Origin of the sequence: Aeromicrobium sp. CF3.5, from assembly GCF_051262695.1 — a bacterium.
GTDB lineage: Bacteria > Actinomycetota > Actinomycetes > Propionibacteriales > Nocardioidaceae > Aeromicrobium.
The window spans coordinates 394134-620100 of sequence record NZ_JBIMEZ010000001.1 but is presented as its reverse complement, the minus strand read 5'-3'; the positions used below and the strand labels follow the sequence as shown (position 1 = coordinate 620100).

The 225967-nt window shown below is 68.0% G+C and carries 222 protein-coding genes, 3 tRNA genes, 1 pseudogene and 1 riboswitch (1 of these 227 running past the window's edge); of the genes and pseudogenes, 150 read left to right on the top strand and 76 right to left on the bottom strand.

Translation table 11 applies throughout. From position 1 onward, the window contains the following. Nucleotides 1-568: the 5' portion of an NUDIX hydrolase gene (locus tag ACHAA3_RS03140; protein WP_435707483.1), read on the bottom strand. It extends 332 nt beyond the left edge of the window; only the first 568 of its 900 coding nucleotides appear in the window; the start codon lies at nt 566-568; its stop codon lies beyond the left edge, outside the window. Nucleotide 569: 1 nt separating this feature from the next. Beyond that, complete coding sequence (locus ACHAA3_RS03135) at nt 570-2708, bottom strand: RNA degradosome polyphosphate kinase (RefSeq protein ID WP_435707482.1); 2139 nt, start codon at nt 2706-2708, stop codon at nt 570-572. Nucleotides 2709-2785: 77 nt separating this feature from the next. On the opposite strand from ACHAA3_RS03135, the gene ACHAA3_RS03130 reads away from it, so the two are divergent. After that, complete coding sequence (locus ACHAA3_RS03130; protein ID WP_435707481.1) at nt 2786-3832, top strand: alpha/beta hydrolase; 1047 nt, start codon at nt 2786-2788, stop codon at nt 3830-3832. A gap of 19 nt (nt 3833-3851) precedes the next feature. On the opposite strand, the gene ACHAA3_RS03125 is transcribed toward ACHAA3_RS03130, so the two are convergent. From ACHAA3_RS03125 to ACHAA3_RS03110, 4 genes are all read right to left on the bottom strand, one after another. After that, nucleotides 3852-4145 carry a HigA family addiction module antitoxin gene (locus tag ACHAA3_RS03125; protein ID WP_435707480.1) on the bottom strand — a complete coding sequence of 98 codons (294 nt, stop codon included), beginning with the start codon at nt 4143-4145 and terminating at the stop codon, nt 3852-3854. Between the two features lie 13 nt (nt 4146-4158). Next, nucleotides 4159-4440: a type II toxin-antitoxin system RelE/ParE family toxin gene (locus ACHAA3_RS03120; protein WP_435707479.1), complete on the bottom strand. Its 282-nt coding sequence runs from the start codon at nt 4438-4440 to the stop codon at nt 4159-4161. Nucleotides 4441-4547: 107 nt separating this feature from the next. Then, nucleotides 4548-5447: a mycothiol synthase gene (gene mshD / locus ACHAA3_RS03115; protein WP_435707478.1), complete on the bottom strand. Its 900-nt coding sequence runs from the start codon at nt 5445-5447 to the stop codon at nt 4548-4550. Further along, the gene (locus ACHAA3_RS03110; RefSeq protein ID WP_435707477.1) at nt 5444-6880 is read right to left on the bottom strand and encodes a carboxyl transferase domain-containing protein; all 1437 of its coding nucleotides are present in this window, start codon (nt 6878-6880) and stop codon (nt 5444-5446) included. The genes mshD and ACHAA3_RS03110 overlap by 4 nt, the downstream gene beginning before the upstream one ends. 142 nt (nt 6881-7022) lie before the next feature. Here ACHAA3_RS03110 and ACHAA3_RS03105 point away from each other — a divergent pair, with 142 nt between their 5' ends. After that, entirely contained in the window at nt 7023-8174 is a 1152-nt protein-coding gene (locus ACHAA3_RS03105) for a Fic family protein (RefSeq protein WP_435707476.1), read from the top strand. 17 nt (nt 8175-8191) lie between these two features. Here ACHAA3_RS03105 and ACHAA3_RS03100 read toward each other — a convergent pair whose 3' ends face one another. Further along, complete coding sequence (locus tag ACHAA3_RS03100; RefSeq protein WP_435707475.1) at nt 8192-8908, bottom strand: winged helix-turn-helix domain-containing protein; 717 nt, start codon at nt 8906-8908, stop codon at nt 8192-8194. Nucleotides 8909-9026: 118 nt separating this feature from the next. On the opposite strand from ACHAA3_RS03100, the gene ACHAA3_RS03095 reads away from it, so the two are divergent. From ACHAA3_RS03095 to ACHAA3_RS03080, 4 genes are all read left to right on the top strand, one after another. Continuing rightward, entirely contained in the window at nt 9027-9320 is a 294-nt protein-coding gene (locus ACHAA3_RS03095) for a MoaD/ThiS family protein (protein WP_435707474.1), read from the top strand. Beyond that, complete coding sequence (locus tag ACHAA3_RS03090; RefSeq protein ID WP_435707473.1) at nt 9313-10152, top strand: hypothetical protein; 840 nt, start codon at nt 9313-9315, stop codon at nt 10150-10152. Before ACHAA3_RS03095 ends, ACHAA3_RS03090 begins: the two co-directional genes overlap by 8 nt. A gap of 72 nt (nt 10153-10224) precedes the next feature. Beyond that, nucleotides 10225-10812 carry an ArsR family transcriptional regulator gene (locus tag ACHAA3_RS03085; protein ID WP_435707472.1) on the top strand — a complete coding sequence of 196 codons (588 nt, stop codon included), beginning with the start codon at nt 10225-10227 and terminating at the stop codon, nt 10810-10812. Between the two features lie 102 nt (nt 10813-10914). Further along, nucleotides 10915-11358, top strand: coding sequence for a hypothetical protein (locus tag ACHAA3_RS03080; protein WP_435707471.1), 444 nt, complete (start codon nt 10915-10917; stop codon nt 11356-11358). 113 nt (nt 11359-11471) lie between these two features. Here the strand turns inward: ACHAA3_RS03080 and ACHAA3_RS03075 are convergent, their stop codons facing one another. Both ACHAA3_RS03075 and ACHAA3_RS03070 read right to left on the bottom strand, forming a co-directional pair. Beyond that, complete coding sequence (locus ACHAA3_RS03075) at nt 11472-11729, bottom strand: hypothetical protein (protein WP_435707470.1); 258 nt, start codon at nt 11727-11729, stop codon at nt 11472-11474. Next, nucleotides 11726-12193 (bottom strand): nucleotidyltransferase domain-containing protein, encoded by a 468-nt coding sequence (locus tag ACHAA3_RS03070; RefSeq protein WP_435707469.1) that lies wholly within the window; start codon nt 12191-12193, stop codon nt 11726-11728. Before ACHAA3_RS03070 ends, ACHAA3_RS03075 begins: the two co-directional genes overlap by 4 nt. A 357-nt stretch (nt 12194-12550) precedes the next feature. On the opposite strand from ACHAA3_RS03070, the gene ACHAA3_RS03065 reads away from it, so the two are divergent. The 4 genes from ACHAA3_RS03065 to ACHAA3_RS03050 all read left to right on the top strand — a co-directional run bounded on the left by ACHAA3_RS03065 (nt 12551) and on the right by ACHAA3_RS03050 (nt 14838). Next, on the top strand, nt 12551-13003 hold the full coding sequence (locus ACHAA3_RS03065; RefSeq protein WP_435707468.1) for a TlpA family protein disulfide reductase: 453 nt from the start codon (nt 12551-12553) through the stop codon (nt 13001-13003). Between the two features lie 203 nt (nt 13004-13206). After that, complete coding sequence (locus ACHAA3_RS03060; protein ID WP_435707467.1) at nt 13207-13647, top strand: DUF4395 domain-containing protein; 441 nt, start codon at nt 13207-13209, stop codon at nt 13645-13647. Nucleotides 13648-13693: 46 nt separating this feature from the next. Next, nucleotides 13694-14542 (top strand): sulfurtransferase, encoded by an 849-nt coding sequence (locus tag ACHAA3_RS03055; RefSeq protein ID WP_435707466.1) that lies wholly within the window; start codon nt 13694-13696, stop codon nt 14540-14542. Continuing rightward, a complete protein-coding gene (locus ACHAA3_RS03050; RefSeq protein ID WP_435707465.1) occupies nt 14542-14838 on the top strand; it encodes a DUF1416 domain-containing protein in 297 nt (98 codons plus the stop codon). The genes ACHAA3_RS03055 and ACHAA3_RS03050 overlap by 1 nt, the downstream gene beginning before the upstream one ends. Nucleotides 14839-15135: 297 nt before the next feature. Here ACHAA3_RS03050 and ACHAA3_RS03045 read toward each other — a convergent pair whose 3' ends face one another. Then, nucleotides 15136-15315 (bottom strand): hypothetical protein, encoded by a 180-nt coding sequence (locus tag ACHAA3_RS03045; RefSeq protein ID WP_435707464.1) that lies wholly within the window; start codon nt 15313-15315, stop codon nt 15136-15138. 453 nt (nt 15316-15768) lie between these two features. Here ACHAA3_RS03045 and ACHAA3_RS03040 point away from each other — a divergent pair, with 453 nt between their 5' ends. Both ACHAA3_RS03040 and ACHAA3_RS03035 read left to right on the top strand, forming a co-directional pair. Then, nucleotides 15769-16437, top strand: a complete 669-nt coding sequence (locus ACHAA3_RS03040) for an O-methyltransferase (protein ID WP_435707463.1) — start codon at nt 15769-15771, stop codon at nt 16435-16437. A 433-nt stretch (nt 16438-16870) separates the two neighbouring features. After that, a pseudogene (locus ACHAA3_RS03035) lies at nt 16871-17972 on the top strand (IS3 family transposase); the annotation flags it as partial. Between the two features lie 64 nt (nt 17973-18036). Here the strand turns inward: ACHAA3_RS03035 and ACHAA3_RS03030 are convergent. Further along, entirely contained in the window at nt 18037-18201 is a 165-nt protein-coding gene (locus ACHAA3_RS03030; protein ID WP_435707462.1) for a transposase, read from the bottom strand. A gap of 197 nt (nt 18202-18398) precedes the next feature. On the opposite strand from ACHAA3_RS03030, the gene ACHAA3_RS03025 reads away from it, so the two are divergent. Further along, nucleotides 18399-19685, top strand: a complete 1287-nt coding sequence (locus tag ACHAA3_RS03025; RefSeq protein ID WP_435707461.1) for a nucleotide sugar dehydrogenase — start codon at nt 18399-18401, stop codon at nt 19683-19685. Nucleotides 19686-19747: 62 nt separating this feature from the next. Here ACHAA3_RS03025 and ACHAA3_RS03020 read toward each other — a convergent pair whose 3' ends face one another. Then, on the bottom strand, nt 19748-20686 hold the full coding sequence (locus ACHAA3_RS03020) for an NAD-dependent epimerase/dehydratase family protein (RefSeq protein ID WP_435707460.1): 939 nt from the start codon (nt 20684-20686) through the stop codon (nt 19748-19750). A 203-nt stretch (nt 20687-20889) separates the two neighbouring features. Beyond that, a complete protein-coding gene (locus ACHAA3_RS03015; RefSeq protein WP_435707458.1) occupies nt 20890-21597 on the bottom strand; it encodes a class I SAM-dependent methyltransferase in 708 nt (235 codons plus the stop codon). Nucleotides 21598-21818: 221 nt separating this feature from the next. Between ACHAA3_RS03015 and ACHAA3_RS03010 the strand changes: the two genes are divergently transcribed. The 3 genes from ACHAA3_RS03010 to ACHAA3_RS03000 are packed head-to-tail and all read left to right on the top strand — an operon-like array spanning nt 21819 to nt 25514. Further along, nucleotides 21819-22898 (top strand): glycosyltransferase, encoded by a 1080-nt coding sequence (locus ACHAA3_RS03010; protein ID WP_435707457.1) that lies wholly within the window; start codon nt 21819-21821, stop codon nt 22896-22898. Then, nucleotides 22891-24294 carry an O-antigen polysaccharide polymerase Wzy gene (wzy, locus tag ACHAA3_RS03005; RefSeq protein WP_435707456.1) on the top strand — a complete coding sequence of 468 codons (1404 nt, stop codon included), beginning with the start codon at nt 22891-22893 and terminating at the stop codon, nt 24292-24294. Before ACHAA3_RS03010 ends, wzy begins: the two co-directional genes overlap by 8 nt. Nucleotides 24295-24329: 35 nt before the next feature. Beyond that, nucleotides 24330-25514: an oligosaccharide flippase family protein gene (locus tag ACHAA3_RS03000; RefSeq protein WP_435707455.1), complete on the top strand. Its 1185-nt coding sequence runs from the start codon at nt 24330-24332 to the stop codon at nt 25512-25514. Between the two features lie 37 nt (nt 25515-25551). Here ACHAA3_RS03000 and ACHAA3_RS02995 read toward each other — a convergent pair whose 3' ends face one another. Then, on the bottom strand, nt 25552-26232 hold the full coding sequence (locus ACHAA3_RS02995) for a hypothetical protein (RefSeq protein ID WP_435707454.1): 681 nt from the start codon (nt 26230-26232) through the stop codon (nt 25552-25554). Nucleotides 26233-26516: 284 nt separating this feature from the next. Between ACHAA3_RS02995 and ACHAA3_RS02990 the strand changes: the two genes are divergently transcribed. Continuing rightward, entirely contained in the window at nt 26517-27629 is a 1113-nt protein-coding gene (locus ACHAA3_RS02990) for a glycosyltransferase (protein ID WP_435707453.1), read from the top strand. Nucleotides 27630-27651: 22 nt separating this feature from the next. On the opposite strand, the gene ACHAA3_RS02985 is transcribed toward ACHAA3_RS02990, so the two are convergent. The 5 genes from ACHAA3_RS02985 to ACHAA3_RS02965 are packed head-to-tail and all read right to left on the bottom strand — an operon-like array spanning nt 27652 to nt 33005. After that, nucleotides 27652-28776, bottom strand: coding sequence for a glycosyltransferase family 4 protein (locus tag ACHAA3_RS02985; protein WP_435707452.1), 1125 nt, complete (start codon nt 28774-28776; stop codon nt 27652-27654). A gap of 5 nt (nt 28777-28781) precedes the next feature. Then, a complete protein-coding gene (locus tag ACHAA3_RS02980; RefSeq protein ID WP_435707451.1) occupies nt 28782-29417 on the bottom strand; it encodes a hypothetical protein in 636 nt (211 codons plus the stop codon). Then, nucleotides 29414-30013, bottom strand: a complete 600-nt coding sequence (locus ACHAA3_RS02975) for a sugar transferase (protein WP_435707450.1) — start codon at nt 30011-30013, stop codon at nt 29414-29416. The genes ACHAA3_RS02980 and ACHAA3_RS02975 overlap by 4 nt, the downstream gene beginning before the upstream one ends. Further along, nucleotides 30010-31143 (bottom strand): DegT/DnrJ/EryC1/StrS family aminotransferase, encoded by a 1134-nt coding sequence (locus ACHAA3_RS02970; protein WP_435707449.1) that lies wholly within the window; start codon nt 31141-31143, stop codon nt 30010-30012. The genes ACHAA3_RS02975 and ACHAA3_RS02970 overlap by 4 nt, the downstream gene beginning before the upstream one ends. After that, nucleotides 31140-33005, bottom strand: coding sequence for a polysaccharide biosynthesis protein (locus ACHAA3_RS02965; RefSeq protein ID WP_435707448.1), 1866 nt, complete (start codon nt 33003-33005; stop codon nt 31140-31142). The genes ACHAA3_RS02970 and ACHAA3_RS02965 overlap by 4 nt, the downstream gene beginning before the upstream one ends. A gap of 203 nt (nt 33006-33208) precedes the next feature. Here ACHAA3_RS02965 and ACHAA3_RS02960 point away from each other — a divergent pair, with 203 nt between their 5' ends. Beyond that, entirely contained in the window at nt 33209-34123 is a 915-nt protein-coding gene (locus ACHAA3_RS02960) for a hypothetical protein (protein WP_435707447.1), read from the top strand. A gap of 18 nt (nt 34124-34141) precedes the next feature. On the opposite strand, the gene ACHAA3_RS02955 is transcribed toward ACHAA3_RS02960, so the two are convergent. From ACHAA3_RS02955 to dtd, 3 genes are all read right to left on the bottom strand, one after another. Then, nucleotides 34142-35563, bottom strand: coding sequence for a polysaccharide biosynthesis tyrosine autokinase (locus ACHAA3_RS02955; protein ID WP_435707446.1), 1422 nt, complete (start codon nt 35561-35563; stop codon nt 34142-34144). A gap of 75 nt (nt 35564-35638) precedes the next feature. Then, the gene (locus ACHAA3_RS02950) at nt 35639-36709 is read right to left on the bottom strand and encodes an LCP family protein (protein ID WP_435707445.1); all 1071 of its coding nucleotides are present in this window, start codon (nt 36707-36709) and stop codon (nt 35639-35641) included. Nucleotides 36710-36840: 131 nt separating this feature from the next. Next, on the bottom strand, nt 36841-37269 hold the full coding sequence (gene dtd, locus ACHAA3_RS02945; protein WP_435707444.1) for a D-aminoacyl-tRNA deacylase: 429 nt from the start codon (nt 37267-37269) through the stop codon (nt 36841-36843). 57 nt (nt 37270-37326) lie between these two features. Between dtd and ACHAA3_RS02940 the strand changes: the two genes are divergently transcribed. Genes ACHAA3_RS02940 through ACHAA3_RS02930 form a run of 3 tightly spaced genes read left to right on the top strand, consistent with a single transcriptional unit; the run spans nt 37327 to nt 39330 of the window. Continuing rightward, nucleotides 37327-37821: an FABP family protein gene (locus ACHAA3_RS02940; protein ID WP_435707443.1), complete on the top strand. Its 495-nt coding sequence runs from the start codon at nt 37327-37329 to the stop codon at nt 37819-37821. After that, entirely contained in the window at nt 37814-38794 is a 981-nt protein-coding gene (ygfZ, locus tag ACHAA3_RS02935) for a CAF17-like 4Fe-4S cluster assembly/insertion protein YgfZ (protein WP_435707442.1), read from the top strand. Before ACHAA3_RS02940 ends, ygfZ begins: the two co-directional genes overlap by 8 nt. Continuing rightward, nucleotides 38794-39330 (top strand): hypothetical protein, encoded by a 537-nt coding sequence (locus ACHAA3_RS02930; RefSeq protein ID WP_435707441.1) that lies wholly within the window; start codon nt 38794-38796, stop codon nt 39328-39330. The genes ygfZ and ACHAA3_RS02930 overlap by 1 nt, the downstream gene beginning before the upstream one ends. Nucleotides 39331-39516: 186 nt before the next feature. On the opposite strand, the gene ACHAA3_RS02925 is transcribed toward ACHAA3_RS02930, so the two are convergent. Next, on the bottom strand, nt 39517-39846 hold the full coding sequence (locus ACHAA3_RS02925; RefSeq protein ID WP_435707440.1) for a hypothetical protein: 330 nt from the start codon (nt 39844-39846) through the stop codon (nt 39517-39519). 132 nt (nt 39847-39978) lie between these two features. Between ACHAA3_RS02925 and ACHAA3_RS02920 the strand changes: the two genes are divergently transcribed. Next, nucleotides 39979-41130, top strand: a complete 1152-nt coding sequence (locus ACHAA3_RS02920) for an AAA family ATPase (protein ID WP_435707439.1) — start codon at nt 39979-39981, stop codon at nt 41128-41130. A 16-nt stretch (nt 41131-41146) separates the two neighbouring features. Here ACHAA3_RS02920 and ACHAA3_RS02915 read toward each other — a convergent pair whose 3' ends face one another. Beyond that, nucleotides 41147-42535 carry a polysaccharide biosynthesis tyrosine autokinase gene (locus ACHAA3_RS02915; RefSeq protein WP_435707438.1) on the bottom strand — a complete coding sequence of 463 codons (1389 nt, stop codon included), beginning with the start codon at nt 42533-42535 and terminating at the stop codon, nt 41147-41149. Between the two features lie 144 nt (nt 42536-42679). Here ACHAA3_RS02915 and ACHAA3_RS02910 point away from each other — a divergent pair, with 144 nt between their 5' ends. Both ACHAA3_RS02910 and manA read left to right on the top strand, forming a co-directional pair. Beyond that, nucleotides 42680-44452 carry a DEAD/DEAH box helicase gene (locus ACHAA3_RS02910; protein ID WP_435707437.1) on the top strand — a complete coding sequence of 591 codons (1773 nt, stop codon included), beginning with the start codon at nt 42680-42682 and terminating at the stop codon, nt 44450-44452. A gap of 1 nt (nt 44453) precedes the next feature. Continuing rightward, nucleotides 44454-45644 (top strand): mannose-6-phosphate isomerase, class I, encoded by a 1191-nt coding sequence (gene manA / locus ACHAA3_RS02905; protein WP_435707436.1) that lies wholly within the window; start codon nt 44454-44456, stop codon nt 45642-45644. 74 nt (nt 45645-45718) lie between these two features. Here the strand turns inward: manA and ACHAA3_RS02900 are convergent, their stop codons facing one another. Then, complete coding sequence (locus tag ACHAA3_RS02900) at nt 45719-46801, bottom strand: mannose-1-phosphate guanylyltransferase (RefSeq protein WP_435707435.1); 1083 nt, start codon at nt 46799-46801, stop codon at nt 45719-45721. A 65-nt stretch (nt 46802-46866) separates the two neighbouring features. Between ACHAA3_RS02900 and ACHAA3_RS02895 the strand changes: the two genes are divergently transcribed. The 4 genes from ACHAA3_RS02895 to ACHAA3_RS02880 all read left to right on the top strand — a co-directional run bounded on the left by ACHAA3_RS02895 (nt 46867) and on the right by ACHAA3_RS02880 (nt 49388). Further along, nucleotides 46867-47796 carry an asparaginase gene (locus tag ACHAA3_RS02895; protein ID WP_435707434.1) on the top strand — a complete coding sequence of 310 codons (930 nt, stop codon included), beginning with the start codon at nt 46867-46869 and terminating at the stop codon, nt 47794-47796. Between the two features lie 80 nt (nt 47797-47876). Continuing rightward, nucleotides 47877-48293: a helix-turn-helix domain-containing protein gene (locus ACHAA3_RS02890; RefSeq protein WP_435707433.1), complete on the top strand. Its 417-nt coding sequence runs from the start codon at nt 47877-47879 to the stop codon at nt 48291-48293. Beyond that, a complete protein-coding gene (locus ACHAA3_RS02885; protein WP_435707432.1) occupies nt 48290-49045 on the top strand; it encodes a hypothetical protein in 756 nt (251 codons plus the stop codon). The genes ACHAA3_RS02890 and ACHAA3_RS02885 overlap by 4 nt, the downstream gene beginning before the upstream one ends. Before the next feature lie 70 nt (nt 49046-49115). Next, nucleotides 49116-49388, top strand: coding sequence for a DUF2516 family protein (locus ACHAA3_RS02880; protein WP_435707431.1), 273 nt, complete (start codon nt 49116-49118; stop codon nt 49386-49388). 83 nt (nt 49389-49471) lie between these two features. Here ACHAA3_RS02880 and ACHAA3_RS02875 read toward each other — a convergent pair whose 3' ends face one another. Further along, on the bottom strand, nt 49472-49804 hold the full coding sequence (locus ACHAA3_RS02875; RefSeq protein WP_435707430.1) for a hypothetical protein: 333 nt from the start codon (nt 49802-49804) through the stop codon (nt 49472-49474). 60 nt (nt 49805-49864) lie between these two features. Here ACHAA3_RS02875 and ACHAA3_RS02870 point away from each other — a divergent pair, with 60 nt between their 5' ends. Both ACHAA3_RS02870 and ACHAA3_RS02865 read left to right on the top strand, forming a co-directional pair. Beyond that, the gene (locus ACHAA3_RS02870) at nt 49865-50488 is read left to right on the top strand and encodes an alpha-ketoglutarate-dependent dioxygenase AlkB (RefSeq protein WP_435707429.1); all 624 of its coding nucleotides are present in this window, start codon (nt 49865-49867) and stop codon (nt 50486-50488) included. A 148-nt stretch (nt 50489-50636) separates the two neighbouring features. After that, on the top strand, nt 50637-51671 hold the full coding sequence (locus tag ACHAA3_RS02865) for a hypothetical protein (RefSeq protein WP_435707428.1): 1035 nt from the start codon (nt 50637-50639) through the stop codon (nt 51669-51671). Nucleotides 51672-51707: 36 nt separating this feature from the next. Here the strand turns inward: ACHAA3_RS02865 and typA are convergent, their stop codons facing one another. After that, nucleotides 51708-53579 carry a translational GTPase TypA gene (gene typA, locus ACHAA3_RS02860; protein ID WP_435707427.1) on the bottom strand — a complete coding sequence of 624 codons (1872 nt, stop codon included), beginning with the start codon at nt 53577-53579 and terminating at the stop codon, nt 51708-51710. A gap of 173 nt (nt 53580-53752) precedes the next feature. Between typA and ACHAA3_RS02855 the strand changes: the two genes are divergently transcribed. From ACHAA3_RS02855 to ACHAA3_RS02845, 3 genes are all read left to right on the top strand, one after another. After that, nucleotides 53753-54208 (top strand): MarR family winged helix-turn-helix transcriptional regulator, encoded by a 456-nt coding sequence (locus ACHAA3_RS02855; RefSeq protein WP_435707426.1) that lies wholly within the window; start codon nt 53753-53755, stop codon nt 54206-54208. Next, nucleotides 54205-55704, top strand: coding sequence for a DHA2 family efflux MFS transporter permease subunit (locus ACHAA3_RS02850; RefSeq protein ID WP_435707425.1), 1500 nt, complete (start codon nt 54205-54207; stop codon nt 55702-55704). The genes ACHAA3_RS02855 and ACHAA3_RS02850 overlap by 4 nt, the downstream gene beginning before the upstream one ends. A 124-nt stretch (nt 55705-55828) precedes the next feature. Continuing rightward, complete coding sequence (locus ACHAA3_RS02845; protein ID WP_435707424.1) at nt 55829-56164, top strand: YnfA family protein; 336 nt, start codon at nt 55829-55831, stop codon at nt 56162-56164. A 104-nt stretch (nt 56165-56268) separates the two neighbouring features. On the opposite strand, the gene ACHAA3_RS02840 is transcribed toward ACHAA3_RS02845, so the two are convergent. Next, complete coding sequence (locus tag ACHAA3_RS02840) at nt 56269-58023, bottom strand: BCCT family transporter (protein WP_435707423.1); 1755 nt, start codon at nt 58021-58023, stop codon at nt 56269-56271. Between the two features lie 81 nt (nt 58024-58104). Beyond that, the gene (locus ACHAA3_RS02835; RefSeq protein WP_435707422.1) at nt 58105-58845 is read right to left on the bottom strand and encodes an SDR family oxidoreductase; all 741 of its coding nucleotides are present in this window, start codon (nt 58843-58845) and stop codon (nt 58105-58107) included. Nucleotides 58846-58971: 126 nt separating this feature from the next. Here ACHAA3_RS02835 and mshA point away from each other — a divergent pair, with 126 nt between their 5' ends. Genes mshA through ACHAA3_RS02815 form a run of 4 tightly spaced genes read left to right on the top strand, consistent with a single transcriptional unit; the run spans nt 58972 to nt 62113 of the window. Then, complete coding sequence (mshA, locus tag ACHAA3_RS02830; protein ID WP_435707421.1) at nt 58972-60255, top strand: D-inositol-3-phosphate glycosyltransferase; 1284 nt, start codon at nt 58972-58974, stop codon at nt 60253-60255. Then, nucleotides 60252-60782 (top strand): YbjN domain-containing protein, encoded by a 531-nt coding sequence (locus tag ACHAA3_RS02825; protein ID WP_435707420.1) that lies wholly within the window; start codon nt 60252-60254, stop codon nt 60780-60782. Before mshA ends, ACHAA3_RS02825 begins: the two co-directional genes overlap by 4 nt. Then, entirely contained in the window at nt 60779-61360 is a 582-nt protein-coding gene (locus ACHAA3_RS02820) for a DsbA family oxidoreductase (RefSeq protein WP_435707419.1), read from the top strand. Before ACHAA3_RS02825 ends, ACHAA3_RS02820 begins: the two co-directional genes overlap by 4 nt. 9 nt (nt 61361-61369) lie before the next feature. Beyond that, on the top strand, nt 61370-62113 hold the full coding sequence (locus tag ACHAA3_RS02815; protein WP_435707418.1) for a phosphoglyceromutase: 744 nt from the start codon (nt 61370-61372) through the stop codon (nt 62111-62113). Nucleotides 62114-62119: 6 nt separating this feature from the next. Here the strand turns inward: ACHAA3_RS02815 and ACHAA3_RS02810 are convergent, their stop codons facing one another. After that, entirely contained in the window at nt 62120-62800 is a 681-nt protein-coding gene (locus tag ACHAA3_RS02810) for a response regulator (protein WP_435707417.1), read from the bottom strand. Beyond that, nucleotides 62797-64026, bottom strand: a complete 1230-nt coding sequence (locus tag ACHAA3_RS02805; RefSeq protein ID WP_435707416.1) for a sensor histidine kinase — start codon at nt 64024-64026, stop codon at nt 62797-62799. The genes ACHAA3_RS02810 and ACHAA3_RS02805 overlap by 4 nt, the downstream gene beginning before the upstream one ends. Nucleotides 64027-64158: 132 nt before the next feature. On the opposite strand from ACHAA3_RS02805, the gene phoU reads away from it, so the two are divergent. After that, the gene (gene phoU, locus ACHAA3_RS02800; protein WP_435707415.1) at nt 64159-64803 is read left to right on the top strand and encodes a phosphate signaling complex protein PhoU; all 645 of its coding nucleotides are present in this window, start codon (nt 64159-64161) and stop codon (nt 64801-64803) included. A gap of 77 nt (nt 64804-64880) precedes the next feature. Here the strand turns inward: phoU and ACHAA3_RS02795 are convergent, their stop codons facing one another. Beyond that, entirely contained in the window at nt 64881-65369 is a 489-nt protein-coding gene (locus tag ACHAA3_RS02795) for a hypothetical protein (RefSeq protein WP_435707414.1), read from the bottom strand. A 197-nt stretch (nt 65370-65566) separates the two neighbouring features. Between ACHAA3_RS02795 and ACHAA3_RS02790 the strand changes: the two genes are divergently transcribed. Continuing rightward, nucleotides 65567-66052: a CarD family transcriptional regulator gene (locus ACHAA3_RS02790; protein WP_435707413.1), complete on the top strand. Its 486-nt coding sequence runs from the start codon at nt 65567-65569 to the stop codon at nt 66050-66052. Between the two features lie 9 nt (nt 66053-66061). Here the strand turns inward: ACHAA3_RS02790 and ispF are convergent, their stop codons facing one another. Beyond that, nucleotides 66062-66556: a 2-C-methyl-D-erythritol 2,4-cyclodiphosphate synthase gene (ispF, locus tag ACHAA3_RS02785; protein WP_435707412.1), complete on the bottom strand. Its 495-nt coding sequence runs from the start codon at nt 66554-66556 to the stop codon at nt 66062-66064. A 46-nt stretch (nt 66557-66602) separates the two neighbouring features. On the opposite strand from ispF, the gene ACHAA3_RS02780 reads away from it, so the two are divergent. The 4 genes from ACHAA3_RS02780 to ACHAA3_RS02765 all read left to right on the top strand — a co-directional run bounded on the left by ACHAA3_RS02780 (nt 66603) and on the right by ACHAA3_RS02765 (nt 71807). Continuing rightward, nucleotides 66603-68117 carry a molybdopterin-dependent oxidoreductase gene (locus ACHAA3_RS02780; RefSeq protein WP_435707411.1) on the top strand — a complete coding sequence of 505 codons (1515 nt, stop codon included), beginning with the start codon at nt 66603-66605 and terminating at the stop codon, nt 68115-68117. A gap of 29 nt (nt 68118-68146) precedes the next feature. Beyond that, nucleotides 68147-69565, top strand: a complete 1419-nt coding sequence (gene cysS, locus ACHAA3_RS02775; RefSeq protein ID WP_435707410.1) for a cysteine--tRNA ligase — start codon at nt 68147-68149, stop codon at nt 69563-69565. 1 nt (nt 69566) lies between these two features. After that, complete coding sequence (gene rlmB / locus ACHAA3_RS02770; RefSeq protein ID WP_435707409.1) at nt 69567-70511, top strand: 23S rRNA (guanosine(2251)-2'-O)-methyltransferase RlmB; 945 nt, start codon at nt 69567-69569, stop codon at nt 70509-70511. A gap of 66 nt (nt 70512-70577) precedes the next feature. Beyond that, on the top strand, nt 70578-71807 hold the full coding sequence (locus ACHAA3_RS02765; protein ID WP_435707408.1) for a hypothetical protein: 1230 nt from the start codon (nt 70578-70580) through the stop codon (nt 71805-71807). 2 nt (nt 71808-71809) lie between these two features. On the opposite strand, the gene ACHAA3_RS02760 is transcribed toward ACHAA3_RS02765, so the two are convergent. From ACHAA3_RS02760 to ACHAA3_RS02750, 3 genes are read right to left on the bottom strand one after another with little or no spacing between them, the layout of a single operon-like run. Continuing rightward, a complete protein-coding gene (locus ACHAA3_RS02760; protein WP_435707407.1) occupies nt 71810-73339 on the bottom strand; it encodes a tripartite tricarboxylate transporter permease in 1530 nt (509 codons plus the stop codon). Then, nucleotides 73339-73932 carry a tripartite tricarboxylate transporter TctB family protein gene (locus ACHAA3_RS02755; protein WP_435707406.1) on the bottom strand — a complete coding sequence of 198 codons (594 nt, stop codon included), beginning with the start codon at nt 73930-73932 and terminating at the stop codon, nt 73339-73341. The genes ACHAA3_RS02760 and ACHAA3_RS02755 overlap by 1 nt, the downstream gene beginning before the upstream one ends. Further along, the gene (locus ACHAA3_RS02750) at nt 73929-74996 is read right to left on the bottom strand and encodes a Bug family tripartite tricarboxylate transporter substrate binding protein (protein ID WP_435707405.1); all 1068 of its coding nucleotides are present in this window, start codon (nt 74994-74996) and stop codon (nt 73929-73931) included. The genes ACHAA3_RS02755 and ACHAA3_RS02750 overlap by 4 nt, the downstream gene beginning before the upstream one ends. Nucleotides 74997-75042: 46 nt before the next feature. Between ACHAA3_RS02750 and ACHAA3_RS02745 the strand changes: the two genes are divergently transcribed. Together ACHAA3_RS02745 and ACHAA3_RS02740 are read left to right on the top strand one after the other, a co-directional pair. Beyond that, nucleotides 75043-76320: a sensor histidine kinase gene (locus tag ACHAA3_RS02745; RefSeq protein ID WP_435707404.1), complete on the top strand. Its 1278-nt coding sequence runs from the start codon at nt 75043-75045 to the stop codon at nt 76318-76320. Then, nucleotides 76317-77048, top strand: coding sequence for a response regulator (locus tag ACHAA3_RS02740; RefSeq protein WP_435707403.1), 732 nt, complete (start codon nt 76317-76319; stop codon nt 77046-77048). Before ACHAA3_RS02745 ends, ACHAA3_RS02740 begins: the two co-directional genes overlap by 4 nt. 3 nt (nt 77049-77051) lie before the next feature. On the opposite strand, the gene ACHAA3_RS02735 is transcribed toward ACHAA3_RS02740, so the two are convergent. Continuing rightward, entirely contained in the window at nt 77052-78377 is a 1326-nt protein-coding gene (locus ACHAA3_RS02735; RefSeq protein ID WP_435707402.1) for a D-arabinono-1,4-lactone oxidase, read from the bottom strand. Between the two features lie 141 nt (nt 78378-78518). Between ACHAA3_RS02735 and ACHAA3_RS02730 the strand changes: the two genes are divergently transcribed. Both ACHAA3_RS02730 and ACHAA3_RS02725 read left to right on the top strand, forming a co-directional pair. Beyond that, the gene (locus tag ACHAA3_RS02730; RefSeq protein ID WP_435707401.1) at nt 78519-79067 is read left to right on the top strand and encodes a hypothetical protein; all 549 of its coding nucleotides are present in this window, start codon (nt 78519-78521) and stop codon (nt 79065-79067) included. A 13-nt stretch (nt 79068-79080) separates the two neighbouring features. Beyond that, nucleotides 79081-79686, top strand: a complete 606-nt coding sequence (locus tag ACHAA3_RS02725; protein ID WP_435707400.1) for a flavodoxin family protein — start codon at nt 79081-79083, stop codon at nt 79684-79686. Between the two features lie 4 nt (nt 79687-79690). Here ACHAA3_RS02725 and ACHAA3_RS02720 read toward each other — a convergent pair whose 3' ends face one another. Beyond that, complete coding sequence (locus ACHAA3_RS02720) at nt 79691-80854, bottom strand: amino acid deaminase/aldolase (RefSeq protein WP_435707399.1); 1164 nt, start codon at nt 80852-80854, stop codon at nt 79691-79693. A gap of 130 nt (nt 80855-80984) precedes the next feature. Here ACHAA3_RS02720 and ACHAA3_RS02715 point away from each other — a divergent pair, with 130 nt between their 5' ends. Further along, nucleotides 80985-81908: an NADP-dependent oxidoreductase gene (locus tag ACHAA3_RS02715; RefSeq protein WP_435707398.1), complete on the top strand. Its 924-nt coding sequence runs from the start codon at nt 80985-80987 to the stop codon at nt 81906-81908. Nucleotides 81909-81933: 25 nt separating this feature from the next. Here the strand turns inward: ACHAA3_RS02715 and ACHAA3_RS02710 are convergent, their stop codons facing one another. Together ACHAA3_RS02710 and mftR are read right to left on the bottom strand one after the other, a co-directional pair. Beyond that, nucleotides 81934-82410 carry a nucleoside deaminase gene (locus ACHAA3_RS02710; RefSeq protein WP_435707397.1) on the bottom strand — a complete coding sequence of 159 codons (477 nt, stop codon included), beginning with the start codon at nt 82408-82410 and terminating at the stop codon, nt 81934-81936. Between the two features lie 28 nt (nt 82411-82438). After that, on the bottom strand, nt 82439-83053 hold the full coding sequence (gene mftR / locus ACHAA3_RS02705) for a mycofactocin system transcriptional regulator (protein ID WP_435707396.1): 615 nt from the start codon (nt 83051-83053) through the stop codon (nt 82439-82441). A 100-nt stretch (nt 83054-83153) separates the two neighbouring features. Here mftR and mftA point away from each other — a divergent pair, with 100 nt between their 5' ends. From mftA to ACHAA3_RS02570, 27 genes are all read left to right on the top strand, one after another. Next, nucleotides 83154-83258 carry a mycofactocin precursor MftA gene (gene mftA, locus ACHAA3_RS02700; RefSeq protein WP_435707395.1) on the top strand — a complete coding sequence of 35 codons (105 nt, stop codon included), beginning with the start codon at nt 83154-83156 and terminating at the stop codon, nt 83256-83258. A gap of 16 nt (nt 83259-83274) precedes the next feature. Continuing rightward, nucleotides 83275-83550, top strand: coding sequence for a mycofactocin biosynthesis chaperone MftB (mftB, locus tag ACHAA3_RS02695; RefSeq protein WP_435707394.1), 276 nt, complete (start codon nt 83275-83277; stop codon nt 83548-83550). Then, nucleotides 83547-84779, top strand: a complete 1233-nt coding sequence (gene mftC, locus ACHAA3_RS02690; protein ID WP_435707393.1) for a mycofactocin radical SAM maturase — start codon at nt 83547-83549, stop codon at nt 84777-84779. Before mftB ends, mftC begins: the two co-directional genes overlap by 4 nt. A gap of 19 nt (nt 84780-84798) precedes the next feature. Further along, nucleotides 84799-86010, top strand: coding sequence for a pre-mycofactocin synthase MftD (mftD, locus tag ACHAA3_RS02685; protein ID WP_435707392.1), 1212 nt, complete (start codon nt 84799-84801; stop codon nt 86008-86010). Next, a complete protein-coding gene (gene mftE, locus ACHAA3_RS02680) occupies nt 86010-86717 on the top strand; it encodes a mycofactocin biosynthesis peptidyl-dipeptidase MftE (protein WP_435707391.1) in 708 nt (235 codons plus the stop codon). The genes mftD and mftE overlap by 1 nt, the downstream gene beginning before the upstream one ends. Next, nucleotides 86714-88096, top strand: a complete 1383-nt coding sequence (gene mftF, locus ACHAA3_RS02675) for a mycofactocin biosynthesis glycosyltransferase MftF (RefSeq protein ID WP_435707390.1) — start codon at nt 86714-86716, stop codon at nt 88094-88096. Before mftE ends, mftF begins: the two co-directional genes overlap by 4 nt. Continuing rightward, nucleotides 88093-89682 carry a GMC family oxidoreductase gene (locus tag ACHAA3_RS02670; RefSeq protein ID WP_435707389.1) on the top strand — a complete coding sequence of 530 codons (1590 nt, stop codon included), beginning with the start codon at nt 88093-88095 and terminating at the stop codon, nt 89680-89682. Before mftF ends, ACHAA3_RS02670 begins: the two co-directional genes overlap by 4 nt. Nucleotides 89683-89815: 133 nt before the next feature. Further along, entirely contained in the window at nt 89816-90505 is a 690-nt protein-coding gene (locus tag ACHAA3_RS02665; protein WP_435707388.1) for a GntR family transcriptional regulator, read from the top strand. A gap of 5 nt (nt 90506-90510) precedes the next feature. Beyond that, nucleotides 90511-91404, top strand: a complete 894-nt coding sequence (locus ACHAA3_RS02660) for an isocitrate lyase/PEP mutase family protein (RefSeq protein WP_435707387.1) — start codon at nt 90511-90513, stop codon at nt 91402-91404. Next, nucleotides 91401-92813: a dihydroorotase gene (locus tag ACHAA3_RS02655; protein ID WP_435707386.1), complete on the top strand. Its 1413-nt coding sequence runs from the start codon at nt 91401-91403 to the stop codon at nt 92811-92813. Before ACHAA3_RS02660 ends, ACHAA3_RS02655 begins: the two co-directional genes overlap by 4 nt. Next, nucleotides 92810-93484: an isochorismatase family protein gene (locus ACHAA3_RS02650; RefSeq protein WP_435707385.1), complete on the top strand. Its 675-nt coding sequence runs from the start codon at nt 92810-92812 to the stop codon at nt 93482-93484. The genes ACHAA3_RS02655 and ACHAA3_RS02650 overlap by 4 nt, the downstream gene beginning before the upstream one ends. Beyond that, nucleotides 93481-93816: a DUF1330 domain-containing protein gene (locus ACHAA3_RS02645; protein WP_435707384.1), complete on the top strand. Its 336-nt coding sequence runs from the start codon at nt 93481-93483 to the stop codon at nt 93814-93816. The genes ACHAA3_RS02650 and ACHAA3_RS02645 overlap by 4 nt, the downstream gene beginning before the upstream one ends. A 175-nt stretch (nt 93817-93991) precedes the next feature. After that, nucleotides 93992-94366 carry a cupin domain-containing protein gene (locus ACHAA3_RS02640; RefSeq protein WP_435707383.1) on the top strand — a complete coding sequence of 125 codons (375 nt, stop codon included), beginning with the start codon at nt 93992-93994 and terminating at the stop codon, nt 94364-94366. Beyond that, complete coding sequence (locus ACHAA3_RS02635; protein ID WP_435707382.1) at nt 94363-95226, top strand: MBL fold metallo-hydrolase; 864 nt, start codon at nt 94363-94365, stop codon at nt 95224-95226. Before ACHAA3_RS02640 ends, ACHAA3_RS02635 begins: the two co-directional genes overlap by 4 nt. Nucleotides 95227-95279: 53 nt before the next feature. Further along, nucleotides 95280-96407: a sugar ABC transporter substrate-binding protein gene (locus tag ACHAA3_RS02630; protein WP_435707381.1), complete on the top strand. Its 1128-nt coding sequence runs from the start codon at nt 95280-95282 to the stop codon at nt 96405-96407. Nucleotides 96408-96410: 3 nt separating this feature from the next. Then, on the top strand, nt 96411-97985 hold the full coding sequence (locus tag ACHAA3_RS02625) for a sugar ABC transporter ATP-binding protein (RefSeq protein ID WP_435707380.1): 1575 nt from the start codon (nt 96411-96413) through the stop codon (nt 97983-97985). Further along, nucleotides 97982-99019, top strand: a complete 1038-nt coding sequence (locus ACHAA3_RS02620) for an ABC transporter permease (RefSeq protein WP_435707379.1) — start codon at nt 97982-97984, stop codon at nt 99017-99019. Before ACHAA3_RS02625 ends, ACHAA3_RS02620 begins: the two co-directional genes overlap by 4 nt. Before the next feature lie 36 nt (nt 99020-99055). Next, complete coding sequence (locus tag ACHAA3_RS02615) at nt 99056-100165, top strand: Zn-dependent alcohol dehydrogenase (protein ID WP_435707378.1); 1110 nt, start codon at nt 99056-99058, stop codon at nt 100163-100165. Between the two features lie 30 nt (nt 100166-100195). Then, nucleotides 100196-101677, top strand: a complete 1482-nt coding sequence (locus ACHAA3_RS02610; protein WP_435707377.1) for an aldehyde dehydrogenase family protein — start codon at nt 100196-100198, stop codon at nt 101675-101677. Continuing rightward, on the top strand, nt 101670-102377 hold the full coding sequence (locus tag ACHAA3_RS02605; RefSeq protein ID WP_435707376.1) for a GntR family transcriptional regulator: 708 nt from the start codon (nt 101670-101672) through the stop codon (nt 102375-102377). Before ACHAA3_RS02610 ends, ACHAA3_RS02605 begins: the two co-directional genes overlap by 8 nt. Further along, nucleotides 102374-103456 (top strand): alkene reductase, encoded by a 1083-nt coding sequence (locus ACHAA3_RS02600; protein WP_435707375.1) that lies wholly within the window; start codon nt 102374-102376, stop codon nt 103454-103456. The genes ACHAA3_RS02605 and ACHAA3_RS02600 overlap by 4 nt, the downstream gene beginning before the upstream one ends. Nucleotides 103457-103467: 11 nt before the next feature. Next, a complete protein-coding gene (locus ACHAA3_RS02595) occupies nt 103468-104205 on the top strand; it encodes an SDR family NAD(P)-dependent oxidoreductase (RefSeq protein ID WP_435707374.1) in 738 nt (245 codons plus the stop codon). Continuing rightward, the gene (locus tag ACHAA3_RS02590; protein ID WP_435707373.1) at nt 104202-104969 is read left to right on the top strand and encodes an SDR family NAD(P)-dependent oxidoreductase; all 768 of its coding nucleotides are present in this window, start codon (nt 104202-104204) and stop codon (nt 104967-104969) included. Before ACHAA3_RS02595 ends, ACHAA3_RS02590 begins: the two co-directional genes overlap by 4 nt. Further along, complete coding sequence (locus ACHAA3_RS02585; RefSeq protein ID WP_435707372.1) at nt 104966-106327, top strand: FAD-dependent oxidoreductase; 1362 nt, start codon at nt 104966-104968, stop codon at nt 106325-106327. Before ACHAA3_RS02590 ends, ACHAA3_RS02585 begins: the two co-directional genes overlap by 4 nt. Nucleotides 106328-106380: 53 nt before the next feature. Continuing rightward, nucleotides 106381-107700 (top strand): MmgE/PrpD family protein, encoded by a 1320-nt coding sequence (locus ACHAA3_RS02580; protein WP_435707371.1) that lies wholly within the window; start codon nt 106381-106383, stop codon nt 107698-107700. Continuing rightward, a complete protein-coding gene (locus ACHAA3_RS02575; RefSeq protein ID WP_435707370.1) occupies nt 107697-109097 on the top strand; it encodes an MmgE/PrpD family protein in 1401 nt (466 codons plus the stop codon). The genes ACHAA3_RS02580 and ACHAA3_RS02575 overlap by 4 nt, the downstream gene beginning before the upstream one ends. A 78-nt stretch (nt 109098-109175) precedes the next feature. After that, nucleotides 109176-109248: transfer RNA gene (locus tag ACHAA3_RS02570), tRNA-Thr, on the top strand. Between the two features lie 19 nt (nt 109249-109267). On the opposite strand, the gene ACHAA3_RS02565 is transcribed toward ACHAA3_RS02570, so the two are convergent. Further along, nucleotides 109268-109594 carry a cupin domain-containing protein gene (locus ACHAA3_RS02565; RefSeq protein ID WP_435707369.1) on the bottom strand — a complete coding sequence of 109 codons (327 nt, stop codon included), beginning with the start codon at nt 109592-109594 and terminating at the stop codon, nt 109268-109270. Nucleotides 109595-109684: 90 nt separating this feature from the next. Beyond that, nucleotides 109685-110356, bottom strand: coding sequence for a TetR/AcrR family transcriptional regulator (locus tag ACHAA3_RS02560; protein ID WP_435707368.1), 672 nt, complete (start codon nt 110354-110356; stop codon nt 109685-109687). A gap of 156 nt (nt 110357-110512) precedes the next feature. Here ACHAA3_RS02560 and ACHAA3_RS02555 point away from each other — a divergent pair, with 156 nt between their 5' ends. Next, nucleotides 110513-112771 (top strand): MMPL family transporter, encoded by a 2259-nt coding sequence (locus ACHAA3_RS02555; protein ID WP_435707367.1) that lies wholly within the window; start codon nt 110513-110515, stop codon nt 112769-112771. On the opposite strand, the gene ACHAA3_RS02550 is transcribed toward ACHAA3_RS02555, so the two are convergent. Continuing rightward, nucleotides 112742-113329, bottom strand: coding sequence for a TetR/AcrR family transcriptional regulator (locus ACHAA3_RS02550; protein WP_435707366.1), 588 nt, complete (start codon nt 113327-113329; stop codon nt 112742-112744). The two genes, ACHAA3_RS02555 and ACHAA3_RS02550, sit on opposite strands and share 30 nt — an antisense overlap. Nucleotides 113330-113426: 97 nt before the next feature. On the opposite strand from ACHAA3_RS02550, the gene ACHAA3_RS02545 reads away from it, so the two are divergent. The 6 genes from ACHAA3_RS02545 to ACHAA3_RS02520 all read left to right on the top strand — a co-directional run bounded on the left by ACHAA3_RS02545 (nt 113427) and on the right by ACHAA3_RS02520 (nt 120281). Continuing rightward, on the top strand, nt 113427-114809 hold the full coding sequence (locus ACHAA3_RS02545) for a flavin-containing monooxygenase (protein ID WP_435707365.1): 1383 nt from the start codon (nt 113427-113429) through the stop codon (nt 114807-114809). Continuing rightward, nucleotides 114806-115645 carry an SDR family NAD(P)-dependent oxidoreductase gene (locus ACHAA3_RS02540; RefSeq protein ID WP_435707364.1) on the top strand — a complete coding sequence of 280 codons (840 nt, stop codon included), beginning with the start codon at nt 114806-114808 and terminating at the stop codon, nt 115643-115645. Before ACHAA3_RS02545 ends, ACHAA3_RS02540 begins: the two co-directional genes overlap by 4 nt. A gap of 1 nt (nt 115646) precedes the next feature. Beyond that, the gene (locus ACHAA3_RS02535) at nt 115647-117263 is read left to right on the top strand and encodes an alpha-amylase family glycosyl hydrolase (RefSeq protein ID WP_435707363.1); all 1617 of its coding nucleotides are present in this window, start codon (nt 115647-115649) and stop codon (nt 117261-117263) included. 1 nt (nt 117264) lies between these two features. Further along, nucleotides 117265-117750: an acyl-CoA thioesterase gene (locus ACHAA3_RS02530; protein ID WP_435707362.1), complete on the top strand. Its 486-nt coding sequence runs from the start codon at nt 117265-117267 to the stop codon at nt 117748-117750. Between the two features lie 102 nt (nt 117751-117852). Further along, nucleotides 117853-119103, top strand: a complete 1251-nt coding sequence (locus ACHAA3_RS02525) for an MFS transporter (protein ID WP_435707361.1) — start codon at nt 117853-117855, stop codon at nt 119101-119103. A 20-nt stretch (nt 119104-119123) separates the two neighbouring features. Then, entirely contained in the window at nt 119124-120281 is a 1158-nt protein-coding gene (locus ACHAA3_RS02520) for an NAD(P)/FAD-dependent oxidoreductase (RefSeq protein WP_435707360.1), read from the top strand. Here the strand turns inward: ACHAA3_RS02520 and ACHAA3_RS02515 are convergent. Next, nucleotides 120268-121173, bottom strand: coding sequence for a LysR substrate-binding domain-containing protein (locus tag ACHAA3_RS02515; protein WP_435707359.1), 906 nt, complete (start codon nt 121171-121173; stop codon nt 120268-120270). The genes ACHAA3_RS02520 and ACHAA3_RS02515 overlap by 14 nt on opposite strands. A 118-nt stretch (nt 121174-121291) precedes the next feature. On the opposite strand from ACHAA3_RS02515, the gene ACHAA3_RS02510 reads away from it, so the two are divergent. The 4 genes from ACHAA3_RS02510 to ACHAA3_RS02495 are packed head-to-tail and all read left to right on the top strand — an operon-like array spanning nt 121292 to nt 128601. Next, nucleotides 121292-124735, top strand: a complete 3444-nt coding sequence (locus tag ACHAA3_RS02510; protein WP_435707358.1) for a bifunctional proline dehydrogenase/L-glutamate gamma-semialdehyde dehydrogenase — start codon at nt 121292-121294, stop codon at nt 124733-124735. A 59-nt stretch (nt 124736-124794) separates the two neighbouring features. Next, a complete protein-coding gene (locus ACHAA3_RS02505) occupies nt 124795-125787 on the top strand; it encodes an NAD(P)H-dependent flavin oxidoreductase (protein WP_435707357.1) in 993 nt (330 codons plus the stop codon). A 4-nt stretch (nt 125788-125791) separates the two neighbouring features. After that, complete coding sequence (locus tag ACHAA3_RS02500; RefSeq protein WP_435707356.1) at nt 125792-127222, top strand: NAD(P)/FAD-dependent oxidoreductase; 1431 nt, start codon at nt 125792-125794, stop codon at nt 127220-127222. Then, nucleotides 127219-128601 (top strand): NAD-dependent malic enzyme, encoded by a 1383-nt coding sequence (locus tag ACHAA3_RS02495; protein WP_435707355.1) that lies wholly within the window; start codon nt 127219-127221, stop codon nt 128599-128601. Before ACHAA3_RS02500 ends, ACHAA3_RS02495 begins: the two co-directional genes overlap by 4 nt. Before the next feature lie 14 nt (nt 128602-128615). Here the strand turns inward: ACHAA3_RS02495 and ACHAA3_RS02490 are convergent, their stop codons facing one another. The 3 genes from ACHAA3_RS02490 to ACHAA3_RS02480 are packed head-to-tail and all read right to left on the bottom strand — an operon-like array spanning nt 128616 to nt 131665. Further along, entirely contained in the window at nt 128616-129797 is a 1182-nt protein-coding gene (locus ACHAA3_RS02490; protein ID WP_435707354.1) for an AI-2E family transporter, read from the bottom strand. 9 nt (nt 129798-129806) lie between these two features. After that, the gene (locus tag ACHAA3_RS02485) at nt 129807-130484 is read right to left on the bottom strand and encodes a uracil-DNA glycosylase (RefSeq protein WP_435707353.1); all 678 of its coding nucleotides are present in this window, start codon (nt 130482-130484) and stop codon (nt 129807-129809) included. Further along, a complete protein-coding gene (locus ACHAA3_RS02480; RefSeq protein WP_435707352.1) occupies nt 130481-131665 on the bottom strand; it encodes an MFS transporter in 1185 nt (394 codons plus the stop codon). The genes ACHAA3_RS02485 and ACHAA3_RS02480 overlap by 4 nt, the downstream gene beginning before the upstream one ends. 48 nt (nt 131666-131713) lie before the next feature. Here ACHAA3_RS02480 and ACHAA3_RS02475 point away from each other — a divergent pair, with 48 nt between their 5' ends. Next, nucleotides 131714-132934, top strand: a complete 1221-nt coding sequence (locus tag ACHAA3_RS02475; protein WP_435707351.1) for an MFS transporter — start codon at nt 131714-131716, stop codon at nt 132932-132934. Here the strand turns inward: ACHAA3_RS02475 and ACHAA3_RS02470 are convergent. Continuing rightward, on the bottom strand, nt 132931-133581 hold the full coding sequence (locus tag ACHAA3_RS02470; RefSeq protein WP_435707350.1) for a LysE family translocator: 651 nt from the start codon (nt 133579-133581) through the stop codon (nt 132931-132933). The genes ACHAA3_RS02475 and ACHAA3_RS02470 overlap by 4 nt on opposite strands. A 93-nt stretch (nt 133582-133674) precedes the next feature. Between ACHAA3_RS02470 and ACHAA3_RS02465 the strand changes: the two genes are divergently transcribed. Then, a complete protein-coding gene (locus ACHAA3_RS02465) occupies nt 133675-134247 on the top strand; it encodes a CGNR zinc finger domain-containing protein (RefSeq protein ID WP_435707349.1) in 573 nt (190 codons plus the stop codon). Here the strand turns inward: ACHAA3_RS02465 and ACHAA3_RS02460 are convergent. Both ACHAA3_RS02460 and ald read right to left on the bottom strand, forming a co-directional pair. Continuing rightward, the gene (locus tag ACHAA3_RS02460; RefSeq protein ID WP_435707348.1) at nt 134210-134434 is read right to left on the bottom strand and encodes a hypothetical protein; all 225 of its coding nucleotides are present in this window, start codon (nt 134432-134434) and stop codon (nt 134210-134212) included. The two genes, ACHAA3_RS02465 and ACHAA3_RS02460, sit on opposite strands and share 38 nt — an antisense overlap. Before the next feature lie 43 nt (nt 134435-134477). Further along, nucleotides 134478-135578: an alanine dehydrogenase gene (gene ald / locus ACHAA3_RS02455; protein ID WP_435707347.1), complete on the bottom strand. Its 1101-nt coding sequence runs from the start codon at nt 135576-135578 to the stop codon at nt 134478-134480. 128 nt (nt 135579-135706) lie between these two features. On the opposite strand from ald, the gene ACHAA3_RS02450 reads away from it, so the two are divergent. Continuing rightward, entirely contained in the window at nt 135707-136174 is a 468-nt protein-coding gene (locus ACHAA3_RS02450) for an Lrp/AsnC family transcriptional regulator (protein ID WP_435707346.1), read from the top strand. A 4-nt stretch (nt 136175-136178) separates the two neighbouring features. Here the strand turns inward: ACHAA3_RS02450 and ACHAA3_RS02445 are convergent, their stop codons facing one another. Both ACHAA3_RS02445 and ACHAA3_RS02440 read right to left on the bottom strand, forming a co-directional pair. Then, complete coding sequence (locus tag ACHAA3_RS02445; protein ID WP_435707345.1) at nt 136179-137132, bottom strand: succinylglutamate desuccinylase/aspartoacylase family protein; 954 nt, start codon at nt 137130-137132, stop codon at nt 136179-136181. Beyond that, nucleotides 137129-137656: an ATP-dependent zinc protease family protein gene (locus ACHAA3_RS02440; RefSeq protein ID WP_435707344.1), complete on the bottom strand. Its 528-nt coding sequence runs from the start codon at nt 137654-137656 to the stop codon at nt 137129-137131. Before ACHAA3_RS02440 ends, ACHAA3_RS02445 begins: the two co-directional genes overlap by 4 nt. Nucleotides 137657-137686: 30 nt before the next feature. Here ACHAA3_RS02440 and ACHAA3_RS02435 point away from each other — a divergent pair, with 30 nt between their 5' ends. Continuing rightward, nucleotides 137687-138877, top strand: coding sequence for a RimK family alpha-L-glutamate ligase (locus ACHAA3_RS02435; RefSeq protein ID WP_435707343.1), 1191 nt, complete (start codon nt 137687-137689; stop codon nt 138875-138877). Nucleotides 138878-138912: 35 nt separating this feature from the next. Here ACHAA3_RS02435 and ACHAA3_RS02430 read toward each other — a convergent pair whose 3' ends face one another. From ACHAA3_RS02430 to ACHAA3_RS02420, 3 genes are all read right to left on the bottom strand, one after another. After that, nucleotides 138913-139959, bottom strand: a complete 1047-nt coding sequence (locus ACHAA3_RS02430) for a GNAT family N-acetyltransferase (RefSeq protein WP_435707342.1) — start codon at nt 139957-139959, stop codon at nt 138913-138915. 26 nt (nt 139960-139985) lie between these two features. Then, nucleotides 139986-140498, bottom strand: coding sequence for an ASCH domain-containing protein (locus tag ACHAA3_RS02425; protein WP_435707341.1), 513 nt, complete (start codon nt 140496-140498; stop codon nt 139986-139988). 139 nt (nt 140499-140637) lie between these two features. Further along, nucleotides 140638-142056 carry an alpha,alpha-trehalose-phosphate synthase (UDP-forming) gene (locus ACHAA3_RS02420; RefSeq protein WP_435707340.1) on the bottom strand — a complete coding sequence of 473 codons (1419 nt, stop codon included), beginning with the start codon at nt 142054-142056 and terminating at the stop codon, nt 140638-140640. A gap of 72 nt (nt 142057-142128) precedes the next feature. Between ACHAA3_RS02420 and ACHAA3_RS02415 the strand changes: the two genes are divergently transcribed. The 19 genes from ACHAA3_RS02415 to ACHAA3_RS02325 all read left to right on the top strand — a co-directional run bounded on the left by ACHAA3_RS02415 (nt 142129) and on the right by ACHAA3_RS02325 (nt 161480). Next, a complete protein-coding gene (locus ACHAA3_RS02415; protein WP_435707339.1) occupies nt 142129-142422 on the top strand; it encodes a DUF3263 domain-containing protein in 294 nt (97 codons plus the stop codon). 41 nt (nt 142423-142463) lie between these two features. Continuing rightward, nucleotides 142464-142976 carry a LytR C-terminal domain-containing protein gene (locus ACHAA3_RS02410; protein ID WP_435707338.1) on the top strand — a complete coding sequence of 171 codons (513 nt, stop codon included), beginning with the start codon at nt 142464-142466 and terminating at the stop codon, nt 142974-142976. 5 nt (nt 142977-142981) lie between these two features. After that, complete coding sequence (otsB, locus tag ACHAA3_RS02405) at nt 142982-143809, top strand: trehalose-phosphatase (protein WP_435707337.1); 828 nt, start codon at nt 142982-142984, stop codon at nt 143807-143809. After that, on the top strand, nt 143806-144243 hold the full coding sequence (locus tag ACHAA3_RS02400; protein WP_435707336.1) for a hypothetical protein: 438 nt from the start codon (nt 143806-143808) through the stop codon (nt 144241-144243). Before otsB ends, ACHAA3_RS02400 begins: the two co-directional genes overlap by 4 nt. Before the next feature lie 58 nt (nt 144244-144301). After that, nucleotides 144302-144421: riboswitch (SAM riboswitch) on the top strand. An 8-nt stretch (nt 144422-144429) separates the two neighbouring features. Then, nucleotides 144430-145692, top strand: coding sequence for a threonine synthase (gene thrC / locus ACHAA3_RS02395; RefSeq protein ID WP_435707335.1), 1263 nt, complete (start codon nt 144430-144432; stop codon nt 145690-145692). 9 nt (nt 145693-145701) lie between these two features. Beyond that, nucleotides 145702-146409: an acyltransferase gene (locus tag ACHAA3_RS02390; protein WP_435707334.1), complete on the top strand. Its 708-nt coding sequence runs from the start codon at nt 145702-145704 to the stop codon at nt 146407-146409. A gap of 64 nt (nt 146410-146473) precedes the next feature. Further along, entirely contained in the window at nt 146474-147718 is a 1245-nt protein-coding gene (locus tag ACHAA3_RS02385) for a glycosyltransferase family 4 protein (RefSeq protein ID WP_435707333.1), read from the top strand. Next, on the top strand, nt 147718-148434 hold the full coding sequence (locus tag ACHAA3_RS02380; protein WP_435707332.1) for a class I SAM-dependent methyltransferase: 717 nt from the start codon (nt 147718-147720) through the stop codon (nt 148432-148434). The genes ACHAA3_RS02385 and ACHAA3_RS02380 overlap by 1 nt, the downstream gene beginning before the upstream one ends. Beyond that, complete coding sequence (locus ACHAA3_RS02375) at nt 148431-149480, top strand: prenyltransferase (RefSeq protein WP_435707331.1); 1050 nt, start codon at nt 148431-148433, stop codon at nt 149478-149480. Before ACHAA3_RS02380 ends, ACHAA3_RS02375 begins: the two co-directional genes overlap by 4 nt. Beyond that, nucleotides 149477-150106 (top strand): class I SAM-dependent methyltransferase, encoded by a 630-nt coding sequence (locus ACHAA3_RS02370; protein ID WP_435707330.1) that lies wholly within the window; start codon nt 149477-149479, stop codon nt 150104-150106. The genes ACHAA3_RS02375 and ACHAA3_RS02370 overlap by 4 nt, the downstream gene beginning before the upstream one ends. Before the next feature lie 28 nt (nt 150107-150134). Beyond that, nucleotides 150135-150689: a dihydrofolate reductase family protein gene (locus tag ACHAA3_RS02365; RefSeq protein WP_435707329.1), complete on the top strand. Its 555-nt coding sequence runs from the start codon at nt 150135-150137 to the stop codon at nt 150687-150689. Between the two features lie 74 nt (nt 150690-150763). After that, complete coding sequence (gene groL, locus ACHAA3_RS02360; protein ID WP_435707328.1) at nt 150764-152404, top strand: chaperonin GroEL; 1641 nt, start codon at nt 150764-150766, stop codon at nt 152402-152404. Nucleotides 152405-152502: 98 nt separating this feature from the next. Further along, nucleotides 152503-152880: an MmcQ/YjbR family DNA-binding protein gene (locus tag ACHAA3_RS02355; RefSeq protein WP_435707327.1), complete on the top strand. Its 378-nt coding sequence runs from the start codon at nt 152503-152505 to the stop codon at nt 152878-152880. Nucleotides 152881-152899: 19 nt separating this feature from the next. Then, the gene (locus tag ACHAA3_RS02350; RefSeq protein ID WP_435707326.1) at nt 152900-153820 is read left to right on the top strand and encodes an ATP-binding cassette domain-containing protein; all 921 of its coding nucleotides are present in this window, start codon (nt 152900-152902) and stop codon (nt 153818-153820) included. Continuing rightward, entirely contained in the window at nt 153817-154635 is an 819-nt protein-coding gene (locus ACHAA3_RS02345; protein WP_435707325.1) for an ABC transporter permease, read from the top strand. The genes ACHAA3_RS02350 and ACHAA3_RS02345 overlap by 4 nt, the downstream gene beginning before the upstream one ends. A 96-nt stretch (nt 154636-154731) precedes the next feature. Further along, a complete protein-coding gene (locus ACHAA3_RS02340) occupies nt 154732-158109 on the top strand; it encodes a fibrinogen-like YCDxxxxGGGW domain-containing protein (RefSeq protein WP_435707324.1) in 3378 nt (1125 codons plus the stop codon). Further along, complete coding sequence (locus ACHAA3_RS02335; protein ID WP_435707323.1) at nt 158106-158813, top strand: CDP-alcohol phosphatidyltransferase family protein; 708 nt, start codon at nt 158106-158108, stop codon at nt 158811-158813. Before ACHAA3_RS02340 ends, ACHAA3_RS02335 begins: the two co-directional genes overlap by 4 nt. Further along, on the top strand, nt 158810-160036 hold the full coding sequence (locus tag ACHAA3_RS02330) for an O-antigen ligase family protein (RefSeq protein WP_435707322.1): 1227 nt from the start codon (nt 158810-158812) through the stop codon (nt 160034-160036). The genes ACHAA3_RS02335 and ACHAA3_RS02330 overlap by 4 nt, the downstream gene beginning before the upstream one ends. Further along, entirely contained in the window at nt 160029-161480 is a 1452-nt protein-coding gene (locus ACHAA3_RS02325) for an oligosaccharide flippase family protein (protein WP_435707321.1), read from the top strand. The genes ACHAA3_RS02330 and ACHAA3_RS02325 overlap by 8 nt, the downstream gene beginning before the upstream one ends. Here the strand turns inward: ACHAA3_RS02325 and ACHAA3_RS02320 are convergent. Further along, nucleotides 161470-162750, bottom strand: coding sequence for a hypothetical protein (locus ACHAA3_RS02320; protein ID WP_435707320.1), 1281 nt, complete (start codon nt 162748-162750; stop codon nt 161470-161472). The two genes, ACHAA3_RS02325 and ACHAA3_RS02320, sit on opposite strands and share 11 nt — an antisense overlap. Before the next feature lie 189 nt (nt 162751-162939). Here ACHAA3_RS02320 and ACHAA3_RS02315 point away from each other — a divergent pair, with 189 nt between their 5' ends. From ACHAA3_RS02315 to ACHAA3_RS02295, 5 genes are all read left to right on the top strand, one after another. Next, nucleotides 162940-163743 carry a sigma-70 family RNA polymerase sigma factor gene (locus ACHAA3_RS02315; RefSeq protein ID WP_435707319.1) on the top strand — a complete coding sequence of 268 codons (804 nt, stop codon included), beginning with the start codon at nt 162940-162942 and terminating at the stop codon, nt 163741-163743. Between the two features lie 91 nt (nt 163744-163834). Next, the gene (locus tag ACHAA3_RS02310) at nt 163835-164275 is read left to right on the top strand and encodes an adenylyltransferase/cytidyltransferase family protein (RefSeq protein ID WP_435707318.1); all 441 of its coding nucleotides are present in this window, start codon (nt 163835-163837) and stop codon (nt 164273-164275) included. Next, nucleotides 164272-165192 (top strand): glycosyltransferase family 2 protein, encoded by a 921-nt coding sequence (locus ACHAA3_RS02305; RefSeq protein ID WP_435707317.1) that lies wholly within the window; start codon nt 164272-164274, stop codon nt 165190-165192. Before ACHAA3_RS02310 ends, ACHAA3_RS02305 begins: the two co-directional genes overlap by 4 nt. A 9-nt stretch (nt 165193-165201) precedes the next feature. Beyond that, nucleotides 165202-166578, top strand: coding sequence for an exopolysaccharide biosynthesis polyprenyl glycosylphosphotransferase (locus ACHAA3_RS02300; RefSeq protein ID WP_435707316.1), 1377 nt, complete (start codon nt 165202-165204; stop codon nt 166576-166578). 58 nt (nt 166579-166636) lie between these two features. After that, nucleotides 166637-168226 carry an AMP-binding protein gene (locus ACHAA3_RS02295; protein WP_435707315.1) on the top strand — a complete coding sequence of 530 codons (1590 nt, stop codon included), beginning with the start codon at nt 166637-166639 and terminating at the stop codon, nt 168224-168226. Here the strand turns inward: ACHAA3_RS02295 and ACHAA3_RS02290 are convergent. Further along, entirely contained in the window at nt 168195-168776 is a 582-nt protein-coding gene (locus ACHAA3_RS02290) for a hypothetical protein (protein WP_435707314.1), read from the bottom strand. The genes ACHAA3_RS02295 and ACHAA3_RS02290 overlap by 32 nt on opposite strands. A gap of 77 nt (nt 168777-168853) precedes the next feature. On the opposite strand from ACHAA3_RS02290, the gene ACHAA3_RS02285 reads away from it, so the two are divergent. Continuing rightward, complete coding sequence (locus ACHAA3_RS02285) at nt 168854-169909, top strand: YihY/virulence factor BrkB family protein (protein WP_435707313.1); 1056 nt, start codon at nt 168854-168856, stop codon at nt 169907-169909. 4 nt (nt 169910-169913) lie between these two features. Beyond that, the gene (locus tag ACHAA3_RS02280; protein WP_435707312.1) at nt 169914-170309 is read left to right on the top strand and encodes a cold-shock protein; all 396 of its coding nucleotides are present in this window, start codon (nt 169914-169916) and stop codon (nt 170307-170309) included. Here the strand turns inward: ACHAA3_RS02280 and ACHAA3_RS02275 are convergent. Next, complete coding sequence (locus ACHAA3_RS02275; RefSeq protein ID WP_435707311.1) at nt 170306-171727, bottom strand: MFS transporter; 1422 nt, start codon at nt 171725-171727, stop codon at nt 170306-170308. The two genes, ACHAA3_RS02280 and ACHAA3_RS02275, sit on opposite strands and share 4 nt — an antisense overlap. Before the next feature lie 60 nt (nt 171728-171787). On the opposite strand from ACHAA3_RS02275, the gene ACHAA3_RS02270 reads away from it, so the two are divergent. Both ACHAA3_RS02270 and ACHAA3_RS02265 read left to right on the top strand, forming a co-directional pair. Then, nucleotides 171788-172573, top strand: a complete 786-nt coding sequence (locus tag ACHAA3_RS02270) for a DUF3027 domain-containing protein (protein ID WP_435707310.1) — start codon at nt 171788-171790, stop codon at nt 172571-172573. A 57-nt stretch (nt 172574-172630) separates the two neighbouring features. Beyond that, nucleotides 172631-174172 (top strand): MDR family MFS transporter, encoded by a 1542-nt coding sequence (locus ACHAA3_RS02265; RefSeq protein ID WP_435707309.1) that lies wholly within the window; start codon nt 172631-172633, stop codon nt 174170-174172. Here the strand turns inward: ACHAA3_RS02265 and ACHAA3_RS02260 are convergent. Next, nucleotides 174169-174567: a DUF2530 domain-containing protein gene (locus ACHAA3_RS02260; RefSeq protein WP_435707308.1), complete on the bottom strand. Its 399-nt coding sequence runs from the start codon at nt 174565-174567 to the stop codon at nt 174169-174171. The two genes, ACHAA3_RS02265 and ACHAA3_RS02260, sit on opposite strands and share 4 nt — an antisense overlap. Nucleotides 174568-174599: 32 nt before the next feature. Between ACHAA3_RS02260 and ACHAA3_RS02255 the strand changes: the two genes are divergently transcribed. Genes ACHAA3_RS02255 through ACHAA3_RS02245 form a run of 3 tightly spaced genes read left to right on the top strand, consistent with a single transcriptional unit; the run spans nt 174600 to nt 177664 of the window. Further along, nucleotides 174600-175607 carry a hypothetical protein gene (locus ACHAA3_RS02255; RefSeq protein ID WP_435707307.1) on the top strand — a complete coding sequence of 336 codons (1008 nt, stop codon included), beginning with the start codon at nt 174600-174602 and terminating at the stop codon, nt 175605-175607. Nucleotides 175608-175661: 54 nt separating this feature from the next. Further along, on the top strand, nt 175662-177116 hold the full coding sequence (locus tag ACHAA3_RS02250) for an NCS2 family permease (protein WP_435707306.1): 1455 nt from the start codon (nt 175662-175664) through the stop codon (nt 177114-177116). 29 nt (nt 177117-177145) lie between these two features. Next, nucleotides 177146-177664: a gamma carbonic anhydrase family protein gene (locus tag ACHAA3_RS02245; RefSeq protein ID WP_435707305.1), complete on the top strand. Its 519-nt coding sequence runs from the start codon at nt 177146-177148 to the stop codon at nt 177662-177664. Nucleotides 177665-177853: 189 nt separating this feature from the next. Here the strand turns inward: ACHAA3_RS02245 and ACHAA3_RS02240 are convergent, their stop codons facing one another. The 3 genes from ACHAA3_RS02240 to serC form a co-directional block, all read right to left on the bottom strand. Further along, a complete protein-coding gene (locus ACHAA3_RS02240) occupies nt 177854-178777 on the bottom strand; it encodes a DUF222 domain-containing protein (protein ID WP_435707304.1) in 924 nt (307 codons plus the stop codon). A gap of 92 nt (nt 178778-178869) precedes the next feature. Then, entirely contained in the window at nt 178870-179124 is a 255-nt protein-coding gene (locus ACHAA3_RS02235) for a hypothetical protein (protein WP_435707303.1), read from the bottom strand. Nucleotides 179125-179706: 582 nt separating this feature from the next. Further along, nucleotides 179707-180807: a phosphoserine transaminase gene (gene serC / locus ACHAA3_RS02230; protein ID WP_435707302.1), complete on the bottom strand. Its 1101-nt coding sequence runs from the start codon at nt 180805-180807 to the stop codon at nt 179707-179709. A gap of 107 nt (nt 180808-180914) precedes the next feature. On the opposite strand from serC, the gene ACHAA3_RS02225 reads away from it, so the two are divergent. The 4 genes from ACHAA3_RS02225 to ACHAA3_RS02210 all read left to right on the top strand — a co-directional run bounded on the left by ACHAA3_RS02225 (nt 180915) and on the right by ACHAA3_RS02210 (nt 186745). Continuing rightward, nucleotides 180915-182729, top strand: a complete 1815-nt coding sequence (locus ACHAA3_RS02225) for a methylmalonyl-CoA mutase family protein (RefSeq protein ID WP_435707301.1) — start codon at nt 180915-180917, stop codon at nt 182727-182729. Then, entirely contained in the window at nt 182726-184900 is a 2175-nt protein-coding gene (gene scpA, locus ACHAA3_RS02220) for a methylmalonyl-CoA mutase (RefSeq protein ID WP_435707300.1), read from the top strand. The genes ACHAA3_RS02225 and scpA overlap by 4 nt, the downstream gene beginning before the upstream one ends. Then, the gene (gene meaB, locus ACHAA3_RS02215) at nt 184884-185870 is read left to right on the top strand and encodes a methylmalonyl Co-A mutase-associated GTPase MeaB (RefSeq protein WP_435707299.1); all 987 of its coding nucleotides are present in this window, start codon (nt 184884-184886) and stop codon (nt 185868-185870) included. Before scpA ends, meaB begins: the two co-directional genes overlap by 17 nt. Before the next feature lie 83 nt (nt 185871-185953). After that, the gene (locus ACHAA3_RS02210) at nt 185954-186745 is read left to right on the top strand and encodes a transglutaminase-like domain-containing protein (RefSeq protein ID WP_435707298.1); all 792 of its coding nucleotides are present in this window, start codon (nt 185954-185956) and stop codon (nt 186743-186745) included. Nucleotides 186746-186935: 190 nt separating this feature from the next. Here the strand turns inward: ACHAA3_RS02210 and ACHAA3_RS02205 are convergent, their stop codons facing one another. Beyond that, nucleotides 186936-188054, bottom strand: a complete 1119-nt coding sequence (locus ACHAA3_RS02205) for a citrate synthase 2 (protein ID WP_435707297.1) — start codon at nt 188052-188054, stop codon at nt 186936-186938. A gap of 36 nt (nt 188055-188090) precedes the next feature. On the opposite strand from ACHAA3_RS02205, the gene pdxH reads away from it, so the two are divergent. Further along, a complete protein-coding gene (gene pdxH, locus ACHAA3_RS02200; RefSeq protein WP_435707296.1) occupies nt 188091-188759 on the top strand; it encodes a pyridoxamine 5'-phosphate oxidase in 669 nt (222 codons plus the stop codon). Between the two features lie 65 nt (nt 188760-188824). Here pdxH and ACHAA3_RS02195 read toward each other — a convergent pair whose 3' ends face one another. Further along, nucleotides 188825-190147, bottom strand: coding sequence for a sugar nucleotide-binding protein (locus ACHAA3_RS02195; RefSeq protein WP_435707295.1), 1323 nt, complete (start codon nt 190145-190147; stop codon nt 188825-188827). Further along, the gene (gene rfbB / locus ACHAA3_RS02190; RefSeq protein WP_435707294.1) at nt 190144-191142 is read right to left on the bottom strand and encodes a dTDP-glucose 4,6-dehydratase; all 999 of its coding nucleotides are present in this window, start codon (nt 191140-191142) and stop codon (nt 190144-190146) included. The genes ACHAA3_RS02195 and rfbB overlap by 4 nt, the downstream gene beginning before the upstream one ends. 48 nt (nt 191143-191190) lie before the next feature. Here rfbB and rfbA point away from each other — a divergent pair, with 48 nt between their 5' ends. Continuing rightward, nucleotides 191191-192054 (top strand): glucose-1-phosphate thymidylyltransferase RfbA, encoded by an 864-nt coding sequence (gene rfbA, locus ACHAA3_RS02185; RefSeq protein WP_435707293.1) that lies wholly within the window; start codon nt 191191-191193, stop codon nt 192052-192054. A gap of 30 nt (nt 192055-192084) precedes the next feature. Here the strand turns inward: rfbA and ACHAA3_RS02180 are convergent, their stop codons facing one another. Further along, the gene (locus tag ACHAA3_RS02180) at nt 192085-193689 is read right to left on the bottom strand and encodes an AMP-binding protein (RefSeq protein ID WP_435707292.1); all 1605 of its coding nucleotides are present in this window, start codon (nt 193687-193689) and stop codon (nt 192085-192087) included. A gap of 131 nt (nt 193690-193820) precedes the next feature. On the opposite strand from ACHAA3_RS02180, the gene ACHAA3_RS02175 reads away from it, so the two are divergent. The 4 genes from ACHAA3_RS02175 to ACHAA3_RS02160 all read left to right on the top strand — a co-directional run bounded on the left by ACHAA3_RS02175 (nt 193821) and on the right by ACHAA3_RS02160 (nt 198596). Further along, a complete protein-coding gene (locus ACHAA3_RS02175; RefSeq protein WP_435707291.1) occupies nt 193821-195491 on the top strand; it encodes a helix-turn-helix domain-containing protein in 1671 nt (556 codons plus the stop codon). 139 nt (nt 195492-195630) lie between these two features. Then, nucleotides 195631-197139, top strand: a complete 1509-nt coding sequence (locus tag ACHAA3_RS02170) for a sodium:solute symporter family transporter (RefSeq protein WP_435707290.1) — start codon at nt 195631-195633, stop codon at nt 197137-197139. Next, complete coding sequence (locus ACHAA3_RS02165) at nt 197136-197558, top strand: hypothetical protein (protein WP_435707289.1); 423 nt, start codon at nt 197136-197138, stop codon at nt 197556-197558. The genes ACHAA3_RS02170 and ACHAA3_RS02165 overlap by 4 nt, the downstream gene beginning before the upstream one ends. 426 nt (nt 197559-197984) lie before the next feature. Further along, on the top strand, nt 197985-198596 hold the full coding sequence (locus ACHAA3_RS02160) for a hypothetical protein (RefSeq protein ID WP_435707288.1): 612 nt from the start codon (nt 197985-197987) through the stop codon (nt 198594-198596). A gap of 38 nt (nt 198597-198634) precedes the next feature. Here ACHAA3_RS02160 and ACHAA3_RS02155 read toward each other — a convergent pair whose 3' ends face one another. Continuing rightward, nucleotides 198635-199354, bottom strand: a complete 720-nt coding sequence (locus ACHAA3_RS02155; RefSeq protein WP_435707287.1) for a hypothetical protein — start codon at nt 199352-199354, stop codon at nt 198635-198637. A 9-nt stretch (nt 199355-199363) separates the two neighbouring features. Next, a complete protein-coding gene (locus tag ACHAA3_RS02150) occupies nt 199364-200710 on the bottom strand; it encodes a cryptochrome/photolyase family protein (protein WP_435707286.1) in 1347 nt (448 codons plus the stop codon). A 69-nt stretch (nt 200711-200779) separates the two neighbouring features. Here ACHAA3_RS02150 and ACHAA3_RS02145 point away from each other — a divergent pair, with 69 nt between their 5' ends. From ACHAA3_RS02145 to ACHAA3_RS02130, 4 genes are all read left to right on the top strand, one after another. Then, nucleotides 200780-201463, top strand: coding sequence for a metal-dependent transcriptional regulator (locus ACHAA3_RS02145; RefSeq protein ID WP_435707285.1), 684 nt, complete (start codon nt 200780-200782; stop codon nt 201461-201463). A gap of 226 nt (nt 201464-201689) precedes the next feature. Beyond that, entirely contained in the window at nt 201690-202946 is a 1257-nt protein-coding gene (locus ACHAA3_RS02140; protein WP_435707284.1) for a DUF222 domain-containing protein, read from the top strand. Nucleotides 202947-203050: 104 nt separating this feature from the next. Continuing rightward, on the top strand, nt 203051-203467 hold the full coding sequence (locus ACHAA3_RS02135) for a hypothetical protein (RefSeq protein ID WP_435707283.1): 417 nt from the start codon (nt 203051-203053) through the stop codon (nt 203465-203467). Nucleotides 203468-203670: 203 nt separating this feature from the next. After that, nucleotides 203671-204045, top strand: coding sequence for a hypothetical protein (locus tag ACHAA3_RS02130; RefSeq protein ID WP_435707282.1), 375 nt, complete (start codon nt 203671-203673; stop codon nt 204043-204045). Between the two features lie 695 nt (nt 204046-204740). Here ACHAA3_RS02130 and ACHAA3_RS02125 read toward each other — a convergent pair. From ACHAA3_RS02125 to ACHAA3_RS02115, 3 genes are all read right to left on the bottom strand, one after another. Continuing rightward, the gene (locus ACHAA3_RS02125; protein ID WP_435707281.1) at nt 204741-205544 is read right to left on the bottom strand and encodes a DUF1295 domain-containing protein; all 804 of its coding nucleotides are present in this window, start codon (nt 205542-205544) and stop codon (nt 204741-204743) included. Continuing rightward, nucleotides 205541-206848 (bottom strand): class I SAM-dependent methyltransferase, encoded by a 1308-nt coding sequence (locus ACHAA3_RS02120; RefSeq protein ID WP_435707280.1) that lies wholly within the window; start codon nt 206846-206848, stop codon nt 205541-205543. The genes ACHAA3_RS02125 and ACHAA3_RS02120 overlap by 4 nt, the downstream gene beginning before the upstream one ends. A gap of 81 nt (nt 206849-206929) precedes the next feature. Next, a tRNA-Arg gene (locus ACHAA3_RS02115) sits at nt 206930-207002 on the bottom strand. A 65-nt stretch (nt 207003-207067) separates the two neighbouring features. Between ACHAA3_RS02115 and ACHAA3_RS02110 the strand changes: the two genes are divergently transcribed. Beyond that, complete coding sequence (locus tag ACHAA3_RS02110) at nt 207068-207973, top strand: NAD-dependent epimerase/dehydratase family protein (protein WP_435707279.1); 906 nt, start codon at nt 207068-207070, stop codon at nt 207971-207973. Further along, a complete protein-coding gene (locus ACHAA3_RS02105; RefSeq protein ID WP_435707278.1) occupies nt 207951-208130 on the top strand; it encodes a hypothetical protein in 180 nt (59 codons plus the stop codon). The genes ACHAA3_RS02110 and ACHAA3_RS02105 overlap by 23 nt, the downstream gene beginning before the upstream one ends. A gap of 5 nt (nt 208131-208135) precedes the next feature. On the opposite strand, the gene mscL is transcribed toward ACHAA3_RS02105, so the two are convergent. From mscL to ACHAA3_RS02090, 3 genes are all read right to left on the bottom strand, one after another. Next, nucleotides 208136-208555 (bottom strand): large conductance mechanosensitive channel protein MscL, encoded by a 420-nt coding sequence (gene mscL / locus ACHAA3_RS02100; RefSeq protein ID WP_435707277.1) that lies wholly within the window; start codon nt 208553-208555, stop codon nt 208136-208138. 67 nt (nt 208556-208622) lie between these two features. Beyond that, complete coding sequence (locus ACHAA3_RS02095; protein ID WP_435707276.1) at nt 208623-209219, bottom strand: SAF domain-containing protein; 597 nt, start codon at nt 209217-209219, stop codon at nt 208623-208625. Nucleotides 209220-209275: 56 nt separating this feature from the next. Then, complete coding sequence (locus tag ACHAA3_RS02090) at nt 209276-209623, bottom strand: FmdB family zinc ribbon protein (protein ID WP_435707275.1); 348 nt, start codon at nt 209621-209623, stop codon at nt 209276-209278. Nucleotides 209624-209723: 100 nt separating this feature from the next. Here ACHAA3_RS02090 and ACHAA3_RS02085 point away from each other — a divergent pair, with 100 nt between their 5' ends. From ACHAA3_RS02085 to ACHAA3_RS02070, 4 genes are all read left to right on the top strand, one after another. Beyond that, complete coding sequence (locus tag ACHAA3_RS02085; protein ID WP_435707274.1) at nt 209724-211076, top strand: hemolysin family protein; 1353 nt, start codon at nt 209724-209726, stop codon at nt 211074-211076. Next, nucleotides 211069-212106, top strand: coding sequence for a hemolysin family protein (locus ACHAA3_RS02080; RefSeq protein ID WP_435707273.1), 1038 nt, complete (start codon nt 211069-211071; stop codon nt 212104-212106). Before ACHAA3_RS02085 ends, ACHAA3_RS02080 begins: the two co-directional genes overlap by 8 nt. A gap of 21 nt (nt 212107-212127) precedes the next feature. Next, on the top strand, nt 212128-214662 hold the full coding sequence (locus ACHAA3_RS02075) for a penicillin acylase family protein (RefSeq protein ID WP_435707272.1): 2535 nt from the start codon (nt 212128-212130) through the stop codon (nt 214660-214662). A 103-nt stretch (nt 214663-214765) separates the two neighbouring features. Beyond that, complete coding sequence (locus ACHAA3_RS02070) at nt 214766-215989, top strand: NlpC/P60 family protein (RefSeq protein ID WP_435707271.1); 1224 nt, start codon at nt 214766-214768, stop codon at nt 215987-215989. Nucleotides 215990-216021: 32 nt separating this feature from the next. Here ACHAA3_RS02070 and ACHAA3_RS02065 read toward each other — a convergent pair whose 3' ends face one another. Both ACHAA3_RS02065 and ACHAA3_RS02060 read right to left on the bottom strand, forming a co-directional pair. Further along, a complete protein-coding gene (locus ACHAA3_RS02065) occupies nt 216022-216597 on the bottom strand; it encodes a 5-formyltetrahydrofolate cyclo-ligase (RefSeq protein ID WP_435707270.1) in 576 nt (191 codons plus the stop codon). A 53-nt stretch (nt 216598-216650) separates the two neighbouring features. Further along, nucleotides 216651-218018: a GntP family permease gene (locus ACHAA3_RS02060; RefSeq protein ID WP_435707269.1), complete on the bottom strand. Its 1368-nt coding sequence runs from the start codon at nt 218016-218018 to the stop codon at nt 216651-216653. A 220-nt stretch (nt 218019-218238) separates the two neighbouring features. On the opposite strand from ACHAA3_RS02060, the gene ACHAA3_RS02055 reads away from it, so the two are divergent. From ACHAA3_RS02055 to ACHAA3_RS02015, 9 genes are all read left to right on the top strand, one after another. Continuing rightward, nucleotides 218239-219813 carry an ATP-binding protein gene (locus ACHAA3_RS02055; RefSeq protein ID WP_435707268.1) on the top strand — a complete coding sequence of 525 codons (1575 nt, stop codon included), beginning with the start codon at nt 218239-218241 and terminating at the stop codon, nt 219811-219813. Beyond that, nucleotides 219813-220490, top strand: coding sequence for a response regulator (locus tag ACHAA3_RS02050; protein WP_435707266.1), 678 nt, complete (start codon nt 219813-219815; stop codon nt 220488-220490). Before ACHAA3_RS02055 ends, ACHAA3_RS02050 begins: the two co-directional genes overlap by 1 nt. A gap of 27 nt (nt 220491-220517) precedes the next feature. Continuing rightward, nucleotides 220518-221891 carry a UTP--glucose-1-phosphate uridylyltransferase gene (locus ACHAA3_RS02045; RefSeq protein ID WP_435707264.1) on the top strand — a complete coding sequence of 458 codons (1374 nt, stop codon included), beginning with the start codon at nt 220518-220520 and terminating at the stop codon, nt 221889-221891. A gap of 9 nt (nt 221892-221900) precedes the next feature. Beyond that, nucleotides 221901-223340 (top strand): molybdotransferase-like divisome protein Glp, encoded by a 1440-nt coding sequence (gene glp, locus ACHAA3_RS02040; protein ID WP_435707263.1) that lies wholly within the window; start codon nt 221901-221903, stop codon nt 223338-223340. Nucleotides 223341-223347: 7 nt separating this feature from the next. Further along, a complete protein-coding gene (moaC, locus tag ACHAA3_RS02035) occupies nt 223348-223821 on the top strand; it encodes a cyclic pyranopterin monophosphate synthase MoaC (protein WP_435707262.1) in 474 nt (157 codons plus the stop codon). Nucleotides 223822-223841: 20 nt separating this feature from the next. Continuing rightward, a complete protein-coding gene (locus tag ACHAA3_RS02030) occupies nt 223842-224318 on the top strand; it encodes a MogA/MoaB family molybdenum cofactor biosynthesis protein (RefSeq protein WP_435707261.1) in 477 nt (158 codons plus the stop codon). Further along, nucleotides 224315-224908 carry a GNAT family N-acetyltransferase gene (locus ACHAA3_RS02025; protein WP_435707260.1) on the top strand — a complete coding sequence of 198 codons (594 nt, stop codon included), beginning with the start codon at nt 224315-224317 and terminating at the stop codon, nt 224906-224908. Before ACHAA3_RS02030 ends, ACHAA3_RS02025 begins: the two co-directional genes overlap by 4 nt. Nucleotides 224909-224979: 71 nt before the next feature. After that, a complete protein-coding gene (gene sepX / locus ACHAA3_RS02020) occupies nt 224980-225867 on the top strand; it encodes a divisome protein SepX/GlpR (protein ID WP_435707259.1) in 888 nt (295 codons plus the stop codon). Between the two features lie 24 nt (nt 225868-225891). Then, nucleotides 225892-225967, top strand: a tRNA-Ala gene (locus tag ACHAA3_RS02015).

Sequence of the window (225967 nt, the reverse complement as noted above, 5' to 3'; positions counted from 1 at the left end):
TCAGCAGCGGGACCAGGTCGTGGGCTCGCACCGTTCCGGCCGCGGCGAGGGGACGTTCGAGGTCCGGCCCGTCGAAGGCGCCTCGTGCCAGCGCCTTGCCGTGACGCAGCACGACCAACGTGCGGGTGCGGTGCGCGCCGCGCACGGCGAGCTCGACGAACTCGCCGAGGAGGTCGCGGTCGTAGCCGTAGCTGAGCTGCTCGGCGGCCTCCACGACGCCGACCCATCGAATCGCGTCGACCTCCCGGTTGGGGGTGAAGGTCGCCTCGTCGCCGGGCAGCTGTCGGGCACACCAGTAGCTGACGTGCTTGGTCCCGGCCGACACCTGGTAGGTGACACGTTGCAGAGGGTGCCCCAGGCGAACGCGCAGGCCGGTCTCCTCGGCGATCTCGCGCACGGCGGTCTGCTGCAGGGTCTCGCCCGGATCGATCTTTCCCTTGGGGAAGGTCCAGTCGTCGTAGGTGGGCCGGTGGATCATCAGGACCTCGATGCTCGAGGTCGTGCTCGTGTCGGTGCTGGTGCGCCAGATGATCCCCCCCGCGGCGATCGTGACCCGTTCAGCAGTCATATCAGCGAGACCGGCGACTCTTCGCGCGCTTGATGAGCGCTAACTGGATGTCGACGGTGCCGTCGTTGCGACGCCAGGTCCCGTCGTCGAACAGGCGCCACGAGATGATCGTGTCGTCGGACATCTTCTCCAGCAGCGACCCGAGCTGATCGATGTGATCGGGTTCGGGGATGCGCACCAGCACCTCGACGCGGCGGTCGAGATTGCGGTGCATCATGTCCGCCGATCCGATCCAGGCCTCCGGCTCGCCTCCGCCGGCGAACCAGAACACCCGGCTGTGTTCGAGGAAGCGGCCCAGCACGCTGGACACCCGGATGTTCTCGCTCAGCCCGGGCAGACCGGGCCGCAGGGTGCAGATGCCGCGGACGATGAGGTCGACCTGGACTCCGGCGCGCGAGGCCTCGTAGAGCTTGTCGATGATGATCTCGTCGACGATCGAGTTGACCTTGATCCGGATGCCCGACGGCCGTCCCGCGCGGTGGTGCGCGATCTCGGCGTCGATGTGCGCCATCAGGCTGGGACGCAGGCCGGCCGGCGCGACCATCAGTCGGTCGTAGTCGAAGTCCTGTCCGAATCCCGAGAGGTTGTTGAACAGGTCGGTCAGGTCGGTGGTGATCGACCTGTTGGAGGTCAGCAGGCCGAAGTCCTCGTACAGGCGCGCGGTCTTGGGGTTGTAGTTGCCGGTCCCGATGTGGGCGTAGCGGCGCAGGCCGTCCGGCTCGTCGCGCACCACGAGCGCCAGCTTGCAGTGCGTCTTGAGGCCCACCAGTCCGTACACGACGTGACAACCGGCTCGCTCGAGCTTGCGCGCCCAGCGGATGTTGGCCTGCTCGTCGAACCGGGCCTTGATCTCCACCAGCACGAGGACCTGCTTGCCGCTGCGGGCGGCGTCGACCAGTGAATCGATGATGGGGGAGTCGCCCGAGGTGCGGTACAGCGTCTGTTTGATGGCGAGCACGTGCGGATCGGCGGCTGCCTGCTCGATGAATCGCTGCACGCTGGTGGCGAAGGAGTCGTACGGGTGGTGCACCAGGACGTCGCGCTTGCTGAGTGCGCTGAACAGATCGGCCGGAGCCGCGGTCTCCACCTCGGCCAGGTGCTGGTGGGTGCCGGGGACGAAGGGGTCGAAGTGCAGGTCCGGTCGCTCGATGTCGGCGACCTCGTTGAGGCTGCGCAGGTCCAGCGGACCCCGCAGACGCACGATCTCCTCGGGCTTGACCCCCAGCTCGGACGCCAGGGTGTCGAGCACCTCCGGATCGATCGACTCCTCGACCTCGAGGCGGACCGGAGGCCCGAACCGGCGGCGCAACAACTCCTGCTCCAGCGCCTTGAGCAGGTTCTCGGCGTCGTCCTCCTCGACCTCCAGGTCCTCGTTGCGGGTGACGCGGAAGGCGTGGTGAGCCACCAGCTCCATGCCGGGGAACAGCAGGTCGAGGTGCGCGGCGATGACCTCCTCGAGGGGGACGTACCGGCCCGGATCGGCATACACCCACCGGTTGATGATGGGTGGCACCTTGACGCGGGCGAAGTGCTCCTTGGTGGTGGTGGGATTGCGCATCACCAGGGCCAGGTTCAGCGACAGCCCCGAGATGTACGGGAAGGGGTGTGCCGGATCGACCGCCAGCGGGGTCAGGACGGGAAACACCCGATTCCGGTAGAACACCGTGATGCGCTCCTGCTCACCACTGGTCAGGTCGTCCCAGTGCAGCAGGTCGATGCCCTCGCCTGCCAGAGCCGGCCCGATGGAGTCGTGGAACAGGGCCGCGTGCTCCTCCATGAGCTCGCGGCTCTCGGTGAGGCTGCGGGCGAGGGTGTCGCGGGGACCCAGGCCGCTCGCCGAGGGGACGGCGACGCCGGCGGCGATGCGGCGCTTGAGGCCGGCGATCCGGACCATGAAGAACTCGTCGAGATTGCTGGCGAAGATGGCCATGAAGCGCACGCGCTCCAGCAGCGGCTGCGACTCGTCGCGGGCGAGCTCCAGCACCCGCGCATTGAACGCGGTCCACGACAGCTCGCGGTCGAGAAATCGGTCGGCGGGCAGCGATCCGGCCTCGGGATCGAAGGGTGGATCGACGTCGAACTCATCGGGTGAGTCCGGTGCTTCGTTCGTGGTCGGCACGGCGAGATCTGTCGACTCCATGGTTGGCATGGTGTCAGGTTCGGGTGAACGCTGCCTAAACAGTGCCGGTTCGTCGATCGTGCCGGTAGCGTGCTGCCATGACGCTGCTGGATCAGGCCACCGAGACCGTACGAGGCTTCGCGGGGCGGTCGCTGCTGCGGCTTCCCGCCCCGGTGGTGCGCCGACTGGCCGGCGAGCCGGTCGTGATCCAGGGACGCACGCTCGACCCACAGGTACAGCTGCTGCTGAGGCTGATGGCCCTGGAGGGGCCGGCGGCGGAGACGGTCGCGATCAGCCGGGGGCGGCGGATCATCGACTCGTCGTCGCGCGTCGCAGGTGGCACGCAGCCCATCGGCGCCGTCACCGAGCGCGCCATCGACGGCCCGGCCGGGCCCCTGAACCTGCGGTTCTACACGCCGCGCGGCCTCACGGGTCAGTCGCCGGCGCTGATGTTCGTGCACGGTGGCGGGTGGATCTACGGCGGGCTGGACAGTCACGACGCCCTGTGCCGGGTCCTGGCCGAGCGCGCCCAGGTGCGAGTGGTCGCCGTGGACTACCGGTTGGCCCCCGAGGCGCCGTTCCCGGCAGCCCCCGACGACGTCGCAGCCGCCTGGACCTGGGTCAACGCGCACGCCGAGGCCCTGGGGATCGATCCGGGCGGCATCGCGATCGGCGGTGACAGTGCGGGCGGAAACCTGGCGACCGTCATCGCCCTGCAGGGTGCGGCCGGCGAGGTGGTGGCTCCGGCGTTCCAGCTGCTGATCTACCCGACGACCGACTTCGCCGAGGTCGCGCAGAGTCGATTGACGTTCGCCTCCGGCTTCTTCTTGACCAAGGCGTTCATGGACCTGGCGGAGGAGAACTACCTGGTGGGCCACGAGGACCGGGCCGATCCGCGGCTGTCCCCGTTGCGCGCCCCACTGAAGGGGGTCGCTCCGGCACACGTCGTGACGGCCGGTTTCGACCCCTTGTGCGACGAGGGCGATGCCTACGCGGCCGCGCTGTCGGCTGCGGGGGTCCCGGTCACGCATCGCCGCGAGGACGCCATGATCCACGGCTTCGTGAACATGGTGGCCATGGGCACGTCGGCCCCGCAGGCGGTCGACCGGATTGCCCAGGCGCTGCAGCGCGGCCTGGGCCGCTGAGCGACAGCGGTCGTGGGTCTCAGGCTGAGCGCAGTGGCTGGATCTCGTCCAGTCGTGGCCCGAGGTTGTCGCGTTCGACCTCCAGATCGAAGCGAGTCTGCAGGTTCAGCCAGAAGCGATCAGATGTGGAGAAGAATCGGCCCAGACGCAACGCCGTGTCTGCGCTGATCCGACGCTTGCCGTGCACGATCTCGTTGATGCGCCGGGGAGGAACGCCGATTGACACCGCGAGACGGTGTGGAGTGATCTCGAGGGGCCGCAAGAACTCTTCGATCAAGATCTCGCCGGGGTGGACGGGCGCCATCTTGGTCATGCTCATCATCTCCTCAGTGGTAGTCAACGATCTCCACGTCCTGCGGGCCAGCTGTGGTCCACACGAAGCACACGCGCCATTGTTGATTGATCCGGATGCTGTGCTGCCCTGACCTAGAGCCTTTGAGTGCCTCCAGCCGGTTGCCCGGCGGCACAGTGAGATCGGTCAAGGTCTCTGCAGCATCCAACATGACCAGCTTGCGCAAGGCGCCCTGCTGGATGCGGGGGTCCATGGTCTTGGCCGGCCGTCGTAGCCAGATTTGTTCCGTCATCGAACCCCGGAACGACCTGATCACCCGACCGAGCATAACGCGACGCGTTATGCCGTGTCCAGGTCAGGCTCGGGATCAGAACAGAGGTTGGAGCTTGAGCACTTCTGCATCCGAGCCGATGTCGCATCGAATCACCGACTGGCGCGATCCCGCTCGATGTCGTTGATGATTGCCGACTGGTCGACCCGAAGATCGGGCAGGCCCGACAGTGGGTCGCGGCGACGGTAGAGCGTGTCGCGCGCGTGGTCGACGAAGCCGAGGCGCCGGTAGACCGCAAGTGCCGCAGCGTTGTCGCCCTCGACGTACAGGTCGACGACGGGGACGCCGACGTCGTGCAGGTGGCGCAGGCCGCGGGCGGTGAGCGCCGTGCCGAGGCCGGAGCCCTGCTCGGACGGATCCACACCGACGACGTAGACCTCGCCGATGCCGTCCTCGATCTTGGTCCAGTGGAATCCCACGATCGCGCCATCGCGCTCAGCCACGAACAGACCGGCCGGATCGAACCACGGCAGAGCCGTCCGCCGGTCGAAGTCTGCCCGGTCCATGGCGCCCTGCTCGGGGTGCGAGGCGAAGGCGCGCCCGTTGACGGCGATGACCGCGTCGCCGTCGTCGGGGGAGAAGGCACGGATCGTGATGCCGTCGAGCGACCGCTCGGCAGAAGGTGCGCCGTCGAACGTCAGGCGCAGCACCAGGAGCGTGCGCACAGCCTCCAGGCCGACCGATGCGGCAAGTCGCTGAGCGGCCGGCAGATCGCCGTGGGCCCAGAACTGGTTCTCGCCGCGGTCGATCAGGTCGGTCAGCACCTGACGCCCCAGTCCTGCTCCGCGAGCCTGCGGGTGCACGGCCAGCTCGACCGGCGCGTCGGCGTCGCCGCGTGCGAGGAACTGCACCACGGCGCCGTCGAGCGGCTCGCCCTGCACCAGTGTGCGGGGAGCGGCGTCAGCGGCATCGGCGCTCAGGGTCGCCTCGTTGAACGGAGCGACGCCGTCGGCCGCCTCGACCAGCTCGGCCAGACGGGTCAGATCGGTCATGAGTTGCTCCCTCGCGTGCGAAGTGTGACCAGCTGCTCGGCCACGGTGGCCGCCATGGCTTGGGCGAAGGACTCGGCGGTGTCGTCGTCGTGCTCGGGCACGACGTGGTGCACCGTGCCGGACTCGAGCAGGTCGACAGCACCCACCCGTTGAGAGCGCGCGAGCTCGTCGGTGTGCTCGAGATCGCCGTACATGATCGCGCTCGCACCCTCCAGGGGCAGGGGCGACAGCCAGGCGTTCTCGGCTGCCACCACGATGTCGGCGGGCAGCAGGGCGAGCGCACCGCCGCCGCAGCCCTGTCCCAGCAGCACCGAGACGGTGGGGACGCGCATGGTCGACATCCAGCTGATGCAGCGGGCGATCTCGCCGGCGATCGCGCCCTGTTCGGCCTCGGGGGAGAGCTCGGCACCGGGTGTGTCGATGAACGACACGAGCGGCAGTCGCAGCTCGTTGGCGAGCCGCATGCCACGCCGCGCCTCGCGCAGGGCGCCCGGTCCCATGGGGGTGAGGGGTGACTGCTTGGTGCGGTCCTGCCCGATGACGACGCATGGCTGGCCGTCGAGCCGGGCCAGCGCCACCAGCATGGCGCTGTCACGCTCGCCCTTCTCGGTGCCCTGGAGGCGCACGATCGTGTCGCTGCCGTACCGCAGGACCTCGCGCACACCCACCCGCTGAGGCGCGCGGGTGAGCTGGATGGACTCCCAGGCCGTCCGCACGCGGTCGGTCGTGCCGGCGCGCCGTGGGCGGGTCTGCTGCGACGGCGGGTCGACCAGGATGCTCAGCGCCCGGTCCACCAGCAGGGGTAGTTCCTCGGGAAGTGCGACCGCGTCGATGATGCCGCGGTGGGCGAGGTTCTCGGCAGTCTGCACGTTGGGTGGGAACGGCTTGCCCTCCAGCAGCTCGTACACCTTGGGGCCGAGGAAGCCGATCAGGGCACCGGGCTCGCCGAGCGTGATGTGGCCCAGTGATCCCCACGACGCGAACACGCCGCCGGTCGTGGGGTGTCGCAGGTAGATCAGGTAGGGCAGGCCGGCAGCGCGATGGGCCATCAGGGCACGGGAGATCTCGATCATGTGCACGAAGGCGGGGGTGCCCTCCTGCATGCGGGTCCCGCCGGATGCGGTCGTGGCGAGCACCGGGATGCCTTCGGCCGTGGCACGGCGGACGGCACTGGCGATGCGCTTCGCGGCCGCCTGTCCGATCGATCCGGCCAGGAAGCGGAACTCGCTGGCGATGACCGCCACGGGGCGCCCGCGCATCAGGCCGTGGCCGGTCACGACGGACTCGTCGGTCCCGGCACGTTCGGCGGCCGCGAGGAGCTCGGTGCGGTAGGCCTTGTCGTGCCCGGAGATGTCGACCGGCTCGTCCCACGACGTGAACGTGCCCTCGTCGATCACGAGCTCGAGGAGTGCCTGAACGGTGAGGGCGGCCATGAGCGCAAGGCTATCGGTCTGAAGGCAGTGCGGCGGTGACCGTGCAGTCATCCGCTGGACCCGCGACTGTCGTTTGGCAAGTGACATAGAGACAATGGTCGGCTAGTCTTGGCGCTTAATAAAAGACAAAAGGACAATGGCCGTGCTTTTCGCAACTCCAGACCCGGACCTCGAAGACCAGCAGGTCATCGCCGAGACTCATGAGGTTCGCGCGTCGCTCGCAAATTTCCTTCGCGTCCCCAAGCGGTGGAATGGCCTGTTACGACGAACCTCGACGGCCCGCGCTATCCAGGGTTCCAACACCATTGAGGGTTACACGGTCAGTGACGAGGACGCGGTCGCTGCAGTCGACGACGAGCCGCCTCTGACGGCTGACGAAGCCACCTGGATGGAGATTGTGGCGTATCGCCGAGTCTTGACGTACGTCCTCAATGTCGCGACCGAGCCCGGGTTCGTGATCGACGAGGTCGTGCTGCGATCGATGCATTTCATGTTGCTTGATCACGACCTGCCGAAGACCCCCGGACGCTATCGCACGAAGGAGATCTTCATTCGTGACGACAGGCGAGGTGCCAACGTCTATGAAGGTCCCGACGCAGAGGGAGTGCCGGGACTCATGCGCGCTCTGTCCGAATCGCTCGCCGCGCCATGTTCCGACGACCCGCTTGTACGAGGAGCGATGGCGCATCTCAATCTCGTCATGATCCATCCATTCCGCGACGGCAACGGACGGATGGCCCGAGCGCTGCAAACGATGGTGCTCGCACAGGACCACGTCGTGGAACCAACGTTTTCCAGCATCGAGGAATGGCTGGGTAACAATACGCAGGAGTACTACGACGTACTTGCCGCGACTGGTCGAGGATCGTGGCAGCCGACCAACGACGCCACACTCTGGGTGAAGTTCAACCTCCGGGCCCATCACATGCAGGCCCAGACGATGCGCCGCCGTTTCAACGAAGCTGAGACCCAGTGGCGCGAGATCGACGCGCTGCTCGGGGCACAGTCGTTGAACGACCGAGTTGGCGCCGCACTCTTCGACGCGCTCCTCGGTCTCAGGGTGACGCGACCGTCGTACGTCAAACTCACGGAACTCGACGAACGTACCGCCACCCGAGACCTCGTCAAGCTGGCAGAACTTGGTCTCCTGGAGGCACGCGGCGAGCGGCGCGGTCGACACTACGTCGCTGGCGGACCGCTGCGGACGATTCGGGAACAACTGCGCACAGACCGGAAGCCGCTCGATGATCCGTACCCCACCCTCACTCGCGAGATCCGGCGGGCGTTGCCGTAGGTCACGCTTGCTCCGGCCTACCGACCGCTGGAGCTCAGTGACGCGTCCGATTCGCTCTTCTTGGTGGCCACGAACCGGTAGCCGACGTTGCGCACGGTGCCGATCAACGTCTCGTGGTCGGTGCCGAGCTTGGCGCGCAGGCGCCGCACGTGCACGTCGACCGTGCGGGTGCCGCCGAAGTAGTCGTAGCCCCAGACCTCCTGCAGCAGCTGCTGGCGGGTGAAGACGCGACCGGGATGCTGCGCGAGGAACTTCAGCAGCTCGAACTCCTTGAACGTCAGGTCGAGCGTGCGCTTCTCGAGCTTGGCCGTGTAGCTGGCCTCGTCGATCACCAGGCCGCTGGAGCTGATGACGTGGGCGTCGGAGTCGACGTCCGACGCTTCGGCGATGCGACCGATCGAGAGGCGCAGCCGTGCTTCGAGCTCGGCCGGACCGGCTGTGGTGAGGATGACGTCGTCCATGCCCCAGTCGGCGGCTGCGACGGCGAGGCCGCCCTCGGTCAGGATCAGGATGAGCGGGCAGTCGATGCCGGTGGTGCGGATCAGCCGGGTCAGGCTGCGCACCTGGGCGAGGTCGTGTCGGCCGTCGACGAAGACGGCGTCGCAGGGCGGGGCGTCGAGCAGGCCGCTGACCTCGGCCGGAAGGATCCGCACGTGGTGCGGCAGCAGCGCCAGGGCAGGAAGCACCTCCACCGACGATTGCGTGCTCTTGGTCAACAGCAGCAGGTGGGACACGGTCGATTCCTCCCGGTCAGGGTGCAGGACCCCTGCCATTCGGCCCGTCTCTCGACGAGTTGCCACCAGGCGCGATGCCAGGCGGCCGGGACGTCCTGCATGACCGATACTAGGCGATGTGTCTGATCAGTTGACTCCCGATGTCCAGAATGCGAACGACGTCACAGTCCGGTACTGGGCTGCGGCGCGCGCTGCTGCGGGGGTGGAGAGCGAGCAGGTCGCGGCCTCAACCCTGGCCGACGTGCTGGCCGAGATCACGCGCCGGCACCGCGATCGTGACCGGTTCGCCGACGTGATCGCCACCTGCTCGATCCTGCACGGCGAGGTCCCGGTCGGGAGTCGGGAGCCGTCCGCCGTGGTGCTGTCCGCAGGGGACTCGATCGAGTTCCTGCCCCCCTTCGCTGGTGGCTGAGCGGCGCGTGGCTGGCATCATGCAGGGCATGTCCCGCCTCGGATCCGCTGCGCTCTCGATCGCCCTGGTTGCAGTCATGGCGTTGGCCGCCTACGCCGATGTCCTGCTGGTCGCTGCCGCGGTCGTGGTGGTGCAGCTGCTGATCGCCTCGGCGCCCAGCCTCGCCGATGCGCGGGGACGCAGTGTCCCCACGCCGCGATTCATCCCGGTGATGACCGGTGGACTGATCGCGACCGTCCTCGCGGTGTACCCGCAGATCCTGCAGCGCGACGACACCACCAGTGACGTCCTCGGGTTCGTCGACACGGGGGTCATCGCCGGGATCGTGCCGGCCGTCGCCGCCACGGTGTTCGTCGCGCTGGTGACCCAGATGTTGCGCCGCGACGGCCGTCGTGAGCTGACCACCTCGACGGCCTACGCGGTCTCGCTGGGGGTGGCGGCTGCTCTGACGACGGGGTGGATCGGCGGGAGCGAGTCGCTCGGTGGGGCACCGATCGTGGTGATCGCCGCTGCTGGCCTCGCGGTCGGGCTGCTGGTCTGGGCCCTGCCGGCCGATCGCATCTACGTGGGCGCCGGTGCCGTGCTCGCGGGAGCAGTCGCCGGCGCGGTCGCTGCCTTGCTCGTCGACTCGATCGTGACGTGGATCTTTGGCGTCGCGGTGGGATCGGCCGTCGCGCTGTTCGCGGTCCTCGGCCAGGTGTTCGGTCGCGCCTGGATCAGCACCCGCACCCACGCGTCGATCGGGTGGGCGTTCCCCGGTGCGATGTCGGTCGCGCTGGCGGCGCCGGTCGTGTACGTCGCCGGCCAGCTGGTTGCGGCAGCAGTCGTCTGAGGTCTGCTGAGTCGCTGGTGCGTCCTTGTCATCAGAGAACTACTTCTCTAAAATGATTCCTAGGTGACATTTATGCGAACTACGACCCCCAGCCTCCTTCCACTCCTGCGCTCGCGAGCGCAGGGTGACATCTATGCCCGCCTCTTCCTGGATACGGACAGGGAGTACAGCATCTTCGACCTGGCTGACGCAGCAGGCGTGTCCGGCCAGCAGGCATTGCGCGAGGTCCGGCGTCTCGAGGAGGCGGGCTTGGTCTCGACGGTCAAGCGTGGGAACAGGCGACTCGTGTCCGTCAACACTGACAATCCGGTGTTCGCCCCGATGGCTGAACTGCTGTCCGTGACCTTCGGCGCTCTCCCCGTCCTTCGAGACCTGATGAGCCAACTAGACGGTGTCGATGCCGCGTTCATCTACGGTTCCTGGGCGGCCCGCTACTCGCAGCAGCCGGGACCGGTTCCCGGTGACATCGACGTCCTCGTCCTCGGCGATACCGACCCCGACCGGGCGCGGGACATCGCGAAGTCGTCTTCACGCTCGCTGGGTCGCGAGGTGAGCATCCGGCGGATGTCGGCCGATTCTTGGGCGAGCGAGCGCAACACCGGCTTTCGCGAGACTGTGATGTCTCGGCCAAGGGTGCATCTGATGGGAAGAGAGGTCTGAGTGGTCAACGACGGAGACGGCCGTCATCACGACGCAGATGGCAGGTACGCCGAGCGGGCCAAGTCCGAACCTTCGGTCACCAACCTGTCCCCGCGATGGACCGTGGGGGAGGCCGAGGTCGAACGTCTCCTGTCGAGGGGTGACCTCGAGCAAGTCAGCCCCAACGACGTGCACGCAAACGCCCTGATGGAACAAGCAAACCTGGATCTCGACACGGCGAGGCAGTTGGCCCAGACCAATCCCACCCGAGCGTACGAGTCGTTGTACGAGGCGTACCGACAGTCGATCAATGGTCTTCTCGCCCGGCAAGGGCTCGCCGTGACCAGGGAGGGTGGCCACGTTGCCTATGGCGAGGTCTTCGGGCATCAGACCGGCGGGAAAGAGGAGTACGTGGACCTCTTCCATGAGATGAGAACCCGTCGGAACGACCTGCAGTATCCGACCGAAGCCACGATGGCGGTGTTCCCCGAAGAGGTCACCGAGCGGATAGAGGCAGTCAGGCTGGTTCAGCAGATGGCCAACTCCGGCAGGATCGGACCCTTCTGAGTTCCTCACCAGCTCGACGTTTGCCTGAGGTCGGGCCGCATGTGCTGGGAGCAAGTCCGCATTCGGCTGGGAAGATCTCCTCGCTCCCGTCGCGTCCACCCGGGCCAGGGCAGTTACGCATAATGCTCACGTGCGGCATTGGAGCCGACCGGGCCGGCGTCTTTGAGCTCCCCGATGGCAGCCGCGTGATTGTCAGTATTCTTCGTCTCGCCGTTCTGCATCAAGCAGATGACGTCCTTGGCGTTGATGCCCGACACGACAGCATCTGACGTGGCAGGGTCGTAGAGCTCAAAGGCCAGGTTGGTCCGTGCGGCCTCAAGAAAAGTCTGAGCTTTGGTGAGGTGCGCCTCCGCCTCGGTGCGGGCGGTCACTTGCTAGGCCACGTGTGACGGCGACTCAGCAGGTTTGGCGACAGTTTCTTGCCGTACAAGACTCGACCATGCTGCTTGAGATCTGTAGTTAGTCGCCCACTCGACACGACGTCGAGGTTCAGCTCCTGGGGCGTGAGCTCCAGGATTTCGCAGTAGTTGCCGGACCATCTGTGCACGTCTTCGCTGAGTCCCGACAGCTGGTCGGCCCACCCGGTCTCCACCTCTACAAGCTCTGGCGGGCGCACGACCAGGAGATCGACGTCGCTTCGTGTCGTCGCTGTTCCCTGTGCGGTGGACCCGAACAAGAAGACCGCGACTGGCTTGATGGTCCAACTGGCGACCTGATTCTCGATACGGTCGATGAGGCGGTCTCGCAGCCTGGACAACTCCACGATGCTGTCGGCGGCGACATGGTCGTGGTTGAGCGAGTACAGGTATGAAGGGGCGCTGTCCTGGCGTCGCACGATGCCTGCCTCAGTGAGTTCTTGAAGTACATCGTTGGCGCGCCGCTTGGTGGTTCCTCCTTCTGACAGGAGCGCAACCTGTCTGGCGGTGAGAGGCTTCTTGGTCTGCGCGAGGAGCTGCAAGATGACTCCGCGCGCGCCGGGCACCACCGATGTGATGGGCTAGTTCACGTGCATGGCGATCCTCCTCTAGTGGGAAGCATGTTGCCCATGTGGGAAATATCGTGCCCATGTGGGTCATTTTGTGCTCAGTTGCGCCGGCTCATCTTGATACCGCTGTTGGTCCCATCTCTGCGGGCAAGAGTCTCCGAAAAATGGATCAGGCACCCATCGCCACCCGCGACGTAGGCTGAAATCATGATCGGAATCGTCGTGCTCGTCGTCGCGTTGCTGGTCACTGTCGTCGCCGCCGCCTGGATCTCGAGGCGCAACGGTCGGTTCACGCCGGCCCCCGCAGCGCCCGGGTCCTCGGCGTCCGAGCCGTCCGAGCGGCTCACCGCGGAGACCATCGGCGCGCCCCTCGGTGACGTGGCCACCCTGGTGCAGTTCTCCAGCGCCTTCTGCACCCCGTGCCGGGCCACCCGCGCCCTGCTGACCGACATCGCGGGCCGCACCGATGGGGTCAGGACGGTCGAGATCGACGCTGAGTCGCACCTCGACCTCGTGCGTGAGCTGAACATCATGCGTACCCCGACGGTGTTGGTGCTCGATGCTGATGGTGTCGTCACGACACGGGCCTCGGGGCAGCCTCGGCGGGAGCAGGTCATGGCCGCGATCGGGTCGACCGCACCCGATCATTCCACCATCTGAAACGTTCGTCCATTATCTGAGACGAACGGCCATCGAGCCTCGCGGGTCCGTACGGTGGTGACCATGTTCGAGACGACACACCTCACGAGGCGCCGCGCGGTGGACCACTGCCGCACCGGTTCCTCGTTGTGTCGTCAGCGCTGATCTGACCGTCGAACCGTCCCCGCGCACCCTCGATGGGTGCGCCCAGCGCAGGAGCACCCATGACGACACCCGCCCAGGTGGACCCTCGCGGTCTGCGGGTCAGCGCGACCCTCACGGCTGTTGTTCTGGCCCTGGTGCTCGTGCTGCCGCGCGAGGCGGCGACGGTGCTGCTGGCCGTGCAGGTCGTGGTGTGCGCCGTGTCGGTGTTCATCGGGCTCGGTCACTCGCCGTACGCCCAGTTCTTCGCCCGGGTGGTGCGCCCGCGCATCGGTCCGCCGGAGCACACCGAGGACGCCCGTCCGCCGCGGTTCGCCCAGGTCGTCGGTCTGGTCTTCACCGCCGGCGGCCTGATCGCCCTGCTGCTCGGCGCCACTCTTGTCGGCTACGTGCTCGTCGCGTTCGCGCTCGTCGCCGCCCTGCTCAACGCATCCATCGGCCTGTGCCTGGGATGCGAGATGTACCTGGCGCTGCGCCGGTTCACCCCGGCGCGCGCCGCCTGAGTTCTTTCCTTTTCAACCCGTTACCAACCCGACCACGGAGGTCACCATGAGCCGCGACACCGCACTCGTCACCGCAGACTGGGTCGAGCAGAACCTTGCCGACCCCACCATCGTTCTCGTCGAGGTCGACGAGGACACCGAGGCCTACGACAAGGGCCACATCCCCGGCGCAGTCAAGCTGGACTGGAAGGCCGATCTGCAGGACGGCGTGGTCCACGACTTCGTCACCAAGGACAAGCTCGAGGAGCTCTTGTCGGCCAAGGGCATCGGCACCGACGACACGATCGTGTTCTACGGCGGCAACAACAACTGGTTCGCCGCCTACGCCTACTGGTACCTGGCCTACTACGGCCACACCAACCTGCGCCTGCTCGACGGCGGCCGCAAGAAGTGGGAGCTGGACAGCCGAGAGCTCACCACCGACGTCACCGACCGTCCGGCCACGACGTATGTCGCCAAGGAGCCCGACACCTCGATTCGCGCCTACCGCGACGAGGTCGTCGCGGCCATCGGCACCAAGAACCTGATCGACGTGCGCAGCCCCGATGAGTACGCCGGCCGCCTGCTCGCCCCGGCGCACCTGCCCCAGGAGGCCGCGCAGATCGGTGGCCACATCCCCACCGCCGGCAACGTGCCGTGGAGCAAGGCCGCCAACGACGACGGCACCTTCAAGTCCGACGAGGAGCTCAAGGTGCTGTACGCCGACGCCGGCCTCGACGACTCGAAGGACACCATCGCCTACTGCCGCATCGGCGAGCGCAGCTCGCACACGTGGTTCGTGCTCAAGGAGATCCTGGGGCACGACAACGTCAAGAACTACGACGGTTCGTGGAGTGAGTACGGCTCGCTGCGCGGCGTGCCGGTCGCCCTCGGCGACGAGCCGGGTGCCGCCTGATGTGCGGCGCGATCAAGGGCGGCCCCTCGCTCGAGGGTGTCGACGTGGCCAACCAGGCCGTCATCCAGGGTGTCGTCACCCGTGACGGCGAGCCCGTGGGCAACGCCTACGTGCGCCTGCTCGACCGCACCGGGGAGTTCACCGCCGAGGTGCCCACCTCGGCCACCGGACAGTTCCGCTTCTTCGCCGCCGACGGCGACTGGACCCTGCGCACGCTGGCCCCGCGAGCGGAGTCGGTCGATCGTTCGGTGAAGGCTGCGAAGGGCGTCGTGGCTGAGGTTGCCGTCGCGGTCTGAGCCTCGGCACGAGGGCGGGGACTATCTTCGCGGCCTTCTTGGCAGAAGGTGCGGTCGCGATGTCCGACCCCGGCGCGGTGACGTCGGTGGAGAGAATCGACCTGGCGGCCGCTTCGTCGAGGCCGTCGCCGGGTTCTGGTAGAGGTAGGCGAGGCTGTCGTTGAAAACCGTGTCCAGCCTGGGGATTTGATCTCGAGGTGGCTGGGGTCCATCTGATCAGGCATGTTCATCGTAGACGTGAGGCGGCGGACTCCAACGGTAGCGGTGCCCAGCACTTGTGGGCATTGTCTCGGCGGTTCAGATGGCGGCGCGAACGGCCTGCATGTTGTCGAGGCCCACTCGGTGGGCACTACAGGTGACCACGACCCGTGCCGAGTGCGCCGAGATCGGCCTGTCGTGCCAGTCGCGGACCAGGAGGTCGCCGTGGGTGCGGTCACCGATGTCGCGATCAACCGACCGTGGCAGGACCACTGGCATTGGTACTGTTCCAGCTTCTGAGCCCTTGCCGATCAGGTACGGGACCCGGGGTAGAGGGGTCGCGTCGACAACGCGCTGACGGAATAGTTCGGGTTGACCAACGTGAACTGCTGGACCGCCACGACTGACCGAATCCGCCACCGCCGGAACACCTATCAGCAGCCTGAACAACCTGCCTGGCCAGCGCAACTGGAGCGATCAAGAAGCGTCAGGAGCCGTTCGGGATTGCTATTCCGAGCGGTTCCGCCCGTTCTGAGCCAATCAGTCTGCGCCCGGTAGGCCGCAATGGAAGAACGCCCCCGATCGGCCGAAGCTGAACGGGGACAATCGTGGTGGTGCGGTTAGGCGGCAGAAAAGTTGGGTCGCGTAGTGGAAACGGCGCCGGCGTCGGTTGGGCGTGACCTACGATGCCTAGCCATGAAGAAAATAGATCTCGCTACTCGACGAGCCGGAGTGCTCAGACCCACCTGGACCCGACGCGGAGGCTGGATCGCGGATACCTACTCCAGGCCCCTCGTGATGCCCGGCACCGCACCCCGACAGGACGCGATCGAGGAGCGAGCCGCCGCGACCAACAATGAAGTCGGAGCCACAAAGCCGTGGCACTTCTATTCCGGCACCCGCACTCCACATCAGGTCCGCACGGCGCGAGTGTTCGGGCAGTTCTACGCCGACCTTGTGCAGCGCAGGCGCCCCGACGTCGTGCTTGAGTTCGGCGCCGCGTTCGGTGTCTCGGGCATGTACTGGGTCGCTGCGCTCGAGTCCGTGGACAACGGGCGGCTCTACAGCTTCGAGATTAATCCCGAATGGGCTGCCGTGGCTGACGCGAACATGGCCGCTATGGGGAGCCGCTACGACCTCACAGTCGGCGCTTTTGAGGACGGTGTCGACACGGTCTCCAAGGTGGACGTCGCGTTCGTCGACGCCGTGCACACGAGCGACTGGGTCGAGCCTCAGTTCGAGCTGGTCGTCGAGCGATGCAAGCCCGGCGCGCTTATCCTTCTTGACGACATCGACTTTTCCGACGACATGCGCGAGTGCTGGCGGGGCCTCGCCGCTGACCCCCGCGTCGCAGGCAGCGTCGCGCTCTCGGGCCACCTCGGCGTCATCGAGCTGCACTAGGTAGGCGGGAAAGTGGCAGACCAGTCGACAGCGAGAGCCCCTCTGCTGGCTGCGCGGCTGGTGATGATATTCGCGCCATTGCGAGTAGCAACCCACGTGCTTGGGTACACCCGTGGGTCCGTGGCGACCGTCGTCGGAACGCGCGCTGCCTCGATCTTTGGTTGCGCCGGTGAGCGAGTTCTTGCTCGGCTTCGGGCTGGGCTTGGGTATCGGGGCAGGGTCGTATCTCCGGCGCTGCTTTTCGCCGGTGCTGTGTGTCCTTGGGTCGTGGTTGCTGGTGCCAGGTTTCAGGTGATCAGGGCGAGTGGGGTGGTGGCCGGTCAAGATGATGTCGGTCCATGGCCATCGCTTTGGTAGTCGCCGGATGTGTCGTCGGCCTGAATCGCACCGTGTTGGTCGGAGTCTCCTCCGTTTGGGAAACGAGGATGGACTCATGCCGAAGGAAACCACGCCCGGGACGGCGACGACGCCTCGTTATAGCCCCGAGGAGAAGGCCGCTGCAGTGCGGATGGCCAGGACGCTGCGTGCCGAGCTCGGCACCGTTCACGGGACGGTCCGGAGTGTCGCGTCCCAGCTGGGCTATGGCACCGAGTCGGTGCGCCTATGGGGCCGTGAGATCGACATCGACGAGGGCCACGAGCCAGGTGTCAGCACCGGGACGTCGCGAAGATGAAGCGGTTCGAGCAGGAGAACCGCGAACTCAAACGGGGCCAACGCGATCCTGAAAAACGGGCTGCGTCTTTCTTCGGGGCGGAGTTAGACCGCCAGAACCAGCAGTAGTCGCGTTCATCGACGCCAACCGCGACGACGTCTTCGCGGGCTGGCGTCTGGGGATCGTGCTCATCTGCAGCGTGCTGCAGGAGCCCGAGCAACTACTACGAAGCCAAGTCCCGCAAGCCGTCAGCCCGCGCTATCCGGGACGAGCAGATGGTGCCGGTCATGCGGCAACTATGGGAGGACAACTACCGGGTCTTTGGGGCCAGGAAGATCTGGAAAGCAGCCCAGCGAACCGGTCACGACATCGGCCGCGACCAGGTCACACACCCGGCTGATGCGGGCGCTGGGGTTAAGGGCGTCCGGCGCACCAAACGCGTCAAGGCAACCCGGCCCGAAATCGGCGCGCTTCGACGCCCTGATCTGGTGGGTCGTGACTTCACAGCGACGACGCCGAACCAGTTATGGGTCACGGACCTGGCCTTCCCGCCGACCTGGGCCGGTATCGCCTACGTGTGTTTCATCATCGACGCCTGCTCGCGGATGACCGTGGGCTGGCGTGTCGCGTCACATTTGCGGACCACGATGGTCCTGGACGCGATCGAGATGGCCCGCTGGTCCCGCGGCACGAACCTGACCGGGCTGCGGTGACATTCCGATGTCGGCTCGCAATTCACGTCCATCCGCTATGGCGAACGACTCGCCGAGAGATCGGCGCGGTCCCCTCGATCGGAACCGTCAGCGACAGCTATGACAACGCTCTGGCCGAGACCGTGAACGGCTATGGCAAGGCCGAACTCATCCGAGTCCCCGCCGAGCAGACGCTCTATTGCTACCAAACGGACCGACCTACCCCTGGTCGGAATCCAGTAACCATATTTTCCATCAGACCCAGTGCGATTCGCGATACCTATTCAGCCAGTTGCGCAAGGTGTCCGGCCCGACACCGTAAGCAACGGCAACGTCCTTGATTGTCTTGGAAGTCGTGATGACCTCCTGATAGAACTCGTCCTTGAACTTCTGGCTAACCCGTGTACGTGATGCAGTCACTGCTGATTCTCATTCCGGTAGATCCCTCACTTTGGAAGGGCCCGCAGTCCGGGATCACCGCAGCAGGCCCCCGGAGATTGGCAACTGGTTGTGGGGCCAGCGTTGATCCTTCCGCGCAGGTGCGGCGCTAGGGGAGGGTACTGCGTCGATACACTCGCCGGGATCGGTGATTTCCGCGAGGACTAGGAACAGATTTGATGACGGTTGGTGCCCCTGAAGCGACCACCATCGGCGTGATAGGTCTCGGATACGTAGGTCTGCCGCTAGCTGCATCGTTTGCCAAGAAGTTCGACGTCATTGGGCTCGACATCAACGAGTCACGAGTGAGCGAACTGCGCGGGGGATACGACCGAACTCTCGAGATGAGCGAGGTAGAGCTTGGTGCGGCCGATCGGCTGTCGTTCAGCACCGATCCGTCCGTACTTGAGCCAGTCAACGTCTACATCGTCACTACTCCGACGCCGATTGACGAGCACAAGACTCCCGATCTTGGTCCGGTGCTGTCGGCGACCCGCTCGGTGGCGGCAACACTCAGGGTTGGCGACACGGTCATCTACGAGTCGACGGTGTATCCAGGGGCGACCGAGGAGCGGTGTGTCCCGCTGCTCGAAGAGCTATCCGGTCTGAAGATGAATGTGGACTTCTGGGTGGGGTACAGCCCTGAGCGCATCAACCCAGGAGACAAGACACACCGCTTCGAGACGATCATCAAGGTGACGTCTGGCTCGACCCCTGATGCAGCAGCATTCATCGACGATCTCTACGCCTCCGTGGTGACCGCCGGAACCCATCGGGCGCCGTCCATCAAGGTGGCCGAGGCAGCCAAGGTCATTGAGAACACGCAGCGCGACGTGAACATCGCCCTGGTGAACGAACTAGCCGTGCTCTTCAACAAGCTCGGTATCGACACTCAGGACGTGCTGGAAGCAGCTGGTACAAAATGGAACTTTTTGAGGTTTCAGCCCGGCCTGGTTGGCGGACACTGCATCGGAGTCGATCCGTACTACCTGACATACAAGGCGCAAGAGGTTGGGCACAGCCCGGAAATCATTCTGGCCGGACGTCGCCTCAACGACTCGATGGGTGAGTACATCGCTTCGCGACTGGTGCAGGCCATGCTCAAACAGCGGCTCGACCTTCGCGCGGGGCGCGTTCTGATCATGGGCCTGACCTTCAAAGAGAACACCCCAGACCTGCGTAACACGCGAGTCGTGGACGTGATCGCCGAGCTCGAATCGTACGGGTTGACGGTCGACATCTGTGATCCGTGGGCCGATCCAAAAGAGGCGGCCAGGGAGTACGGCATCGACTTGGTCGAACAGCCCGCACACGGCGCCTATGACGGAGTGTTGCTCGCAGTCGGTCACCGCGAGTTCCGCGATCTAGGCGCGCAAGACCTGCGGAGGCTGGGCAAGGAGGACGGTCACGTCCTGTTTGACCTCAAGAGCGTTCTTGCGAAAGACGAATCTGAACTTCGCTTGTAATCGCTGAATCGATCGAGTCCACGGCGTTGTACCGGCAGGATCGGGATGAGAGCAATTCGACTTCAGTACTTGGATGCGAACCAGTCGACGGTCTGCTTCAGGCCCTCATCCAGGCCGACCGGCTGGATCTCGGGAAATAGCTGGCGGAGCGAGGTGTTGTCGGCCTCGGAGTGCGGCACGTCGCCCGGTCTCGGGTCGCGGTACTCGATCTTCGCGGTCTTGCCTGTGATGTCCTCAAGCTTTTCAATGAGCTTCATGAGATCGGTGCGCACGCCAAAGGCCAGGTTCACAGGCTCGGGGCTGCTAACCGCATTGACTGAAGCGTTGAGCAGGATCTCGCAGACGGTGCCGACGAAGGTGAAGTCTCGTGACTGTGAGCCGTCGCCGTTGATCGGCACGGGGCGGTCGTTCATCAGCGCGTCGACGAATGCAGGAATCACGGCCGCGTAAGCGTGCCCGGGCGCCTGGCCCGGGCCGTAGACGTTAAAGAATCTGAACGGGAGGGTCGAGAGCCCAAACGACGACTGGTAGGCAAGCAGGTACTGCTCTGTAGCCAATTTGCTCACGGCGTACGGGCTCATCGGTCGGACCCACTCGCGCTCATGCTTCGGAAGTGCAGGATTCATCCCATACACAGAGCTGGATGATGAGCAGATCACCTGGTTGACGCCCGCCGCTCTGCAGCCTTCGAGCAGCATCAAAGTCCCGGTGGCGTTGGCGTGATGACTGGCTACGGGGTTCACCAACGATCTCGGCACGCTCGGTATCGCGGCTAGATGCACGACGGCGTCGATGCCCTCCAGGGCAGATTCCAGCGCCGACTCGTCAAGGATCGAACCCTCTCGGAAATCGACGTCCACACCGTCGAGGTGACCACTGTTGGTCGTCGAGAGGTCATCAAGCACCACGATTCTGCTGACGCGTGGATCTCTTGTCGCCGCTCGAGCGAGGTTCGAGCCGACGAAGCCGGCGCCGCCGGTGATCAACAGTGATTGGCCCAATGCCCTGCACTTTCCTTTACCTGTCTACCTGTCTACCTGTCTACCTGTCTACCTGGCCATCGACCTGGAAGAACCATCGTTGCAGAATCGGTGACCGATATACGCGCCGGGTGGGAGCGAGCGTGGCAGCGCTGTCGCTCGCTGCGCTTGATCTCACAGCTGAGAACGGTACCCGGGAGAGCGGCCGCGATGGTTCATTTGGCTCAGCCCTGAGCGGTCAGGATGAAGTGGCTGTTGGTGACGTAGGCGCCGATCTTGTTGCCCAGCACCATTTGTCCGGGTCGTCGAAGTTTGCTCGGTGCATCCCAACGGGTTCGCCCTGGCGCAAACCCAGCCTGCGTCATCAGGCGGTCCCAGACTTCCGGTTGCTGATGAATGTGCCACTCGATAGTCGGGGCGAACACATTGCCGATCCGTAAGTCTCCCCACATATTTCGCTTGGCACAGTCCGCGACGATGATGTGCCCGCCGGTGCGAAGCAGGCTCCGCAGTGACGCAAAGATTTCACGATAGGAACTGATCGCCCCGCTGTCGTCGGGGAGCGCAGCGCAGGCTGATTCGTCGAGGTGGTTGATCGCATTGTGAACGAGCACGACGTCGTACAGTTCATGGCCGGGATCGTGCTCTTGGAACCGCTCCGTCAGCCGGTTGACGTTGCCTCCGACGTGAGTGGCCAGCGTGGTGAACTGTTCGTCGATTCCGGGGCTGGAGCCATCAGCTGCTGGGTCCAAACAGACAACTTTTCCAGCGCCGCGAGCCGCGGCGTAGAAACTCAAGCGCCCATCGCCTCCGCCCACGTCGAGCATGGACTGGCCAGCGAGCGGCACGCCTTCGAAGACGAGATCCAAGTACCTGACGTAGCGGTCCGGAGCGGGCATGTAGGCGCTGATGGCGCGCTGATAAGCATCCACCGCTGTGAGCATAGCCGTGGAGCAGGTTGAAATACAGGACACAGTCTCTCGGTCGAAACGGCGTCGGCCCCATCTCTGACGCGCAGGGTTCGCCTGTCGTCGGCGGCTCGGTCGCCATCCGGCCGCCACTGAAGGCCGCATCACCGAGCTCGGAGACCTCGCTTGGTTCGGCCATCAACCGACGGCCCACCTGTACGATGTCGGAAATGGGGGTGGCGTAAGTGAACAGCGGAGTGGTCCATGTCCTCTATTCACTCGACCGCGGTGGCGCCGAAGTGCGGACCGTCGAGTTGGCGGAGTTTCTGGGCAGGCGGTTTGAGTTTCTTTGCTTGTCCGAACGACCCGGATCCATGGACCGGCGGGTGGTCGGTGGGGGGCATTCGCTGACCAAGATCAGCTTCAAGATCCGGAACTCGCCCAGGCTGTGGAGATATTTTCGGGAGAACAACCGCAAGGTGGTGCACTGTCACGCCGGGCCGGCAGCAGGACCAATTCTCGCCCTAGCAGCGTTGGCTGGTGTGCACCGTCGCATCGCGCACTTCCGTAGCGACGCTGTCGGCGGGGAGCAGAGGCTCGCGAAGTCAGTTCTTCTGGCGATGTCGCGGATCCTCATCAAGCTCGTCGCGACGGACATCGTGGGAGTGTCGCCCGGAGCCCTGAGCGGTGCCTGGAACGAGAACTGGCGGTCTGATCCCCGGTGTCGTGTCATCGCGAACGGAATTGATACGTCGAGAATTCGTGCCGGGGCGGGCGTTCCACGGCCTGAAGATGAACGTCTTCGTCTGATTCACGTCGGCAGGAGCGATCCCGCCAAGAATCGCTGCCGGGTGATCGAGATCTGGCGAGAGAGCTCCAAGCGTCAACCGACCCTCCTCACGCTCGTCGGTCAGCTAGATGACGCGGAACGGTCTGTTCTTGCGCAGCTCAGCCCCGGCGCGGGTAACTCGTTGGTCGAAGCCGTCGGAGAGTCAGATGACGTTCCCCGTCTGATCGCGGAGGCGGACGTGCTCCTCTTACCGTCCAAGCGCGAGGGTCTGCCGGGTGCTGTGCTCGAATCGTTGGCGTTGGGAGTGCCCGTGGTCGCGTCGCGACTTCCCGGTACCGAGTGGATTGCCAGTGAGTCGGAAGGGATCGTCTTGCGCGAGCTGGAGGATCTCAATTCCTTGTGGCTGGATGCAATCGATCAGGTCCGCGGCCTTCGGCGGAGCGACGTCAGACGGTCCTTCGACCTCAGCCCCTTCGTGATGGAGCGCACGGCGGAGGAGTTTACGAAGCTGTGGAGCGGGTCTGTTGATGCATGAGACCTCGAGGTCGCCATCTGCGCCCGGGCTGCAGCAAGCTGTTGCTGGCAGGCCAGCAAGTCGCTTTCTGGTTCTGTGGGGATTTGTTCTGCCGTGTCTTGTGCTTGTCAGGAGCGCATACTCGCCAAGCATTCAAGTAACCGCGACAATTGCACTGGCTGTCCTTGTTCTTGGAACCGTCACGCTGTCGTGGACTCAATCTTCTGGATTCTGGTCGCCGGCGTCGGTGTATTTCGTGGTTTTTGGGGTCTTCCATGTGGGGCTCGCGCCGTACTGGATTTTCGGTGGGGACCCACAGCTGACGCGCGTCGAGGACTATGCGTGGTTTGCGGGGCCGCTGGGACTCGCGGCGCTCTGGCTGGTGATCTATGCGATGTGCGCCTACTTGGTAGGGGCATTTTTGGCGAGTATTCCTCGCGTGAGCTCGCCCAGAGTTGTTAAGGACGCCAGTGGTCGTTCTGAGCGTTTGGCAAAGCTGGGCGAGATCCTCTTGGTCGTTGGAGTCGCCTTGTGGCTCTACCGAGTCGTTTCTTCGGGCGGGTTAGGACTTCTCGTTGGTTCCTACGAAAGCTTCCTTTCGGGCACTGCGCTAGGCGGCCTTTCGCTGGCCTACCCCCTGATTGGTATCGGGCTTGGATTCAGCATGTTGGCCACCAAGTTGAAGGACGTCCGAATCGGGGTGGTGGCCTTTTGTGGCTTTGCTGTCATCGCATTCTTTGTAGGCCTCCGTGGAGAGGTTCTGTTTCCGATAGCGGTGGCCTCCTGTGTTCGAGCGACCCGAGTTCAGATGCCGAAGCTAAAAGCCATTGCGCTGGTACTTGTGGTGGCTCTCGCTGTGATCAGCGGTGCTCAAAGCGTGCGCGCGGCCGGTGTAGCCGCCTACGAGCCACGTCTTTCAGATTTCAATCCGGCCGCCGCAGTAGCTGAGCTCGGATCGACCATTCGAGTCGTCGTCTACACGCTCGCCTGGCACGATGCGGGCGAGCCTTATCGAGAAGGTGACACCTACACGGTTGCAGTGGCCAGGCTGATCGAAGGAGTGGCCTCTCCCGCGACTCGGCCAGACGCCGCGTCGGATTTCCGCTTGTTCAACAGCGAGATCGCCTCGCGGGCGGGCAATATTGGCGGTTCTACGGTGGGAGAGGCGTATCACAACTTCGGCGTGGCCGGAGTACTGGTCATCCCGCTACTTCTCGGAGTACTGATGGGCGTTTTCGGACGTCAGAGTTCGTACCTCCGCATGGCCCTGTTCGTGTGCGTCGCGGTTCCGTTGTTCAACCACGTGAGGAACTCCTTCGTTCCTGTCATTCCGGCCGTCGTGGGGGCGCTCATCCTGCTGGGAATTCTTTCAATACTCCAGAACCGGGGGCGACTGAACCGGGCTGTTGTCACGTGATTCGGCGCCTGGCCAGCAGTGCGGTGGCAGGTGTCATGAAGTGGTCTCTCCTGTCGGTCGCCGTTTCGGCTGTAACTGGCGTCGCCGCGGCCCGAGCGCTGGAACCATCAGGTCGAGGTTTGCTGGCCCTCATTTTGTCGTTGGCCGGAATCTGTGTGCTCGTCGGTGCCATGGGGACAAATGTCGCCATTCGGGTGCACCTACCCAAGTCCGATGACGTGGGGATCAGGTCCTTCCTGGTCGTTAGCGTCAGGCTCCTCTTGGCCGTGGCGATCACCTTGGTCGGCTTGGTGCTGTGCGCGTATAGATGGATCGATCCCGCGTTCGGCTCCTGGTCGATTGCGCTTGGATTCGTGGTGTTCGGGATTGCGAGCTTCGTCTCCAACCAAGCCCTGGATCTGCTGAATGCGCGAGGAATGGTGCAGCGGTCGGCGATGCTCAACGCCCTTGGGTCTATCCTCACGATGCTCCTGGTGCTGGCCGCTCTTTTCATCGGGCTGGGCTTGGTAGCTGTTATCGCTGCGTACGTCGCAGGACCGCTGGTGCAGGGTCTGGTTGGCCTCGCGTGGTCGGCAGATGCCTTGGCCGCCGACGAGAGCCCCCCCGCGGCCAGGAGCCTGCTTCGTACGGGTGTGAGGCTGATGGGGTTCAATTTGGGGCAATCGCTGGCCTACTCCTCCGGTCCCGTTATTCTGGCCGCGATCGCTGGGTCCCGGGAGGTGGGGATCTACGCGGTTGCGGTCACACCGGCGAGCCTGGCACGTGTGCCTGCAAACGCTCTCGGACAGGTGAATTTCTATCGTGCGTCGTCCGGCGTCCTGACCCTCAGACGCCTTAGGAGAGAACTTGCCGTAGTCATGGTCTCGCTGTCGGCGATGGTGGTGGCCGGTCTGATTGTTGCTGAGCCGCTCGTCACCACTGTCTTCGGATCCGCCTACGCCGACTCTGTCGTGGTGTTCCGGCTGCTCCTGCTGGCCGAACTTGCGCTTGTACCGTTCCTGATCATTGCGCGGGTGTTGGCAGGCCTGGGGCTCCCGCGTGCGGCGAGTACGTGCGGAACGTGCGGTGTGCCCGTTCTATGTGTGGGCTGCATACTTTTGGTGCCCAGCTACGGCGCCGCGGGTGCCGCCGGCGCGAGCATTGCCGCTTACGCAGCTATGTCGATGCTTGCGGTGTGGATGGTGTGCAAGTATCGGGCTCGGTTGTCGCAGGTTAACTAGAGCCCGTCATCTACCGTGGGCCGCCGAAATTTCTCAGCTAGCGGGACACGAGCTTCAGGTACCGGACCTTGGTGGGATAGAGCGCACGTCGGAGTCGACCTTCCCAGCGTGCGACTTTCTTGAAACGGAAGTCCCGACTGCGTCGACTGCTGTGGCACCACCTGAGCCAGTTTCGGGTTCCTCGAGCCACTCCGCCGAAGAGGATGTCTTCGGCTGCATTGAACTCGACGCCCGCGGTCTCGAGCAGACGCTTGGTGTCGGCTTCCATACCGCGAAGGCTGGGGACCTTGCGTGTATCGAAGTGGATCAGAAGGTGGTTGAGCTTTCGCAGTTCTCCACCGGTCGCCAGTCGGTCGATGACTGCGAACTCGGCTCCCTCGATGTTGATCTTCGCAAAGATCTCATCGTCGCTTCGCAAATTCTCTGCGAACCACGTGGCTGCGTCACGAAGTTCGCAAGCCACGATGCCCTGGTCGCCATCCTTGTCGGCGGAAAAGGACGCGCCGACCGACCCGGCATTGTGCAGCGGTAGCTGGGCGTCAGAACTCCAGAGGCCGAAGCGGCAAACTGTCGTGCGCTCGTCGGCAAGCTCGTCGAGTACGGGCCAACAACTCGGCGCCGGCTCGAAGCAGTAGATGCGGTCGAACTCCCATTCTGAAGACGAAACTGATTGCAACGTTTCACCGAGGTGGGCGCCGATGTCGAGAAAGATCTTCACCCGTCCAATTTTAGTCGCGACGCGTGCTCCGCGTCGACAACGACGCGGCGGCGCACCGAGTAGTCGAACGTGTCGGATCCTGTCGCGTTGGCGCGCCCGGTCGTGCCGAGCGAGGACTAGCGACCTACTAGCATCGGGTGCACGCAACGGATCGGTCCAGACTTCGGATGATCTGCCGAGTTGAGAGCGCGCAATCGTCAGACAGGACTAAGCCGATGAGACTGCTCGTAGCGGGCGAGTTCCGCTTTCACCGCACGTCAGACGGTCGTATCCATACTGACGGGGTGTTCGGTAGCGACTTCTGGGCTCGTTATCTGGAAGTCTTCGACGAAGTGGTCGTGGCCGCCAGAGTCGATGAGCGAGAAACGCGGAATGATGGGGTCGCGGTCGAGGCTGACGGCATCTCGGTCGTACCGCTGAGGTACTACGTGGGACTCCTCGGTCTGCTGCGTAACTACCGAGGACTTCGACGTGACATCAAGAAGGCACTTCTATCTGACGATGCACTGCTGCTGCGAGCGCCAGGCCCGATCAGTGCGATGTTCCAGTCGCAGCGTCGGAGGGCTCGGCCGTACGCCGTAGAGGTGGTGGGCGATCCCTATGAAGTCCTGACGACGTTGGGCTGGCCTGTGGGGCGCATCCTCCGCCGGCTTGCTGCCCGACGAATGAGAACAGTGGTCGGAGGGGCAACAGCTGTCTCGTACGTGAGCGAGACGATCTTGCCGGAGCGCTACCCACCCGACCGCCGGGCGCATGTCACCTCGTACTCCAGTGTCACGCTTCCTCCTGAAGCGTATGCAGACAGGGAGGCCACGCGTGCTGACGTCTCTGCCGCTCGACTGATCGTCGTAGGGAGCATGGAGCAGGAGTACAAAGGGATCGACGTGGTCCTGCGATCGTTCGCTGCGCTCGACCGGGCACAATTTGGCAGCTTGCGCATTCTCGGTGATGGCAAGTATCGCGCCAAGTACGAAAGTCTGGCGATGGAGCTCGGGGTAGATCAGTCGGTGAGCTTTGCCGGTCTGCTGCCAACCTCGGTGCAGGTTCGTGAGGAGTTCGACCACTCTGACCTCTTTGTGTCGGGATCTCGATCCGAGGGTCTTCCGAGGGCGATGATCGAGGCGATGGCGCGTAGATTGCCGTGCATCGGAACAACTGTCGGAGGAACGCCTGATCTGCTGCCGTCGTGGGCGATGTGCCCGGCAGACGACGAGCAAGCGCTCACCGACCTGCTGAATCGATTCGCTTCGAGCGAGAATCGCGCTGAATTGGCCCAGGTCTGTCGCGATCGGGCAGACGATTACGCTTTGGATATCCTCAACAAGCGCAGAAGCTCCTTGTACGAGCACCTGGCGGGTTGTATGCATGAATGGAATCGCCAGTCAGCCAGAGGCTGACCTACCCCAAGTACGCCAGCACTCAGTCGGCAAGCACGATCTCTGCGATACGTTCGGTACTCGCATCTATGCCGAACTCCACCTCCATGAACGTGCGGGCGTTCATGCCCATGGTTTCCAGCGATCCGTCGTCAAACTTGCTGCGGGCCTGGATAAGCGCTGCGAGTAGCGGATCACTTTGGCCGGCTGCGGTGACCCACCCCGACTGAGAAGTGACGGCTTCGGGCAAGCCTCCTGCGGTGCTGACTATCGACGGCAGACCCATGGCGGACGCCTCGAGCGCTGCGCCGTGGTTCTCAGATAGCGAGGGAGAAACCGACACGTCGGCGCTGCTGTACAGCGGTCTGACATCACTGACGGAGTCAGCCCAGTGCACTGCGTCTCCGATCATCGCGTGTGTCTGCATTAGTTGCTGACGATGACGTTCCCCAGCTTCGTCAAAGCCGCTGCCCACGATCACCAGCAGCGATTCAGGAAACTGACTGATGAACTCATCCCAGGCGTCGAGAAGGATGTCGTGTCCTTTGATGCCGACGCCGGGGAAGACCGAACTCTTGGGAGCGTAGACGTAGGCGACCATGATGACGACGAACGTGGCGCGCTTCGCACCCCACAAATCGACTCGCTCGTCGAGTCCGGGGTGATACCGGTTCAGGTCCACGCCGTAAGGAATCGTAGACATCCGCCCATCTGGGACTCCTAGCCGTTGGTACGCGCGGGCGGTGAAATCTGATCCGGCGATGAGGTGATCGTCGAATCGCCACATGAGTCGTTCGAAGACCTTGATCGCAGGGTTCTCCAGGTACAAGGGGCCGGCGACCATGTGAACCTTGCGAGCGCCCAGCCCGACGGACGATATCCGGCATGAAAGCGCTGAGGCGTACAAGTGGTAAAAGATGACGTCTGGCTCGGTTTCGCGTAACAGTCTCCTGAAGCGCAATAGGCCTCGTACCAACCCGAAAGAGGGTCGAAACGAGAAGTCGAAACTAGATTCTGCCACCGTGTAGCCCGCGGCATCAGCTGCTCGACGCAGCTTGCCATCTCCCGCAGGAATGACGAGTGTCACCACCGCTCCCCGCCGCACGAACTCCGCAACCTGAGGCAGTACCCACAAGCCGCCTTCGTTCGTCTTGAGTACGACAGTCACTCTGGTCATTTGGCGGGTACTCCTTTCACCGTTGTGCCGGGCGCCACCCTTCCCACCACACATGCAGCAGCTCCCACTGTTGCCCCGACCCCGATCTCAATGCCGGGTAGCAAGGTGCAGTTGGTGCCGAGCTCGGCGCGGGTCTGGATGTCGCAGGTGCCGGAGATAACAGCCGCGGGGTGGACGGTGACGAAGTCCGCGAGCGTGGAGTCGTGGCCAACCTGGACACCGCGATCCAGGTGAACATGAAGTCCGATCGACACATCGGAGCCAACTCCAACATTTGCACACACGATGGACCCAGGGCCGAGCGCAAGACTGGCTCCCAATTGTGCTGTTGGATGCACGAGCGTCGCCGGGATCCAACCTTGGCGCTCGGCGCGAGCAGCCAATCGCGCGCGAGCGCTGGCATTTCCGACTCCCACGACGTAGTGAGGCCGGGAACCGAGAGGTGCGTTGTCGATGGTGCCGATCACCTTGCTGCCGCGTCGCTCGACGCGGGCGACGTTCTCGGGACTGGGTGCGTCATCGACGAAGCCGAGCAGGTTCCAGGTCGGCTCGACGGCATTGATGGCATCAACGACGTCGGCGACTTCGCGCCCGAAACCGCCGTAGCCGATGATGACGAGATCCTTGATCACTTTGGATGCCCTCTGAACTCGGTCATCGTGGGCATGCCGTCCTCAGAGATGCCGCGCCGACCGAGCACGGGCGCCACCGTCCTAACAAGGATCGAGATGTCGCCGCGCAGGTCGCGCGAGTCGACGTACCGCACGTCAAGCGCGAGGCGCTCTTCCCAGGGGAGGTCGTTGCGTCCGGAAACCTGTGCGAGGCCCGTGATCCCTGGTCGCACCTCGTGGCGACGTGCCTGGTCGCGGGAGTAGCGGTCGAGGTAAGACACGAGCAGGGGACGCGGGCCCACCAGCGACATGTCGCCCTTGATGACGTTGATCAGGGTGGGCAACTCGTCCAGGCTGAGCGACCGGAGCCGGTGGCCGAGGCGTGTCATGCGGTCAGCGTCGATGGCATCACCATTCTTCATGGTGCGGAACTTGATCAGGGTGAAAATCTCCCCGTTCCTGCCCGGTCGTTCCTGACGAAACAGGACAGGTGCCCCGAGACTCATCCAGATCAATGCGGCGACCACAGCCTGGATGGGCAAGGTCACGATGAAGAGTGTGGTGGCACCGATCAGGTCGATCACCCGCTTGAGTGGGTCGTACGCGCGCCCGCTCATGACCAACGTTCGAAGAAAGCCTGGATGGCTGAAGTTATTCGTGTGGTCTCGACGGGGCCGAGCGCAGATCCGCTCGGCAGGGACAAGCCAGTTCCGAACAAGGCCTCAGCCGTTCCTGTCACTGAGCGCGGATGATCAACAAATACCGGCTGCAGGTGCATGGGCTTCCACAGCGGGCGGCTCTCGATGTTGTCTTCGGCCAGAGCCGCGGACAGCTCAGAAGTGGTCCATTCTGCCGTTGCGGAGTCGACCACAATGGCAGTGAGCCAGCAATTATCGTGCTCGTCGCCCTGACGCTGAAAGATCTCGACCCCAGGCACTCCGGCGAACAGATCGTCATACATCTGCCGGTGTGCTCGTCGCTTGGCGATCATGTCGTCGAGACGAGCGAGCTGCGCCCGACCGAGCCCGGCCAGCAGGTTGGAGAGCCGGTAGTTGTAGCCGATCTCCTTGTGCTCGTAGTGCACGGCGGGCTCGCGAGCCTGGGTCGACAGGAAGCGCACATGGTCGGCGAGGTCCTTGTCTGCGGTCAGCACCATGCCGCCACCCGAGGTGGTCATGATCTTGTTGCCGTTGAACGACAAGATCGCCGCGTCACCGAAGCTCCCAGCCAGTACGTCTCCAGACCGCGCGCCGAGCGACTCGGCGGAGTCGGACAACACCTTCACCCCGTGCTTCGCCGCGACGGCGGCGATGGCCGTGTAGTCGGCGCACCTGCCGAGCAAGTCGACCGGCACGATCGCCGGCACACTCTTGCCCTCGGCCTTCAGCTTGCCGATGATCTCGTCGAGCAGAACAGGGTCGATGTTGCCCGTGCTCAGGTCGGAGTCGACGAACACGGGGGTTGCGCCGGTGTAGGTGATGGCATTGGCGGTCGCCGCGAAGGTCAGCGTGGATGTGGGCACGAAGTCGCCCGGCCCCACACCCCACGACACCAGCACCAGATGCAGGGCGGCGGTCCCGGAGTTGAGAGCGACGGCGTGGTGCGCGCCGACACGGTCGGCCATCTCCTGCTCGAAGGCGTCGACCTGCGGGCCGAGTGGTGCGACCCAGCCTGAACGGATGGAGTCGACCAGGTACTGCTCCTCCAGGTCGGTGACGTCCGGACTGGACAAGAAGATACGACTCACAGATCGACGTTCTCATGGTTGGCAACAGACATGCGATCTGACAGGGCGGTAACGGCACTGACCACGGAGACATTCGAGTCGCCCACAGCGAGGTGGAGGGCGTCACGGTGAGAGATGGCAGGTACAGACACGTGCGAGACCAGCGGGTGCACGGACCGCACGTCGGACTCGCCGGTGGCGAACAGCACCTCGTGCATCTTCTCTCCAGGTTTGAGACCGGTGTACGCGATGTCGATGGTGTCGCGTGACTGCTCGATCATCTGGCGGGCGACGTCGGCGATGTTGACCGCTTCGCCCATGTCGAGCACCAGCGCCTCGCCGTCGCGGCCGATGGCGGCAGCCTGGATGACCAGCTGGACGGCCTCGTCGACGGTCATGAAGTAGCGCGTGACATCGGGGTGCGTGACGGTGACCGGGCCGCCCGCGGCGATCTGCGCCGCGAACGTGCGCAGCACCGAGCCGTTGGTTCCCAGCACGTTGCCGAAGCGCACGCTCAAGAATGTTCCGGTGGGCGATTCGGCGAATGCAGCCGTGAGGCCTTCGGCGATGCGCTTGGTGTAGCCGAGGACATTGATGGGGTCGGCTGCCTTGTCCGTCGAGATGTTGACGAAGCGTTCGACACCGACCTCCTCAGCGGCCTGCAGCACGTTGAGGGTGCCGAGCACGTTGGTCTTGACCGCCTCGGCGGCATGCCCCTCGAGCATGTTGACGTGCTTGAGCGCGGCCGCGTGGAAGACGACCTCGGGCCGGTGGGTCTCGAACACCTCGCGCATGCGATCGGCCTCGCGGATGTTGGCCAGCACCACGTCCTGCGACTCAAGATCGGCCCGGCCGTGGATCGACAGCATGAGTGAGTGCAGGGCCGATTCGTCCCGGTCGACCATCACCAGGGCGGCCGGATCGAACCGAGAGATCTGCCGGCACAGCTCGGAGCCGATGGAGCCACCAGCTCCGGTGACCAGCACCCGCTTGCCAGTGAGGGTGTGCGAGATCGCCTGCAGGTCGGTCTTGATCTGGTGACGGCCCAGCAGGTCCTCGGGGGCCAGGTCGCGCACCGAGCTGGCACTGATCGCCGAGAACATCTCGTTGACGCTGGGCAGCACCTTGATGTCCAGATCGTGCTCGAGCGCGATCTCGTTGATGCGCCCGATCAACTCTGCGCTGGCACTGGGGATGGCTGCGATCACCGTGGTGGCGCCGGTGCGCTGGGCCACCTTTCCAAGCTGATCGATAGCGCCCAAGACACTGAGACCGCGAAAGCGAAAGTGCTTCTTCTGGCGGTCGTCGTCCACGAAGCCGACCGGGCGCCACTGCTGGTGCGCATCGCGGTGCATGGACTGCACGAGCTGGCGCCCACCCTCGCCCGCTCCGGCGATGACCACCGGCGTCTGGACGGCGTCGGGTCGCACGGGCCGCGACTGCAGCACCAGCACCCGCCACAGGCCGCGCGGCCACACGCACAGCAGCAGCGCGATGAACAACGCCGTGATCGGTGTGGTGCGAGGAAGAAGGGGCCCGTCGGCGAGAAAGTTGACGGCGGACGCCACGACGCTCGAGCCGACCAGCACGCTGAACAGCACAAAGGTCTCTTCGAAGCTGGCCAGAGCGGACCGGCCCTGGTGCAGACGAACAGCCCACGCGATCAGCACGTGGGTCAGCGCGGCCACGCCGCCAACGATGAGCACGCCGTACAGCGGGACGTGACCGTTCGCGCTGCCGACGGTGACCTCGGGGGCGACCATCACGGTCTCGAGCCGAAAAGCCACGGCTAGGTACATCGCGAACAGCCACGCGGTGACGTCGAGACTGACGAGGACCGGGATACGCAGATGGCGAGAGAGCCGCACCGCCTGATTGCGCATGAAACCCCCCGAGGGCCTGAGGCAGAGAAAAAAACCAACAGACTATCTATACCGCCCGCGACGACTCTACCGCGAGATCGGCGCACGTAACGAATATCCGCCCGTTCTGTCTCTCAGCGTAGACGGACGCGGATTCGGTTCAGAGTGCCGGTCACAGTCGATACGATGTGTGGTGTCCGAGGCAACGGAGAAAGGACCTGTAAGTGAAGCGGACTATCGCGGTGATGGCTCTGGTCGTGTTCCTCGTGATCGACGCCGTCCTTCTGGTGGTGCTGTTCCAACAGATGGGCGACGCCCGGGTCTCGCAGAACGGCGACCAGCCGGTCTCGGCCAGCACGCCGACCGCTTCGGATACTCCTGACCCCGAGGCAGCCGGCCCGGCAGCCCTCGAGCAGATCGATGACGGGCTGCTCGCGCGCATCTCGCGGGGCCGTTGCACGGGCCAGTCGGCACCACTGCTGGAGGTCTCGGCCGACCAGGGCGCCACGTTCAACGAGGTCGCGCTGCCGCTGTTGGACGATACCGAGAACCTCGCGATCCGATCTGTGCTGCAGGTGCGCGCGTCATCGGCCACCGACCTGACTCTCGTGGGCAGCAACCAGCAGTGCGAAGAGCGCCAGTTCTCGACCGACGACGGCGGAGCCTCCTGGACGGAGTCCGACTCCCTGAGCCCACCGAGCACGGCGAGGGGCTGGTACGTCGACGCGTCCGGGACCGGCGTGGTGTCACCGACCGGCGGGTCTGACCTGGGCTGCGACGTGGTGGCACTAGGAGCGGTGAGTGATCGCAATGCCAAGGTCGCGTGCGCCGACGGCACGATTCGTGGCACGGACAGCAACGGCGACGAGTGGGTGCTGCTGGGCACACTCGATGGGGTGTCGGCCATGACGTTCACGGCCCTGAGCGATGGCTACGCCATCGCCCCGAGCGACGACTGCGAGGCCGCGGCGTTCGTCACGGCCAGCACCGGGCTGGAGTGGGAATCCGTGGGATGCGTCGCGGACCAGGGCAGCGTGCAGGGTCTGGTCGGCACCGAAGGTCGGCTGTCCGCTCTGATCGATGGCGACGTGCTGGTCAGCACCGACCAGGGGCAGACCTGGGACTCGCCGGGCGCCTGACCACCACGGTGGTCAGTGTCAGCCAGTCTTGGCGCGGGTGCCGCGACGACCGCGGCCAGCGGGTATGTCGGTTGGCTCGGCCACCGGCGCGTACCCGTAGCCGTATCCGTACCCGTAGGTCGAGCTGCCGCGCTTGGGCTGCGGCGCCATGTTGACGATGGTGCCGACCAGTCGGGCATCGACCGACTGGAGTCGGTCGACGGAGGCCTCGATCTGCTCGCGGGTGGTCGATCCATGGTTCACGACCATGATCGCTCCATCGGAGTCGGCCGACAAGATCGCGGCGTCGGTGACGGGCAACAGCGGAGGAGCATCGATCAGCACCACGTCGTAGGCGTTGCGGGCGTCGGCGAGCAACGTCTTCATGCTCTCGCTCTGCAGTAGCTCGGCCGGATTGGGCGGAGTGGCGCCCGACGCGAGGAGGTCGAAGGTGGGGGTCACCGACTGCACGGCCTCCTCGACCGAGACACGTCCGACCAGCACCGTGGTGACGCCGACTGAGTTCTCCAGGCCCAGGTACTCCGTGGCCTTGGGGCGACGCAGATCGCCCTCGATCATCAGCACGCGTTGACCGGCCTGAGCCATCGACAGGGCCAGGTTGCACGTGGTGGTGGACTTGCCCTCACCAGGGACAGCGCTGGTCATCACGAACACCTTGCTGTTGCCGTCGACGTTGACGAACTGCAGGTTGGTGCGCAGCACTCGAAACGCCTCGACGCGCGGAGCGTGGCTGTCGAGCGCGGTGATGAGGCGCTTCTTGGAGGCGCTCTTGTCGAAGTGGATGGTGCCGAGGATGGGTGCGTCGCCACTGGCGCCGGCCAGGTCGACGTCGTTGCGGATGCGATGGTCGGAGGTGTCGCGCAGCACCGCGAGCCCGCCGCCGGCGAGCAGGCCGAGGATCAGGGCCAGGCCCAGGTTGCGGACCGGCTGCGGGGAGATGGGGCTGGCCGGCACCGTGGCGCGGTCGACGATCGTGGCCTTGACCGGGGCGGTCGACTTGCCCGGAGCAGTCTCGAGCTCGGCCACGTAGTCCACGAACACCTCGGAGGCGGACTGGGTCAGCTTCTGCGCCATCTCAGCCGAGGGGTCGGTCACCGCGATCGACAGCACGACGGTGTCGGGCTGGGACATGGCGGTGATCCGGTTGGACAGAGTGCGGGGGTTCACGTCGATGCCGAGGTCCTCGACGACGCGGCGCGAGATCTCCTCACCGGTCAGCAGGTCGGCGTAGGACGCGACCCGCCCCTGCGAGAACGTCCCACCTTGGAACGTGGTGGCATCGTCGGTCTGCGACGTGGAGATGAACAGCCGCGCCGTCGACTGGTACTGCGGCGTCGAGGCCAGGGTGAAGGCCAAGGCGAGGCCGACGGCGATCGCCGTCGTGAGGGCGATCAGCAGCCATCTTTGCCGCAGGATGCGCGTGTAGTCCGAGAGTTCCATGCTCTGCCGTTCCGATGGTGATGGGGTGGGCTCACCGTAACGAACGTGAGCGGCGCCACTGGTGAGGGTGTGTCTCTAGTCGACCTGGTCGGCGCTGCCCAGCAGCAGCTCGGGGTGATCGGCCACGAAGCTGTCGACCGTGTCGTCGGTCATCGAACTGAACAGCCGTTCGCTGAGATCGCTGTCGACGTTGACGATGCTGCCGGCCACGGGATCGTCCGACGTCCCGTTGGTGGGGATGGTCATGAACGTGACATCGGCGGGACGGATGCCACGCATCGAGACGGCCAGGGACCGGATGTCGCCGTTGGACCAGCCGTCGTCGACGGCCATGTTGTTGGCGATGGAGCTGACCGTGCTGCGCAGCCTGAGCGGATTGGTCAGCGTGCCGCGGTCGAGGACCGCGCTCATCATCGAGCGCAAGAAGTTCTGCTGACGCTTGGCGCGGTCGAAGTCGCCGCCCGGGAGGTTGTAGCGCTCGCGCACGTACTCGAGCGCGCCGTCGCCGTCGAGGGTGCGGGTGCCGTCCTGGTCCGTGGTGATCTCGACGCCGCCCAGCGAGTCGGTGATGTCCTTGAAGCCGTCCCAGTCGACCATCGCCAAGTGGTCGATGCGCTGGTCGGCGAGATTCTCGACCGTCGAGATCGCGCCGGATGGTCCGTACATGGACAGGGCCGCGTTGATCTTGGTGGTCTCCTGCTGGTCGCCCTGCTCGTCGAACACCGGCACGTAGCTGTCGCGGGGGATCGACACGACGTAAGCCGCCTCCCGGTCCGCGTCGATGTGCACCAGCATGGTCGCGTCGCTGCGGTACTTGCCCGTGGGCCAGTCGCCGGACGCAGCGTCGTCGAGGATCGACGTGCCGCCGGGATCGCGGTCGCTGCCCGTGTCGGCGCCGAGCAGCAAGATGTTGACGTTCTCGTTGTCATCGACGGCGGGGCGCTTGTCCTCGGTGACGGTCACCGGCACCCGCTGCACGTCGCCCAGCGAGCTGTTGAGCACGACGGCGAACACGCCGGCAGCCAGCACCGGAATGAGAATGAACGCCATGAGCGTGATGAACAGACCACGATGGCGGCGGATGAAGCCGGGGCGCTTGGCCTCGGTGGCATCCGGATCGGCGTCGGCGTCGGCGTGGCGTGCCAAGGTGACTCCCGGGAGGGGTGGCGAAAGGTGGTTGCTTGTCGCCGGGTCTGGCGACGTCGGAACGATACCTCAGAACGAGGCCAGACCCGAGATGATCTCGGTGCCCGCGCGCAGGTGCGTGGTGCGGTGGCTCAGGGGCCCATCTCGAGCAGCACCGTGGTGGGGCCGTCATTGATGAGACTCACCTGCATGTCGGCGCCGAACACCCCCTGCTCCACCACCGCATCAGCGTCGCGTAGGGCAGTGCAGAACCGTTCGTACAGCGGCTCGGCGACGGCTCCGGGCGCCGCAGCGGTCCAGGACGGTCGTCGTCCCTTGCGGGTGTCGCCGTAGAGCGTGAACTGGCTGACGACCAGCACGGGCGCGCCCACGTCGGCTGCCGACTGCTCGTCGCGCATGATCCGCAGGGTCCAGATCTTGTGGGCGAGTCGGGCCGCGACCTCGTCGGTGTCGTCGTGGGTGACGCCCAACAGCACCAGCAGGCCGGGGCCGATCGTGCCGACACGACGCCCCTCGACGAGCACCGAGGCTTCGCTGACCCGCTGGACGACGGCCTTCATGCGCTCCGGTTCCTCACGCGCAGAGGTTAGCGAACATCCGGCCGATACGATGGATGCATGCCGTTCGTGATTCCCGAGGACCTCCACGCCGATCTCATGCCCATGTCGTGGTTGCTGGGCACCTGGCGCGGCTCCGGCAAGGGCGACTATCCGACCATCGACGCGTTCGCGTACGACCAGGAAGTCATCTTCGCGCACGACACGCGTCCCTTCATGCACTACTTCAGCCGCACCTGGATCACCGACGACGACGGAGAGCGGGTGCGGCCCGGTGCGTTGGAGACCGGCTTCCTGCGCCCGGGCGTCGATGGGCAGATCGAGCTCGTGCTCTCCCACGCGACCGGGTACGCCGAGATCTGGTACGGACAGATCGAAGGCGCCCGAGTGACCCTCGCGACCGACCTCGTGGCGCGCACGTCCACCGCCAAGGAGTACACCGCCGGGCAGCGCATGTACGGGCTGGTCGACGGTGACCTGATGTACGCCATCGACATGGCCGCCGAGGGCCAGGAGATGCAGTCGCACCTGTGGGGACAGCTCAAGCGTGACTGAACCCGACGTGACACCCGACGCGACTCCTGTTCGCCTCAGCCCGCTGCTGGACCTGCACGGCGCGGTCCCTGCCGACGCCCCCGATGGCGCAGTGGCGGCCCACTACGGCGCCATCTCGGCCGAGCAGACCGCGCTGCTGGCCGGTGACGGCTTTGTCGACCTGTCGCACCGCGATGTCTTCACGATCACCGGGCCCGACCGCCTCACCTGGTTGCACGCGCTGAGCACCCAGCACCTCGAGCAGCTGCAGCCCGGCGTGCGCACCGAGGTCCTGCTCCTGTCGCCGCAGGGCCGCATCGAGCACGGATTCAACGGCGTCGACGACGGCGAGACCTTCTGGGGCCACACCGAGGCCGGTGCCGCCGAGCCGCTCGTCGCGTTCCTCGAGCGGATGAAGTTCATGACGCGGGTCGAGCTGGCCGTCGTGTCCGACGAGCATGCCGTGATCGGGCTGGTGCGCGACGGTGCGCTCGCCTGGGAGATCCGCGCGCGCGACACCCTGCTGGACCTGCCGGCCGAGCTGGGTGCGCCGCGTGGCATCTGGGCCTGGGAGGCACTGCGGATCGAGGCTGGCGTGCCCCGCATCGGCATCGACACCGACGAGCGCGCCATTCCCAACGAGGTCGGACTGCTGGGCATCGCGGTGCACCTCGAGAAGGGGTGCTACCGCGGTCAGGAGACGGTCGCCCGGGTGCACACGCTCGGGCGCCCCCCACGCCGACTGGTGCGTCTGCTGCTCGACGGCTCGGTCGATCACCTGCCGTCCACCGGCAGCGCCGTCATGCTCGGGGACAAGCAGGTCGGCACCGTCGGTTCGGCAGCTCGCCACCACGAGCTCGGTCCGATCGCGCTGGCCGTGGTCAAGCGGTCGGTGGACCCGGCAGCGACGCTGCTCGCCGACGGCGTCGCAGCCGCCCAGGAGCTGATCGTCGATCCCGAGGTCGGGCTGCACGTGCGACCCATCGTGAAGTGATGAGCGAACGCCGGTTCGCCATCCTCGCGGTCTGCACCGCCAACATCTGTCGGTCCCCGATGATGGAGCTGCTGCTGCGCGACCGTCTGGGTGAGGCTCGGTTCGAGCTGGCCAGTGCAGGCGTGCAAGGTCGCACCGGTCACGCGATGGACGCGATGTCGGAGATGGAGCTGATGCGCCTCGGCCAGTCCGCCGGAACCTTCCGCTCCCAGCCGGTCACCGAGCACCTGGTTCACTCCGCTGACCTGGTCCTGACGGCCACGCGGGCGCACCGCGCCCGCGTGCTCGAGGAGGAACCGCGGGCGCTTCGCTGGTCGTTCACCTTGCTGGAGTTCGCCGCCCTCAGCGAGTCGGTCACCGAGGACCTGACGGCTCCGGACCTGGTCAAGGCCGTCGCCGCGAGGCGGCAGGACTTTCGCGGCGATCCCGACGTGGCCGATCCACACCGGCGCAGCCCCAAGGTGCATCGTGAGACCGCGGACCAGATCCTCGCAGCCGTCGAGACGATCGCCGACCGGCTCAGCCGGTGCAGCTGATCGAAGCGGGAGCATCGTGCGAGCCGAGTGGCGCGCGCACCTTTCGCCCGTTCGGAGAGCTCAAGATCCCCAGGAGAACCCCGATAGTTGGCACCTCGCCCTCGTTGCGACAGGGGTGAGGCGTCAGCTTCAAGGGTTCTCCTGGGAATCATGGGGCGGGTGAGGTTCGGTGCGAGCCTGCCCTCGTCAGGCGAGCCCGGTGCCCACGAAGCGGACGCCCCCGGAGAACCCAAACAGTGCCGGGCCGTGCTGTACGCGGTGGCGTCTCTCGCCGCGTCGGAGCAGGTGATCACGGGCGGGGGGCCTTCCGGGTCGGCCGGTCAGTCGAACGCGTCGATTCGTCTCGATCAGGTCAAGGAGGTCAGGCCGCTCGAGAAGGGCGCCCTCGGTCTTCGCGACGACGACGGCCGGGGTCAGGATCGTGGTGCCGTCGTCCTCGACCTCGACCAAGTATCGCGCATGCGGACTGCCGAGAGTCAGACGTCCTCGCGAGTCCGATTCGATCATGTGCTTCACGGATCCACTCTGGGCCGATGGGCGCGGCGGGCAAGTGGGATGAAACTCCGCCATGGCTGTCACGCCCCACTACCTTGCCGAACACTTCCGTATACTTTGGCGAAGTATACGAATTGATACGGGGAGTGGCCGATGCTGAATGATCCATACTCACCTGGCGCGTTGCCGGATTACCTGGCTGGCCGAGCCGATGAACTCGGTATCGCTCGCGGTGTCCTGGGTCCTGTGGCCTTGGGGCGGGCCGCCGGGCCACTGCTGGCTTTCTATGGAGCGCGAGGAGTGGGTAAGACCTCGCTGTTGCGAGCGTTGCAGCGCGAGGCCGATGTTGGCGACTTTCTCACTGTGTGGGCGACGGGTCGGTCTGATGAGTCCCTTGTCAGCGGACTCGCCAGTGCGCTGGCCCACCAGCTGCGAGATGCCAAGCTCGAGGCGCGAGCGAAGTCCTTGCTGGGCCGGATTGATCAGGTCCGGGTGGAGTTCGGGGTCCCTGGTGCGAAGATCGCCGCAGACGTCAAGCCGGCGTCTCGGTCCGTGCCCGGTCTGGAGGAGCTGCTCGACGACACCGCCAGATTGGTCCGTGCCCACGGCCTGCACGGTCTCGTTGTCTTTGTCGATGAGCTCCAGGACGCGCCCTTGGGTGATCGCACGTCGATGCTCATCGCGCTGCAGCACTTCGACGGGGCCGGCTCCCCGATTGCCGTGGTGGCAGCGGGTCTGCCCTCTCTCCCCGGGGCCGTCACTGCAGCTGCCACCTTCGGAGAGCGGTCCAATTTCGTAGCGCTTGGCGCTCTGTCCCCGGTAGCCGTTGCCGAGGCCCTGCGCGTGCCGGCGGCCGAGCTGGGAGTCAGGTGGAGTGACGCGGCGATCGATGCGGCGCTAGAGGAGGCTCGCGGGTACGCATACAAGGTGCAACTGCTGGGATCGGCCGCGTGGACTGCACTGGCACCGCGAGCTGCTGGCGAGGAAGTCATGTTGCCGCACGTCCACCGCGCGATCGAGACGGTGGAGCGACGGATGCAAACCATGTTCGCCGCGCGCCTTGCGAAAGCCAGCGAAGAGGAGCGCCGACTGCTGGGCGCGTTGGCTGCGGTCGCCGATGACCGGGGCGACTCTGCGCGGTCTGCCGCTGCCTCGTATCTGGGTGTTGACCCAAGGTCGCTCAGTCGCGCCCGGCAGTCGCTCGTTGACAAGGGCCTCCTGGAATCGGCTGGGCATGGCCGGCTGAGGTTCACCATCCCTGGATTTGAGCGCTACCTCGATCAGCTGGCCGAGGGCGACGGTTGAGGGTGAGGCCCCACATCTACCGGCGAGCCCGGCGACCCAGCTCCACGGGCGCGGGCAGAGGCGCTGAACCCTTGTACCCGTATCCGTAGCCATAGGGAGCGATGACGCGCGCCGGAACCATCGTGAGCACCGTTCCGAGCAGGGGCGCCCCGACCGCCTCGAGACGACCGACGGCCGCGCGGACCTGCTCGCGAGTCGTGCGGCCGTGCCGGACCAGCAGCACCGCACCGTCGGAGAGAGTGGCGAGCACCGCCGCATCCGCGACGGGCAGCAGGGGAGGTGCGTCGAACAGCACCACGTCGTACTCGGCGCGCAGCACGTGGACCAGGTCGGACATGGCGTTGGTCGCCAAGAGCTCGGACGGGTTGGGTGGCAGCTTGCCCGTCGTGAGGACGTCGAGGCCCGGCACGCGCGTCTGCTGCACCGCATCGGCCGGATCGACCGAACCGACCAGGGTCGTGGTGAGTCCGTCCAGCCCGTCGAGGCCGAACAGCTCGGCCAGGCGTGGCCGGCGCAGGTCGGCGTCGATCAGCACGACCTGCTCTCCGCCGTGGGCGAGGGCGATGGCGAGGTTGGCCGCCGTCGTGGACTTGCCGTCCCCGGACATGCAGCTGGTGACGGTCAGCACGGTGTCCGAGCTGTCGACGTCGAGGAACTGCAGGTTGGTGCGCAGGATGCGGGTGGCCTCGAAGCGCGGGTCCTGGGGATCGAGGTCGGTGACCAGGGGCGAGCGATCGATCTGGCGGTCGTAGGCGACCGCCGCCAGCAGAGGAGCCGACGCGGCCTCGGTGAGATCGTCGGTGGTGCGCACGTACCGATCGGTGAGCTGCCGCACGGCCGAGACGAGCAGGCCGAGCAGCGCGCCGACCAGGGCACCGATGGCGACCCACCAAGGGATCGAGGGGGAGACCGGCGTGGCCGGCACTGCTGCACTCTCCACGACGGAGGCCGCGACGACGACCGAATTGGGCGGCTCGTCGTCACCTGCGTCGTCGGGCGCGGGAGACTCGACGGCCACGCCGCGTTCCACCAGCAGGGCGACCAGGTTCTCGGCGGCGCCCTGACTGATCTCGGCGGCGCGGTCGGCGTCGCCACTGCTGGCCGTGGCACGAAGCACCGAGGTGCCCTCGACGACGGAGCCCTCGAGGTCGGCGTCGTCGGCGTCGACCGACTCGGCGATCGTTCGGCCACCGAGCACCAGGGCGTAGGACTGCAGCAACCGGGCGTCGACCGCATCATCGGCCGAGACGTCGGCCACCGGGGTCAGCAGGACGTCGGCGGTCGCCTCGTAGCGCTGGGGAGCGATGAAGGACGCAGCCAGGGCCACCAGGGCGCCGACCACGGCCACGGCGACTGCGCTGCGCCACGACCTTGACAGCACTCGAGAGGTGCGCTCGCTGTTCATCGGTGCTCTCCTCGGCGTCGGTGCAGGGGCCCGTCAAGGCGAAACCCTATGCGGTGTGAGGAAGAGAACGACTCGATGGTCAGAAAGCGGGTCATTCTGTGGAAGAATTGGTGAGTCGTGGTGTCTTCAGTTAGGGCGTACTCAGTGACCGACGAGGCTGCCGAGCCCGTCTCCTTCTCCGATCTCGGGCTGTCGCCCGCGATCGTCGAGACGTTGACCAAGCTGGGCTACGAGACACCCACGCCGATCCAGGCCCAGGCCATCCCGACGCTGCTCTCGGGTCGCGACGTCGTCGGACTGGCGCAGACCGGCACCGGCAAGACCGCGGCGTTCGCGCTGCCGATGCTCGATCGTGTCGACCCGTCGTCGTCGGTCGTGCAGGCACTGGTGCTGGCGCCCACCCGTGAGCTCGCCCTGCAGGTCTCCGAGGCGATCGGCTCCTACGCCCAGAGCAAGCCCGGCGTCCGGGTGCTGCCCGTCTACGGCGGTCAGGGCTACAACCAGCAGCTGTCCGGTCTGCGCCGCGGCGCGCACATCGTGGTCGGCACGCCCGGCCGCGTCATCGACCACCTGGAGCGAGGCAGCCTCGACCTGTCGGCGCTGGAGGTCATGGTGCTCGACGAGGCCGACGAGATGCTCAACATGGGCTTCGCCGAGGACGTCGACCGGATCCTGAGCGGCACCCCGGAGTACAAGCAGGTGGCGCTGTTCTCGGCCACCATGCCCAAGCAGATCCGCGCGATCGCCAAGCGCCACCTGCACGACCCTGCCGACATCTCCACGCCCAAGGCCACCACGTCGACCACGACGGTGCGTCAGCGGTGGATCCAGGTCTCCCAGCACCACAAGGTCGACGCCCTGACGCGTCTGCTGGAGGTCGAGACCGGCGACGGCATGCTCGTGTTCGTGCGCACCAAGTCCGCCACCGAGGAGCTCGCCGAACGACTGCGGGCCCGCGGTCACAACGCGGCGCCGCTCAACGGCGACCTCGTGCAGGCGCAGCGCGAACGCACCGTGGGACAGCTCAAGTCCGGTGCCATCGACATCATCGTCGCCACCGACGTCGCGGCGCGCGGCCTCGACGTCGAGCGCATCACTCACGTCGTCAACTACGACATCCCGCACGACACCGAGGCCTACGTGCACCGCATCGGACGCACCGGTCGGGCCGGCCGCTCCGGTGACGCGATCCTGTTCGTCACCCCGCGAGAGCGCCGCATGCTGCAGGCCATCGAGAAGGTGTCGGGCCGACCCGTCGAGCAGATGACGGTGCCCACGGCGGAGGAGGTCAACGAGAGCCGCACGTCGCGCTTCTCCGAGACCATCACCAACAGTCTGGGTTCGCCGCAGTTCAACGCCTTCCGTGCCCTCGTCGAGCAGTACTCGCAGACGCACGAGGTCGCGATGGCCGACGTCGCGGCGGCGCTGGCGGTCATGAGCCAGGACGACAAGGACTTCTTCCTCAGCCCCGATCCGCCCAGGTCAGAACGGCGCGAGCGCCCGGATCGTCCTGATCGGCCCGAACGTCGTGACCGGCAGGATCGTCCGGGTCGCGACCGGGGTGAGCGCCCCGAGCCCCGAGACGGCCGGATCGCCTACCGCCTCGCGGTCGGCAAGCGGCACAAGATCGGTCCGTCGTCGGTCGTCGGAGCACTGGCCAACGAGGGTGGGCTCAAGCGGTCGGACTTCGGGCGCATCACGATCGGCCAGGACCACACCCTCGTCGAGCTGCCCGAGGACCTGCCTCCCGAGGTGTTCGAGGCGTTGTCGCGCACCCGCATCTCGGGGCGTCTGATCGACATCCGGCCCGACGACGGTCCGCCCATCAAGCGCACCCGCGAGGACCGCAAGCCCTACCAGAGCGACAAGCCGTACAAGGGTGACAAGCCGCGCAAGCCGCGGCACGGCAAGGACTGACGTGCACCGGCTGCAGAATCCGCGCCGCGGCTATGCGTGGGGATCACCCACGTTCATCCCGCGGTTCTCCGGCGAACGTGGTGACGGCACGCCCGTCGCCGAGGAGTGGATGGGCACCCACCCGCTCGGCGAGTCGACGGCGGCACTCGACAACGGCGACCTCGTGCCCCTGTCGCAGGTCAATGGACCGCTGCCGTTCATGCTCAAGATCCTCGCGGCTGACCGTCCTCTGTCGGTGCAGGTGCATCCGTCCGCGGACATCGCCCGCGCCGGCTTTGACGCTGAGCAGTCCGCCGGCATCGCGCTGGACGATCCGCACCGCAGCTACAAGGATCCGAACCACAAGCCCGAGATGGCGTATGCGCTGACCACGTTCGACACCCTGGTGGGCTTTCGCCCCACGGCCGAGATCCTGCGCATCCTGCACGGGCTCGACGCCCCCCTGGCCGCTCGGCTGGCCGCCGAGCTCACCGAGGACCCGGGATTCGCCGGCATCGTGCGTCTGGTGGAGCAGGTCCTCAGCGGCTCGGCCAAGGCCGAGGACATCGAGGCGGTGGTCGACGCCTGCGCGGCGCAGGTGCGTCGGGGCCTCGACGTCAAACGGGCCTACGCCACGGTCCTCGAGGTCTCCGAGCACCATCCGGGTGATCCCGGTCTGGTCATCGCGCTGATGCTGAACCGCCTGACGCTGCAACCGGGCGAGGCCGCCTTCCTGGGCGCCGGCATCATCCACGCCCACCTCAGCGGCATGTGCTTGGAGATCATGGCCAGCTCCGACAACGTCCTGCGTGCGGGTCTGACCAGCAAGCCGCTGGACCCGACCGGACTCATCGAGTGTCTCGACGTCGGCATGTCGCGGCTGGCTCGCGTGACCCCCACGCTGTTCGGCACGTCGACCGACGTGTTCGCGCCCGACGTGCAGGAGTTCGCTCTCGCGGTCGGCCAGTGCTCGGCGGGTGATCGGGGTGGCATCGAGCTGCCGATGTCGGAGCACCGGGTCATCGTGTGCACGGGCGGCGCCGTCGAGATCGTCAACGACGCCGACGAGCGCATCGCTCTGGCGCGCGGTGAGTCGTTGTATGCCGGACCGCGGGACGGGGCCGTGCGTGTCGCAGGCCTGGGTGAGGTGGCTCAGGCCTACCTGCCGCCGCCGGACGGCGCGACCGGCACGTCTCTGGTCGACCTGGTGTAGCTGGACCAAATTCTGTGACGTAGTTCGGCAGTCGATGTGTTGTCGCTGACGATCTGTGTCACAAAATTTGGAGGCTAGACCAGGTTTTCCCGGCCTGCGGCCTTGAGCGCAGCCGGGACCTGCTTGACCTGCTGGGCGTGCTCGCGCGTGGTCACCAGCACGGCGTCGCGGGTGCGAACCACGACGACGTCGTGGAGTCCGACCACGGCGATGACAGTGTCGTCGTCGCTGATCGCGAGACCGTCGGCGTCGATCCACACCGCACCTGCGTCGGAGTCGCGCAGGGTCGCGAGGGCAGCGAAGTCCCCGATGTCGTTCCACGAGAAGGTGCCCGGCACGACGGTCATGGCGCCCTCGCGCGAGACGGGTTCGGCGATCGCGTGGTCGATCGCGATGGGGGTCAGGGTCGGCCAGACCCGGGCGAGGGCATCGGCGTCCCCGGCGATCTCGACCAGGCCGGCGTGCAAGGTCGGCTGCAGCCGGGCGAGGTGGTCCAGCAGCACAGCGGTGCGGGTGACGAACATGCCCGCATTCCAGCTGAACCGGCCGGTCTGCACGTAGTGCTCGGCGGTGGCGGAGTCGGGCTTCTCCACGAAGGTGGTGATGGCGCGGGCGTGGGGTGCCCCGGCGATGTCGAGCGGGTCGCCGCTCTCGATGTACCCGAACGCGGTGGATGCGGTGGTGGGGGTGATGCCGACGGTCGCCACCAGACCGGCTGCGGCCAGCGCGGCTGCCTCCCGGACGGCGGCGGCGAACGCCTCGTCGTCGCCGATCACGTGATCGGCCGCGAAGGATCCGACGACGGCGTCGGGATCGGTGGCGTGGATGACCGCGGCGGCCCAGCCGATGGCCGGCATGGAGTCGCGCGCGGACGGCTCGACCAGCAGGTGCTGCAGGTCCGGCAGCTGTTCGCTGATCGCGGCCGCGTGCGCCGCTCCGGTGACGACGTGGATGCGCTCGGCGGGGATGAGCCGCAGCAGCCGGTCCCAGGTCTGCTGCACGAGGGAGCGCCCCGACCCGTCCAGGTCGATCAGGAACTTGGGCCGGTCGCGTCGCGACAGCGGCCACAGGCGAGTACCGGCCCCGCCGGCCGGGATGATGGCGTGGAAGGACTCGAGCGGATCACGAGGGGGCGGATCGGCGTGGGGCGTCGTCACGGCGTCACTGTATCGGCGCGACGTGGCAGGCCCCGGGCGGCAGCCAGACATGATTGGCTGGGTCCGTGGACGTGGTTGCCGAGGTCGTCAGGTCAGGATTCGTCGAGAGCCGGCACCGTGGTGCCGCCGTGCACGTGGACCCCGGTGGCGAGGTCGTCTGGGCGCTGGGAGACCCGTCCACGCTGATCTTTCCGAGATCGTGCAACAAGCCGATCCAAGCGCTGGGGATGCTGCGCGCCGGTCTGCCGCTGGACGGAGAGCTGCTCGCGCTGGCCATGGCCAGTCACTCGGCCGAGGAATTCCACCTGGAGGGCGTGCGGGCGATCCTCGCCGAGGCCGGCCTCGACGAGTCGGCCCTCCAGACCCCGCCGTCCTACCCGCTCGATCCGCACGTGCACGCCGATCTGCTGCGCGCCGGCGGAGGTCGGGCTCCGATCCGCATGGACTGCTCGGGCAAGCACGCCGCGATGCTCCTGACCTGCGTGCGCAACGACTGGCCGGTGACGACCTACCTGGCGCCCGACCACCCGCTGCAGCAGCTGATCACCGAGACCTTCGTCGAGCTGACCGACGCAGCGCCCTGGCCGATCTCCATCGACGGGTGCGGTGCCCCACTGCTCGGGACGTCGCTGACAGGACTGGCTCGCGCGATCGCGACGGTGCGGGGTGAGGCGGCCGGCGTCGGCAGCGACCGTCTGCTGGCGGCCTGGCTCGCCCATCCCGAGCACGTCAGCGGCACCGGCCGGGCCGAGCGCGACCTGATGCGTGCGGTGCCCGGCCTGGTGGCCAAGTCCGGGGCCGAGAGCGTCTACGTCGCCGGCCTGCCCGACGGATCGGCCGTCGCGCTCAAGATCGAGGACGGGGCCGAGCGACCGCTGCACGCGGTGATGGGCCGCGTGCTCGAGCTGGCCGGCATCGATGCGCCGATCGTGCAGGAGCGACCGGCCGTTCTCGGGGGCGCCGCTACCGTCGGCGAGGTCCGCACGACCTTCTGACCTGCGGAAACAGGCAGTGTGACCAACGCCGCAAACTGTCCAGCTTGCATCTGCTAACTATTGCAAGCATAGTGAAACGCATGGCATCACTGAACGTGCAGAAGACCGTCGAGGGACTCGGCGACTACCTGCGCGATCAGCGAGGCCAGGCCCAGATGTCCCTGCGCCAGCTGGCCGAGCTCGCGGATGTGTCCAATCCGTACCTCAGCCAGATCGAGCGAGGGCTTCGCCGTCCATCGGCCGAGGTGCTGCAGCAGATCGCCAAGGCGCTGCGCATCTCGGCCGAGTCGCTGTACGTACGGGCCGGCATCCTCGATGCCGACGCGACGGGAGCGCGGATGGTCGAGGACGCGATCGCACTTGATCAGCGTCTGACCGAGCGGCAAAAGACCGCTCTGCTCGATATTTACCGGTCGTTCGTCGGAGTCGACGACACACCGGACAGCGAGCTGGCCGCCACCGTCACCGAAGCAAACACCACTCAGGAGGAAGCATGACCATCACCGATACCGTCACCGCTCAGGTCAAGGCCATCGTCGACGATGTGCGGGGCCTGCCCCAGACGATCAAGAAGATCGACATCGCTGACCTGCAGAAGCAGGCCGAGGAGTTCGTCCAGGTTGCCGTCGGCACCGCGACCAAGACGGTCGATGACATCCGCAAGACCGTCGACCAGGCCGCCGACGACGCCCAGAAGCGCGCCGAGCAGCTCGTGACCGACGCCAAGAACCAGGTCACCAAGGTCACCTCGAAGGCTCCGACCACGGCGCGTCAGGCTGCCGAGAAGGTCGACGCCACCGTCAAGAAGACGCCGGAGCCGGCCAAGCGCAACACCGCCAAGAAGGCGCCCGCGACCAAGGTCGTCAACCAGGCCACCGCCGCCAAGAAGACGGCCACCAAGAAGGCCACCACCGCCAAGAAGACGGCGGCCAAGAAGACCGCTCCGGCCAGGAAGACGGCCTCCGCCACGGCGTCGACCGCCAAGAAGGGTGCCTCGACCACCGCGTCGACCGCCAAGAAGAACGCGTCTACGGCCAAGAGGAGCGCTTCGGCCACCAAGGGCAACGTGAAGAAGAGCGCGTCGAACACCGCCTCGACGGCCAAGAAGAACGCGTCGACCGCCACGAAGAGCGCCTCGACCACCGCTTCGACGGCCACGAAGGCCGCGGCTGACACGGCCTCGACCGCCACCAAGGCCGCGTCCGACACGGCGTCTACCGCACAGAAGACTGCCGCCGACCAGTCCTGATCGCCACGCGATCCTCGACGAACCCCCGGGCCCTGCCCGGGGGTTCGTCGCGTCTGGCTAGGCTCGCGGGGTGCTCGACTTCGCCGGTGTCCAGGGCGGCATCTCCCTCGTCCTGACTGTCATCCTGCTCGCGGCCAAGGGGTTCGCCCTCTTCGACTGCCTCGGGCGCTCGGAGAGCTCGTTCGCCCTGCACGACACGTTGCCCAAGAAGACCTGGCTGATTCTGCTCGTGCTCGCGCTGGTGGCGCACCTGATCTTCCCGGCACCGCTGAGCGTGTTCAACCTGATCGGCACCGTCGCGGCCCTGGTGTATCTCGCTCAGCTCCGCGGCTCCAACCTCTAGGGCTGCTCGTCCTGGTCCCGGGTGTCACCGCGCGTGCGGTGGCATCGGCCGTAGGTCGTGAGGGAACGCGCCGAAAGCAGTGATCAGGCGTCGGGCCGCGCCGGATGCAACCAGCGCGTGATCAGGGCCCGCATGAGCGCCAGCTCGGTGTCGGCGTCGACATCGGGGTGGCTGGCGCGCAGGGCGCGATGACCGTGCACCATCGCCGTCAGCCAGCGCACGGTGTCGGCCAGGTGGAGCTCGCGGTCGATGCTGTCGTCGGCGATGGCCGCGATCACGATCGTCTCCAGCGTCCGTTCGGCATCGTGGTTGACCGGCAGGGCCGGATCGGATGCGAGGCGGTCGACCAGGTCGAGCAGCTGCTCGTAGGGCGCCTCGGGTGCGCCGTCCGTGAGGACCTGATCGGCAGTGGTCATGGCCCCAGCGTAGGGGCGCGCCTGGTAGAACATCTGTTCGATCAGGCCTAGTCTGGTCTCGTGTACTTCCAGGCATCGCTGCTCGACACCGACGAGGTGGCGCAGGTCGGTGTGCTGGCGGGCTGCACGCAGCGACGCGAGTTGTCTGACGGCGCCTGGGTCGACGTGCGGCCGGGGTGGATGCGCGGGGCCGACGCGTTGTTCCTACGGCTGCAGACCGACGTGCGCTGGCGAGCCGAGAAGCGCGAGATGTACGACTCGGTGGTCGATGTCCCGCGCCTGCTGTCGCACTACGGCGCCCGTGACGACCTGCCGGACCTGTCGCTCGTCGAGGCGCGGGAGCAGCTCAGCAGGCACTACGCCGACGAGCTCGGCGAACCGTTCGTCACCGCCGGGCTCTGCTACTACCGCGATGGCCGCGACAGCGTCGCCTGGCACGGCGATCGCATCGGTCGCGGCCGCAGCGACGACACCATGGTCGCGATCCTCTCGCTCGGCGCGCCTCGCCGGCTGTCGCTGCGACCGCGCGCCGGCGGAGAGTCGATCGGTTTCGTGGTCGGCCACGGCGACCTGCTCGTCATGGGCGGCTCCTGCCAGCGCACCTGGGACCACGCGATCTTGAAGACGACCCGGCCCACCGGCCCCCGCATCAGCGTCCAGTTCCGCCCCGCCGGCGTCCTCTGACCTCGCCCCGCCTGAGGCGGTGACTTAGCGTCCTTTCGCCTCGGTGTGCGGTGGGTTTGCGTCCCATCAGGGGTGGTGATGGGACGCAAACCCACCTCTCCACAGGGGACGTGAGCGGAGGGCGCCGTCCACAGCCACGGTGCGCGCCATGGAACTGGGCGACGGGCGGGCCGAGTGTCTGCTCATGCCTCCCGTTCCCTTCGTCCCCGAGATCCTGCGACACGGACCCTTTGACCACCGCACCGCCCGAGCCGCCGGCGTCAGCGAGCAGATGCTGCGCGGTGCGTCGTGGATCCGCCTCCATGCGCGAGTCTGGGTGCACCGCGACCACACGATGACACGCCTGGACGAGATCACTGCCGCGACACTGGCCATGCCCGGCCGCGCGCAGCTCAGCCACGTCAGCCGCATCCAGGCCCTCGGCCTCGACATCGGCGACCACGCGCCGATCCACTTCACCGTGAGCGGCGACCTTCACCTCGCCCTCGACGGCATCTTCCTGCACCGGACCGAGGTCCTCCCGCCTCTGGACGACGTCGGTGTCACTCCGGCCGCGGCGTTCGTGCAGCTCTGCGCCACGGCCCGGCTGATCGACGCCATCATCGTGGGCGACTGGTTGCTGCATCACCGGCACATGACGGTGCTCGAGGTCTCCGAGCTGGCGGCGAGGGATCGTTGGCGTCCGGGCGCGCGTCAGGCGCGCAGCGTGCTGCGACATCTCGACGGTCGGTCGAGATCACCCAAGGAGTCCGAGGTGCGGCCCCTCATCGTGTTCTCGGGCCTTCCCGAGCCCGAGATCAACGCCGACGTCGAGGACGGGGGCAAGCGGATCGCGGTCGTCGACTTCCTCTTTCGGTACTGGCGGCTGGTGCTGGAGTACGAAGGCCGTCAGCACGCCCTCGACCCACGGCAGTTCCAGATCGACATCACGCGGTACGCCGGCCTGCGTGAAGCCAGCTACGAGTACCTGCAGGTGACGAGCGCGATGCTCGACCAGCCGAAGGCGCTGATCCTCGTGATCTACCGGGCGCTCGTGCAACGCGGCTATGAAGGACCGGCTCCGACCTTCGGCCCTCGATGGGACTCGTTGTTCGAACCCATCGCGCTGCCGAGCCCAAGAGCGGTGGGACAGCGTCGCATCAGGGGTACTGATGCGACGCTATCCCACCGCTCCGGGAGCTGATAGGACGCTAAGTCACCGCCCCAGGCGGGGCGGGGGCTACTTGCTGCGGCCGCGGGTGGCGCGGGCGCGGGCGGACGCGTCGAGGATGACCTTGCGGATGCGCACGTTGCCGGGGGTGACCTCGACGCACTCGTCCTCGCGGCAGAACTCCAGGCACTGCTCGAGCGACAGGTTCTTGGGAGGGATGACCTTCTCGAAGTTGTCCGCGCTCGACGAGCGCACGTTGGACTGCTTCTTCTCCTTGGTGATGTTGACGTCCATGTCGTCATCACGGGAGTTCTCGCCGATGATCATGCCCTCGTAGACCTCGGTGGCCGGAGTGACGAACAGCGTGCCGCGCTCCTGCAGGTTGGTCATCGCGAACGAGGTGACCGCTCCCGCGCGGTCGGAGACCAGCGAGCCCGACGGGCGGGTCGAGATGTCGCCGAACCATGGCTCGTGGCCCTCGGAGATGTGGTGCGCGATTCCGGTGCCGCGGGTGTCGGTCAGGAACTCGGTACGGAAGCCGATCAGGCCGCGCGCCGGCACCAGGAACTCCATGCGGACCCAGCCGGTGCCGTGGTTGATCATCTGCTCCATGCGGCCCTTGCGCACCGCCAGCAGCTGCGTGATGGTGCCGAGGTACTCCTCGGGCGCGTCGATCGTCAGGCGCTCAAGCGGCTCGTGCACCTTGCCGTTGATCTCGCGGGTGACCACCTGCGGCTTGCCGACGGTCAGCTCGTAGCCCTCGCGGCGCATCTGCTCGACCAGGATCGCCAGCGCCAGCTCGCCGCGGCCCTGGACCTCCCACGCATCGGGACGCTCGGTGGGCAGCACCTTGATCGACACGTTGCCGATGAGCTCGGCGTCGAGGCGGTCCTTGACCAGGCGGGCGGTGACCTTGGTGTTCTTCTCGCGTCCGGCCATCGGTGAGGTGTTGGTACCGATGGTCATCGAGATCGCCGGCTCGTCGACGTGGATGAGCGGCAGCGGCACCGGGTTTTCCGGATCAGCCAGCGTCTCGCCGATGTTGATCGTGCTGAACCCGGCCACGGCCACGATGTCGCCGGGGCCGGCCTTCTCGCCGGGCTTGCGCTCCAGCTCCTCGGTGATCAGCAGCTCGGTGATCTTGACGCGGTCGATCGACCCGTCGCGCTTGCACCAGGCAACCTGCTGTCCCTTGCGGAGCTCGCCCTCCTTGATGCGCACCAGTGCGAGGCGGCCGAGGAACGGTGAGGAGTCCAGGTTGGTCACGTGCGCCTGCAGCGGCGCGCCCTCGGTGTACTCCGGCGCCGGGACGGTGTCCAGGATCGTCTGGAACAGCGGAATGAGGTTCTCGCTGTCCGGCATTCCGCCGTCCTCGGGCTGCTCCAGCGAGGCGCGACCGGCGCGGGCCGAGGCGTAGACGACGGGGAAGTCGAGTGCGTCGTCGCCGACGTCGTCGGGCAGCAGGTCGAGGAACAGCTCGTAGGTCTCGTCGACGACCTCGGCGATGCGCGAGTCGGGACGGTCGACCTTGTTGACGACCAGGATGACCGGCATCTTGGCCGCGAGCGCCTTGCGCAGCACGAATCGCGTCTGGGGCAGCGGCCCCTCGGAGGCATCGACCAGCAGGACGACGGCGTCGACCATGGACAGACCGCGCTCGACCTCGCCACCGAAGTCGGCGTGGCCGGGGGTGTCGATGATGTTGATGGTGACGCCGCCCTCGGGTGCACCCGGACCCGCGTAGCGGACCGCGGTGTTCTTCGCGAGGATCGTGATGCCCTTCTCGCGCTCGAGGTCGCCGGAGTCCATGGCTCGTTCGGTGAGCTGGTGGTGCTCGTCGAAGTGACCCTGCTGCTGGAGCATGGCGTCGACCAGAGTCGTCTTGCCGTGGTCGACGTGGGCGACGATCGCGACATTGCGCAAGTCGGAGCGAAGGGCCATGAGGTGAGAACCTGCCAGGTGTTGGAGAAAAGGAATCGGCCCGAGAGTGGGCCTCCTCGATTCTACGGCGTCCGTGCCCGATATCCCTCATCGTGTGGGGCTTCCGGACCGATGTGAGGAAGGTCGCAACCATCGCGTTCGTGCAACAGTTGCGTGCGCGTTAGTATTTTCCGGTGACCAGCCACGACAACGTCTTCAACGCACTGCACGACTTCTTGTCGGCCTGCACCTCCTCGGGCGACTCCGACACCGTGGACCGCTTCGTCGATCTGGAGCTGTCGTTGAGCCAGGTCAAGGCGCTGTTCGTCCTGGGGCATGCCGACGAGGCCATGGCGATCAACGCGCTCGCCGAGCGCATCCGACTGTCGTTCGCGGCCGCCGGTCGCATCGTCGACGGCCTGGTCACCTCCGGCCTGGTCGAACGTCGCGAGAACCCGGAGGACCGCCGGGTCAAGCTGGTCACGATCACCGCAGCCGGCCGCGAGGTGACGGCCTCGGAGATCGATGCCAAGCAGGCCGCCATGCGGGCCCAGATCCAACGCCTGACACCCGACGAGGCCGCTCGCCTCGCCGAGTCGTTGCGCCCACTCACCTCATCCACCCGTACCGAACAGGAGATCCCTGCATGAGCAACGCGTCCTCAGTGCCTAGTCATGGGCCGGACATCGAGTACCCCGAGAAGATCGACGGACCCGTGATCAAGATCGCCGGCGTGGTCGTGCTCGGCGCCATCATGTCGATCCTCGACATCACCGTCGTCAGCGTCGCGCTGCCGACCTTCGCCTCGCCCGAGGTGTTCGACTCCACCTACGCAGCCGTCGCCTGGACCATGACCGGCTACACGCTGGCCCTGGCCACCGTCATCCCGCTGACTGGCTGGGCGGCCGACCGGTTCGGCACCAAGCGCCTGTATCTGACCGCGCTCGCACTGTTCACCGCCGGATCGGTCCTGTGTGCTGCGGCCACCTCGATCGAGATGCTCGTGGCGTTCCGTGTCCTGCAGGGCCTCGGCGGCGGCATGCTCATGCCGCTGGGCATGACGATCCTGACCCGGGCCGCCGGGCCCGAGCGCATCGGTCGCCTCATGGCGATCCTCGGTGTCCCGATGCTGCTCGGCCCGATCATGGGCCCGATCCTCGGTGGCTACCTGATCGACGTCGCCTCCTGGCACTGGATCTTCCTGATCAACCTGCCGATCGGTCTGGCCGCCCTGGCCTACTCGATGCGCATCCTGCCGTCCGACGAGCCGAGCACGGCCGAGTCGTTCGACTTCATGGGCATGCTGCTGCTCTCGCCCGGTCTGGCGGCGTTCCTGTTCGGCGTCTCCTCGATCGCCGAGGGTGGCGAGGGCGCCTCATTCGGTCCCCGCGTGTGGGTGTCGGCCACGATCGGCGTGCTGCTGATCGCTGCGTTCGTCTCTCACGCGCTGCGCACCGAGCACCCGCTGATCGATCTGCGCCTGTTCCGCAATCGCAACCTGACGGTCGCCGTGATCTCGATGTTCGTGTTCGTCATCGCCTTCATGGGGGCGGGACTGCTGTTCCCGAACTACTTCCTGACCGTGCGCGGCGAGACCACCCTGATGGCCGGTCTGCTGATCGCCCCGCAGGGCCTGGGCGCCATGTTGACGATGCCGCTCGCGGGCGTGCTGGCCGACAAGGTGCCGGTGGGGCGCACGGTTCCGTTCGCGCTGGGACTGATGGCGGTGGGCTTCTTCGGCTTCACGCAGGTCGAGGCCGACACGTCGTACTGGGTCCTGTGCGGTTCGCTGTTCGTGATGGGCCTCGGCATGGGCGGCACGATGATGCCGATCATGACGTCGGCGCTGCGGACGTTGCGCAACCACGAGGTGGCGCGCGGCTCGACGATGGTCAACATCGTGCAGCAGATCGGTGGCTCCATCGGTACCGCCGTGCTGTCGGTCGTGCTGACGCAGCAGCTCATGTCGACCCCCGAGCCCGGGACCGCTCCGCTGGACTTCGCAGCCAGTGGATTCGCCACCACGTTCATGGTCGCCTTCGGCCTGGTGCTGCTGGCGTTCATCCCGGTGGCCTTCCTGCCCCGCAAGAAGATCAAGGCGAAGAACGCAGCCGCCACTGGCGACGCGCCGATCATGATGCACTAGCCCACCAGCACGACCCACGAACCGGCTCCCTGTGGTCTGACGTCCTTCGTCAGGCTCACGGGGGCCGGTTCGTCGTGTGCGACACGATGCCGCCGCACGCAGCTCGATCGGGAAGACTCGCGGGATGGACACCATCCGCTCGATCATCTTGTTCATCGCAGCCGCCATGGCCGAGATCGGCGGTGCCTGGCTGGTCTGGCAAGGCGTGCGTGAACACAAGGGCTGGATGTGGATGGGGGCGGGCGTCATCGCCCTGGGCATCTACGGGTTCATCGCCACGCTCCAGCCTGACGCGAACTTTGGTCGCATTCTCGCCGCCTACGGTGGCGTCTTCGTTGCCGGCTCCCTGGCCTGGGGCATGGTCGCGGACGGGTTCAAGCCCGACCAGTGGGACATCGCGGGCGCACTGATCTGCCTGGTCGGCGTCGCGGTCATCATGTACGGGCCGCGGAACGCTTAGCGGGTGCGGCCCTGCCAGGGCCCCAGGAAGAGCAACGCGCTCCCGGCTCGAGAGCCGGGAGCGCGTTGCTGGGCGACGGGTCGTCCATCGCCTGGTGCGAAGGATCAGGTCTTCGAAGGACCCTTCCCCTTCGTGCCGTTGCCGTTGCCGTCGCGCGACATCGCAGACTCGATCCGGTCGTCGACCGGCTCGGCGAAGTGCTCGTCGAAGTTCTCGACGAGGTTGCCGGTGATGTGCACGCTCATCTCCTGCTCGAGCTCGCGCACCCGGGCGCGGCGGGCCAGACGCGTGATCTCGCGCTGCTCGCCCTTGAGCGCCTTGTAGGTCGCGTAGGCCATGAGGATCATCACCACGCTGAAGGGCACCGCGGTGAGTATCGCCCCGGTCTGCAGGGCCGCCAGACCGCCGGCGAGCAGCAGGCTGATGGCCACGCCGCCCTCCAGGAACGTCCACATGATGCGGCTCCAGCGCGGCGGGTCCTGCTCGCCCCCGGAGGCCAACATGTCGACCACCAGCGAGCCGGAGTCCGAGGAGGTGATGAAGAAGATCGTGACCAGCACGATCGCGATGCCGGCGAGCAGTCCGCTGGCGGGCAGGGTGTCGAGCAGGTTGAACAGCACCGCCTCGCTGTTCTGCACGCCGTCGGGGCCGACGAGGTCGCCCTCGGACATCTGGCGCATGATCGCGGTTCCACCGAGTGCGGTGAACCAGATCGCCGTGACGAGGGTCGGCACCAGCATGACGCCGGCGACGAACTCGCGGATGGTGCGTCCCCGCGAGATGCGGGCGATGAAGACACCGACGAACGGTGCCCAGCTCATCCACCAGCCCCAGTAGAAGGTGGTCCAGGCGCCCTGCCACTCGATGCCGGCGTCGCCGGTCAGCGCGCTGGTGTCAAAGCTCATCGGGACGATGCCGGCCAGGTAGTTGCCGAGGTTCTGGACCGTGTCGCGGAAGAGGAACAGCGTCGGGCCCAGCGCGATGATGGCGACGAGGAAGATGCCGGCCAGGATGAGGTTGGCGTTCGAGAGCCACTTGATGCCCTTGCCCACTCCACTGACGACCGAGACCGTGGCGGCGAGCGTGATCACGACGATCACGATGACGCGCAGCGTGTTGGTGGGCTCGTCCACGATGCCGAGGCTCGCCAGGCCGGCGGTGATCTGCTGGACGCCGAGGCCCAGCGAGGTGGCGACACCGGCCACGGTTCCGACGACGGCGATGACGTCCACGACGTCACCGAGGCGTCCCTTGACGCGGTCGCCGAAGATCGGCTCGAGCGTCCAGCGCAGGGAGACCGAACGGCCCTTGCGGTGGATGGCGTACGCCATGGCGAGGCCCACGACCACGTAGATGGCCCAGGCGTGGAAGCCCCAGTGCAGGAAGACCTGCGACATCGCGGCGTTCGCGAGGTCGGCGTCGCTGCCGGTGGTCCCCGGCTTGGGGCTGGTGAAGAAGGTCAGCGGCTCGGCGGCGCCCCAGAAGACGAGGCCGATGCCCATGCCGGCTGCGAACAGCATCGCGAACCAGGCCATCAGGCTGAACTCGGCTTCGTCGTCGTCCTTGCCGAGCTTGATGTCACCGAATCGGCCGATGCCCATCCAGAGCGCGAAGATCACGAATCCGCTGACGGTCAGGGTGTAGTACCAGCCGACGCCGCTGATGACGCTGCTCTGCGCTCCGTTGATGACGTCGCTGGTGAAGGTGGGAAAGATCACGGCGGAGAGAACCACGGTGAGCAGGATCGCGACGGCCGGGTAGAAGACCGGGCCGTGCACGGAGTCGAGGAATGCCAGTCGGCGGCGTCGAGGCTCTGGAGCTGATGCCGACGAGGGCGGTGGGGCCTGTGTGGTGGCCATCGGGGGGCCTTCCAGTGGGAGTCGAAGGGGCATAACGACTCTTCCGCCCTTGACCACCAGGGTCAAACCCGCTCGTTGAAACTAGCGGCGATCCACCTTGTGCTGGGCCGCCTGTGCCAGAGGCTTGACTACCAGCAGGTCGACGTTGACGTGCTGTGGACGCGTGACGACCCAGCTGATCGTGTCGGCGATGTCGTCGGCCGTCAGGGGTTCGGCGACACCGGCGTACACGGCATCCGCCTTGGCCTGGTCGCCGTCGAACCGGTTGAGGCTGAACTCGTCGGTCTGCACCATGCCGGGCGCGATCTCGGTGACCCGCACCGGCCGGCCGGACAGCTCCAGGCGCAGCGTCTCGGTCATCACCGCCACGCCGTGCTTGGCCGCGGTGTAGCCACCGCCGCCCTCGTACGCGATGCGGCCGGCCGTCGAACCGACGTTGACCAGGGTTCCGGCTCTACTCGCCTCCAGGGCGGGCAGCAGGGCGCGCGTCACCTGCAGGGTGCCGATGACGTTGACCTCGTACATCGAGCGCCAGTCAGCAGGCGTGCTCTCGGCCACGGGATCGCTCCCGATGGCGCCGCCGGCGTTGTTGACCAGGACGTCCAGCCGCGGGCCGACCACGTCGGCCAGGGCTGCGACCTGGGCCTCGTCGGTGACGTCGCAGGCCACCGCCGTGCCGCCGATCTCGGCCACCAGGGACTCGAGGCGGTCGACGCGTCGGGCGGCGCAGAACACGTGGAACCCGGCCCCTGCGAGGCGGCGGGCCGTGGCGGCCCCGATGCCGCTGCTGGCTCCGGTCACGACCGCCGTGGGCGCTGTCATCGCCCGGCCTGCCCGTGCGTGGCGATGGGGTCGCCGGGGCGCGGATCACAGGTGCGTCGTGTCATGGCGGCAGCGTAACCGCGACGCAGGCAGGTGCGGCAACCCCCAGTGGGGGAGAATGACGGGGTGACGGATCAATCCAACGGTCTGCCGCGTGCTCTTCGGCGCGTGGCCATGCTGTCAGCACACACGTCGCCGCTGGAGCAGCCCGGCGGAGGCGACGCGGGCGGCATGAACGTCTACGTGCTGGAGCTGTCGCGCCAGCTGGCCCGCCGCGGTGTCGAGGTCGAGATCTTCACCCGAGCCACGAGCCGCCACCAGCCGGACGTCGTGCGCCCCGAGCCCGGGATCGTCGTGCACCACGTCACGGCAGGCCCCTTCGAGGGACTGCAGAAGAACGACCTGCCGTCCCAGCTGTGCTCGTTCGTCCGCGACGTGCTGCGCGTGGAGGTCGAGCGCGATCCCGGACACTTCGATCTCGTGCACTCGCACTACTGGCTCTCCGGCCAGGTCGGCACGGTGGCGCGCGAACGCTGGGACGTCCCGCTCGTGCACACGATGCACACCATGGCGAAGGTCAAGAACTCGCGTCTGGCCGACGGCGATGCGGCCGAACCGATCGGACGTGTGGTCGGCGAGGACGAGATCGTCCGTCTGGCCGATCGCCTCATCGCCAACACCGACGAGGAGCGCCGGGACCTGATCGAGATGTACGAGGCCGACCCCGCTCGCGTCAGCGTCGTGCACCCCGGGGTCGACCTCGACGTGTTCCGCGCCGGTCGGCGCGCCGAGGCCCGTGCGGCCCTGGGCCTGCGCCCCGAGGAGCACGTGGTGCTGTTCGTCGGTCGCATCCAGCCGCTGAAGGCCCCCGATGTCGTCATCGACGCCGCGGCCCACCTGCTGGACAACGACCCATCCCTGCGAGGGCGCCTGTCCGTGGTCGTGGTGGGAGGTGCGTCGGGCAGCGGGCTGGACCATCCGTCGGCGCTGACCGACCTGAGCACGCGTCTCGGTCTCGACGACGTCGTGCGGTTCGTGCCTCCGGTCGAGCAGAAGGTGCTGGCCGACTGGTACGCCGCCGCATCGGTGGTGTGCGTCCCGTCGTACAACGAGTCGTTCGGGCTGGTGGCGCTGGAGGCGCAGGCGTGCGGCACTCCCGTGGTGGCGGCCAGTGTCGGCGGGCTGCGCACCGCCGTGGCCGACGGAGTCTCCGGGCTGCTCGTCGAGGGTCACGATCCGGCCGACTACGCGGCGGCACTGCACCGGCTGCTGGCCGATGAGGACCTGCGACGCAGCATGGGGGACAAGGCGGTCGATCATGCCGAGTCGTTCGGCTGGGACGTGACCGCCGAGCGCACCCTCGAGGTGTATGCCGCCGCCGTCGCCGACCACGACAGGATCTCCTCATGAACGACAGCGCCCCCCGGGCCAGCACAGCCGACCTGCGCGGCATCATTCTCGACACTCTCCGGGCCAACGACCTCGAGCACACCGAGCACCACTCCGGTGCGTTCGACGTGGTCCTGCCCGGCGAGCGCAAGCTGCAGACGACGTGCCGCCTCGAGATCGGTCGGCACGCGCTGGGCATCCACGCCTTCGTCGCGCGCAAGCCCGACGAGAACCACGAGGTCGTCTACCGCTGGCTGCTCGAACGCAACCTGAAGATGATCGGTGTCGCGTTCGCCGTCGACTCCGCCGGCGACATCTACCTCGACGGCCGGTTGCCCCTGCATGCGGTCACGCCCGATGAGATCGACCGGGTGCTGGGCGCTGTGCTGACCTACTCCGACGAGTCGTTCAACACGATTCTCGAGCTGGGCTTCGCCTCGTCGATCCGCAAGGAGTGGCAGTGGCGTGAGTCCAGGGGCGAGTCCACCCGCAACCTCGACGCCTTCAAGCACCTGAGGCCGAAGTCCGAGGAGGAGACGAGCTCATGAAGGCTGTGGTCTTCTGCGACATCACCGACCCGTGGTCCTACCTGGGAGCCACCCGCTTCGAGCGTGCCGCGGCCACCTACACGATCCTGACCGGCGAACAGCTCGAGATCACGTACCGCGCAGCTGTCACGGCGCAGTCGGTCGACGACGCCGAGGCGGTCGCGGCGGCACGCATCAGCGGCATCGAGCTCAACCTCGAGGACCGGGTGCCGGCGGACACCGCCGACGCGTGGCGGCTGGTCACCTGGGCCGCCGAGTCCGGCGACGCGACCCAGCGCGACCTGATGCACCAGCTGTGGCGGGCGCACTTCCTCGAGGGTGCCGACATCGCCGATCATCTCGTCCTGGCCAGCCGGGCCGCGCTGGTGGGACTGGACCTGCAGACCGCCGAGGCGCTGCTCGCCAGCACCGAGCTGGGCGAGCAGGTGCAGCGTCAGCGCGAGACGGCAGACGGTCTGGGCGCCGCGACGCTGCCGTTCGTGGTGATCGACGGCGACCGGACGCTGTCGGGCCTGATGTCGCAGGACGACTACGTGCAGGTGCTCGGTGGGCTGTATCGGGCCCGCGACGACCAGTAGGCTCGATTCATGAGCACCCTGATCCTGCTGCGGCACGGCCACAGCGAGTGGAATGCCAAGAACCTGTTCACCGGATGGGTCGACGTCGACCTCAACGAGCAGGGAGTGACCGAGGCCCACCGCGGCGCCGAGCTGCTCACAGCCGCCGGACTGGCGCCCGACACCGCTCACACCTCGCTGCTGCGTCGCGCGATCCGCACGTCGCAGATCGTCCTCGACGGCATCGACCGCCACTGGATCCCAGTCAGGCGTTCCTGGCGACTCAACGAGCGGCACTACGGTGCGCTGCAGGGCAAGGACAAGAAGGCGACCCTCGAGGAGTTCGGCGAGGAGCAGTTCATGCAGTGGCGCCGATCCTTCTCGACGCCGCCCCCGCCCCTGGACGACGACTCGGAGTTCAGCCAGGCGCACGACGTGCGGTACGACGAGCTGCCCGACGAGCTGTTGCCGCGCACCGAGGCGCTGTCGACGGTCATCGACCGCATGCTGCCGTACTGGTACGACGCGATCGTTCCGGACCTCCGCGCCGGCAGGACGGTGCTGGTCACGGCGCACGGCAACTCGTTGCGTGGGCTGGTCAAGCACCTCGACGGCATCGACGAGGAGTCGATCGTCAGCCTGAACATCCCCACCGGGATCCCGCTGGTCTACGAGCTCGACGACGACCTGCGGCCCACCGTCACCGGCGGCACCTACCTCGACCCGGACGCAGCGGCCGCCGCAGTCGCCGCGGTCGCCAGTCAGGGTCGCTGACCGACGTCACACGTCGTACTTGTACCCCAGGCCCCGCACGGTGGTCAGGGTCACCGGCGCCGCCGGCTCGGACTCGATCTTGGCGCGCAGGCGCTTGACGTGGACGTCGAGCGTCTTGGTGTCGCCGACGTAGTCCGCGCCCCACACCCGATCGATCAGCTGCCCCCGTGTGAGCACCCGGCCGGGATTGCGCAGGAAGTACTCCAGCAGCTCGAACTCCTTGAGCGGGAACTTGATCTCCGCGCCGTCGATCGTGACGAGGTGGCGATCCACGTCCATGCGCACCCGGCCGGCCTCAAGCGATGCGTCGTCGTCGATGTCGTCGGTCATGCCGCGGCGTAGCACCGCGCGGATGCGGGCCACCAGCTCGCGGGGCGAGTACGGCTTGGTCACGTAGTCGTCCGCGCCGAGCTCGAGTCCGACCACCTTGTCGACCTCGCTGTCCTTCGCGCTGACCATGATGATCGGGACGGACGAGGTCTGCCGGATCGTGCGGCACACCTCGGTTCCCGACAGGCCCGGAAGCATCAGGTCCAGCAGGACGATGTCCGCTCCCGCCCGCTCGAACTCGGTGAGGGCGTCGGGGCCGGTCTCGGCGATGGCGACGTCGAAGCCCTCCTTGCGCAACACGTAGGACAGGGCCTCGCTGTAGCTGCTCTCGTCCTCGACGACCAACACCCGTGTCACGGGATCTCCTCATGATTGATGTCTGGAATCGCCGAGATGGCGTTACCAGTGTTGTTCAGATCCGGGTTGTTCAGATCCGGGTTGTTCAGATCCGGGTCCTGCAGATCCGGTTCGTGGGCCGGCAGCACCAGGGTGAACGACGAGCCGAGTCCCGGCTCGCTCCACACCTCGACGGTGCCACCGTTGCTGGCCACGACGTGCTTGACGATCGACAGGCCCAGCCCGGTACCGCCGGTGGATCGTGCACGGGCCGGGTCGACACGGTAGAACCGCTCGAAGATGCGACCGAGATCGGATCCGGGGATGCCGATGCCGTTGTCGGTGACCACGACGCGCACGTCGTCGCCACCGCGCGTGGCGCTGACCGAGACCCGCGAGCCGTCGGGACTGTAGGTGACGGCGTTCTCGACCAGGTTGCTGACGGCGGCATGCAGCTGCGCCCGGTCACCCAGGACGACCAGGTCGGCCTCGATGGTCTGCACGACCTCGATGCCCTTGCGCTCGGCCTCGGTCGAGGAGTGCTCGCAGGCCTCGGCGAGGAGCTCGCCGACCTTGACGGCGGTGGCGTCCTCGCTGAACACGTTGGCCTGCAGGCGGGACAGGTCGATGATCTGCTGCACGAGTCGGGTCAGCCGCTCGGCCTCGACGTGCATCCGTGAGGAGAAGCGGACGACGGCCTCCGGATCGTCCTTGGCCTCACCGACTGCTTCGGCCAGCAGGTTCAGGGCTCCGATGGGGGTCTTGAGCTCGTGGCTCACGTTCGCCACGAAGTCGCGCCGGATCGACTCGAGGCGCTCCTCGCGGGTGCGGTCATCGGCCAGCACCAGGACGAGTCGCGACGACAACGGAGCCACCCGGGCGTGCACGTGCAGGGTGGCGCCCCGAGCGGGCTGGATCGCGAGATCGGCCTCACGGACCTGGCCGTCGCGGCGGACCTGCCGCACCAGAGCCATCAACTCGGCCGGCGCGAGGCGGTCGTCGGTCACGATCCCCATCGCCACCGCGGGCGCCGATGCCTTGACCACGGTGTCGGAGGAGTCGATGAGCACCGCGGATGAGGACAGCACCGACAGCACCGATGCGGCGCCCACCGGGAGCAGGGGCGGCGGGGTCTCGGACGGCGAGGGCGTCGTGTCGGCCCGCGGCCACCACAGCAGCGTCGCGACGATGCCGGCCAGTGCGCCGACACCACCGGCGATCAGGGCGACGCCGAAGATGCTGTCCACGGACTCATCGTAGGCTGATGGTGCTCCGGGAGGTGCACGAGAAGCCGCTCACCGGGCGGGCTTTCGGTCGCCGTTCACGACCCGTTCACCGCAGGTCGCCGTCCGTTCACCACACGGGCCTAACATGGCGACATGCGTGATCAGTACTACGAAGAGCTCGACCACATCGTCGATGAGCTGGTTCAGCTCACCAACACCGTCCGTCGAGCCGTGTCCCAAGCCACCCAGGCTCTGCTCGAGGCCGACGCCTCGGTGGCCGAAGCGGTCATCGCCGGCGACCGGATCATCGATGAGACCACCGAGACCATCGAGGAGCGGGCGCTGCTGCTGCTGGCGACCCAGCAGCCGGTCGCCACCGACCTGCGCCAGCTGGTCGCCACGCTGAGGATGGTGGCCGACCTGCAGCGGATGGGTGACCTGTCCGTGCACGTCGCCAAGATCGCGCGCCGGCGGATTCCCGAGATCGCGGTGCCCGCGAGCCTCCACCCGACCATCCGGGCGATGGCCGAGACGGCCGACTCCATGATCGACTCCGCCTCCAGCATCGTGGCCAACCGCGACGTGCCCGCCGCGCTGCGACTGGAGGAGGAGGACGACGAGATGGACCGCCTCCGCAAGGACCTGTTCCGCAGCCTGTTGGGCTCGGACTGGGACCACGGCATCGAACCGGCCGTCGACATCGCGTTGCTGGGTCGGTACTACGAGCGCATCGGCGACCACGCCGTCTCGATGGCACGCCGGGTGGTCTACCTCGTCACCGGTCAGCTGTCCGGCTGACCCACCCGCACGCGAAAGGCCCCCGAGATCATCTCGGGGGCCTTCGACATGCCTGGGGCGCCAGGCATCCACCAGGTTCAGCCTGATGCGACCTCGGAGTACATCTCCGTGCGATCCACGACCGGGGCCTCGATCGTGGAGTCGGGCGCGTTCTCGAACGACACGACCAGGCGCACGTACTGGCCGAGCGGCGCACTGCTGACGGTGTAGATGCCCGGCTCGCCCGCGCGGCCCAGGGGGACCAGGCGGTCGAACGGCAGCGTGACGTCCTCCTCGGCAGCCGTGACCGGCAGATTCGATCCCGACAGGCTCTGGGCGCTGACGCCGGTGACGGTGTCGTCGGCCTCCTCGTGATTGACCAGACCGGCCGAGAGCGTGGCCGTGCCGTCGGAGTTCGCGACCAGCAGCGTGTTCAGGACATCGACGTCACCGGTCACGTTGGCGCCGACCGCGGCCTGGTACTGCTGGTTGGTCTGGGCGCCAAAGTTGGTGTCGCTGCATCCACTGAGCATCACGGTGGCTGCTGCGGCCGCGACGGCGGCGATCGGTCGTCGGAGAGGTCGCACGACTCCTGCTTTCGCTGGGGGAGGAGGCCGTTGAGGCCGGCCGGTGTGGCCCGCGCACATCGTATCCGAGCCTGATGAATCGCTGAGCATTGACCATTGTCAGAGCCGTCTGCTATGGCGCTGACCTGCAGATTGTCCTGTCATGCCAGCCTGAGAGCCGTGTTAGAATAGGTCACCTACGAAAGGGTGTTCATTCTATGACTTTCTCGGTCGGCGAAACCGTTGTGTATCCCAATCACGGCGCTGCAGTCATCGAAGACATCGAGTCTCGCACCATCAAGGGTGAAGAGCGCGACTACCTCGTTCTGCGCATCATCTCCCAAAATGACCTGGTCGTGCGGGTGCCGGCGTGCAACGTCGATCTGGTCGGAGTGCGCGACGTGGTCGACAAGGCCGGGCTCGAGCGCGTCTTCGGTGTGTTGCGCGCTGAGCACGTCGAAGAACCCACCAACTGGTCACGCCGCTACAAGGCCAATCTCGAGAAGCTGCACTCCGGAGACGTCCTGAAGGTCTCCGAGGTCGTGCGCGATCTGTGGCGCCGCGATCACGAGCGCGGACTGTCCGCCGGCGAGAAGCGGATGCTGGCCAAGGCTCGTCAGATCCTGGTCTCCGAGCTCGCCCTGGCCGAGAAGACCAACGAGGACAAGGCCGAGATTCGTCTCGACGAGGTCCTGGCCTCCTGACCGGACGCCTCAGCCCGATGCGCTGAACAACAGCGCCGTGGCGATGGCGGCAACGCCCTCGCCACGACCGGTGAGGCCGAGGCCGTCAGTGGTGGTGGCGCTGACCGCGACCGGGCCGCCGAGCGCGCGGCTCAGCAAGGTCTGCGCCTGCTCGCGGCGCCGCCCCAGCCGGGGTCGATTGCCGATCACCTGAACGCTGACGTTGCCCACCAACCACCCGGCCTCGTGGATTCGCCGGCCGGTCTCGTGCAGGAAGTCGACGCCCGAGGCGCCCGCCCACGCAGGTTCTGCAGTGCCGAAGTGGCTCCCGATGTCGCCCATGGCGGCAGCGGACAGCACGGCGTCGACGATCGCGTGAGCCACGCAGTCCCCATCGGAGTGACCCTCCAGTCCGGCTTCCTCGTCCTCCCACAGCAGGCCGGCCAGCCACAGGGGGCGGCCCGGTACGAGGCGGTGCACGTCGGTGCCGATGCCGATACGGGGCGAGATCACACCGCCGATCATGCCGTATGGACGCGCAGGATCAGGTGCGGCGCGGCACCATGGAGTGGTGAACTCCCGCGGCCCTGTCCTGTCTGGTGTCCTCGGGGCGGGGGCCGGTCTGGCGCTGTCCGAGGCGCTGGCTGCCGTGTTCGACCTGCGCGAATCCCCGCTGCTCGCGGTGGGCCAAGGCGTCATCAACCTGACGCCCGGTCCGGTCGCCGAGACCATCATCGGGTGGGTCGGAACAGCCGACAAGCCGCTGGCCGTCACGGCGGTCGTGCTGGCGGTGCTCGCCCTCGGCGCGCTGGCCGGGCACTGGTGGCAGCCGCACCGGCTGCGGGCTTTCTCGCTCGTGGTGCTGCTGGTGGCCGGCGCGATCACGGCCCTGTTCGCGCGCCCCTACGGCTCGGTCGAGGGGGTGTTCGTGTGCACCGCTGCCGGGGTGGCGATGCTCGGTGTGCTGAAGCTCTTGGAACGCGGTGCGGGCGAGGCAGCGCCGGGCGCTGTCGGGGTCGCCGACCGGCGATCGTTCATCCGCACCGTGGGGCTGGTGGCCATCGGCATCGCCGTGCTGGGCGGCGGCAGCCAGTTGTTGGCGGCTCGCCGCCGGCGCCGCCGCGACATCGAGGCCGCGCGGGCCGCGCTGACACTGCCCAGGCGTCCGGTCACGGTGCCCGATGGCGCGAACCTCGACGTGCCTGGTGTGGCCAGCTGGAACACCTCGAACCGCGACTTCTATCGCATCGACACCGCACTGAGCCCGCCCCTGATCGATCCGATCGAGTGGAGCCTGCGCATCCACGGCATGGTCGACAACGAGATCACGCTGTCGTACCAGGACCTGATCGACCGGGGTCTGAGCGATGCGTGGATCACGTTGACCTGCGTGTCCAACCCCGTCGGCGGTGACTTGATCGGCAACACCGTGTGGGGAGGGGTCCCGATCAAGGACATCCTCGACGAGGCCGGGGTGCAGGGCGGTGCCGACGCGCTGCTGTCGACCTCGGACGACGGATGGACCTGCGGCACGCCACTCGCGGCCCTGACCGATGGCCGCGACGCGCTGCTCGCGATCACCATGAACGGTGAACCGCTGCCCATCGTGCACGGCTTTCCGGTGCGTCAGGTGGTGCCCGGGCTGTACGGCTACGTGTCGGCGACCAAGTGGGTCGTGGACTGGGAGGTGACTCGGTTCTCTGACTTCGAGGCCTACTGGACCCAGCGCGGCTGGGGTGAGCGCGGTGAGATCAAGACGGGATCGCGGATCGACGTGCCACGGGCCAGCGACGAGCTCACGGCAGGGCCGACGCGCGTGGGCGGCGTGGCGTGGCACCAGAACCTGGGCATCAGCGGGGTCGAGGTGGACTTCGGCGACGGTCGGTGGCGTGCGGCCGAGATCTCCAGCGTGCCGACCGACGACACCTGGGTGCAGTGGGTCATCGACTGGGACGCGCCCGAGGGGCGTCACGAGATCGCCGTCCGAGCGATCGACGCCGACGGGGTCGTGCAGACCCCCGACCTCGCCGACGTGCTGCCCGACGGTGCCACGGGTCACCACGTCATCAGCGTCAGCGTGACCTGAGCACACTGACCAGCCGGTAGACTGGGCCGGTGGCATTCAGGCTCTACGACACCGCGACGCGTCAGGTGCAGACCCTCGACCCGGTAGTTCCCGGTCAGGTGAGCATCTACCACTGCGGTCTGACCGTTCAGGGACCGCCGCACATCGGACACATCCGCAAGGAAGTGGTCTTCGACGTGCTGCGGCGCTGGCTGGTGCGCGCCGGCCTCGAGGTCACCATCGTCGCGAACGTCACCGACATCGACGACAAGATCATCAGCAAGGGCGCCGAGCAGGGGCGGCCGTGGTTCGCGGTGGCCTATGAGAACGAGCGCGCGCTGCACGCCGCCTACGAGGTGCTGGGATGCATCCCGCCGACCTACGAGCCGCGCGCCACCGGCCATGTTCCCGAGATGGTCGAGATGATTCAAGAGCTCATGGGTCGCGGGCATGCTTACGCTGCCGATGACGGCTCTGGAGACGTGTACTTCGACGTGCGCTCGTGGCCCGACTACGGCGTGCTGTCGCGTCAGGACATCGACGACATGCTGCCGGCCGAGGATGCTCCGCCGGCGGGCAAGCGCGATGCGCGCGACTTCGCCCTGTGGAAGGGACGCAAGGACGGCGATCCCGCATCCGCGTCCTGGCCCACGCCCTGGGGTCGCGGTCGTCCCGGCTGGCACCTGGAGTGCTCGGCGATGGCCGCCAAGTACCTCGGCGACGAGTTCGACATCCACGGCGGAGGACTGGACCTGCGGTTCCCGCACCACGAGAACGAGCTGGCCCAGTCCGCCGCGGCGGGTCAACGCTTTGCTCGCTACTGGATGCACAACGCGATGCTCAACCTGTCGGGCTCGAAGATGAGCAAGTCCGTCGGCAACACCCTGATGGTCAGCGAGGTCGTCAAGCGGGTGCGCCCCATCGAGCTGCGGTACTACCTCGCGTCGGCGCACTACCGCTCGATCGTGGAGTTCTCCGAGGATGCGCTGACCGAGGCTGCCACGGCCTTCACCCGGATCGAGGGCTTCGTGACCCGGGCGGCCGAGCTGGTCGGCCCCGGCGAGCTGGGCGAGCCGACCCTCCCGTTCGCCGCCGCGATGGACGACGATCTCTCCGTGCCGGCCGCGCTGGCCGAGCTGCAACGCGTCATCGCCGAGGGCAACCGCCTGTTGTCAGCGGGTGCGTCCGACGACCTGCGCGCGGCGCTGGCGGCGGTGAGGTCCATGCTGGACGTGCTGGGACTCGACCCGCTCTCGCCCACCTGGGCCGGGTCGTCCTCGGGAACCGGTGAACGCGAGGCCATCGATGGACTGGTGGCAGGACTGGTCGAGCAGCGTCAGCAGGCGCGCGCCGACAAGGACTTCGGGGCCGCCGACCGGGTGCGCGACCAGCTCACCGCGGCTGGTATCGAGGTCGAGGACACACCGCAGGGGCCTCGTTGGTCCCTGCGCACGAAGGGAGCCCGCTGACATGGCAGGCAACAGCCAGCGCCGAGGCGCGATCAAGAAGACCGGCAAGGGCAACCCCACCGCAGGCTCGGGCGGCCGACGCCGCAAGGGTCTGGAGGGCAAGGGCCCCACGCCCAAGGCCAACGAGCGTCCGTACCACAAGGCGTACGGCGCAGACCGGCCCGAGCGACGGGAGATGGCACGCCCCAAGCGCAAGCCCGGATCGCAGGCCGAGTGGGTCGCAGGACGCAATCCGGTGGCCGAGCTGCTGCGGGAGCGGGTACCCGTGCAGGCGCTCTACGTGGCCGAGGGCACCGAGCGCGACGAGCGCATGCGCGAGATCTTCAAGCTGGCCGCCGAGCAGCACGTCAACCTGCTCGAGATCGGTCGTCCCGAGCTCGACAAGCTGACCCTCGGCGCCACGCACCAGGGCATCGCGATCAAGCTCAACGCCTACGACTACGCCACGATCGACGACCTGCTCGACCGTGCGGCCGAGCGCGCCGAGGATCCACTCGTCGTGGTGCTCGACGGCATCACCGACCCACGCAACCTCGGGGCGATCATCCGGTCGGCGTCCGGCTTCGGCGCCCACGGTGTCGTCATCCCCGAGCGCCGTGCCGCCCAGATCACGGCGGCGGCCTGGAAGACCTCGGCCGGTGCGGCCGCCCGGGTGCCGGTTGCGCGCGTGACCAACCTGACCCGTGCGGTCAAGCAGCTGCAGGAGGCCGGACTCATGGTCATCGGCCTGGCCGCCGACGGCGAGGTCGAGCTGCCCGACTCCACCCTGATCGACGGCCCGGTCGCCCTGGTGATCGGCAGCGAGGGCAAGGGACTGTCGCGCCTCGTCGGAGAGACCTGCGACCAGATCGCCTCGATCCCGATGTCGACCGGTCTGGAGAGCCTCAACGCGGGCGTGGCGGCCGGCGTCTCGCTCTACGCCGTGAGCCGCGTGCGCCTCCAGTAGGTGGTGTCGCACGGTCAGGCCTAACGAGTTTGACAATCATTATCAATAAGGGTCAGGATGCTGACCATGAGATTGCACAGCACCCGTTCCCTGTTCACCCTGCTCGCGGCCGGCGCCACGCTCGCGGCCTGCGCCTCCCCATCCAATTCCGGTGGAGGCGGCACCGATGCGGCCGAGGAGGCCCCCGCCGCGGAGCGGGAGTCCACCGCCACCCCTCAGCCGCGTCTGGTCATCGCCTCGGACAGCGGAGCCGAGGTCGTCGGCGGTCAGGATCTCGCGAGCCTGAGCCAGTACGACCTGGCCAGCCGGCCCAAGCTGCAGATGGCCGGCGACGACAGGCACGTGTTCGTGCTGCAGTCCGACGCCGGCACGGTCGGTGTCGTGGACCCGGGCTCCTGGACCGAGGCCCACGGCGATCACGGGCACTCCTACGTCACCGATCCCTCGCTGCTCGACACGACGTTCGACGACGGCACGAGTTACCACGTCGTCAGTGACGACGAGCGCAGCGTGGTCTGGTTCGACGATGACGGCTCCTTCCAGTCCTTTGACTGGAAGGGACTGGAGGACGACGACATCGACGTGCAGCGTGTCGAGACCGGCGCGGGACACCACGGAGTCGCCGCCCCGACGGCGGACGGTGGATTCCTCGCCTCCTACCCCGAGGGCGAGGATGCTGCCGGCGTGCTCGTCCTCGACGAGGACGGCACGGAGACCAACCGGATCGAGGGGTGCGCCGGCCTGCACGGGGAGGCGCATGCCGGCGACGAGGGATATGCCTTCGGCTGCTCCGACGGTGTCCTCGTCGTCGAGGAGGGCGAGGGCGCCACGATCGACTCACCGGTCGAGGGTGCCGGCACGCGGGCGCTGTTCGGAGCCCATGACTCCGACGTGCTGGTCGGCAACCTGACCAGCGAGTCCGACGACTCGGTCGCCGAGCAGATCGCGCTCTACGACCTCGAGGCCGGCAGCTCGACCGCCGTGGGCCTGGGGGTCGAGTTCTCCGGGGTCTCTCGCGCCGATGGTCAGTCGGCCGTGGTGGGGACCGACGGAGCCGCCCACGTGCTCGACGACGCGACCGGTGAGGTCGTGGAGAAGATCGACGTGATGGAGCCGTGGGAGATGACCGACGACTACACCGTTCCCACGCCGCAGATCGCCATCGGTGGCGGCTTCGCCTGGGTCACCGACCCTCGGGACAGCTCCATCGCGTTGTTCGAGCTCGGCACCGGCGAGGAGCGCACGCGCTCGACCCTCGCCGATGTCCCGACCTCGATGATGCTGGTCAACGGCTGAGCTCAGCCGACCGAGGTGGGGGTGCGGTCGTCGGTGCGTCGATGACGCAGGTGCTGCACGACGCTGGCGACGACCGCGACCGCCATCAACGCATAGAGGGTCACGGTGATGTTCGATCCGAACAGGATGGACGGATCTCCCTCGGAGACGGCCAGGGCGCGGCGCAGCTGCGTCTCGGCGACCGGGCCGAGGATCGCGGCGATCAGGACCGGTGCGAGCGGGATGGCGAATCGGCGCATGCCGAATCCGATCATCCCGATGGCCAGCAGCAGCCACAGATCGGTCGTCGACGAGGCGACTGCGTACACGCCCAGCATCGCGATGACCGTGATGCCGGCGTAGAGGTAGTGCCGGGGGATCACCAGCAGCTTGGCCCACACCGCTGCGAACGGCAGGTTGATCGCCAGCAGGATCACCAGGCCGATGAAGAGGCTCGCCAGCAGGGGCCAGACCAGGTCGGCGCTGCGCTCGAACAGCAGCGGTCCGGGCTGCAGACCGTACTGCTGGAACGCGGCGAGCAGCATGGCGGCCGTGGCCGAGGTCGGTAGCCCGAGGGCCAGCAGGGCACCCATCGCGGTGCCGGCGGTCGCATTGCCCGCAGCCTCGGGGCCGGCGACGCCCTCGAGGGCGCCGCGGGTGCCGAAGTCGGGGTCCTCGCGGCGAGCGGCCAGCTTCTTCTCGGTGCCGTAGGCCAGGAAGGTGGGTACCTCGGAGCCGCCGACCGGGATCACGCCGAACGGCAGGCCGTACGAGGTGCCGCGCAGGAAGGCCGGCGCGGCCTTCCGCAGCTCGGCGCGGGTCGGGTACGGCGATCCCTCGGCCGAGACCGGGATCGGTGCCGAGCCCTCTCGGCGGATCTTCGAGGCGACGTGGAAGACCTCGCCCAGGGCGAGGAGGCCCACCGTGACGACGACGATCGGGATGCCGTCGAACATCGCCGGACTGCCCAGCGTGAAGCGTTCGGCGCCGCTGGCGCTGTCGATGCCGACCAGGGCGATCGCCAGGCCGATACCCAGTGCGGTGAGGCCTCGGATCACCGATTCGGCGACCACAGCCGAGATGGCCACGAAGGCGAAGGCGGCGAGGGCGAAGTACTCGGCCGGTCCGAACAGGGAGGCGAGCTCGACCAGGTAGGGCGAGAAGAACACCACGACGGCGGTGGCGATCATGCCGCCGGTGAAGGCGCCGATGGCCGCGATCCCGAGGGCTTTGGCCGCGCGGCCGTCCTGGGCCATGCGATGGCCCTCGAAGGTCGTGGCGATCGCCGAGGAGTTGCCGGGTGTGTTGAGCAAGATCCCGGACGTGGAGTCACCGAACAGGCCGCCGAAGTAGATGCTGGCGAACATGATGAACGCGCCGGTGGGATCGAGGCTGAACGTGACCGGCAGGAGCAGTGCCACGGCCATGGCCGAGCCCAGGCCGGGCAGCACGCCGACAGCGGTGCCGAGAATGGCGCCGATCAGCAGCAGAGTGAGGTTGAGCGGCGTCAGGACCTCGGCGAAGCCGCCGCCGAGCAGGGACAGCTGATCCATCACAGGACTCCTTCGAGGATGCCCGCGGGCAGGTTGAGGCCGAGTCCGGCCGAGAACGCGAGCTGGATCGTGGCCGAGACGAGGGCCGACACGACGATGTCGAACTGGGGGCGTGTGCTGCCCAGGGCGTGCGAGATGGCCCAGAACAGGGCGCCGGCGCAGATCAGCCAGCCCACCGGCTCGAGCAGCAGCACGAAGATCACGAGACTGCCGAGCACCATCGCGACCGATCTCCAGTCGACGGTCTCGGTCGCGGAGCTGGTCCTCTGGTGATCGATTCCGCCCAGGTCCTCGAGCATGGCCCGGGACACCTCGGCCTCGCGATGCGGTGGCAGCGGCGGATGCCGCAGCACGTCGATGGTCAGCAGCGCGGCCTGCAGGTACAAGAACCCGGTCACGATGATCGGGAAGAATCGCGGCCCCGGGGTTCCTGATCCCTCGGGCACCTCCATGACCGCGGTGCCGACGGTCAGGAAGACGGCAAGGGCGAGCACGCCGAACGCGAAGCCCAGCTCGCTGTGCTGGATGGCCCAGGCGCGCCATCCGCGCGTCGTGGCGAGCTGTGGGGGCGTGGGTGACTCGAGGGCGGTCACAGTCCGAGCTCCTGGATGATCGTGTCGATGCGGGTGGTCTCCTCGACGAGGAACTCGCCGAACTTCTCGTCGGTGAGGTACTCCTCGACCCAGTTGTTGCGCTCCAGCGCGTCGTCCCACTCGCCGGTGCGGCGCAGCTCGTCGGCGATCGCGAGCATCTCGGCCTTCGTCTCGTCGTCGATGCCCGGCGGGGCCACGAAGCCGCGCCAGTTCGACATCGTCACGTCGACGCCCTGCTCCATGAACGTGGGCACGTCGACACCGTCGAGGCGTTGCTCGGCAGAGATGCCGAGGGCGCGCATCGTGCCCGCCTCGATCTGGTCGCGGAACTCGTTGAACCCCGACAGCCCGACGGCCGCGGTCGAGGACAGCATCGAGGTGACCACCTCGCCGCCGCCGGGGTAGGCAATGTAGTTGATGCTCTGCGGGTCGATGCCCGACTCCTCGGCGAGCATGCCGCTGAGCAGATGGTCGATGCCGCCGAGCGAACCGCCTGCGATGGGGTAGGCGCCGGGGTCCTCGGTCCATGCGGTGATGAAGTCGTCGAGGGTCTCGAACGGCGAGTCGGCGGGGACGACGAGGGCGTTGTAGTCGTCGGCCATGCGGGCGATCGGCGTGATGTCCTCCAGCGTCTCGCCGGAGTCCGACAGGAGCACGCCACCGATCATGACGCCGCCGGTGACCAGCATGACGTCGGCGCGATCCTCCATGCGCGCGACCTGGCTGAGACCGATGGTTCCGGCTGCTCCCGGAACGTTCACGACCTGGGTCGCGTTGACGATCCCGTTGACCCGCAAGGCCTGCTGGGCCTCTCGGGCGAAGCCGTCCCATCCGCCGCCGGGTGCGGCCGGCGCGATGATCGTGAGCTTGGTGCGGGGGCTCGGTGCGCCCCCAGAGCTGCTCGCGTCGGCGACCGCGAAGCCGAGCACGACGGTGGTGATCGAGCCGAGGGCGATCGCGGAGAAGGTCCTGCGCATGCGAGTGTTTCCTTTCATCGACTCGCCGGCTCCAGTGGGATCGGCGATGCTGATGACGATGGCACCGATGGGTGTGACGGTCGACACGTCGACGACTTGTGCTCATAAGTGCTGCTGGCGAAGGAGGTGGATGATGCAGGGCGTGCGCGGTTTTGCCACCGGCCGGTATCGAGGGCTGGTCGTGCTGCTCGTGCAGTGCTGCATCGTCATCGGTTGTGTTGCCGTCACCACCTGGGCCGCATCGACGATCCAGGAACGGCAGATCCGCGACGCGACCGCCGAACGCGTGCTCGCCGTGGCCCGGAGCCTGTCTGCTCTCGAGCAGGTGCAGCAGGCGATCGGTGCACCCGACGCCTCGACGGAGCTGCAGCCGCTCGCCGATCTGGTCGGCGAGTCGTCCGGGGTCGACTACGTGGTCATCACCGACGGCGAGGGCGTGCGCCTGACGCACCCCACACCGGCCGAGCGGGGCCGACCGGTCTCGACCGACCCACTCATCGCGTTGTCGGGCAGCGAGTTCGTGGGCACCGAGGTCGGCACCCTCGGTCCCACCCTGCGCGCCAAGGTGCCGATCCGTCGCGACGGTGTCGTGGTCGGAGCTGCGTCCGTCGGGATCCTGGAGCGCGACATCGCCGCCGACCTGCGTGACGGGTTGTGGGCCCTGGTGCCGTGGACCCTGGGCGCACTGATCGTCGGATGTGTCGCCGCCGCGCTGCTCGCCCGAAGCGTCAGTCAGAAGGTCCGCAGGCTCGAGGAGGACGTGACCGAGCTGGACCTGCAGCGCCGCGTCGCCCGCGCCCTGCGCGACCAGACCCACGAGTTCAGGACCCGGATGCACGTGGTCTACGGGCTCGTCGAGAGTGACGACTCCGGAGCGGCGCTGGACTACATCGCCGGCCTGGTCCCCGTGGCCGGCCCGGGCAGGCGAGGCGATGACGCCGAGATCGCCGACGTGCGACTCTCGGCGCTGGTGGGTGCCGTGGCGGTCGAGCTGGCCGACGGCGGCGGCGAGCTGCGACTCGCCCCGCTGACCACGGTGGCGCACGACGTCCTGCACGACGACGACCTCACGGTCATCGCCAACCTGCTGAGCAACGCGGTCGAGGCCACCGGCGGTGATGGCCGGGTCAGGGTGTTCCTGCAGGCAGACGAGTCGTGGATCGAGGCGGTCATCGAGGACGACGGGCCCGGTGTCGCCGCTGCTGTCGAGACCACCTTGTTCGAGCGCGGATCCACGACCAAGGCTGCGCAGGCCGATCACCTGACACGCGGCACCGGCCTGGCCCTGGTGATGGACGTGGTCAGGGCGCGCGGCGGTCATGTGGACGTCGGTCGCTCCGAGCTCGGTGGTGCACGGTTCGCGGTCAGTCTCCCGACCGCCACGGTGCCCGAATCGAGGCCGGTCCGGTGACGTCGATCAGAACGTTGGTCGTCGACGACGACCCTGCGGCCGGACGGCTGCACGCGGGGTACGTCGAGACCGAGCCGGGATTCTCCCTGATCGCCACGGTCGACTCGGGGCGTGCAGCGCTCAATGTCGTCGAGCACGCCCCGGTCGATCTGGTGCTGCTGGACATCAACCTGCCGGGCATCAGCGGCATCGAGGTGCTGCATCGCCTGCGCCGGGCGGGGGTGCGGCCCGTCGACGTCATCGTGATCTCCTCGTCGCGCGACCGGGTCACGGTGCGGCAGGCCCTGTCGGCGCAGGTCGCCGACTATCTCGTCAAGCCGTTCAGTCGGGAGGCCTTCTCCCAGCGGCTGCGGGCCTACGGCGAGGCGAGGTCCGTCACCCGGGCCGTCAACGAGGATCGCTTCGGCCAGCAGGAGATCGACTCGATGATGCGCGGTGGAGCTGTCGCAGCCCGGACGCCCCCGGGCCCTCGGGTCGCGGCCGACGCGGTGGTGCAAGGGCTCCCCAAAGGATTGTCGGTGCCGACGATGGAGCTCGTGCTGCAGGTGCTGAGGGAGCAGGGATCGGCGACCGCCCGCGAGATCGGTGAGGGCGCGGGGACCTCGAGGGCCACGGCGCGCCGGTACCTGGAGCACCTGAACGAACGGGGGACCGTCGACGTCTCGCACCGGTACGGGGGCCAGGGGCGGCCCGAGCTGCTGTATCGGTTGGCGCCGCCGACGACCTGATGCTCAGCCGAGCACGCGGTCGAGGTAGGTGTTGGTGAACAGGCGGCCCGGGTCGGCCGCGTCGCGGACGGCCACGAAGTCGGCGAACCGCGGGTAGAGGCGTTCGAGGTCCGAGGCACCCAGCGTGTGGAGCTTGCCCCAGTGCGGGCGGCCCTCGTGTGCGGTGAAGATGTCCTGCGCCGCCGCGAAGTAGTCCGTGTGGTCCGAGCGCCAGTACTGGTGCACCGCGACGTAGCAGCTGTCGCGGGCGTGGCCGTTCGAGAGCCAGATGTCGTCCGCGGCGGCGAAGCGGACCTCGATCGGGAACGAGACGTGCCCGTGACCCGCATCGAGCCAGCGGTCCAGCTCGGCGAGCACGTCGGGCAGCGCGGCACGCGGCATCGCGAACTCTGACTCGCAGAATCGGACGGTGCGGTGCGAGACGAGGACCCGGTGGGAGTCGTCGGTGTACTCGCGAGCGCCCAGCACCGAGCCGCTGAGCCGGTTGACGTGCGGGATCAGGTTGGGTCGGTGAGCAGCGATGCGGTTGATGGCCCCGAACACGGTGTTGGACAACAGCTCGTCGTCGAGCCAGCCTCGGAGTCGTCCGACCGGGTCACGCTCGGTGCCGGGCGGGACGCGATTGTTGCGCTTGAGCAGGGCCTTGTCGGTGTGCGGGAACCAGTAGAACTCGGCGTGGTCGTTGGACTCGACCAGGTCGTCGATCTGCTCCAGCACGGCGGGCAGTGCCACGGGTTCCTCACGGGCGTGCAGCAGGAACGCCGGCACGCACTGCAGCGTGACCTCGGTGATGATGCCGAGGGCACCGAGGCTGACACGAGTCGCGCCGAACCACGGGTGCTGCTCGTCGACCTCGACGATCGAGCCGTCGCCGATGACCAGCTGGACCGCCACGACGGCGGCGGCGATGCCCTGCAGGCGCCCACCGGTGCCGTGGGTTCCGGTGCTGATCGCGCCGGCCACCGACTGAGGGTCGACGTCGCCGAGGTTGGACAGGGCGAGCCCCAGCGCCTGGAGTCGGGGGTTGAGGTCGCGCAGGGAGATGCCGGCCTGCACGCGGACCTGCCCGCTCGGGGCGTCGTGCCACAGCACGGCGGCCATCTGGTCGAGCCGGACCTGCACGCCGTCGGTGGCCGCGATCGAGGTGAAGGAGTGACCGGCGCCGACCGCCTTGACCGTCTGACCATCGGCGGCTGCCTGCTGGACGATCGTGGACACGTCCCCGGAGGTGCGTGGCCGTGCCGTGCGTGCCGGGTGCGCAACGACGTTGCGGCCCCAGTTGGTCCAGGATCCAGAGGCCTCGACCAGGTGCTTGCCGGGGAGTGTCACGCCGTCAGTATGGCGCAGCGTCGAACCGGGATCGATGCGTCCGATCCACGCTCCCGCGGTTTGATGACGGTCAGCGCGGGTATGACATGGGTGATGCGGGCTCAGAGCGGGCCCTCGCGCAGCTCACCTGAGGAGCACACCATGGCAGAACGAAACACCACTGTTCGCAGTCTTCACGACATCGGTCTCGGGGTGTGGTTCGGAGGCTCGCTGATGGGCGCGGTCGGACTCAACGGCGCGACGGCCGATGCGCAGGACCCGGCGGAGCGGCTGAGGCTCTCCTCGCTCGGATGGAAGCGTTGGGCGCCGGTGAGCGCTGCCGCGATCGCCATGCACGGGGTCGGAGGTCTGGGACTCATCCGGGCCAATCGCGAGCGCGTGAAAAACCAGGAGGGCGCCGCCTCGAACACGGCTCTGAAGACGGCGCTCACCCTCGCCGCAGCCGGTGTCACGGCCTACAGCGGTGCGCTCGGTGCAAAGGTGGAGGAGCAGAGCCAGCAGGGCGGGCGTGGAGCGACCGAACCGGCCGCCGGCGCATCCAGCGATCTCGCTTCGGCGCAGCGACAGCTGAAGATCGCGCAGTGGGCCATTCCGGCCATCACCGGACTGCTCGTGGTGCTCGGCGCGCAGCAGGGAGAGCAGCAGAAGCCGTCCCAGCAGTTCGCTCAGCGTCTCCGCAAGAAGATCTGACGGGGCGGCGGGCATGACCTCGAAGACCGTCCTTGCACTGAACTGCTCGCTCAAGCCCGGCGATGAACCGTCCAGCGGCGACCTGATGGCTCATCAGTTCGTCGACGCGCTGGGCGAGCACGGGGTGAGCGGCAGCGTGGTGAGGGTCGTCGATCACCGCATCCTGCCGGGTGTCGAGGCCGACATGGGCGATGGCGACGACTGGCCGTCCATTCGTGACCGGGTGCTCGCGGCCGACATCCTCGTGTTCGTGTCGCCCACCTGGATGGGTCACATGTCGAGTGTCGCGCAGCGAGTCCTGGAGCGTCTGGACGCGGAGGTGGCGACGGAGGGGCCCGACGGAAATCCGGTGTTGTCCGGCAAGGTCGCAGTGGTCGGTGTCGTCGGCAACGAGGACGGCGCGCACAAGATCACGGCGGATCTGTTCCAGGCGCTGAGCGACGTGGGGTACACCATCCCGGCGCAGGGTGGCACCTACTGGAACGGTGAAGCCATGCACAAGGTCGACTACCTCGACCTCGACGAGACACCGCCGGCGATCGCCGCGGCGCTGAACGCTGCGGCCGCGAATGCTGCACACCTGGCGGACCTGCTGGGGCACAAGCCCTACCAGGCCTGAGTGCTCACCCGAAGTTCTTTGCCTCGCCCCGGTAGGTGGGCACGACCTCCGTGCCGCCGGCACCGTCGACGAGGACCACGGAGCTGAACCGCTCGCACATCTCGCCGGCCTTGGCGTGCCGGAGCAGCACTCGGTCGCCGATGGCGAGGTCGGTTGCGGCGGACCCGCGCAATGGCGTCTGCACCTCGCCTGCGCCCTCGTTGTCGATCAGCGCGAGACCCTCGGGCCACACCGGGGTCGGTCGGCGATTCTTGTCGGTGCTGCCCGAGGCGATGTACCCGCCGCCGAACACGGTGGCGATGTCCTCGGCGGGGCGTCGGACGACCGAGAGCGCGAAGAACGCGGCGGGACGCGACTCGAAGGCGTTGTAGTCATCGAAGAGGGTCGGAGCGAACAGTCCCGATCCGGCGGTCAGCTCGGTGATGGCCGGGTCCCCGCCGGTGATCTCCAGGCTGCCGGTGCCACCGGCGTTGACCAGCTCGAGGTGGGCGACGTGACGCACCGCCTCGACGATCTCGCCGCGCCGGTCGGTCAGCTCGGCGGCCGATCGACGCTTGACCATCCGCACGGCGCGGGAGGTGTCGGGCAGCCCGGCGATCTGGGCGTCGTAGAACATCAGGCCGACGAGCCGGTAGCCGGCTCGCCCCGCGATCATCTGGGCGAGGTGGGTCGCGTCGTCGACGCTGTGCACTGGTGAACGGCGGACACCGAGGTGGAGGCGACCGATGCGCAGGGAGGCGTCGACGTCGAGGCACAACCGGATCTCGGGGCGGTCCACCGGGAGCAGGGCGTCGATGACGTCGAGCGCCTCGATGCTGTCGACCATGACCGAGATGGCGGCCAGGCGGGCCTCGTCGGCGATCAGGTCGCGCAGGGCGGCCGCGTCGACGGTCGGGTAGGCCAGCAGGACGTCGTCGGCGCCGCAGTCGACCAACCAGTTGGCCTCGGCCAGCGAGTACGCCATGATCCCGGCGAACCCGTCCCGGACCAGGGTGCGCTCGATGATCGACCGCACCCGGATCGACTTGCTCGCCAGACGGATCGGAACGCCGTCGGCGCGCTGCACGAGATCGTCGGCGTTGGCCCACAGGGTCTCGGCGTCGATGATCGCCAGCGGGGTGCTGAGGTCGTGGGTCGCGCTGAGCAGTCGCTGAGGTGAGGAGGCCACGCGGCCAGTATGGCGCAGGAGACGATGGCCGCGGATCTGATCGATCTAGCAGGCGGGCGCCGGCTCGATCCGGTGCCCTCTACAGTGATCGACCACCCGACCGACTACATGGGAGAACATGATGAGAGCTATGGGAATCAGCGCCTTCGGGGGCCCCGAGGTCGTTGAGGTGCTGCACGTCCAGGAGCCTGCGCCGCGAGCTGGTGAGGTCCGGATCGTCATGGAGGCCGCAGCTCTCAACCCAGTCGATGCTGCGACCCGCGAAGGCATCCTGATGGGTCTCGGTTTCCACGGTGAGCCCCCGCTGACGTTCGGGTGGGACGTGGCCGGAACCGTGGACATGGTCGGTGCAGACGTGTGGCGGTTGTCGCCCGGAGACCGGGTCATCGGTATCTCGACCCACATGTTCGACAGCCCCAGGACCCACAGTGAGCTCGTGGTGCTCAGCGAGACAGCGGTGGCGGCCATTCCCGCTGAACTGGATGCCGGTGCGGGGTCGACGCTTCCGCTTGCGGGACTGACCGCCCTGCAGGCGCTGGACCTGTTGGCGTTGCGTCGTGGGCAGTCGGTTCTCATCACGGGAGCGGGTGGTGCGGTCGGCACGCTTGCACTTCAGCTCGCGCGCATGCGAGGGCTGAAGGTCGTCGGTGCCGGCGCAGCTCGCCACCGCCAGCTCGTGCTCGAGCTGGGGGCGCACGAGTTCGTCGAGACCAGCGAGCTGGCCCAGAACGTGCGGCACGTGGTGCCCGGCGGAGTGGACGGCGCAATCGATGCTGGCGTCGTCGGACAGGCCTGTCTCGACGCAGTGGTCGAGTCAGGTGCTCACGTCAGTCTGGTGGTGCTGGAGCGTCCCGCTCCGCTGCGGGACGTGCGTTCTGAGTCGTTCGCCGTTCGGCCCGACTGGGAGCAGCTCACGTTGCTGTCGTCGCTCGCCGCGACCGGATCGCTTCGGACGGGGCCGGTGCGGTGGTTCTCCTTCGACGAGGCGGTCGAAGCGCACCGCGCACTCGCAGCTGGCGGACTGGGTGGGGCGAGGCTGGTGCTGCGGCCCTGAGCTCCGGGGCAGGTGGGTTCTGCCTTCACACCGGCCGGAAGCGAGCGATCAGGAGCTGGTGGACCAGCTCGGCATATTCGGGGAATGGGCCGCGGACGGACAGGTGAGGCGCCACCTCGGCGATGGTCAAGGGCGCGAGCGATCCTCGCTCGGCTCCCAGCTCTGCCCACCACGCGCCCAGCTGCTCGGTCGATGCGGCGAACACGATGGGACCCAGTCCACAGCGGGCGTGGGCGCTGGAGCACATGGCGCAATGCTCGCCCGAGGTGTAGACCGTCGCGTGCGCGCGCTCCTGCGCCGACAGGTTCAGCGCTGCCCAACGAGCCAGGGTGATCTCAGGGTGCAGCGTCGGGTCGCCCTCGGACTCACGATTGTGATCCTCGGCGAGGATCGTCCCGTCCGCGCCGACCAGCACCGATCCGAAGGGCTCGTTGCCGGTGGCCAACGCCCGTGCAGCCATGTCGATGGCGCGCTGAAGATGGGTGCTGTCGATCGTGTCCATGGGGGAATCCTCTCGTACGGATGGTGTCTCAGTGGGGAGTGAACGGCTCGAGACCAAGATGATCGCGCAGTGAGCTCATCGCCGCGTCGACGAACGGCTTCAGGTCCGTGCCCTCGGTCGTGAGCCACTGCTCGTAGGCGGTCATGGCAAGCGCGAGGCTGACGTGTCCGGCCACCAGAGGAAGGATGTCGTGCGAATCGAGACCTCGTCGGTCGGCGACGTACTCGGCGATGACCTCGCGCCACTCGGCGTACTGGTGGACCGAGTGCGCCTGCAGCGCCGGGGTGGAGAGGATGAGCGTCATGCGTTGGCGGTGCACGGGCATCGTGTCGGTGTCGAAGTCGTTGAACGCGACGACTCCGCGGTGCACGGCCTCCCAGACCGGAAGGTCTGACGGCATCGCGGCGAGGATCTGGCGAAAACCCTCGAGGCTGTCGGCGAACTGTCCCCACGGGATGTCGTTCTTGGACTCGAAGTACCGAAAAAGTGTGCGTCGCCCGACGCCGACCGCCGACGCGATGTCCTCGAGCGTGGTGCCTTCGAAACCGTGCTGAGCGAACAGCGCGAAGGCTGCTCGTTCGATATCCCCGTGGCTGGTCACCACCGGTCGTCCGGTACTTGATCGCGGGCGGGCTTCGGGCATGGACGAAATCTAGCAATTCCGAGGACGATCTCTCTGGAGCGCTTCCTTTTGGCCACGGGTGCCATTACTGTGTGAGGCACACAACACCGAAGGAGTCGCCATGAACGTCGAACCCCACACCGAGCCCGTGCTCGACGGCGAAGTCGTCACACCCGAGTCGCTGATCGAGGAAGTTTCGATCGACGGCATGTGCGGCGTCTACTGAGACCGGAGATCGACTGATGTCAGGGATGCTCGACGAGTCATGGCGGCTGTCGCCTTCGGTGGAGCTGCGCCCCGAGCCGTTCGGCGCGCTTGCCTACCACTTCGGCAACCGCAAGCTCACCTTCCTGAAACGCCCTGAGCTTGTGGCGCTGGTCCGTGCGCTCGACGAGCATCCCGACGTCCGTTCGGCACTCCTGTCGGCGGGCATTCCAGAGCCGCAGTGGCCGGCCTACGAGACTGCTCTGCAGGGCCTGGCCGCCACCGACATGATCCGCACGAAAGGCGTCGCATGACCATCCTCGAGACCCGTCCCGTGATCGACCGTCCGAAGAACGGCTCGTTGATCGAGCAGTTCGAGCACGGTCTCGACGCGCCGATCTGCCTGACGTGGGAGCTGACGTACGCCTGCAACCTGGAGTGCGCGCACTGCCTGTCCTCATCGGGCCGTCGTGATCCCAACGAGCTGACCACCGAGCAGGCAGAGGCGGTCATCGACGAGCTGCAGCGCATGCAGGTCTTCTACGTCAACATCGGCGGTGGCGAGCCGACGATCAGACCCGACTTCTGGCACCTGCTGCAGTACGCGGTCGACCACAACGTGGGGGTCAAGTTCTCGACCAACGGCGTGCGGATCAACCCGGAGAAGGCAGCCTTGCTCGCCTCGACCGACTACGTCGACGTGCAGATCTCCCTGGACGGGGCGACGGCCGAGGTCAACGACTACGTGCGCGGCCCCGGGTCCTACGACACCGCCATCGCCGCGTTGAAGAACCTGCAGGCTGCCGGTTTCAAGGATGCCAAGATCTCCGTCGTCGTGACCCGTCAGAACGTCACCCAGCTCGACGAGTTCAAGGCGCTGGCCGATCAGTACGGTGCGACGCTCCGCCTGACGCGCATGCGGCCGTCGGGCCGTGGGGCCGACGTGTGGGACGAGCTGCACCCGCTCCCGGAGCAGCAGAGGATCTTGTACGACTGGCTCGTCGCGAACGGCGAGAACGTCCTGACCGGTGACTCGTTCTTCCACCTTGCGGCGTTCGGCGAGAGTCTGCCGGGTCTGAACCTGTGCGGAGCGGGCCGGGTGGTGTGCCTGATCGATCCTGTGGGCGACGTGTACGCCTGCCCGTTCGCCATCCACGACAACTTCCTGGCCGGGAACCTGCTCGCTGACGGTGGGTTCCAGCGGGTCTGGCAGAACTCCGAGCTGTTCAACGAACTGCGCTCACCGCAGACCGGCGGCGCCTGCACGAAGTGCGAGTTCTTCGACTCCTGCCGCGGCGGATGCATGGCGGCCAAGTTCTTCACCGGTCTGCCGCTCGACGGTCCCGACCCCGAGTGCGTGCAGGGCTACGGCGAGACCGCACTGGCTGGAGATCGCATCATCCCGGCCCAGAGCCAGGACCACTCGAAGTCCAATCCGACGCGCAACCAGCCCGTCATGCTGACCCTCACCCGGCGTGAGGACCTGCAGGCGCCGCCGGTCTCGGCGTGTGCTGAGGATCCGCTCGCTGGTTTCACCCTCTAGCAGAAACGAAGATCACCTGATGTCGATGAACCCCTGGGCCAAGAACCCCTGGTTCGAGTCCGTCGCCGTGGCTCAGCAGCGCGCCAAGAAGCGACTGCCCTCGTCCGTGTACGGCGCCCTGGTGGCCGGATCCGAGCGCGGTCAGTCCATGAGCGACAACGAGCTGGCCTTCACCGAGCTCGGGTTCGCTCCCCACGTCGCGGGGCATCCGCACGAGCGGAAGATGGACACCTCGGTGATGGGCCAGGCCATCTCGCTGCCGGTGATCATGTCTCCCACTGGGGTGCAGGCAGTGCATCCCGACGGTGAGGTTGCCGTCGCCCGTGCTGCCGCCTCGCGCGGCACGGTGGTCGGTCTGAGCAACTTCGCGAGCCGGTCGGTCGAGGATGTCGTCCATGCCAACCCGGCCACGTTCTTCCAGATGTACTGGACCGGCGATCGCGATGTCATGGTGCAGCGCATGCAGCGTGCCCACGCCGCAGGATCGGTGGGGCTCATCGCCACGCTCGACTGGTCGTTCTCGATGGGACGCGACTGGGGCAGTCCGGAGATCCCCGAGAAGGTCGATTTCAAGACGGCGATGAAGTTCGTGCCCCAGGTGATGCGGAAGCCGCGCTGGTTGGCCTCCTTCGCGCGCGAGCTTCCCGATCTGACAGCGCCCAACCTCGCTGCTCCCGGCGAGTCGAAGGGCCCCACGTTCTTCGGTGCCTACTACGAGTGGATGACCACGCCGCCGCCGTCGTGGGACGACGTGCAGTGGATGCGTGAGCAGTGGAAGCAGATCAGCGGGAAGCCATTCATGCTGAAGGGCGTGTGCCGAGTCGACGATGCTCTGCGCGCCGTGGACAGCGGCGTCGACGCCATCTCGGTGTCCAATCACGGCGGAAACAACCTCGACAGCACCCCCGCTCCGATCCGGGCTCTGCCTGCGGTCGCGGACGCCGTGGGCGACCAGGTCGAGGTGCTGCTCGACGGAGGTGTCCGCCGGGGTAGCGACGTCGTGAAGGCCGTTGCTCTCGGCGCCCGGGCGGTCATGATCGGTCGCGCTTACCTGTGGGGACTGGCGGCCAACGGCCAGCCCGGTGTGGAGAACGTCCTCGACATCATGCGCAGCGGCATCGACTCGGCGATGCTGGGCATGGGCGTCGCTTCGATCGACGAGCTCGAGCCAGGTCATCTGGTCATGGACGCGGACTTCCGACGCAATCTCGGCGTCCCCGCGTCGAGCTGATGCACCTCGCGCACTCGGCGTGGACCGACATCGGCGAGCGGCCCCTGGTTCTGGTGCCGACAGGTTCCCTCGAGCAGCATGGCCCGCACCTGCCGTTCGACACCGACTCGGTCATAGCCGTCGCGGTCGCGCAGGGTGTGGCCGCCGAGGTCGAGGGTGCCCTGGTGGCACCACCGGTCATCTACGGCAGCAGCGGTGAGCACCAGAGCTTTCCCGGAACATGCTCGATCGGCTCGGATGCGCTGCAGATGATGCTCGTGGAGCTGGTCCGTTCGATGCGGACCTGGGCGGGGCGGGTGGTCTTCGTCAACGCTCATGGCGGGAATCTGACGGCACTCGTTGCTGCAGTCACGCAGATGCGCGACGAAGGCCACGACGTGGCCTGGATCCCTTGCGCCACCGAGGACGTTGACCTGCACGCGGGTCTCACCGAGACGTCCTTGATGTTGCACCTGAGACCCGAGTCGGTCCGGTTGGATCGGGCAGAGCCGGGAGACACCCGGCCGCTGGCGGACATCCTGCCGTTGTTGATGTCTGGTGGGGTGGCTGCGGTCTCGCCGAACGGCGTGCTGGGCGATCCGGCCGGCGCCGACGCCGCTCGTGGGTCGCGGCTCCTGGCACAGATGATCGCTGACACGAGGAGCGCCGTCCGGGAGGGCGATGTCAACGCCCACGGGCGACTCTCGCCGGTCCTGCCAGCACCATGATCGAGCCGCTCTGCGTTCGTCTGCACGACGACGTGGCTGTGGGCCCGGTCCTGGTCCGGTCCGGGCGGGTGCTGCGGCTCTCACCCACAGCCCAGTCCATGCTTGCCGACCGCGTGGTCGTGGCCGATTCCCGGCCGACGGTCGCGCTGGCTCATCGCCTGATCGACCTCGACCTGGCACGACCGGTGCGCAACGACCACGCGGTCGCCGACGTGTCGGACCTCACCGTGGTGGTGCCGGTGAAAGACCGCCCCGCCGAGGTGGGGAGATTGCTGGCAGAGCTCTCGGGGCGGGTCGAGTGCATCGTGGTCGACGATGCATCCGGGGACCCCGAAGCGCTGCGCGTCGTCGCCGATCCGCACCGAGCCCGATTGCTCAGGCTCGAGGAGAACCTCGGTCCGGCTGGCGCCAGAAATGCCGGCCTGGCCCAGGTCTCGAGTCGGTTCGTCGCCTTCGTCGACTCCGACATCAACCTGAGCACCTCAGACCTGGTGCGACTGCTGGAGGAGTTCGTCGATCCCGACCTTGCAGTCGTGGCGCCCCGCGTGCGCACCAGGGGCGGCGAGCGCTGGTTCGAGCGCTACGAGGACGGGTGCGGTGCCCTCGATCTGGGGGCGAGGTCGGCGACGGTCCGGCCGTGGTCAGCCGTGGCCTACGTTCCGAGCGCGTGTCTCGTGGCGAGGGTGGATGCCCTCGGCGACGGATTCGACGAGTCGCTGATCAGCGGCGAGGACGTGGACCTCGTCTGGAGACTGATCGCTGCGGGCGGTCGCGTTCGCTACTGCGCGGACGTGCAGGTCTGGCACGACCACCGGAGCACGGCGCGTGGGTGGCTCGGTCGCAAGTTCTTCTACGGCACCAGTGCGGCAGCGCTGGCCCGTCGACACGGATCGAAGGTCGCGCCGGCCGTGCTCTCCGCCGAGTCGGCAGCGCTGGTCGCCGCGGTGGTCGTCCAGAGGCGGTGGGCCACGGTGGTCGCAGCCGGACTGGGGTTGCGGTCTTATCGGGTGGTGTCGGCGCAGCTGCCCGAGCTGGACCGGAACGAGCGAGCCCGGCTGACGGGTGCCTCAGCCAGCGCCACGGCTCGGCAGGCCTCGGCGCTCGCCCTGCGACACTGGTGGCCGATGGCGGCGGTCCTGATGGTCTTCTCCAGGCGGGCGCGGAAGGCAGTGATCGGCGCAGCGGTCATCGACTTCCTCGTGTCGCGGAAGCGCAGCTCGACCGCTCTGGGGCCGGCACGGTTCCTCGCCGCCCGCCGGGTCGACGACCTGGCCTACGGAGCCGGCGTCTGGTGGGGAGCATTCCGTGCGCGATCGATCAGATGTCTGCTGCCGGCACGTTCGAGCGGTGTCGGGTCGGGGCAGGGAGGTGGCTCGTGACGGGTTACGACGTCGTGATCGTGGGCGCAGGTGCGGCCGGGTGCGTCCTGGCGAGCCGGTTGTCCGAGGACCCGACCACCTCCGTACTGCTCGTCGAGGACGGAGGCCCCTCGCGCCATCCGATGCTCTCGGTGCCCCGGGCCTTCTACTACTCCCTGCGGTCGCAACGATTCACCCGTCGCTTCCAGACCAGCCCGGCGAGTGGCGTCCCGCCGGAGTGGTGGACCCGGGGGCGAGGGCTCGGCGGTTCCACCACGGTCAACGGCCTGATGTACACCCGCGGTGCTGCTGCGGACTACGACGCGCTCAAGGCGCAGGGGTTGGACGGTTGGGGCTGGTCGCAGGTCCTCGCCGCATATCGGGCCATCGAGGACCACGAGCTGGGCGCCTCGTCGACCCGAGGCGCTGGCGGCCCTCTCGCCGTGTCGGTCCCGCGGTCCGACGACGGGGTCACGAACGCGGTGCTGGTCGGTGCCGAGCGGTGGGGGCTTCGACGAGTCGAGGACTTCAACGACTCCGACGGCGATCGGGTGGCCTTCACGCCGGCCACCATTGCCCGTGGTCGGCGGGTGAGTGCCGCGACGGCGTTCCTGCGACCTGCACTCGAGCGACCCAACCTGACGGTGGCGATCCGGGCACGCGTGGAGCGGGTGCTGATCGAGGGTGACGTGGCGGTCGGTGTACAGGTGCGGCGCGGTGACGATGTCGAAGAGGTCCGGGCGCGACGTGAGGTCATCGTCGCGGCGGGCGCGATCGAGAGTCCTCTGCTGCTGGAACGATCGGGTATCGGATCTCGCGAGGTGCTGACCGACGCTGGGATCGACACCATCGTGGACAGCCCGCGCGTCGGAGAGGGCCTGATCGAGCATCGAGGGGTGAGCATGCAGGTGCGGTTCCGCGACCGTCTCGGCGTCACCGAGCGGTTCAACTCGCGACTGGGGCGCGCCGTCGAAGGCGTCCGCTACCTGGCGACGCGGCAGGGCCCCATCGCGACCAGCGGTTACGACGTGGTCAGCGCCCTGCGGTCCTCGCCGGGCCTGGAGCGGCCGGACGTGCAGGGCGTGTGGATACCGATGGCGATCGATGAGACGTCAGAGCAGATGGGGCCCGCGCCCTACTCGGGCCTGCTGTTCACCGGTTACGCACTGCGCCCGACGTCGGCGGGTTCGGTGCACGTCGCGTCGAGCGATCCGGCGGCACCGCCGAAGCTCGAACCGCACTATCTCGAACACCCGGCTGAATGTGCGGCGACCGGGGCGATTCTCGACCATGCGCGCTCGGTGCTGGCCGGGTCGGATCTGGCCGACCTGATCGATCACGAGGTCTTCCCGGGACCCGAGGTCGCGTCGAGCGCTGACGTCGTGGCACATGCCCGGTTGGCTGGGGGAGGGATCTACCACGCGGTGGGATCTTGTGCGATGGGCGCAGGGGCGGACTCGGTGGTCGACGTGGACCTACGGGTTCGAGGCGTTTCCGGCCTGCGAGTGGTCGATGCGTCAGTGCTGCCGTTCCACGTCTCGGGAAACACGGCGGCACCGGTCATGGCGATGGCCTGGCTCGCAGCCGACAGGATGACGCTGAGGTAGCCTTAAACTGTTGACAGTTGACATGGGGCGGCTCACAATGAAGGTGCCCCGGTGACGCGCTGGGGCTTTCAGGGGTGGCAGCGGTGCTGGTCTCCGCCCCATGAGCGGCCCTGGGGGGTCAGGAGGAGGTCTGATGGACGACGAGATCGGATCGACGTTGTCGCGTGACGGCACATTCTCGCAGCGCACCGAAGCTGTGCTTCGCGAACGAATCCTGGACGGATCCATCGCGCCGGGGGAGCGTGTCAACGAGGTGGCTCTCGCCGGGGCTCTCGGCATCAGCCGGGGCCCCTTGCGCGAAGCCATCCAGCATCTCGCCGGCGAGGGGCTCCTCACGATCATCAGTCACCGGGGAGCGTTCGTCCGCACCTTCGAGCCGCGAGAGATCCACGAGCTCTACGATCTGCGCACGGCCTACGAGATGCACGCCGCCCGACTGGCGTGTGTCCGGGCGAGCGAGGAACAGCTGGCCGACTTCGTGGATTTCGTCGCTGCCACGGGGGACATCATGTCCGCCGAAGGCGACGGACGCTACCCGGTGGAGCGAGACTTCCACAGCCAGCTGATCGCTCTGGCGGACAACGTGGCTCTCGCGCGCGCCGCCGCAGAGACGCAGGCGCAGATCTCCTTGGCTCGCTCCATGTCGGCCAAGGTCGCTGTCCGCGCCAAGGCTGCGCTCGACGAGCACGCCGACATCGCGGATGCACTTGCGCAGCGATCGGCCGACGATGCGGCACGTTGTGTGCAGATCCACCTCGACGAGGCCCGCACCAGCGCCATGGCGGCGCTCGGCTTCGACGACAACCCGCGAAAGACGGAGTGACGACCATGACCACGACCACTGGACTGCGCCACCTGATCGAGCAGGCGCACGGACCGATTCTGCTTCCTGGCGCACCGAATGCCCTCACTGCGCGCGTCATCGAGCAGGCTGGCTTCGAGGCGGTCTACGTTTCGGGCGCTGGAGTCACCAACACCTACCTCGGAATGCCAGACCTCGGGCTGATGTCGATCACTGAGCTGGTGGGCCACGTGGGCGCGATGGCTGAGGTGGTCTCGATCCCCCTGGTGGTTGATGCGGACACGGGCTTCGGCAATGCGTTGAACGTGCAGCGCACCGTCCGCCAGCTGGAGCGGGCGGGAGCCTCCGCCATCCAGCTCGAGGACCAGGTGAGCCCGAAGAAGTGCGGACACTTCGCCGGTAAGGAGGTGGTCTCGATGCAGGAGATGGTCGGCAAGGTGCACGCCGCAGTCGATGCGCGGCTCAGCGAGGACATGCTGGTCATCGCGCGCACCGACGCGCTGTCCACCGAAGGGTTGGAGGCGGCCTGCGAGCGAGCCGCGGCCTACTCCGAGGCAGGTGCCGACATCTTGTTCGTGGAAGCGCCCACGACCACCGAGCAGATGGCGCACATCGTGCGCACCGTGCCGGGCCTCCACATGGCCAACATGGTCGAAGGCGGGATGACCCCACTGACGTCACGGGACGAGCTCGGTGAGCTCGGATTCTCGATCGCTCTGTACGCGAACGCTGCGATGCGCGGGGCCGTCGCGGGGATGAGGCAGGTCATGGCCCATCTCATGACCCATGGCGACACCGTGCACGCCACCGAGCTGATGATCAGCTGGGCCGATCGCCAAGGACTGGTTCGCAAGACCGAGTTCGACGAGCTCGACCGGCGGTATGCGGCCGATCTGCCATTCGAAGGAGCGCTCTCATGACCGTGCACGACACCCGTCTCACAGGAGGTCGTGTCTTCCTGCACGGCACGGGACTGTCCGAAGTGGATCTACTCATCACCGACGGGCTGATTGCCGGCATCGTTGCGCGCGGTACGGCCGCCGAGGCCCGTGAGGAGGTGCAGCTAGGAGGCAAGGTGGTTCTGCCCGGGGCGATCGACCCGCACGTCCACCTGGGCAAGGACATCCGGGTCCCAAAGGATCCCGACGATGCCCGGCTCGAGACCGCGTCCGCCGTCGCCGGTGGCATCACCTCGATGCTGGTCTACCTGATGAGTGGCGAGCCGTACGAGAGCGTCGTGCCCGGCGCCCAGTCCGTCATGGAGCAGGACTCCTACGTCGACTTCGGCTTCCACATCTGTGTGGGCACCGATGACCACGTCCACGACATCCCGGCCTACATGCGAGAGTTCGGCATCTCGAGCTTCAAGTTCTTCATGAACTTCAAGGGCGAGGAGGGCGCCTACCTGGGCCTGCCGGGCAATGATGACGGCTACATGTACGACGTGCTCGGCATGGCTGCAGACAACGGTGCCATGATCAACCCGCATCCCGAGAACATCGAGCTGGTCTGGAAGCTCAAGAGCCGAAAGATCGATGAGTCGCGCGGTCCGCTCAGCGCGTGGAACCAGTCGCGTCCTTCCTTCGTCGAAGCCGAAGCAGTGCAACGTGTGGCCTACATGGCCCAGATCACGGGTGCCTCCGTCTACGCGGTCCACACCAGCAGTCAGCTGGCCCTGGAGGCGATGGAGCGCCAACGGAGGTCCTACGACAATCTCTTCGTCGAGACCTGCACGCAGTACCTCACCCTCACGACCGATGCCGACTGCGGCACGTACGGGAAGGTCAACCCGCCGATCAGGGAGCGGGACGACCTCGAAGCACTGTGGGCCGGGCTTGCCGACGGACGTGTGGACACCGTCGGGTCCGACCACAACGCTCGTCACCGTTCCTTCAAGGAAAAGGATGTGTGGTCGGCGTCGGCCGGCTTCCCGGGCACCGGCGGGGTGCTGCCGCTGACCCTGAGCGAGGGCCTGCGACGCGGAGTTCCGCTCGCGCGGCTGGTGGACGCGACCTCGACCCGCTCGGCGAAGCTCTTCGGCATGTATCCACAAAAAGGCACGATTCGCGTCGGATCCGACGCAGATCTGGCTGTCGTGGACCTCGACGGAAGCTATGTCATCAATGCCGCCACGCAGCACTCAGGCGCCGACTACACGCCCTGGGAAGGCACCGAGGTGCCGCTGAGCGTCGTGCACACGCTGGTTCGAGGACAGTTCGCACTGCGTGATGGGCAGCTCGCCCCCGAGACGACCGGTCGCTACCTGCGCCGCGAGCACAGCGGCGCGACCGCCCTCGCTGCAGCAGAGCTCGAAGGAGAAACCTCATGACCGAGATCATCGACGACCTGACGCGGCAGCGCTACGATGCCGCAGGCTTCGGCCGGCCTGTCGGCCTCGGTCAGCGGCCGGCCCTGTTGATCATCGACGTGCAGTACCGCACCACCGGAACCGCTCGGGTGGCATTCGACGAGGCGCTCGAGGAGTTCACCACCAGCTGCGGCGAGGTGGCGTGGGACGCCGTGGGCAACATCGCGAAGCTGCTCGAGCTGTTCCGTGGCAAGAACTGGCCGGTGCTCTACCCGTACGTCGCTCCCAAGAAGGGGTTCGACGCTGGTGCGCTGGGAGCCAAGGTGCCTGGCATCATGGATATCCCCGAGCAGGGCTACGAGTTCCACCCGGACATCGCGCCCCTCGAGGGAGAGATCCTGCTCCCGAAGCGCCATCCGAGCGCCTTCTTCGGGACGCCGTTGCTCAGCTATCTGATTCAGGCAGGCGCCGATTCCCTGGTCGTCACGGGCTGCTCGACGTCGGGCTGCGTGCGCGGGAGCGCAGTGGACGCGTTCTCCTACAACTACAAGGTGGCCGTCCCGTCGGACGCCGTCTACGACCGCAGCCCCCTGGTGCACGAGGTCAACTTGTTCGACATGGGGCAGAAGTACGCCGATGTCTCCTCGACGGCTGAGCTGCTGAGCTCCCTTGCCCACATCGACGCTCGATGAGCAGCACGGCGAGCGGCCCTCCGGGTTACATCGTCGCGGAGATCACCGTCAGTGACGCCGAGACGTACGAGGAGTACGTCGAGCGCAGCGGGACGGTGCTCGCCGCTTACGGTGCACGCCTGTTGGTGCACGCCTTCTCGAGCGCCGGCGACCTGATCGTGAAGGAAGGCGGTCGCACGTTCGAGCGCTTGATCGTGGTCGAGTTCGAGAGCCTCGAGCGCGTCACCGAGTTCTACCACTCGCAGGACTACCAGCAGGTGATCGGCCTGCGGCAGTCGTCGGCGCAGTCGCACGTCTACCACGCCGCAGGCGTGCCGCCCGAGGCTGGCTGACCCCACCGCCACCACCTGCGTCGGACGTCCAGAGAAGGTCCGACGCAGGTGTTTTTGCGACGTCCTGGCGCCTGAAACAGGATTGGTATGTAACGTTTACAGAGAACTGTTGACAGTTTGCAGTTGACGATCTAGCGTGATGCGAGTCATATTCTTTCGACAGAGAGTCGGTTGCATGTACGCGTGTTCGTGGTCCGAGGTGCCGGTCGTCGAAGGCCTGCCCAACAACTTCCGTCAGGCGGTTGCCGGGCGCGAGATGAGCGTGAACCGAATTCGATGGACGCATCCCACCGAGCTTCCGTTCCATGTCCACGACGACGCTGAACAGGCCATCGTGATGCTCGAAGGTCGCATCGAGTTCACGATCGACGAGGTCGACATGGTCCTGTCCGCCGGCGACGTGGCGTTCGTGAGCCGCGGCGCGGTCCACGGCGGGCGCAGCATCGAGGGCGACGCGGTCTTCGTCGAGGTCTTCACGCCGCTCAAGGTCGACCTGCTGCCCGGCTTCCTGGGAACACCGAATCCGGCGCCACAAGGAGAGTCCGCATGACGTTGCAGCAGATCACCAGCCGGGTGCGCGTGGAGACGGCGCACCTGGGTAGCAACAACTCGATCATCGTCGGTGACGACGGCGTCATGCTCGTCGACAGCCCCCACCGGCCCACCGATGCGATGCGCTGGAACGAGACGGTGGCGGCTTTCGGGCCGACCCGGTTCGTCGTGAACACCGATCACCACCCCGACCACACGATCGGCAACTTCTGGCAGGGCGGCGAGGTCGTGTCCCACCGCGGGACGCGCGAGCGGCTGCTGGTCGACCCGCCGACCGATGAGTACCTGCGGGACCTCTTCTCGCGCATCGACCCTGACGCCGTGGCGCTGGTCGACGACTACAGCGTCCGCGTGCCCAATGTCGTGTTCAGCGAGCGACTCGACCTGCATGTCGAGGGCGCCAGCCTGGAGCTCACCTTCAGGCCGGGCCACACCGCGAACAGTCTGTTGGCCTGGTTTCCGGGTGACGCGGTGATCTTCAGCGGCGACATCGTGTGCGAGGCAGGCCTGCCGTCCTTCCAGGACTCGCGGCTCGTCGACTGGTTCGACGCCATCGACGCGGTTGCGGCCTACGACTTTGAGTTCCTCGTCCCCGGTCACGGGGAGGTGGCCGACCGCGCGGTCGTCGATCACTACCGCCAGCTCGGCAGGGAAGTGGTTCAGGAGGTGTCGTCGGTCATCTCGGCCGGGCACTCCCGGGACCAGGCGTGCGATGAAGTCCGATTCGAGGACAACATCCACGTCGACACCGATGAGTACGTCGGTTATCCCGACTCGCTCGTCGAGATGTTCCAACGCCGTTCCATCGCGAGGATCTACGACGACCTGATCGAAGACCCCAGCCTCGCGAACCGATAATTCCCCTGTTTGAAACCCAGTTAATCCCCCTCCTCACCCCCTATGGAGAACTGATGAAGATCAAGAAGCTCACTGCAGTAGCGGCGGTCGCCCTGCTGACGCTCGGAGCCTGTGGCTCCTCCGGCGACTCCTCGTCGGCGGGAAGCGATCCCGAGAAGGCCGAGGCAGCGCGCGAAGCTGTCGAGGCGGCGAAGGCCATCCCGGGAACCGACAATCTCGGCGAAGCCATCGACGTCAGCTCATTGGAGGGCAAGTCGATCCACTCGATCCCGATCGACAGCAAGGCCGAGTTCTACGCCGTGGGCGAGAAGGCCATGAAGACCGTCGCGGAAGAGGCTGGTGTCGACTTCGTGACGTTCCCGTCCGATGGCACCCAGACCTCCTTCCAGCAGGGGATCCAGCAGGCGATCAACGCTGACGCCGGAGCGATCTTGCTGAACGGACCGCTCGCGGAGACCCTCGGGCCGCAGATCGATGCGGCGAAGGAGGCCGGTATCCCGGTCATTCCACTGCACCTCAGCGACGCTGACAGTGAAGGCACCCCCGGCCTGGAGTACGAGGCGTTCGCCCCGTTCAACCAGGGAGCTCGGCTCTTCACCCAGTACGCGATCGCCAACCTGGAGGGCGAGCCGGTGCACGCACTGGTCATCGAGGTCTCCGAGACCGGACCCTCCGAGGGAATGGTCCAGACCATCGAGGACACCCTCGCTGAGGAAGGACCGGAGGGATCCACGGCCACGGTCGTCAACGCTCCAGTCGCCCAGTGGTCCACCCAGGTTCAGGGGCTGGTCCAGTCCGCACTCCTGAAGGATCCCAAGATCAACGCAGTCCTGCCGATCTACGACTCGATCGCGCTGTACGCGGCTCCGGGGATCCAGCAGTCCGCGGGAAACCGGGACGTGGGAATCTACACGTTCAACGGCACGCCGGCGATCCTGAAGATGGTCAAGGACGGCAGCGTCGAGGTCAATGTCGCGGAGAACCCCGACTGGGTCGCCTACGTCAACATCGACGTCGCCTTCCGCGCCATGCTCGGCGAGGACCCGATCGAGGGTGAGACCGGCCCGTTGCGCCTCATCGACGCCTCGAACGTCGACGAGACCGGCACGCCGCCGGAGAGCGGCAAGGGCTTCGGCGACGAGTACCCCGACGCGTTCCTGAAGCTCTGGGGGCTGTCGTAACCCATGCCTGACATCCAGTCGGACGTCCGCAGCAGCGGGGCGGCCACCGCCGCCCCGCTGCTGCGGGTCACGTCCCTTCGCAAGGCTTTCAGCGGTGTGCCCGCCTTGCGCGGCGTCGATCTCGACGTCCGCCCGGGCGAGATCCACGGTCTGCTCGGTGCCAACGGCAGCGGAAAGTCGACCCTCATCAAGGTGCTGGCCGGCTTCCACGACGCCGACGGCGGTGAGGTCAGCATCCACGGCCGCCAGTTGAAGAGCCCGTTCGGAGCCCGCGGTCTGCGCGACGAGGGCATGGGTTTCGTGCACCAGGACCTCGGCCTCGCGCCAGCAGGAACGGTGCTCGAGCACATGGCGCTCGACTCCGCCGGCGACGCCCGAGGGCTGCGCCGAATCGAGTGGAGCAGGGAGCGCGACCGTGTTCGCGAGCTGCTCGACCGCTTCGAGGTGCAGGTTGACGTCGACGCCACGATCGACACGCTGACTCCGGTGCAACGTGCGATGGTGGCCGTCGTGCGGGCCGTCGGTGGACAGGAGCTCGGCGACGACTCCGGGCGGCGCGGCCAGATCCTCGTGCTGGACGAACCCACCGTCTTCCTGCCTCGCCACGAGGTGGGCCTGTTGTTCGACCTGCTGCACCGGCTGCGCGAGAACGGCGACGCCGTGCTGCTGGTCAGTCACGACCTCGACGAGATCATCCAGGTCACCGACCGCGTGACCGTCTTCCGCAACGGCGAAACCGCCGGGACGAGAGACACGGCGACCTCGACCCGCGACGATCTCGTCCAGCTGATCCTCGGATCTCGCAACGATCGGGCCGCCAAGGCCTCCGTGGTGGTCACCGATGGCAGCGAGCCGCTGCTCTCGGCCCGGGGACTGACCGGAATGCGGGTCCGCGACCTCGATCTCGACCTGTTCCCGGGCGAGGTCGTGGGCGTGACCGGACTCGCCGGCTCCGGGTTCGAGGAGCTTCCCGAGCTGCTGTACGGCGCCAAGCAGGCCCGGAGCGGTCAGATCACCCAGGACGGCCGGACCTTCTTGAACCCTCGGCCGATCGACTCGATGGACCGCGGCGTCGTCCTGATCCCCGCTGACCGCAAGGGTGAGGGAGGTGTGCTGGAACTGAGCGTCATGGAGAACATGTCATTGCCCTTCCTGACCGGCCGCGCCAAGGGATTTCGCGTCGACTGGAGCGCGATCGAGCAGCAGGCGCAGGAAGCGTGCGACCGGCTCAACGTCCTCCCGCCGAAGCCGTCGGCCCAGTTCGGACACCTCAGCGGCGGCAATCAGCAAAAGGCCCTGTTGGGCAAGTGGCTGGACACCGCTCCACGCGTCATGCTCCTGAGCGAGCCGACGCAGGGTGTCGACATCGGAGCGCGTCGCGAGATCTTCCGGCTCATCCGCGCCGCCGCCGCCGACGGCATGGCCGCGCTGTGTGCCACGTCGGACTACGAACAACTCGTCGAGATGGCTGACCGGGTCATCGTCCTCAGTGAGGGCCGGATTCATTCCGAGATCCACGGAGACGACATCACCAAGGACGCACTGGCGTCCGCCGTCTACTCAGAGGAAGCATCATGACCACCACCTCGCCGGCACCTTCCGGAAACAAGTCCGCTCGTCGAGTGGCAATGAAGCGTCCCGCCGAGCCGGAGCGGTTCGCGCTGCTGGGTGTCTGGGTCGTGCTGATCATCGTGTTCAGCATCATCGTCCCCGACACGTTCCCGACCACGGCCAACGTGTCGAACATGCTGGGGTCGCAAGCGGTGCTGCTCATCTTGGCGCTGGGGCTCATCATTCCGCTGCGGACCGGAGACCTTGATCTGTCGATCGCCTCGACGTTGAACCTGTCGGCCGTCGTGGTCGCGGTGCTCAACGTCAATCAGGGGTGGAACATCTGGGCCGCAGTCCTCGCAGCGATCGTCGCAGCGCTGCTCGTCGGCGTCGTCAACGGGCTCATCGTGACGCGGTTCGACATCGATCCGCTGATCGTGACCTTGGGCATCGGGACGGTCGTCCAGGGCCTGATCTACCAGATCTCCGGGTCGGTGACGATCACCGGCGTCGATCGGGACCTGTCCGACGTGATGCTGACGCAACCGTTCCTGTCGATCCCGCTGGACTTCTACTACGCGATCGCCCTGTGCATCGTCGTCTGGTACGTCTTCGACCACACCGCGTTCGGACAACGCCTGCTGTTCGCCGGGCAGAGCCGCGACGTGGCCCGTCTCAACGGCGTCAACGTCCCCCGCCTGCGAGTGGCGGCGCTCATGTCGTCCGCCGGAATCGCCGGCCTGGCGGGCGTGGTCTACGCCGGCACCACGGCGAGTGCCGACCCGGTCTCCGGCGCGGCCTTCCTGCTGCCTGCCTTTGCCGCGTGCTTCCTGGGTTCGACGGTGCTGAAGATCGGTCGCTTCAACCCCTGGGGAACTCTGATCGCGGTGTACTTCCTCGTCACCGGCATCACCGGTCTGCAGCTCATGGGGGCCCAGCAGTACGTGCAGCAGCTCTTCTACGGCGGAGCCCTGGTCATCGCCGTCGTCATGTCCAAGCTCGTCAGGAGCCGAGGCGAGCGGCGTCGCCGCATCGATGTCCAGCCTGACGTTTCATCCTGACCCCCTACCTGTCATCCCTCGAAAGGCAGAACCATCATGAAGACACGCGCAGCAGTCATTCACGCCATCGGCGAAGAATGGAAGGTCCAGGAGCTCGATCTCAACGAGCCGGGCGACAACGAGGTTCGCATCAAGGTCATGGCCAGCGGACTGTGCCACTCCGATGATCACTTCGTCACCGGCGACCTCGCGGTCGACCTGCCCATGGTCGGGGGGCACGAGGGAGCAGGCATCGTCGAGTCTGTCGGCTCGAAGGTCACCAAGGTCAAGGTCGGCGACCATGTCGCCACGCTGTTCATCCCGGCCTGCGGCCAGTGCGAGTACTGCGCGCGCGGCATGCAGTACATCTGCAACAACGGCGCCGGCATGGAGACCGGCATGGGCATGGACGGCAAGGCCCACTTCCACGACGCGGACGGCAAGGCTGTCGGTGGTGTCACCCGCCTCGGGAGCTTCTCGAACTACCTGGTCTGCCACGAGATGCAGACCGTCAAGCTCCCCGAGGACATTCCGTTCGAGCTGGCCTGCCTGGCCTCCTGCGGCGTCGCGACCGGTTTCGGCGCCGCGGTCAACGGAGGCGTCAAGCCCGGCGACGTCGTGCTCGTCCTGGGTCTCGGTGGCGTCGGCGCGAACGCGGTCCAGGGTGCGAAGCACGCCGGCGCCGACCACATCATCGTCATCGACCCGGTGGAGTCCAAGCGGGACCATGCCACGGTCTTCGGGGCCACCGAGTTCTTCACGTCGATCCCCGAGGCGCAGTCGCGCATCGACCACCTGACCAACGGTCAGGGCGTCGACGTCGCACTCATCGCGGTCGGTCGCGTCGACGGCACCATCATCGGCGACGCCTTCCGGGCGGTCGGCAAGTCCGGCACCTGCGTGCTGGTCTCGGTCGGCCAGGCGGAGGAGGGCATCGCCATCAGCCCCCAGGACTTCACGAACTTCGCGAAGCACTTCCAGGGCGTCATGTACGGAAACTGCAACCCGACGGCCGACATCCCGAAGCTGCTGAAGATGTACACCGACGGGACCCTCAAGCTCGACGAGCTCGTGACCCGCCGCTACGCATTGGACGAGATCAACGAAGCAGTCGCCGACATGCACGCGGGTCGCAACATCCGCGGCGTCGTGATCCACGAGCACTGAGCCAACCCACGTCACAGGAGACACGATCTGATGAGCACTTCCTCGCACCCCGTCGACCCCTCGAAGGCGATCGAGCACACCCAGCTGCTGATCGACGGAGAGTTCGTCGACGCACTGGACGGCAAGACCTTCGAGACCCTCAATCCGGCCACCGGCGCCGTCATCACCCAGGTCGCCGAGGGTGGTGCCGCTGACATCGATCGGGCCGTCCAGGCCGCGCGTCGGGCGTACGACCACGGCCCCTGGCCGCGGATGAAGCCCGACGAGCGCGCCGCGGCCATCTGGAGGCTCGGCGATCTGTTGCTCGCCGACGCCGAGGAGATCGGCCGCCTGGAGACCCTCGACCAGGGCAAGCCCTACTCGCAGGCAGTCGGCGGGTACGTGCCCGCAGCCGCCGCGCTCTTCCACTACATGTCGGGCTTCGCGACCAAGCTCGAGGGCTCGACGATCCCGATCTCGGCGCCGGGTCGGTACCACACCTACACCCAGCGTGAGGCGCTCGGCGTCGTCGGTCTCATCGTGCCGTGGAACTTCCCGCTGAACATCGCGGCGTGGAAGCTGGCTCCGGCGCTCGCAGCGGGCAACACCGTCGTCATCAAGCCGGCGGAGGCGACACCGCTGTCGACGTTGCGGCTCGGCCAACTGTGCCTCGAGGCCGGCATCCCGCCCGGCGTGGTCAACGTCGTCGCTGGCTACGGGTCCACGGCTGGTCAACGCCTCGCCGAACACCCCTTGGTCGACAAGGTCTCGTTCACCGGGTCCACGGCCACCGGCCGCCGCATCCTGGAGGCGGCCAAGGGGAACCTGAAGCGGGTGACGCTCGAGCTGGGAGGCAAGAGCGCGAACATCATCTTCGCCGACGCCGACATCGAAGCCGCGATCGCCGGATCCACCGACGGCATCTTCAACAACGCCGGCCAAGCGTGTGCCGCCGGATCGCGCCTCTACGTTCACGACGACGTGTACGACGAGGTGGTGGCTGGGATGGCTGAGAAGGCACGTCAGATCAAGGTCGGCGACGGCTTCGAACCCGACACGGAGATCGGACCGCTGGTGAGCCTCGAGCACTTCGACCGGGTCAGCGGATACCTCGACATCGGCAGGGGCGAGGGCGAGGTCGTGACCGGCGGGGCCCGGGTCGGCGAGCAGGGGTACTTCATCGAGCCGACGATCTTCGCCGGGGCGGCGCAGGACTCACGGATCGTCAAGGAGGAGATCTTCGGACCGGTGGTGGTCGCTTCTCGATTCCGCGACACCGACGAGGTCATCGCGATGGCCAATGACACGCGTTACGGCTTGTCATCGGGCGTGTGGACCCGCAACGTCAGCACGGCGCACACCGTGGCCTCGCGCATCCAGGCTGGAAATGTGTGGGTGAACACCTACGGGGTGTTCGACGCCGCGATGCCCTTCGGAGGTGTCAAGGAGTCGGGATGGGGCCGCGAGATGGGCCACGAGGTCATGAACGACTACACCGACGTCAAGACGGTGTGCGTCAACATCGATGGCTGACAGCCACCGGCTCGACGGCGTGCTGCCGATCGACCGCAGCAACCTGACCCTCGCCGACAAGGTGGAGGCACGGCTGCGCCACCAGATCGTCCAGGGGGAACGTCCCACCGGATCACGGCTCAACGAGGTCGAGATCGCCACGGACCTCGGCGTGAGCCGAGGTCCGGTGCGCGAGGCGATGCAGCGACTGGCCCACCACGGGCTCGTCACGCTGGAGTCGCACCGCGGCGCCTTCGTGCGCCGACTCGACCTGCACGAGGTGGGCGAGCTGTTCGAGGTCCGGATCGCCCTGGAGTGCGAGGCGGCCGAGCTCGCGGCGCTGCGGATCGATGACGTGGGTCTGCGAGAGCTGACGCTGCTGCAGGAGGCATCCACGTCCACGGGGCACCACGGGCCTCAGCCGGGTGTCTTCGACCATCTCGACCTGCACACCTTGGTCGTGCAGCATGCCGGCAACGGTCGGCTCCAGCAGGCCGTGGCCCAGGTCAACGGCGAGCTGCGGCTCGCCCGGTCGCGGTCCGGTGCCACGGGGGAACGCGCGAAGGAGGCCGCGGACGAGCACCGTGAGCTGATCGGGTGCCTGACATCGCGAGACGGCAGAGGCGCTCGCGCGTGCATGCGTCAGCACCTGTTGGCGTCCTTGAAGAACACCATCCAGATGCTCCAGGTCGCCGCCGACCTGAATGAGAGGAAGTCATGACCGAAGCACTTTTCTCACCCTGGCGGCTCGGCGAGATCGAGCTGGGCAACCGCGTCGTGATGGCGCCGATGACCCGCAACCGCGCCGATGTCGACGGGGTGCTGCCCGACAGCGCCGTCGAGTACTACCGCCAGCGTGCCGGCGCCGGTCTGATCGTCACGGAGGCGACTCAGCCCAGTCATCAGGCACAGGGGTACCCGGGTACGCCCGGCCTGCACACCGATGCCCAGCAGCACCAGTGGGCCAGGGTCGCCGACGCGGTCCACGAGGCCGGTGGACACGTCTTCATCCAGCTGATGCACACCGGCCGGGTGGGGCACCCCAGCCACCGACCCACGGCGACACCGCAGCTGGCGCCGAGCGCCGTGGCACCTGATCTGGAGGTCGCGACGGCCGACGGGCAGATGGTCCCCGCCGACACGCCGGTGGCGATGACGGTCGACGACATCGCGCAGACCATCTCCGATCATGCCGATGCGGCTGCGCGCGCAGTTGCGGCCGGAGCCGACGGCGTCGAGCTGCACGGGGCCAACGGGTATCTGCTGCACCAGTTCCTCTCCCCGTCGACCAATCACCGCACGGACGAGTACGGCGGAACGCCCGAACGGCGAGCACGGTTCGTCGTCGACACGGCTCGAGCGGTGGCTGATCGGATCGGTGGGGATCGGGTCGGCCTGCGTCTGTCGCCCGGCGGGAAGTTCAACGACATGAGCGACCGTGGCAACGAGGAGACATATCTGTGCCTCGTCGATGCCCTCGCCGACACCGAGCTGGCCTACCTGCACACGTTGCGCGGTCGATCCTCCACACTCCATGAGGAGCTGAGGCGGCGTTGGCGGTCGACCTACGTCATCAACACGGGCTACATGGGATCCAGCGAGCTGGAGGAGGTCGCCCCGATCGTGGCGGACGGTGTGGCCGACCTCGTCAGCGTGGGTCGTCTGTTCATCTCCAATCCCGACCTCGTCCAGCGGTGGCGTGCGGGTATCCCGCGATCGACGTGGGACGAGGACACCTTCTATGCCGGCGGCGACCGAGGCTACATCGACTACGCGAGCCATCCCGGCTCGCAGGAATGAGAGGAATCGACATGGTGGATCTGACAGGCAAGGTGGCCGTCGTCACGGGCGGGGCTTCGGGCATCGGAGCATCGACGGTCGAGGTGCTGCGAGCCGCCGGTGCGACTGTGGTCCCCTGGGACCTCACCGACGGGTCGGGAGTGGTCGGTGTGGACATCCGCGACTCCAGCTCGGTGGCAGCGGCAGCCGAGGCCGCGGTGGCCGAGCACGGCGGTGTCGACATTCTCGTCAACTGTGCCGGCATCATCACCGAGAACCTCCCGGCGCATGAGGTGGACCCGGACGACTTCCGGCGCACCTACGACGTCAACGTGGTGGGTTCGTTCAACACGAGCAAGGCCCTCTACGCGACGTTGAAGGCGTCCGGCTCTGGTGCCATTGTCAACGTCGCCTCGCAGGCTGCACTGGTCAGCCTTCCCGATCAGTCGGCCTACTCCGCCTCCAAGGGAGCTGTGGCCGCACTGACCCGTTCGCTTGCCGTCGACTGGGCGCCGGACAACATCCGAGTCAACGCCGTGTGCCCCGGGTTCACCCTCACACCGATGGCCAAGCAGCAGATGACCCCACAGCTCGATGCCGCAGTGTCGCGTCGTGTCCCGCTGGGTCGCATGTTCGAGCCCGAGGAGATCGGTCGGACGATCGCATTCCTGGCCTCCTCGTGGGCCTCGGCCGTGACCGGTGTCGTGATGGCCGTCGACGGCGGCTGGACTGCCGGCGAGCCGGCGCTGCCCATGGGAGGCGAGTCATGAGCGGCCGCTTCGACGGGAAGATCGCCTGGGTGTCCGGTGCGAGCTCAGGAATCGGACGAGGTGCCGCAGAGCGACTCGCGTCCGAGGGTGCCACCGTGGTGCTTCTGGGGCGTGACGTCGATCGTCTGGCTGAGGTCGCGGCGTCCTGTGGCAACCGCGCTGTGACGGCCGCGTTCGATGTCGCTGTCCAGGAGGAGGTCGATTCACACGTGCCGCAGCTCCTGGCCGATCACGGGGCTCCGGACGTCGTTGTGCATGCCGCAGGCATCACGGTGGTCGGCGCTCTGGATGCTCTGTCCCCGCAGGAGTGGCACCGTCAGATGGACGTCAACGTGACCAGCGTCTACCTGCTGAACCGGCACGTCTGGCCGGCCATGACCAGCCGGGGCGGATCCATCGTCACGCTGGCCTCCACCGCGTCCTTCGCAGCGTTTCCCCAAGATGCCGCGTACGTCGCGTCGAAGGGCGCCGTGCTGGCGATGACCAAGGCGATGGCGCTCGATGGCGCCGCGCACGGGATCAGGGTCAACGCGGTGTGCCCGGGGTTCATCCTGACTCCCAATCTGCAGGGATTCTTCGACGCTCAGGACGACCCCGCCGCCGCTGCGGCCGGTGCCGCCGCCGCAGCCCCCTTGGGTCGTATGGGCGACGCGGCCGATGTTGCCGCAGCCGTGGCGTTTCTTGCCTCGGACGATGCATCGTTCGTCACCGGGACGTCGATCCTGATCGATGGTGGACTTCTTGCCAAGGTGCCGACTGCATGAGCGCGGACGTGGACGTTGACATCGTCGTGGTGGGTGCAGGTGGTGGAGGGCTGACAGCCGCGCTGGCCGCCGCGGATGCCGGTTCCTCCGTGGTCGTGCTGGAGAAGCTCGACAAGGCTGGCGGAAACACGGCGTTGTCGACGGGATCCATTCCGGCGGCCGGGTCACGCTTCCAGCGCGAAGCAGACATCGCCGACGACCCGGCTCGGATGGCGGCCGATCTCCTGCGCCAGAGCGGTCCTCACGAAGCGGAGCATCTCACCCATCGGCTGGCGGAGGCGTCGGCCTCTCTGGTCGAGTGGCTGGTCGATGACCACCAGATTCGGCTCGACCTCATCACGGACTACAAGCATGTGGGCCACTCCGTCGAACGTCTCCACGCGCCAGCCTCGCGACGGGGTGTGGATCTGGCCGACGATCTCGTTGCGGCGTGCGGACGTGCTGGGGTCGACATCGCCTTGGGAAATCCGGTCACCGAACTCCTCGTCGAGGACGGCGCCGTCGTGGGCGTCGTGGTGGACGGCCCCCGCAGTGGTCGATACACGATCCGGGCCAGATCGGTCGTTCTCGCAGCCAACGGTTATGCCGCCAATCGCGATCTGCTGGCTCAGTGGGCGCCCGACCTGGTCGGCTTGGAGTACTTCGGGGCGCACGGGTCCACCGGTGAAGCCATCGAATGGGGATTGGCGATGGGTGGCCGACTGCGCAATCAGGCTGCCTTCCAGGGGTATGCCGCGGTTGCCTATCCGCACGGTTCGATCCTGTCGTGGACCACTCAGGAGAAGGGCGGCGTCCTGGTCGATGCCACCGGATCGCGTCTCGGTGACGAGATCGTCGGCTACTCGGGCTTTGCTGCCGAGGTCTTGAAGGGGACCGAGCCGATCTGGGCCATCTACGACACGCGTATTCGCGACATCACGCTGCGCGAGGACGAGTTCGCAGACCTCGTCGAGATGGGCGGTGCGCGTGAGTGCAGCTCGGTTCAGGAGCTTGCCGACGTCACGGGAACACCCGCAGAGGCGCTGGCCGCAACGCTCGATTCCTACGAGGCGTCAGCGCTGGGCGAGGAAGCCGATGAGTTCGGCCGCGCAGACTTCGGTCTGGCGCCACTGGTGCCGCCCTACGTGGCGTCGCGTGTGACGCCCGGTCTGTTCCACACCCAAGGGGGCCTCGACGTCGACGCCGACGGGCGTGTCCTCACCGGCGATGGATCATCGGTTCCAGGACTCTTCGCCGTGGGCGGGGTTGCGGCTGGTATCAGCGGGCGCATGGGCGGTCGCGGCTATTCATCGGGTAACGGACTCCTCACCGCGATCGGTCTTGGCCGGCTTGCGGGTTCGGCGGCGGCACACCGATGATGCAGTGGCCGGCAGAGCGTTGGGACTCGTGGCGCGAGCGACTCATCGCGCGTGTGAACACGACCGATGCATCGACGATGTTCGGCGACGATGCGTTGCGGCGCAAGGTGTCGCTCGTCCTGGCTGATGATCTTGCGGCGATGATCGCCGGCCACGAGCACGCCGAGGTACGGACGCTGGTCACCCAGGCAAAGGCCCACGGCGGACAGCAGGAGGCCAGGTTGCTCAACGGGGTACGCCTCCCGCGGGAGAAGGCCGCCGCGATCAATGCGACAGCAGCTGCCTGGGACGAGCTCGATGAGGGATACCGACCCGCCACCTGCCACGGCGGTCTCTACACGATCCCGGTCGTGATTGCCGAAGCCGAGGCCACGGGCCGGACGATCGCCGAGGTGCTGGCTGCGGTCGTGGTGGGTTATGAGGTCGTGACCGCCTTCGCGCGAGTTCTTCCGGCGCCGCGTCCGCTCGTGCTGCACCCACACGCGACTCTCTCCCCGATCGGCGCCGCGGCAGCTCTGACATGGCTTCGCACGGGTGATGCGCGGTCGACGTTGGCCGCTGCCGATGTCGCCGTCACGATGTCGATGGCCGGTCCGTTCGAGCATGCGGTCTCGGGTGCACAGGTGCGCAATGCCTGGCCCGCTGCTGGAGCGATGCTCGGTTTTCTCGCCGCGGACATGGCCGCGGCAGGATTGGGTGCCGAGCCCACCAGCGCGCGCGAGACGTTCGCGCGCGGCTACGGGCACAGCCTGAACGATGCCGAGCTGGACCACGACTTCGCGTACTGGGCGATTCTCGACGGCTACCACAAGGCGTACGCCACCTGTCAGTACACGCACTCGGCCCTCGAGGCATCGGTGGAGCTGGCCGACGGGGCCCTGGCCGGTCGATCGATCGACGACATCAGGGACATCATGATCTCGACACATCCTTTGGCGTACCCGCTCGACAACCGAAGCCCGCTCACCACCTTGGCCGGGAAGTTCTCGCTGCCCCACGTGGTCTCGGCCGTGCTGGCCACCGGGCAGACGGAACCGTCCACCTTCGACGAGCACCTCTTGGCCGACGAGGCCATCGATCGGCTACGGCAGCGGGTCCAGATCTCACCGTTCGAGCCGCTCCCGCCAGCGCCCCATGATCGACCGGCTCGAGTCACCCTCACGTTCACCGATGGCTCGGTGGCTGACGCCACCTGCTTGAGTGCGATCGGCGGACCGGATCGCCCCTTGACCGAGTCCCACGTGCTCGACAAGATCGCACGGCTCACGGAACCGGCGGCACCCGCGTTCGAGAGCTTTGCTCGCTCATTGGTCGATGGACCGATGGTCGATCAACGCGCCTGGTCCCTCGCGATGGACGGAGCGCTCGGATGAGCGTCGAGCTCGGTCTCAGTCGCGAGATCGTCCGTCGGGCAGGGGCGCAGTTCCACGTGCTGCCCGACGACGTATCGGTGGCGGCCCGCCTCCACCTGCTGGACGCGCTCGGCGTGGGTGCCGCTGCCGCCCGCCGCGGTCCTCTGCGGAACCTGCCCCAGCTGGCGGCTGCCCACCCGGGCGGACGCTCGAGCGTGCTGGGTGCCCCGCACACCACCACGGCCGCAGTCGCCGCACTCATCAACGGTTCGCTGATCCATTCGCTGGAGTACGACGACACGCATGTCGCTTCGGTGATGCACGGCAGCAGCACGGTCGCCGCCGCAGCGCTTGCAGTCGCGCAGGAGACGCAGGCCGACGGGCGCGATCTTCTGGGGGCGTTCGCGCTGGGTTGGGAGGTGCTGGTGCGCATGGGCCTGGCCAGCCCAGGGACCCTGCAGGCCAGGGGTTTTCAGACCACGTCCGCGGCAGGTCCGTTTGCCGCGGCGCTCGTCGCGAGCCTCCTGCACCGAGACAGTGACGAGGTGGCCGTCAATGCGCTCGGCATCGCTGGAAGTCAGCCGGGCGGCACGTTCGCATTCCTCGCCGGGGGCGACACGGTCAAGGCGGGCCAGCCAGCCTGGGCCGCACATTCTGGCATCTGGGCGGCCGAGCTGGCCAGGGCAGGGATGACGGGCCCTGAGGGGGTTCTGGAAGGGCCACTGGGATTCTTCGCCCTGTACGCCGACGACGAGCAGGCAGCCGATCGACTGGCTGAGGGGTTGTCGGACCTGGGGGAGCGGTGGCACCTGACCGAGGCCGCATTCAAGCTGCTCCCGTGCTGCCACTTCATCCATCCGTTCGTGGAGGCGGTGAGTCAGGTGGTCGGTCCGCAGATTGCTGCGCACGATGTGGAGTCCATCCACTGTTTCGTCCCCCGGGGGGCGGCCCCGATCATCGCGGAGCCATGGAGCGTGCGTCAGGCTCCGGCGTCCCCGCACGATGCACGCTGGAGCCTGCCGTACGTGATGGCCGCTCAGGTGATCGACGGAGTAGTTGATCTGGATCTGTTCGACGAGCCGATTGGTGGTGCGCGGCTGGCGCTCTCACAGCGCATCACCCACGAGATCTGGGACGACTCGGGATTTCCTGCCCGCTATCCGGCGCGCGTCAGGATCGCCGCGCGGGACGGTCGGGTGATCGAGGGAGTGGTCGACGACGTTCTCGGTGGAGCTGGCCGCCCGGTTCCGGCCGACCAGGTGATCGCCAAGGCAACGGCGAACCTGTCGCAGGCCGGCGTCAGCGACTCCCACGCTGAAGCGCTCATCGCGGAGATTCTCACGGCCCCCTCCCCGGACGTCTCCGTCATCGGCCGGCTGCTGACCGAGCACCACCCGAGGACGTCGGGGGAGGGGTAGCCACGAGCCGCGTCTCCAACCGGGGCAGTCGTCGCACTGGGTCGATCGCCTACGATGAGGGGGCGGGTTTGTCCGCACGCCTCTGTAGCTCAGTTGGTAGAGCGCCTTACTTGTAATAAGGATGTCGCGGGTTCGAATCCTGTCGGAGGCTCCGAACGGTCTCTGACCTGCTAGGTGTTGACGGTCATCAGCACGATGACCGACTCCTCGAGGGCCTCCAGGGAGTGCGGCGCGTCTGGCACGACCAGCAGATCGCCGGCAGACCCCTCGAGCCTCTGACCGGCTCCCTCGACCACGACGTGCCCGGACACCACCTGGACGAGGGCCTCTCCGGGGTTGTTGTGCTCGTCGAGCATCCGGCCAGCGGTCAGGGCGATCATGGTCAGATGCATCTGGTGCTCGCGGCCGCCGTACAGCTTGTGGCCGCTGCGGCCACTGGACGCCTGGCGCGCGATCTGGAGATGTTCGTCGGCAAGGTCGGGCACGGAGATGCGCATCGGTTGCTCCCTCGGTAGGAGTCCCACCATAGGCCTGCGCTGACCTGGTTCGTGTGAATGGCGGCCCTGACCCGGTGCCCCTGAGAAGGGCTAATCGTCGATCGGTGTTGAGGCGTGGAGCAGCAACGCGGCGATGGCGCTGCCGGCTCGCGTCGGGAAGTCGCCGAGGGCATCTTCGAGCAGGGTGTCGGTCTTGATTCGTTCGACCGCTCCGACGACCAGGAGGACCAGCAGGTCGGCATCCAGGGTTGGACGTCGTTCGAGCCGATGGAGGCCTTGTGACATCAGGAGGCGGGTGTCTGCCTCGGCTCGCGCGCGGATCTGCAGCTGCCTGCCGATGAGGACGGGGTCGCGCAGGGTGACGGGGAGGGCTTCCATCAGCGCAAGCTGCCAGTCGCGGCTCACTGTCCCGATCAACAGCACCTCGATCAGCGTCGTGGTGAGGTCGTCGATGGTGAAGTCGGTGTCGTCAGCGGCTATCTGCTCGATGTAACGCGACATGCGGGCCGTGGACAGCTCGCGTTCTCGGTCCATCGCGGCGAGCATCAGCTCTTCCTTGGAGCCGAAGTTGGAGTAGAAGGCCCCGCGCGTGAATCCCGCGGCCTGCGTGACCTGGTCGATGGTGGCGCCACTGAGTCCGTGCTCGGCGAATACTCCGTGCGCTGCCTCGATCAGCGCAGCTCGCGTCTGGCGCCTCTTCGTGCTGTCGGCGGAACGTGACGACGGGTCCGATCCCTCCGTGACTTTCGGTCCTGCTCGCATGGCTCTCCTCCTCGCGCCCGCATCCTACCGCGTCGTCCGACTGGTGATACGCGGTGTATCGGATTCATAATGTATCCGATACGATCCGTATCGGATACAAAACGTATCGCGCGAGAGATGGCGGATCTCGCATCCGCCCGATGAGGGGAGAACGGCATGTCCATGTTCTTGTATCGCTTGGGACGCTGGTCCTACCGAGCGCGTCGATGGGTCGCAGGGGCCTGGGTGCTGCTGCTGCTCGCAACGGTGGCGGGATCGGCGCTGTTGGGCCGCCCGCCAGTCGAAGGGTTCTCGATTCCGGGAACGGAGGCGCAGGAGGCGATGGACACGCTGGGTGAGGCGTTTCCGGAGATGACCGGATCGTCGGCCCAGGTCATCGTGGTGGCGCCGGACGGCTCGCGCATCGACGACGAGCCGTCGAAAGCGGCCCTGGGGACAGCAGTGCGCACTCTGGGGGGCATCGATGACGTGGTGGCCGTCTCGGACCCGTTCGACCCAGCAACCACCGACGGCATGACCGATGACGGGACGGCTGCGCTGGTGTCGGTGCAGCTGGGGAAGGAGGCCGCCGAGGTGGACGGTGCCACCTTGGCCGGGCTCACCGACGCCGGTGACGAGCTCCGAGCCATGCTTCCTGAAGGCAGTCAGGTGTCCATCGGAGGTGAGGCCTTCGCAGCGGTGGAGGTCCCGCACGACAACCTGGGGGAGATCATCGGCATCGCACTCGCGTTCCTGGTCCTGCTGGTGACCTTCGGATCGTTCGTCGCCGCAGGCCTGCCGTTGATCACGGCGGTGGGTGTCGTCGGTGTGACGCTGACGGCCATCGGGGTGGTGACCTCGTTCGCCGACATCTCCTCGACCGCGCCGGTGCTGGCCACCATGCTGGGCCTGGCGGTGGGCATCGACTACGCGCTGTTCGTCCTGTCGCGCCACGTCAGACAGCTGCGGGAGGGCATGGCGGCCGAGGAGTCCGTTGCTCGTTCGGTGGCGACGGCCGGGTCAGCCGTCGTCTTCGCCGGGTTGACCGTCGTGATCGCCCTGGTCGGCCTGGCGATCGTGAACATCCCGTTCCTGACGGTCATGGGGGTGGCGGCCGGAGCCGCTGTGGGACTGGCCGTGGTCATGGCGCTGACCCTGACGCCGGCTCTGCTGGGATTCTCCTCCGGCCTCCTGGTCCGCGGCATCAGGCGGCGCGAAGCGAAGCGTGTGGCGCGGGCTCGGCACCTGGAGCCGGACCGGTCGGTGGTCATCGATGAGCGGAAGTCCGTCTCGACACGGTTCTTCTCCCGTTGGGTGCGACTGGCGACGGTGCGTCCACTGGTCACGATCGGCCTGGTGGTCGGGACGATCGGCCTGCTCAGCGTGCCTGCCCTCGATCTCCGTCTGGGGCTGCAGGATGCCGGGAGTCAGCCCCGCGACTCATCGGCACGCCAGACGTACGACCTCGTCGCCGAGAACTTCGGCCCCGGCCGCAACGGATCGCTGCTGGTGACCGGATCACTCGACGGCGTGGACGATCCCGTCGCTGTCATGGGTGCCCTGCGTGAGGATCTCCTGGCCGTCGACTCGGTGGCCTCCATCCCCCTCGCGACCCCGGACCCCACGGGGACGACGGGCCTCTTGACGGTCGTCCCGCAGAGTTCGCCGGACTCCGACGAGACCAAGGACCTGGTGGCCGCGATCCGTTCGGCCGCAGGAGACCTCGAGGCCGAGCATGGGGTCGCCCTGTCGGTGACGGGTGCGGCTGCCGCGGGCATCGACGTCTCGGCGTTGCTCAGCGATGCGCTGGTCCCGTACATCGCCTTCATCGTCATCTTGTCCCTGATCCTGCTGACCATGGTGTTTCGATCGATCTGGGTCCCCCTGAAGGCGACGGTGGGGTTCCTCCTGACGATCGGCTCGGCCTTGGGGTCCGTGGCACTGGCCTACTCGTGGGGCTGGTTCGCCGGGCCACTGGGAATCGAGCAGACGGGCCCGGTCATCAGCTTCATGCCGATCATCGTGCTCGGTGTGCTGTTCGGCCTCGCGATGGACTACGAGGTGTTCCTCGTCTCCGCCATCCGCGAGGACTACGTGCACGGCGCCGGAGCGCAGTCGGCGATCATGAGTGGCTTCAGCCGTTCAGCTCCGATCGTCACGGCCGCTGCCCTGATCATGTTCGCCGTGTTCGCGACATTCGTCCCTGCTGCTGACTCGACGATCAAGCCCATCGCGCTGGCGTTGGCAGTGGGGGTGTTCGTGGACGCCTTCGTGGTGCGTATGACCTTCGTACCCGCGGTCATGACGTTGCTCGGGGATCGAGCCTGGAGCATGCCGGCATGGCTCGATCGCCTGCTGCCGTCCTTCGACGTGGAGGGGGAGAAGCTGACGCGCGAGCTCGCCTCGTCAGGTCGACCTGTTCTCGAGCAGGTATGAGAACAGGCGCAGGGCGTCCTTGCGGCTCGGATCATCTGGCGCCGCGAGCTCGGCCAGGCTGAGGCCGTCCATGACGGCGACGACGAGTGCTGCCAGTGCGTCGGCGCCGCCCGGGAGATCGACATCGGCAGAATCGGCCCAGTCCTGGATGCCGGAGCGGGCGGTGGCGGTGTAGGCGGCGTACTGCTCGCGCGCCAGCCCCCGGAGATCGTCGTCTCGCACGGCGAAGGTGGTGATCTCGAACAGGGCGATCTGACGTCCGATCGGCATGGATGCGTACCGGTCGTGGATCCGCTCGAGGCGTCCGGCGCTCGCGCCGTCCACCTCCTCGTCGGCGACGGTGCGAAGGTCGGTGAGCAGCGCATCGACCACGGCTGCCACGAGCGCTTCCTTGCCGGCGTACCAGTAGTGCACGGTCCCCAGGGGGAGTCCCGCTTCGTCCGCCACCCGGCGGGTGGTCACGGCCGCGATCCCGTCGCGCTCGACGACGGCGATGGCAGCTCGAAGGAGTGCTTCTCGTGTCTCAGGTCCGCGTTGTCTGTTCGGTCGTCCGGCCATTTGTGCAGCATCGCACATCGTCAATCCACTCAATCTGGTCATTTGACCAAGTCGTGTGACCAGATCATACTGGGCGCACTGAACGAAGGAGAGCACCATGTCTGGACCCACTCACCGAATCCCGCTCGTACCTGCCACGGACGACCATCCGGTGGTCGTCGTGGGAGCGGGGCCCGCCGGTCTCGCGACAGCGCGCGCGCTGAGCACGCGGGGCATCCCGTACGTCCACCTGGAGCGGCACGACGACGTCGGTGGCATCTGGGACATCGACAACCCGGGGACGCCGATGTACAGGACGGCCCATTTCATCTCCTCGCGAGACAAGTCCGGCTTCTTCGACCACCCGATGCCGAGTCGGTTCGCCGACTACCCGAGTCGCGAACAGATCCTCGAGTACACGCAGACCTTCACAGATCGCTTCGCCCTGCGTGAACGAATCCAGTTCGACACCGAGGTGCTCAGCACGCGGCAGGACGACACGACGGGGGAGTGGAGCGTCCAGACCGACGCAGGGGACATCACGGCGTCCGCGGTCATCTGCTGCACCGGGGTCACCTGGGACGCACGCATCCCGGACACGCCGGGCCGCTTCGACGGCGAGGTCCGTCACTCGGTGACGTATGTCGACCCTGGCGAGTTCGCGGGTCGTCGCGTCCTCGTGGTGGGGCTAGGCAACTCGGGTGCGGACATCGCCTGCGATGCCGCGCAGGCGGCGGCCCAGGCGTTCATCAGTACGCGTCGGGGCTATCACTTCGTCCCCAAGCACATCTTCGGGCAACCGGCGGACCAGTCGGAGTCCCTGCCCATCTGGGCAGAGCGTCTGCTGCACCGCATCTTCGCCTCGGTGATCATCGGCGACGTCACGCGATGGGGCCTACCGAAGCCGGACCACAAGCTGTTCGAGTCCCATCCGCTGATCAACACCCAGCTGCTGCATCATCTCCAGCACGGCGACATCGCCGCCAAGTCGGCGATCAGACGCTTCGACGGCGACGCGGTGATCTTCGCGGACGGAACGCGAGAGCAGGTCGACCTCGTGCTGTACGCGACGGGCTACGACATGTCGATCTCCTACGTCCCGGAGGAGTACCTCGAGTGGTCCGGCGGACGACCGCAGATGTACCTCAATGCCTTCGCGCGCCGCCCTGGTCTGTTCGGGGTCAGCTACATCGAGGTCAACTCGAGCGCCTACACCCTGTTCGATCGCATCGCCCACCTCATCGCCGAGCACCTCGACGACGTCCGCCGTGATCCCGAGCGGGCGCGGCAGGTGCGGCAGATCGTCGAGGGGGACCGCCCGGACGTGTCCGGAGGTGTCGACTTCGTCAGCAGTGATCGTCACGCCACCTACGTCGAGGTTCGCGCCTACAAGCGAGAGCTTCGCCGCCTCGCGAAGCGTGTGGGATGGCCTGAGCTAGCGCCAGGACGATTCGTCAAGCCCGCGTCGAAGCAGGCGCAGACGTCGGAGGTGGCGTCGTGAGCGGCCGCCCCCTCGCCCTCGTCACGGGGGTCGGCGGCGGCATCGGACTGGGCGTGGCCCGCATGCTCGCCGGGCGCGGGTACGACATCGTCGCTGTCGATCTGGACTCGCGCGGTGTCGACCGGGCCGTCGCCGAGCTCGGACCACAGACGATCGGAGTGATCAGCGATGCTGGCGTCGTCGCCGAGGTCGAGGCGCTCGCCGAGAGGATCAGCGGGGAGTGGGCCGAACGGCTCGAAATCGTGGTGTGCAACGCGGGTGTGATCTACCCCGGCGACGTCGTCGACGCCCAGCCTGAGGCGTTCCGCACCCAGGTCGACGTCATGCTGGCCTCCCCGATGCGACTGATCGCCGCGGCTGCGTCTGTCATGGCGCCCCGCGGGCGCGGACACCTCCTGGCGACGGTCTCGATGGGTGGGGTCTTGGCGCTGCCCGGTTCGGCGGCCTACTCGGCCTCGAAGGCGGGACTGCGCGCCTTTCTCACCGCCCTGTCCGCAGAGCTGCGTGACAGCGGAGTGGTGGTCTCAGGAGTCTTCCCCAGCGGCGTCGACACACCGATGCTGCGCGCCGAAGCGCTGCACGGGGGCAGCGTCCTCAACTTCGTCGGAAAGGTGCTCTCGGTCGACGACGTCGTCCGAGGTTACGAAAAAGCCCTCGACTCACGTCGTCTGGAGGTCTTCGTGCCGCGCACCGACGGGGTCTTCGCTCGGCTGATGGCGTTCGCTCCCCAGCTCGGCAACAAGGCACTGCCTGCGCTGGAGGCACTCGGCCGCAAGGGCCATGCCCACTACCTACAGACGATGACGCCCGACGCGGCGTCGTACACGAAGGACTGACATGAACAACCAGATTTCGGACCAACCCGCTGCTGACTGGTGGCGCCAGGCGGTCGTCTACCAGATCTACCCGCGGAGCTTCGCCGACGGATCGGGCGACGGCATCGGCGACTTCGCCGGAGTGCTGAGCCGGATCGACCACCTCGCCGACCTGGGCGTGGACGCGGTGTGGTTCAGCCCGTTCTACCCCTCCGCGCTGAACGACGGCGGCTACGACGTGGACGACTACCGAGACGTCGATCCCACGATCGGTTCCTTGGCGGACTTCGACGAGGTCATCGCGGCGCTGCACGAGTGCGGCATCAAGGTGATCATCGATCTGGTCCCCAATCACTGCTCCGACCGGCACGAGTGGTTCCGGGACGCGATGGCCGCGGGGCCGGGGTCGCGGGAACGATCGCGATTCCACTTCCATGACGGGGCGGGCGAGCATGGCGAGCTGCCCCCGAACGACTGGCAGGCCATGTTCGGCGGGCCTGCATGGACCCGGGTGACCGAGTCGAATGGTCAGCCGGGTCAGTGGTATCTGCACCTGTTCTCCTCGCATCAACCCGACTGGGACTGGTCCAGCGCCGACGTGCGGGACGACTTCTTGCATACCTTGGCGTTCTGGGGTGACCGGGGCGTCGACGGTTTCCGCGTCGACGTCGCGATGGGCATGGCGAAGGACATGAGCGAGCCGTTCCCGTCGTGGCAGGAGATGGGCGGGTTCCCCCTGCTCGGCCTCAACGAGGACAGTCCGTACGCAGATGGACAGCACCCTCTGGTCGATCGTGACGAGCTGACGGAGATCTACGCGGACTGGCGGGCCGTCTTCAACACCTACGATCCTCCGCTCTTCGCGGTGGCGGAGGCGTGGGTCGCGCCCCATCGCCGCGGGCGCTATGCCAGCCTCGACTCGCTGGGCCAGGCCTTCAACTTCGACCTGCTCTCGGCCCCGTGGGATGCCGGCGCCTTCACGATGACCATCCGCGACAACCTGCAGCTGGCCGCCCAGAACGGATCGTCCAGCACGTGGGTCTTCTCCAACCACGACGTGGTCCGCGCAGCCACCCGGTTCGGTGGTCTGTCGCGGTCCCAGGCCGCGACCCTGCTGGCGCTCGCCCTGCCCGGAAGCACCTACGTGTACCAGGGCGAGGAGCTCGGACTGCCCGAGGTCGACGGCATCGCCGCCGAGCACGTGCAGGATCCCTGGGCCGTCGTGGAGAACGGCGTGATGACGTGGGGGCGGGACGGATGTCGTGTCCCGCTGCCCTGGAGCTCCGACGCACCCAGCTTCGGCTTCAGCACCGCTCGAGCGCATCTCCCGCAACCGGAGTGGTTCGGCCAGTACGCGGTCGACTCGCAGGAGGACGACCCAGGGTCGACGCTGGCTCTGATGCGGCGGGCCATCGCGCTGCGCGCGGACCTGCTTGCCGACGACCATGTCGAGTGGCTCGATCTCGGTCCCGGTGTGGTCGCCTTCCGCCGATCCAACGGCTGGGTCTCCGTGACGACGTTCGATCGCACTGAGGTCGTGCTCCCCTCCGGGCGGGTGCTGCTTCGCACCGATCGACGCGTCGATTCGCGACTCCTGGGGCCGGACGCCACCGCGTGGCTCGTGCAGGACGTCGGCTGACATGTCACCCACGCAGCAGCGCGAGGCTGACACCTACTCGTGCGAGATCCAGCCGCGGTGGCGTGACGTCAACGCCGGCGGCCACGTCGACAACGTCGAGGCGTTGCGAGTCCTGGACGAGGCTCGTCAGCTGTTCCTCCGTCACGGCGACGTGGGGACCGGCAGCGGCCCGCAAGGATTGCTCGCGGACGTCCCACCGGTGATCGCCGAGCTGGTCGTGGCCCAACGCGTCGACTATCACGAGGAGATGCGATTCGTGGCCTACCAGCCGTTTCGCATACGACTCTGGGTCGGTCACGTCGGACGGACCTCGTTCGCCGTCTCCTCGGAGCTGTACATGGACTCTGCGCGAGCGCCCGCTGTCAGCGCGGAGACCTCCCTCGTCCTGTTCGACCGGGCGATGAATCACTCATGGGTCGTGTCGGCCCGCGTGCGCAACACGCTGCAGCAGTTCAGCGCGACGCCAGTCGCTCTGCGAGCACGATAGCTGGTCACCAGGCAACTGGTCACTTGACCTGGTCGGATGTCCAAGTTAGGTTTCTCCCCTGCGACGACAGTCGTCGCTCGGGGCGGGAGAGCGGAGTACCGGGTGCGTCGAGCAGCGAGTGGATCGGTCGCAGGACACCCGCCCCAGCCGGTGGGTCTGAAGCGGGTCGGTTGGGGGCTGTTCACCGCGACCGTGGCCGTGTTCGCCCCGTTCGGCGGAGCCACGATCGTGCTGGTCCCCTCCCGTCTGGAGCAGCTCGACGCGCCGCACAAGATCACGCTGCTGGCCATCCTGACCGCGGCGGCGGCGATCGTCTCCTTCCCCGCGTCGGTCATCGTGGGCGCCGTGTCGGACCGGACGCGCAGCCGCCTGGGGCGCCGCAACGGGTGGATCCTCGGCGGCATGCTGGTGTGTGCGGCGTCGACCGCACTGATGGCCACCGCCGACTCCGTGCTGGTCCTGACGGCGGGATTCCTCACCCTGAACGCTGCCCTGAGCGCGACGGCGGCTGCGACGTTGGCGATCATCCCCGACCGCGTCCCCGACGAGCGCAAAGGGACGGCGTCGGCCGCCCAAGGTGCTGGCCTGTTGCTCGGCATGACGCTCGGCGCCCTCGTCGCGGCGCCCTTCACCGTCACCGTCTGGCCCGGATTCTTGGCACTGGCGGTGATCCCGCTGGTTCTCCTGCCGGTGTTCCAGCTGCTGGCTCCCGACGAGTCGAGCCTCGACCTCCCACCCGCAGGCAAGGGTCTTGACCTCCGAGCGACCTTCACCTTCCCGCGTCGGGCTCCCGACTACTACTGGGCATTCTCCGCTCGGCTCCTGGTCATCTTCGGCTTCTACGTGGTCAACGGCTTCCAGCTGTTCATCCTGACCGATTACGTGGGGATGACGAAGGCGGAGTCTGCGGCGATCATCGGGTCGGCCGCGATCATCAATCTGGTCGGATCCCTCCTCGGCGTGGTCCTCGGCGGGCCGCTGTCGGACCGGCTCGGCCGACGCAAGCTCGTGACCGCGATCGCCGCGATCATCATCGGGTTCGGGAACCTCTTCCCGATCCTCGCGGCCGAGCCCTGGGCGATCCTGATCTCGACAGGCATCAGCGGAGTGGGTCTTGGCATGTTCTTCTCGGTCGATGCGGCACTCCAGGCTCAGGTGTTGCCGTCGGAGGAGACTCGCGGCCGCGACCTCGGTCTCCTGTCCCTGGCGAACAACGCGGGCCAGGTCGCCGGTCCGCTCGTCGGTGCCTCGATCGTCGGAGCCGGACTCGGCTTCTCCCCGGTCTTCATCGTGGCGTTCGCCGGATGCTTGGTCGGCGCTGTTCTCCTCCGCCCCATCCGATCGGTGCAATGATGAGGGATCGGAGGGTGACCATGTCCGCACCGCAGCCCGATCGTGCCGCGGTCGTCATCATCGGTGGCGGGGTCATGGGCCTGAGTACGGCCCAACATCTGGCCCGGGCGGGGGTCGAGGACGTGGTGCTGGTGGAGCGAGGTGCGCTCGGCGAAGGCTCGACGTGCAAGGCGGCTGGGGGAGTGCGATCGCTGTTCTCGGACAGGGTCAACATCGCGATCGGCTTGCGCAGCCTGGAGATGTTCGAGCGGTTCGGCATCGAGATGGACACCGAGATCGACCTGCACCAGGTCGGCTACCTGTTCCTGATCGACGACGCGGATCACGAGGCGGCCCTGGCCGGAGCCGTCGAGCTGCAGAACTCCTTCGGCGTGCCGAGCCGGATGATCGGTCCCGAGGAGGCGAAGCGACTCTCGCCCCTGATCGACACCACTGGTATCCGCTCCGCGGTGTGGTCGCCGCGCGACGGCCACTGCACTCCGGAGTCCGTGGTGCTCGGGTACGCGACCGCGGCTCGACGCCACGGGGTGCAGATCCTGACGGGATGCGAGGTCACCGGCATCGCGACCGAGGACGGCGTCATCACGGGCGTGCACACCTCGACGGGCACCCTCGACACCTCGGTCGTGATCTGCGCTGCCGGTGCCTGGTCGCGCGACATCGCCCGGTCCGCCGGCGTCGACCTGCCGGTCAGCCCGCTGCGTCGCCAGGTCGCGATCACCGAGCCGATCGCTGGCATCGACCCCCGCACGCCGTTCACGGTCGACTTCTCGAGCTCGTTCTACTTCCATCGCGAGGGGGAGGGACTGCTCCTGGGCATGGCTGAGGAGTCGGACGCCTGGGGGTTCGACCTCTCCCGGTCGTCCGAATGGCTCGAGACGCTCGCAGGTGCGATGGAACGACGGCTGCCGAGTCTGGGTGATGTCGGCATCCAGTCGGGCTGGGCGGGTCTGTACGAGATGACGCCCGATCACAACGCGCTGATCGGCGAGTCCGGGGAGGTCTCGCGATTTCTGTACGCGACGGGATTCTCCGGCCACGGATTCCTGATGGGGCCGGCCGTGGGCGAGATCATCTGCGACCTCTACCTGGGCGAGGCCCCGTCGATCGACGTGAGCAGCCTTGCCGCGGACCGCTTCGCGGCCGCCTCGCCGCGCCCCGAGCTCAACATCGTCTGACGCTGACCGTCACCAGGGCGGCCCGGCAGGCGCTGATGGCCGGACGTGCCTGCGCGCCGCGTCGGACCGACGTGAAGATGGTGCGCTCCGGCCGGTCGGGCAGGTCGATGTAGCGGACGGTGTGGCGGGCTTCTGACCGCATCAGGTCGGGCATCAGTGCCACGGCCTGGCCGGCCTCGATCAGCGCGAGGTGCGCGTGCAGGTCCGCGGTCTCGAACCGAATGTCGGGCTCGAACCCGGCCTGGCGACACGCCTGCAGTGCCCAGTGCCGCGACGCTGCGCCGGCCGGCTCCATGACCCACGGTGCGTCGCGCACGTCCAACAGCGAGCCCACGTCGCTCCAGGCCGGATCGCGTGAGGTGGGCGGAACCGCCAGTCGGATCGGGTCGCGCATCAGCTCCTCGCGGTCCAGGCCGTCGTGGTGTGGAGCCGCGTGGTGCGGGTACTGCTCGGCGACGACCAGGTCGAAGTCGCGCATCCACGTGCGCTCCAGCGCGTCCTCGGGCTCGTGCTGGGTCAGCGTCACCCGCAGCTGCGGATGTGCGGCCCGCAACGTGGTCAGCATGGCGGGCATCAGCGACAGGACCACGGACTGGAAGGCCGCCATCCGGACGGTCCCGCTGATCTCCTCGGACACCGTGGCCAGGTCCGACTCGGCAGCCTCGACCGTGCGCAGGATCTCGTCGGTGTGCTCGCACAAGACATGGGCCTCCGGCGTGAGGGTGACTCGGCGGCCGCTCTTGCGCAACAGCTGGGTCCCGGTCTCCCGTTCCAAGGTCGACAGCTGCTGGGAGACCGCGGACGGACTCAGGTGCAGGGCCTCGGCGACCTCGGCCAGGGTGCCGCGCTGACGCAGCTCGAAGAGGATCTGCAGGCGGGCGAGGTTCAGCATGACAATTCCTCAGATTTGCTGATGATCATCAGTCAGAAAACATTGCTTTACCTTACCGTATTTGCGGTTCCATACTCAGGGTGAGTTCCCCGTTCCGCACCGCTGGAGGCCACCCACCGTGTCACCGAACACCCCTGCTGCATCGACCCACGCCGACCACGATCTCGACGGCATCGAGGACCCGGTGCTGGAGCAGGTGCGCGCGTGGCTGGCGGCGTCGGCCGACGTGCCGGTCGACGCCTCCGCTGCCCGCCTCGCGGGCCTGCTGAAGGACCCGAAGGGCCTGCCCTTCACGGTCGGGTTCGTCGACGGCGTGATCCGGCCCGAGGACGTCCGCGTCGCGGCCCGTGCGCTGGCTGCGCTGGCCCGGGACATCCCGGCCTTCATCCCGTGGCACCTGCGCGGTGCGCTGCGGCTCGGCGCGTTCGCCGGCCGCTTCGTGCCGGGTGTCGTGATCCCGGTGGCGCGTCGCGTGCTGCGCCACATGGTGGGTCATCTGGTGATCGATGCCCGCGAGGCGCAGCTGGGTCGCGCCGTCGGACGAATCCGCAAGGACGGGACCCGGCTGAACGTCAACCTCCTGGGAGAGGCCGTGCTCGGCGAGCGCGAGGCCGCACGCCGCCTCGAGGGCACGCGCACGCTGCTCGCCCGCGACGACATCGACTACGTCTCGATCAAGGTGTCCTCGGTCATCGGACCGCACTCGGTGTGGGCCTTCGACGAGGCCGTCGAGCACATCATCGACACGCTCACCCCGCTGTACCAGCTGGCTGCGTCCTCGCCGAAGCGCACGTTCATCAACCTCGACATGGAGGAGTACCGCGACCTCGACCTGACGATGGCCGTGTTCATGCGGATCCTCGACCGACCCGAGCTGAACGACCTCGAGGCGGGCATCGTCCTGCAGGCCTACCTGCCGGACTCCCTCGCCGCGATGATCCGCCTGCAGACGTGGGCGGCCGCCCGTCGCGCCGACGGTGGCGCCGCGATCAAGGTGCGGGTGGTCAAGGGGGCCAACCTGCCCATGGAGCGGGTCGAGGCCGAGCTGCACGACTGGCCGCTGGCGACGTGGTCCAGCAAGCAGGCCTCGGACACCCACTACAAGCGGGTGCTGAACTACGCCTTCGACGCCGAGCGGATCGAGAACGTGCGCGTCGGTGTCGCCGGCCACAACCTGTTCGACATCGCGTTCGCGTGGGTGCTGGCCGGGCGCCGGGGCGTGCGCGACGGCCTCGAGTTTGAGATGTTGCTCGGCATGGCCCAGGAGCAGGCCGCTGCGGTGCGCGACACGGTCGGTGGGCTGCTGCTGTACACGCCGGTCGTGCACCCGCGGGAGTTCGACGTGGCCATCGCGTACCTGATCCGCCGGCTCGAGGAGGGCGCGAGCGCCGACAACTTCATGTCGGCGGTCTTCGAGCTGACCTCGAACGACCGCCTGCTGGAGCGTGAGCGAGCGCGCTTCATGGCGTCGCTGGCCGACCTCGACACCGAGGTGCCGCTGCCGAACCGCCGCCAGGATCGCCGGGCCCCGATCGACGAGAGCCCCATGACTGGGTTCGAGAACATCGCCGACACCGATCCCTCGCTGCCCGGCAACCGTGCGTGGGGACGCGGGCTCCTGGAGCGCATCGACACCTCGCAGGTGGGCGAGCAGGCCGCCGCCGACTGCAACGTCACGACCCGAGAAGAGTTGGAGGTGCTGATCTCGGGCACCCACGCTGCGGCGACGTCGTGGGCCCAGCGGTCCGGTGCCGAGCGCGCTGCCGTCCTGCGGTGCGCAGCCGTGGAGCTGGAGCGCCGCCGCGGCGAGCTGGCCGAGGTGATGGGCAGCGAGTGCGGCAAGACTCTCGACCAGTCCGATCCGGAGATCTCCGAGGCCATCGACTTCGCCAACTTCTACGCCCAGGGCGCAGTGGACCTCGAGCTCGTCGACGGTGCGGTGGCCGTGCCCGTGAAGCTCACGGTGGTCACGCCGCCGTGGAACTTCCCGGTGGCCATCCCGGCCGGATCCACCCTCGCAGCACTCGCTGCGGGCAGCGCCGTGATCATCAAGCCGGCCGCGGAGGCGCGCCGCTGCGGTGCGGTGATGGTCGAGGCCCTGTGGGCCGCTGGCGTCCCGCGCGAGGTGCTGGCGATGGTGCAGCTCAGCGAGTCCGAGCTCGGGCAGCAGCTGGTCGGCGACCCACGGATCGACCGACTGATCCTGACCGGCGCCTACGAGACCGCCGAGCTGTTCCGCTCCTTCCGCACCGACCTGCCCCTGCTGGCCGAGACCAGTGGCAAGAACGCGATCATCGTGACGCCCAGCGCCGACCTGGACCTGGCGGCCAAGGACGTGGCCTCCTCTGCCTTCGGACACGCCGGGCAGAAGTGCTCGGCCGCATCCCTGGTCATCCTGGTCGGCTCGGTGGCCGAGTCGCGACGTTTCAACGACCAGCTGGTCGACGCGGTGCAGTCGTTGACCGTCGGCCGTCCGTCCGATCCAGCCACCCAGATGGGGCCGCTGATCGCACCTGCGGAGGGCAAGCTGCTCGACGCGTTGACGGTGCTGGCACCCGGCGAGCGCTGGGTCGTCGAGCCCACCCGACTCGACGACGACGGCCAGCTGTGGAGTCCCGGCGTCAAGGCCGGTGTGGCGCGGGGGTCGCAGTTCCACCTCGTGGAGTACTTCGGTCCTGTGCTCGGCATCATGCACGCCGCCTCGCTGGAGGAGGCGATGGTCCTGCAGAACGAGGTCGACTACGGCCTCACCGCAGGCATCCACTCGCTCGACGCCGACGAGATCGAGACCTGGCTGGACACCGTGCAGGCCGGCAACCTCTACGTCAACCGCGGCATCACCGGCGCCATCGTGCGCCGCCAGCCTTTCGGCGGCTGGAAGAAGTCGGCCGTCGGCCCGGGCACCAAGGCGGGCGGCCCGAACTACCTGATGGGGCTCGTGGACTGGGCGTCTGCTCCGGCGACCGCCGGTGCGGACCTCGGTGCGTCGGCACTCGGAGTGCAGCGCCTCGCACGTGACCACGCCCTCGACGAGGGCGGTCTGGAGGTGCTCGACCGGTCGCTGCGCAGCGATGCACTCGCCTGGACCGAGGAGTTCTCGCGCTCCACCGACGAGTCCGGGTTGAGCGTGGAGCGCAACGTGTTCCGGTACCGGGCGACACAGACCGGCATCCGTGTCCAGGCGGACGTCCCGCTGGCGCAGAGCTTGCGCATCGCGGCGGCGGGTCTCGTCGCCGGCGCTGCGCCATGGATCTCCTTCGAGACCGACCCGGGCGGCGAGCTGCGCACGGGTCTGACAGCGCTCGGCCTGACGGTCAGCGTCGAGGCGGACGCTGCCTGGTTCGAGCGCTTCGAGGCCTCGGGTCTGCGTCGGGCCCGGGTTCTGGGCATGACGGGTGCGGAGTTCGCCGCCGGTGTGCAGGGCCGTCCCGACCTGGCCGCCTACACGCAGCCTGTCCTCGAGGCGGGCCGCGTCGAGCTGCTGCCGTTCCTCGTCGAGCAGGCCGTCAGCATCACGGCACACCGCTTCGGCACGCCGAACGACCCGGTGGGGCGAGTCTGAAGGCTGCGTCGCGCTCGCTGCTAGTGTGCAACTAGTTGCACACTATGAGGAGATCACCCGTGACACTGCCCGACATCCTGACCCGTCCCATGGCGCTGCCCGTCGTGGCCTCGCCCCTGTTCATCGTGTCCGGTCCCGAGCTGGTCATCGCCCAGTGCACGGCCGGCGTCATCGGTTCGTTCCCGGCGCTGAACGCCCGACCTGCGGCCCTCCTGGACGACTGGCTGCACCGCATCACCGAGGAGAATCTCTCCTTCGCGGCGCACCACCCCGACCAGCCGGTGGCGCCCTTCGCGGTCAACCAGATCGTGCACAAGTCCAACGACCGCCTGGAGGCGGACGTGCAGATGTGTGTGGACCACCAGGTCCCCATCGTCATCACGTCGCTGGGCGCGCGCCCCGAGATCAACGATGCGATCCACTCCTACGGCGGCATCGTGCTGCACGACGTGATCAGCGATCGCTTCGCGCACAAGGCGATCGAGAAGGGCGCCGACGGCCTCATCGCCGTCGCGGCCGGGGCCGGCGGACACGCGGGCGTCACGTCGCCGTTCGCCCTGCTGCGCGAGATCCGTCGGTGGTTCGACGGCCCACTGCTGCTGTCCGGAGCCATCGCGCACGGCGCCTCGATCCTCGCCGCGCAGGTCGCCGGCGCCGACATGGCCTACGTCGGCTCGGCGTTCATGTCGACCCACGAGGCCAACAACGACGACGCCTACAAGCAGATGCTGGTGGACAGCGCCTCGTCCGACATCGTCTACAGCAACCTGTTCACCGGCGTGCACGGCAACTACCTGCGCGGCAGCATCGAGGCCTCGGGCCTCGACCCCGACAACCTGCCCGTCTCGGACCCGTCGGCGATGAACTTCGGCTCCGGCGGCAGCTCCGATGCCAAGGCGTGGCGCGACATCTGGGGATCGGGCCAGGGCATCGGAGCCCTCGACCGGCGCCAGAGCACCGCCGAGCTGGTGCAGCAGCTGCGCCGCGAGTACGACGAGGCACTCGCAGCCCCGATCTTCGACGGACGTGAGCGGGCAGACCTGCGAGGCTGACCCCATGGGACGTCACACCACGGTGTTCGAGCGGCAGCCACCCATCACTGCGCAGATCACGGCCTCGCTGGCTCCGTCCGAGCACCGGGTGTTCTGGCTCGACGACGCCCCGGGAGTCGCCCGTCCGGTGCTCGAGGGGCAGGTCGACGCCGACCTCACGATCGTCGGTGGCGGCTACTGCGGACTGTGGACCGCGGTGCTCGCGAAACGACGGGATCCGTCGGCGCGCGTCGTGCTGCTCGAGGCCGAGTCCGTCGGGTGGGCGGCGTCGGGGCGCAATGGCGGCTTCGCGGAGGCGAGCATCACCCACGGTGCCGAGAACGGTCTGAGTCGATGGCCCGAGGAGTACGAGACGCTCGAGCGACTCGGCCTGGAGAATCTCGACGCGATCGAGCGTGACGTCCGCGACTTGTCCCTGGACTGCCAGTTCGAGCGCACCGGCACGCTGTCGGTCGCCTACGAACCGCACCAGGTGCAGTGGCTGCGTGACGAGGCAGCCCAGGACGAGGCAGGGGGCGAGTTCCTCGACGAGGCGGCCGTGCGCGCTGAGATCGACAGCCCCATCTTCCGCGCCGGACTCTGGTCGAAGGACGACTGCGCTCTGGTTCATCCCATGCGCCTCGTGCACGAGCTCGCTCGCGTCGCCGAGGAGCTGGGAGTCCAGATCCACGAGCACTCGGCCGTCACCGATCTGGACTCCGGGTTGTCCGGTGCGGTCACGGTGCGCACGGCCCGAGGCTCGGTGCGCAGTGCGCGGGTCGCACTGGCCACCAACGTCTTTCGGCCGCTGCTGCGCCGTGCGCGGCTCTCGACGGTGCCGGTGTACGACTACGTGCTGATGAGCGAACCGATGAACGCGCAGCAGCGCGACGCCATCGGCTGGCGCAACCGCCAGGGCGTCGCCGACCTGGCCAACCAGTTCCACTACTCGCGCCTGACGCAGGACGGTCGCATTCTCTACGGCGGGTATGACGCGATCTATCACGCGGGCCGCAAGGTGCGCCCCGAGTACGAGGACCGCGACGAGTCCTACCGGCGTCTCGCGAGCCACTTCTTGACGACCTTTCCCCAGCTCGAGGGCCTGGGGTTCAGCCACCGGTGGGCCGGTCCCATCGACACCTCGACCCAGTTCTGCGCCTTCCACGGCCTGGCCCGGCGCGGCCGCGTGGCCTACGCCGCCGGATTCACCGGGCTCGGCGTGGCGGCCACCCGCTTCGCCGCCGAGGTGATGCTCGACCGGCTCGAGGGGCATGCCACCGAACGCACCGCGCTGGAGATGGTGCGAAAGAAGCCGCTGCCGTTCCCACCCGAACCCGTCGCCGCGATCGGCATCAAGGCGACCACGTGGTCGCTGGACCGCGCCGACCATCGTGAGGGGCGTCGCAACCTGTTGCTGAAGACGCTGGATCGGGTGGGCCTAGGCTTCGACTCATGACCAGTGTGAGCATTTCAAACTCGATCGTCGTGCGGCTGATGCTGCCAGCAGCCAGTCCGGTCAGTGACCTGACCACCGCCGTGGAGCAGGCCGGGGGACAGGTCACCGCCCTCGACGTCTCCTCCTCCTCGCACGACGTGCTGCAGGTCGACCTGACGATCTCCTCGTCCGGACCCGAGCACGCGGGGCGCCTCGTCGATGCGCTGAAGGCCATCGACGACATCGAGGTGTCCAAGGTCTCCGACCGCACCTTCTTGATGCACCTCGGCGGCGTCATCGAGACCAAGTCCAAGCACGCCCTGCGCAACCGCGACGACCTCTCGATGGTCTACACGCCGGGCGTCGCCCGTATCTGTCAGGCGATCGTCGAGGATCCCGAGGACGCCCGTCGCCTCACGATCAAGCGCAACAGCGTCGCGGTCGTCACCGACGGCTCGGCCGTGCTGGGCCTGGGCAACATCGGCCCCAAGGCTGCGCTGCCCGTGATGGAGGGCAAGGCGGCGCTGTTCAAGTCCTTCGCCGGCATCGACGCGTGGCCGCTGTGCCTGGACACCCAGGACGTCGAGCAGATCATCGAGACGGTGGCCGCGATCTCGCCCGGCTTCGCCGGCATCAATCTGGAGGACATCTCGGCGCCGCGATGCTTCGAGATCGAGCAGCGACTGCGTGAGCGCCTCGACATCCCGGTCTTCCACGACGACCAGCACGGCACTGCGGTCGTGGTGCTGGCGGCTCTGCGCAACGCGTTGCGGGTCGTCGGCAAGCAGCTGCCCACGGCTCGCATCGTCCTGGTCGGTGCCGGTGCGGCCGGCACGGCGGTGCTCAAGGTGCTGCTGCACGCCGGAGCCACTGACGTCGTGGTGTGCGACGTGGCAGGCGTCGTGAGCACCGGGCGGCCCGGTCTGCACGAGTCGCTCGTCTGGACCGCCGAGCACACCAACCCGCGCGACGTCACGGGTGGACTGCGCGACGCGCTGCCGGGTGCCGACGTCTTCGTGGGGGTGTCCGCCCCCAACCTGATCGACGCCTCCGACGTCGAGTCGATGGCCGACGACGCCATCGTGTTCGCCCTGGCCAACCCCGATCCGGAGATCGAGCCCGCCATCGCCCGACGGCACGCAGCGGTCGTGGCCACCGGGCGCTCGGACCACCCCAACCAGATCAACAACGTGCTCGCCTTCCCCGGCATCTTCCGCGGGCTGCTGGACTCCCGCAGCCGGGGCATCGGCATGGACGTGCTGACGGCGGCCGCTGATGCCATCGCCGACTCGGTCAGCGCCGACGAGCTGGGGCCGAACTACATCATCCCGAGCGTCTTCCACGCCGAGGTGCACCAGAAGGTCGCCGCCGCGGTGGAGGCGGCGGGCACCCCGTCCTGACCTTCTGCGGTTCCTCAGTCCGACGATTCGGCCGGTCGGGTCGGTGGGCTCGTCTCTGCGGTGATGGTGTCGTCGGCGAGGAGGCTGACGGCGCGTGAGTCCTCGAGCGGAGCCCCCGGACCCACGGCGTGGTCGATCTGCTCGTTGATGTAGCGCAGGACCTCGGCCGCTGTTGCCACGACAGGCACAGCGAGGAAGGCACCGGTGATGCCGAACAGCGTGCCGCCGGCGGTGACGCCGAGCAGCACGACGGCCGGGTGCAGGTTCAGGCTCTTGCCCTGCAGCAGCGGCGACAGGACGTTTCCCTCCAGCTGCTGGACGGCGATGACGATGATCAGCGCGATCAGGGCATCCTGGGGACTGTTGGTCACCAGGGTGACGAGCACGGCGACGAGGCCGCTGATGACGGCACCGACGATCGGGATGTAACCGCCGAAGAAGGTCAGCACGGCCAGCGGGATCGCCAGCTCCACGTCGAGGATGATCAGTCCGGCGCCGATGATGACCGCATCGATGAACGAGACCAGGGTCTGGGTGCGGATGAAGCCGCCGAGAGTGCCCCATGAGCGGCCCATCACGGCACCCACGTGCTCGCCGGCGCGCTTGCCGCCGAGGGTGCGGGCCCAGGGACCGAACTTGTGACCGTCCTTGACGAAGTAGAACGTCAGCAGCAAGATCACGACGAAGTTGATGATCACCGAGGTGGCGGCACTGATCGTGCTGAACACGCCCGCGCTGATGGCGGCCGCACTGTCCTGGAGCCGGTCCTGCACGGCCGAGATCGCCTGCGTGATCTGCCCCTCGGACAGGTTCAACGGTCCGCCGGTGACCCAGTCGCGCACCTGCTGCAGGCCGTCGGATGCTCCTTGGGCGATGGCGCTTGACTGTCCGGCCACCTGCGGCGTGAGTGCCACCACGATGCCGACGACCGCGGCGATGAAGCCGAGCATCACGACGGCCGCAGCCAGCGCCGAAGGCCAGCCCTTGCCCCGCAGCCAGCTGGCCAGGGGCTGGAGCAGGCTGGTGATGACCAGCGCGATCGCGGCCGGGAAGACGATCACCCACAGCTGACCGATCACCCACCCCGCCAGGAACAGCGCGGCACCGATGATCACGATGCGCAGGGCCCAGCGCTGCATGCCGCCGACGGCGTCATCGATCACGACGGCCCGGTCGCGCACTCGCTCCTCGTTCATCGGGCCAGCCTAGGTCGTCAGCCGCCAGTCGACCGGTTGCGCACCTTGGGCGGCCAGGACGTCGTTGGTCCGGCTGAAGGGTCTCGACCCGAGGAAGCCTCGGTGGGCCGAGAGCGGGCTGGGGTGCGAGGACATGATCGTGGGAGTGTCGCCCAGCATCGGGACGAGGGTCTGTGCCGGCTTGCCCCACAGGATCGCGACGAGTGGTGCAGGCCGCGCGACGAGCGCCTCGATGGCCCGGGCGGTGACGGCCTCCCAGCCGCGCCCGCGGTGACTGTTGGCCTCGTGCGGCTGCACGGTGAGCACCCGGTTGAGCAGCAGGACGCCCTGCTCGGCCCACGCGGTGAGGTCGCCGTGCGGCGCCGGCGCGATGCCCAGGTCCGACTCGAGCTCGGCGTAGATGTTGGCGAGGCTGCGGGGGACCGGCCTGACGTCAGGACGCACGGAGAACGACAGACCCATGGCGTGCCCCGGAGTGGGGTAGGGATCCTGGCCCACGATCAGCACCCGCACGTCGGCCATCGGCTCGGCGAACGCGCGCAGCACGTCGCCCGCGGCCGGCAGGTAGCTGCGCCCGGCCTCGTTCTCGGCGCGCAGAAAGTCACCCATCGCCGAGATCTCGTCAGCGACGGGCTCGAGGGCGTCAGCCCAGTCGCTCGCCATCAGGTCGTGCAGGGGACGGTTCACGGGACCAGCTCTCGCTCGGGTTCGGACAGGGCCCGCCGCGCCAGCAGGGCGGCGAGCACGCAACCGGCGATCGGCAGGGCGAAGGCGGTGGTGAGGGAGATCCAGCGGGTCGCGATGCCGATGAGGGCCGGGCCGGCGAGCATGCCGACGTAGCCGAAGCTGGTGACGCGAGCCATGTACAGCCCCGCATTGGCCGGGTCGATGCGCCCGGCGGCACTGAAGAACTGCGGGACGCACCCGGCCAGCCCGACCCCGAACACGGCCCATCCGACGATCGCGATCCACGGGGTGGGGGCCAGGGTCGCCGTGGTCAGGCCCACGGCACCCACGAGTGCGGCGCGCTGCACGTAGGCCGCCGGGCCGATGCGCGCCACGATGCGGTCGGCCACGAGCCGCACGATCGTCATCGTGACCGAGAAGGCGCCGAAGGCCCACGCCGCGACGGACTTGTCGGCGTCGAGGACGTCGTGCAGGTGCACGGTGCTCCAGTCGTAGGCGACTCCTTCGCTGAGGAACAGCGCGAAGGCCAGCACGGCGATCAGCAGGACGCGCGGGCTCCAGCCGGTCCTGCCGCCAGGGTCGGCAGGCGAGGACGATGCCACGACGTCACGCGTGGAGGGCGCGATCAGGTGACGTCCGAAAGCCACGCTCGCCACGGCCCCCAGAGCGGCGCTCAGCCCGAGGGTCCAGCGCAGGTCGACGCCTGCCCCGATCGCGCTACCGCCCACGACGGCCGCGAGCAGTCCCCCGAGCGAGAACATGGCGTGGAAGGCACTCATGATGGGACGCTGGTAGGCGGTCTCGACCTCCACGGCGTGCGAGTTCTGACCCACGTCGACGAACCCGTTGGCGAGGCCGACCAGGGCCAGTGCAACGGCCAGTCCGGGAATACTGGTCGACCACGCCGGGCCGATGAGGGACAGGCTCAGTGCGACGCACGCCGACCTGGTGATCACGCCGCTGCCGAACCGGTCGATCAGTCGTCCCGCGGCCTGCATGCCGACCAGGGCCGCGCCGCCGAGCAGCAGGATCAGGTAGCCCAGCTGTTCGGTGCTGGCTCCCGTGCGGTCACGGATCTCGGGGATGTTGACGACCCACAGACCCAGCACGTAGCCGTTGAGCGCGAAGAACCCGAACGTCGCGATCCGCGCCCGCCTCACGCTGGCCTCGATCGATGGCATGGCTCCCATGCTACGGACGGGGATCGGCCCGCTAGAGTGTGCTCCGCAGTGTCAGCAGTTGCCGCCTACCGCGCGTTGTTGCGGATCGTCGGGCCCGCCTACATCTTTGTAGCCTTCCTCGGGCGAATTCCGCTTGCCATGAGCCAGCTCGGCGTGCTCGTGCTCGTCAGCTCGACGACAGGTCGTTACGGTGCGGGCGGAGTGGCCGCGGGCATCCTGGCCGTCGCCAACGCACTGGGCTCTCCTCTGGCCGGAGCGTTGGCCGACCGCATCGGGCAGCGACCCGTCGTGCTCGTCCAGTCGCTGGTCGGCGCCGCTGGTCTCGTCGCGATCGTGCTGGTGACCGAACCGGGCGCCTCGCTGGCGCTCATCTACACGGCTGCCGGCATCACCGGTCTGGCGCTCCCGCAGGTCGGTCCGTTGGCGCGCGTGCGGTGGCGACCGATCACGCGCGACGCGCGCGACCAGCGGCGTCTGATCGATGCGGCGTTCTCCTACGAGGGTGCCGCCGACGAGGCCTCGTTCGTGCTCGGCCCGGCGCTGATCGGCGTGCTGGCCGTGGTGGCTGCACCAGCCGGCGCACTGGTCGCGGCCGCGGTGATGCTGGCCGTGTTCGGCACGTGGTTCGCCCTGCATCCCACCTCGGCCCTGGTGGCTCGCAACGCGGTCATCGGCGAAGGGTCGTCGGGAGGAGCCATGTGGACCGTGCCGTTCTTCGTGCTCGCCCTGGCGCAGATGTGCGTCGGCATGATCTTCGGCAGCGTGCAGACCGGCACCACGGTGCTCGCGACCGCTGCCGGGCAGGCCGGTGTCGCCGGTCTGATCCATGCGGTGCTCGGAATCGGCAGCGTGATCGCGGGTCTGGCGATCACCGGACTGCCCGAGCGGATCCTCTACGCGACACGCATGCTGGTCGCGGCGGCCGGCCTGCTGATCCTGTCGCTGCCGTTGCTCGCCGTCGACTCATTGACCTCGCTGATCGCGGTCATCGCCCTGCTGGGATTCGCGGTGGCGCCGTACATGATCAGCAACTTCGCACTGGCCGGCATCCTCGTGCCGGTGCGGCGGGTCGGTACCGCCATGACGTTGCTGGCGGGAGCCACGGGCATCGGGTACGCCCTGGGTGCCTCGGTGGCCGGCCAGCTCGCCGATTCAGGCGGCCACCGTCCGGCCTTCGCGGTCACGGTGTTCGCCGGGGGATTCGCTCTGGTGCTGGCCGCTGTCGCCAACCGACGGCTGCGCGAGGCAGTTCCGCAGGCCCACGTCTAGCCGAGGGCCGACCCGGCCAGCACGTCCGTCAGGACGACCACCGCGAGCGCGACGTAGACCGTGCCTGCGAGGTAGCCCAACGCGGCGCCGGCCGTCCGCGATCCCTTGAGCCGCTCGTGGAGGGAGCCCGCCAGCACCCCGATGGCCCCGTAGAGGACGACCTCGGTGAGCACGTTGACTGCTCCCAGCATGGCCAGCTGCAGCGCAGGGTTCTGGGCATCGCCCAGGAACTGCGGGAGGACGGACAGGAAGAACAGGAGCACCTTGGGATTGGCCAGGCTGACCAGCACGCCCCGGAGATATGGACGTCCCGTCGACGGGGGAGCATGGCCGGCGGCAGTGGCTCGCGCCGAGCCGACGGTCTGCACCGCCAGCCACACCAGGTAAGCCGCTCCCGCCAGCTTCACGGCGTCGAACAGCAGCGGCTGCGACTCGGCGGCCCGCCCGACCCCGACGACCACGGCGACTGCGTACACGCTCATGCCCGTCCCTATGCCGAGGATCGCCGCCAGGGCAGATCGGCGGCCACGGTCCAGACCGATGGCCAGCATGTACGCCATGTCGGGTCCGGGCGGGGCGAGGAACAGCGCGATCACGGCGATGAACCCCGGCAATACCGCGACATCGACCTGACCGGTGGACAGCATGGATTCCCCCAGACGGCGCGGTCCTCAGGTATGAACCGGCTAAGACGGTTCTATCAGCACGTCAGGCAAACGGCAACCGGCTAAGGTGGTTCCATGCCAAAGACACTCCCGGACTTCCGCCCGGGAGGCGTGCTGGCCACGAGCTTCACCGGCACGCTGTCGGAGCGTCACGGCACGCCGGTGGAACGTCTTCCTACCCGGCAGCGGCTGGTCGATTGGCTGGGCGAGCACGGACTGGCCGTGCGCTCCTGCAGTGCTGCCCAGCTCGACCTCGCCCGAGAGCTCCGGGAGGCGATCCACCTCGTCGCGACGGCGGCCGCCACCGGAGACGGTCAGCCGCCATCCGCCGTCCGGGTCGTCAACGACTGCAGCGCCCGGGGAACCGCAGCGGCCCTCCTGGCGGCCGACGGCGAGCGCCAGTGGCGACTCGGCACGCAGTCGTGCGTCGACGACGCGCTCGGGGTGGTCGCCGCCGACGCGATCAGCCTCGTGGCCGGAGAGCGTGACGGGCGGCTGGCCCTGTGCGCGTCGCCCACCTGCCGCGCCGTCTTCCTCGACACCAGCCAGAGCCGCACCCGCCGCTGGTGCGACATGAACACGTGCGGCAACCGGCAGAAGAAGGCACGGCTCAGGGCCAGGAATGCCGACGTCGCCACACCCCGATGACGGCGGCGACCGCAGCCTGGGTGCCGGCCAGGATCGCGAACAGCCACAGCACGAAGGTCAGGGACAGGCCGACCCGCGACGTGAGACCCGACGACACCTGCGCGAGCAGGACGAGCACGACCGCGCACGCGGCCGCCCGCCGCGCGAGGCCGAGCTCTCGCACGCCCGGGTGCTCGTGGTCGCTCATGCCGCCAGTGAACCGCGAATCACCGCTGCAAGCAGGTCGAGCGTCAGACCGAGGTCGTCGGCAACCCGAGCGCCTCGCCGACGGCCGTGTTCAGCAGGGCGCCCTCGTGGCTGCTCAGACCGGCAGCGAGAGCGGGGTCGTCGGCGGTCGCCTGCCGCCAGCCGCGGTCGGCCAGGGCCACGACGTGGGGCAGCGTGACGTTGGTCAGGGCGAAGGTCGAGGTGCGCGGCACGGCGCCCGGCATGTTCGCCACGCAGTAGAAGATGGAGTCGTGCACCGCGAACGTCGGGTCGTCGTGGGTGGTGGGACGTGAGCTCTCGAAGCATCCGCCCTGGTCGATCGCGATGTCGACCAGCACGGAGCCGGGCCGCATGCGCGAGACCAGGTCGTCGCTGATCAGCGTGGGTGCCTTGGCGCCCGGCACCAGCACGGCGCCGATCACGAGATCGGCCCCGAGCACCGCCTGCTCGACCGCGAGCGAGTTCGAGGCGACCGTGGTGACGCGGCCGCCGAAGCGCGCGTCGACCTGTCGCAGGCGCGGGACGTCGAGATCGAGGATCTCCACGCGCGCACCCATGCCGCGGGCCACCTCGGCGGCATTGACGCCCGAGACCCCGGCCCCGATGACCACGACATCGGCCGGATGCACGCCGGGCACTCCGCCCGGCAGGACACCGCGACCGCCCTGGCTTGCCAGCAGGTGGTGGAAGCCGGCCTGGGGTGCGAGCTTGCCCGCGACCTCCGACATGGGGGCGAGCAGCGGCAGCGACCCGTCAGGCCGTTGCACCGTCTCGTAGGCGATCGACGTGGTGCCGGCCGCCAGCAGGGCGTCGGTGCACGGCCGGCTGGCGGCCAGGTGCAGGTAGGTGAACAGCGTCTGACCCGCGCGGAGCCGGTGGTACTCGGCCTCGATCGGCTCCTTGACCTTGAGCACCAGCTCGGCCGCTCCCCACACCTCGTCCGCGGTGCCGAGGATGGTGGCGCCGGCCGTGACGAACTCGTCGTCGGAGATCGACGACCCCGCGCCGGCACCTGTCTCGATGACCACCTCGTGGTCGCGGCGGACCAGCTCGTGCACGCCGGCCGGGGTGATGGCCACGCGGTACTCGTGGTTCTTGATCTCGCGGGGGACGCCGACGACCATGCGCTACTCCTCAGAGTGGAAAGAAGTCCAGCCTGAAGGAACTGCCGGCGCTCGTCCATCCAGCTGCAGAACATTCTGCAAGAATGATTTTGAGCGAACGATCATCGTTTTCAGATCCGGGAGAGTCGATGCAGTCGAAGGATGTTCAGGGGCGGCTCGACGACGTCGACCGCCGCATCGTCGACGCCGTGCGCCGGTCGGGACGACTGCCCAACAACGCTCTGGCCGCCCAGGTGGGGATCGCGGCGTCGACGTGCCTGACGCGGTTGCGGTCGCTGGTCGACCGGGGCGTCATCTCCGGCTTCCACGCCGAGGTGGCGCCCGTGTGGATCGGTCGGCCGATCGAGGCCATGATCGCCGTGCGGCTGCGCGCCGAGGGGCGAGCCGCGATGTCGGAGTTCTTCGACCGGGTGGCTGCGATGGACCCGGTGATCAACGCCTACTACCTGGCCGGCGCGGACGACTTCCACCTGCACGTCGCGGCCGAGTCGACCGACGCGCTGCGCGAGTTCGTGACCGACCGGCTGAGCACCCAGCCCGAGGTGGCGCACACCGAGACCAATTTGATCTTCGCCCACCAGCGCGGCGGGGCCTGATCGCCTACTCGATCTCGGCGATGTGGATGACTGCGTCGCCGCTGTTGACGAGGGGCGCCTCGGTGTGTCCGACGACGACTCCGGAGCGGTCGGCGTGTACGAGGCGCACGCGTTTGCCGAAGGAGTCGAACAGGCCGCCGAGCCGCTCGCCCTTCGCGACCGTCTGGCCGAGTCGGGCCTCCAGGTGCAGCATTCCGGTGCCGCGGGCCCGCACCCACCCGCTGCGCCAGGTCTCCTGGCTGGGGGTGGGTGAGTCCTCGGCGACCGGTTCGGTCATGCCGAGGTGGGCCAGCACGCGGCGCACCCCGATCACGCCTGCGTCGACGGCCCACGGGTCCATGCGCCACGCCTCGCCGGCTTCGTACAGCAGGACCTTGGCGCCGCGTTCGCCCGCGGCGTGCCGCAGCGATCCGTCGCGGATGCGGGCGTGCATCATGACCGGTGCGGCGAAGGCCTCGGCGAGCTCGCGGGTCTCGGCGTCCTCGAGATCGGCCCGGATCTGCGGCAGGTTGGTGCGCCGGTCCGAGCCGGTGTGCAGGTCGATGCCGACGGTGCACTTGGCGACGACCTCGTTCATCATCAGGTGGGCGATGCGGCCTGCCAGGGATCCACGGGCGGAGCCGGGGAACGACCGGTTCAGGTCGCGGCGGTCCGGCAGGTAGCGATCGCCGGTCATGAAGCCGAGCACGTTGACGATCGGGATCGCGATGAGCGTGCCGCGCAACGTCTTGGGATCCAGATCGGCCAGCACCTGGCGGACCACCTCGACCCCCACGGCCTCGTCGCCGTGGATCGCAGCGTTGATCCAGACGGTCGGGCCGTCCTCGCGGCCGTGCACGACGCGCACCGGCAACTCGACCTCGGCGCCGGTGACCAGACGGGTGATGGGCAGCGAGACCGAGCGCTTCATGCCGGGGCGGACCCGGATGGAGCCGATTTCGAACGACGGGCGGTTCATCCACGTCCTCGGTTGCGGCGGCGGACCGCGAGGGGTGGCCGCCCGGCGGTGTAGGAGCGGGCCGGGTCGATCAGGTATCCCTGACGCAGCGCCTCGCGGCCCAGCAGCATCCGGAACCCCATCTCGTCGCGTCGGCTGAGCGTCATCTCGACGGTGATGGTGCGTCCGGCCAGCGTGATCTGGGTGGGGACCACCAGGCGCTCCTCGCTGTGTCCCGAGGAGCTGCGCACCTCGCGCCGATCGATCACGGGGCTCTCGACGGAGACCGGGTCGGCGTCCGATCCCTGCCAGGGGTGCACGACGTACTGCACCCACAGCTGTCCGTCACGCTCGGACTCGACGAGGTCGAAGGCATGGATCGCCGAGGAGCGGGCGCCGGTGTCGAGCTTGGCCTTGATCCACGGGACTGCGATGTCGGGCAGCGTCACCCATTCGCGCCACCCGACGGGGGTGCTGCTCGGCGACGTCGCATCGCCGGTCGTACCGTGGGATGTACCGGGCTGCCCCGACATCTGCCCCGTCATCTGACCCCTTCCCTATCGCCTCGAGGATCCATGAAGCTCGCCATCTTGTCCCGCGCTCCCCGCTCGTACAGTACGCAGCGGCTGCGCACGGCTGCGCTCGACCGGGGTCATGACGTCAAGGTCCTCAACACCTTGCGTTTCGGCATCGACCTGGCAGGGGACGAGCCGGACCTGCAGTTCCGCGGCAAGCGGCTGTCGCAGTACGACGCGATCCTGCCGCGCATCGGCAACTCGGTCACCTACTTCGGCACGGCCGTGGTGCGCCAGTTCGAGCAGATGGACGTGTACACCCCCAACACCTCGTGGGGCATCATCAACTCGCGCGACAAGCTGCGCGGCACGCAGATCCTGTCGCGCCACCAGATCGGGATGCCGGCCACCACGTTCGTGCGCGATCGCGGGGACGTGATCTCGGCGATCGAGCGCGTCGGCGGCGCACCGGTGGTCATCAAGCTGCTCGAGGGCACCCAGGGCATCGGCGTCATCCTCGCGCCCGACATCAAGGTCGCCGAGGCGATCATCGAGACCCTGCAGAGCACCAAGCAGAACGTGCTGATCCAGCGGTTCGTGGCCGAGAGCAAGGGTCGCGACATCCGCGCTCTGGTGGTGGGCGACCGGGTCGTGGCGGCCATGCGGCGCGTGGCGAAGGGCGATGAGTTCCGCTCCAACGTGCATCGCGGCGGATCGGTCGAGAAGGTCACCCTCGATCCTGAGTACGAGAAGGTGGCCGTGCGTTCGGCGCAGATCATGGGGTTGCGGGTCGCCGGTGTCGACATGCTCGAGGGCAACGAGGGGCCCCTGGTGATGGAGGTCAACTCCTCGCCGGGCCTGGAGGGCATCGAGCGTGCCACCGATCTCGACGTCGCCGGCTCGATCATCGACTTCATCGACAACCAGGTCGCCTTCCCCGAGATCGACGTGCGCCAGCGGCTCACCGTCTCGACCGGCTACGGCGTGGCCGAGATCCTCGTGCAGTCCGCGTCAGACATCGTCGGCAAGCCTCTGGGCGAGTCGGGCCTGCGCGAGCGCGACGTGAGCGCGCTGACCCTGCAGCGCGGCACCAGCGTCATCCCCAACCCGGGCCCGTCGCACGTGCTCGAGGCCGGTGACCGCCTGCTGTGCTTCGGCAAGCTCGAGGAGATGCGCTCGATGATCCCCAACCGCCGCAAGCGCACGCGCCGGCTCAAGAAGCTTCCGGCCGAGCCCATTCACGACGCGTAGGAGTCACGACGCGTAGGAGTCACGACGCGTAGGAGTCACGACGGGTCGAGGGTGATGTCCTTGAACCACGAGTCGGTGGCGTAGTCGGTGACCCAGCCCATCGACAGGTAGAGCTGGTCGGCCTTGGTGGGGGAGTCGTCGTCGACCTCGAGGCCGACACGATCCCAGCCGCGCTCGGCGGTGTCGGCGATCACGGTGCCCAGCAGCGACTTGGCCACGCCGCGACCGCGGGCCACCCTGTTGACGCCGATGTACTCGACGTAGGAGCCCGGGGTGCCACCCTCGGGGGCCGCGCCCACGGTGCAGACCACCGTGCCGGCGGCGACCGGATCGCTTCCGTCCTGCGGATCGACGTAGGCCAGCCACCAGTGGTCCCAGCGGTGGCCCGGTTCTTCGCGGAGGCGCTGCACGAATTCGGAGAAGCTCTCGCGGTAGGAGTTGAAGTGGTCCTCGAAGGACTCCTCGAGCATCTGGTGCACGATCTGCAGGTCCGAGGCGACCGGGAAGCCGTTCTCGTGGCGTTCGACGCGACGCACCGTGACGCCCTCACGCGGGACGAACGGGGTGTCGTCGCTCGTGGTGGGACGCTCCATGTGCAGCCAGGTGCGGCGCTTGCTGTAGCCGGCGCGCTCGAGCCAGCCGGCCTGACGCGAGTCGGTGGCGAAGGGGCTCTCGTCGAGTCGGGTCTCCTCGACGCCGCGCATGCGCGCCATCACGATGGCAGCGTCCTCGGCCCAGGCGTAGAACGCGTCGGCGATCTCGTCGACCTCCGGCACGTCGCGGTCGAAGTAGCCCCAGATCAGCGCCCGACCCGCGGCCCGGTCGTGCACCGTGATCCAGGCACGAGGGATGTCGTCGTCGCCGACGGCGACCAGCTGGCGGCGCGTCCAGGACGCCTGGCCCGCGACCTCGGACTCGATGCCGGCGGGATCGATGTGTGCCGATCCCGTGCCTTGCACCTCGTCGAGGTGGCGCAGGGCGACCAGCGCATCGATGTCGTCGTAGCCGGGGACTCGGGCGGTCCAGGCGCCCGGAAGTACCGGTGGTTCAAGGATGGGATCAACGCTCGTCGTGTCGGTCATCGCGTTCCATTCTCCCCGAAACGCATTCAGCGCGGGTAGAGGACCCGGAATCGTTCGAGTACCACCGGCATCTGAGGGCTGAATCCCTGGTCGTGGGTGGCGAACTCGGTGAAGAAGCGTTCGTGCACCTCACGCCAGTAGTCCAGGGTGAGGTCGCCCTCGCCCTCGAGTCGGGCGTGCTCGGCATCGACCTCGTCGAACGGTGTGACCTCGACCGACATCGTCTCGATCAGGACGCGCGGGTGATCGGCTCCGTCGAGGATGATGTGCAGGTCGCCGACCTGAGGCAGCGGCTCGTCCTCGCTCTCGTAGTCCCACAGGGCGCCCGCGGTGGCGGTCTTGGTACCGGAGAGCACGAGGGACAGCAGGTCATCGGCCTGTTCGGGGGTGCCGCCGAACGACCAGGCGGGCGGCGACAACGCCTCAGCGGCGTAGGTGCCCAAGTAGCCGGGAACCGGATTCGTGCGGGTCTGGTGGCGGGCGGCCTCCCAGAAGCGGTCGAGCTCCTCGGCTGCGTCGGGCACTGCGGGGTCGGTCATGACCTCAGCGTGTCAGATGCTCCCGCGCGGGCCCTCACTTCCGAGCGGTGGCGCAGCGTCCCATCCCGGCCCTCGACAGGACGCCAAGCCACCGCCACCGGCGGCAATAGGACGCTAAGTAACCGCCCCCCGAGGCGACTCAGTCGCTGTCGCTGGGACCGTCGCGCAGCTCGCGCAGGAAGTTGCTGGCCCAGCGCTCGATGTCGTTCTCCATGACCTGCTTGCGCATGGCCTTCATGCGGCGGGCATCCTCGCGCGGGCCGGCCTGGACCGCCTCGAGCAGCTTGGCCTTGAGGCCGTTGATGTCGTGCGGATTGACCTGGTAGGCCGACTTCAGCTCGGATGCAGCGCCGGCGAACTCGCTGAGCACCAGGGCTCCGCGGTTGTCGTAGCGGCACGCGACGTACTCCTTGGCCACCAGGTTCATGCCGTCGCGCAGCGGGGTGACGACCATGACGTCGGCGGCTCGATAGAGCGCGGCCATCTCCTCGCGGGGGTAGGAGGCGTGCAGGTACTGGATCGGCTGGTGGCCGATCCGGCCGACGTCGCCGTTGATCCGGCCGACCAGGCCGTTGATGTCGTCGCGCAGGATCTTGTACTGCTGCACGCGCTCGCGCGACGGTGTCGCCACCTGCACGAACACCGCGTCGTCGACGTGCAGGGACCCGTCGGCGATCAGCTCGCCGAACGCACGCAGCCGTTGACGCAGGCCCTTGGTGTAGTCGAGCCGGTCGATGCCCAGGATCACGGTCTTGGGGTTGCCGAGGCTCTCGCGGATCTCGGCCGCCCGGGCGAGGACGTCGGGGGTGCGGGCCAGCTCCTCGAAGCCGGCGGCGTCGATCGAGATGGGGAAGGCGCGAGCCATGACGCTGCGGCCGTCGGGCAGGTACACGCGATCGCGGTGCGTCTTGTGCCCCACGCGCTGGCGCACGAGGCGCACGAAGTTCTGCGCCGCTCCTGGCATCTGGAACCCCACCAGGTCAGCGCCGAGCAGGCCCTCGAGGATCTCGCGACGCCACGGCATCTGCTGGAACAGCTCGGTGGGAGGGAACGGGATGTGCAGGAAGAAGCCGATGCGCAGGTCGGGGCGCAGGTCCCGCAGCATCTGGGGCACCAGCTGCAGCTGGTAGTCCTGCACCCACACCACGGCGTTCTTGCGCGCCACCTGCGCGGCCTTCTGCGCGAAGCGCCGGTTGACCCGGACGTAGGCGTCCCACCACTCGCGGTGGAACTCCGGGGCGACGACCACGTCGTGGTACAGCGGCCACAGCGTCGCGTTGGAGAAGCCCTCGTAGTACTCGGCCACCTCGCTCTCGCTCAGCGGCACCGGGATCAGCTGCAGACCCTCGTGGGTGAAGGGCTTGAGCTTCTCGTCGGCAGCCCCGTGCCAGCCGATCCACGCGCCGCCGTTGCTGCGCATGACGGGCTCGAGCGCGGTGACCAGTCCGCCGGGCGACTTGCGCCACAGAGTCTGGCCGTCAGGCGCCGTGACACGGTCGACGGGCAGGCGGTTGGCGATGACCACGAAATCAGCGGATCCAGCCATGAGTCCAGCCATACGCGCAGCCTAACCTCTGCGGGTTCGGCGATCCGAATGACAGTCGTGTCATTCGTGTCGTAGGCTGCCGCTATGAGTGCTGCGGAGTCGTCGAACCGGACCGCGGTCAGTCCGTCCCCGTTGACGGACCGCGACCGCGAGATCCTCGCGCTCGAACGACTCTGGTGGCAGTACACCGGCACCAAGGAACAGGCGATCCGCGAGAAGTTCGACATGTCGACCACGCGGTACTACCAGGTGCTCAATGCTCTGATCGACCGCGAAGACTCACTGGCCTTCGACCCTCTTCTGGTCAAGCGTCTGCGACGCCTGCGGGCCGAGCGCCAGCGCAGCCGGTCGGCGCGACGTCTCGGGTTCGACGTCTGAGGCCCTCCGTGGTCGACCACCGCAGAACTCCGGGGAACCGCGTGGCCGTTCCGTCCGGCTGGTTCATCGTGGTCAGCGTCGCCGTCGTGATCGTCGCAGCGGCATGGCTCGGTGTCCTGCTGGTCATGGGGTCGTCGGACTCCGACGAGCCGCCCGCGGCAGCGCAACCAGCTCCCACGACAGCGTCGCCGACTCCAGCTCCCACCCCCACGCCGACGGCGTCGGCGTCGGCCTCTCCCTCCCCTTCTCCATCGCCGACTGAGACCACCGAGGCACCCCCTCAGCGCGACGCCGGAGTAGCGGTGCTGAACAACACCGGCGTCGCGAATCTCGCGTCGTCGTTCTCGGGTCGGGTCGCGGGCGCTGGATGGACCGTGTCGGGCACCGGGAACTGGAATGGTCAGATCCCTACCAACACGGTCTACTACCCGGCCGGACAGCAGGAGGCGGGCGAGCTGCTGGCCGCTGATCTGGGCATCGGCCGGGTGCTGCCCAGCGTCGCGCCCATGCAGATGGACCGGCTCACGCTCATCTTGTCGGGGCCGCAACAATAGGGCGCATGCCCGCCACATCCCGCTCCTCCTCTGCTGATCCAGCACCCCTCGACGACCCGGCCGGCACCCTGTTGGCGCTGGACTTCGACGGCACGCTCGCGCACATCGTCGCCGATCCCACCGAGGCCTTCGCCCACCCCGACTCGATCAGGGCCCTGGGACGACTAGGTCACCACCTCGGGACGATCGCGATCATCACCGGCCGACCGGTCACGCAGGCCCTCGAGCTCGGCGGCTTCGCGTCGATCGACGGGCTCGAGCAGCTCGTCATCTTCGGTCAGTACGGCGCCGAGCGGTGGAACGCCGCCGACCAGGACGCCGACGACCTCGATCCGCGCGGATCCGAACGGGTCGAGACCATCGATCGCCTCGCCGAGCGCCTGCCTGCGCTCCTCGCGCAGCACGGCGCCGAGGGCGCGTACGTCGAGGACAAGGGGCTCGCGCTGGCGGTGCACACCCGAGGGCTCGGCGCCGACGTGGTGAAGCGGCTGCACGCGCCCCTCGCGGAGGTGGCCGGCGAGATGGGCCTGACCCTGGAGCCGGGGCGCCAGGTGCTGGAGATGCGCTTCTCCGGCGCCGACAAGGGCGAGGCCCTGCGCACGATCGTGGCCGAGACGACCCCCCGCACCGTGGTGTTCGCCGGTGACGATCTGGGTGACCTGCCGGCCTATGACGCCGTCGATGATCTGCGCGCTGAAGGGCTGCGCGGGGTGCTGATCTGCTCGGCATCGGCGGAGCAGGATGCGCTCGTCGCTCGCGCCGACGCGGTGCTCGACGGACCCGACGCGATCGCGACCTGGCTCACGGCCTGGGCCGACCAGCTCGACGCATGAGTGCGGCGGTGCTCGCGCCCACCGGCTGGACCCGCGCGCGCACCGTCATCAACTGGATCAACCTCAGCACCCCGCTGGGCCTGCTGATCGCGTGGCTCGGTGGTGCGACGGTGGTGCGCCGCGGCCGCGGCACCTGGCTGGCTGGCGACTACCGGTACCGATTCCCGGTCGCCGGTGCGTTCACGATCGGCAGCGTCATCGTCAGTCGCCACGACGCGGCCTGGCTGCGTGCTCGTCCGGCGCTGCTGCGCCACGAGGACCGGCACTGCACGCAGTACGCGCTCCTGCTCGGCCCGGTGATGCTGCCGCTGTACGTGCTGGCGGTGGCTGTGTCGTACCTGCTGGCCGGGGACCCCGCGACGCGCAACCCGTTCGAGCGGTGGGCCGGTCTGGCCGACGGGGGCTACCGGCTCGCCTCGAAACACAGCTCCTGAGTCGTCCACGATGTGGACGAGGTGGACGCATCGTGAGACGCCTGTCTAGGCTGGTGCCACCTCATCCAGAGGGGCAGAGGGACGCGGCCCGATGAAGCCCCAGCAACCAGTCATCCGACTAGGTGCTAAATCCGCCCCGGTGCACGCAGCTGATGCGTGGCGCCGGGACAGATGACAGGAGCAGTCATGAGCCTCACCCTGCACTCGACCACCATCCGAGCTGGGGCCTTCGGCCCGGCCGTCGACCTGCGCTGCCGCGAGTGCGGCGCCACGCGCGACCTGGGGCCGCACTTCGCGTGCGACCAGTGCTTCGGCCCCCTCGAGATCGGCTATGACTTCGGCACGGTCACCCGCGAGTCGATCGAGGCCGGGCCCGCCAACATCTGGCGCTACAAGGCTCTGCTGCCGGTGCCCGACGACATCGAGACCAGCCCCAACCTCGAACCGGGCTTCACCCGGCTCCTCGAGGCCAAGAACCTCGCCGCCGAGCTCGGGCTGACCAAGCTGTGGGTCAAGGACGACAGCACCAACCCGACCAACTCCTTCAAGGACCGGGTCGTCGCGATCGCCCTCTCGGCCGCACGCGAGTTCGGCTCCACGGTCTTCGCCTGTCCGTCGACGGGCAACCTCGCGAACGCCGTCGCCGCGGCCGGGGCCCGGGCCGGCATCCGTACCGTCGTGCTGATCCCGAGCAACCTCGAGGCGCCCAAGCAGATCAACTCGGCGGTCTACACCGAGAACCTCATCGCCGTCGACGGCAACTACGACGACGTCAACAAGCTGGCCACCGAGATCGCCGGCGAGACCGACGACTGGGCGTTCGTCAACGTCAACGTGCGTCCGTTCTACGCCGAGGGGTCCAAGACCCTCGGGTACGAGATCGCCGAGCAGCTGGGGTGGCGCCTGCCCGACCAGGTGGTCATCCCGGTCGCCTCGGGCTCGCAGCTGACCAAGGTGTACAAGGCATTTCGCGAGCTGGTCGCGCTCGGACTGGTCGAGGACAAGCCGTGCCGCATCTTCGGCGCGCAGGCGGAGGGTTGCTCGCCCGTCTCGACCGCCCATCGGGCCGGCATCGACGCGATCCGGCCCGTCAAGCCCGACACGATCGCCAAGAGCCTCGCGATCGGCAATCCCGCCGACGGCGTCTACGTCCTCGACATCGTCCGCGAGACCGGCGGCGCGGTCGAGGACGTCACCGACGAGGAGATCCGCGAGGCGATCGTGCTGCTGGCGCGCAACGAGGGCATCTTCACCGAGACCGCCGGCGGGACGACCGTGGGCGTGCTCAAGAAGCTGGTCGAGACCGGCCAGCTCGACCCGGACCTGGAGACCGTGGTCATCAACACGGGCCACGGCCTGAAGACGGTCGACGCCGTGGCGGGTGTGGTCGGTCCTCGGGCCACCATCGCGCCGAGCTACGACGCGTTCGTCGCCGCCGGCCTGTCCTAGGGTGGCGGGGTGCTGAGTCCGTCAGATCGCGCCCGCCTGCAGGAAGCCGGCGTCGATGCCGATGTGCTCGGGACGGTGCTGGTGCACCTGTCGCACGACCCCCGGCTGCCGCAGTGGTGGCACGACCTGGGCAATGCCCTGTACCTCGCCGAGGGTGCCAAGCTGCCCGATCAGATCCTGGAGCACCTGGGCCTGATCGCCTTCCACGACGCCCTCGTGGTCATCGGCTCGGACCTGTCGACCTTGTCCTCGCTCCTGATCGGTGGCGACGGCGCCACGATCTTCATCGGGGCGAGATGTGAGCTGACCGGAGGTGAGCTGTACTGCGGGGGAGCGTCGAGCATCGTGCTCGCCGGACCCCTGGTCGCCACGCGCAAGGCTGTGATCGACGCCCGCAACGGCGGCACGATCGTGGTCGCGCCCGACCAGCTGTGGGCTGCGGACGTGTACGTCGCGACCGACGACATGCACCGCCTCGAGGACCGCCGCACGGGGGCCCGCCTCAACCCCTTCGGTGCCCACATCCGGGTGGGTCGGCACGTCTGGCTGTGCAAGGACGCCGTGGTCACCGGGCACGTCGAGATCGCCGAGGGCGCCGTGGTGGGGCTGCGCGCGGTGGTCCGGGGTCAGAAGGTCCCGGCCCACTGCGTCGTCGCGGGAGCTCCGGCGCGTGTCGTGCGAGAAGACGTGCACTGGACCTACGACGACAGGCCCTGACCGGTTTCAGATACCGTGGGTCTTTGAAAGCCGCCAGCCTGCGGCCCGACCCGGAGGTGAGCGCGTGCGCATCGCGTTGCTGTCATATCGCAGCAAGCCGCACAGCGGTGGACAGGGCATCTACGTCGAGCGACTCAGCCGCTGCCTGGTCGAGGCCGGCCACGACGTCGAGGTCATCTCCGGACAGCCCTACCCCGAGGGCTTGCATTCGCAGGTGTCCCTGACCCGCCTGCCGAGCCTCGGCATCTACGACGAGCCCAATCCCTTCACCCCGCCGCCGCCGTGGCGACTGCACAGCGTGCCCGATCTCGTCGAGTACCTGCTGACGCTCACCGGCGCGTTCGGCGAACCCCTCAGCTTCAGTTTGCGAGCCCGGCGTGAGCTGCGCGATCGCCGTGACGAGTTCGATGTCGTCCACGACAACCAGAGCCTGGGCCACGGGCTGGTGGGCATCGCCCGACGATTCCCGCTCGTGGCCACGATTCACCACCCCATCAGCCGGGACCGCCGGGTCGAGCTCGACGCCGCGACGGGACTGCGCTCGCTGTCGGTGCGTCGTTGGTACTCCTTCGTCCGCATGCAGGCGCGGGTCGCTCGACGTATGCCGTTCGTCATCGGGGTCTCGACCGCAGCCACCGACGACACCGTGACCGACTTCGGCATCGACCCCGCCCGCATCCGGGTGGTCCCGCTCGGCGTCGACACCGACCTGTTCCGGCCACGGGGCGACCGCACCCCGGGCCGCATCGTTGCGATCGCGTCGGCCGACAAGCCACTCAAGGGCGTGGCCCACCTGCTCGACGCCGTCGCCAAGCTGCGGGTCGAGCGGGACGTCGAGCTGCAGCTGGTCTCGGCGATCGAGCGTGGGGGAGCCACGGACCGGCGCATCGAGTCCCTGGGGCTGGCCGACTGCGTCACGGTGCACCAGGACCTCGACGCCGATCAGCTGGCCGACCTCCTCGCGTCGGCCGAGATCATGTGCGTTCCGTCCCTGTACGAGGGCTTCTCGCTGCCCACCGTCGAGGCCATGTCGTGCGCCACCCCGGTCGTCGCGAGCCGCGCCGGCGCCATCCCCGAAGTAGTGGGGGCCGACGAGGAGCGCCAGTGCGCCATCCTGGTCGAGCCGGGCGACGCCGAGGGCCTGGCCGCAGCTCTGGGCGAGCTGTTCGACGATCCGGCGCGACTGAGGACCCTCGGCGCCAACGGGCGTGCCCGAGTCCTGGACCACTACAGCTGGCCGGCGGTGGCCGAGTCCACCGCGGCCGTCTACACCGAGGCGATCGCTGCGTTCGCCCGCAAGGAGAACTGATGCTGACCGTCGACTTCGACCGCCTTCGCGTGGGCCGGCGCACCCGTTTCATCGACGTGGGCGCAGGAGCCGGGCGGCACAGCTATGAGGCGCTGCGCCGCGGCGCCGACGTCACGGCCTTCGACCTCGACGAGGTCGAGCTCAAGGGCGTCGACGACATGTTCGGCGCGATGCAGGTCGAGGGCGAGGTGCCCAGCACTGGCGCGGCATCTGTGCAGGCCGGAACGATCCTCGACATGCCCTACGCCGACGGCACCTTCGACGTCGTGCTGGCCTCGGAGATTCTCGAGCACGTGCCCGAGGACGAGCAGGCGATCAGCGAGCTGGAACGCATCCTCGCGCCCGGCGGCACGCTGGCCGTCACGGTGCCGCGGCACTGGCCCGAGGCCGTCTGCTGGGCGCTGTCCGATGAGTACCACGCCAACGAGGGTGGCCACATCCGCATCTACCGGGCCAGCGACCTGGACGCCAAGCTGCGCAGCCGCGGCCTCGTCCCGCTGCACAAGCATCACGCCCACGCCCTGCACGCGCCGTACTGGTGGATCAAGTGCGCCGTGGGCGTCGAGCGTGACCAGCACCCGGCTGTCCGCGCGTACCACCGGCTGCTGGTCTGGGACATGATGAGCGCACCGCGCACCACGCGGATCGCCGAGCAGGTGCTGAACCCGATCCTGGGCAAGAGCGTGGCGCTGTACTACACCAAACCGCTCGCGTGACGCCTGACCTGACCGGACTGCTGGACGCCGAGCAGGTGTCCGCGACGGCCGACTCGATCGAGGCGGTGCAGAGGCCCAACGGCGCGATCGCCTGGTTCGACGGTGGGCACCTCGACCCGTGGGACCACGTGCAGGCCGCGATGGGTCTGGCCGTGGCGGGACGCATCGAGGCCGCCGACGCCGCCTACATGTGGTCGGCCCGCGCCCAGCGACCCGACGGATCGTGGGCCACCCGGTACGTCGGCGCCGACCTGGACGAGGTCGACGACGACGCGACCGACGCCAACTTCACCGCCTACCTGGCCACCGGGATCTGGCACCACTGGCAGTGCACCACCGATCTCGACCTCGTCGAGGCGATGTGGCCGGCGGTCTCTGCAGCCCTGGACGCGGTGGTCTCGATGCAGGCTGACGACGGCTCGGTGCGGTGGACGCGCAGCGCCGAGGGCGTCCTGTCCGCAGAGTCGCTGGTCACCGGCAACGCCAGCATCCACCTGAGTCTGCGCTGCGGCGTGGCGCTCGCGGCACTCGTGGGGGAGTCGCGACCGACGTGGGAGCAGGCGGCCGTGCGACTGCGCACCGCCCTCGATCACCACGAGGAGCGGTACGCGAGCAAGACCCGGTACTCAATGGACTGGTACTACCCGGTCCTGGGCGGAGCACTGTCCGCCTCCGATGCGCGCAAGCGGCTCGATGCCCGGTGGGACGACTTCGTGGTGCCCGAGCAGGGCGTCCGGTGCGTCGACGACAGCCCGTGGGTGACCGGCGGCGAGACCTGCGAGCTGGTGCTGGCCCTCGACGCCTGTGATCGAGGAGCCGAGGCACGGCGACTGTTCGCCGACATCCAGCAGCTGCGCGCCGACGTCGGCTCCTACTGGACCGGCTACGTGTATCCCGACGACGCCTTCTGGCCCGTCGAGCAGGCCACCTGGACTGCGGCCACGATGCTGCTGGCCGCTGACGCGCTCAGCCGCACGACGCCGGCCAGCGGGCTGTTCCGCGGTGCGGACCTGCCGACCCTGACGAACGAGCAGGACCTGCGGTGACCAGCACGAACGCCCTGCCCGAGCGGCTGCAGGCCATCGCCGACGAGGTCCGCGGGTTCCTGCCGGCCGGCGAGGCCGCTGCGCTGCACGCCGCTGCCGTCGAGCACCTCCGGCCCGGCGGTGTGGCCGTCGAGATCGGCAGCTACTGCGGCAAGTCGGCGGTGTACCTGGGACACGCGGCCGCCGGTGCCGGCGCTCGACTGGTCACGATCGATCACCACCGCGGATCCGAGGAGCAGCAGGCCGGTTGGGAGTACCACGACACGTCGTTGGTCGGCTCCGACGGCCGCATGGAGACCCTGCCGTTCCTGCGCGAGGTGCTGGCCGCGGCCGAGCTCGAGCACATCGTCGACGTCGTGGTCGCTCGCTCGCCGGCGGTTGCCTCGTGGTGGGGCGCCGAGGTCGATCTGGTGTTCATCGACGGCGGGCACACCGACGAGCACGCCAACGCCGACTACGACGGCTGGGCCCGCTGGATCCGACCCGGTGGTGTCCTGGTGATCCACGACGTCTTCCCCGATCCCGCCGACGGCGGGCAGGCTCCCTACGGGATCTACCTGCGTGCCCTGGCCGACGGCTTCGTCGAGATCGGGCACACCGGTTCGCTGCGGGTCTTGCGGCGCTGACCCCTCCGGGCCCGACTATCGTCTGACCATGGCGACGATCTACTACACCGCGACCACGCTCGACGGCTTCCTCGCGACGCCCGATCACGGTCTCGACTGGCTCTTCGAGGTGCCGGGGTCCGACGTCGCCGAGGACGCCATCCCCGACTTCACCAGCTCGGTCGGGGCCCTCACGATGGGTTCGTCGACCTATGAGTGGGTCGTCCGTCACGAGAACCTGCTCGAGCATCCCGAGAAGTGGCGCGAGTGGTACGGCGACCGGCCGACGTGGGTGTTCACGTCCCGGTCGCTCCCGGTGCTCGAGGGCGCCGACATCCGCTTCACCCGGGCCCCGATCGCGCAGGTCCATGCCGAGATGGTCGCCGGCGCGGGCGACCGCGATGTGTGGTTGATGGGAGGTGGCGACCTGGTCGGCCAGTTCGCCGACGCCGGTCTGCTCGACCGAGTGGTGGTCACGATCGCCCCGGTCACGCTGGGCGCCGGAGCGCCGTTGTTGCCGCGCGACATCCGCTCGGACCGGCTCACGTTGGTGTCCGTGGTGCAGCGCGGACAGTTCGCCGAACTCACCTATGACGTGACCTGATTGCATCTCGTTGATTAGCACTCGTATAGTGAGAGTGCTAGTTCGTCGACCACCACAGTCGGAGTTATTCACCCATGTCAAAGACCATTGCCTTCAACGAAGAGGCCCGCCGCGGTCTCGAGCGCGGCATGAACCAGCTCGCCGACGCCGTCAAGGTGACGCTTGGCCCCAAGGGCCGCAACGTCGTGCTGGAAAAGAAGTGGGGCGCCCCCACGATCACCAACGATGGCGTGTCCATCGCCAAGGAGATCGAGCTCGAGGACCCCTACGAGAAGATCGGTGCCGAGCTCGTCAAGGAGGTCGCCAAGAAGACGGACGACGTCGCAGGCGACGGCACCACCACGGCCACTGTCCTGGCCCAGGCCCTCGTGCGCGAAGGACTGCGCAACGTCGCGGCCGGCGCCAACCCGATGAGCCTCAAGAAGGGCATCGAGATCGCCGTCGAGGCCATCAGTGCCCAGCTGCTCGAGATGGCCAAGGACATCGAGACCAAGGAGCAGATCGCCTCCACCGCCTCCATCTCGGCTGCCGACACCTCCGTCGGCGAGATCATCGCCGAGGCCATGGACAAGGTCGGCAAGGAAGGCGTCATCACCGTCGAGGAGTCCAACACCTTCGGCCTCGACCTCGAGCTGACCGAGGGCATGCGCTTCGACAAGGGCCACCTGTCGGGCTACTTCGTCACCGACCCGGCCTCCATGGAGACCGTGCTGGACGATCCGTACATCCTGATCGTCAACAGCAAGATCGGATCCGTCAAGGACATGGTCCCGGTGCTCGAGAAGGTCATGGCCTCCGGCAAGCCGCTGGTCATCATCGCCGAGGACATCGAGGGCGAGGCCCTGGCCACCCTGATCGTCAACAAGCTCAAGGGCGTCTTCAAGTCGGTCGCCGTCAAGGCTCCCGGCTTCGGTGACCGCCGCAAGGCCATGCTGGCCGACATCGCCATCCTCACCGGTGGCGAGGTCATCAGCGAAGAGGTCGGGCTCAAGCTCGAGAACGCCGATCTCACGCTGCTCGGCACGGCCCGCAAGGTCGTCACGACCAAGGACGAGACCACCATCGTCGAAGGTGGCGGTTCGGCCGACCAGATCGCCGGTCGCGTCAACCAGATCAAGAACGAGATCGAGAACAGCGACTCGGACTACGACCGCGAGAAGCTGCAGGAGCGTCTGGCCAAGCTGGCCGGTGGCGTTGCAGTCATCAAGGTCGGCGCAGCCACCGAGGTCGAGCTCAAGGAGCGCAAGCACCGCATCGAAGATGCCGTGCGCAACGCCAAGGCGGCTGTCGAGGAGGGCATCGTCGCCGGCGGCGGCGTGGCTCTCGTCCAGGCCACCGCGGCCGTGTTCGAGACCCTGAGCCTCGAGGGCGACGAGGCCACCGGCGCGGCGATCGTCAAGGCGGCCGCTTCGGCTCCGCTCAAGCAGATCGCCATCAACGCTGGCCTCGAGGGCGGCGTCGTGGCCGAGAAGGTCGCCGGGCTCACCCCCGGACACGGCCTGAACGCGGCGACCGGCGAGTACGTCGACATGATTGCCGAGGGCATCCTCGACCCGGCCAAGGTCACCCGCTCGGCGCTGCAGAACGCAGCGTCCATCGCGGCTCTGTTCCTGACCACCGAGGCCGTCGTCGCCGACAAGCCCGAGCCTGCAGGCGCTGGCGGCGGAGCTCCGGACATGGGCGACATGGGTGGCATGGGTGGCATGGGCTTCTAGCCCCACCCGCACTCCGCGAAGGCCCCCGACCATGTGGTCGGGGGCCTTCGTGTGTCCGAGGCATCTGGTCTGTCTGAGGCATCTGGCAGAGTGCTGGCGTGGCGACCCGTCCAGACCTTCCCGCAGCCTGGATCGAGCGCATCCATGCCGCGCTCGACACGTGTGCTGAGTGCCGCCGTGAGCCCGCCTGGACCGGGGTGCGCTGGCGGGTCGGGAACGCGACCGTCGCTCATCTCTTCGGGGGTGAGGACCAGCGGTTCCGTCTCGTGGTGCGCGCCGAGCTCGCCGAGGTCATGGCCTTCGAGCTGCAGGGCGATCCCTACTTCCGCACCCCGTGGGGGAGCAATGTCGTCGGCCTGCTGCTCGACGACTCCACCGACTGGAACGAGGTCGCCGAGCTCGTCGTCGACTCGTACTGCGTGCAGGCGCCGCCACGTCTGGCCGCCCTGGTCGACCGACCGGACGCCGGGCCATGACCAGTGGCACAGTGGGGCCATGGCGGTGATCGAGGCGGTGGGCCTGGGCAAGTCCTTCGGGGCCAAGCGCGCCGTCGACGACCTGTCGTTCGAGGTCCGCCCCGGATCCGTGACCGGGTTCCTGGGGCCCAACGGCTCGGGCAAGTCCACCACGATGCGTCTCATGCTGGGCCTGGACACCGGCGACGGACGCACCACCTTCGACGGTCGTCAGTTCCGCGACATCGAGCGCCCCATGCGGCACATCGGCGCCCTGCTGGAGGCCAAACCGTTCCACCCCACCCGCACGGCCCGCAACCATCTGCGCATGCTGGCCGCCGCCAACGGCGTGACGACCAGACGGGTCGATGAGGTCCTGGAGATGGTCGGACTGTCCAGCGTCGCCGGCGACATGCCCAAGAAGTTCAGCCTCGGCATGGGGCAGCGTCTGGGCCTCGCGGCAGCACTCCTCGGTGATCCGCACACCCTGATCCTCGACGAACCCGGCAACGGCCTGGATCCTCAGGGCATCTCGTGGTTGCGCGAGCTGCTGCAGCACCTGGCCGGACAAGGCCGTTCGGTGTTCGTGTCCAGCCACCTGCTGCAGGAGATGGCGGTGCTCGCCGACCGCCTGGTGGTGGTGGGGCGTGGCCGGCTGCTGGCCAATGGCGCCGTGGACGACTTCATCAACGGCAGCGAGCTCGGACGCGTGCGGGTGGTCACCCCCGATGCGGCCGCGCTCGCACCGCGACTCGAGGCCGCCGGCGCGGCGGTGTCGAAAGAAGGCTCGACCCTGACCGTCGCGGCCCTGAGTGCCGAGCAGGTCGGCGATGCCGCCCATCAGGCCGGGCTCCGGGTGCACGAGCTCACCACGGTGCGCGCCACGCTCGAGGAGGCCTTCCTCGAGGCGACCGGTCTGGCCCAGGAGTTCCAGGCGCCGCCGCAGGAGCACACCGCATGATCGACGCGCTGCGCTACGAGGTGTTCCGGCTGCGGTCGATCCGGTCGACCTTCTGGCTGATCGGGCTCACGCTCGCCCTCGTCGTGGGGCTGGGGTCGCTGATCGCGTGGGGCATCAGCACCGGCCAGGACCGTCTCAGCGGTGACGAGGTCTACGCCATCGTGGCCACGACCGGAGCCTCGACGGGGGTGCCTCCCCTGCTGGTGGCCTACCTGCTGGGCCTCATCGGGGTGTTCTCGCTGGGCCACGAGTACCGCCACGGCATGATCCGCGCGACGCTCACCGCCATTCCACGCCGCGAGCACGTCCTTGCGGCCAAGGCCGTGGTCGTCACCGTCACGGTGGGAGTCGTCTCCGCGGTCAGCGTGCTGCCCGCCGTCGCGATCACCGCCCTGTTCGGTCTGCCCACGCCGTCGGTCGGTGCGGTGGGCAGCCTCGGTCTCGGCGTCACGATCTTCACCATGCTGTTCACCCTCTCGGGCATGGGGCTGACCGCCCTGGCCCGCAACCAGACTGCAGGACTGGTCCTGCTGCTGCTGCTCCCCACCGTCGCCGAGTCGGTACTGCGCTACGTCGTCGTGGTGATCCGGTTGTTCTCCGACGATCCGTCGGCGCCCGGCGGCCTCCCGACGTTGCTCAAGTACCTGCCCTACGACGCCGGCGGACAGATGTACACCCGGTTCAGCCTCCCCGAGGCGGGCTCCATCGTCGGGGCCACGCCGTTCGGTGTGCTGGGCGGAGGGATCACGTTGACGGTGTTCGTGGTGCTGGTCCTGGTGGCCGGCGCCGCGCGGTTCCTGCGCCGCGACGCCTGAGGTTGTGGACACGAATCTCGTCATGACGAGGTGATGGGGGACTCTTCCAGGTGCGCGGTCCGACGGCCGCGACTCCTGGAGACAGAGGATCCGCTCATGATTCGACTTCGTCCGCTGCTGCTCGCGAGTCTCGTCGCCGTGCCGCTGTCGCTGCTGGTGGCGCCCGGGGCTGGCGCCGCGCCGCCGGTGACGGGTCGCACCCAGGACGCCGCAGCCGCTTCGTGCTGGGAGATCAAGCAGAACAACCCCTCGTCCTCGGACGGCACGTACTGGTTGCAGACCCCCCAGCTGGTCGCGCCCCAGAAGTTCTACTGCGACATGACCACCGATGGCGGTGGCTGGGTGCTGATCGCCCGCGGGCGAGAGGGTTGGCAGGAGATCCACAACGGGGTGGGCACCCCCGAGGACGTGTCCGGCGCCGTCACCGGCCGGGCCGCCTTCGCTCCCCGCCAGCTCGATGCTCATGTCATCGATGCGCTGGTCGGGGGCCGCCGGTTCGACTCGATGACGGACGGAGTCCGTCTGCGTCGTGCGGCCAACGCCACCGGGACCCAGTGGCAGGAGTCGCGCCTCAAGCTCACCAAGCGCGATCGGTGGTCCTGGGCCTTGGCGGCCGGATTCGCGGCCTCCGGCTCCGTCGGTGGTGTCTCGTTCTCGGGGACCACGACGCGCGACATCGCGATCGACAACGGAGCTCGACGCATCTGGACGTTCGACTCCGCGACCAACGGCTACGTCCGAGGCTTCAACTACGGGTCAGCGGTCAAGGGCAGCACCGACCCGAACACGTACCTGTACTCCAAGGCCACGGGAGGAACCCACGCGACGCCGTTCACGCAGATGTTCATCCGTCCCAGGCTGCAGACATCGGACCTGACCTACGCCGCGATCCCCGATGCCGGTACCCCCGCCCAGGTCGCTGCTCCGATCCCGCAGAACGGGTCAGCCCCCACACGCTGGGGCGTGAGCGGCACCGGGGCCGCAGGCACCGGTGAGAACGCCACCGAGGTGCAGGCCTTCGCCCAGATCGGCAACGTCATGTACGTCGGGGGCAACTTCACGACCGTGCAGAAGGGGGCGACTGCGACTGGCTCGGACAAGATCAGCCGCCCGTACCTGGCCGCATTCGACGCGACCACCGGCGACTACCTGAGCTCGTTCAGGCCGCCGGCCCTGAACAACCAGGTCAAGGCGCTGGTCGCGCTGCCAGGCGGCAAGCTCGCCGTCGGTGGTGAGTTCACCACGGTCGGGACGTCGAAGCGTCAGGGCCTCGTGGTGCTCAACGGCGCCACCGGTGCGGTCGACACCGCGTGGACGGCATCACTGGTGAACAACCTGTCGGGCCTCAAGGTCTCGGTTCGGGCCCTCGACGTGGGCGGGGACTACCTCTATGTCGGTGGCTCGATGACGCACTTCCAGCACGGCAGCAAGCAGGTCTACGCCAAGGGCGCCGGGCGCATCAAGATCTCGACGCGTGCACCCGACACCGTGTGGAATCCGGAGTTCAACGGCACCGTGACCGGCCTCGACGTCAGCAGCGACGTCTCGCGGGTGTACTTCTCGGGCTACTTCACCCAGGCCCGCGGCGTGGAGGCGCTGCGGGGAGCCGCCTTCGGCACGGCCGGCGGCGCCCCCCGCATCACGCCGACCTGGACGCCCACCGTCAGCACCACCGGTTCGTCGCGCTACCAGCAGGCGGTCAAGGAGGTCGGGTCGCGCGTGTGGCTCGGCGGTGCGCAGCACAACCTGTTCGGCTACGACCGCAGCACCTTCGCCCTGAAGAAGGCCCACATCACCCGCTCGGGCGGAGACGTCCAGGCCATCGAGGCCGGCAACGGACTGGTGTTCCAGGGCAACCACTCCGAGCACTTCAACTACTCCGACACCACCACGTGGGAGGGCTCCAACCCCGGAAATCCGAACCCGGTCTGGTCCCAGGCGGATCGGATGAACTTCCTGGGTGCCTACGACGCGGGGACGGGCAACTACGCGGCGGACTTCAGCCCCAAGTTCCGAGCCCGCGGTGGCATGGGGGTGTGGGCCATCAAGGTCGCGTCGAACGGTGCGGTGTGGGCTGGCGGCTCGTTGACCAGCAGCATCTCCACCAGCGGCGCCAACCAGTGGGTCGGCGGATTCACTCGCTTCGAGCCGCGCCCCCACACGGCGCCCAGCCAGCCGGCGCAGGCGACAGCAACGTTGACCGACACCACGGCGACGATCTCGTGGACGAAGGCGAGCACGCCCGGTGTGTCGTACGAGGTGCTGCGCGGCGATCGCGTCGTGGCCACCACCACGGACACCTCGGTGGTGCTGCCGGGATCGGCCGCCTCCGATCGGTGGTTCGTGCGCGCGAGCGATGGCTCCGGCAACCGCTCGCCGAGCACCAGCGTGTTCTCTGCGACCGCGCAGGCCGAGACCGAGATCCTGCTCGGCTCCGGAGCGACGTGGTCGTACCTGTTCGACGACAGCGTTGCCGTGCCGTCGACCTGGCAGCGCCCCAGCTTCGTGCCGACCGGCTGGAAGTCGGGCGCGGCTCCGCTCGGCTTCGGCTCGAGCGACGTGGCCACCGACATCGACGTGCCGGCGGGAGAACGTCGCGCCGTCGTGTCGTACTACCGCTCGACCTTCGACATCGCGCCGGGGCAGAGCGTCGGCACGGTCACCGTGACCACGCGCGCCGATGACGCCGTCGCTGCCTACGTCAACGGGATCGAGGTCGGCCGATCCAACCTGGACGACGGCACGCTGTCGGCGTCGAGCTACGCCAAGACCGCGCCGCGCACGTCCCGTGCGGCGGCAGAGCCGGTGACCTTCGAGGTGCCGCTGTCAGCGTTGCGCCAAGGAGTCAACACCGTCGCGATCTCGGTGCACTCGATGTACCGGGCCACGCCCGACTCGAGCATGGACGCGACCGTCGAGGCGACGGAGGGCAGCAACGTCCCCGACGCAGTGGCCGGCCGGACGGCTCTGGTCGCGCAGGGGTCGGCGTGGTCGTACCTGTTCAGCAGGGACACCGCGGCTCCCACCACCTGGAAGACGTCGGCGAGCGGCACCGATGGCTGGCGTTCAGGAGCGGCCCCGTTGGGCTTCGGTACCGGTCCGATCACCACCGACATCGACGTGCCGACCGGCGAGCAGCGGGGGTTGGCGTCGTACTTCCGGCGCACCTTCACGGTCGCCGATCCGGGCGACTTCAGTGCCCTGACCCTCACCACGAGAGCCGATGACGGGGTGGTGGTCTACGTCAACGGCACCGAGGTCAGTCGGGTGCGGATGCCCACCGGAACGATCACCGCGAACTCCTACGCGACCAGCGCGGTGAGCACGGCGCAGGCAGTCGGTGATCCCGTCGTCCTGGACCTTCCTGCGACCCTGCTGAAGGCCGGGACCAACACGATCGCGGTCGAGGTCCACTCGAACTACCGGTCCACCGCCAACACGAGCATGGACCTGTCGCTGATCGGGACGTCGTGACGAGGTCGGGCCGGACGCAGGCGTGGGCCCAGCTCGCCGGCGCGCAGAAGAGCGGCGCCGGCGTGCCCTGGTACATGCGCGTGGTCAACCGGCGGCTGGGTCGAGCCATCGCGGCGGCCGCCTCGCCCACGGCCGTGACCCCCAACCAGGTCACCGGCGCCAGCTTCCTGGCGTTCCTCGCCGGTGCCGGCCTGCTGGTCGTGGCCACCCCCGGGGTCGTGATGGCGATCGTCGCGATGCTGCTCCTCCAGCTCGGATTCGCCCTCGACTCGGCCGACGGACAGCTGTCGCGCCTGCGGGGCACGGGTTCACCGGCCGGCGAGTGGTTGGATCACGTGGTCGACGCCGCACGACATCTGCTGTTCCACCTGGCGGTGGGCGCGGGGTTGCTGCGCTTCACGGACCTGCCCGAGGTGGCGCTGCTGATCCCGATCGGATTCGCCGTCGTGGCCAGCGTGCGCTTCTTCGCGCAGATCCTCGCCGAGCAGCTGGCTCGTCGCGACCCGATGGGCGCCCCGGCCTCGGTGCCGCGTCTGGGTACCTGGATCCAGGCCCCGGCCGACACCGGGTTGAACAACGTCGTGATCCTGCTCTGGCCGTGGACTCCGGTCTTCCTCGCGGTCTACGGAGCGTTCGCCCTGGCGAACGCCGTGCTGCTCGCTGCGACCGTCGTGCGTCGCTACCGCGAGCTGACGGCCTCATGACCGTCGAGGTGCCGGCCTGGCCGGTCCTGGTGATGATCGTCGGATTTCCCCTGTGGTGGGCCACCGGGCTGACCGTGTTCGTGGCGGGTCTGCTGACCATCGTGATGGTGTCGTACCTGATCGTGGCGGGCCGCCTGCCCCTCGTGCCGGGACTGGGTCCGCTGGTCGGGTTCATGGTGTGGGTGCTGGCCTGCGTCGTGATGATCGATGCGAGCGATCGACTGCTCGGGTATTTCTACCGCACCACGATCCTGGTGTTCGTCGTCACGGCGTTCGTCTACACACTGCGAGCCGGTGCGCACCTGACACGTCGCAGGGTGATCAATGCGCTGGCATTCCTGTGGTTCTTCACCATCGTCTGCGGGGTGGCTGCGATGATCTTTCCCGAGACGCGGCTGACCACCCCGATGGGGATGCTCCTACCGACCAACCTGACGTCGAACAGCTACGTGAACGACCTGTTCTTCCCGTCCCTGGCGGAGATCCAGACGCCCTACGGTTCTCCCGAGACGTTCTACCGTCCCGCTGCCCCCTTTCCCTACGCCAACAGCTGGGGGGTGGCGATCGTCGTGCTGTCGCCGGCCGCCGTGGCCGCGTTCCTGCAGTCGCGTCGGCTCGGGGTGCGGGCCGTGCTCGTCCTGGCGTTCGCGGCGATGCTGCCGCCCGCGGTGGCCACGGGCAACCGCGGCATGTTCGGTGCGCTCGCCCTGTCCGGCGTCTACGTCGTGATCAGGTTGGCCCTGCGCGATCGGGCGGTCCCGGTGCTGACCCTCGGTGCGCTCGGGCTGGCCGGCGCTGCGGCCCTCGTGGCGAGCGGGTTGCTCGAGCGCATCGCGGTGCGTCAGGAGTACGGCGACTCGACCGGCACACGGTTCACGCTCTACGAGGAGACGATCCGACGCACCCTCGAGTCGCCCCTGCTGGGTTACGGGGCTCCGCGGCCCTCGTCGCAGACGGACATCTCGGCCGGCACCCAGGGTTTCGTGTGGACGCTGATGTTCAGCTACGGCTTCGTGGGCCTGATCTTGTTCCTGCTGTTCCTGTGGGGCACCACGGTGCGCACCTGGCGCGCACCCGGCGACATCGACCTGGTGCTGCACAGCACGCTGATCGCCGCGAGCGTGGCCATCGTCGTCTACGGCCTGGACATCATGCAGCTGTTGTCGATCATGCTGGTCGCGGCCGTGCTGCTGCGCCGCCGCTACGAGCTCGCGCGTGTCTGAGGCGGTCGCGAGAGCCGGCGTCGTCAACCTGCTCGGCGGCGCGTGCGGATCGGCGGTCGGCCTGCTGCTCGCGGCGCTCGTCGGACGCACGTTGGGTACGGAGGGCGCGGGCACCTACTTCGTGGCCGTCGCGGTCTTCCTGATCGCCTCCAACGTCCTGGAGCTCGGCGCGGACACCGGGCTCGTGCGGTTCGTGTCGGCCGCCGTGGCCACGGGTCGTACCGCGACCGTGCGGGCTCTGGTCGTTGGTGCAGTGCGTCCTGTCCTCGTCGTGGGTGCGGTGTTCGTCGGCCTGGTCGCCGTCGGAGCCGCCAGCGGCGTCAACCCGACCGACTTCTCGGGCTGGCAGCTGACCGGTGGTGCCGCCATCGCGGTCGCGTCGTCTGGGGTGGCGAGTGCGCTGTCGCTGACCCGAGGTCTCGGCGACCCGGTCACCTACCCGCTGCTGCAGAACGTGACGTTGCCGCTGCTGCGTCTGACGGCGGTGGCCCTCGTGGTGGGTCTGATCGGTGCCTCGGCCACCGACGTGGTCGTGGCCTGGATGCTTCCGACGGTCGTCGTCGCGGTGCTCGCCGGTCTCGCTGCTCGTCGCGCGCTGCGGTACCGGACCGCGGGCCTGGGCCGCGAGCCGGCCGACGTGCGAGCGTTCTGGGCCTTCAGCGCCTCGCGCGGGGTTGCGGCGGCGATCGAGATCGCCTTGGAGTGGATCGACGTCCTGATCGTCGCCGCGTTGGCCTCGGCCGAGGCGGCCGGTGTCTACGCCGTGGTCACGCGAGCCGCTCGGGCCGGCGAGGTCGTGCAGCAGGCGGCCCGGATCGCGGTCGGCCCGCAGATCAGCGCTGCTCTCGCCCGCAACGACGTCCTGCGGGCGCGCCAGCTGTACGGTCTCGTCACGGCCGCGATGATCTGGGTGGCATGGCCGTTCTACGTGGTCGTCGCCGTGTTCGCCGAGGCGGTGCTCGACCTGTTCGGGCCGGGGTTCGACGCAGGTGCCACCTCGTTGCGGATCCTGGTTGCTGCCATGGCCGTGGCCACAGCAGCCGGCACGGTCCAGACCATCGTGCTGATGGGGGGCCGCAGTCGGTGGCAGCTGGCGGACAAGGCGGGTGCGCTCGTGCTCAACGTGGTGCTCACCGTGGCGCTGGTGCCGGCGTGGGGCATCGAGGGTGCTGCCGTGGCCTGGGCCGTCACGATCGTCGTCGACACCGCGGTGGTGGTGTGGCAGGTCCAGGGGCTCATGGGGGTGCGCCCCATCGGCACCTACCCCCTGGTCGCGGCTGCGGTGTCGATGGTGGGGGTCGGCGGCGCTTGCCTGGTGGGGCGAGCGTGGTTCGGATCCTCGCTGACGGTGCTCCTGTGCACCACGGCCGTGGCGGCCGCGGGCTATCTCGTCATGAGTGCGGTGCTGCGTGACCGGTTGGGGCTGACTCGGCTCAGCGAGTGAACAGGAGCGTGCCGGAGCGTGGTGGGAACAACGCCGCCAGGTCGACAGCAGCGTTCTTGGACCGGAGGAGGCCGGTCAGGCGGCGCAGTGCAGCGGCGTCGTCGGTCGTGTTGCGGGACAGGACGATGGAGTCCGAACGCGTGGCGAGAGCCACCTTGTGGGCGTCTGAGGTCAGCGCCGTGGTGTCGAGCACGACGATGCTTCCGACCCAGGACTTTCGGGTGGTGACCGTGGGCCAACCCCGACTGATCTTGCCCTCGTTGATGGCGCCGGCATCGACGAACTGCGCGGCCCGGCCACGACGGGCCAGGGCGTCCACGAGCTCTCGGCCCGGCTCCACGATGGAGAGGGGGTCATCGTCGGCGTCGAGCATGATGACGAAGCTCTCGGATCGAAGGTCGTGGGGAACCTGGAGCATGAGGGCCGCGATGTCCCAGGTGTCGGCCCGGTTCGTGTCCTTCGTGCCGTCGAGGACCGGGTGATCGCCGATCGTGGTCATGGCCTCGATGCCGCCGATCGTCGTGGTGTCCTCCTTGCGGGACAACGCGATGGGGATGCCGATCAGCAGGCCGAGGACCGCACCCGCGATTCCAAGCATGATGGGCCCGGGCGTCGCACGAGTCGTGGGATCCTCCGCAGCACCGACGATCTGCCCGGGGTTGAGGTCGACGTTGCTGAGCTGCGCGAGCTGATTGGCGAGGGCGTCCACCTGGATCTGGATCGAACGCTCCTCGATGCCCGAGGCGTCGTCGACGGCGCCGGCCTGCAGCTCGGTCAATCGACTCGAGGCGGACGCGGCGAGCCGGTCGAGCTCGGCGGAGGCATCGACCCGTCGCTCGGCCAGGTACGCCTCGCCGACGGCATCGGCTCCTGCCGCGGCCTCCTGGGGAGTGGCGCCGGTGAACTCGATGTTGAGCACCAAGGACTGATCAGGCGAGCTCACCACGAGCGCGTCCTGGATCTCCTGGCCCGTGAAGGAGTAACGCGGCGCCAGCCGGATCGCCGCAGCCTCGACGACGTTGCGTGAGCGCGCGAGCTGTTGCTCCGTGGCCATGCTCACGGTCTGGTTGGAGTCGGTGGACAGGAGCGGGTCGGAGTTCATCGGGTTGACCGACACCGTCGACTGAGCCGCATACGTCGCGGGGATGACGATCGCACCGACGACGCCCAGGATGAGTCCCAGGATCGCCGTGACCGCGGCGATCGGCCAGTGGCGGCCGAGCTTCGCGGCCACGTCGGTCAGCTGCGCTGGCGGAAGCGATGCGGGCATGCAGATGATCCAATCGACGACTCGGCTCGGGGTGCACACGAGGAGAGGACTGTGCCGTCGACCTATGACGCGAATCGTTCGTGCCGTGACCCGGGGCACACTGTGGGTGAACCGCTGGACGGTCTGCGGTGGCTGTGTCATGGTGGCACCGGTGCCTGTAACAGCGGGTTACCGGATCCAGGGGCAAACATGAATAGCACGAGCGAGCATGAACAGGCGAGCGCTCCGGCGCTCGTCGACGACACGTCATCCGTCGCGGCGGACTTCTTCGACCAGCCCGGCCTCGACGAGTGCGATGACGCACAGCTGATCGTGCTGGCGCGCGAGGGCAGCCAGGACGCCTACGCCGAGCTGTTCAACCGCTACTCGTATGCGGGTCGACGGTTGGCCCGGCACCTCGGCCAGGCCGAGGACTCCGACGACGTGGTCGCGGAGGCCTTCGCCCAGGTTCTGGATCTGGTCCGTCGCGGCAAGGGCCCCGACCGCGCGTTCCGGGCCTATCTGTTCACCACCATTCGCCATGAGTCCGGTCGGCGGGCCAAGGCGCGCAAGCGCGTCATGCCCACCGACGACGAGTCGACGATCGACCAGGCGGTCCCGTTCGGCAACGGCCAGCTCGACGCGTTCGAGACGACCGCCGTCCGGGCCGCCTACGAGTCGCTCCCGGACCGGTGGCGCACCGTCCTGTGGCACCTCGACGTCGAGGGGCGCAAGCCCCAGGAGCTCGGCCCCCTGATGGACCTGTCGGCCAACAGCGTCTCGGCGCTGGTGTACCGGGCGCGGTCCGGTCTGCGCGAGGCGTACCTGGCCCAGCACGTGAACTCCGGCCAGGGCACCGACGCGTGTGCGCCGGTGCGCGCGCGCCTCGCCTCGTACGTGCGCGGCACGGCTGCGGCACGGGAGGCCACGCGGGTCTCGACGCACCTCGAGAGCTGCGCTCGGTGCGTCGACGTGTACCGCGATCTGTTGCACGTCAACCGCGACGTCGGTTAGAGGTCCGGGCCTCAAAAGTTCGGGGTTCTGCGTCACGAGGTCGCCGTCGAGCACTCTGCACCGGTGAGAGTGTCCAACGGAAGGTCCGGCAGTGAGCCCATCGCGACCGATGTACGAGGTCGGATACACCAGTGGTGTCTTCGACATGTTCCACGTCGGTCATCTCAACCTGCTGCGCCGCGCACGCAACTACTGCCACCACCTCGTGGTCGGTGTCGCCAGCGACGAGTACACCGATCAGCTCAAGGACCGTCCCTCCGTCGTGCCGTGCGACGAACGCTTCGAGATCATCGCCGCTCTGGGGATCGTCGACGAGGTCGTGATCGACCGTTCGGAGGACAAGTCCCTGGCCTGGCAGCAACGCCGCTTCGATGCCATCTTCAAGGGCAATGACTGGCAGGGCACGCCGAAGGGGTACCGGCTCGAGCGGTCCATGGGAGAGCTCGGTGTCGACGTCGTCTACTTCCCCTACACGCGCCACACCTCCAGCACGATGCTGCGCGAGTACCTCGCCGAGAGCGACGACCGGTGACCGTGGTCGCGCCGGTGTCGGTCGTGGTCCCCACCCACCGCCGACCCGAGATGATGCGCCTGGCCGTGCAGAGCGTCCTGGCGCAGGACTACGCCGGCGACGTCGAGGTGCTCATCGTGTTCGACGGGTGCCCGGTCCAGATGCCCGACATCGATGTTCCGTCCAGGCGCTCGATGCGTGGCATCGCCAACGACCGCACTCAGGGCCTTGCCGGCGCCCGCAACACCGGGATCCTCGCGGCGGCCCATCGGCACGTCGCCTTCCTCGACGACGACGACGCGTGGCTGCCGCCCAAGCTGACCGCCCAGATGGCCCTCTTCGAGGCCGATCCCGAGCTGGTTCTCGTGTGCTCGGGCATGCGGGTGGTGCGGGGCGGACGGTCGTCGCACGTGCGCCTGGCTCCCCGTGAGGACGTCCACCACGAGGACCTCGTCGCCGACCGGATCGCCGCCCTGCACTCCAGCAGCTTCGTCTTCCGCCGTGATGCGCTCGTCGACGACGTCGGTCTGATCGACGAAGCGCTACCCGGCAGCTATGGCGAGGACTACGACGTCCTGCTGCGAACCGCGCGCGTCGGCTCGATCCGTGTGGTCAACGAACCGCTGATCGCCGTCCGCTGGACCGGACAGTCCTACTTCTACGGGCAGTGGGCCACCTACGCCGCTGCCCTGACCTATCTGCTGGCCCAGCACCCCGAGTTCGAGGGGAACGCGCGAGCCCGCTCTCGCATCCAGTCGCAGATCGCGTTCGCCCTGGCGGCCTCCGGGCAACGCAAGGAGGCCCGTTCCTGGGCCAGGCGCGCCCTGTCTGGCCGCCGACGCAACCTGCGGGCGTGGCTCGCCCTGGCCGTCTCCGTCCATCTGGTGTCGCCGACCGTCATCGCCCGGGCCGCCACGACATCGGGCCGAGGGATCTGAGCACCGGTCATGGCCATTCTCGGACTCGACCCCACCCTGCACGTGTCATCGCCCGCCCCTGCGGTGGCGCGGTCGCGCATCCCGGTCGTGCGGCAGGGCATCCTCGGTGTCGCGCTGGTGCTGGTCGTCGCGGGCGTCCTGGCCGGTGTGGTCGGGCTGTCGGCCGCTCAGTCCTCAGCGCTGGTGCTGATCGTGGCGGTGTGGCTGGTGTTCAGCCACTTGGCGCTGCCCGCCTATGAACGGGCCACCTCATTCGTGCCCGTCCTGCGTCTGTCGGCGGTGCTGGGAGCAGTCGCCGTCGCGACCATCATCGCCGGGGTGTCGCAGGAGACCCTGGTGCACCGAGCGGCCATGGTGCTGGCCGGAGTGGTCGTCACGGCGGGGCTGTCGACCACGGCGCACCGGATCGCCCTGCGCGGCACCCCGACGGTCCTGGTGGGTCCGGCGCGAGAGGTCGAACGGCTTGCGATGCGGTGGGCGGGCCACCGCGACGTGCGGGTGGTCGACACCTACGGCTGGACCGCGTCGATGGACCTGAACGAGTACCGCTCGGACATCGTGACGGACGTCCTGGCCTCGGTCGTGCGGCATCGGGCCGCCTCCGTCGTGGTGGCTGCCGGGCCCGCGCTCTCCTCGCCGGCACTGCGTCATCTGGCCTGGACGATGCAGCGAGCCCAGGTGGAGTGTCTGGTCGTGCCGGACATGAACGATCACGCCGAGTCGCTGCGGCCCCGGCGGGTGGGGGACCGGGTCGCTCTGGCGCTGCGCGTTCCGGGTGACCACCACGCGTCCAGGCTCGCGAAGTCTGCGCTGGATCGATGCGGCGCGGCCGTCGGACTGGTGGTTCTGCTCCCGCTGTTGCTGGTGATCGGTATGGCCATCCGGATGGACTCGCCGGGTCGGGCGGTGTTCGCGCAGGTGCGAACCGGCCGGGACGGCCGACCGTTCACGATGTACAAGTTCCGCAGCATGGTGACCGGGGCGGAGTCCCAGCTGGTCGACCTGCTGGATGTCGACGAGGGCGCCGGGCCGATGTTCAAGATGGCCGACGACCCACGGATCACCCGACTGGGTCGCTTCCTGCGCAGCACATCGCTCGATGAGCTGCTGCAGCTGATCAACGTCGTCAAGGGCGACATGTCGCTGGTCGGTCCGCGACCGGCGCTGCCGTCCGAGACCGCCTCCTACGATCCGTGGACCTGGCGACGACTGCACGTCCTTCCCGGCCTCACGGGCCTGTGGCAGGTGAGCGGTCGCTCGTCCCTGACGTGGGAGGAGGCGGTCCGCATCGACCTGGAGTACGTCAACCACCAGAGCCTGCGCCTCGACCTGTCCATCCTCCTGCGCACGATCGGTGCCGTGGCGCGGCGTGACGGCGCCCACTAGGCTCGGGGTAACGCGCTGTTACATTCGGGGCACACGTTCTGATCAACCCGGAGGACTGATGACGGATCTGGCCTACACCCTGAAGGTCTTTCGGCAGATCGGGCTGATCAAGCCGGCGCTGCCGCACCGGTTGATCGGAGCCGGGATCAAGCTCGCCACGTGGGGCCCGGGGTTCCCGTCGGGAGTGATGGCCTGCGCGGCGCGGTACCCGCACCAGACCGCCGTGATCGACGACGCGGGGTCCTTGACCTGGCGCGAGATGTCCCAGCAGATCAACCAGCTCACCGACGCCCTGAAGGACCGCGGTGTCGACGCCGGTGACTCGGTGGCGCTCCTGGCGCGCAATCACCGCTACATCATCATGGCGATGGTCGCGATCATGCAGCGAGGTGCGCGCGTGCTGCTGCTGAACACGATGGCCAGCTCCTCGCAGCTGACCGAGCTGGCCAGGCGGGAGTCCGCGTCGCTGGTGATGCTCGACGAGGAGTTCGTGCCCGTCGCCCAGGACCTGCCCCAGGACGACCTCATGCTGACCTGGTCCGACGGTGACTCCTCCATCTCCAGCGTCGCCGAGGCCATCGTGGGCCGCCCGACGGCCCACCACCCCAAGCCCGAGAAGTCCGGATCGGTGGTCATCTTCACGTCGGGCACCACCGGACTGCCCAAGGGGGCGCGTCGCGAGGAGCCGCAGGACCTCAAGCCGCTGGTCACCTACTTCGGTGCCATCCCGTACTCGGGCAACTCCACCGTCGTGCTGGCCGCGCCGCTGTTCCACTCCTGGGGTCTGATCAACTTCGGATTCGGACTCTCGACCTGCCCGACCTACGTGCTGCGTCGCAAGTTCGATCCGGCGCAGGTGCTGCGCGACATCCAGGACCAGCGCGCCGAGGTGCTGGTGGTGGTGCCGCTGATGATGCAGCGCCTCGTCGACGTCGACCCTGCCGTGGTCGAGCGCACCGATGTGTCGTCGTTGAAGATCACGGCCAGCAGCGGGTCGGCACTCGCCGGCGATCTGGCCAACCACTTCATGAACACCTTCACCGACTCGGTCTACAACTTCTACGGGGCGACCGAGACCGGCTGGGTCACGATCGCCAGTCCGCGCGACCTGCGCGAGGCGCCGGGAACAGCCGGTCGGACCCCGCACCGCACCACCGTCAAGATCCTCGGTACCGACGGCTCCGAGCTGTCGCAGGGGGAGACGGGAGTGATCCACGTCGGCAACGACATGCCGTTCGGCGGCTACACCGACGGCAACACCAAGGACTTCGCGGACGGACTGATGAGCACCGGCGATCTGGGGCACTTCGATGCTGACGGTCGGCTGTTCGTGTCCGGACGCGATGACGACATGATCATCTCCGGCGGCGAGAACGTGTTCCCACGAGAGCTCGAGGACGCGCTGATCGATCATCGATCCATCGCCGACGTGGTGGTGGTGGGGATCGATGACGCCAGGTGGGGGCAGGTGCTCGCTGCCTACGTGGTCACGAAGCCCGGCCAGGACCTCGGCGAGGACGAGGTGGTGTCCTACGCCAAGGAGCACGTGGCCCGGTACGCCGTTCCCGGACGCGTGAAGTTCATCGACGAGCTGCCGCGCAACCCGACGGGCAAGGTCATGAAGCGCGAGCTGCCCGACTTCGACTAGTCACGATCGCCGCGGCGACCAGGGCACCGAGCGTGGTGCCACCGAGCCACCAGGCGAGTCGTCCCGGCCCACTGCGCGACAGGGGAACCCGAGCCGGGTCGACGACATGGGCGGCAGGAACTGCGACGTCGCGGCGACTCGCGTCGACCGCGCGAGCGGCGAGGTACGCCTGCGCCAGGGCATCGGCGCCGCGAGCGGCGGCGAGCGGCGATCTCGACCCGAACGTGACGTGCAGGACGCCGGACTCGCGCACCGCCTGGGCAGAACCGGCCGACTCCAGCGCCGTGATCGTCAGGTGGGGGTCGGCGAGTGCGTCGAGCGCCTCTGCGGTGACCCGTCGGGAGCTGGCGATGGCCTCCTCGGCCGCCATGTCGAGCTGCTGCGGTTCGGCTGACTCGACCTGCACGACGGTCACGGCCTCGTAGGGGGCAGGGATCACCAGCCACGCGGCGATTCCCACGAGCGCACCGGCGGCCGAGCCGGCCAGCAGCACGCGCCAGCCCTGCCGCCAGGCGGCGAACAGATCGGTGAGTCGCAGGGTCGTCTCCATGGATTCAGTCTCGGTCGGGTGCGCCCCGCCGATGTACCTTCGTCCACAGGTGTCGCCGGCTGTGGCAGGCTTGGCGAGTGACTGCCACGGTCGGGCCGCTCGACGCCTTTCAGCGCCGCCACCCGGTCATCGGATTTCCTCTCGCTGTCATCTACAAGTACTTCGACGACCAGGGCGCCTACCTGGCGGCCATCATCACCTACTACGCCTTCATCGCGATCTTCCCGATCCTGCTGCTCAGCACGTCGATCCTGGGATTCGTGCTGCAGGGCAACGACGGTCTTCGCGACACCTTGCTCAACTCGGCCCTGAGCCAGTTCCCGATCATCGGCGACCAGCTGGGCCGTCCCGAGGGGCTGGAAGGCTCGACGACAGCGATCGTGGTGGGTTCGGTCACGGCGTTGTACGGCGCCATGGGCCTGGGGCAGGCGGTGCAGAATGCGGCCAACATCGCGTGGTCGGTGCCGCGCAACAGTCGGGCCAACCCCTTTCTGCTGCGCTTTCGAAGCCTCATCTTCTTGTCGATCGGTGCGATCGGGATCCTGGCGCTGGCGATCGCGACCTCGGTGCTGGCCAATCCCGATGCGCTCGGCAGGGACCTGGCGCCGGCGTTCGGCGTGCTCTCCCGAGTGGTCGGTTTCCTGCTCACGGTCGCGATCTTCGCCGCGATGTTCCGGCTGATCAGCCTGGGGCGAGCCAAGACGCGCGCGGTGCTGCCCGGCGCCATCGTCACCGGCGTGCTGTGGCAGGGCCTGCAGCTGGTCGGCAACACCTACGTCAGCGAAGTCATCGTCAAGGCCAACTCCGTCAACCAGACCTTCGCCCTGGTGCTCGGGTTGCTGGTGTTCATCTACGTGGCCGCGATCATGGTGATGTTCGGCCTCGAGGTCAACGTGGTGCGGCGTCGCAAGCTCTACCCGCGGGCTCTGCTCACGCCGTTCACCGACAACGTCGTGCTGACCGAGGCCGATCAGCGTGCCTATGCCGCCTACGCCAAGTCGCAGCGGCACAAGGGTTTCGAGAAGGTCGTCGTGACCTTTCGCGATCAGCACCTTGACCCTGAACCACCAGAGTCCGCACCCCAGCCCACTACAGTGGGGGAGCAGGATCCTGTTCCAGAGACGCAAAGGTGACGACATGCCCACGGGCAAGGTGAAGTGGTACGACGCAGAGAAGGGCTTCGGCTTCCTCAGCCGCGAGGGCGGCGAGGACGTCCACGTCCGCTCCGACGCCCTGCCCGAAGGAACAACGTCCCTGAAGGCCGGAACCCGGGTCGAGTTCGGCATCGTGTCGGGCCGGCGCGGCGACCAGGCCCTGCAGGTGCGGTTGCTGGACCCCGTCACCTCGGTGACCCGTTCGCAGGCGCAGGCCCGACGCAAGGACCCCGAGGCGCTCGCCGTCATCGTCGAGGACCTGATCCGCATGCTCGACGACATCGGTGAGGGCTACCGTCACGGTCGCCACCCCGACCGTGCGCAGGGCAAGCAGGTGGCCTCGGTGCTGCGCGCCGTCGCGACCGAGCTGGAGATCTAGCGACGGTCGACGCGGGGCTCAGGTGCCTCGGAGGCGCGGCTGAGCACGAAGGCCAGCCAGCCGATCAGGATCGCCGCCACGGCCAGCAGGCCGAGTCGGGGGCTGGCGCCGACGGTGAACAGCCCGATGCCGATCAGGCCACCGGTCACCCACGACAGCTGCAAGAGGGTCTCGGAGCGCGCGAACATCGAGGTTCGCACGTTCTCGAGCACGTCGCGCTGGATCAGGGCGTCGAGGCTCAGCTTGCCCAGCGACTGGCACAGGCCCACCGTCAGGCCCAGGATGACGGCCGTCCACCAGGTGAACGCGACACCGATGACGGTCATGGCGGCGACGTCGAGCACGAGCACCGCGATCACGACCCGTTCGGGCAGCCGGGACTTCAGGCCGTTGCCGAGCAGGACGCCGAGGATGTTGCCGACACCGGCGCCACCGATCACCAGGCCGAGCAGGAGGGTGGGGTCGGCACTCCAGCCCACGGAGTCAGGTGGTTCGCGCAGGCGGAACGCCAAGAAGATGGTGAGGAAGCCGGACAGCAGGCGTAGTCCGGCGTTGCTGCGCAGACCGTTGACGACGGCGTGGGTGATCACGATGCCCGGGCGCCGGGTCTCATCGCGCGTCGGATCGGCGAGGTCCGCCAGGTCGACGTGCTCCTCGCCCTCGCTGGAGTCGACGCGGGCGGGCAGCAGGATCGCGAGCACGGTGCCGACCGTGAACAGCAGCGCGGCGTAGCGCAGGGACCACGGCGCACCGATGAGGGCGGCGAGCCCGGCCAGTGGTGCGGAGATGGCCGCGGCCGCGGTACCGGTCAGGGAGATCCTCGAGTTGGCCTTCACCAGCGTGAAGTCCGACGGCAGGATGCGCGGGACGGCTGCGGCTCGGGTCACGCCGTACGCCTTGGAGGCGACGAGACAACCCAACGCGGCGACGAAGAAGGTCGGTGAGGTCTGGTCGCCCGACACGGCGCCGGCCAGGACCCAGCAGCAGAACGCGCGTGCTGCCAGCGTCGCCCCGATGGCCCATCGCCGCCCTCGCCGGAACCGGTCGAGGAAGGGTCCGATCAGGGGCGCGACCACCGCGAACGGCAGCATGGTGAGCACCAGGAACAGGGCCACCTGGCCGCTGGCCTCGTCGGTGGGGACGGTGAAGAACAGCGTGCCGGCCAGGGAGATGGCCACGGCAGCGTCGCCGGCGGTGTTGAAGGCGTGCAGCTCCAGGAGGCGGGCCAGGCCGCTCTCCCCGGCGCCACCGGAGTGGGTGAATCGTCGCGCTCCGGAGAATGCGGCAGTGCCTCCGCGGCCGACCCCTCGCCCCATGGCGCGTCCCACGCCGGCGGACATGCGTCCGAGGCGAGCGACAGGCGATCCGGAAGGTGAGTGACCGGGGCGGTGCGTGCCGTCCAGATCCTCCTCGTGCATGCCCCCATCCTGCCTCACCCCTGAACGGTCGGGGCTGTGGACATGGGGGACACTGGGAGAATGTCCATGCCGACCCCAGCACCTGACGCTCGCCTGGCCGAAGCCGTCGACGTGGCGCGTGCCGCTGCCACCTCGGCCGCTGCTCCCGAACCTGTGGGCGAGCACATCGCCGTCGTCGCGGACGCTGAACGACTCGTGTCGCACCACTTCGCGTGCTCCCGTGCCGGCTACGTGGGCTGGTACTGGTCGATCAGCGTGTCGCGAGCCCCCGACGGCGAGGACGTCACGGTCAACGACGTCGTGCTGCTGCCCGGCGACAGCGCCGTCACGGCGCCGGAGTGGACGCCGTACAAGGACCGCATCCGCCCGGGCGATCTCAGCCCCGGAGATGTGCTCCCGCCCGAGGACGACGATCTGCGACTCGTGCCTGCCTGGAGCGCCGGCGACGGCGAGGAGCAGACGCCCGACCGGTTCTTCGCTCGCGAGGTCGGCCTCGGACGCGAGCACGTCCTGTCGCTGGAGGGCCGCGAGATGGCGGCCGATCGCTGGCACGACGGCGCGCAGGGCCCCGACACGGCCATGGCCAAGGAGTCCAAGGGCACCTGCGGTGGCTGCGGGTTCCTGGTGAGCCTCGCCGGTCCGCTCTCGGACCGCTTCGGTGTCTGCGCCAACGGCATGGCGAATGCGGACGGCCAGGTGGTCTCGTTCGAGCACGGCTGTGGCGCTCACTCCGAGGCACGCCTGAAGCGCTCCGCGTCGGCTCCGGCGCTGCCATCGCACGTGCACGACACGATGACCCGCGATGCTGTGGATCTCACGCCACCGGCGGTCGACGCCGAGGAGTGACCCGATTCACCCGGTTTTTCGGGTGACATCTGGAGGGCTGCGTCATATGGTTGCACTATGCAACAAACCGAGGATGTGGCTGTTCAGCCCCAAGCCGAGCTGACGCACCGAGAGATCCTCGAGATCCTGTTCGGCCTGCTCGCAGCGCTGTTCACCGCCATCTTGAGCTCGACCATCGTGTCGAACGCGCTGCCGACCATCATCGCCGACCTGCAGGGATCGCAGACCCAGTACACCTGGGTCATCACCTCATCGCTGCTGGCGATGACGGTCTCGACCCCCGTGTGGGGCAAGCTCTCAGACCTGGTCAACAAGAAGGTCCTGGTGCAGATCTCGATCGTCATGTTCGTGGTCGCCTCGATGGCCGCGGGATTCTCCCAGTCGGTGCCGCAGCTGATCGCGATGCGCGTCGTGCAGGGTCTGGCGATGGGCGGCCTCACCGCCAACGCCCAGTCGATCATCGGCTCGGTCATCCCGCCGCGTGAGCGCGGCCGCTACAGCGGCTACATGGGCGCCACCATGGCGGTCGCGACGGTCAGCGGCCCGTTGCTCGGCGGCGTCATCGTCGACACCCCCGGGCTCGGATGGCGCTGGACCTTCTTCGTGTGCGTCCCGTTGGCCGTCATCAGCCTGTTCGTGCTGCAGAAGTACCTGCACCTGGCCACGGTGCGCCGCAAGGTCAACTTCGACTACTTCGGCGCCGTCCTGATCGCCGTGGCGGCGAGCCTGCCGCTGCTGTGGGTCACCTTCGCCGGCAACTCCTTCGGCTGGCTGTCGTGGGAGACCGCAGCCTTTCTCGGTGGTACCGCGCTGGCCGCCGTGCTGGCCGTGCGGGTCGAGCTGACCCACCCCGAGCCGCTGGTCTCGATCACGGTGATCCGCGAGCGGACCACAGCGCTGGCCATCATCGGCAGCATCTCGGTGGGCATCGCGATGTTCGGTGGATCGGTGTTCATCGGGCAGTACTTCCAGGTCGCGGGCGGCCGCACCCCGACCGAGGCCGGACTGCTGACCATTCCGCTGATGATCGGGTCCCTGGTCGGCACCATCATGTCGGGGCAGCTGATCACGCGGTTCGGTCGCTGGAAGCGGTTCCTCGTCATGGGCTCGATCTCGCTGATCATCGGCATGGGTCTGCTGGGAACGCTCGACCACACCACGCCCGAGTGGCACGCCATGGTGTTCATCGCGTTCGTCGGTCTCGGCATGGGCATGCTCCTGCAGAACTACGTGCTCGCGGTGCAGAACACCGTGGACGTCACGCAGGTCGGCTCGGCCAGCGCCTCGGTCGCCTTCTTCCGGTCCCTCGGCGGCGCCGTCGGCGTGTCGGTGCTCGGCGCGATCCTCGCCGCGCAGGTCAAGAGCGACGTCACCAGCAAGCTCGCCGCCATCGGCGTGCAGGGCGATGGCACCGGCGGGGGAGCCCTGCTGGACGTCAAGAACCTGCCGCCGGAGGTGGCCGAGATCGTCCGGTCGGCCTACGGCGACGCGACCGGAACCATCTTCGTGGTCGGCGCGTGCGTCGCGGTGTTCAGCCTGATCGCGGCGCTGCTGATTCGTGAGGTGCCCCTGCCCACCACGGTCGACAAGCGCGACTAGGAGCTGGAGCGACGCCCGGGCTGCAGGTGCAACGCGTTGCGCCGCCGCCGGCAGTACTCGATCCCGATGAGTCCCAGTCCGAGACCGGCGAGTGCGGTCCACAGCCACCACGTGCGGCCCTGCTCCTCGAGACTGCCCAGGAACGGCAGCATGGCCACGGCCACGACACCCCACAGGATGGTTCCCACCGTCATGGTCCGCACACCGTCGACATCCATCGGCTCGACCTCGGCGACGCGGTGCGTCGTGTTGCCGATCTCGAGCTCGGTGATGTCGGGCCGGCCGAACTCGTGACGACGAGCCGCGCGGTCCAAGCGGGCGATCTCGCGGGAGCCCATCTTGCGCTCGACCGTCTCGGGGCCGTCGCCGTCGCGGATCATCCAGTCATCGCTCACCCCCACACCGTACCTGTCATGCTGAGGACGCCATGAATCCGCGCCACCGACGTCTGCTGATCCCGGGGCTGCTCACCGCCTTGCTCGTGGTGGTGGTGATCGCATCGATCGTCGACCGCTCCGATGCTGCCGAGCTCGATCCTGCGGGGACGGCCGTCAGCACGATCGACGATCCGCGGATCACCGAGGCGAGCGGACTGGCCGTGAGTCGCACCGATTCCGACCTGGGGTACGTCATCAACGATTCGGGGCAGGCACAAGAGCTCTACGCGGTGCAGATCTCGACCGGCACGGTCGTGGGGGTCACCGCCGTGACCGGTGGCACCTGGAGCGACACCGAGGCGCTCGCGATCGACGAGGACGGCATGCTGTGGATCGCCGACACGGGCGACAACCTCGTGCAGCGAGACGATGCCGCCCTGTACGCCCTGCCCGAACCGGGGCGGGGCGACAGCACGGCGGAGGCCACGCGGTACCCGGTGTCCTTCGAGGACGGCCCGCGCGACGCCGAGGCTCTGCTGGTGCAGCCGGGCACGGGGGCCACCTTCCTGATCAGCAAGAGCTTCGACGCCGGCGACGTCTACGCGCTGCCCGACGAGCTGGTCCCCGGGCAGGTCAACCTGGCCGAGCGGGTCGCTGCTGCACCAGGCGTCGTGACCGATGCGGCCTTCACGCCGGACGGCGAGAGTGCAATCCTGCGCACCTACGGCGACGTGCGCGTCCACGATCCCGCCGACTGGTCCGAGACTCGCCGCATCGCCGTGCTGTCGATGCAGCAGAGCGAGTCGCTGGCCGTCGAGCCAGGGGGCACCACCTTCCTGCTCGGCAGCGAGGGCGAGGGCTCCCCGCTGGTGCGGGTCTCGCTCGACGCTCCGCCACCGCCCACCGCCTCCCCGACGCCCACGCCCGACCCGGTGCCGGTCGACGCGAATGGCGACCCTCGGGAGAACAACGGCTTCGCCGGACGGTCGTGGTTCGGGGTCGCTTTCATCCTCGCTGCGTTGGTCGGGGTCAGTGCGTGGATCGCCCGCGGTCGGTGACCTGAGAGGATCTGGCAGGCTGCTGCCTGCAGATCACCTTTTCCAGGAGGACCCATGGCCACCGCCACCGTTCCGAGCCGGCTCGACCGGTACTTCCAGATCCAGCAGCGCGGCTCGAGCGTCGGTCGCGAGGTCCGGGGTGGAGTCGTCACGTTCTTGACGATGGCCTACATCATCGTGCTCAACCCGATCGTGCTGTCCGGCGTGGCGGACGCCGACGGCATGTACCTCGGTGGCGGCAGCGAACCGGGATCAGGCTTCGCGACGATCGCGGCTGTCACCGCGCTGGTGGCGGGCGTGCTGACCCTGACGATGGGCGTGGTGGCCAACTTCCCCCTGGCGCTGGCGACCGGCCTGGGTCTGAACGCCTTCGTGGCGTACTCGGTCGCGACGCAGATGACGTGGGCCGATGCCATGGGCTTGGTGGTCATGGAGGGCCTGATCATCCTGGTGCTGGTGCTCACCGGATTCCGCAAGGCGGTCTTCGACGCCGTGCCGCGCGAGCTCAAGACCGCGATCGCCGTGGGCATCGGCCTGTTCATCACGTTGATCGGGCTCGTGGACGCCGGGTTCGTGCGCACCACCGGCATCCCGGCGCCCCCGGTGCAGATGGGCATCGACAACCAGCTGTCCGGGTGGCCGGTCCTGGTGTTCGTGATCGGTCTGCTGCTGATGATCACCCTGTACGCCCGGGGCATCCCCGGAGCGATCCTGATCGGCATCGCGGCCACCACGGTGCTCGCCGGGGTCGTCAACGCGATCGCCGACGTGCCGGCCGGCAACGGCGACCCGACCTCCAAGGGCTGGAACCTCAACGTGCCCTCGTGGCCCGACACGTTCTTCCAGCTGCCCGACTTCTCGCTGCTCGGCCAGTTCTCGCTGTTCGGCTCCTTCGAGCGGGTCGGCGTGGTCACCGCCTCGCTGCTGGTGTTCACGCTCCTGCTCGCCGACTTCTTCGACACGATGGGCACCATGACGGCCATCGGCGCCGAGGCCGGCCTCAACGACGAGAACGGGTCGCCGCCGCGCGCGCAGCGCATCCTGGTCGTGGACTCCCTGGCGGCCGTGGCTGGCGGGGCCGGCGGAGTCTCCAGCAACACGTCGTACATCGAGTCCGCCGCCGGCGTCGGCGACGGAGCCCGCACCGGTCTGGCCTCGGTGGTCACCGGGGTGCTGTTTCTGCTGTCCACGCTGGCTGCGCCCCTGGTGCAGCACATCCCCAACGAGGCGGCCGTTCCGGCCCTGGTGCTGGTCGGCTTCCTGATGATGAGTCAGGTCTCGAACATCGACTGGAACGATGTCGAGATCGCCATCCCGGCCTTCCTGACGATCGTGCTGATGCCGTTCACGTACTCGATCACCGCTGGCATCGGCGCCGGCTTCGTGACGTACGTGCTGCTCAAGGTCGCCAAGGGCAAGGTCTCGATGGTGCATCCGCTGATGTGGTTCGTGGCGGTCCTGTTCGTCATCTACTTCTCGATCGACCCGATCACCCGGTGGGTCTCCTGAGACATCGGCGCCAGACATAGGTTGGACTCATGCTGATTACGCTGGGTGAGAAGAAGCCGCACGTCGACGCGACTGCCTGGGTGGCGCCGAACGCCACCGTGGTGGGTTCGGTGACCCTCGGGTCGGGGGTCAGCATCTGGTACGGAGCGGTGCTGCGCGCGGACAACGAGCCGATCATGATCGGGGCGCGGTCCAACGTGCAGGACAATTGCTCCTTCCACGTCGACTCGGGCCATCCGGTGACGCTCGGCGAGGGCGTCTCGGTCGGACACAATGCCGTCGTGCACGGCGCGACCATCGGCGATCACGTGCTGATCGGCATGGGGGCGGTGGTCATGAATGGCGCCGAGATCGGCGAGGAGTCCATGGTCGCGGCCGGCTGCCTCGTTCCGCAGGGCACTGTGGTGCCTCCGCGTTCCCTGATCGCCGGAGTGCCGGGCAAGATCCGACGGGACCTCACCGAGGACGAGGTCGCGCACCTGCACCAGAACGCGCGAACCTATGAGACCCACCGCGACCTGCACCGTACGGGCGTCGAGCAGCACTGACCTCAGGCGGCGTGCTGGGCGGGTTCGGCGTCTACTGTGCGTCCGGATGCGAGGGTCCATGTGATGACGCCGTGCGATTTCATCTGGTGGTGCGCGCTGCTCGTCCCTCGCAGCTTCAGCCGCTCGTTCCTCACGGCTGCCGGGCGTCGCCCGGGCGCGTCGCCTCGCTGCGCTCGGCCGGTGGTTGCGTCACGAACACCGTGGGTGAAGATCAACGCCTTCTTGAGGATGTCGGGGGCGAATCGGCCGTGGTAGCGGTGCTCGAGGACGTTGCCGCCCTTGCCCGTGAGAATTGAGTGCCAGAACGGGTTGGTCGCTGAGTCGGTGACCCCACTTGGCGGGGACCACGAAGGAGCCGTCGGCCGCGACGGCGGGTTCGTCGTTGTTTCCGAGGAGTGTTTCGGCGTCGATGATGACCGCGATGTCAGCACCGAGGGCGATCTCGCCGTGCTCGTTGGTGGTCAACCAGCAGGCGAGGAGGTCGGCCCGCTTCTGCGCCATGGTCCGGCCGTCATTGATTTTGCGGGCTTCGAAGGTGAGGCGCTTGTCGATGGCTGCTGCGACGTGGGAGGGGAGGTAGGCGTTGAGCCAGCTCATGGCGTCGTCGCCGTGGACGACCTCGACGTGACGTTGGGCGCGCTCGTTCTCGGCTCGTTCGTTGAAGAGGTCGGCCTCGGTGCGGGCGATGAACTGCTTGAGCCAGGTCTTGAGCTCGATGGTGGTGTGGTTGGCGGCGTAGCCGACGGCCTTGAGGTTCAGCTTGGCGATCGAGGTGTCGCACTGCAGCCGCCCGACGGCGTCGCTGATGAGGTGCGCCCGCCGTGCGTCGATCACACCGTCGGCGAACGCAGCCCACACGGCCGGCGTCCGATCGCGCAACCGCTCGGCCGCGGAGAGCACGCGCCGGATCTGGCCTTCAGACATGGCCATCGCGACGCCGATCTCCAAGGGGATCGACAGCAGTTGCGCCTGTCGGTGGAAGTACTCCTCAGTTGCTGAGTACTCGCCTTCCAACCGTTCGGAGAGCGCGAGCATCCGGACCCAGACGGCGTGCTCGGCGCGGGCCGCCGTGCGCGCGGCAGCGACGAGCTCGACCTCGATTTCTGCCTGCAACTGCTGTATGTTCTCAATCTAGAGGACCCCTCTGACACTGCTCATTCTCGCCGGTCAAGGGTGTGAACAACCGCGTTCGGCGTCCGGAATCCTCACCTCGTGTCCGGCCTGGGCAGCGGCAGGTCCGTCATCGCGGTACTGAAGTCGGACATCTCGGACCACGGAAGGTCCCCCACGACACCGGCCCGGCCGGATTCGACGACCTCCAGCTGCGGAGCGGAGCCGGACTCCAGCAGCTCGATCATCTCCGGGGAGTATTCGCCGCGCACAGCCACCATTCCGTCATCGGAGTAGGCAACGATCCCGAACTCAAGTCCCTGCCAGGTCCCCGTGGAGGTGAGGCTCACGTACCGCTCCACTTCGTCTGCCGGGACCTTCCTGCGAAAGCTCGATCGCCGGGAACCCTCGCGGAAGCTGCAGGGAATCGGGATCCAGTCCGCAGGCAAATCACCGGCGACCCGGTGCTCGATCCACAGGTCCGCGCCGATGGAGTAGGCACTGTAGTAGCTGCCCCGCCACTTGGTGTAGATCCCAGAGACCAGAGTGCCGTCAGGGCAGGCCACGTGTTCTTCCGGCAATGGAGGATCAGGTGTCAGGTCGTCCGGATCGAGTGGAGGAACCATGCGCAAGTGAGCCAACCGGACCTACCACCCTTCGCCACCGACGCGACATGCCGGCGGTCAGACCACAGCATAACGACCGCGTCAGGAGCTCAGACCGCATTGCGCGTTTGAAAGCCGGGGAAATCTTCGCCATGGCCCCACGCGGTACCGCCGCTGCTCAACCCGGCCGCAACGAGACCGTCCAAGCTGTCTTGCAGCGAGTTCATCGGTAGGTCCAGTGTTGCCTGGTGATCGAGGGGTCCAACACGGGATCGCCTGGATGACTGAATGAGGTTTGCTCCTCGGACCGGGACGGGCCCAGTCCGCTCAGAGGTGCTCAACAACGTAATCGATACAGCGGGTCAGGGCGGTGACGTCGTCGGGGTCGACGGCCGGGAACATCCCGACGCGCAGCTGGTTGCGGCCGAGGCCGCGGTAGCTGTCGATGTCGACGATGCCGTTCTCGCGCAGCGCAGCCGTGACGTCGTCCTGGTCGACACCGTCGAGGTCGATCGTGCCGACCACGTGCGAGCGCTCCGACGGTGCGGTCACGAAGGGGCTGGCGAACGATGACTGCTCGGCCCAGCGGTAGAGCCGCGCGCTGGAGTCGCCGGTGCGGGTGGCCGCCCAGTCCAGGCCGCCGTGGTCCAGCATCCATCGGGTCTGCTGCTCCATGAGGAACAAGGTCGCGATGGCCGGAGTGTTGTAGGTCTGGTCCTTGAGCGAGTTGTCGATCGCGGTCGGCAGGTCGAGGAACGCCGGGATGTAGCGGCCGCTGGACTTGATCTCGCGAGCGCGCTGCATCGCGGCGGGGGACATCAGGGCGACCCACAGGCCGCCGTCGGAGGCGAAGCCCTTCTGGGGGGCGAAGAAGTACACGTCGGTCTGGCTGACGTCGACCGACAACCCGCCTGCCGCCGAGGTGGCGTCCACCACCACGAGGGCGTCGTCATCGGCGTCGTCGACGCGGGCGACGGGCACCATGACGCCGGTCGACGTCTCGTTGTGCGCCCATGTGTAGACGTCGATGCCGGCCGTCGCGTGCGGCAAGGGATGGGTGGAGGGGGCGGTCTCGAGGACCTCGGGGTCGGCCAGCCACGGCGCCGCGGTCGCGGCAGTGGCGAACTTGCGGCTGAACTCGCCGTGTACCAGGTGCTGGCTGCGGCCTCGCACCAGTCCGAACGCCGCCGCGTCGAAGAAGGCGTGCGATCCGCCCACGCCGAGCACCACCTCGTAGCCGTCCGGCAGGGCGAACAGGTCCGACAACCCGGCGCGCAACGAGGCGACCAGGTTCTTGACGGGGGCCTGGCGGTGCGACGTGCCCATGACGTCGGCGTCGACCAGTGCCGCGAGGGCCTCGGCGCGCACCTTGGACGGACCCGAGCCGAATCGTCCGTCGGCCGGCAGCAACGCAGCAGGAATCTTCACGTCTCCAGTTTGTCAGTCACCGCGATGACGCCGAAATCGCGGCACCCGCTCGTCGCATTCCTCACATTCGGTGGCGGTCGTCACACAAGGTTCGTACGATGCCCCCTATGCCTGCTGAACCGGTGTCCGACCCGGGATCCGTCCCCGTCCCCCTCGCCGAAGGATTCGAGTCGAGCCGTGAGGAGTGGGAGAAGGCCACCGCGGCAGTGCTGCGCAAGACCAAGAAGTTGACCGATGACGCCCCAGACTCCGACGTCTGGTCGCTGCTGGCCACCACCACGCTCGACGGGATCAGCATCACGCCGCTGGGCACCACCGACCTGCAGATCCCCGACCCCGGACTGCCGGGCCAGGCGCCGTACACGCGCGGATCGACGGCCGCCCGCGAGCTCGACGGCTGGGACAACCGAGCCTGGTTCGCCGATCCCGACCCCGAGCGCACCGCTTCGGACGTCACCGCTGACCTCGAGAACGGCGTCAACTCGGTGTGGCTGTCGCTGGGCACCGGCGGTGTCCCGATCGAGAAGCTGGCCGCCATCTGCGAGCCGGTCTTCATCGACCTCGCCGCGGTCGTGATCGACGCTCCCCACGAGCCGATCGAAGCCGCCGAGGCCTTCGCCGCAGTCGTCGACGACAAGGCCGTCGCACCGGCGCCCGGCACCACGTTGGGCGTCGACCCGATCGGAGCCGCCCTGCGCGGAGTCGGCGTCACCGACCTGGGCCTGGCGGTGCAGGCAGCCGCCATCGCCACCCGCATCGGCACGCGGGCTGTCACGGTCGATGCCACGGCAGCCCACGACGCGGGCGCCTCCGACGCCCAGGAGCTGGCCTACTCGCTCGCGACCGGCGTCACCTACCTGCGCGTGCTGGTCGAGTCCGGGATCGACGTCGCGGATGCCGCAGACCTGATCGACTTCCGCTACGCGGCCACCGACGAGCAGTTCCCGACCATCGCCAAGCTCCGCGCAGCCCGCCGCCTCTGGCACCGGGTGCTCGAGCTGTCCGGGGTCGTCGATGCGGCCGGCCAGCTGCAGCACGCCGTGACGTCGCGACCGATGATGTCGCGCTACGACCCGTACGTGAACATGCTGCGGACCACGGTCGCGGCGTTCGCTGCCGGCGTGGGTGGGGCCGCTGCCGTCACGGTGCTGCCCTTCGACGAGCCGCTGGGTCTGCCCGAGCCGTTCAGTCGTCGCATCGCGCGCAACACCTCGAGCCTGCTGATCGACGAGTCGCACGTCGCGGCGGTCGCCGATCCCGCCGGGGGCGCCTTCGCCGTCGAGCAGCTCACCGACGACCTGGCCCGCACCGCGTGGCAGCTGTTCGGCCAGATCGATGCCACCCCGTCGCTCGAGGCGGCCCTCGATCTCGTCCGCGCGGGCATCGCGGAGTCGGTGTCGACCCGTGGCCTCGAGATCGCCCGCCGCACGATGCCCCTGACCGGTGTCTCCGAATTCCCCCATCTGCACGAAGAGATGCCCGAGCGTCGTCCCTACGCCGACGGCCGACCCAACGTCTTCCGCTACGGCCACGAGTTCGCCGCCATGCGCGATGCCCGAGCCGATGCCCCGGTCTTCCTCGCCACCCTGGGGACCATCGCGCAGCACACCGCACGCGCCACCTTCGTGACCAACCTGTTCGCCGCGGGCGGGATCGACGTCGTCGTCGCCGGCGCCACCGACGGTGTCGACGAGGTGCTCACGGCCTACCGCGAGGCCGACTCACCCCAGGTGGTGTGCCTGTGCGGCAACGACGCCACCTACGCCGACTGGGGCACTGAACTGGTCACCGCCCTGCGCGAGGCCGGCGCCCAGCACGTGGTGCTCGCCGGTTCCGCCGATGTCGGGGCTGACACCACCGCGGCCGCAGGGCTCGATGCCCTGGCCTTCCTCCGCCAGATCAGACAGGAGCTCGGCGCATGAGCATTCCGGACAGCTTCGCGGACCTTCCGCTCGACAGCGACTACACGCCCGACCCGGCCACCCACGCGGCCGCCACGGCGGACGCCGAGCCGTGGACCGCCCCCGAGGGCATCGACGTCGCGGGCCTCTACACCGCCGACGACGTGGCCGACCTCGACGGTCTCGACACCTTTCCCGGTCAGGCGCCGTACCTGCGTGGGCCGTACCCCGCGATGTACACGACCCAGCCGTGGACCGTCCGGCAGTACGCCGGGTTCTCCACCGCCGAGGAGTCCAACGCCTTCTACCGCCGCAACCTCGCGGCCGGCCAGAAGGGGCTGTCGGTCGCGTTCGACCTCGCGACGCACCGCGGGTACGACTCCGACAACCCGCGGGTCGTCGGCGACGTCGGCATGGCCGGTGTGGCGATCGACTCGATCTACGACACCCGCAAGCTCTTCGAGGGCATCCCGCTCGACGAGATGAGCGTGTCGATGACGATGAACGGCGCCGTGCTGCCGGTGCTGGCGCTGTACATCGTGGCGGCCGAGGAGCAGGGCGTCCCGCCCGAGAAGCTGTCGGGGACCATCCAGAACGACATCCTCAAAGAATTCATGGTCCGCAACACCTACATCTACCCGCCGGCTCCCTCGATGCGGATCATCTCGGACATCTTCGCCTACACGGCGCAGAAGATGCCGCGCTTCAACTCGATCTCGATCTCGGGCTACCACATCCAGGAGGCCGGGGCCACGAACGACCTCGAGCTCGCCTACACGCTCGCCGACGGCGTCGAGTACATCCGCGCCGGGCTCGACGTCGGTCTCGACATCGACGCGTTCGCGCCGCGGTTGAGCTTCTTCTGGGCGATCGGGATGAACTTCTACATGGAGATCGCCAAGATGCGGGCGGCCCGGGCCCTGTGGGCGCGGTTGCTCAAGCAGTTCGACCCGCAGAACCCCAAGTCCTCCAGCCTGCGCACCCACAGCCAGACGTCGGGCTGGTCGCTGACCGCGCAAGACGTCTACAACAACGTGGGTCGCACGGCCATCGAGGCGATGGCCGCCACCCAGGGCCACACCCAGAGCCTGCACACCAACGCCCTCGACGAGGCCATCGCGCTGCCGACCGACTTCAGCGCCCGCATCGCCCGTAACACCCAGCTGCTGCTGCAGCAGGAGTCCGGCACCACCGACATCATCGACCCGTGGGGCGGCTCGTACTACGTCGAGAAGCTCACCCACGACCTCGCCAACCGCGCCTGGGCGCACATCGAGGAGGTGGAGGCCGCCGGAGGCATGTCCAAGGCCATCGAGGAGGGCATCCCCAAGATGCGCATCGAGGAGGCGGCCGCCCGCACCCAGGCGCGCATCGACTCAGGTCAGCAGTCGGTCATCGGCATCAACACGTACCGCCTGGCCGACGAGGACCCACTCGACGTGCTCAAGGTCGACAACGTGGCCGTGCACGCCTCGCAGGTCGAGAAGCTCAAGCGCCTGCGCGAGGAGCGCGATGCCGACGAGGTCGAGACCGCGTTGGCAGCCCTGACCGCCAGCGCCGAACGCGGCGCCAGTCGTGACGGCTCGCTCGACGGCAACCTGCTCGCCCTGGCCGTCGATGCCGCTCGCGCCAAGGCCACGGTCGGTGAGATCTCCGACGCGCTCGAGAAGGTCTACGGACGTCACCAGGCCGTGATCCGTACGATCTCGGGTGTGTACCGCACCGAGGCCGGCCAGGCCGGCAACGTCGCCAAGGTGATCGAGGCGACCGAGCAGTTCGAGGAGGCCGAGGGCCGCCGTCCGCGCATCCTGGTGGCCAAGATGGGCCAGGACGGACACGACCGTGGCCAGAAGGTCATCGTCACGGCGTTCGCCGACATGGGCTTCGACGTCGACGTCGGACCGCTGTTCTCCACGCCGGAGGAGGTCGCGCAGCAGGCCGTCGACGCCGACGTGCACATCGTCGGCGTCTCGAGTCTCGCCGCCGGACACCTCACGCTGCTTCCTGCGCTCAAGGCGTCCCTGGCCGAGATGGGCCGTGGCGACATCATGATCGTGATCGGCGGTGTCATCCCGCCCGACGACGTGCCGACGCTCAAGGAGATGGGGGCCGCCGCGGTGTTCCTGCCCGGTACCGTCATCGCCGACTCGGCCCTGGACCTGCTGGACAAGCTGCGTGGTTCCGATCAGTGAGCTCGCCGACGACCTGAGGGCGGGCCAGCGGGCCGCGATCTCGCGCGCCATCACCCTGATCGAGTCGCGCCGGGCCGATCACCGGGCCGACGCACGCGAGCTGCTCGCCGACCTGACCTCCAGCATGCGCCAGGACGACACGAAGCAGACGGTTCGCGTCGGCATCTCGGGCGTTCCGGGGGTCGGCAAGTCCACGTTCATCGAGGCACTCGGCATGTACCTGATCGAACGTGGCCACCGGGTGGGGGTGCTGGCCGTCGATCCGTCCAGCGTGCGCACCGGAGGTTCGGTGCTGGGCGACAAGACCCGCATGTCGCGTCTGGCGGTCAGTCCGGATGCCTACATCCGGCCCTCGCCCAGTGCGGGCACGCTGGGTGGGGTCGCCCGCGCCACGAGCCAGGCCATGACGGTGCTCGAGGCGTCGGGGTTCGATGTGGTGCTGGTCGAGACCGTGGGTGTGGGCCAGTCCGAGATCACGGTGGCCGGCATGGTCGACACCTTCTTGTTCCTGACCCTCGCGCGCACGGGGGATGCGTTGCAGGGCATGAAGAAGGGCATCCTGGAGATCGCTGACGTCTTGTGCGTCAACAAGGCCGACGGCGACCGGGTGCGTGAGGCCGAGGCCACCTCCAAGGACCTCGCCGGTGCCCTGCGGTTGGTCTACGCCGGTACCCAGGACTGGGTCCCCCCGGTGCTGACCTGTTCGGCGATCGAGGGCACGGGCATCGACACGGTGTGGAGCCGCGTCATCCGCCACCGCGAGTTCATGGGCCCGAACGGCCTGAAGGACAAGCGGGCGCAGCAGCAGCTGGACTTCACCTGGGCACTGGTGCGCGACGAGCTCGACCAGCGACTGCGCACTGACCCGGACGTCAAGGCCATGCGGGCACAGATCCGGGCGGCCGTGCTGTCGGGGGAGATGCCGGCGGCCACGGCCGCGGACCAGATCCTCGCAGCGTGGGACGCCTGAGCGCTGGCGAGCCGGTTGGCTCTGGTCATCTGCCGTCGCCGGGCTGATCGGTTGTTCTGCCAGGTCCGTGACACGATCAGCGCATGGAACGCACCGTCTCAGCCCACCTGCAGCTGTACGTCTACGGTCCGGTCGACCTGGTCTTCTCCCTCGCCGTGGCCGAGGGGGTGGCTGCCGAGGAGTCGATGACCATCACCTCCAACGGCGAGCCGGTCGAGTCGCGGATCGTCACGGGCCGGCACGGAACCCGTCTGCACCGGGTCGCCGGCCAACGTGGGCCGATGGTGATCGACTATCGCGCCACGGCGAACGGTCAGGCCGAGCAGCCGAGCGTCGAGGAGCTCGACATCATCGAGTACCGCCGCCCGTCGCGCTACTGCGAGTCCGACACCCTCTTCGCCACGGCCCAGTCGGAGTTCGCCGGATTGTCGGGCATCGCTCTGCTCGACGCCGTCGGGTCCTGGGTGCGGGGCCACCTGACCTACGTGCCCGGCGTCAGCCAGCACACCGACGGCGCGGTCAAGGCATTCCTCGCGCGTCGTGGCATCTGTCGCGACTACGCGCACCTCGTCGTGGCGCTGCTGCGATCGCTGGACACTCCCGCACGGCTGGCCTCGGTCTATGCACCCGGGCTCATGCCGATGGACTTCCACGCCGTGGCCGAGGCCTATGTCGACGGGGGCTGGTACGTGGTGGACGCGACCGGACTGGCGCCGCGGCCCTCGCTGCTGCGCATCGCCACGGGGCAGGATGCTTCCGAGACGGCGTTCCTGTCCCAGCACGGTGCGGCGGTCGATCTGAAGTGGATGGAGGTCATGGCGGTCGTCGATGATCTGCCGATGGACGACCACTCCGGTCTGGCGATGCTGCGCTGAGCAACGCGCTGAAAATGATGACTACGAAGCACTAGTCACAAAGGACTAGGCTGGCTATAGTCATCTCAGCGGCGTGAATCTGCCGGTCCGAGCCCATCGGGGGGTGGCTCGGATCAGACCAGGCACCGTGAATCGACGAAGGGCCGGTCACCTCAGGGGGAGGTGACCGGCCCTTCGTCGTGATGCTGGTTCAGCGAGTGGCCCAGTCGGGGTCCCAGCCCTCGACCTCGTCGGCCTGGCGCTCGGCCGGGCCGGTGTAGATCGACGACGGTCGGATCAGTCGGCCGGTCTCGTACTGCTCCAGGATGTGTGCGCTCCAGCCGGCGGTGCGGGCGGAGGTGAACATGGCTGTGAACATGTTCGACGGGATCTCGGCGTAGTCCAGGACGATGGCCGCCCAGAACTCGACGTTGGTCTCCAGCACGCGGTCGGGGCGGCGCTCCTTGAGCTCCTTGAGTGCGGCCTCCTCCAGGGCGATGGCGACCTCGGCCCGGGGTGCGTTGAGCTCCTGGGCGGTGCGGCGCAGGGTGCGGGCTCGTGGGTCCTGGGCGCGGTAGACGCGGTGACCGAAGCCCATCAGGCGTTCTCCGGAGTCGAGCAGCTGCTTGACGTAGGCCTCGGCGTCGCCGGACTTCTCGACGGCCTCGATCATGGTCAGCACGCGAGCCGGGGCGCCGCCGTGCAGCGGCCCGGACATGGCACCCACCGCGCCGGACAGGGCTGCGGTGACGTCGGCTCCGGTCGAGGCGATGACGCGCGCGGTGAAGGTCGAGGCGTTCATGCCGTGCTCGGCGGCCGAGACCAGGTAGGCGTCGATGGCCTTGGCGTGGTCCGGGTTGACCTCGCCGCGCCAGCGGGTCAGCATGCGCTCCACGATGGTGTCGCACTGGTCGATCTCGGCCTGCGGAACCATCGGACGACCGAGGCCGCGGGCGGCCTGGGCCACGTAGCTGAGGATCATGACGGCCGAGCGGGCCAGGTCGTCGCGGACCTCCTCGGAGCTGTCGATGTCGTACAGCTGACGCATGCCCCAGATGGGGGCCATCTGGGCGATCGCGCTCTGCACGTCGGCACGGATGTCCCCGGAGTGCACCGGGATCGGGTACGGCTCGGCGGGCGGCAGACCGGGGTCGTAGCTCCCGTCGACCAGCAGTCCCCAGATCTTCTCGAACGGCACACGGCCGACCAGATCGTCGATGTCGACGCCGCGATACCGCAGGGCCGAACCTTCCTTGTCGGGTTCGGCGATCTTGCTCTCGAACGCCACGACACCCTCGAGTCCGTGATGGACCTGTACGCCTTCAGTCATGCCTCGCATTGTGCCTTGCGTCGTTACCGTGAGCACATGGAGACCCCAAGCCACTCGAGGATGGACCTGGCCGGCATGCGCGACGAGTACACCGACGGAGGTCTCGACGAGACCGAGCTCGACCGCGCCGGTGCCGGGTCCGATCCGGTGAAGCTGTTTCATCGATGGCTGGACGAGGCCGTGGGTGCGCAGGTGCACGAGCCGAACGCCATGGCCCTGGCCACGGCCACGCCCGAGGGACGGCCGTCGTCGCGGATCGTCCTGCTCAAGGGCTTCGACGCGGACGGTCTGGTGTTCTACACCGGCTACGCGTCGCGCAAGGGCCGCGAGCTGGAGGCCAACCCGTACGCGGCGGCGACCATGCTGTGGCACCCCATGCAGCGACAGGTGCGCGTCGAGGGTGCGGTCACCCGCCTCGCCCCGGCCGAGTCCGACGCCTACTTCGCGTCGCGCCCGCACGGCTCGCAGGTCAGCGCTGCCGCCTCCCCGCAGTCGCGCGTGGTGGCCGACCGGGCCGAGCTGGACCGCCTGCGTGACGGCGTCGAGCGGTCCGGACCCGAGGTGGTGCGACCGGCCACGTGGGGCGGCTACCGCATCCGCCTGGACGTCATCGAGTTCTGGCAGGGCCGCCAGAGCCGATTCCACGACCGCCTCCGCTACGAGAGCACCGACGAAGGCTGGACGAGGACCCGGCTAGCGCCATAGGCCACCGGGTAGACCAACTTTTGTAGCGGTAGGCAGGTTTCCGAGCCCCGTTTGCCTGCCTACCGCTACAAAAGTTGGGGCCCGGTGCGCGCCAGGGTGCTGTTTCTTGGGCGGGGGGCCGTCTGGTGGCCCTTCGTCTGCTGGTCGGTTGCGTACTGCTCGGTGCTGATACCTGTGACGTCGGCGGGGTCCCGCCCCTCCTCGGCGAAGATGCGGCGGGCGACATCGGCCCAGGACTCGATCGGACCGTCGCCGGTCACGTGGTGCACGCCGTACGGCGCGTCGCCGCGGACGAGGTCCACGATGGCCTTGGCCAAGTGGGACGCAGGCGTGAGGCGGCCGAACTGGTCGTCGACGACGCGCGGACTGACACCGTCGCGCGCCAGACGGCGCATCGTGTCGACGAAGTTGCGGCCGTCGCCGACGACCCAGCTGGTGCGCACCAGGTGGTGCCGGGGCACGGTCGAGGTGACCGCCTCGCCGGCTGCCTTGGTCTGGCCGTAGACGCCCAGCGGCGAGACCGGCTCGTCGACGGCGTGCTCGGCGGCCTCACCGTCGAAGACGTAGTCGCTGGACACGTTCACGAAGGCGAGCCGGTGCGCGATGCACAGGCGGGCGAGCGCGGCGACTGCCGTGACGTTGATGGCCCAGGCGAGCTGGCGGCCCTCGGGGGTCTCGGCCACGTCGACCGCGGTGTAGGCGGCTGCGTTGATGACGGTGTCGACTCCGCCGACGTCGAGCCGCTCGATCGCGGCGGTGTCGGTGAGGTCGAGATCGGACTCGGTGAGGAAGGTGGCCTCGGGGATGACGTCGCGCAGGGCCCGTCCCAGCTGGCCCTCGGCGCCGATCACCAGAGTGCCGCGTGGCCGAACGGGAATCACGTCCGCCAGCGCCGGGTGTGCGCGGTCCTTGTCGGAGACCTCGACCAGGGGAAGCGGCCACGGCACGGCGAGGGTGGGATCCTGCAGGTTGACGAACGTGTACACGGCATCGGGCGACCAGTGGGCGTTGACGAGGTAGGAGTAGGTCGTGCCGTCCTCGAGCGTCTGAAAGGCGTTCGCGACACCACGGGGGATGAACACCGCCCGGTCGGGGCCGATCTCGGCCGTCACGAGAGTGCCGAACCCCGGACCCTCGCGCAGGTCCACCCAGGCCCCGAAGACTCGGCCGGCGGCGACCGAGACCAGCTTGTCCCACGGCTCGGCGTGGATGCCGCGGGTCGTGCCGGCCGTCGCGTTGAACGACACGTTGTGCTGCACCGGCCCGAAGTCCGGCAGCCCGAGCTCGATCATCTTCTCGCGCTGCCAGTTCTCCTTGAACCATCCGCGGTCGTCGCCGTGGACGGTGAGATCGACCAGCAGCAGCCCATCGATCGCGGTGCCGCTCACTGCTCCTGCCCTTCGTACTTGCGCTCCGTGGAGACCTTGGCCGAGCGCCACCAGTGCTCGTGGGCGCGATACCACTCGACGGTGGCGGCGAGCCCCGTCTCGACGTCATCGTGGCGCGGCTTCCAGCCCAGCTCAGTGCGCAGCAGTGTGGGATCGATGGCGTAGCGCAGGTCGTGCCCGGCCCGGTCCGCAACGTGCTCGAAGTCGTCGGGCTCGCGTCCGAAGATCGTCAGCAGGGCACCGACCACCTCGCGGTTGCTGCGCTCGCCGTCGGCCCCGATCAGATACGTCTGGCCGATCTGACCATCGGAGAGGATCGCGAGGACGGCGCTGCTGTGGTCGTCGACGTGGATCCAGTCGCGGACGTTGCGGCCCTCGCCGTAGACCTTGGGCCTGAGGCCGTCGATCAGCTGGGTGATCTGACGTGGGATGAACTTCTCCACGTGCTGCCAGGGCCCGTAGTTGTTCGAGCAGTTGCTGGTCGTGGCCTGCACGCCGAACGAGCGGGTCCAGGCGGCCACCAGGTGATCCGATCCGGCCTTGGTGGCCGAGTAGGGACTGGACGGCCGGTACGGCGTGGACTCGGTGAAGCGCTGCGGGTCGTCGAGCTCGAGATCGCCGTAGACCTCATCGGTCGAGATGTGATGAAAGCGAAGATCATGCTTACGCGCTGCCTCCAGCAACACGAAGGTACCTACCAAGTTGGTCTGAACGAAAGGCGACGGGTCCTGCAGGGAGTTGTCATTGTGCGACTCGGCCGCGAAGTGAACCACGGTGTCGTGCGTGCTGGCGAGCTCGTCGACCAGGCCCGCGTCGCAGATGTCACCGATGACGAGGCGACACCGGTCTGAGGGAAGATGCTCGATGCTGCCGAGGTTCGCGGCATAGGTCAGCTTGTCGAGGATCGTGACGGTCAGGTCGGTGTGTGCGAGGACGTGGCGCACGAAGTTGGATCCGATGAAGCCGGCTCCGCCGGTGACGAGCAGGTTCTCCATGACGACAGCGTAGTGAACGCGGCGGTCCGCATCACTACGATGAGTCGCATGCGCGGGATCATCCTGGCCGGTGGCACCGGCTCACGTCTGCACCCGATCACCCTGGGCACCAGCAAGCAGCTCGTCCCGGTCTACGACAAGCCGATGATCTACTACCCGCTGTCGACCCTGATTCTTGCGGGGATCCGAGAGATCCTGGTCATCACCACCCCGCACGAGGCGGAGGGGTTCGTTCGTCTGCTCGGCGACGGATCACAGTTCGGCATCGAGATCACCTATGCGCAGCAGCCGAGCCCTGACGGTCTGGCGCAGGCCTTCGTGATCGGCGCGGAGCACATTGGGCCAGAACCCGTGGCGCTCGTGCTGGGCGACAACATCTTCCACGGTGCAGGACTCGGCACCCAGCTGTCACGCTTCGACCACGTCGAGGGAGCGGCGATCTTCGGCTATCGGGTTGCCGACCCCACGGCCTACGGTGTCGTCGAGTTCGACGACTCCGGCCGGGCGACCTCGTTGGAGGAGAAGCCGGCGCAGCCCAGGAGCCGCTACGCGATTCCGGGCTTGTACTTCTACGACGCCACGGTGGTCGAGCGGGCGCGTGCTCTCGAGCCCTCGGCGCGCGGCGAGCTGGAGATCACCGATCTCAACCGTGGCTACCTGGACGAGGGGCGTCTGCAGGTGCACGTGCTGGATCGCGGCACGGCCTGGCTCGACACCGGGACGTTCGACGGTCTGGCCGAGGCGGGCGAGTTCATCCGCACGGTCCAGAAGCGGCAGGGTCTGTCGATCGGCTGCCCCGAGGAGGCCGCGTGGCGCCGCGGTCTGCTCGACGACGACGGTCTGCGTCGCCAGGCCGAGCGGTACGACAAGAACTCCTACGGCTCGTACCTGCTGTCCCTGCTGGCGGAGTGAGGCGCGTCGACGTTCCGCGGCATCAGGTGGTCAGCAACGACTGACGCAACGACTCCTTGGACATCTTGCCCGTGCCCGTCGTGGGGATGGCCTCGACGAAGATGAACTCCTCAGGAAGCCACCACGACGCGACCTGGGGGGGGCGTGCGCACGAAGATCATCGGCGCCGGCGACCCCGTCCGGTCTCAGCACGACACACGCGACCGGTCGCTCGCCCCACCGAGGGTGTGCACGTGCGACCACGGCGACCTGCTGGACGTCGGGGTGTGACGCAATGGCCGTCTCGAGCTCGACCGACGAGATCCACTCACCACCGGACTTGATCAGATCCTTCAGCCGGTCGACCAGGCGCAGGTAGCCGTGCCCGTCGATCGTGGCCAGGTCGCCGGTCCGCAACCAGCCGTCGTCGCTGAAGGTGTCGGCGCCGGCGACGCCCTCGTAACCCCCCGCGACCCACGGGCCAGATGCCTGCAGCTCACCGACCGACGTCCCGTCGGTGGGCAGCACCTCACCGGTCTCGATGTCGACGACCCGCAGGCTCACCAGGGGTGGCGGCTGCCCCTGCGCGCCGCGAACCTTGTCGCGTTCGCGGTCGGAGAGGTTGTCGTGCTGACTGCGCAGCCCTCCGATGGCGCCGACGGGGCTCAGCTCGGTCATGCCCCACGAGTGGGTGAGCGGCACGCCGATCACACGCTCGTAGGCGGCGGTCAGCTCGGGTGTCACCACGGCTCCGCCGCCCAGCAGCAAGCGGACCGCGCCGAGGTCACGCCCGGGCACCACGGCGATCATGTCGCTCCACACGGTGGGCACCGCGGCACCCAGCGTCACGCGGTGGCGTTCCATCAGCCCGACCAGGTGATTCGGTTCCGCCGACTGGCCGGGCAGCACGAGATCGGCGCCGGACATCAGTGCGGCGTAGGGCAGACCCCAGGCGTTGGCGTGGAACATCGGCACGATCGGCATCACGACGTCGCGCTCGCACACCCCCACCAGCCCGGCAGACATGGTGCCCAGGGTGTGCAGCACCGTCGAGCGGTGGCTGTAGAGCACGCCCTTGGGGGGCCCTGTGGTGCCCGAGGTGTAGCAGAGCCCGGCCGCGAGATTCTCCTCCTCGGTCTCAAAGGTCGACTCGAACGATCCCTGCCACGGCTCGTGGCTCTCGACCAGCTGGTCGTGGTCGAAGAACCGCGGGTCGTCAGGGAGCGGGATGGCGCTCTCGTCCCGGAACACCACCCAGTGGCGCACCTCGGAGAGTCGGTCGAGACACTCCAGGACCATGGGCAGGTGGCGCTGGTCGATGAAGACGATCTCGTCGCCTGCGTGCTCGACCACGTAGATGAAGTGCTCGGCCGACAACCGGATGTTAATGGTGTGCAGGACGCGCTTGCTGATCGGCGCTGCTGCGTAGACCTCGAGGTGTCGTCGATGGTTGGCGGCCAAGGTCGCCACGCGAGCCCCCGGGGAGACACCGAGTCGATCCAACGCCGACACCAGGCGACGGACCCGGAGGGCCCACGTCGCGTAGTCCATCGCGGACCCGTCGGCGTCGATCACCCGCTTGTGCCCGAACAACGACTCCGCCCGCTCGACGAGATGAGCGATCGTCAGGGGCCGAGACTGCATCAGACCATTCACGGTCGTCACGCTAGGCGTGAGCCACACCACGTGGAAGGGTGTGTTGAAATACATCGCGAGCGCGATGGGTGGAATATTGATCCACCCGTGGTACGTCCCGGCGTCTCCCGCCAGCCCGAAGGACTTGATCGATGACTGATCCTGCTGCCCGCCGCAGCCGCGAGCGCGAGCTGGCGTCCCTGTACGCCACGGCCCGTTCGCTGACCGCCCTCGGCGACGTCGACGACGTGCTCGGGTCGATCGTGCGGCACGCTTTCGACCTGATCGGCACCGGCATCACCTATCTGTCGCTGCTGGACCCTGACGGCTCACTGGCGATCACCGCGAGCCAGGGCACCATCTCGGCGCGGTTCCGTGCCGCCCGGATCGGCCCGGGCACCGGGTTGGGCGGCAAGGTCATCGTCACCCGGACGGCGCACTGGGTCGAGGACTACGCCAGTGCGACCGAGCTGACGCACGACCCGTCCTTCGATGACCTGCTCAGCGACGAAGGCATGGCTGCTCTGCTCGGGGTGCCCCTGCTGGTTCGCGGAGAAGTCCTCGGCGTCCTGTTCGCCGCCGACCGCAGCAAGCGCCGATTTCGCACCGACGAGATCGCCTTGCTCACCGCCTTCGCCGACCACGCGGCGGTGGCGCTGGACAACGCCCGACTCTATGAGCGGAGTCGCGACTCGCTGGACCGCCTGCGTGAGGCCTACGGCACGATCGAGGCGCAGGTGGCGCAGATGGAGCGGGCGCAGGCGGTGCACGAAGCCCTGACCGGTGCCGTGCTCGCCGGCGGCGGGCCGCAGGTCGTGGCCTCCGAGCTCGCCGACCAGATGGGCGGCGGCGTGATCATCGTCGATCGCGAGGGCGTACTGCTCGCCGAGGCCGGGGAGCGCGGCCACGATCAGTCCAGCTCGATGAGCATCCGTGCGGGCGACAGCGTCCTCGGCACGCTCGCCTGGACCCATGTCGGCGAGATCGGCGACGCCGACATCCGCAGCCTCGAGCTGGCCGCACACGTGGTCGGACTGCTGATGCTCAAGGAGAACGCGGCCGCCGACGCCGCAGTCCGGCTCAGCGGCGAGCTGCTGACCGAACTGATCCTTGCCGGTCCGCAGATGGACGCCGCCCAGCGGTTCCGTGCCCGGGCGCGCGGGATCGATCTGAGTGCTCTTGACGTCCTGGTGACCGTCGAGTGCGAGGACATGACGGCCAGCAACCTGGTGCGCCACCTCGGAGTCCTGGCCGGCGAGAACTCCGGATTGGCCGGCGAGCACCTCGGGCGTGCCACCCTGCTCGCGGCGGCGCCTGACGATGACGACCTCGAGTCATTCGCCCAGTCACTGCATCGCCGATTGCGATCAGAGCTCGGCCGTCCCGCCATCGTGATCGCCGAGCGGGTGAGGGCCAACGACTGGTCCCGCGCGTTCGGGCTCGCCACCGGGTGTCTGTCGGTGGCCCGCCAGGTCGGGGCCACCGATCTCGGAGCCAGCACGGATCGATTCGCGCTCTACGCCCTGGTCTTCGACGGCGAGCGGCGCGGCGAGCTCGACCGGTTCCTCCACGACACCCTCGGCCCGCTGCTGCGCTATGACCAGCAGCGGTCGACCGACCTGGTCGCCACCCTCACCGCCTACTTCGCGCACGACGGCAATCTGCGCCGCACGGCCCGCGCGCTGCACGTCCACCTCAACACCCTGCTGAAGCGACTCGACCGCATCACGACGGTCTTCGGTCACGACTGGCGCACCGTCGATGACCTGCAGCTGCGGCTTGCGGTGCGGCTGCACGAGCTTCGAACCCCGTCGACGCTTTGAGCCGCAATGGGGTGGATGCTGGACACACCATCGCACGGTCAAGTGTGTGTGGTCTTCACCTCTTGAAGAGCTGCGCGTCGTCCCTAGAGTGACGGGGACCACATCGGGCCAGACGGTCCGTCGCAGCTGAGGAGTCTTCGTGAGCATCGTCGTGATCATCGTCATTGCCTACTTCATCGTCATGTTCGGTATCGGCTACTGGGCGAACACCCGGATGAAGTCATCGAAGGAGTTCCTGGTCGCCGGCCAGACGCTCGGCTTCTTCGTGATGGCCATCGCCGCCTTCTCCTCGATCCAGAGTGGGTTCGGGATGATCGGCCACACAGCCAACACGTATGCGTGGGGCATCCAGGCGATCGTGGCGGCGGCCCTCCTGCTGCCTCTCGCCTTCGCCCTGTCCTGGTTTCTGCTCGGTGCTCGGCTGTACCGCATCGCCCGAACCCACGACGTCTACTCCGTCCCCGACGTCATCCGTGTCCGCTACCCGGACCGGTCGGCGCACATGGCGATGTCCGTCGCGATGTTCGTCGGTGCCGTCGCCTACATGACCGCCCAGGTCACCGCGATGGGCGTCATCGTGGCGATCATCTTCGACACCTCCATCACCTGGGGCGCGATCATCGGCTCGGTCGTCGTGGCGACCTACACGATCGCCGGCGGCATGCTGGCTGCCGTCTGGACCGACCTGGTGCAGGGCCTGCTGATGATCGTCATGGCGATCGCCACGTTCTTCGTGGCCACCAACACCGTGGGCGGATGGTCCTCGATGCTCGCGACGATCGAGGACTTCGACCCCGGTTTCCTGCAGCTCGACGCCACCCAGCCCATCACGTGGGTTCTCGCCTTCGTGTTCCTCGCCATCATCGGCACGGCGGCCCAGCCGCAGCTGGTCACGAAGTTCTTGATGCTCCGTTCGCCGTCCGAGCTGCGGTGGGGCGCCTTGGTCGCGGCCGTCGCCTACGCCATCACCACGTTGTTCGCGTTGTCGATCGGGCTGGCGACGCGTGCCCTGACCGCTCAGGGTCGCGCTCCGGAGCTGGAGAACATCGACAACACGACGACCTGGTTCCTGGACAACATGACCAGCCCCGCCTTCGCCGGGTTCGTGCTCGCGGGCCTGCTGGCCGCGATCATGTCGAGCGCCAGCTCGTTCATCACGATCGGTGCCTCGGCGCTCACCCGCGACCTGATGAGCTCGATGGGCCGCACCGTGACCCGCGAGCTGTTGTGGTCGCGGCTGGCCAGCGCGTTCGTGGTGCTGTGCTCGCTGCTGCTGGCGCTGTACCTGACGCAGGTCGTCTTCCTGCTCGGCGCGATCGGCTGGGCGGCGTTCGCGTCGGCGATGTTCGCGCCGATCGTGCTGGGGTTGTACTGGCGGCGCGCGACGGGCATGGCCACCACCATCGCGGTGACCTTCGCGCTCGTGTCGAACATGGCGTTGACGGTGCTGACGTCCGAGGGGATCATCACCCTGCCGTCCTACATGCAGTCCGGCGGCATCGTCATCGGCCTGAGCATGTTGCTGTTCGTCGCCCTGTCGGTGCTGTTCCCATCGGCCGCCTCCCGGCGCGGCTTCGACGAGGTCTACGCGCCGACTGGGCTGACCGCTCCGGCGCCCGAGCTCGACTCCGCCACCTCCGCATCATGACCACGAAGAGGATCGACATGTTGTTTGACCGAACTGACACCCTGGTCGCGGCGATCACCGCTGCAACGCTCCTCGCCACGATCGGCATGCTGGCCGACGTCTGGCAGATGGTCTACTACGCGCTGCCCGTGTTCGTGCTGCTGTTCATGCTGATGGGATCGCTCAACGCGCGAGATCAGTGGTCGTCCCGGTCCATGATCCCGGTGATCGGATTCAGTGCCGTGCTCGCCGCGCTGTTCATTGCCGCCGGCGTGCTGCTGGACTCGACAGCCAGGTTCGGCGGGATGCCCGTCGCGAGCGGTCTCTTCCTGTACGTCATCTGGCCGCTGACCGTGTTCGGGGCCCCGCTGACCTATGCCCTCGTCTACAGCCGATGGCTGGCGCCGGACCTCACCGAGCTCGTCGAGACGACGAGCTGATGCGCCGTCGGGGGATGGCCGCCGCGCTGGCCGGCGCGCGCACCCAGTCGATCGTCGTGACGATGAACTAGCGGCCCGGCATCTTCGGTTGGTTCCACCACGACGTCCTGTCGACCACCGACCCGGCCGCCGGGCAGCAGTACGCCGATACCGTGACCGCCGCAGCGATCGAGGATCACGGCGCCACCCGCCCGGGATCGCCGTGCTCGCCGGCAGCACCTTCGAGGAGGGCAAGCTGTTCGCCGCCACCGGTCGCCGGGCCTGGACGTGCACGGGACGCTCACCCGCACGTCGAGACGTCCAGAGTCCCGCCTCAGTCGGCACGGGATGAGATGCTGACTCGTGGCCATCTCACGATCACTGCGCGTTCACCCCTCAGTCGTTCGTCCTGCACCTTCGGGGGGCGTTCCCTGGTGGGTGCTCGCGGTGGTCGCCGCGCTCAGCTTGGGCGTCGCGGTGGGGGTGACGGCGGTGCTGGCCATCGACACCGTGCGTTTTGGCCCCGCTGTGCGCGACGTGCTCTCCGTGGCCCGGGCCGGCGACCCGCTGCCCTTCTACACCGGTTGGCTGACCGGCCTGGGCGTCGTCGGCTGGATCAGTGCCGCGACCACGGGGGTGTTCGCCGGCGCCCTGTTGTGGCGGTGCGGCGAACGACGTGCGGGGCGGGCGCTCGTCCTCGGGGGTCTGGTCTCGGCGGCTATGGGTGCCGACGACCTGTTCATGTTCCATGACGGTGTGCTGGCGGAGCGGGGTGTGCCGGAGTGGGTGACGTTGGTCGTCCTGGGGGCGGCGGCAGCCCTGTGGGGTCTGACCCACGTTCGTGTCCTGCTCAGCGGCAGGGAGGCGGTGCTGCTTGTCCTGGCTGGAGTGTGGTTCGCGCACTCGCTGATCGTGGAGGTGGTGGAAGGGCTGTACTTCCATGAGGAGGCGAGCAAGGCCGCGGCGATCGTCTGCTGGACGGTGTGGTTCTGGGTGCGGGCGGTGCGGGCGCTGCGGCAGGTGCCGTCCGGCGTCCCGGCCCAGCTATCTACGAGCTGACCTGCGTCACCCGGTCACGCACAGGCGCGACAGATCCATCAGAAGGCGGCGGGATCGATCTCGATCCAGACCTGCTCAGCGCGGGCCAGCAGCTCGCCGTCGGCGTGCAGTGCGGTGCTCGTGAGGAACTTGCGTCCTTCCTGACGATCCAGCACGCCGGTGACGGTGCACGACTCACCGATCTCGGGGATGCGCAGGACCTGTGCGGTCATCCGCCCGAGCACGGTCGGGTGCACCGTGAAGTCGGCAGTCCAGCCACCGGCGCAGTCGATCGCGGCCCAGATGATCTCGGTCGGCAGGACGCCGTGGGCATCGAGCAGATCGCGGTGGGCGGTCCAGGGCGCGGCCGTGGTGGTCGATCCGGGCGCGACGGGTCCGGTGAAGACGCGCAGACCGTCGCCGTCGGCGCGGTCCGGTCCACAGGTGAAGCAGGTGCTGAACGGATGTCCGGAGTGGCCCGGATACGCGGCCGCACCGGCAGCAGCCTGCTCGGCCGAGGGAGCCGCAGGAGCTTCCCGGCTGAACGACCCCGGGGCCGACTCACCGATGAGCGCGCCCCCGGCGGTGACCAGACGCACCTCGTCTCCGTCGTGCTCCCAGGCCAGTGCCGTGTCCAGCGGCGGCGGCTGGCGCAGGGTGGAGGTCGACGGGGTCGTGACGGGCGAGGTCTCGGGCAGCTGCGCTGCGATCAGACCGCAGACGTAGCCGCCGTTGCCTGAGTGGGTGGGCCCGTTGAACCTCGAGTCGATCGTCACCATGCCTGCACGCTACTTCTTCAGATCCTCGTAGCGGCGCAGGGACTCCTTGCGCTCCTCCGCGTGATCGACGATGGGTGCCGGGTAGCCGGCCGGTGGCTCGTCCATCTCCCACGGGGAGTGCACGTGCGAGGCCGGGACGTCGCGCAGCTCGGGGATCCACCGCTTGACGTAGGTGCCGTCGGCGTCGAACTTCTTGCCCTGCGTCATGGGGTTGAACACCCGAAAGTACGGTGCCGCGTCGGTGCCGCAGCCTGCCACCCACTGCCATCCGTGCTGGTTGGAGGCGGGATCGCCGTCGACGAGCCGGTCCATGAAGTGTGCTGCGCCGTGCTGCCACTCCAGGTGCAGGTCCTTGGCCAGGAAGCTGGCCACGATCATCCGCACGCGGTTGTGCATCCATCCCTCGGCGAGCAGCTGACGCATGCCGGCATCGACGATCGGGATTCCGGTCTGCCCGTTCTTCCAGGCCTCGAGGTCGTCGCCGGGCTCGTCGTATTGCATCGCCTCCCAGCTCTTGTCGTAGTAGCCGTGCTCGGAGTCCGGGCGGTGGTGCAGCACGTCGGCGTAGAAGTCGCGGAAGGCCAGCTCGCGCGCATGGGCCTCGGCGCCACTCGAGCGCAGCTGCGCGAGATCGGCCAGCATGGTGCGCGGATGGATCGCTCCCCACTTCAGGTGCACCGACATGCGCGAGGTGCGATCCGAGCCGGGCAGGTCGCGCAGCTCGTCGTAGTCGGCGACATCGGCGTCGAGGAACTCTCGCCAGCGTTCGAGCGCTGCGGCCTCGCCGATCGGCGGCAGCGTCACGCCGTCCGGGACGGCGACCTCGGGAATGCGATGCGTACGGCCCTCGGGTCGCACCCAGGCGACGTCGCGCACGGCTGCTGCCGGCGCGCGCCAGCCGTGGTTGCCCCACGCCCGGAAGAACGGCGTGAAGACCTTGTACGGCTCGCCGTCGGGCTTGGTGATGCGACCGGGGGAGACCGCGTAGGGCGAGCCTGTGCGCACGAACGCGATGTCGTGCTCGGCCAGCGCCCGTTCGGTCGCGGCGTCGCGCTCGGCTCCGTACGGGGTGAAGTCCTCGGTCGCGTGCACCTCGGTGGCGTCGACGGCACGCGCGATCCGCAGCACCTCCGCGGCCGGGGTCCCGTGAACGACGTGCAGGCCGCCGATCCGATCGGAGAACTCCTGCATCATCCGGACCATGTAGGCGAGGCGGATCTCGGCTCCCTTGCCCCAGTAGTGGTCGTCGAGGACGAACAACGGCACGACCTCGTCGGCGGACGAGACGGAGGCCTGGAGGGCCGGATGATCGGCCAGGCGAAGGTCGTTGCGGAACCACATCACGGCAGTGCTCATGCAAGCCATTGTGCTGGTCCGCGGACGACCCGCATCTCGCTGTCGGTGGACTGCTGTTTAATGGGGCCCGTGAGCGACCTGATCGACACGACCGAGATGTACCTCCGCACGGTCTACGAACTGGAGGAGGAGGGCATCGTGCCCCTGCGCGCTCGCATTGCCGAGCGTCTGCACCAAAGCGGCCCCACGGTCAGTCAGACCGTCGCCCGCATGGAGCGCGATGGTCTGCTCAGCGTCGAGGGCGATCGTCACCTCGAGCTGTCCGACAAGGGACGCCAGCTCGCCACCCGTGTCATGCGCAAGCATCGGCTGGCCGAACGTCTGCTCACCGACATCATCGGTCTGGAGATCGAGTTCGTCCACGAAGAGGCGTGTCGGTGGGAGCACGTGATGTCCGAGCAGGTCGAGCGTCGCCTCGTCGAGCTGCTGGAGCACCCCACCGAGTCGCCGTACGGCAACCCGATCCCCGGCCTCGCCGAGCTCGGCCAGATCGGTGAGTCGGCCACGTTCCTCGAAGGTGTCGAGTCGCTCACCGTCGCCGCCGGGGCAGAACCCGTGCGGGTCGTGGTGCGCCGCATCGCCGAGGAGATCCAGAAGGACACGCAGGTCATGTCGGTCCTGCGTCGGGTCGGCGCACTGCCGGGCAACGACGTGCTGGTCTCCGCAGGAGTCGAGGGAGTCGTTATTGCTCGGCAGGGCGAGACCGCCGAGGTCGACGCCGAGGCCGCGGCCCACATCTTTGTGACCCGCTAGGGCGCACGGCTCGTACCTCGCCGCTCCAGCGGTTCGTACCTCACCGCTGCCGGGCTACGCCCGGGCGCCTGCCTCGCTTCGCTCGGCCCGTGATCGCCACTGTCCTGCGACAGACGTCAGGAGTCATCTTCGCAGATGCCCCAGACATGGCACTCGGTCAGGGAAAATGCTGAGATATCAGTGATTAACTGTTGTCATAGAACACGTGTTCGAGTACGATAGAGACATGAACCCGGAGCCCACCATCGACGCGATGCGCCAAGCCGCGCACGCGCTTCGCACTGGTGATGCTCGCGACCGTGCCCGTGCGATCCAGGTCGCGGCCGATGCTCTCGATGCGGCCAAGGCCGTGGCGCTGTCCGAGCTGGAGATCAGTCGAGATCACGAGCTCGATGGCGCCTCGACCTTGAATGCGTGGGTCCGCAACGAGCTGCGTCTCAACGCCGGTCAGGCGACCTCTCTGGTCCGCAACGTGACGGCGTTGGACGAGCTGCCTGGAGTTGCTGAGGCGGCGGTGGCGGGGCGGATCGGTGCCGGCCATGTGCGGGCGTTCGTCTACGGCATCCGGCACGTGGGTCTGGCCAAGATGCGTGAGTTCGAGGACGTGTTCCTCGCGGTAGCGCTCGAAAGCGACCCGGCTGACTTGTTCGAGGCCGTCAAGCACTTGAAGGATGTCGTGCATCCCGAGGATCTGGATGATGCCTGGGAGAAGGGCATGGACAAGGAAGACTTCCAGGTCAACGCCGTTCCCGACGGGTGGCATGTGAACGGCTTCCTGGGCACCACTACTGGGGCGAAGCTCAAGAAGGTCATCGACTCGGTCTCCGCACCCCGCAACGCCGACGACACCCGCACGGGTTCCGAGCGCCGGGTTCAGGGCCTGGATGACTTGTTGTCCTCGATCCTGGGCAGTGGGTTGCCGTCGGACAAGGGCGTCAAACCGCACATGTCGGTCTTCGTCGACGCCGAAACACTCGAAGCGGCTGCCGAGCACGTCAAGGACGCGACTGAGAATCCCGGCTTCGTCCCCGATCCCATGCCACCAGTCGAACCAGCACGGCTCGCGGGTCATGGTGCGATCGGCCCGAATCTGCTGATGTACTTCTTGTGCATCTCCGACTTCACCGCGTTCCTGATGAAAGAGGGTGACGGTGACCGACAGGCGCAGGTCCTCAACGCCGGGCGCGATCGCTACCAGCCCAACCAGCTGCAACGCCGCTCGATCATCGCCCGCCAAGAAGGCGTCTGCGCAGCACCCGGCTGCAAGCAGACCCACCTGGAGATCCACCACGTGATCTGGTGGTCACTCGGTGGTAAGACTGACCTCGACCAGCTCGTGGGACTCTGCACCCGATGCCATCATTTGTTGCACCGAGGCCGACTTCACATCACTGGCAACGCCACCGACGGATTCCGATTCACCAACCGCACCGGACGACCCCTGCGCCGACGACGAAGAGTCAGCTTCACCCGAGCCGCCTGACCCTCCAGTCCGGCGGCCCACCGGCATGCCCACACCCATTCAGGGACAACACAGGCGGGCTTGGCGGAACTGGCGTACCGGCCGATGGCCGCTACATTTCAGGCATGAGTGGGAATGAACGACCGGTACCACCGATCACGCTCTACGACCATGGCGACTTGGATGTGTTTGCAGATGTCGCTTTAGCTTGTCTGGATCTTGAGATCTACGACGCGGCCGAGGATGGACGCCAAGCATTCGATAGTCGCGGCACCCCGCTTCGGATTGTGACGCGCGGTTATGACGTTGTCGACATTGTCGTCGCGGAGAACGCGTTACCAGTTCCCCAAGACCTCGAAACCTGGCTCCGGAACTACATCCGGAGTACCGACCCTGATTCGGTCGGGCTGCCCAATTTCGAGTCGGCGTCACTCGACACTCTGCTGATTTCGGTGCTTCGCGATCAAGCGGGTGTTCCATACGAGGGTCCGGTCGCAAAGGTGCTCAGGATCCTGCGTGGCAGAAAGCGCGCCTCCCCGTAGTTGGCCGCCCCTGAGGAGGCACCTCAAGTGCTCGGCAGTGGCCGCAACCATTCGTTGCAATCTAGGCACTGCCAGTGCAGGTACAACACAAGTTGAATCCAGCAGAAGCCGCTGAAGGACGCCTCGCCGAGGCAATCGCTGAAGCATGCGCCACCGGCGCTTCCGCGGCAGCCTTTCGGCTCGTCTCACACCGATAGAGTCAGATGTACCCGAGCAGGCTCGTACTGTTCCACCATGGGATCGACCTCGCCGAGGGTCAGCTCGAGGAGCACCGCGACCGCGGCATGATCACAGGTGCTGACGGGCGCGGTTACCTGCGCCAAGCAACCAAGACCAAGCGACGCGTCGCCGACGCCCTCGTCGCATTGGGCGCGCCCTTGATCCTAGAGATGCTGGGCCGGGACCAGTTCGGATGGTTTGAAGGCGAAGCCGCGAGGGCGAAGTGGGCAAAGGTTCGCCCCCACGTGATCTCTACCCAGCCCACCGGCAAGCAACTGTCCAAGCACGAGATGTGGAACGCCGGGGTTTGGGAAAGTGAGACCGGTGACGAGCTGCTCTACCTGACGGGCTCCTGCTGAAGCTCCGATTGTGGATCGGCTTGCGGCGATTCGGCGGACCCAACGGCTGGTCAGCACAGTTGGGCATGGCGGTGTGCGCGGATAGCCTGCGACGTATGAACGAGAGCGAAAGTGAGCCACTCACGAGCGATGAGGCCTTCCGAGCGGCTTTCTATCTGGTGGATCGCTATCTCTCTCTAGACCCGGACCTGAGTGGTGGCCTGAGCCTGCTGTGGTCATACCTGCAAACGGATCCAGCGAGAGCCGAGGACTGGAACGACTCAATCCGTCGTGCAAAGAACGACCCAGGGTGGGGTGCGATCATCGACGCTCCAGCGCGGAACTTCAATGACTTTGAGCGCGGCCCGCACTACGTGCATCGACAGCTCGCGGGCTTACCGGCGTCGGATGGCTCAGTGTGTGCCGAACTGCCACGTCGGAGTCGACGTGAGGCGTGATGCCGATGAGGTTTCGAGCACGCCGCCGAGCTCGACTTTGCGCCGCATCCCAGGGACCAGCACGATTGGCACGCCACGATAGGTGTATGGGAGTCCGCGGGTGCCCCACCGCCTCTCATCGAGGTGGGTCAGCGCCGCATCCCGACCCTCCATAGGACGCCAGGCCACCGCCACCCGCGCGCTGAAGATCGCTAGGTCACCGCTCGCTGGGTGCATTGGGGCGTGGCAGGCTCCGCTACCGCTCGTCAAAGCGGTGAGTCAGCCGCGCGGCGGCAGGGGGATGAAGCCGCTGGTGCGGCGGACGTAGTCGTCGTAGCCGGGCTTGGTCTTCTTCATGCCCTTCTCGTTCAGTGACGCACCGGTGACCCTCGTCAAGAAGATCGTCATGGCGATCGGGCTGATGACCGTGATCAGGCCGGGCAACGAGCCGGCGACGACCACCCAGATGCCGGTCCAGACGCACGCATCGCCGAAGTAGTTGGGGTGGCGGGTGTAGCGCCACAGCCCTTGGTCCATGATCTTGCCCTGGTTGTCGGGGTCCTTCTTGAACTGTGCCAGCTGGGCGTCACCGACCGACTCGAACAGGAAGCCGAGCAGCCAGACCAGCAGGCCGAGGACCAGCAGTGGGACCGAGATCTCCGTGTTGTTGCCGCCGACCATGAGTGGCGTCGCGACGAGGAACATCGCGACGCCCTGCGGCAGGAACACCCGCATCAGGGCCACCTGGGCGAATGGGCGACCGTCGGCCTCGGCAAGGTCCTTGTAGCGCGGGTCTTCGGCGGCCTGTGAGTTGCGGCGGTGCAGGTGCCACGCGAGCCGACCGCCCCACACCGTGACCATGGCCAGCAGGATCCAGGGCAGCGCCCGGTCGCCGTCGCCGCCGAGGGAGATGACCGCCGACACGAGAGCCACCAGGATGAAACCGAGGCCCCACAAGGTGTCGACGACGGTCAGCTTCTTCTGGCGCTGGGCCAGAGTGAGTCCGAACGCCATGAACGCCACGATGGCACCCAGACCTCCAGCCAGGGAGGCAATGGTCTGGGAGACGTCGTTGTCGATCATCTGAGCCACGCGAGCGGTTCGGCCGGCATGTCGCTGGTGCCGGCGTCGCTGGGCTTGACCGCCAGGATCTGGTCGACGCCCATGCGATTCTCTTCGAACGCCAGCGATCCGCCGACGAGGTAGAGGCGCCACACGCGGGCCATCTCCTCACCGACGAGCGCCACAGCGGTGTCCCAGTTGCTCTCGAGGTTCTCGGCCCAGGCCGCCACCGTCTGTGGGTAGTGCTCGCGCATGGCCTGCACGTCGCGGATCTCCAGCCCGGGGGTCGAGATGAGGCCGATCGTCTTGGACAACGGCTTCATGTGCATGTCGGGCGCGATGTAGGTCTCGATGAACGGGCCGCCGCCGGGACGGTCGCCGGGCTGCTCGTTGCTGCGCGACATCTGCTGGATCAGCACGCGACCGCCGGGACGCAGGTAGCGGTGGATGGCGTCGGTGAAGACCTTGTACTCCTCGTCGCCGACGTGCTCACCCATCTCGACCGACGCGATCGCGTCGATCTTGCCGTCCTCGACCCCGGACTGCGACAGGTCACGAAAGTGCCGCAGGCTCACGTTGACCCGGTCGGCCAGTCCGCGCTCGGCGGCGCGCGCGTGCACGAAGTCTCGCTGCTCGGCCGACAGAGTCACTCCGGTCACGTGGACGCCGTAGTGCTCGGCGGCGTGCAGCGTCAGCGATCCCCAGCCGGAGCCGATGTCGACCATCCGCATGCCGGGTTCGAGGCCGAGCTTGCGACAGATCAGGTCGAGCTTGGCCTTCTGGGCCTCGTGCAGGCTCATCTCGGGCGTGCGATGGAAGCCCGACGAGTACGCCATGGTCGGGTCGAGGATCAGCTCGTAGAAGTCGTTCGACAGGTCGTAGTGGTGGCTGATCGCCGCCTGGTCGCGCTCCTTGCTGTGCAGCTTGCCGGTCAGGTTGGACTCCGAGGCCGGCTTGGGAGGCTTGCGGCCGATCGCGCCGACCCGCACGGCGAGGCGCGCGGCGCGCAGTCCGGTGCGGATCGTGACCTTGGGACGTCCGGCGTCGCCGTCGACGCTGCGGGCCTCACGGACCGCGGCCCAGATGGTGCGCAGGCCGTCTCCGAGATCACCGTCGACGTCGAGATCGCCCTGCACGTAGGCGCGAGCAACTCCGAGCTCGCCGGGCGACCACAAGATGTGGCGCAGGGCGCGCTTGCGTCGGATCACCAGCACGGGAGCGCCCGCGGGGCCGGCTTCGCTGCCGTCCCAGGTTCGCAGACGCACGGGCAGAGGCATGCCGAGGACGTCCTCGGACAGGTTCAGCATCGCTGCAGCAGTATTCACGTCCGACAGTCTCTCGTGACGCGCGCCCGAGTGCCACGCCAACCGGCGTGATGACCCACGCAGATCTTGATGCACATCACGTGCCCCCGACAGGAATTGAACCTGTGACCTACCGCTTAGGAGGCGGTTGCTCTATCCGCTGAGCTACGGGGGCTGCCCTTTGAGCGTATCGGTCCGCGATATCGTGGACGATCGGCCAGGTGCGCAGGAGGTGACCCGATGCGGGTGTTCGTCACGGGCGGCAACGGCGTCATGGGGCTTTCGACGCTGCGCGCGCTGCGCGATGCCGGCCACGAGGTCGTCGCACTGGTGCGGTCGGAGGGCGCTGCCGCGCTCGTCCGGTCGCTGGACGCCGAACCGGTGCGCGGCAACGTGCACGACAGTGCCTCCCTGGTCGCGGGCATGCGCAGCTGTGACGCCGTGGCCAACCTCGCCACCCGCATTCCAGTCGGCTCGGCCGCCCTGCGGCCCGGCTCGTTGAAGGCGGTCGACCGCATCCGGCTGGTCGGCGCCCGCACCGTCGCCGAGTCGGCCCGTCGCGCCGGGGTGGGTCGCCTGCTGCAGCAGAGCCTCAGCTTCATCTACGCCGACGCGGGCGAGACCTGGATCGACGAGACCTCGCCCGTCGACGTCACCGGTGCCACCGAGCCGCTGGTGGTGGCCGAGGAGCACGCGCAGGCCTTCGACCGCGACGGAGGCGAGGCGGTCAGCCTGCGGTTCGGGCTGGTGACCGGCGAGGATCGCAACACCGCGTGGCTGCTGCGCCGCGCCGCCCGGGGCCGTTCGATCGGCTTGGGCGTGGGTGAGTCGTGGATGCACGTGGTGCACACCGATGATGTCGGCACGGCGGTCGAGGCGGCCCTCACGGCGCCGCCGGGCACCTACAACGTCGGCGCCGACCCGGTCCGCCGCCGCGACTATGCCGACGCCATCGCCACAGCCGCCGGGCGACGCGAGGCCCACTTCCTGCCCGGGTGGGTCCTGCGGGCCGGTGGCCACAAGCTCGAGCTGCTGGTGCGTTCGCAACGCGTCAGCTCTCAGCGCTTCACCGACGCCACCGGCTGGCTGCCCGCGCACCCAGTCCTCAGAGCAGAGTGGCTCGATGGCCTCGTCCGACACGCCTGAGCAGCGCGAGCGCGCTCGCCGACGTCGCGCCGCCGAGCTGCTCGGCGAGCTCGTGCCCCAGAGCTCGACGGACGAGACGTCCGAGGGGTGGAATGAGAGTGGGGGCACGTCACGAGAGGACGAGCTCCTGCGCGACGTACCCCCGCACCACGGCTGAGCCGACTACGGGCGGTGCGCTCCGTCGCCCGGAGCGGCGGGGCGGGCCAGCGCGTCGCGGATCTCGCGCAGCAGCGCGGTGTCCTCGGGGACGGCCTCGGGCTCGTCGACGCCGGGCCCGGGCTTGCGCAGGGACTGCAGCTTCTGGACGGGCACGACGATGGCGAAGTAGATGACCGCCATCGTCACCACGAACACGATGAACGCGTTGATCAGGAATCCGATGTTGACGAAGGTCGCGGGATTGTCGGTGATCTGGAATCCGAAGCCCTGCATGTTGTCGCCACCGAAGATGGAGACGAGCGGGGTGACGATGGCCGTGCCGAAGGCGCCGACCAGGGTGGTGAACGCGACGCCGATGGCGATGCCGACCGCGAGGTCGACGACGTTGCCGCGCATCAAGAAGTCCTTGAATCCCTTGAGCATGGGAATCTCCTCTGACAGGGGTGGGGTGGCTGACTCGCTGATCGTAGACCGCCCGGGTGCCCACCTGTCACGACGAGACGATCACGCTCAGCCGCGTGTCGACCGCCGCTGCTGCCAGGTCGAGCGCCGCCGCCCGGTCGGTCACCACACCCACGGACACGGCATCGCCTGACAGGTCGTCGCCGCGAGGCAGGAGCGCGATGCTCGCCGCGGGCGCCACGACCCGGGCGCCTGCCTGTTCGTCGAGGTCGGTCGCCACGACGTCCACGCGGTCACCGACTCGCAACCCCGCCGCGATCGACGGGTCATCGAGGCGCACCATCGTGAGTGCCGCGTCATCTCCGTGCCCGGACAGATCGCGTGGATCGATGACGCGACGATCGGTGATGGGTTCTCCTGCACGCAGGGGACCTGCCACGCGTCGGCCGGTGGCAGCCTCGACGGACAGCAGGTGGGACGGGGTCGCCCCGGGCGGGATCGACACCTCGGCCAGGTCGGCCGATGTCAGGACGTGGCCAGAGTCGAGATCGCTTGCTGCGACCACCACGGGCACGCCGGTGTCGTCGGGTCGCGCGGCCTGGACCGCGGTCAGCACGGCCAGCACGGTCAGCGCGGCAGCGAGGGCACGACGGTGGTCGAACAGGGCTGCGCGAATCCGTTCCATGGCGCGAGGTTAGAAACTATCGCCGCACGGTGGACCAAGCCGTCCACAGGCGTACGTCAGGTGGTGGGCGCGGACGGACTGCTGCTGCTGCTGCTCGAGGAGGTCGTGCCGCTGGACGAGTCGGACTTCGGGCTCGAGGACTTCGAGTCCTTGGGTGCGGTCGTCGTGGCCGCCGAGTCCTTGGAGCCGGTGTCGGAGGTCGTCGCCGAGGCCCCCTTCGGATCGGTTCCGCGGCTGTCGTTGCGGTAGAAGCCCGAGCCCTTGAACACGACGCCGACGGCGTTGAACACCTTGCGCAGCCGGCCCTCGCAGTTCGGGCAGACCGTCAGTGCGTCGTCGCTGAAGCTCTGGTGGATCTCCAGGGCTTCACCGCACTCGGTGCACTGGTACTGGTACGTGGGCACAGCGGCTCCTGTCAACAGTCGGGTTCGACCCCTCAGGGTACAGTTCTGCCATCGTGATCACCGCATCTGCCCTGACCTCGTACACCTCCGGATTCATCGGATGACCGAATGGATCCTGCTGGCCGTCGCCTTCGGGCTGGTCCTCGCCTGCGGCGTCTTCGTCGCTGCTGAATTCTCCTTCGTCACCGTCGACCGAGCCACCATCGAGCGCGATGCCGAGGCTGGAGAGCGCGGAGCCGAGGGCACTCTGCTCGCGCTGCGCAGCCTGTCGACCCAGCTCAGCGGCGCGCAGCTCGGCATCACGATCACCAACCTGGCGATCGGCTTCCTGGCCGAACCGGCGCTCGGTCAGCTGTTGCGCGGTCCGCTGGAGGGGCTGGGCCTCAGCGACGGCGCGCTGCGCGGTGTCTCCTACGGTCTCGCCATCACCATCAGCACGCTGGTCACGATGTTGGTCGGCGAGCTGATCCCCAAGAACTTCGCCCTCGCGCTACCGCAGCGCACCGCGGCCATCACCCAGCTGCCGCAGCGCTGGTTCACCATCTCGATGGCCTATCCGATCCGTTTCCTGAACGGCTCGGCCAACCGCATCCTACGCGGCATGGGAGTCGAACCGACCGAAGAGCTGCGATCGGCGCGGTCGCCGGTCGAGCTGCGTTCCCTGGTGCTGCGCTCGGCCCGCGAGGGTGCGATCGACGACGAGACCGCCGACCTGGTGGCCCGCAGCATCGCCTTCGGTGAACGCACCGCTGCCGACGTCCGCACCCCCCGCGTGCGGGTGCACTTCCTGGAGGCGCGCGACACCGCCGCCGACGTCATCGAGGCTGCTCGCCAGACCGGGCACTCACGCTTTCCGGTCATCGGCCGCAATCCCGACGATGTCGTGGGCATCGTCCACGTCAAGCGCGCCGTCGGCGTCGAGCCGTCGCGCCGCCGGTCGGTACGAGTGCAGGATCTGGCCGATCCGGCCGCCACGGTGCCCGACAGCATCGAGCTCGACCCGTTGCTGACCCTGCTGCGTGACCAAGGCATGCAGATGGCGGTGGTGGTCGACGAGTACGGCGGCAACGACGGTGTCGTCACGCTGGAGGACCTCGTCGAGGAGATCGTCGGCGACATCGCCGACGAGCACGACCGCATCTTCGAGCGGAGCCGGCACCGACGCGACGGCACCTGGTCGTTGTCGGGGCTCCTGCGCCCCGACGAGGTGCTCGAGCAGACCGCTGTCGCGCTGCCGGAGCACGAGGACTACGAGACGATCGGCGGCCTCGTGCACGCCGATCTCGGCCGCATCGCCGAACGCGGCGACGTCGTGGTGGTGCAGGTCGTGGTCCCCGGCGAGGGCGAGGACGACGAGCCCGAGTCGATCGACGTCACCCTGACCGTCGAGCGCATGGACGGGCGACGCGTCGAGAGAGTGTCACTCACGGTGGGAGGTGGCAGCGATGGGTGACTGGTGGGGAGTGGTCCTGACCGCGGTCCTGTTGGCCTTCAACGCCGTCTTCGTGGCCTCGGAGTTCGCGCTCATCTCGGCCCGACGCACCCAGCTGGAACCGGCCGCCGACGCCGGGTCCCGCACGGCGAAGCTTGCGCTGCGTGCCATGGAGAACGTCACCCAGGTGATGGCCGCAGCGCAGCTCGGCATCACGATCTGCTCGTTGGGCCTGGGCGCCGTCGGCGAGCCTGCCATCGCACACCTGCTGGAGCCCGTGTTCGAGTCCCTCAACGTGCCCGAGGCTCTCGTCTACCCGATCTCGTTCACGATCGCGCTGACGCTCGTGGTGTTCCTGCACGTGGTGCTGGGCGAGATGGTGCCCAAGAACCTGGCCCTGGTCGGCCCCGATCGTGCAGCCCTGGTGCTCGCGCCGATCATGCTGGTCGTCGTCGCCGTGCTCAAGCCGATCGTGCTCGCGCTCAACGGCATCGCCAACGCGTTCGTCCGACTGTGCGGGTTCGAGCCGGTCGACGAGGTCGCCAGCACGTACAGCCACGACGAGGTGGCCGGTCTGGTCGAGGAGTCACGACGTGAGGGCCTGCTGGACGAGGACGAGTACGGACTGGTCTCCGGTGCGCTGGACTTCCACGGCGGCACCGTCGACCAGGTCCTGCTCCCACGCGAGAGCCTCATCACGATCCCACCGGCCAGCACCCCGGTCGACGTGGAGAATGCGTGCGCAGAGAGCGGATTCTCGCGCTTCCCGGTCGCGGACGGCGATGGCGACCTGCTGGGCTACCTGCACATCAAGGACGTGCTCGAGACCGACGACGCCGCCCGCCACGAACCGATCGCGGACAAGTGGCTGCGGCCGCTGGCCACCGTCGTCTCCGGCTCGGCCCTGTACGCCTCGCTGCGCACCATGCAGGTGCGGGGCTCCCACATGGCGCGGGTGGCCGACGCCGACGGCACGGTGATCGGCGTGATCATGCTCGAGGACGTCCTCGAGGAGCTCGTCGGGGAGATCCGCGACGTGCCGGCCCTCTGAGTGCTCAGGCACAATGGCCCGATGCGCAAGATCGTCGTCGGTGTCAGTCTCAGTGTCTCAGTGGTGCTGGTGGCGCTCGCCGTGTTCGTCTTCGTGGAGGTGCGCAGCTCCTTCCCGGACACGTCGGGCCAGGTGCGTCTCGATGGGATCTCCGGTCCGATCGACATCGTGCGCGATGCCAATGGCATTCCGCAGGTGTACGCCGACACGCCCGAGGACCTATTCTTCGGGCAGGGCTACGTGCAGGCGCAGGACCGCTTCTGGGAGATGGACTTCCGCCGGCACGTGACGGCCGGTCGGTTGTCCGAGCTCGTGGGCGAATCGGCGCTCGAGACCGACAAGTTCGTGCGCACGCTCGGCTGGCGGCGGGTCGCTGAGGCCGAGGTCGACCTGGTCGACGACGACACCCGCCAGCTGCTCGATTCGTACAGCTCGGGCGTCAACTCCTACATCGACGGCAAGGGCGGGTCGTCGCTGTCGCTGGAGTACCAGATCCTGTCGCTGACCGGTACCGACTATCGGCCCGCACCGTGGACCGCGGCCGACTCCGTCGCCTGGATCAAGGCCATGGCGTGGGACCTGCGCAGCAACATGTCCGATGAGACCGATCGGGTGCTGTCGACGGCGAACCTCAGTCCCGATCAGGTCGAGCAGCTCTACCCGGACTACCCGGCCGATCACCCCACCATCGTGGAGAGCGGGGACCTGAGCAGTGGAGCCATCGGGGGCGGCCCGGGCGAGCAGGAAAGTCTGACGCCGGCCGGGTTCGAGCCGGGAGCCGACTCCGGCTACGCGCAGGCGATGGAGGGGATGTCCGCGGCGCAGTCGGCCGCCGACCAGCTGCCCACGCTGCTGGGGACGGGCGACGGCATCGGGTCCAACTCGTGGGTCGTGTCCGGTGACCGCACCGAGACCGGCATGCCGATCCTGGCCAATGATCCGCACCTGGCGCCGTCGATGCCCGGCATCTGGTACCAGGTGGGTCTGCACTGCCGCACCGTCTCCGCCGACTGCGAGTACGACGTGTCGGGCTTCTCGTTCGCCGGGCTGCCCGGGGTCGTGGTGGGCCACAATCGAGATGTCGCCTGGGGAGTCACGACGCTGTACGCCGATGTCGCGGACCTGACGTTGGAGAAGGTCAGCGGCGGCAACTACTTGTACGACGGCGAACAGATTCCGCTGGAGACCCGCGAGGAGACCTTCCAGGTGGCCGGCGGTGAGAGCGAGACGATCACGGTGCGATCGACACGCAACGGCCCGATCCTCTCCGACCTCGACGACTCGTTGGCCAAGGTGGGTCGCAGCGAGCAGACCACAGCGGAAGCCAGCATCTACGAGGTGGCGCTGCGCTGGACGGCGCTGACTCCCGAGCCGACCGTCGAGGCGATCTTCGCGCTCGACACCGCGTCGAACTGGGAGGAGTTCCGCGATGCGGCCGAGAAGTTCACGGTGCCGTCGCAGAATCTCGTCTACGCCGATCGGGAGGGCAACATCGGCTACCAGACACCCGGCACGATCCCCACCCGTCGTACCGGCGACGGTCGGTGGCCCGTGCCGGGGTGGGATCCGCAGTACGACTGGACGGGCACGATCCCCTTCGAGCGGCTGCCCTCGGTGCTCAATCCCGACGACGGGTTCATCGTCACGGCCAACAACAAGGTGATCGACGACGATTATCCCTTCCTGCTGGGCGCCGACACCGCAGCCGGTTATCGGGCCGACCGGATCCGCGAGCTGCTGGACCGCGATGAGAAGTTCACGGTGCAGGACATGACCGAGATGCAGATGGACTCGATGAACGCCAACGCTCGACGTCTGGTGCCCGAGCTGCTGAAGGTCGATCCGGGCGGCGAGTACTACAGCGCCGGGCAGGAGCTGCTGCGCGGCTGGGACTTCCGGCAGACGGCCGACTCGGGGGCTGCGGCCTACTTCGACGCCGTGTGGAACCAGCTGCTCGCCCTGACGTTCCGCGACGAGCTGCCGCCCGGCCAGTGGCCGAGCGGGGGCGAACGCTGGTTCCAGGTCGTGGATGGACTGCTGGACAGCCGTGGCGGCAGCTGGTGGGACGACATCGACACCGAGCAGGTCGAGACGCGAGACGTCGTGCTGCGCACCGCGTTGCGACGAGCTCGCGACACGATGACCGCACAGCAGTCCAAGGACCCCGAGCGGTGGACCTGGGGCAGACTGCACCAGCTGGAGCTGGTCAACCCGACGTTGGGCGAATCGGGCATCGGGCCGGTCGAGAGCTTGTTCAACCGGGGGCCCTTCGGCGTCGCCGGCGGCGGAGGACTGGTCAACGCAACCTCCTCGGACGCGTCGCAGGGCTATGAGGTCACGGCCGTGCCCTCGATGCGGATGGTCATCGATCTCGAGGACCTGGACCGATCGCGCTGGATCCAGCTGACTGGGAACTCTGGCCACGCCTTCCAGAGCAACTACCTCGACCAGTTCCCGATGTGGCAGCGCGGCGAGACGTTGCCGTGGGCCTTCTCGGCCGATGCGGTCGCCGACAGCGCTCAGGACACCCTCACGTTGCAACCTGCGGCGAGCTAGTTTGACGGGCATTCACCGGAAGTCCGGTAATGACACGCATGTGACTTGAGTTATTTTTGGTACTGGAGTGTTCATTGGGGCCGATGCGACGTACGTTCCTCCTATGCGAACGGTTCTGCCCCTCCGGGGGGCCCTGGGTCTGGCCGTCGTGCTGACCGCCCTCACCGGAGTCAGTACGGCTGTCGCCGACGACCCGTCGGTCAGCCAGATCCAGGTTCGTCTGGTCGAGACGCGCCAAGAGCTCAACGGTCTCTACGCGCAGTCGGCCGCGGCCTCCGAGCGACTCAATGGGGCCACCGTTGCGCGGGAGCAGGCCCGCGTCGACCTGGTCGAGCACCGCGACGAGCAGCGCACGGCGCACGCGTTCGTGCAGGAGCAGCGCGACGCGGTGGCGGCGATGACGGTCGAGCGGTTGCAGAGTGGCACGACGGGGCGTGCCGTCGCCTCGATGCTCGACGGCAGTGCTCCCGCTGAGCTGCTGCAGCGCGCCTCGGCCAACACTGCGGTCGACGAGGCGATGACGGCCGTGCTCGACGACCTCGACGCGCGACAGACCGTGTTGAGCTCTGCGACCAGCGCGGTCGAGTCGTCGCTGGCCGACCAGGAAGCCGCGACCACGCAGCAGAGGTCGGCTCGGGCCGACATCGATGACGCGATCGCGCGCGCCGAGCAGATGCAGTCCTCGGCCGAGACGGAGCGCGAAGCCCTGCTGCGACAGCTCGCCGAGGCCCAGGACGCGTCGGTCGCCGAGGTCACCCGGGCGCAGGACGTCATCGACGAGCGCCTCGATCGTTCGGGTCCCGCAGCTCCCGAGTCGGTCGTCCCCGCAGCTGCGCCACCAGCGGACGAGGCACAGGCGCCTGCGCCCGCTCCGGCTCCGGCACCGGCTCCGGCACCGGCACCGACGACACCCAAGCCGACGCCCAAGCCCAAGCCGCCCAGCAGTCCGCCGCCCGCGTCGGGCAACAAGGTCGAGACGGCCATCGCCTTCGCCCGTGCGCAGCTGGGGGAGCCGTACGTGTGGGGTGGCGCGGGTCCCTCGTCATGGGACTGCTCGGGTCTGACGATGCGTGCCTGGCAGGCTGCGGGCGTCAGCCTGCCGCACTATGCGGGCTCGCAGTTCACCGCGACCCGTCAGGTCTCGGTCTCGCAGATCAGGCGCGGCGACCTGTTGTTCTGGAGCAACGGTGGTGCCGGGTCGATCTATCACGCGGCGATGTACCTCGGCAACGGCCAGATGATCCAGGCCCCGCGCCCCGGTCGCGGCGTGGAGATCGTTCCGCTCTCGTACTGGATCAGACCCGATCTCGCCTCGCGGCCGGGCTGAGTGCTTCCCGGCTCCGCCGAATGTGGAGACGGTCAGGCGCCCGGCTGGGGAGCGCGGAACAGACCCTGCGGGGTGAGGGCCATCTGGACCGAGACGTCATGGTCCTCGTGGGGTACCTCGGCCAGCAGCTCGTGGGCGAACACGAGCGCGCACAGCGGAATGTCGACACCCGCCAGCGCGCGGTCGTAGTAGCCGGCGCCACGACCGAGGCGGTGTCCGGCGTGATCGACCGCGAGCGCGGGCAGCAGCACGAGGTCACACGCGTCGAGCGCAGCGGCGCCGAGGCGCGGTCCGGTCGGCTCGGCCATGCCGATCGACGCCGTTGCGGTCGGTGCGCCCAGGGTGATGCGCGCCCAGTCGAGGGTGTGATCGGGCGCCGTCACGGGAGCGATCAGCTCAGTTCCCAGGGCGGTGAGGGTCGTGATCAGCGGGCCGGTGCCGGGCTCGGACGCCATCGACAGGTACACCGCGATCCGCCGCGCCCGCGTGATCAGCCCGACCGCCGCAGCCTGCTGCGCGATCGCCTCGGCGGCCGCCGCCCGTTCTGCGTCGGACATGGCACGCCGGCGGGTCGACACGTGGGCGCGTAGATCTGCCTTGGAGGTCACGTGTCGACCCTACGAGCGGAGGCTCGCCTCGAGCGCCTGTACGCGCCGCCGCCCTACGTGGCGGCGGCCACCAGGCTGGCGACCAGCACCAATGGCAGCGAGACCACGGCGCCCAATGATGTGGCCAGGGTCAGCGTCTTCAGCGTGCCCTTGGTCGTCAGGTCCAGCAACGTGCTGAACATCCAGAAGAAGTTGCTGTTCACGTGCAGCGCGAACATGGCTCCCGAGGCGATCGCGAGTGCGATGACCACCGGGTCGACACCAAGCGAGCCGACGATCGGGGAGAGGATCCCTGCGGCCGTGATCGCTCCCACCGACACCGATCCGATGGCGAAGTGGAGCACTGCGGCGATCAACCAGGCCAGCAGGATGCTCACGAACACGGATGCGTTCTCGCTCGCGGTGAAGACGTCCTCGAGGGTCTCGGCCATGCCGCTCGCCGAGATCACGGCGCCAAGGCTTCCGCCCACGCCGGTGATCAGCAGGATCTCGCCGGTGGTCTGGAAGCCTGCTCCGAGCACAGTGCCCACTCCATCGGCGCCCAGTGACCTGCGCACCATCACGAAGGCGAGCAGAAGTCCGACGAACAAGGCGATGTTGGCATCAGCCACGAAGGAGAGGACGGGGTGGGAGAAGCCCGCCACGCCGGCGATCGCGCCAGAAGCGATGAACACGAGCGGAACCAGGATGGGCAGCAGGCGAACGATCAGCGGAAGTGCGGCCGCACTCGTGGCGATCAGCACGTCGTCGGTCTCCTCGCGCGGCTGGCCGTCCTCCGTGAGGACGTCCGGTTCGACGTCCGTCTCGACGTTCCAGAAGCCACGTGTCAACAGCAGGCGGAACAGCAACGTGGTGATCAGTGCCGTGGCGAGTCCGATGGGTGCGCCGTACAGCAGGTAGGTGCCCAACGGCACCTCCATCAGGCCGGCGACTGCGACAGCCGCAAGGCCCGGGACGACGAACACGTAGCCGGCGAAGATGCCGATCGCGATCGCGCCGGCCAACCAGGGCAGACCGATCCGACGATCGACTGCCGGCGCCGACTCCCTGGCCACCGGGGCCGCCAGCACGACCTGGACGTCGACGTAGATCGACGGAAAGATCGTGGCGAGTGCTGCCGTCATCGCGTACGGGAGACGGCCTCCGACCCGCCGGGCCAGGATCCCCACCAGGTCCCGGAAGGTGCCCATCGAGTGCAGCAGCGATCCGATGAGCACGCCGAACCCGATCAGCAGACCGACCTCGGCCATGATGTCGCCGAATCCGCCGGTGATCTGGGTGATCGTGCCGTCCGCGCCCTGCCCGCTCGCCAGGCCCAGGTAGACGCAGGCGATCACCAACGAGATGACCGGGTCCACCTTGAACCTGATGATGAGGACGATCGCCGCAATGATTGCGATCGAGGAGTGCAAGATCTCCATGAGGGGCTCCATGTTCGAGGAAGGCCACGATGCTCTGCATCAGCAGGTCGGTGGCGGTGACTCCGGTCACACTCGGGCATGTGTGCCGAAGAATCGAGGTTCTGTTCGTTGAGTTCACGAATTGCCCACGCGAACCTGTCGCCCCGACCGACGGAACGAGGCAGATTGCTAGGCTGTCGTGTCCTGTCTCGTCCGTCCTTCAGCTGTCCCAGAGGTCTCCATGTTCGCCACGTCGCGTGGCTCCGTCGCCCGACAGATCTTCGTGCTGCAGGTGCTGGTGGTCCTCGCTCTGGTGACCGCGGTGGTGGTGCTGGCTCTCGTCGACGCCCGGCGTGACCAGCTGGACATCGCCAGCACCCGCTCGGTCGTCGTCGCCGAGGCCGTCGCGGACTCCCCGGCGGTGATCGATGTCCTGGACGGCCCTGACCCGTCTGCGACGATCCAGCCGTACGCCGAGCAGGTGCGCGTGGACACCGACACCGATTTCGTCGTGGTGATGGCGCTGGACCGGACGCGGTACTCCCACCCCACCTTGGCGCGAATCGGCGAGGACTTCATCGGTGACCTCGGCCGCGCACCACTGGGCGAGGTGTTCACCCAGCAGTACACCGGCACGCTCGGGCGCTCCGTGCGGGCGGTGGTGCCGGTCGTGGATGGCGAGGAGGTGGTGGCCCTGGTCTCGGTGGGCGTCACGCTGGAGACCGTCGACCGGGCGCTGCAGCGCCAGCTGTTCGGGATCGGACTGGCCGGTCTGCTGGTGTTGTGTCTTGGCGGCATCGGCTCTGCGCTGATCAGCCGCCGGCTCCGCCGCCAGACCCATGGTCTTGGTGCGGTGGAGATCGGCCGGATGTACGAGTACTACGACTCGGTGCTGCACGCGGTGCACGAGGGCCTGCTGCTGATCGACGATCGAGGACGAGTGGTGCTGGCCAACGACGAAGCGCGACGACTGCTGAGCCTGGGGTCAGACCCGGTTGGCCGTCGCGCCGACGAGCTCGACCTACCCGACGAGCTGGCGAACGAACTACGGGCCGGGTCGGCCGGTCCAGATGCCCTGTACCTGGTCGGTGACCACGTGCTCGTCGTCAACCAGGCCGCCGCGCTCAGCCGTGGACGGGTCGTCGGTTCAGCGGTGTCGCTGCGCGACCACACCGAGCTGCGGGCGGTCTCTGGGGAGCTTGACACCGTGAAAGGTCTCGCCGAGTCCCTGCGCTCGCAGAATCATGAGGCGGCCAACCGTCTTCACACGGTGGTCTCCCTCATCGAGATGGACCGCAGCGACGAGGCCTTGGAGTTCGCCACAGATGAGCTCGAGGCCGCGCAGGCGTTGACTGACCAGGTCGTCGCCGCCGTGGAGGAACCGGTGGTCGCTGCGATGCTGCTCGGCAAGACCGCTCAGGCCTCCGAACGTGGCATCGAGCTGGAGCTGTCGGCGGCCTCCCGGGTCGAGGAGGTGCCGTTGCCGGCCCGCGACGTCGTCACGGTCCTGGGCAACCTGATCGACAACGCTCTCGACGCGGTCACGGGCCGCGCCGATGCGCGCGTCGTCGTCCGGATGGAGGCGACGGCGCAGCGGCTGGACCTGCAGGTCGAGGACAACGGACCCGGCCTGCGGCAGGACGAAGCCGTGCGGGCCTTCGAGCGCGGCTGGAGCACCAAGCGCGGTGACCAGGGCTTGGGGCGCGGCCTCGGGCTGGCGCTGGTGGCCCAGGTCGTCCGCCGTCACGACGGTTCCATCGAGGTCGAGCGCTCGGACCTCGGCGGGGCGGCCTTCCGAGTGAGGATCCCCCGCTGATGGCGATCAGGGTGCTGGTGGTGGAGGACGAGGAGATCGCGGCCACTGCGCACGCGACGTACCTGACCCGGCTTCCGGGGTTCGAGGTGGCGGGCATCGCGCGGTCGGGTGTCGACGCGCTGCGGATGCTCGGGGATCAGGAGGTCGATCTGGTCCTGCTGGACTTCCACCTGCCCGACGGCCACGGGCTCCAGCTGCTGCAGCGCTTTCGCGGGGCCGGGCACTTGTGCGACGTCGTCGCGGTGACCTCGGCGCGCGATCTGGCCGTGGTGCAGCGCGCCATGACCCAAGGAGTGGTGTTCTACCTGCTCAAGCCCTTCACGTTCGCTGGCTTCCGCGCCAAGCTGGAGCAGTACGCCGCCTTCCGCTCGCGATTGGGCCAGAGCGAACCCCAGCTGGTCCAGGACGAGGTCGACCAGCTGATCGGGTTGCTGCGGCCGTCCGGGCCACAGGCGTTGCCCAAAGGAATGAGCGCTGAGACGCTGCGCACGGTCACCGAGTTCCTGCGTGGTGCTGCCGAGGCGACGTCCGCCTCGCAGGTGGCCGTCGCCGTGGGCACCTCGCGGGTCACCGCTCGCCGCTATCTGGAGCACCTCGCGGATGCAGACCTGGTGGGACGTCGACCGCGGTACGGCGGAGGAGGTCGGCCCGAAGTCGAGTACACGTGGCGATTGTGAGGCTCCGACACCCGATACGCTGCTGGAATGTCGGGTCTGGAGCAGGCGCAGGAGCGGATGCGGTCCGCTGGGGTGGCCGAACGAGCCGTGGACGTGTTCTCGGCGTTTTATCGCCAGCTGGGCGACGGGGGCTCGGGGCTGATCCGCGAGGCGGACGTTGATCCGCTCGAGGGCATCGACCACGCCAGCGCACTGCAGGTCTCCGAGGAGGACTGCCGCGCGGCTGCTGATGTCACCGCCGTCATCAAGCTCAACGGCGGGCTGGGCACCTCGATGGGCCTGGACCGTGCCAAGACGCTGCTGCCCGTGCGTCCGGGACAGAACTTCCTCGACGTGATCGTCGGTCAGGTGCAGCACGTGCGCGAGCAGCACGGGGTGCGGCTGCCACTGGTGTTCATGGACAGCTTCCGCACCCGCGACGACACGCTGGCCGCGCTGCAGCGCCATGGCGACATCGCTGTCGACGGCCTCGACCTGGACTTCCTGCAGAACTCCGAGCCCAAGCTGCGCGCCGATGACCTCACCCCGGTCGACTGGCCGGCCGACCCCACGCTCGAGTGGTGCCCGCCGGGCCACGGCGATCTCTACACGGCGCTGGAGGTCTCCGGCGTCCTGCAGACCCTCATCGACCGCGGCTACCGCTATGCGACGGTCTCCAACGCCGACAATCTCGGTGCGGCTCCCGACCCAGCCATGATGGGGTGGTTCGCGGCGTCCGGTGCGCCGTACGCGGCCGAGGTCTGCCGGCGCACCCCGGCCGACGTCAAGGGCGGTCACCTGGTGGTGCGCCGCAGCGACGGCCGACTCGTGCTGCGCGAGACGGCACAGACCGATCCCGATGACGTCGCGGCCGCGACCGACCTGACGCGACACCGCTACTTCCACACCAACAACCTGTGGTTCGACCTGCGGGCTCTGCAGACGCTGCTGCGCGAGCGCGACGGGGTGCTCGGGCTGCCCCTGATCCGCAACACCAAGACCGTCGACCCGGCCGATCCCACCAGCACCCCGGTCGTCCAGATCGAGTCGGCCATGGGGGCCGCGATCGAGGTGTTCGACGGCGCCACGGCCATCGAGGTCGATCGGTCCAGGTTCCTGCCGGTCAAGACGACCAACGACCTGCTGCTCCTGCGCTCGGACGTCTACGGCATCGGCGACGACCACCGGGTGCGGGCTCAGGTGGAGCCTCCGCAGGTCGATCTGGATCGCCGCTTCTTCACCACCATCGCGGACTTCGACGCCCGCATCCCGGCCCCGCCGTCGCTGGTCGGTGCGACGGCGTTGACGGTGCGTGGCGACTGGCGCTTCGAGCGCGACGTGACCGTGCACGGCGCGGCCACGCTCGACGACACCGGCGCCGCAGAGCGTGTGGCTGCGGGCACACAGTTGGGCGACGGCTAGGCTGCCTGCATGGCAACGGACGACGAGGCACGCCCCGAGGGCACCAGTCGTCCCGATACACCTCCCGAGCAGACCCCGCCCACGGCCGATGGGCCCACCCCTGACGTCATCGCACCACCCGGGGTGACTCCCCCCATGGAGGACTCCACCCCCAACGAGCCCGAACCGGCACCCGAGCCTGGGCCGAAGCCACGGGCGCGTCCCCGGCCGGCCAGCATCGCTGACGGTCGCCTGACGGTCGAGGACCATCTCGAGCAGATCCTGCGCGGCATCGGTCCCCTCACGGCGTACGACCAGCCCCTGGTCGAGTCGTTGGGCCTGCCGCTGCACGACGCGTTCGTCAGCGAGATCGATCTGCCGCGCTTCGACAACGCCTCCATGGACGGCTACGCGGTGCGCGCGAGCGACATCGCCGGCGCGAGCGAGGGGTCCCCGGTGGTGCTTCCGGTCGTCGGTGAGATCGCCGCCGGATCGTCCAAGCCGTTCGCGATCAGTGCCGGCACCGCCGTCAAGATCATGACGGGCGCGCCCATCCCGCGCGGCGCCGACGCGGTCGTGCCCTACGAGGCCACCGACCGTGGCAACAACCGGGTCTCGATCCGCGAGGCCGCCGAGTCCGGTGCCCGCATCCGTCTCAGGGCCACCGACGTCACCACCGGCGACGAGGTGCTGCCGGCCGGCACGGTGCTGGGTCCCCGCGAGATCGGCCTGCTCGCCTCGCTCGGCGCCCCCCGGGTGCGGGCGAGGCCCCGTCCGCGTGTGGTCGTGATGTCGACCGGCTCGGAGCTGCGCGAACCCGGCACCCACCTCGACTACGACTCGATCAACGACGGCAACAGCTACATGCTGGCCGCGGCGGTGCGGGCCGCGGGCGCCATCTGCTACCGCGTCGGAGCCGTCGACGACAATCCCAAGACCTTCCGCCGGGTGCTGTCCGATCAGCTCGTCCGCGCCGATCTCGTCGTCACCAGCGGCGGCATCAGCAAGGGTGACCACGACGTCGTCAAGGAGACGCTCTCGGCGCTCGGCACCGTCGACTTCGTCGAGGTGGCCATGCAGCCGGGCAAGCCGCAGGGCTTCGGCAAGGTTTTCGACGAGCAGACCCCCATCATCACGCTGCCGGGAAACTCGGTGTCGGCGTACGTCTCCTTCGAGGTCTTCGTGCTGCCAGCCATCCGCCGCATGATGGGCCGCACCCCGTACCGTCGACCCATGGTGCACGCGGTCCTCGCGCAGGACGTCACCTCCCGGCCGGGCGTGCGGCAGTACCTGCGCGGCATCTTCGAGGTCACGCACCGCGGTGCCAAGGTCACCCCGCTGGAGGCGACTGGCTCGCACCTCGTGGGTGACCTGGCCCAGGCCAATGCGCTGATCATCGTGGGTGAGGACCAGACGGCGCTCAACATGGGTGACACCGTCCGCACCCTCGTGCTCGACCGGCCGTTCTGAATCCGCCATGAGTGACCGCTTCACCCACCTGGACGAGGCCGGCGCGGCCCGCATGGTCGACGTCACGGGCAAGGACATCACCTCGCGCTCGGCGACGGCCCGCGGCCGGGTCGAGGTCAGCGCCGAGGTCATCGCACTGCTGCGCAGCGAGGGCATGCCCAAGGGCGACGCGATCGCGACGGCCCGCATCGCGGGCATCATGGCGGCCAAGCGCACGCCCGATCTGGTGCCGCTGTGCCATCCGATCGCCATCAGCGGGGTCGAGGTCGACCTGCAGGTGACCGACGACTCGGTCGTGATCGAGGCGACCGTGCGCACCGCGGATCGCACCGGTGTCGAGATGGAGGCACTCACCTCGGTCACGGTCGCGGCGCTCACCGTGATCGACATGGTCAAGGCCGTCGACAAGGGTGCACGCATCACCGACGTCGAGGTCGTGGCGAAGTCCGGCGGTCGCAGCGGCACCTGGACCCGCTCGTGATCAGGACCGCTGCTGTGGTCGTGGCGTCGAACCGCGCGGCCAGCGGCGTGTACTCCGACACCACGGGTCCGCTGCTGGTCGAGGCGCTGCGCGGGTGGGGCTTCGAGACGCCCGATCCCGTCGTGGTGCCCGACGGTGCACCGGTCGGTCAGGCCGTCGCCGATGCGGTGAAGGCGGGCGTGGCTGTGGTGTTGAGCACCGGCGGCACCGGCATCAACCCGACCGACCGCACGCCCGACGTGGTCGGGCCACTGCTGGATCGGGAGCTGCCCGGCGTAGCCGAGGCGATCCGCGCGTACGGAATCGCTCAGGGCGTTCCCACCGCCGCGCTGTCGCGTGGTGTCGCCGGAGTGATCGGACGCACGCTCGTCGTGACGGTCCCCGGATCGCGCGGGGGAGTCAAGGACGCGATCGCGGTCCTGACCGACCTCGTGCCGCACGCCGTCGACCAGCTTGCCGGGGGCGACCACCCGCGCGCGCCCGAGTCGTCGGCGTGACCCTCGGCTGGCCGGTCGAGCTGGAGCATGGCTCGGTGGGTCTGCGGCCGCTGCGTCGCCGCGACTCGACCACGTGGGCCAGGCTGCGCCGCGACAACGCCCAGTGGCTGGGCCCCTGGGACGCCACGATGCCGCCGGAGGGCGGGTCGGCGTCCACGTCGTACCTGGCCATGACTGGTTCCCTGCGCAGTCGCGCCCGTCGTGGCCAGTCCATGCCGTTCGTGACGACCTGGGACGGCGAGATGGTGGGCATGGTCACCGTCAGCAACATCGCGTGGGGGTCGGCGCGGACCGGCACCATCGGATACTGGGTGGCGCAGTCGCATGCGGGGCGTGGCATCACGCCCACCGCCGTCGCCCTGGTCTGCGATCACCTGTTCACGACAGCAGGCCTGCACCGGGTCGAGATTGCGATTCGACCCGAGAACGTGGCGAGCCTGCGCATCGTGGCCAAGCTCGGCTTCACCCCGATCGGCATGGCGCCGCGATATCTGCACATCGCCGGGGCCTGGCGCGATCACCAGGTGTTCCAGATGGTGGCCGAGGACGTGCCGCGCGGAGTGCTCGAGCGCGCCACACGAACCACATGAGTCACAGATTTCGGACCGACACACCATGAGCGTCCGCGAGTTCGGGGCTCACAGGACCTACCGTCGTATCCGTGGGACCGAGTAGCGGACTAATCATTGCGTTTGTCGTCGCCGTGTGGGCGGCGTACTTCGTGCCGCTCGTGCTGCGCAGATACGACGAGGCCGGCAAGACTGCCTCGGTCCAAGAAGCTGGCGCCACGGGCCGAGTGATCGCTGCAGCACGCTCCGTCGTCTCCGACACCGACGTGTCCGAGCCCGAGGCCGCGACGCCCCAGAAGTCACCCACGGCGCCCAGCGCGGCTCCGCACGTCCCGCTCGATCGTCCGGCGGCGCGGCTGGCCGCTCGTCGTCGTCGCCGCACCCTGCAGACCCTGCTCGGGCTGCTGGCGCTCACCGTGGCCGCTGCCTTCACGCCATACGTGCCGTGGCTGGCCGTTGCCGCCCCGGCCACGTTGATCGTCGCCTGGCTCGTGGCGTGCCGCATCCAGGTCCGCGGCGAGCGTGGCCTGTCGGTGCCCCAGGCGCCCCGTGTCCGCATTCCGCGTCCCACCTCCAAGAAGCGTGCGTCACAGAGCGCCGCGGCGACGTCGGCACCTCGCACGCCCGACCAGGAGGACACCATCGTGGTCTCGGGTCAGTTCGAGGAGGTCGACCCGGGTCGCAAGCACGAGATGGAGCGCGTCGCTCTGGGCGAGGACGCCCTCGACGACCAGATCGTCATCGCGGTTCCCAGCGTCTCCACCACGGGCGAGGCCCTGTGGGACCCGCTGCCTGTCACGCTGCCCACCTACGTCACCAAGCCGCGTGCCGGTCGCACGGTCCGCACCATCGACTTCGCCCAGCCCGGCGCCTGGACATCGGGTCACATCGAGGGTGAGGACGTCGTCCTGCCCCAGCGTCCGGCGCAGCGTGCTTCGACCGATGCTGGCGGCGACGAGCGCCACGCGGTTGGCTCCTGAGCCCCTGCTAGGGTTTCTTCCCGAGGGGCATTGGCGCAGTTGGTAGCGCGCTTCGTTCGCATCGAAGAGGTCAGGAGTTCGAATCTCCTATGCTCCACCA

Coding starts and splice junctions, on each gene's coding strand:
- ACHAA3_RS02620 (WP_435707379.1), top strand. CDS start 97,982: ATGACCACCACCTCGCCGGCACCTTCCGGAAACAAGTCCGCTCGTCGA.
- mscL (WP_435707277.1), bottom strand. CDS start 208,555: ATGCTCAAGGGATTCAAGGACTTCTTGATGCGCGGCAACGTCGTCGAC.
- ACHAA3_RS02585 (WP_435707372.1), top strand. CDS start 104,966: ATGAGCGCGGACGTGGACGTTGACATCGTCGTGGTGGGTGCAGGTGGT.
- rfbB (WP_435707294.1), bottom strand. CDS start 191,142: ATGGAGAACCTGCTCGTCACCGGCGGAGCCGGCTTCATCGGATCCAAC.
- ACHAA3_RS02640 (WP_435707383.1), top strand. CDS start 93,992: ATGTACGCGTGTTCGTGGTCCGAGGTGCCGGTCGTCGAAGGCCTGCCC.
- ACHAA3_RS02535 (WP_435707363.1), top strand. CDS start 115,647: ATGAACAACCAGATTTCGGACCAACCCGCTGCTGACTGGTGGCGCCAG.
- ACHAA3_RS02745 (WP_435707404.1), top strand. CDS start 75,043: ATGCAGGGCGTGCGCGGTTTTGCCACCGGCCGGTATCGAGGGCTGGTC.
- ACHAA3_RS02555 (WP_435707367.1), top strand. CDS start 110,513: ATGTCCATGTTCTTGTATCGCTTGGGACGCTGGTCCTACCGAGCGCGT.
- ACHAA3_RS02645 (WP_435707384.1), top strand. CDS start 93,481: ATGAGCAGCACGGCGAGCGGCCCTCCGGGTTACATCGTCGCGGAGATC.
- ACHAA3_RS02050 (WP_435707266.1), top strand. CDS start 219,813: ATGGCGATCAGGGTGCTGGTGGTGGAGGACGAGGAGATCGCGGCCACT.
- ACHAA3_RS02575 (WP_435707370.1), top strand. CDS start 107,697: ATGAGCGTCGAGCTCGGTCTCAGTCGCGAGATCGTCCGTCGGGCAGGG.
- ACHAA3_RS03130 (WP_435707481.1), top strand. CDS start 2,786: ATGACGCTGCTGGATCAGGCCACCGAGACCGTACGAGGCTTCGCGGGG.
- ACHAA3_RS02715 (WP_435707398.1), top strand. CDS start 80,985: ATGGGAATCAGCGCCTTCGGGGGCCCCGAGGTCGTTGAGGTGCTGCAC.
- ACHAA3_RS02055 (WP_435707268.1), top strand. CDS start 218,239: ATGTTCGCCACGTCGCGTGGCTCCGTCGCCCGACAGATCTTCGTGCTG.
- ACHAA3_RS02255 (WP_435707307.1), top strand. CDS start 174,600: ATGAATCCGCGCCACCGACGTCTGCTGATCCCGGGGCTGCTCACCGCC.
- ACHAA3_RS02725 (WP_435707400.1), top strand. CDS start 79,081: ATGACCTCGAAGACCGTCCTTGCACTGAACTGCTCGCTCAAGCCCGGC.
- ACHAA3_RS02365 (WP_435707329.1), top strand. CDS start 150,135: ATGGCGACGATCTACTACACCGCGACCACGCTCGACGGCTTCCTCGCG.
- ACHAA3_RS02270 (WP_435707310.1), top strand. CDS start 171,788: ATGTCCATGCCGACCCCAGCACCTGACGCTCGCCTGGCCGAAGCCGTC.
- mftR (WP_435707396.1), bottom strand. CDS start 83,053: ATGCCCGAAGCCCGCCCGCGATCAAGTACCGGACGACCGGTGGTGACC.
- ACHAA3_RS02445 (WP_435707345.1), bottom strand. CDS start 137,132: ATGAACCGCCCGTCGTTCGAAATCGGCTCCATCCGGGTCCGCCCCGGC.
- ACHAA3_RS02085 (WP_435707274.1), top strand. CDS start 209,724: ATGACCGAATGGATCCTGCTGGCCGTCGCCTTCGGGCTGGTCCTCGCC.
- ACHAA3_RS02840 (WP_435707423.1), bottom strand. CDS start 58,023: ATGGCCACCACACAGGCCCCACCGCCCTCGTCGGCATCAGCTCCAGAG.
- ACHAA3_RS02430 (WP_435707342.1), bottom strand. CDS start 139,959: ATGACCGACACGACGAGCGTTGATCCCATCCTTGAACCACCGGTACTT.
- ACHAA3_RS02315 (WP_435707319.1), top strand. CDS start 162,940: ATGAATAGCACGAGCGAGCATGAACAGGCGAGCGCTCCGGCGCTCGTC.
- ACHAA3_RS02915 (WP_435707438.1), bottom strand. CDS start 42,535: ATGAACAGCGAGCGCACCTCTCGAGTGCTGTCAAGGTCGTGGCGCAGC.
- ACHAA3_RS02175 (WP_435707291.1), top strand. CDS start 193,821: ATGACTGATCCTGCTGCCCGCCGCAGCCGCGAGCGCGAGCTGGCGTCC.
- ACHAA3_RS02530 (WP_435707362.1), top strand. CDS start 117,265: ATGTCACCCACGCAGCAGCGCGAGGCTGACACCTACTCGTGCGAGATC.
- ACHAA3_RS02865 (WP_435707428.1), top strand. CDS start 50,637: ATGGAACTGGGCGACGGGCGGGCCGAGTGTCTGCTCATGCCTCCCGTT.
- ACHAA3_RS02140 (WP_435707284.1), top strand. CDS start 201,690: ATGAACCCGGAGCCCACCATCGACGCGATGCGCCAAGCCGCGCACGCG.
- ACHAA3_RS02605 (WP_435707376.1), top strand. CDS start 101,670: ATGGCTGACAGCCACCGGCTCGACGGCGTGCTGCCGATCGACCGCAGC.
- ACHAA3_RS02765 (WP_435707408.1), top strand. CDS start 70,578: ATGAGATTGCACAGCACCCGTTCCCTGTTCACCCTGCTCGCGGCCGGC.
- ACHAA3_RS02890 (WP_435707433.1), top strand. CDS start 47,877: ATGGCATCACTGAACGTGCAGAAGACCGTCGAGGGACTCGGCGACTAC.
- ACHAA3_RS02130 (WP_435707282.1), top strand. CDS start 203,671: ATGTACCCGAGCAGGCTCGTACTGTTCCACCATGGGATCGACCTCGCC.
- ACHAA3_RS02060 (WP_435707269.1), bottom strand. CDS start 218,018: ATGGAGATCTTGCACTCCTCGATCGCAATCATTGCGGCGATCGTCCTC.
- ACHAA3_RS02440 (WP_435707344.1), bottom strand. CDS start 137,656: ATGACGGGGCAGATGTCGGGGCAGCCCGGTACATCCCACGGTACGACC.
- ACHAA3_RS02400 (WP_435707336.1), top strand. CDS start 143,806: ATGAGTGCGGCGGTGCTCGCGCCCACCGGCTGGACCCGCGCGCGCACC.
- ACHAA3_RS02095 (WP_435707276.1), bottom strand. CDS start 209,219: ATGGAACGGATTCGCGCAGCCCTGTTCGACCACCGTCGTGCCCTCGCT.
- ACHAA3_RS02450 (WP_435707346.1), top strand. CDS start 135,707: ATGCAGTCGAAGGATGTTCAGGGGCGGCTCGACGACGTCGACCGCCGC.
- ACHAA3_RS02110 (WP_435707279.1), top strand. CDS start 207,068: ATGCGGGTGTTCGTCACGGGCGGCAACGGCGTCATGGGGCTTTCGACG.
- ACHAA3_RS02595 (WP_435707374.1), top strand. CDS start 103,468: ATGGTGGATCTGACAGGCAAGGTGGCCGTCGTCACGGGCGGGGCTTCG.
- ACHAA3_RS03000 (WP_435707455.1), top strand. CDS start 24,330: ATGAAGTGGTCTCTCCTGTCGGTCGCCGTTTCGGCTGTAACTGGCGTC.
- ACHAA3_RS02205 (WP_435707297.1), bottom strand. CDS start 188,054: ATGACTGAAGGCGTACAGGTCCATCACGGACTCGAGGGTGTCGTGGCG.
- ACHAA3_RS02425 (WP_435707341.1), bottom strand. CDS start 140,498: ATGACCGACCCCGCAGTGCCCGACGCAGCCGAGGAGCTCGACCGCTTC.
- ACHAA3_RS02885 (WP_435707432.1), top strand. CDS start 48,290: ATGACCATCACCGATACCGTCACCGCTCAGGTCAAGGCCATCGTCGAC.
- ACHAA3_RS02630 (WP_435707381.1), top strand. CDS start 95,280: ATGAAGATCAAGAAGCTCACTGCAGTAGCGGCGGTCGCCCTGCTGACG.
- ACHAA3_RS02665 (WP_435707388.1), top strand. CDS start 89,816: ATGGACGACGAGATCGGATCGACGTTGTCGCGTGACGGCACATTCTCG.
- ACHAA3_RS02550 (WP_435707366.1), bottom strand. CDS start 113,329: ATGGCCGGACGACCGAACAGACAACGCGGACCTGAGACACGAGAAGCA.
- ACHAA3_RS02545 (WP_435707365.1), top strand. CDS start 113,427: ATGTCTGGACCCACTCACCGAATCCCGCTCGTACCTGCCACGGACGAC.
- ACHAA3_RS02105 (WP_435707278.1), top strand. CDS start 207,951: ATGGCCTCGTCCGACACGCCTGAGCAGCGCGAGCGCGCTCGCCGACGT.
- ACHAA3_RS03110 (WP_435707477.1), bottom strand. CDS start 6,880: ATGGCCGCCCTCACCGTTCAGGCACTCCTCGAGCTCGTGATCGACGAG.
- ACHAA3_RS02610 (WP_435707377.1), top strand. CDS start 100,196: ATGAGCACTTCCTCGCACCCCGTCGACCCCTCGAAGGCGATCGAGCAC.
- phoU (WP_435707415.1), top strand. CDS start 64,159: ATGCGTGATCAGTACTACGAAGAGCTCGACCACATCGTCGATGAGCTG.
- rlmB (WP_435707409.1), top strand. CDS start 69,567: ATGGCAGGCAACAGCCAGCGCCGAGGCGCGATCAAGAAGACCGGCAAG.
- ACHAA3_RS02470 (WP_435707350.1), bottom strand. CDS start 133,581: ATGCTGTCCACCGGTCAGGTCGATGTCGCGGTATTGCCGGGGTTCATC.
- ACHAA3_RS02650 (WP_435707385.1), top strand. CDS start 92,810: ATGACCGAGATCATCGACGACCTGACGCGGCAGCGCTACGATGCCGCA.
- mftC (WP_435707393.1), top strand. CDS start 83,547: ATGACCATCCTCGAGACCCGTCCCGTGATCGACCGTCCGAAGAACGGC.
- ACHAA3_RS02790 (WP_435707413.1), top strand. CDS start 65,567: ATGACTTTCTCGGTCGGCGAAACCGTTGTGTATCCCAATCACGGCGCT.
- scpA (WP_435707300.1), top strand. CDS start 182,726: ATGAGCATTCCGGACAGCTTCGCGGACCTTCCGCTCGACAGCGACTAC.
- ACHAA3_RS02080 (WP_435707273.1), top strand. CDS start 211,069: ATGGGTGACTGGTGGGGAGTGGTCCTGACCGCGGTCCTGTTGGCCTTC.
- ACHAA3_RS02490 (WP_435707354.1), bottom strand. CDS start 129,797: ATGAACGAGGAGCGAGTGCGCGACCGGGCCGTCGTGATCGATGACGCC.
- otsB (WP_435707337.1), top strand. CDS start 142,982: ATGCCCGCCACATCCCGCTCCTCCTCTGCTGATCCAGCACCCCTCGAC.
- ACHAA3_RS02330 (WP_435707322.1), top strand. CDS start 158,810: ATGACCGTCGAGGTGCCGGCCTGGCCGGTCCTGGTGATGATCGTCGGA.
- ACHAA3_RS02965 (WP_435707448.1), bottom strand. CDS start 33,005: ATGCGCAATCAGGCGGTGCGGCTCTCTCGCCATCTGCGTATCCCGGTC.
- ACHAA3_RS03025 (WP_435707461.1), top strand. CDS start 18,399: ATGACGGTTGGTGCCCCTGAAGCGACCACCATCGGCGTGATAGGTCTC.
- ACHAA3_RS02210 (WP_435707298.1), top strand. CDS start 185,954: ATGGAACGCACCGTCTCAGCCCACCTGCAGCTGTACGTCTACGGTCCG.
- ACHAA3_RS02600 (WP_435707375.1), top strand. CDS start 102,374: ATGACCGAAGCACTTTTCTCACCCTGGCGGCTCGGCGAGATCGAGCTG.
- ACHAA3_RS02660 (WP_435707387.1), top strand. CDS start 90,511: ATGACCACGACCACTGGACTGCGCCACCTGATCGAGCAGGCGCACGGA.
- mftB (WP_435707394.1), top strand. CDS start 83,275: ATGTCAGGGATGCTCGACGAGTCATGGCGGCTGTCGCCTTCGGTGGAG.
- ACHAA3_RS03085 (WP_435707472.1), top strand. CDS start 10,225: ATGCGAACTACGACCCCCAGCCTCCTTCCACTCCTGCGCTCGCGAGCG.
- ACHAA3_RS02590 (WP_435707373.1), top strand. CDS start 104,202: ATGAGCGGCCGCTTCGACGGGAAGATCGCCTGGGTGTCCGGTGCGAGC.
- ACHAA3_RS02825 (WP_435707420.1), top strand. CDS start 60,252: ATGAACGACAGCGCCCCCCGGGCCAGCACAGCCGACCTGCGCGGCATC.
- ACHAA3_RS02075 (WP_435707272.1), top strand. CDS start 212,128: ATGCGCAAGATCGTCGTCGGTGTCAGTCTCAGTGTCTCAGTGGTGCTG.
- typA (WP_435707427.1), bottom strand. CDS start 53,579: ATGGCCCTTCGCTCCGACTTGCGCAATGTCGCGATCGTCGCCCACGTC.
- mftA (WP_435707395.1), top strand. CDS start 83,154: ATGAACGTCGAACCCCACACCGAGCCCGTGCTCGACGGCGAAGTCGTC.
- ACHAA3_RS02500 (WP_435707356.1), top strand. CDS start 125,792: ATGGGACGTCACACCACGGTGTTCGAGCGGCAGCCACCCATCACTGCG.
- ACHAA3_RS02710 (WP_435707397.1), bottom strand. CDS start 82,410: ATGGACACGATCGACAGCACCCATCTTCAGCGCGCCATCGACATGGCT.
- ACHAA3_RS03055 (WP_435707466.1), top strand. CDS start 13,694: ATGAGCCGCGACACCGCACTCGTCACCGCAGACTGGGTCGAGCAGAAC.
- ACHAA3_RS02975 (WP_435707450.1), bottom strand. CDS start 30,013: ATGAGCGGGCGCGCGTACGACCCACTCAAGCGGGTGATCGACCTGATC.
- ACHAA3_RS02165 (WP_435707289.1), top strand. CDS start 197,136: ATGACCACGAAGAGGATCGACATGTTGTTTGACCGAACTGACACCCTG.
- ACHAA3_RS02290 (WP_435707314.1), bottom strand. CDS start 168,776: ATGGAGACGACCCTGCGACTCACCGATCTGTTCGCCGCCTGGCGGCAG.
- ACHAA3_RS02560 (WP_435707368.1), bottom strand. CDS start 110,356: ATGCGAGCAGGACCGAAAGTCACGGAGGGATCGGACCCGTCGTCACGT.
- mshD (WP_435707478.1), bottom strand. CDS start 5,447: ATGACCGATCTGACCCGTCTGGCCGAGCTGGTCGAGGCGGCCGACGGC.
- ACHAA3_RS02520 (WP_435707360.1), top strand. CDS start 119,124: ATGTCCGCACCGCAGCCCGATCGTGCCGCGGTCGTCATCATCGGTGGC.
- mftD (WP_435707392.1), top strand. CDS start 84,799: ATGTCGATGAACCCCTGGGCCAAGAACCCCTGGTTCGAGTCCGTCGCC.
- ACHAA3_RS03060 (WP_435707467.1), top strand. CDS start 13,207: ATGACGACACCCGCCCAGGTGGACCCTCGCGGTCTGCGGGTCAGCGCG.
- mftF (WP_435707390.1), top strand. CDS start 86,714: ATGATCGAGCCGCTCTGCGTTCGTCTGCACGACGACGTGGCTGTGGGC.
- ACHAA3_RS02265 (WP_435707309.1), top strand. CDS start 172,631: ATGCAACAAACCGAGGATGTGGCTGTTCAGCCCCAAGCCGAGCTGACG.
- ACHAA3_RS02635 (WP_435707382.1), top strand. CDS start 94,363: ATGACGTTGCAGCAGATCACCAGCCGGGTGCGCGTGGAGACGGCGCAC.
- ACHAA3_RS02815 (WP_435707418.1), top strand. CDS start 61,370: ATGAGCACCCTGATCCTGCTGCGGCACGGCCACAGCGAGTGGAATGCC.
- ACHAA3_RS02345 (WP_435707325.1), top strand. CDS start 153,817: ATGATCGACGCGCTGCGCTACGAGGTGTTCCGGCTGCGGTCGATCCGG.
- ACHAA3_RS02135 (WP_435707283.1), top strand. CDS start 203,051: ATGAGTGGGAATGAACGACCGGTACCACCGATCACGCTCTACGACCAT.
- ACHAA3_RS02480 (WP_435707352.1), bottom strand. CDS start 131,665: ATGCCATCGATCGAGGCCAGCGTGAGGCGGGCGCGGATCGCGACGTTC.
- ACHAA3_RS02415 (WP_435707339.1), top strand. CDS start 142,129: ATGAGTGCTGCGGAGTCGTCGAACCGGACCGCGGTCAGTCCGTCCCCG.
- ACHAA3_RS03050 (WP_435707465.1), top strand. CDS start 14,542: ATGTGCGGCGCGATCAAGGGCGGCCCCTCGCTCGAGGGTGTCGACGTG.
- ACHAA3_RS02460 (WP_435707348.1), bottom strand. CDS start 134,434: ATGAGCGACCACGAGCACCCGGGCGTGCGAGAGCTCGGCCTCGCGCGG.
- ACHAA3_RS02280 (WP_435707312.1), top strand. CDS start 169,914: ATGCCCACGGGCAAGGTGAAGTGGTACGACGCAGAGAAGGGCTTCGGC.
- ACHAA3_RS03135 (WP_435707482.1), bottom strand. CDS start 2,708: ATGGAGTCGACAGATCTCGCCGTGCCGACCACGAACGAAGCACCGGAC.
- ACHAA3_RS02850 (WP_435707425.1), top strand. CDS start 54,205: ATGAGCAACGCGTCCTCAGTGCCTAGTCATGGGCCGGACATCGAGTAC.
- ACHAA3_RS02340 (WP_435707324.1), top strand. CDS start 154,732: ATGATTCGACTTCGTCCGCTGCTGCTCGCGAGTCTCGTCGCCGTGCCG.
- ACHAA3_RS02465 (WP_435707349.1), top strand. CDS start 133,675: ATGCCAAAGACACTCCCGGACTTCCGCCCGGGAGGCGTGCTGGCCACG.
- ACHAA3_RS02730 (WP_435707401.1), top strand. CDS start 78,519: ATGGCAGAACGAAACACCACTGTTCGCAGTCTTCACGACATCGGTCTC.
- rfbA (WP_435707293.1), top strand. CDS start 191,191: ATGCGCGGGATCATCCTGGCCGGTGGCACCGGCTCACGTCTGCACCCG.
- wzy (WP_435707456.1), top strand. CDS start 22,891: ATGCATGAGACCTCGAGGTCGCCATCTGCGCCCGGGCTGCAGCAAGCT.
- pdxH (WP_435707296.1), top strand. CDS start 188,091: ATGGAGACCCCAAGCCACTCGAGGATGGACCTGGCCGGCATGCGCGAC.
- dtd (WP_435707444.1), bottom strand. CDS start 37,269: ATGAAGGCCGTCGTCCAGCGGGTCAGCGAAGCCTCGGTGCTCGTCGAG.
- ACHAA3_RS02655 (WP_435707386.1), top strand. CDS start 91,401: ATGACCGTGCACGACACCCGTCTCACAGGAGGTCGTGTCTTCCTGCAC.
- ACHAA3_RS03045 (WP_435707464.1), bottom strand. CDS start 15,315: ATGCCAGTGGTCCTGCCACGGTCGGTTGATCGCGACATCGGTGACCGC.
- ACHAA3_RS02930 (WP_435707441.1), top strand. CDS start 38,794: ATGAGCGAACGCCGGTTCGCCATCCTCGCGGTCTGCACCGCCAACATC.
- ACHAA3_RS02835 (WP_435707422.1), bottom strand. CDS start 58,845: ATGACAGCGCCCACGGCGGTCGTGACCGGAGCCAGCAGCGGCATCGGG.
- ACHAA3_RS02150 (WP_435707286.1), bottom strand. CDS start 200,710: ATGAGCACTGCCGTGATGTGGTTCCGCAACGACCTTCGCCTGGCCGAT.
- ACHAA3_RS02920 (WP_435707439.1), top strand. CDS start 39,979: ATGCTGAATGATCCATACTCACCTGGCGCGTTGCCGGATTACCTGGCT.
- moaC (WP_435707262.1), top strand. CDS start 223,348: ATGAGTGACCGCTTCACCCACCTGGACGAGGCCGGCGCGGCCCGCATG.
- ACHAA3_RS02045 (WP_435707264.1), top strand. CDS start 220,518: ATGTCGGGTCTGGAGCAGGCGCAGGAGCGGATGCGGTCCGCTGGGGTG.
- ACHAA3_RS02125 (WP_435707281.1), bottom strand. CDS start 205,544: ATGATCGACAACGACGTCTCCCAGACCATTGCCTCCCTGGCTGGAGGT.
- groL (WP_435707328.1), top strand. CDS start 150,764: ATGTCAAAGACCATTGCCTTCAACGAAGAGGCCCGCCGCGGTCTCGAG.
- ACHAA3_RS02875 (WP_435707430.1), bottom strand. CDS start 49,804: ATGACCACTGCCGATCAGGTCCTCACGGACGGCGCACCCGAGGCGCCC.
- ACHAA3_RS02420 (WP_435707340.1), bottom strand. CDS start 142,056: ATGGCTGGACTCATGGCTGGATCCGCTGATTTCGTGGTCATCGCCAAC.
- ACHAA3_RS02155 (WP_435707287.1), bottom strand. CDS start 199,354: ATGGTGACGATCGACTCGAGGTTCAACGGGCCCACCCACTCAGGCAAC.
- thrC (WP_435707335.1), top strand. CDS start 144,430: ATGAGCCTCACCCTGCACTCGACCACCATCCGAGCTGGGGCCTTCGGC.
- ACHAA3_RS02295 (WP_435707315.1), top strand. CDS start 166,637: ATGACGGATCTGGCCTACACCCTGAAGGTCTTTCGGCAGATCGGGCTG.
- ACHAA3_RS02845 (WP_435707424.1), top strand. CDS start 55,829: ATGGACACCATCCGCTCGATCATCTTGTTCATCGCAGCCGCCATGGCC.
- mftE (WP_435707391.1), top strand. CDS start 86,010: ATGCACCTCGCGCACTCGGCGTGGACCGACATCGGCGAGCGGCCCCTG.
- ACHAA3_RS02435 (WP_435707343.1), top strand. CDS start 137,687: ATGAAGCTCGCCATCTTGTCCCGCGCTCCCCGCTCGTACAGTACGCAG.
- ACHAA3_RS02070 (WP_435707271.1), top strand. CDS start 214,766: ATGCGAACGGTTCTGCCCCTCCGGGGGGCCCTGGGTCTGGCCGTCGTG.
- ACHAA3_RS02275 (WP_435707311.1), bottom strand. CDS start 171,727: ATGCACGAGGAGGATCTGGACGGCACGCACCGCCCCGGTCACTCACCT.
- glp (WP_435707263.1), top strand. CDS start 221,901: ATGGCAACGGACGACGAGGCACGCCCCGAGGGCACCAGTCGTCCCGAT.
- ACHAA3_RS02350 (WP_435707326.1), top strand. CDS start 152,900: ATGGCGGTGATCGAGGCGGTGGGCCTGGGCAAGTCCTTCGGGGCCAAG.
- ACHAA3_RS02515 (WP_435707359.1), bottom strand. CDS start 121,173: ATGCTGAACCTCGCCCGCCTGCAGATCCTCTTCGAGCTGCGTCAGCGC.
- ACHAA3_RS02760 (WP_435707407.1), bottom strand. CDS start 73,339: ATGGATCAGCTGTCCCTGCTCGGCGGCGGCTTCGCCGAGGTCCTGACG.
- ACHAA3_RS02940 (WP_435707443.1), top strand. CDS start 37,327: ATGCCGTTCGTGATTCCCGAGGACCTCCACGCCGATCTCATGCCCATG.
- ACHAA3_RS02245 (WP_435707305.1), top strand. CDS start 177,146: ATGCTGATTACGCTGGGTGAGAAGAAGCCGCACGTCGACGCGACTGCC.
- ACHAA3_RS03125 (WP_435707480.1), bottom strand. CDS start 4,145: ATGACCAAGATGGCGCCCGTCCACCCCGGCGAGATCTTGATCGAAGAG.
- ACHAA3_RS02495 (WP_435707355.1), top strand. CDS start 127,219: ATGACCAGTGTGAGCATTTCAAACTCGATCGTCGTGCGGCTGATGCTG.
- ACHAA3_RS03065 (WP_435707468.1), top strand. CDS start 12,551: ATGATCGGAATCGTCGTGCTCGTCGTCGCGTTGCTGGTCACTGTCGTC.
- ACHAA3_RS02320 (WP_435707320.1), bottom strand. CDS start 162,750: ATGCCCGCATCGCTTCCGCCAGCGCAGCTGACCGACGTGGCCGCGAAG.
- ACHAA3_RS02955 (WP_435707446.1), bottom strand. CDS start 35,563: ATGGAACTCTCGGACTACACGCGCATCCTGCGGCAAAGATGGCTGCTG.
- ACHAA3_RS02225 (WP_435707301.1), top strand. CDS start 180,915: ATGCCTGCTGAACCGGTGTCCGACCCGGGATCCGTCCCCGTCCCCCTC.
- ald (WP_435707347.1), bottom strand. CDS start 135,578: ATGGTCGTCGGCGTCCCCCGCGAGATCAAGAACCACGAGTACCGCGTG.
- ACHAA3_RS02625 (WP_435707380.1), top strand. CDS start 96,411: ATGCCTGACATCCAGTCGGACGTCCGCAGCAGCGGGGCGGCCACCGCC.
- ACHAA3_RS02250 (WP_435707306.1), top strand. CDS start 175,662: ATGGCCACCGCCACCGTTCCGAGCCGGCTCGACCGGTACTTCCAGATC.
- ACHAA3_RS02820 (WP_435707419.1), top strand. CDS start 60,779: ATGAAGGCTGTGGTCTTCTGCGACATCACCGACCCGTGGTCCTACCTG.
- ACHAA3_RS02380 (WP_435707332.1), top strand. CDS start 147,718: ATGCTGACCGTCGACTTCGACCGCCTTCGCGTGGGCCGGCGCACCCGT.
- ACHAA3_RS02565 (WP_435707369.1), bottom strand. CDS start 109,594: ATGCGCATCTCCGTGCCCGACCTTGCCGACGAACATCTCCAGATCGCG.
- ispF (WP_435707412.1), bottom strand. CDS start 66,556: ATGATCGGCGGTGTGATCTCGCCCCGTATCGGCATCGGCACCGACGTG.
- ACHAA3_RS02300 (WP_435707316.1), top strand. CDS start 165,202: ATGGCCATTCTCGGACTCGACCCCACCCTGCACGTGTCATCGCCCGCC.
- ACHAA3_RS02615 (WP_435707378.1), top strand. CDS start 99,056: ATGAAGACACGCGCAGCAGTCATTCACGCCATCGGCGAAGAATGGAAG.